General features: G+C 69.2%; 177 protein-coding genes and 1 pseudogene (2 of these 178 only partly in view). 83 read left to right on the forward strand and 95 right to left on the reverse strand.

Translation table 11 applies throughout. From position 1 onward, the window contains the following. Positions 1-107 carry the 3' end of a HEAT repeat domain-containing protein gene (locus NR810_RS14060; protein WP_257452775.1) on the forward strand. Its footprint begins 505 nt before the window's first position, so the window shows 107 of its 612 coding nt (coding positions 506-612); its start codon lies off the left edge, out of view; its stop codon occupies positions 105-107. A gap of 158 nt (positions 108-265) precedes the next feature. Here NR810_RS14060 and NR810_RS14065 read toward each other — a convergent pair whose 3' ends face one another. Next, positions 266-1,906, reverse strand: a complete 1,641-nt coding sequence (locus tag NR810_RS14065) for a cellulase family glycosylhydrolase (protein WP_257452777.1) — start codon at positions 1,904-1,906, stop codon at positions 266-268. Positions 1,907-2,651: 745 nt separating this feature from the next. On the opposite strand from NR810_RS14065, the gene NR810_RS14070 reads away from it, so the two are divergent. The 4 genes from NR810_RS14070 to NR810_RS14085 are packed head-to-tail and all read left to right on the forward strand — an operon-like array spanning position 2,652 to position 7,553. Continuing rightward, positions 2,652-3,839, forward strand: a complete 1,188-nt coding sequence (locus NR810_RS14070; RefSeq protein ID WP_257452779.1) for a glycoside hydrolase family 26 protein — start codon at positions 2,652-2,654, stop codon at positions 3,837-3,839. Positions 3,840-3,875: 36 nt separating this feature from the next. Next, positions 3,876-4,724, forward strand: a complete 849-nt coding sequence (locus NR810_RS14075; RefSeq protein WP_257452781.1) for an FAD binding domain-containing protein — start codon at positions 3,876-3,878, stop codon at positions 4,722-4,724. After that, positions 4,717-5,190, forward strand: coding sequence for a (2Fe-2S)-binding protein (locus NR810_RS14080; protein WP_257452782.1), 474 nt, complete (start codon positions 4,717-4,719; stop codon positions 5,188-5,190). Before NR810_RS14075 ends, NR810_RS14080 begins: the two co-directional genes overlap by 8 nt. Then, positions 5,187-7,553 (forward strand): xanthine dehydrogenase family protein molybdopterin-binding subunit, encoded by a 2,367-nt coding sequence (locus tag NR810_RS14085; RefSeq protein WP_257452784.1) that lies wholly within the window; start codon positions 5,187-5,189, stop codon positions 7,551-7,553. Before NR810_RS14080 ends, NR810_RS14085 begins: the two co-directional genes overlap by 4 nt. 102 nt (positions 7,554-7,655) lie before the next feature. Here the strand turns inward: NR810_RS14085 and NR810_RS14090 are convergent, their stop codons facing one another. After that, entirely contained in the window at positions 7,656-9,968 is a 2,313-nt protein-coding gene (locus NR810_RS14090; protein ID WP_257452785.1) for a glycoside hydrolase family 6 protein, read from the reverse strand. 794 nt (positions 9,969-10,762) lie between these two features. Between NR810_RS14090 and NR810_RS14095 the strand changes: the two genes are divergently transcribed. After that, positions 10,763-13,777 carry a X2-like carbohydrate binding domain-containing protein gene (locus NR810_RS14095; RefSeq protein ID WP_257452786.1) on the forward strand — a complete coding sequence of 1,005 codons (3,015 nt, stop codon included), beginning with the start codon at positions 10,763-10,765 and terminating at the stop codon, positions 13,775-13,777. A 74-nt stretch (positions 13,778-13,851) separates the two neighbouring features. Here the strand turns inward: NR810_RS14095 and NR810_RS14100 are convergent, their stop codons facing one another. Further along, positions 13,852-14,961: a DNA alkylation repair protein gene (locus NR810_RS14100; RefSeq protein WP_257452787.1), complete on the reverse strand. Its 1,110-nt coding sequence runs from the start codon at positions 14,959-14,961 to the stop codon at positions 13,852-13,854. A 117-nt stretch (positions 14,962-15,078) separates the two neighbouring features. On the opposite strand from NR810_RS14100, the gene NR810_RS14105 reads away from it, so the two are divergent. From NR810_RS14105 to NR810_RS14115, 3 genes are read left to right on the forward strand one after another with little or no spacing between them, the layout of a single operon-like run. Beyond that, positions 15,079-18,210: a tetratricopeptide repeat protein gene (locus NR810_RS14105; RefSeq protein ID WP_257452788.1), complete on the forward strand. Its 3,132-nt coding sequence runs from the start codon at positions 15,079-15,081 to the stop codon at positions 18,208-18,210. 59 nt (positions 18,211-18,269) lie between these two features. Then, on the forward strand, positions 18,270-19,151 hold the full coding sequence (locus NR810_RS14110) for a sigma factor-like helix-turn-helix DNA-binding protein (RefSeq protein WP_257452790.1): 882 nt from the start codon (positions 18,270-18,272) through the stop codon (positions 19,149-19,151). A gap of 47 nt (positions 19,152-19,198) precedes the next feature. After that, on the forward strand, positions 19,199-20,038 hold the full coding sequence (locus NR810_RS14115; protein WP_257452791.1) for an AraC family transcriptional regulator: 840 nt from the start codon (positions 19,199-19,201) through the stop codon (positions 20,036-20,038). Here NR810_RS14115 and NR810_RS14120 read toward each other — a convergent pair. The 3 genes from NR810_RS14120 to NR810_RS14130 form a co-directional block, all read right to left on the reverse strand. Continuing rightward, entirely contained in the window at positions 20,013-20,966 is a 954-nt protein-coding gene (locus NR810_RS14120) for an MBL fold metallo-hydrolase (RefSeq protein ID WP_257452792.1), read from the reverse strand. The genes NR810_RS14115 and NR810_RS14120 overlap by 26 nt on opposite strands. A gap of 121 nt (positions 20,967-21,087) precedes the next feature. Continuing rightward, the gene (locus NR810_RS14125; protein WP_257452794.1) at positions 21,088-21,465 is read right to left on the reverse strand and encodes a DUF2809 domain-containing protein; all 378 of its coding nucleotides are present in this window, start codon (positions 21,463-21,465) and stop codon (positions 21,088-21,090) included. 9 nt (positions 21,466-21,474) lie between these two features. Beyond that, positions 21,475-21,795 (reverse strand): hypothetical protein, encoded by a 321-nt coding sequence (locus tag NR810_RS14130; RefSeq protein WP_257452797.1) that lies wholly within the window; start codon positions 21,793-21,795, stop codon positions 21,475-21,477. A gap of 188 nt (positions 21,796-21,983) precedes the next feature. Here NR810_RS14130 and NR810_RS14135 point away from each other — a divergent pair, with 188 nt between their 5' ends. The 3 genes from NR810_RS14135 (at position 21,984) to NR810_RS14145 (ending at position 24,832) form a co-directional block, all read left to right on the forward strand. Beyond that, complete coding sequence (locus tag NR810_RS14135; RefSeq protein WP_257452799.1) at positions 21,984-22,784, forward strand: hypothetical protein; 801 nt, start codon at positions 21,984-21,986, stop codon at positions 22,782-22,784. Between the two features lie 159 nt (positions 22,785-22,943). After that, entirely contained in the window at positions 22,944-24,008 is a 1,065-nt protein-coding gene (locus tag NR810_RS14140; protein WP_257452802.1) for a hypothetical protein, read from the forward strand. Positions 24,009-24,034: 26 nt separating this feature from the next. After that, complete coding sequence (locus tag NR810_RS14145) at positions 24,035-24,832, forward strand: hypothetical protein (RefSeq protein WP_257452804.1); 798 nt, start codon at positions 24,035-24,037, stop codon at positions 24,830-24,832. Positions 24,833-24,862: 30 nt separating this feature from the next. Here NR810_RS14145 and NR810_RS14150 read toward each other — a convergent pair whose 3' ends face one another. From NR810_RS14150 to radA, 3 genes are all read right to left on the reverse strand, one after another. Continuing rightward, a complete protein-coding gene (locus tag NR810_RS14150; protein WP_257452806.1) occupies positions 24,863-25,360 on the reverse strand; it encodes a serine/threonine protein kinase in 498 nt (165 codons plus the stop codon). 11 nt (positions 25,361-25,371) lie between these two features. Then, positions 25,372-26,307, reverse strand: coding sequence for a DUF2381 family protein (locus tag NR810_RS14155; RefSeq protein ID WP_306818185.1), 936 nt, complete (start codon positions 26,305-26,307; stop codon positions 25,372-25,374). 66 nt (positions 26,308-26,373) lie between these two features. Beyond that, a complete protein-coding gene (radA, locus tag NR810_RS14160; protein ID WP_257452811.1) occupies positions 26,374-27,735 on the reverse strand; it encodes a DNA repair protein RadA in 1,362 nt (453 codons plus the stop codon). 212 nt (positions 27,736-27,947) lie between these two features. Between radA and NR810_RS14165 the strand changes: the two genes are divergently transcribed. From NR810_RS14165 to NR810_RS14190, 6 genes and pseudogenes are all read left to right on the forward strand, one after another. Further along, positions 27,948-28,217, forward strand: a complete 270-nt coding sequence (locus tag NR810_RS14165) for a GlsB/YeaQ/YmgE family stress response membrane protein (RefSeq protein ID WP_257452813.1) — start codon at positions 27,948-27,950, stop codon at positions 28,215-28,217. Positions 28,218-28,377: 160 nt separating this feature from the next. After that, positions 28,378-29,409: a biotin synthase BioB gene (gene bioB / locus NR810_RS14170; RefSeq protein ID WP_257452816.1), complete on the forward strand. Its 1,032-nt coding sequence runs from the start codon at positions 28,378-28,380 to the stop codon at positions 29,407-29,409. 104 nt (positions 29,410-29,513) lie between these two features. After that, complete coding sequence (bioF, locus tag NR810_RS14175) at positions 29,514-30,638, forward strand: 8-amino-7-oxononanoate synthase (RefSeq protein ID WP_257452818.1); 1,125 nt, start codon at positions 29,514-29,516, stop codon at positions 30,636-30,638. Positions 30,639-30,725: 87 nt separating this feature from the next. After that, positions 30,726-31,427: pseudogene (bioD, locus tag NR810_RS14180) on the forward strand (dethiobiotin synthase); the annotation flags it as partial. 103 nt (positions 31,428-31,530) lie between these two features. Then, entirely contained in the window at positions 31,531-31,809 is a 279-nt protein-coding gene (locus tag NR810_RS14185) for a hypothetical protein (RefSeq protein WP_257452821.1), read from the forward strand. After that, positions 31,806-32,978, forward strand: a complete 1,173-nt coding sequence (locus NR810_RS14190; RefSeq protein WP_257452824.1) for a pyridoxal phosphate-dependent aminotransferase — start codon at positions 31,806-31,808, stop codon at positions 32,976-32,978. The genes NR810_RS14185 and NR810_RS14190 overlap by 4 nt, the downstream gene beginning before the upstream one ends. Positions 32,979-32,987: 9 nt before the next feature. Here NR810_RS14190 and NR810_RS14195 read toward each other — a convergent pair whose 3' ends face one another. The 6 genes from NR810_RS14195 to NR810_RS14220 all read right to left on the reverse strand — a co-directional run bounded on the left by NR810_RS14195 (position 32,988) and on the right by NR810_RS14220 (position 41,192). Continuing rightward, entirely contained in the window at positions 32,988-33,425 is a 438-nt protein-coding gene (locus tag NR810_RS14195) for a citrate lyase holo-[acyl-carrier protein] synthase (protein ID WP_257452826.1), read from the reverse strand. A gap of 177 nt (positions 33,426-33,602) precedes the next feature. Continuing rightward, positions 33,603-35,168 (reverse strand): ATP-binding protein, encoded by a 1,566-nt coding sequence (locus NR810_RS14200; protein ID WP_257452827.1) that lies wholly within the window; start codon positions 35,166-35,168, stop codon positions 33,603-33,605. Next, positions 35,165-35,623 carry a response regulator gene (locus tag NR810_RS14205; protein WP_257452828.1) on the reverse strand — a complete coding sequence of 153 codons (459 nt, stop codon included), beginning with the start codon at positions 35,621-35,623 and terminating at the stop codon, positions 35,165-35,167. Before NR810_RS14205 ends, NR810_RS14200 begins: the two co-directional genes overlap by 4 nt. A 12-nt stretch (positions 35,624-35,635) precedes the next feature. Further along, complete coding sequence (locus NR810_RS14210) at positions 35,636-37,213, reverse strand: sensor histidine kinase (protein WP_257452829.1); 1,578 nt, start codon at positions 37,211-37,213, stop codon at positions 35,636-35,638. Between the two features lie 402 nt (positions 37,214-37,615). Next, positions 37,616-39,703, reverse strand: a complete 2,088-nt coding sequence (locus NR810_RS14215; RefSeq protein ID WP_257452830.1) for an OPT family oligopeptide transporter — start codon at positions 39,701-39,703, stop codon at positions 37,616-37,618. Positions 39,704-39,779: 76 nt separating this feature from the next. Continuing rightward, positions 39,780-41,192 carry an FAD-dependent oxidoreductase gene (locus NR810_RS14220; protein WP_257452831.1) on the reverse strand — a complete coding sequence of 471 codons (1,413 nt, stop codon included), beginning with the start codon at positions 41,190-41,192 and terminating at the stop codon, positions 39,780-39,782. A 248-nt stretch (positions 41,193-41,440) separates the two neighbouring features. Between NR810_RS14220 and NR810_RS14225 the strand changes: the two genes are divergently transcribed. Further along, complete coding sequence (locus tag NR810_RS14225; RefSeq protein WP_257452832.1) at positions 41,441-43,282, forward strand: methyl-accepting chemotaxis protein; 1,842 nt, start codon at positions 41,441-41,443, stop codon at positions 43,280-43,282. Positions 43,283-43,286: 4 nt separating this feature from the next. Here NR810_RS14225 and NR810_RS14230 read toward each other — a convergent pair whose 3' ends face one another. From NR810_RS14230 to NR810_RS14245, 4 genes are read right to left on the reverse strand one after another with little or no spacing between them, the layout of a single operon-like run. Beyond that, positions 43,287-44,018, reverse strand: coding sequence for a 4'-phosphopantetheinyl transferase family protein (locus tag NR810_RS14230; protein WP_257452834.1), 732 nt, complete (start codon positions 44,016-44,018; stop codon positions 43,287-43,289). Next, positions 43,991-49,354 carry an SDR family NAD(P)-dependent oxidoreductase gene (locus NR810_RS14235; RefSeq protein ID WP_257452836.1) on the reverse strand — a complete coding sequence of 1,788 codons (5,364 nt, stop codon included), beginning with the start codon at positions 49,352-49,354 and terminating at the stop codon, positions 43,991-43,993. Before NR810_RS14235 ends, NR810_RS14230 begins: the two co-directional genes overlap by 28 nt. Continuing rightward, positions 49,351-50,301 carry a hotdog family protein gene (locus NR810_RS14240; RefSeq protein WP_257452839.1) on the reverse strand — a complete coding sequence of 317 codons (951 nt, stop codon included), beginning with the start codon at positions 50,299-50,301 and terminating at the stop codon, positions 49,351-49,353. The genes NR810_RS14235 and NR810_RS14240 overlap by 4 nt, the downstream gene beginning before the upstream one ends. 3 nt (positions 50,302-50,304) lie before the next feature. Further along, positions 50,305-55,761: a type I polyketide synthase gene (locus tag NR810_RS14245; protein WP_257452840.1), complete on the reverse strand. Its 5,457-nt coding sequence runs from the start codon at positions 55,759-55,761 to the stop codon at positions 50,305-50,307. Positions 55,762-56,170: 409 nt separating this feature from the next. Here NR810_RS14245 and gspG point away from each other — a divergent pair, with 409 nt between their 5' ends. Together gspG and NR810_RS14255 are read left to right on the forward strand one after the other, a co-directional pair. Further along, on the forward strand, positions 56,171-56,593 hold the full coding sequence (gene gspG, locus NR810_RS14250; RefSeq protein WP_257452842.1) for a type II secretion system major pseudopilin GspG: 423 nt from the start codon (positions 56,171-56,173) through the stop codon (positions 56,591-56,593). A gap of 105 nt (positions 56,594-56,698) precedes the next feature. After that, entirely contained in the window at positions 56,699-57,109 is a 411-nt protein-coding gene (locus NR810_RS14255) for a DUF5335 domain-containing protein (RefSeq protein ID WP_257452844.1), read from the forward strand. Between the two features lie 13 nt (positions 57,110-57,122). Here the strand turns inward: NR810_RS14255 and NR810_RS14260 are convergent, their stop codons facing one another. The 3 genes from NR810_RS14260 to NR810_RS14270 all read right to left on the reverse strand — a co-directional run bounded on the left by NR810_RS14260 (position 57,123) and on the right by NR810_RS14270 (position 61,296). Beyond that, positions 57,123-58,553, reverse strand: a complete 1,431-nt coding sequence (locus NR810_RS14260) for an ABC transporter substrate-binding protein (RefSeq protein ID WP_257452845.1) — start codon at positions 58,551-58,553, stop codon at positions 57,123-57,125. Then, entirely contained in the window at positions 58,553-59,380 is an 828-nt protein-coding gene (locus NR810_RS14265; protein WP_257452848.1) for a tetratricopeptide repeat protein, read from the reverse strand. Before NR810_RS14265 ends, NR810_RS14260 begins: the two co-directional genes overlap by 1 nt. 122 nt (positions 59,381-59,502) lie before the next feature. After that, complete coding sequence (locus NR810_RS14270) at positions 59,503-61,296, reverse strand: phosphoenolpyruvate carboxykinase (GTP) (RefSeq protein ID WP_257452850.1); 1,794 nt, start codon at positions 61,294-61,296, stop codon at positions 59,503-59,505. A gap of 203 nt (positions 61,297-61,499) precedes the next feature. Here NR810_RS14270 and NR810_RS14275 point away from each other — a divergent pair, with 203 nt between their 5' ends. Together NR810_RS14275 and NR810_RS14280 are read left to right on the forward strand one after the other, a co-directional pair. Next, a complete protein-coding gene (locus NR810_RS14275) occupies positions 61,500-63,356 on the forward strand; it encodes an SLC13 family permease (RefSeq protein WP_257452853.1) in 1,857 nt (618 codons plus the stop codon). 85 nt (positions 63,357-63,441) lie between these two features. Continuing rightward, the gene (locus tag NR810_RS14280) at positions 63,442-65,697 is read left to right on the forward strand and encodes an ATP-binding protein (RefSeq protein WP_257452856.1); all 2,256 of its coding nucleotides are present in this window, start codon (positions 63,442-63,444) and stop codon (positions 65,695-65,697) included. Between the two features lies 1 nt (position 65,698). Here NR810_RS14280 and miaE read toward each other — a convergent pair whose 3' ends face one another. The 4 genes from miaE to gluQRS are packed head-to-tail and all read right to left on the reverse strand — an operon-like array spanning position 65,699 to position 68,797. Continuing rightward, a complete protein-coding gene (miaE, locus tag NR810_RS14285; protein ID WP_257452858.1) occupies positions 65,699-66,322 on the reverse strand; it encodes a tRNA-(ms[2]io[6]A)-hydroxylase in 624 nt (207 codons plus the stop codon). 36 nt (positions 66,323-66,358) lie between these two features. Further along, positions 66,359-67,189 carry a GNAT family N-acetyltransferase gene (locus NR810_RS14290; protein ID WP_257452860.1) on the reverse strand — a complete coding sequence of 277 codons (831 nt, stop codon included), beginning with the start codon at positions 67,187-67,189 and terminating at the stop codon, positions 66,359-66,361. Between the two features lie 45 nt (positions 67,190-67,234). Then, on the reverse strand, positions 67,235-67,795 hold the full coding sequence (locus NR810_RS14295) for an AgmX/PglI C-terminal domain-containing protein (RefSeq protein WP_257452862.1): 561 nt from the start codon (positions 67,793-67,795) through the stop codon (positions 67,235-67,237). Between the two features lie 57 nt (positions 67,796-67,852). Beyond that, complete coding sequence (gene gluQRS / locus NR810_RS14300; RefSeq protein ID WP_257452864.1) at positions 67,853-68,797, reverse strand: tRNA glutamyl-Q(34) synthetase GluQRS; 945 nt, start codon at positions 68,795-68,797, stop codon at positions 67,853-67,855. A 176-nt stretch (positions 68,798-68,973) separates the two neighbouring features. Between gluQRS and NR810_RS14305 the strand changes: the two genes are divergently transcribed. Further along, entirely contained in the window at positions 68,974-69,837 is an 864-nt protein-coding gene (locus NR810_RS14305; protein WP_257453253.1) for a metallophosphoesterase family protein, read from the forward strand. A 15-nt stretch (positions 69,838-69,852) separates the two neighbouring features. On the opposite strand, the gene NR810_RS14310 is transcribed toward NR810_RS14305, so the two are convergent. The 4 genes from NR810_RS14310 to rlmN all read right to left on the reverse strand — a co-directional run bounded on the left by NR810_RS14310 (position 69,853) and on the right by rlmN (position 73,217). Further along, positions 69,853-70,236: a hypothetical protein gene (locus tag NR810_RS14310; RefSeq protein WP_257452866.1), complete on the reverse strand. Its 384-nt coding sequence runs from the start codon at positions 70,234-70,236 to the stop codon at positions 69,853-69,855. Between the two features lie 173 nt (positions 70,237-70,409). Continuing rightward, positions 70,410-71,612, reverse strand: coding sequence for an NAD(P)/FAD-dependent oxidoreductase (locus NR810_RS14315; RefSeq protein WP_257452867.1), 1,203 nt, complete (start codon positions 71,610-71,612; stop codon positions 70,410-70,412). Between the two features lie 36 nt (positions 71,613-71,648). After that, positions 71,649-72,041: an Hpt domain-containing protein gene (locus tag NR810_RS14320; RefSeq protein WP_257452869.1), complete on the reverse strand. Its 393-nt coding sequence runs from the start codon at positions 72,039-72,041 to the stop codon at positions 71,649-71,651. Between the two features lie 81 nt (positions 72,042-72,122). Beyond that, entirely contained in the window at positions 72,123-73,217 is a 1,095-nt protein-coding gene (gene rlmN / locus NR810_RS14325) for a 23S rRNA (adenine(2503)-C(2))-methyltransferase RlmN (protein ID WP_407653776.1), read from the reverse strand. Between the two features lie 202 nt (positions 73,218-73,419). Here rlmN and NR810_RS14330 point away from each other — a divergent pair, with 202 nt between their 5' ends. From NR810_RS14330 to NR810_RS14340, 3 genes are all read left to right on the forward strand, one after another. Beyond that, complete coding sequence (locus NR810_RS14330; protein ID WP_257452871.1) at positions 73,420-74,835, forward strand: FAD/NAD(P)-binding protein; 1,416 nt, start codon at positions 73,420-73,422, stop codon at positions 74,833-74,835. Positions 74,836-74,847: 12 nt separating this feature from the next. Continuing rightward, positions 74,848-76,332, forward strand: coding sequence for a glutamate--cysteine ligase family protein (locus tag NR810_RS14335; RefSeq protein ID WP_257452873.1), 1,485 nt, complete (start codon positions 74,848-74,850; stop codon positions 76,330-76,332). Between the two features lie 96 nt (positions 76,333-76,428). Next, positions 76,429-77,523 (forward strand): GGDEF domain-containing response regulator, encoded by a 1,095-nt coding sequence (locus NR810_RS14340; protein ID WP_257452884.1) that lies wholly within the window; start codon positions 76,429-76,431, stop codon positions 77,521-77,523. Between the two features lie 61 nt (positions 77,524-77,584). On the opposite strand, the gene NR810_RS14345 is transcribed toward NR810_RS14340, so the two are convergent. Both NR810_RS14345 and NR810_RS14350 read right to left on the reverse strand, forming a co-directional pair. Next, complete coding sequence (locus NR810_RS14345) at positions 77,585-78,196, reverse strand: RDD family protein (protein ID WP_257452886.1); 612 nt, start codon at positions 78,194-78,196, stop codon at positions 77,585-77,587. Positions 78,197-78,229: 33 nt separating this feature from the next. Further along, a complete protein-coding gene (locus NR810_RS14350) occupies positions 78,230-79,006 on the reverse strand; it encodes a LytR/AlgR family response regulator transcription factor (RefSeq protein ID WP_257452888.1) in 777 nt (258 codons plus the stop codon). A 211-nt stretch (positions 79,007-79,217) separates the two neighbouring features. Here NR810_RS14350 and NR810_RS14355 point away from each other — a divergent pair, with 211 nt between their 5' ends. Then, positions 79,218-80,573 carry a cytochrome P450 gene (locus tag NR810_RS14355; RefSeq protein ID WP_257452890.1) on the forward strand — a complete coding sequence of 452 codons (1,356 nt, stop codon included), beginning with the start codon at positions 79,218-79,220 and terminating at the stop codon, positions 80,571-80,573. Between the two features lie 5 nt (positions 80,574-80,578). Here the strand turns inward: NR810_RS14355 and pdeM are convergent, their stop codons facing one another. From pdeM to gloA2, 7 genes are all read right to left on the reverse strand, one after another. Continuing rightward, a complete protein-coding gene (gene pdeM, locus NR810_RS14360; protein ID WP_257452892.1) occupies positions 80,579-81,262 on the reverse strand; it encodes a ligase-associated DNA damage response endonuclease PdeM in 684 nt (227 codons plus the stop codon). Then, positions 81,232-83,793: a ligase-associated DNA damage response DEXH box helicase gene (locus NR810_RS14365; protein ID WP_407653778.1), complete on the reverse strand. Its 2,562-nt coding sequence runs from the start codon at positions 83,791-83,793 to the stop codon at positions 81,232-81,234. Before NR810_RS14365 ends, pdeM begins: the two co-directional genes overlap by 31 nt. Then, positions 83,780-85,375: an ATP-dependent DNA ligase gene (locus NR810_RS14370; RefSeq protein WP_257452896.1), complete on the reverse strand. Its 1,596-nt coding sequence runs from the start codon at positions 85,373-85,375 to the stop codon at positions 83,780-83,782. Before NR810_RS14370 ends, NR810_RS14365 begins: the two co-directional genes overlap by 14 nt. A 3-nt stretch (positions 85,376-85,378) precedes the next feature. Beyond that, the gene (locus NR810_RS14375) at positions 85,379-86,404 is read right to left on the reverse strand and encodes a ligase-associated DNA damage response exonuclease (RefSeq protein WP_257452898.1); all 1,026 of its coding nucleotides are present in this window, start codon (positions 86,402-86,404) and stop codon (positions 85,379-85,381) included. Between the two features lie 94 nt (positions 86,405-86,498). Further along, on the reverse strand, positions 86,499-86,747 hold the full coding sequence (locus NR810_RS14380; RefSeq protein ID WP_257452901.1) for a hypothetical protein: 249 nt from the start codon (positions 86,745-86,747) through the stop codon (positions 86,499-86,501). Between the two features lie 139 nt (positions 86,748-86,886). Next, positions 86,887-87,657 carry an ROK family protein gene (locus NR810_RS14385; RefSeq protein WP_257452903.1) on the reverse strand — a complete coding sequence of 257 codons (771 nt, stop codon included), beginning with the start codon at positions 87,655-87,657 and terminating at the stop codon, positions 86,887-86,889. A gap of 123 nt (positions 87,658-87,780) precedes the next feature. Continuing rightward, positions 87,781-88,197, reverse strand: a complete 417-nt coding sequence (gloA2, locus tag NR810_RS14390; protein ID WP_257452905.1) for an SMU1112c/YaeR family gloxylase I-like metalloprotein — start codon at positions 88,195-88,197, stop codon at positions 87,781-87,783. Between the two features lie 175 nt (positions 88,198-88,372). Here gloA2 and NR810_RS14395 point away from each other — a divergent pair, with 175 nt between their 5' ends. After that, the gene (locus tag NR810_RS14395; protein ID WP_257452907.1) at positions 88,373-88,810 is read left to right on the forward strand and encodes a hypothetical protein; all 438 of its coding nucleotides are present in this window, start codon (positions 88,373-88,375) and stop codon (positions 88,808-88,810) included. Positions 88,811-88,945: 135 nt separating this feature from the next. Next, on the forward strand, positions 88,946-90,046 hold the full coding sequence (locus NR810_RS14400; RefSeq protein WP_257452919.1) for a type II secretion system F family protein: 1,101 nt from the start codon (positions 88,946-88,948) through the stop codon (positions 90,044-90,046). Between the two features lie 12 nt (positions 90,047-90,058). Here NR810_RS14400 and NR810_RS14405 read toward each other — a convergent pair whose 3' ends face one another. After that, positions 90,059-90,796: an SDR family oxidoreductase gene (locus NR810_RS14405; RefSeq protein ID WP_306818192.1), complete on the reverse strand. Its 738-nt coding sequence runs from the start codon at positions 90,794-90,796 to the stop codon at positions 90,059-90,061. 123 nt (positions 90,797-90,919) lie between these two features. Between NR810_RS14405 and NR810_RS14410 the strand changes: the two genes are divergently transcribed. Beyond that, positions 90,920-92,560, forward strand: a complete 1,641-nt coding sequence (locus NR810_RS14410; RefSeq protein ID WP_257452924.1) for an NPCBM/NEW2 domain-containing protein — start codon at positions 90,920-90,922, stop codon at positions 92,558-92,560. Positions 92,561-92,578: 18 nt separating this feature from the next. Here the strand turns inward: NR810_RS14410 and NR810_RS14415 are convergent, their stop codons facing one another. Next, positions 92,579-93,496 (reverse strand): AraC family transcriptional regulator, encoded by a 918-nt coding sequence (locus NR810_RS14415; protein ID WP_257452926.1) that lies wholly within the window; start codon positions 93,494-93,496, stop codon positions 92,579-92,581. Between the two features lie 183 nt (positions 93,497-93,679). On the opposite strand from NR810_RS14415, the gene NR810_RS14420 reads away from it, so the two are divergent. Continuing rightward, positions 93,680-94,417, forward strand: a complete 738-nt coding sequence (locus NR810_RS14420) for an SDR family oxidoreductase (RefSeq protein WP_257452928.1) — start codon at positions 93,680-93,682, stop codon at positions 94,415-94,417. A 37-nt stretch (positions 94,418-94,454) separates the two neighbouring features. Further along, the gene (locus NR810_RS14425) at positions 94,455-94,985 is read left to right on the forward strand and encodes a hypothetical protein (protein ID WP_257452930.1); all 531 of its coding nucleotides are present in this window, start codon (positions 94,455-94,457) and stop codon (positions 94,983-94,985) included. Between the two features lie 40 nt (positions 94,986-95,025). Here NR810_RS14425 and NR810_RS14430 read toward each other — a convergent pair whose 3' ends face one another. Genes NR810_RS14430 through NR810_RS14440 form a run of 3 tightly spaced genes read right to left on the reverse strand, consistent with a single transcriptional unit; the run spans position 95,026 to position 97,159 of the window. Continuing rightward, a complete protein-coding gene (locus NR810_RS14430) occupies positions 95,026-95,580 on the reverse strand; it encodes a hypothetical protein (RefSeq protein WP_257452932.1) in 555 nt (184 codons plus the stop codon). Positions 95,581-95,620: 40 nt separating this feature from the next. Next, positions 95,621-96,145, reverse strand: a complete 525-nt coding sequence (locus NR810_RS14435; RefSeq protein ID WP_257452934.1) for a DUF1993 domain-containing protein — start codon at positions 96,143-96,145, stop codon at positions 95,621-95,623. A 33-nt stretch (positions 96,146-96,178) separates the two neighbouring features. Continuing rightward, positions 96,179-97,159 (reverse strand): MBL fold metallo-hydrolase, encoded by a 981-nt coding sequence (locus tag NR810_RS14440; protein ID WP_257452936.1) that lies wholly within the window; start codon positions 97,157-97,159, stop codon positions 96,179-96,181. Positions 97,160-97,363: 204 nt separating this feature from the next. Here NR810_RS14440 and NR810_RS14445 point away from each other — a divergent pair, with 204 nt between their 5' ends. Next, complete coding sequence (locus NR810_RS14445; protein WP_257452938.1) at positions 97,364-100,630, forward strand: carboxypeptidase regulatory-like domain-containing protein; 3,267 nt, start codon at positions 97,364-97,366, stop codon at positions 100,628-100,630. Between the two features lie 9 nt (positions 100,631-100,639). Here NR810_RS14445 and NR810_RS14450 read toward each other — a convergent pair whose 3' ends face one another. From NR810_RS14450 to NR810_RS14465, 4 genes are all read right to left on the reverse strand, one after another. Beyond that, complete coding sequence (locus NR810_RS14450) at positions 100,640-103,153, reverse strand: AbfB domain-containing protein (RefSeq protein ID WP_257452948.1); 2,514 nt, start codon at positions 103,151-103,153, stop codon at positions 100,640-100,642. 89 nt (positions 103,154-103,242) lie between these two features. Further along, complete coding sequence (locus tag NR810_RS14455; protein ID WP_257452951.1) at positions 103,243-104,439, reverse strand: RICIN domain-containing protein; 1,197 nt, start codon at positions 104,437-104,439, stop codon at positions 103,243-103,245. Between the two features lie 285 nt (positions 104,440-104,724). Further along, positions 104,725-105,399 (reverse strand): hypothetical protein, encoded by a 675-nt coding sequence (locus NR810_RS14460; RefSeq protein WP_257452954.1) that lies wholly within the window; start codon positions 105,397-105,399, stop codon positions 104,725-104,727. 162 nt (positions 105,400-105,561) lie between these two features. Beyond that, positions 105,562-106,680 carry a PPC domain-containing protein gene (locus tag NR810_RS14465; RefSeq protein ID WP_257452956.1) on the reverse strand — a complete coding sequence of 373 codons (1,119 nt, stop codon included), beginning with the start codon at positions 106,678-106,680 and terminating at the stop codon, positions 105,562-105,564. A 316-nt stretch (positions 106,681-106,996) separates the two neighbouring features. Between NR810_RS14465 and NR810_RS14470 the strand changes: the two genes are divergently transcribed. Continuing rightward, entirely contained in the window at positions 106,997-107,677 is a 681-nt protein-coding gene (locus NR810_RS14470; protein ID WP_257452958.1) for a hypothetical protein, read from the forward strand. Between the two features lies 1 nt (position 107,678). Here NR810_RS14470 and NR810_RS14475 read toward each other — a convergent pair whose 3' ends face one another. Together NR810_RS14475 and NR810_RS14480 are read right to left on the reverse strand one after the other, a co-directional pair. After that, on the reverse strand, positions 107,679-108,905 hold the full coding sequence (locus NR810_RS14475; protein WP_257452960.1) for a cytochrome P450: 1,227 nt from the start codon (positions 108,903-108,905) through the stop codon (positions 107,679-107,681). Between the two features lie 152 nt (positions 108,906-109,057). Next, positions 109,058-109,798, reverse strand: a complete 741-nt coding sequence (locus NR810_RS14480) for a dienelactone hydrolase family protein (RefSeq protein ID WP_257452962.1) — start codon at positions 109,796-109,798, stop codon at positions 109,058-109,060. A gap of 204 nt (positions 109,799-110,002) precedes the next feature. Here NR810_RS14480 and NR810_RS14485 point away from each other — a divergent pair, with 204 nt between their 5' ends. From NR810_RS14485 to NR810_RS14500, 4 genes are all read left to right on the forward strand, one after another. Then, entirely contained in the window at positions 110,003-110,698 is a 696-nt protein-coding gene (locus NR810_RS14485; protein ID WP_257452964.1) for a hypothetical protein, read from the forward strand. 58 nt (positions 110,699-110,756) lie between these two features. Continuing rightward, entirely contained in the window at positions 110,757-111,641 is an 885-nt protein-coding gene (locus NR810_RS14490) for an AraC family transcriptional regulator (protein WP_257452966.1), read from the forward strand. A 27-nt stretch (positions 111,642-111,668) separates the two neighbouring features. Continuing rightward, on the forward strand, positions 111,669-112,085 hold the full coding sequence (locus NR810_RS14495) for a DUF2000 domain-containing protein (RefSeq protein WP_257452968.1): 417 nt from the start codon (positions 111,669-111,671) through the stop codon (positions 112,083-112,085). 104 nt (positions 112,086-112,189) lie between these two features. Beyond that, complete coding sequence (locus tag NR810_RS14500) at positions 112,190-113,626, forward strand: serine hydrolase domain-containing protein (RefSeq protein WP_257452970.1); 1,437 nt, start codon at positions 112,190-112,192, stop codon at positions 113,624-113,626. Positions 113,627-114,897: 1,271 nt separating this feature from the next. On the opposite strand, the gene NR810_RS14505 is transcribed toward NR810_RS14500, so the two are convergent. Further along, a complete protein-coding gene (locus NR810_RS14505) occupies positions 114,898-116,199 on the reverse strand; it encodes a hypothetical protein (RefSeq protein ID WP_257452973.1) in 1,302 nt (433 codons plus the stop codon). Positions 116,200-116,790: 591 nt separating this feature from the next. Here NR810_RS14505 and NR810_RS14510 point away from each other — a divergent pair. Next, positions 116,791-117,276, forward strand: coding sequence for a hypothetical protein (locus NR810_RS14510; protein WP_257452975.1), 486 nt, complete (start codon positions 116,791-116,793; stop codon positions 117,274-117,276). An 18-nt stretch (positions 117,277-117,294) separates the two neighbouring features. Here the strand turns inward: NR810_RS14510 and NR810_RS14515 are convergent, their stop codons facing one another. Beyond that, complete coding sequence (locus NR810_RS14515; protein ID WP_257452977.1) at positions 117,295-118,341, reverse strand: sensor histidine kinase; 1,047 nt, start codon at positions 118,339-118,341, stop codon at positions 117,295-117,297. 264 nt (positions 118,342-118,605) lie between these two features. Beyond that, positions 118,606-119,970 carry a protoporphyrinogen oxidase gene (gene hemG / locus NR810_RS14520; protein ID WP_257452991.1) on the reverse strand — a complete coding sequence of 455 codons (1,365 nt, stop codon included), beginning with the start codon at positions 119,968-119,970 and terminating at the stop codon, positions 118,606-118,608. Between the two features lie 111 nt (positions 119,971-120,081). On the opposite strand from hemG, the gene NR810_RS14525 reads away from it, so the two are divergent. Beyond that, on the forward strand, positions 120,082-120,774 hold the full coding sequence (locus NR810_RS14525; protein WP_257452994.1) for an SDR family oxidoreductase: 693 nt from the start codon (positions 120,082-120,084) through the stop codon (positions 120,772-120,774). 82 nt (positions 120,775-120,856) lie between these two features. Here NR810_RS14525 and pdxH read toward each other — a convergent pair whose 3' ends face one another. Next, the gene (pdxH, locus tag NR810_RS14530; RefSeq protein ID WP_257452996.1) at positions 120,857-121,453 is read right to left on the reverse strand and encodes a pyridoxamine 5'-phosphate oxidase; all 597 of its coding nucleotides are present in this window, start codon (positions 121,451-121,453) and stop codon (positions 120,857-120,859) included. 73 nt (positions 121,454-121,526) lie between these two features. Here pdxH and glgA point away from each other — a divergent pair, with 73 nt between their 5' ends. The 4 genes from glgA (at position 121,527) to NR810_RS14550 (ending at position 125,405) form a co-directional block, all read left to right on the forward strand. Then, complete coding sequence (gene glgA / locus NR810_RS14535) at positions 121,527-122,957, forward strand: glycogen synthase GlgA (protein WP_257452999.1); 1,431 nt, start codon at positions 121,527-121,529, stop codon at positions 122,955-122,957. 35 nt (positions 122,958-122,992) lie between these two features. Then, positions 122,993-123,913: a serine/threonine protein kinase gene (locus NR810_RS14540; protein ID WP_257453001.1), complete on the forward strand. Its 921-nt coding sequence runs from the start codon at positions 122,993-122,995 to the stop codon at positions 123,911-123,913. Beyond that, a complete protein-coding gene (locus NR810_RS14545; RefSeq protein WP_257453003.1) occupies positions 123,913-124,386 on the forward strand; it encodes a hypothetical protein in 474 nt (157 codons plus the stop codon). The genes NR810_RS14540 and NR810_RS14545 overlap by 1 nt, the downstream gene beginning before the upstream one ends. Positions 124,387-124,568: 182 nt before the next feature. Further along, positions 124,569-125,405 (forward strand): Uma2 family endonuclease, encoded by an 837-nt coding sequence (locus tag NR810_RS14550; protein ID WP_257453258.1) that lies wholly within the window; start codon positions 124,569-124,571, stop codon positions 125,403-125,405. 1 nt (position 125,406) lies between these two features. Here the strand turns inward: NR810_RS14550 and NR810_RS14555 are convergent, their stop codons facing one another. Further along, positions 125,407-126,756, reverse strand: a complete 1,350-nt coding sequence (locus NR810_RS14555) for a hemolysin family protein (protein WP_257453005.1) — start codon at positions 126,754-126,756, stop codon at positions 125,407-125,409. Between the two features lie 139 nt (positions 126,757-126,895). Between NR810_RS14555 and NR810_RS14560 the strand changes: the two genes are divergently transcribed. After that, the gene (locus NR810_RS14560; RefSeq protein ID WP_407653786.1) at positions 126,896-127,585 is read left to right on the forward strand and encodes a pilus assembly protein N-terminal domain-containing protein; all 690 of its coding nucleotides are present in this window, start codon (positions 126,896-126,898) and stop codon (positions 127,583-127,585) included. 145 nt (positions 127,586-127,730) lie between these two features. On the opposite strand, the gene NR810_RS14565 is transcribed toward NR810_RS14560, so the two are convergent. Both NR810_RS14565 and NR810_RS14570 read right to left on the reverse strand, forming a co-directional pair. Further along, a complete protein-coding gene (locus NR810_RS14565) occupies positions 127,731-129,821 on the reverse strand; it encodes a cation:proton antiporter (protein ID WP_257453007.1) in 2,091 nt (696 codons plus the stop codon). Between the two features lie 99 nt (positions 129,822-129,920). Beyond that, positions 129,921-130,379, reverse strand: coding sequence for a hypothetical protein (locus NR810_RS14570; RefSeq protein WP_257453010.1), 459 nt, complete (start codon positions 130,377-130,379; stop codon positions 129,921-129,923). A gap of 187 nt (positions 130,380-130,566) precedes the next feature. On the opposite strand from NR810_RS14570, the gene NR810_RS14575 reads away from it, so the two are divergent. Then, positions 130,567-131,115, forward strand: a complete 549-nt coding sequence (locus tag NR810_RS14575; RefSeq protein WP_257453012.1) for a protein-tyrosine phosphatase family protein — start codon at positions 130,567-130,569, stop codon at positions 131,113-131,115. A 68-nt stretch (positions 131,116-131,183) separates the two neighbouring features. Here NR810_RS14575 and NR810_RS14580 read toward each other — a convergent pair whose 3' ends face one another. Continuing rightward, complete coding sequence (locus tag NR810_RS14580; RefSeq protein WP_257453014.1) at positions 131,184-131,936, reverse strand: DUF4142 domain-containing protein; 753 nt, start codon at positions 131,934-131,936, stop codon at positions 131,184-131,186. A gap of 230 nt (positions 131,937-132,166) precedes the next feature. On the opposite strand from NR810_RS14580, the gene glgX reads away from it, so the two are divergent. The 5 genes from glgX (at position 132,167) to NR810_RS14605 (ending at position 140,227) form a co-directional block, all read left to right on the forward strand. Further along, the gene (glgX, locus tag NR810_RS14585; protein WP_257453017.1) at positions 132,167-134,299 is read left to right on the forward strand and encodes a glycogen debranching protein GlgX; all 2,133 of its coding nucleotides are present in this window, start codon (positions 132,167-132,169) and stop codon (positions 134,297-134,299) included. 132 nt (positions 134,300-134,431) lie between these two features. Then, the gene (locus tag NR810_RS14590) at positions 134,432-134,911 is read left to right on the forward strand and encodes a hemerythrin domain-containing protein (protein ID WP_257453020.1); all 480 of its coding nucleotides are present in this window, start codon (positions 134,432-134,434) and stop codon (positions 134,909-134,911) included. Positions 134,912-135,094: 183 nt separating this feature from the next. Then, on the forward strand, positions 135,095-136,948 hold the full coding sequence (locus tag NR810_RS14595; protein WP_257453022.1) for a two-component system sensor histidine kinase NtrB: 1,854 nt from the start codon (positions 135,095-135,097) through the stop codon (positions 136,946-136,948). Continuing rightward, positions 136,945-138,249: an ATP-binding protein gene (locus NR810_RS14600; protein ID WP_257453023.1), complete on the forward strand. Its 1,305-nt coding sequence runs from the start codon at positions 136,945-136,947 to the stop codon at positions 138,247-138,249. Before NR810_RS14595 ends, NR810_RS14600 begins: the two co-directional genes overlap by 4 nt. Positions 138,250-138,358: 109 nt before the next feature. Next, positions 138,359-140,227, forward strand: a complete 1,869-nt coding sequence (locus NR810_RS14605) for a two-component system sensor histidine kinase NtrB (protein WP_257453026.1) — start codon at positions 138,359-138,361, stop codon at positions 140,225-140,227. A gap of 9 nt (positions 140,228-140,236) precedes the next feature. Here NR810_RS14605 and aat read toward each other — a convergent pair whose 3' ends face one another. Both aat and NR810_RS14615 read right to left on the reverse strand, forming a co-directional pair. Beyond that, complete coding sequence (aat, locus tag NR810_RS14610; protein WP_257453027.1) at positions 140,237-140,923, reverse strand: leucyl/phenylalanyl-tRNA--protein transferase; 687 nt, start codon at positions 140,921-140,923, stop codon at positions 140,237-140,239. Next, positions 140,923-141,762 carry an LEA type 2 family protein gene (locus NR810_RS14615; RefSeq protein ID WP_257453030.1) on the reverse strand — a complete coding sequence of 280 codons (840 nt, stop codon included), beginning with the start codon at positions 141,760-141,762 and terminating at the stop codon, positions 140,923-140,925. Before NR810_RS14615 ends, aat begins: the two co-directional genes overlap by 1 nt. A gap of 66 nt (positions 141,763-141,828) precedes the next feature. Between NR810_RS14615 and NR810_RS14620 the strand changes: the two genes are divergently transcribed. After that, positions 141,829-142,488, forward strand: a complete 660-nt coding sequence (locus NR810_RS14620) for a hypothetical protein (protein ID WP_257453032.1) — start codon at positions 141,829-141,831, stop codon at positions 142,486-142,488. A gap of 24 nt (positions 142,489-142,512) precedes the next feature. Here NR810_RS14620 and NR810_RS14625 read toward each other — a convergent pair whose 3' ends face one another. Both NR810_RS14625 and NR810_RS14630 read right to left on the reverse strand, forming a co-directional pair. Beyond that, positions 142,513-142,860, reverse strand: coding sequence for a hypothetical protein (locus NR810_RS14625; protein WP_257453034.1), 348 nt, complete (start codon positions 142,858-142,860; stop codon positions 142,513-142,515). Between the two features lie 74 nt (positions 142,861-142,934). Continuing rightward, positions 142,935-143,762 (reverse strand): hypothetical protein, encoded by an 828-nt coding sequence (locus NR810_RS14630; RefSeq protein ID WP_257453037.1) that lies wholly within the window; start codon positions 143,760-143,762, stop codon positions 142,935-142,937. Positions 143,763-143,891: 129 nt separating this feature from the next. On the opposite strand from NR810_RS14630, the gene NR810_RS14635 reads away from it, so the two are divergent. Then, entirely contained in the window at positions 143,892-144,533 is a 642-nt protein-coding gene (locus NR810_RS14635) for a zinc ribbon domain-containing protein (RefSeq protein WP_257453039.1), read from the forward strand. A gap of 124 nt (positions 144,534-144,657) precedes the next feature. Here NR810_RS14635 and NR810_RS14640 read toward each other — a convergent pair whose 3' ends face one another. Further along, positions 144,658-146,958 (reverse strand): nitric-oxide reductase large subunit, encoded by a 2,301-nt coding sequence (locus tag NR810_RS14640; RefSeq protein ID WP_257453042.1) that lies wholly within the window; start codon positions 146,956-146,958, stop codon positions 144,658-144,660. A gap of 217 nt (positions 146,959-147,175) precedes the next feature. On the opposite strand from NR810_RS14640, the gene NR810_RS14645 reads away from it, so the two are divergent. Then, complete coding sequence (locus NR810_RS14645) at positions 147,176-148,030, forward strand: DMT family transporter (RefSeq protein WP_257453045.1); 855 nt, start codon at positions 147,176-147,178, stop codon at positions 148,028-148,030. A 10-nt stretch (positions 148,031-148,040) separates the two neighbouring features. Here the strand turns inward: NR810_RS14645 and NR810_RS14650 are convergent, their stop codons facing one another. After that, the gene (locus NR810_RS14650; protein ID WP_257453047.1) at positions 148,041-148,511 is read right to left on the reverse strand and encodes a peroxiredoxin; all 471 of its coding nucleotides are present in this window, start codon (positions 148,509-148,511) and stop codon (positions 148,041-148,043) included. 146 nt (positions 148,512-148,657) lie between these two features. Here NR810_RS14650 and NR810_RS14655 point away from each other — a divergent pair, with 146 nt between their 5' ends. Together NR810_RS14655 and NR810_RS14660 are read left to right on the forward strand one after the other, a co-directional pair. Continuing rightward, positions 148,658-150,034, forward strand: a complete 1,377-nt coding sequence (locus NR810_RS14655; RefSeq protein ID WP_257453049.1) for a cystathionine beta-synthase — start codon at positions 148,658-148,660, stop codon at positions 150,032-150,034. 80 nt (positions 150,035-150,114) lie between these two features. Beyond that, positions 150,115-152,388, forward strand: a complete 2,274-nt coding sequence (locus tag NR810_RS14660) for an ATP-binding protein (protein ID WP_257453052.1) — start codon at positions 150,115-150,117, stop codon at positions 152,386-152,388. A gap of 119 nt (positions 152,389-152,507) precedes the next feature. Here NR810_RS14660 and NR810_RS14665 read toward each other — a convergent pair whose 3' ends face one another. The 8 genes from NR810_RS14665 to NR810_RS14700 are packed head-to-tail and all read right to left on the reverse strand — an operon-like array spanning position 152,508 to position 163,702. Next, positions 152,508-154,415, reverse strand: coding sequence for a tetratricopeptide repeat protein (locus tag NR810_RS14665; RefSeq protein WP_306818158.1), 1,908 nt, complete (start codon positions 154,413-154,415; stop codon positions 152,508-152,510). After that, positions 154,415-155,053 (reverse strand): hypothetical protein, encoded by a 639-nt coding sequence (locus NR810_RS14670; protein WP_257453054.1) that lies wholly within the window; start codon positions 155,051-155,053, stop codon positions 154,415-154,417. The genes NR810_RS14665 and NR810_RS14670 overlap by 1 nt, the downstream gene beginning before the upstream one ends. Next, entirely contained in the window at positions 155,050-155,520 is a 471-nt protein-coding gene (locus NR810_RS14675) for a hypothetical protein (protein WP_257453056.1), read from the reverse strand. Before NR810_RS14675 ends, NR810_RS14670 begins: the two co-directional genes overlap by 4 nt. 44 nt (positions 155,521-155,564) lie before the next feature. Continuing rightward, a complete protein-coding gene (locus tag NR810_RS14680; protein ID WP_257453058.1) occupies positions 155,565-158,837 on the reverse strand; it encodes a tetratricopeptide repeat protein in 3,273 nt (1,090 codons plus the stop codon). Then, on the reverse strand, positions 158,834-160,375 hold the full coding sequence (locus NR810_RS14685; protein WP_257453060.1) for a tetratricopeptide repeat protein: 1,542 nt from the start codon (positions 160,373-160,375) through the stop codon (positions 158,834-158,836). The genes NR810_RS14680 and NR810_RS14685 overlap by 4 nt, the downstream gene beginning before the upstream one ends. Further along, on the reverse strand, positions 160,372-161,010 hold the full coding sequence (locus NR810_RS14690; RefSeq protein ID WP_257453062.1) for an outer membrane beta-barrel domain-containing protein: 639 nt from the start codon (positions 161,008-161,010) through the stop codon (positions 160,372-160,374). Before NR810_RS14690 ends, NR810_RS14685 begins: the two co-directional genes overlap by 4 nt. Positions 161,011-161,054: 44 nt before the next feature. Further along, positions 161,055-163,265 (reverse strand): AgmX/PglI C-terminal domain-containing protein, encoded by a 2,211-nt coding sequence (locus tag NR810_RS14695; RefSeq protein ID WP_257453065.1) that lies wholly within the window; start codon positions 163,263-163,265, stop codon positions 161,055-161,057. A gap of 41 nt (positions 163,266-163,306) precedes the next feature. Beyond that, entirely contained in the window at positions 163,307-163,702 is a 396-nt protein-coding gene (locus tag NR810_RS14700) for a hypothetical protein (protein ID WP_257453067.1), read from the reverse strand. A 164-nt stretch (positions 163,703-163,866) separates the two neighbouring features. On the opposite strand from NR810_RS14700, the gene NR810_RS14705 reads away from it, so the two are divergent. Then, a complete protein-coding gene (locus NR810_RS14705; RefSeq protein ID WP_257453264.1) occupies positions 163,867-166,080 on the forward strand; it encodes an MtsA protein in 2,214 nt (737 codons plus the stop codon). 62 nt (positions 166,081-166,142) lie between these two features. On the opposite strand, the gene NR810_RS14710 is transcribed toward NR810_RS14705, so the two are convergent. Next, a complete protein-coding gene (locus tag NR810_RS14710) occupies positions 166,143-167,393 on the reverse strand; it encodes an AAA family ATPase (protein ID WP_257453069.1) in 1,251 nt (416 codons plus the stop codon). 136 nt (positions 167,394-167,529) lie between these two features. On the opposite strand from NR810_RS14710, the gene NR810_RS14715 reads away from it, so the two are divergent. From NR810_RS14715 to NR810_RS14735, 5 genes are all read left to right on the forward strand, one after another. Further along, positions 167,530-169,125 carry a calcium-binding protein gene (locus tag NR810_RS14715; RefSeq protein WP_257453071.1) on the forward strand — a complete coding sequence of 532 codons (1,596 nt, stop codon included), beginning with the start codon at positions 167,530-167,532 and terminating at the stop codon, positions 169,123-169,125. A 165-nt stretch (positions 169,126-169,290) separates the two neighbouring features. Beyond that, positions 169,291-170,604 (forward strand): cell-cell cohesion MYXO-CTERM protein MtsC, encoded by a 1,314-nt coding sequence (gene mtsC / locus NR810_RS14720; RefSeq protein WP_257453073.1) that lies wholly within the window; start codon positions 169,291-169,293, stop codon positions 170,602-170,604. A gap of 30 nt (positions 170,605-170,634) precedes the next feature. Then, positions 170,635-172,587, forward strand: coding sequence for a cell-cell cohesion protein MtsD (gene mtsD / locus NR810_RS14725; RefSeq protein WP_257453075.1), 1,953 nt, complete (start codon positions 170,635-170,637; stop codon positions 172,585-172,587). Beyond that, a complete protein-coding gene (locus NR810_RS14730; RefSeq protein ID WP_257453076.1) occupies positions 172,584-174,344 on the forward strand; it encodes a VWA domain-containing protein in 1,761 nt (586 codons plus the stop codon). The genes mtsD and NR810_RS14730 overlap by 4 nt, the downstream gene beginning before the upstream one ends. Before the next feature lie 56 nt (positions 174,345-174,400). Beyond that, positions 174,401-176,710 (forward strand): cell-cell cohesion protein MtsF, encoded by a 2,310-nt coding sequence (locus tag NR810_RS14735; protein WP_257453078.1) that lies wholly within the window; start codon positions 174,401-174,403, stop codon positions 176,708-176,710. 11 nt (positions 176,711-176,721) lie between these two features. Here NR810_RS14735 and NR810_RS14740 read toward each other — a convergent pair whose 3' ends face one another. Continuing rightward, positions 176,722-177,153: an Ig-like domain-containing protein gene (locus NR810_RS14740; RefSeq protein ID WP_257453080.1), complete on the reverse strand. Its 432-nt coding sequence runs from the start codon at positions 177,151-177,153 to the stop codon at positions 176,722-176,724. 31 nt (positions 177,154-177,184) lie between these two features. Here NR810_RS14740 and NR810_RS14745 point away from each other — a divergent pair, with 31 nt between their 5' ends. After that, positions 177,185-177,673 (forward strand): hypothetical protein, encoded by a 489-nt coding sequence (locus NR810_RS14745; protein ID WP_257453082.1) that lies wholly within the window; start codon positions 177,185-177,187, stop codon positions 177,671-177,673. 4 nt (positions 177,674-177,677) lie between these two features. On the opposite strand, the gene NR810_RS14750 is transcribed toward NR810_RS14745, so the two are convergent. Continuing rightward, positions 177,678-180,539, reverse strand: coding sequence for a carboxypeptidase regulatory-like domain-containing protein (locus tag NR810_RS14750; protein ID WP_257453084.1), 2,862 nt, complete (start codon positions 180,537-180,539; stop codon positions 177,678-177,680). 210 nt (positions 180,540-180,749) lie between these two features. Between NR810_RS14750 and NR810_RS14755 the strand changes: the two genes are divergently transcribed. The 5 genes from NR810_RS14755 (at position 180,750) to NR810_RS14775 (ending at position 187,143) form a co-directional block, all read left to right on the forward strand. After that, positions 180,750-181,379, forward strand: a complete 630-nt coding sequence (locus tag NR810_RS14755; protein ID WP_257453086.1) for an MXAN_6652 family MXYO-CTERM-anchored protein — start codon at positions 180,750-180,752, stop codon at positions 181,377-181,379. 105 nt (positions 181,380-181,484) lie between these two features. After that, positions 181,485-182,531, forward strand: coding sequence for a hypothetical protein (locus NR810_RS14760; protein WP_257453087.1), 1,047 nt, complete (start codon positions 181,485-181,487; stop codon positions 182,529-182,531). Between the two features lie 29 nt (positions 182,532-182,560). After that, entirely contained in the window at positions 182,561-184,354 is a 1,794-nt protein-coding gene (locus tag NR810_RS14765; protein ID WP_257453089.1) for a hypothetical protein, read from the forward strand. 18 nt (positions 184,355-184,372) lie between these two features. Next, the gene (locus NR810_RS14770) at positions 184,373-185,785 is read left to right on the forward strand and encodes a DUF1501 domain-containing protein (RefSeq protein ID WP_257453091.1); all 1,413 of its coding nucleotides are present in this window, start codon (positions 184,373-184,375) and stop codon (positions 185,783-185,785) included. Continuing rightward, positions 185,782-187,143 carry a hypothetical protein gene (locus NR810_RS14775; RefSeq protein ID WP_257453093.1) on the forward strand — a complete coding sequence of 454 codons (1,362 nt, stop codon included), beginning with the start codon at positions 185,782-185,784 and terminating at the stop codon, positions 187,141-187,143. Before NR810_RS14770 ends, NR810_RS14775 begins: the two co-directional genes overlap by 4 nt. Positions 187,144-187,170: 27 nt before the next feature. On the opposite strand, the gene NR810_RS14780 is transcribed toward NR810_RS14775, so the two are convergent. Further along, on the reverse strand, positions 187,171-187,971 hold the full coding sequence (locus NR810_RS14780) for a hypothetical protein (protein WP_257453095.1): 801 nt from the start codon (positions 187,969-187,971) through the stop codon (positions 187,171-187,173). A 304-nt stretch (positions 187,972-188,275) separates the two neighbouring features. Between NR810_RS14780 and NR810_RS14785 the strand changes: the two genes are divergently transcribed. After that, on the forward strand, positions 188,276-188,953 hold the full coding sequence (locus NR810_RS14785; protein ID WP_257453097.1) for a hypothetical protein: 678 nt from the start codon (positions 188,276-188,278) through the stop codon (positions 188,951-188,953). 54 nt (positions 188,954-189,007) lie between these two features. Here NR810_RS14785 and NR810_RS14790 read toward each other — a convergent pair whose 3' ends face one another. From NR810_RS14790 to NR810_RS14825, 7 genes are all read right to left on the reverse strand, one after another. Beyond that, a complete protein-coding gene (locus tag NR810_RS14790; RefSeq protein ID WP_257453100.1) occupies positions 189,008-189,931 on the reverse strand; it encodes a tyrosinase family protein in 924 nt (307 codons plus the stop codon). Further along, complete coding sequence (locus tag NR810_RS14795) at positions 189,928-190,425, reverse strand: hypothetical protein (RefSeq protein WP_257453102.1); 498 nt, start codon at positions 190,423-190,425, stop codon at positions 189,928-189,930. Before NR810_RS14795 ends, NR810_RS14790 begins: the two co-directional genes overlap by 4 nt. Positions 190,426-190,561: 136 nt before the next feature. Next, on the reverse strand, positions 190,562-191,896 hold the full coding sequence (locus tag NR810_RS14800; protein ID WP_257453105.1) for an amidohydrolase: 1,335 nt from the start codon (positions 191,894-191,896) through the stop codon (positions 190,562-190,564). Between the two features lie 85 nt (positions 191,897-191,981). Beyond that, positions 191,982-194,828: a heavy metal translocating P-type ATPase gene (locus NR810_RS14805; RefSeq protein ID WP_306818160.1), complete on the reverse strand. Its 2,847-nt coding sequence runs from the start codon at positions 194,826-194,828 to the stop codon at positions 191,982-191,984. Positions 194,829-194,835: 7 nt separating this feature from the next. Continuing rightward, on the reverse strand, positions 194,836-195,813 hold the full coding sequence (locus NR810_RS14815) for a vWA domain-containing protein (RefSeq protein ID WP_257453108.1): 978 nt from the start codon (positions 195,811-195,813) through the stop codon (positions 194,836-194,838). Continuing rightward, positions 195,813-196,739 (reverse strand): vWA domain-containing protein, encoded by a 927-nt coding sequence (locus NR810_RS14820; RefSeq protein WP_257453109.1) that lies wholly within the window; start codon positions 196,737-196,739, stop codon positions 195,813-195,815. The genes NR810_RS14815 and NR810_RS14820 overlap by 1 nt, the downstream gene beginning before the upstream one ends. A 62-nt stretch (positions 196,740-196,801) precedes the next feature. Next, the gene (locus NR810_RS14825; protein ID WP_257453110.1) at positions 196,802-198,136 is read right to left on the reverse strand and encodes a hypothetical protein; all 1,335 of its coding nucleotides are present in this window, start codon (positions 198,134-198,136) and stop codon (positions 196,802-196,804) included. A 92-nt stretch (positions 198,137-198,228) separates the two neighbouring features. Between NR810_RS14825 and NR810_RS14830 the strand changes: the two genes are divergently transcribed. Beyond that, positions 198,229-200,655, forward strand: a complete 2,427-nt coding sequence (locus NR810_RS14830; RefSeq protein ID WP_407653780.1) for a protein kinase domain-containing protein — start codon at positions 198,229-198,231, stop codon at positions 200,653-200,655. Between the two features lie 22 nt (positions 200,656-200,677). On the opposite strand, the gene NR810_RS14835 is transcribed toward NR810_RS14830, so the two are convergent. Beyond that, positions 200,678-202,312 carry a GMC family oxidoreductase gene (locus NR810_RS14835; RefSeq protein WP_306818199.1) on the reverse strand — a complete coding sequence of 545 codons (1,635 nt, stop codon included), beginning with the start codon at positions 202,310-202,312 and terminating at the stop codon, positions 200,678-200,680. 53 nt (positions 202,313-202,365) lie between these two features. Continuing rightward, entirely contained in the window at positions 202,366-202,986 is a 621-nt protein-coding gene (locus tag NR810_RS14840) for a gluconate 2-dehydrogenase subunit 3 family protein (RefSeq protein ID WP_257453123.1), read from the reverse strand. Between the two features lie 70 nt (positions 202,987-203,056). Here NR810_RS14840 and NR810_RS14845 point away from each other — a divergent pair, with 70 nt between their 5' ends. From NR810_RS14845 to NR810_RS14865, 5 genes are all read left to right on the forward strand, one after another. After that, positions 203,057-204,343, forward strand: a complete 1,287-nt coding sequence (locus NR810_RS14845; RefSeq protein ID WP_257453125.1) for a hypothetical protein — start codon at positions 203,057-203,059, stop codon at positions 204,341-204,343. After that, positions 204,340-204,843: a hypothetical protein gene (locus tag NR810_RS14850; protein WP_257453127.1), complete on the forward strand. Its 504-nt coding sequence runs from the start codon at positions 204,340-204,342 to the stop codon at positions 204,841-204,843. The genes NR810_RS14845 and NR810_RS14850 overlap by 4 nt, the downstream gene beginning before the upstream one ends. A gap of 50 nt (positions 204,844-204,893) precedes the next feature. Next, the gene (locus tag NR810_RS14855) at positions 204,894-205,544 is read left to right on the forward strand and encodes a hypothetical protein (protein ID WP_257453130.1); all 651 of its coding nucleotides are present in this window, start codon (positions 204,894-204,896) and stop codon (positions 205,542-205,544) included. Continuing rightward, positions 205,541-206,398, forward strand: a complete 858-nt coding sequence (locus NR810_RS14860) for an alpha/beta hydrolase (protein WP_257453132.1) — start codon at positions 205,541-205,543, stop codon at positions 206,396-206,398. The genes NR810_RS14855 and NR810_RS14860 overlap by 4 nt, the downstream gene beginning before the upstream one ends. Before the next feature lie 225 nt (positions 206,399-206,623). After that, positions 206,624-209,449, forward strand: coding sequence for a kelch repeat-containing protein (locus NR810_RS14865; protein ID WP_257453135.1), 2,826 nt, complete (start codon positions 206,624-206,626; stop codon positions 209,447-209,449). An 80-nt stretch (positions 209,450-209,529) separates the two neighbouring features. Here NR810_RS14865 and NR810_RS14870 read toward each other — a convergent pair whose 3' ends face one another. Both NR810_RS14870 and NR810_RS14875 read right to left on the reverse strand, forming a co-directional pair. After that, the gene (locus NR810_RS14870; RefSeq protein ID WP_257453137.1) at positions 209,530-211,563 is read right to left on the reverse strand and encodes a serine hydrolase domain-containing protein; all 2,034 of its coding nucleotides are present in this window, start codon (positions 211,561-211,563) and stop codon (positions 209,530-209,532) included. A 79-nt stretch (positions 211,564-211,642) separates the two neighbouring features. Beyond that, positions 211,643-213,007, reverse strand: coding sequence for a sigma 54-interacting transcriptional regulator (locus NR810_RS14875; protein WP_257453150.1), 1,365 nt, complete (start codon positions 213,005-213,007; stop codon positions 211,643-211,645). A 36-nt stretch (positions 213,008-213,043) separates the two neighbouring features. Here NR810_RS14875 and NR810_RS14880 point away from each other — a divergent pair, with 36 nt between their 5' ends. Then, positions 213,044-215,725 (forward strand): amidohydrolase family protein, encoded by a 2,682-nt coding sequence (locus tag NR810_RS14880; RefSeq protein WP_257453153.1) that lies wholly within the window; start codon positions 213,044-213,046, stop codon positions 215,723-215,725. Positions 215,726-215,790: 65 nt separating this feature from the next. Here NR810_RS14880 and NR810_RS14885 read toward each other — a convergent pair whose 3' ends face one another. After that, the gene (locus NR810_RS14885) at positions 215,791-217,365 is read right to left on the reverse strand and encodes a ligand-binding sensor domain-containing protein (protein ID WP_257453155.1); all 1,575 of its coding nucleotides are present in this window, start codon (positions 217,363-217,365) and stop codon (positions 215,791-215,793) included. Between the two features lie 202 nt (positions 217,366-217,567). Between NR810_RS14885 and NR810_RS14890 the strand changes: the two genes are divergently transcribed. Further along, entirely contained in the window at positions 217,568-218,272 is a 705-nt protein-coding gene (locus NR810_RS14890) for a class I SAM-dependent methyltransferase (RefSeq protein WP_257453158.1), read from the forward strand. Positions 218,273-218,294: 22 nt separating this feature from the next. Here the strand turns inward: NR810_RS14890 and NR810_RS14895 are convergent, their stop codons facing one another. From NR810_RS14895 to NR810_RS14910, 4 genes are all read right to left on the reverse strand, one after another. Then, positions 218,295-220,160 (reverse strand): hypothetical protein, encoded by a 1,866-nt coding sequence (locus NR810_RS14895; RefSeq protein WP_257453161.1) that lies wholly within the window; start codon positions 220,158-220,160, stop codon positions 218,295-218,297. A gap of 60 nt (positions 220,161-220,220) precedes the next feature. Further along, complete coding sequence (locus tag NR810_RS14900; RefSeq protein WP_257453163.1) at positions 220,221-220,913, reverse strand: response regulator transcription factor; 693 nt, start codon at positions 220,911-220,913, stop codon at positions 220,221-220,223. Continuing rightward, entirely contained in the window at positions 220,910-222,433 is a 1,524-nt protein-coding gene (locus tag NR810_RS14905; protein ID WP_257453166.1) for a sensor histidine kinase, read from the reverse strand. Before NR810_RS14905 ends, NR810_RS14900 begins: the two co-directional genes overlap by 4 nt. A gap of 87 nt (positions 222,434-222,520) precedes the next feature. Further along, positions 222,521-223,081 (reverse strand): hypothetical protein, encoded by a 561-nt coding sequence (locus NR810_RS14910; protein WP_257453169.1) that lies wholly within the window; start codon positions 223,079-223,081, stop codon positions 222,521-222,523. A 159-nt stretch (positions 223,082-223,240) separates the two neighbouring features. Here NR810_RS14910 and NR810_RS14915 point away from each other — a divergent pair, with 159 nt between their 5' ends. Next, positions 223,241-224,242 carry an NAD(P)H-dependent glycerol-3-phosphate dehydrogenase gene (locus NR810_RS14915; RefSeq protein ID WP_257453171.1) on the forward strand — a complete coding sequence of 334 codons (1,002 nt, stop codon included), beginning with the start codon at positions 223,241-223,243 and terminating at the stop codon, positions 224,240-224,242. 19 nt (positions 224,243-224,261) lie between these two features. On the opposite strand, the gene NR810_RS14920 is transcribed toward NR810_RS14915, so the two are convergent. Beyond that, positions 224,262-224,696: a hypothetical protein gene (locus tag NR810_RS14920; RefSeq protein WP_204229316.1), complete on the reverse strand. Its 435-nt coding sequence runs from the start codon at positions 224,694-224,696 to the stop codon at positions 224,262-224,264. Between the two features lie 61 nt (positions 224,697-224,757). Beyond that, on the reverse strand, positions 224,758-226,512 hold the full coding sequence (gene hflX, locus NR810_RS14925; RefSeq protein WP_257453182.1) for a GTPase HflX: 1,755 nt from the start codon (positions 226,510-226,512) through the stop codon (positions 224,758-224,760). Between the two features lie 247 nt (positions 226,513-226,759). Here hflX and proB point away from each other — a divergent pair, with 247 nt between their 5' ends. Then, positions 226,760-227,887 (forward strand): glutamate 5-kinase, encoded by a 1,128-nt coding sequence (gene proB, locus NR810_RS14930; RefSeq protein ID WP_407653782.1) that lies wholly within the window; start codon positions 226,760-226,762, stop codon positions 227,885-227,887. A 19-nt stretch (positions 227,888-227,906) separates the two neighbouring features. On the opposite strand, the gene NR810_RS14935 is transcribed toward proB, so the two are convergent. Next, positions 227,907-228,380, reverse strand: coding sequence for a hypothetical protein (locus tag NR810_RS14935; RefSeq protein WP_257453194.1), 474 nt, complete (start codon positions 228,378-228,380; stop codon positions 227,907-227,909). Positions 228,381-228,716: 336 nt separating this feature from the next. Between NR810_RS14935 and NR810_RS14940 the strand changes: the two genes are divergently transcribed. The 3 genes in view from NR810_RS14940 to NR810_RS14950 are tightly spaced (at most 7 nt apart) and all read left to right on the forward strand, a layout consistent with a single transcriptional unit that may run on beyond the window. Beyond that, on the forward strand, positions 228,717-229,736 hold the full coding sequence (locus NR810_RS14940; protein ID WP_257453196.1) for a helix-turn-helix transcriptional regulator: 1,020 nt from the start codon (positions 228,717-228,719) through the stop codon (positions 229,734-229,736). Beyond that, positions 229,733-230,656: a helix-turn-helix transcriptional regulator gene (locus NR810_RS14945; protein WP_257453198.1), complete on the forward strand. Its 924-nt coding sequence runs from the start codon at positions 229,733-229,735 to the stop codon at positions 230,654-230,656. The genes NR810_RS14940 and NR810_RS14945 overlap by 4 nt, the downstream gene beginning before the upstream one ends. 7 nt (positions 230,657-230,663) lie before the next feature. Further along, on the forward strand, positions 230,664-230,686 hold the beginning of the coding sequence (locus tag NR810_RS14950) for an FHA domain-containing protein (protein WP_257453208.1). 1,606 nt of this gene lie beyond the right edge of the window; the window shows 23 of its 1,629 coding nt (coding positions 1-23); it begins with the start codon at positions 230,664-230,666; its stop codon lies off the right edge, out of view.

Here is a 230,686-nt window from a genome sequence, read left to right on the forward strand (position 1 = left end):
TGATTGCGGCTCTCCAAGGCATGACAAAGGACTCGGGTCGGTCCAATGCCATTGTGGGGACCGTTGGTGAGGAGGCCCGCAGGGCCATTGCTTGGATTCAGGATTGAGGCGGCTGGAGATCAAAGACGGATGGTGCCCGCATGGTGCTTGCGGTACTCAGACGGCGAGACTTCCGCTGTCCCTCCGTTCCGCCTGGACTGTCACTCGCTGACGCCAGCCGGGCCGGGAGGGACCCTACCTCGACCCCTCCCAGCCACGGGCTCCATCAGTTGGCGGTGCAGGTCAGGATGGGCGAGGTGTTGGAACCGGAATACGCCGCCTGGAATCCGAAGGTCGTGCTGCTCCCTGGCTGGATGACACCGTTGTAGCTCATGTTCCGTGCCGTAACGCTCGCGCCGGATTGGGCCGGCGTGGCGTTCCACATGTTGGTGATCTGCTGGTTGCCACCGAAGGTCCAGTGGATCGTCCAGCCCCTGGTCGCGGTGGTCCCGGTGTTCGTCACCGTCACGGTGGCGCCGAAGCCGGTGCCCCACTCACTCTCGAGCTTGTAGGTCGCCGTGCAGCCGCCGGTTCCTCCCCCGGAGGACTGGGTCGTCGCGGAAACGGTGTTGGACGCGTCGCTCACGTTTCCAGCGGCATCACGCGCATACACCTTGTAGCTGTAGGCCGTGTCCGCCGACAGCCCCGTGTCCGTGTACGACAGCATGCTGCTGGGGAGCGTCGCCACTCGAGAGGTCCCGCGGTACACATCGTAACCGGTCACCGCGACGTTGTCGGTCGAGGCGCTCCACGCGAGCGACACGCTGCTCGACGTCGTACCTGTCGCCGCCAGGTTGCCGGGTGCGGTCGGGCTCTGCGTGTCGCCACCACCTCCCCCAAAAACCGAGGCCTCGACGGAGGTGGCCTCGAGGCCATTGGCACTCGTGATGAGCCAGTTGCCCCAGTCCGTGCGGCTGGCCGGATTGAAGTTGCTGACCATGTCGAGGTATTCGACGCCACCTCCGTTGCCGCTCCACGACCAGCCGATGTAGCCGATACCCAGCGACGTGGTGTACTCCGTGATTGTCACCTCATCCGGATCCCCGTCGGAGTGGTACCACCCGAACTCGCCGACGAGGATGGGCAGGCCACGGCTGGTAAACGAGTCGAGGTAGGCCTTGATCTTCGATGGGGTGTTGTAGACGCCGTACATGTGGACGCTGAAGATGGAGTTGCGCAGCGGGTCGGCCTCCCAGATCGTCTGGGCGTTGTCCCGCATGGTGTTGGACCAGTCCTGCCCCCAGTTCGGCGCGTCAATCATCAAGGTGTGCGTCAGTCCAGCACTCCGCAGGCGTTGGATTGCATCCATGGTCGCCGCGGCCCACCCCGTGTTATTGGTGTTGCCATACGGCTCATTGCCGATGTTGATGATGACGTAGGCCTCCTGGCCAACGAGCGCACTGCGGATGCTCAGCCAGTAGTCGACGGCCTGAGCGAGGCTGTAGGCGTCACTCGCCTCCCCATAACCCGTCGTGTCGTGGTTCTCGAGCACGCAGATGAGCCGGTTCTGCTTGCAGAGCGAGATGACGTTCGCCACGTCGCTGGCCGTGTTGACCGACCACCGGCCACCGCTCAGCACGACGCGGACGCTGTTGGCCCCCACCACCTTGATGTCGGCGAACGAGCTGGTCCTCTGCGGGTACCACGCGTGCGGGTGGCTGATACCGCGGATGATGAAGTCGTTGCCGTTCGCGTCGAGGAGCCGGCCGTTGACGATATGGAAGCCGCCGTCGGCGGCATGGGCGGCACTGATGGGAGCGAGGACGGAGAGCACGGCAGTCAGCACGGCGGTCGTCGCGGTGGTGAGGAGCCTTCGCCACCAGAACCAGGCACTACGGGTATCAGCGTGGTGAATCTGTCGGGACATGAGGTGTCTCCTGAAGTGAGTGATTGAGACGTGATTCACAACTTCGGCCGATGCTCTTGCTCGATGGCGTTTTCTGAATCAGTCCGTGGCCGTGACAAAAATAGACAACTCCCAGCGGCAGGCCTGGACCCGCCATGGGTCTGCAATTCTTGACAGCATTTTTCTCCCGCTCCCTGGAGGCAGTTCTCGACAGCCCTCTTTGGCCCGAGTGATGGCCGCTCCGCGGTCACAAGAGGGGGAGCGAATCACAACGTTGTCATTTTGGGTTGATGGAAAGATTCTGGCTTGATGGTAATGAGACGGCTCCTCCTGGGGTCACCGGATTGGAGTGCGCCACCGCCGGGTTGCCCTCAAACGTGAGGCGGATACAAGCCGGAACGAATCGTAACGTTGTCATTTTTGGTTGAACGAAAATCTCGGTTTCTTGGTGGTGAAGAACAGCCTCCAGTGGTTCCTTGGGATTTGGGGGAGCTACCGCTGAGTCGCCCCGCCAGACGCGAAGCGACAATGACAGTAATTGAATCAGATTGTGAAGGAATTCAAGCGAAACCGTCTCTTTCGGAATATGTCAAGTGCAGGACAGTTCTTCGGAGGCAGGAGCGCGATTCATCCGGGAGTCAATGCCGGGCCTTGTGCTCCAGCCGCTGCCAGATGGAGAAGTCGGTTCTCATGGAAAATAATGTAATCCCATGAAAACCGCCGCTATCCTCCCGCGCCTGCACATCCCGTCGGAGGAAGACAAGACATGCAAGGCAATCCCGCGGCAAAGTTCCGCCCGTTCCCGCGCGTCGGCATGCTGTTCGCCGCGCTCGTCCTGACCCTGGGAGCCAGTCCCGCTTCTGCCCAGGTCTCCAAGACGCTGAGCACCCCGGGGCCGAGCGCCCAGGCCCAAAAGGTCTACAACCTGCTCGTCGATCTGGAGAACAACAGCCGCAATGGCGTCGCGAAGCAGACCATCATGGGCCAGCACTGCGAGGCCCATAAGGAGAGTTACGCCGGGGAGTACTGGGTCAAGGTCGGCGACATCTCGGGCAGGCGTCCTGGCTTCGTGGAGTTTGATTTCGGGCCAGGGAACTACACCTCGTCCTACAACGCCCCGTACGTGGACTACGCCGTCGGCTTCGCTCGCGACCGGTTCATCTACGGCGAAGGCATCGTCGGCTTCAGCTTTCACATGTCCTATCCAGGCGCATCCACCAAGAGCTGGGAGAACAACTTCCGGCAGAGCTGGATGGACTACAACTGGATGGGCCGGGTCATCAACTGGCAGGCGAACACCTCCGAGTACCAGGCGTTCTTGAGGGATCTGTCATTCGCGGCCGACAAGCTGGCGTCTCTGCAGCAGCAGGGCGTCCCCGTCCTGTTCCGTCCGTTGCACGAGATGAACAAGAAGGGCAGCGCATCGCCGTTCTGGTGGGCGAACCACGATCCCTCTCAGTACCGGCAGCTCTGGAACATCATGCACGACTACCTAGTCAAGACTCGGGGACTGAAGAACCTGATCTTCGTCTGGTCTCCCTATGAGTGGGACGGTACCTACGGAGGAGACCCGTGGAACTACTACCCCGGTGCCGATCGGGTGGACGTCGTGGCGGTGGACATCTACCACGGCAACCCCTATTTCCCCGCCAGCTTCTACGACGGGCTGAAGGGCTACAACAAACCGCGCATGCTGGCGGAGACGGACAAGCTCCCCGTGCGCTGGGGCGACAGCCGCTATGGCACCGTCTCCGAGATCGATGCCCGTCCGTGGGTCCTCTGGTCGGTGTGGGGGGACTCGCTCCTCTACAACCTCGGTACGACCAGCCCGAACGACTGGAACGTGTCGAGCAACTACAAGGCGATCAAGGACACGTACGGTTACTATTCGAGCTACTGGCGGGTGCTGACCGGAGGCAGCAACGCCACCTACAACTGGGCCGGGCTGCGCTGAGGCACCAGGGGCTTCCTTTATTCTATCATCGCACCGATGAGATACGCGGAGCCAGAAACGGTGGAGGAGGGTGTCAGCCTCCTCTCTTCCACGGAGCACTCGCGTTGCATCGCGGGTGGCGCCACGTTGGTGGCGATGATGAACGCGGGCCACATCGCCCCGGCGATGCTGGTCAGCCTGCATCGGATGCGGGAGCTCTTCGCCATCACCGAGTCCGCGGACGGGCTCTGGCTCGGCGCCATGACACCTCATCGGGTCGTGGCCGCCGAGACACGGCTGCGCGGCTCCATGGGGGTCGTGCGCAGCGCCGCGGGCCAGCTCGCGCACCCGAGCATCCGCAACATGGGCACGATCGGCGGTTCGGTGTGCCTCGCCGATCCCAGCACCGAGATGCCCGTGGCCCTGGTCGCGGCCTCCGCCCGGGTCGAGATCGCAGGCTCTGGTGGCAGGAGGATCGTCCCCATCGAGGACGTCCTCGTGGACCGCTTCAAGACCTCCCTGGGCCGCGGTGAGCTCGTCACCCGGATCCTGATTCCCAGAGGCATCGAGGGCGCGGTGGGCCACCACCTCCGGTTCAGCCGGGTGTCGGGCGACTACCCCACGGTGTCCATCTCTCTGACCCTCTCCATGCAAGGTGACAGGTGCGTCCATGCGAGCGTGGTCGTGGGCTCGTGCGGGCCGGTCCCGCTCCACGTGGCCGCGGCCGATCAGCGGCTCCTCCACACCCCGCTCGGGGAGGAGGACGTGGCCGCGGCGGGGCAGCTCCTCGCCAGTGCCGCGGCCCCCATCGACGACGTCCGCGGCTCGGCCGAGTACCGGCGCATGTTGATTCCACGCCTGCTCGGCCGCGCCCTCTCGCAGGCCCGGGAGCTCGCCCATGTCTGACAAGATCTCCCTCTCGCTCCGGGTCAACGGCGCTTCCCATGCGCTCGCGGTCGCCCCCGAGCGGACCCTGCTCGAGGTGCTGCGCGAGGAGCTTCGTTACACGGGCACCAAACGTGGCTGTGACCAGGGAAGCTGTGGGGCCTGCATGGTCCTGGTCGACGGCGAGCCCGTCTTCTCCTGCCTCTCCCTGGCTGTCACCCTCCGCGACCGTGAGATCACCACGATCGAGTCAGTGGAGGCAGGCAACGAGCTCCATCCCATTCAGCGGGCCCTCGTCCAACATGGCGCGGTGCAATGCGGCTTCTGCATCCCCGGCGTCGTCCTCGCCGCCAAGGCCCTGCTCGATCGCAACCCGCACCCCACCGTCGATGACATCCGCCATGCGCTCGGCAGCAACACCTGCCGGTGCTCGGGCTACGCGAGGATCGTGCAGGCCATCGCTTCGCTGACAGGAGAGCGTCCATGAGCCAGTCACCCAAGCCGGGCCCCACCCCGACTCCCGTGGGAGACATCCTGGGCAGGTCCGTGCCGCGCCTGGAGGCACGCGAGAAGGTGACGGGGCGCGCGGTCTACACCGACGACATGACGCTGCCCGGGATGCTGTACGGCGCCCTGCTGGGCAGCCCTCATCCCCATGCGCGCATCCTGTCGTACGACACCTCCCGGGCCCGGGCGATCCCCGGCGTCAGGGCCGTGCTCACGGCCGAGGAGCTTCCCGACCATCGCGTGGGCAGCGTCCTCAAGGATCAGCCGTTGCTCGCGCGTGGCAAGGTGCTCCATGAGGGCGAGCCCGTGGCCGCGGTCGCCGCCGTCGATCTCCAGACGGCCCGCAGAGCGCTCCAGGAGATCGACATCCGGTACGAGGTCCTCCCCGCGGTCTTCGATCCCGAGGAGGCGCTGCGCCCGGAGGCCCCCGTCCTCCACGAGCAGCGGGACACCTACCTCGACTTCCAGGCTCCCTCGCCGGAGCGGGCCCGGCACCCCAACGCCGCCTCGCACATCCGGCTCATCGAGGGAGAGCCAGAGCAGGTGTGGGAGCGCTGCGACGTCATCGTCGAGGACGTGTACGAGACTCCCGCGCAGCAGCACATCTACATGGAGCCGTGCTCGACGCTGGCCTCGGTGGATCGCGACAGCGGCAAGGTGACCCTCTACACCTCGACCCAGTCGGTGTTCCGGGTGCAGGCCATCACCGCCGAGGCGCTGGGCATCCCCATGTCCCGGGTCCGGGTCATCGCCCCCCGGGTCGGCGGTGGGTTCGGCGGCAAGACCGAGATGACCAACCAGCCCATCACCGCGGCGCTCGCGCGGGCGGCGGGGGCGCCGGTCAAGATGACGCTCTCGCGCACGGATGACATGCGGATGATGAAGTCGCGCCACGCGTGCCGCATCCACATGCGCACCGGTGCGACCCGGGATGGCCGCATCCTCGCGCGCAAGGTCCGGATCGTCTACGACACCGGTGCCTATGCCGACGATGGGCCGTTCGTCGCCAGCGTGGGGTCCTACTTCGCGCGCGGGCCGTACCGCATCCCTCACGTCGATATCGAGTGCTGGGCCGTGTACACCAACCGGCTCCGGGCCGCGGCGTTCCGGGGTTTTGGCAACCCGCAAATCCACTTCGCCAGCGAGCTACAGGTTGATCAGCTCGCCGGGAAGCTGGGCCTGGATCCCATCGACTTCCGGCTCCGCAACGCGCTCGAGACGGGTGAGCGGTGGCTCGGCGGCGCGCCCGTCGAGAGCGGTACGCTCAAGGACTGTCTGGAGCGGGCCCGGGAGGCCTCGGACTGGGTCCGGCGCCGGAGCCAGCGGGCCGCTTCACCCGGCAAGCGGCGCGGCATCGGGGTGGCGGCCGTGGGGCACGTGTCCGGGCTGCTGGGCTCGAGCGCCACGGTCCGGCTCAACGAAGATGGGTCCCTCACGGTCAACACCGGAGCCGTGGACATCGGTCAAGGCTCGGACACGGCGCTCGCCCAGTGCGCGGCCGCGGCCCTGGGTCTCCCCCTCGAGCAGATCAACTACAGCGGCCCCGACACGGATGTGTCGCCCTACGACTGGTGCACCGGCGGAACCCGCACCACCTTCACCGTGGGCCGGGTCATCACCCAGGCGTGCGAGCAGGTCAAACAGCAGCTCTTCGAGCAGGCCAGCGAGATGCTCTCCCGCCCGGTGCGACAGCTCGAGCTGCGGCCCGGCGGCATCGTGGGAGTCCAGGGGGAGCCCGGTGCCTCCGTCACGTTCGGAGCCATCTCCGCGCGAGCCCTCTACTTCAAGGGCGGTCCGATCATCGCCAGCTCCCGCTGGCTGTTCCCGCCGACACCGATCGACACCCGCCAGACATCCGCCCAGGGACTGGCGTCGATGGGAAACGGCTTCTTCGTGTTCGCCGCGCAGGTGGCCGAGGTCGAGGTGGATGAGCTGACTGGCAAGGTCGAGCTGCTCGAGGCGTGGAGCGTCCACGACGTGGGCCGGACGATCAACCCCGCGGCGGCGGAGGGGCAGATCCAGGGCGGGTTCGTCCAGGGGCTTGGCTTCGCGCTGACCGAGGAGCTGGTGTGGAGCGAGGGCCACCTGCTCAATCCCTCGATGAGCAGCTACAAGGTCCCGGGCGCGCCCGATGTCCCGGTCGGCATCCATCCCATCCTGCTCGAGCATCCCTCGGGAGAGGGGCCGTTCGGAGCCAAGGGGGTTGCCGAAGTCAGCCTGGTGGGTGTGGCCCCGGCGATCTGCAATGCGATCCGCCATGCGACCGGTGCGACGGTCACCCGGATTCCCGCCACGGGTGAGCGCGTCCTGCGCGCGTTGCTGGCGCGTGAGGGGACCGGCTGAAGGGCCCAGGCCCGGGTAGACGCGCCACCGGCCTCCCCATGACGCTGTCGCCGTCATGAGGAGGCCGCGCATCAACCCGCTCGAGGGGGCTTCGAGTCCTGGCTACGGCTCGACGCCCCCGGCCAGCGTGCCATTGCGGTAGACGGTGATGCGGGTGTTCTCGCCGTAGGCCGTCTGGCCGCTCTTGAACGAGTAGTCATCCGCCTCGTTGAAGTTCGCCCAGTTCGACGTGTTCGCGCGCAGCTGGATGTCACCCGTGTCCTGGCCCGCCGCCAGCGTGCCGCCGAGGAAGCTGATCTCCAGGTAGTGGGTGGCGCCAGGACGCGGAGCGGCCAGCTGCACGGCCTGGAAGCTCATGTTCGAGCAGCCCTGGACGGCCCAATCGCAGACGATCTGAAGGGTGGCCGGGCTGTCCAGCGAGATGTAGTACCGGACCTTGAGGTCCGCCAGGTTGGCCGGCGTGGTGCCGCCGTTCTTCACCCGGAGGTGGGGCCTGACCTGGTTGTTGGCCGGGGCGTTGTTGTCTCCGTCGCGGTAGAGGACGGAGAGGGTGCCCGTGCTGACGGCCTGCGTCGTGGCGGAGACTTCGTTGGACGCGGCGGACTCGAGGGACGCCTTGTAGGCCGTCGCCTTGTAGTAATAGGTCGTGCTGGCGAGCAGGCCCGTGTCGGTGAAGCTGGTGGTGGTGCTGGTTCCCACCCGGTTCGCCGAGGTGATCGCCACGTTCGGCGAGGTGGAGCGGTAGAGGTTGTAGCCGGTGGCATCGGCGACGCCCGTCCAGCTCAGGTTGATCTGACTGGAGCTGGCCGCCGTCGCGAGCAGGCCGGTGGGCGCGGCCAGGACCTGCTCACCCGGAATCGCCGAGACCGCGCTGCTGTTGGCGCTCTCCCCGTTGGCGTTGGACGCGCTGACCACGAAGTAATAGGTCGTCCCATTGGTCAGCCCGGTGAGGGTGTAGGTCGTGCCCGTCACGGTCGTCACGTTCGTGAACGGTCCGCTGCTGGCCGTGCCCCGCTTGACGGTGTAGCTCGTCGCACCGAGCGCGGCGCTCCAGCTGAGCGTCACCTGCTGGTTGCTCGGAGTGGCCGTCAGGCCCGTCGGCGAAAAGGGCGGGTCATTGTCGCCAGTGGTCAGCGGGACGGCCGGATACGCGTTCTGGACCAGCATCGAGAACTGCTCGTGGAACCAGTGGCCGGACAGCGGAGCGTTCGGCAGGGCCCCGGTCTTCGTGTTGTACTTCGTGTCGTAGTCCGGGTTGCACATCGGGTCCGCGCCCTTGCCCTCGTTGTTCGGAATCTCCTTGCTGGCGCCGTCGGACTCGCCCGGCGGCTTGATCCAGACGAAGGCATCCAGGTGCGAGGCGGAATAGCCAGCCGGAGACGCCTGGGGCGGCTGACCCATGCCGGTACCACTGTGGTTGCACCAGAGGCCCCGGTGGGCCCGCCGGTCGACGCGGCCGGAGTTGGCGTACGTGTCGACCGTGGTACCGGTCGCACCCGTCGGCCGGTTGGGTCCGCCCCAGCCATTGCGCGATGTGTCGATGAGGAAGCCGATGTTGGCCGGCCAGCCCGCGGCCGTGAAGCCGGAGTAGAGGGACGCCGCGAAGTCGCTCTCGTCGAAGTTGGGGTTCCACTCGTAGAACTTCGCCGACTTGAGCTGCTGCCCGCCGACCGTCACGTTCGGATCCACCAGGTGCGGCTCCGCCAGGGGCGTGTAGTTGGACGTGTTGGTCACGAAGCCATCCACGCTGGACAGCCCGGCCGTCGTCGCGCCCACCACGGAGGTGTAGAGCGCGATCGTCTTCTGCCGGTTGTCGTCCCAGCCCAGCCAGCCCGAGTGGCCGATGTCCATGTAGATGTAGACATTCGGGATGGCGTGCAGCTTGTTCATGGCGTACTGCGCGGCCGCCACGTAGATGCCGCTGGAGTTGGCCTGGGCGCACTCCGGATCGCTCAGGTTGGTCACCAGGTTCGGCAGGCCGTCCGGCTCGAGGGCCGTGATGATCCGGATGTCCTGGTACTTCGGGTCGGCGAAGACGGCCGCGATGGCATCGATATACTCCGTCTTGTAGCGCTGCAGTCCCTCCGCGCTCAGGGGCAGCTCGCCGTTGGACGCCAGCGCCGCGCAGTCACGGCCCGGCATGTCGTAGACGACGAAAGTCGCGGTGATGGGCTGGCCGGGCTTCTTCTGGGCCAGCGCCAGATCCAGGTGGTCACGCAAGCTCTTGCGGCCGCCATTCACGCTGCCGCCATGAATCGCCGCGATGCGGTCGAGCCAGACCGCGGTCGGATACTTTTTGACCGTGCGCATCCTGGCGGCGAGGGTGCTGTCGGCCGTCTTGGCGATCGAGGTGTCGATCAGCGCCGCATAGTCGGGATTGACGTATGAGGTTGCGCCCTCGAATGGGTTGTCCACATGCACTGCCGCCGCTGCAACTCCTCCCGAGAGTGACAGGATTAGACTCGATAGGGTTGCCAGAGCCAGGAAACAGGTCCTTGCTTGCGCTCGTTGCATACGTTCCCTCCTGATGAAATCTTTCAGCAGTTCGGAAAAACGGGAAAGAACATCCCGACTTGCAAAACGATCAAAAGCCGTAACCCACATACAATGCAAACGTTCTCATTGCAACCTGTTCACCGAAAAACAGGGCTGGTTCCCATGCTCAATGTGTGAGCGGATTGGAATGTCTTCCTTTTCCTGCCACGGGAAATCTACGGCCTCGTGGCAATGAGGATGTCTTGCAGTGGTCACCAGCCCTGAGGAGGCCTCCGCGGAGCCGATCTCTCGACGCAAGGCGTCAAGGCTCGTTCGGGCATCGAAACGTTGTCATTCCGTTTGGGGGTGTCCAGGCCCCGGCCCATGACGGAGTGCGTCAGCTCCCGCGGCAGGCACCTCGTCCGGCAATGCCGCAATGACAGAGCCAGCCAGGCTCCTGCGGTGGCGATGTGATTCGGCGCGTCGTGCCGCGAAAAGATTGTCACCCAGCGATTTCTTCTGGATTTTACAGATTATCGGGCTCACCTTGTCATGGATGGGTACCCTGCGAGCGAATCTTGCGCTTTCGCGGGGAGGGCCATCCACCGCCAATCCAGCAAGCCCATGGCGGCGCATCGCTGATGAGAGACATGTCGAAGATGTGGTGCAACCTGTCTGTGGGGGTCACTGCTGTGCTCGTGAGACATCTCAATAGAAGCGGTAGTGCGTGTCTGTTGGCCGTCATCGTCAGCACGCTCCTGGTGGGGAGCGTGTCAGCGGCGAGGGCGGCGTCAGGTGCCGCATACACCTGGCGCAGCGTCGTCACGGGCGGTGGCGGTGGGTTCATCCCGGGAATCGTCTTCAACAAGAAGGAGAAGGATCTGATCTACGCCCGGACCGACATCGGCGGCGCGTACCGGTGGGATGCCGCGACATCCAGCTGGATTCCGCTCTCCGACTCGACGGGCTGGGTGGATTGGAACAAGAACGGCGTGGATGCCCTGGCGACCGATCCGGTCGAGCCGAACCGCGTCTATATGGCGACCGGCACCTATACGAACGACTGGGATACGAACGGCCGGATCATGCGTTCGACCAACAAGGGCGATACGTGGCAGGTGACGCCCCTCCCATTCAAGGTCGGCGGCAACATGCCCGGGCGCTCCATGGGGGAGCGGCTGGTGATCGATCCGAACAAGAACAACATCCTCTTCTTCGGCGCCCGGAGCGGCAACGGGCTCTGGATGAGCACGGACTACGGAGCCACCTGGACCCAGGTCACCAGCTTCCCCAACCCCGGGACCTATGTCCAAGACCCCACCAACTCCTATGGGAACGACATCGTCGGGCTGGCGTGGATCACCTTCGACCCGCGTACGGGTTCGGCTGGCAGCGCGACGCAGACACTCTACGTCGGCGTCGCGGACAAGGAGAACAACGTGTTCCGCAGCACGGACGGCGGTGCCTCCTGGGAGGCGGTTCCCGGGCAGCCCGTTGGCTATCTGCCGCACCATGGAGAGCTCTCCTCCACCGGCAACCTCTACATCTCCTATAGCGATGGTGTCGGCCCGTATGACGGCTCCAAGGGAGACGTGTGGAAGTTCAATACGGCGACGGGCGTCTGGACGAACATCAGCCCCGTTCCGAGCAGCAGCTCCGACAACTATTTCGGCTACGGCGGTCTGGCCCTCGATGCGCGCAACCCGGACACGCTCATGGTCGCCACGCTGAACTCCTGGTGGCCCGACGCCATCATCTTCCGGAGCAGGGACGGCGGTGCTTCCTGGACCCGGATCTGGGACTGGGAGGGGTACCCGAGCCGGAAGCTCCGGTATGCGCTCGATATTTCGGGCGCTCCCTGGTTGACGATGGGCATCGAGCCCATTCCTCCGACTCCCTCTCCCAAGCTGGGTTGGATGATTGGAGATCTCGAGATCGACCCGTTCAACTCCAACCGGATGATGTACGGAACGGGCGCCACCCTGTACGGCACGAACAACCTGACCGACTGGGATGTGGGCGGCACGGTGAAGATCTCCGTCATGGCGAAGGGAATCGAGGAGACCGCCGTCATGGAGTTGATCAGCCCTCCGGCTGGCGCTCCGCTCATCAGCGCGCTGGGCGATATTTCCGGCTTCCGCCATGACGACCTGACGGCACCGCCTTCCAAGACGATGTCCGTTCCGCAGTGGAGCACGACGTACGGCATCGACTATGCGGAGCTCAACCCGGGCTTCATGGTCCGTGTCGGGATGGCGGACTACGCGTCGGATGCCAATGCCCGGTCGGTGGGTCTCTCCCATGATGGAGGCGCCAATTGGTACAAGGCCAGCGCCGAACCGTCGGGAACGAAGGGCGGAGGGACGGTCGCGGTTTCGGCCGATGGCAACTCCATCGTGTGGAGCACGTCGGACGTGGGGGTGTATTACTCGAAGTCGGGCGGAAATGGATGGACGGCCAGTGCCGGCATCCCGGCGGGTGCGAAGATCGCGTCCGACCGCGTGAACCCGGGCAGGTTCTACGCCTACTCCGCCGGCAGGTTCTACGTCAGCACCAACGGTGGCGCCACGTTCACCCAGACGGGCGCGGCGGGTCTTCCCAGCAGCGGAGCCGCTTCTCTCAAGGCCGTCCCCGGCCGCGAGGGCGACGTCTGGTTCGCGGGTGGCAATGAGAATCCCGGTCCCTACGGCCTGTGGCATTCAACCGATTCCGGCGCCACCTTCACGAAGCTGGCGAACGTGCAGGAGGCCGATGGCGTCGGCTTCGGAAAGGCGGCACCGGGACAGGGCTACATGGCGGTGTACGTCATCGCGAAGGTCGACGGTGTGCGCGGCTTCTTCCGTTCGGACGACGCGGGCGCTTCCTGGGTGAGAATCAATGACGCTCAGCATCAGTATGCGAGGGTCACGACCATCACCGGCGATCCGCGCGTGTATGGCCGCGTGTACGTGGGGACGAACGGCCGCGGTATCATCTATGGCGAGCCTGCCGGTAGCTCGCCGGTCAATCAGTCGACCATCAACCCGACGAGCGCCTCCTTCGACAAGAAAACGGACAAGCAGGCCGACATCCCGGTGGCGATGACGCTGAATGGGAACACGCTGAGCAGCATCCAGAATGGCTCGGTGACACTCGTCGCCGGTACGGATTACACCGTGTCGGGCTCGACCGTCACCCTCTCGAAGCGCTATCTGGCCACCCTGTCTGTCGGGACGACGAACCTGACGTTCAACTTCAGCGCGGGTACAGCCCCCATTCTGGCAGTCTCGGTGATCGATACCACCTCCACTGGCTCGGGGGCCCTCAAGGTGCAGATGTTCAATGGGTCCACCGCGGCGTCCCTCAATTCCATCAGCCCGAGGTTCAAGCTGGTCAACACCGGAACGGGTCCCGTGGCGCTCTCCAACGTCAAGATCCGGTACTACTACACCATCGATGGAGAGAAGGCTCAGAGCTTCTTCTGTGATTGGTCCCAGGTCGGCGGTTCGAATGTCACCGGAACCTTCGTCAAGATGACGACGCCGACGCCCGGTGCCGATCATTATCTCGAGGTCGGTTTCTCCAGCGGGGCAGGCAGTCTCGCGGCCGGGCAGAGCATCGACGTCCAGGTGAGATTCGCGAAGTCCGACTGGAGCAACTATACGCAGACGGGTGATTACTCCTTTGCTTCCACCGGCGCGGCCTACGCGGACTGGACGAGAGCACCTGCATACGTCTCCGGGGGCCTCCAGTGGGGCAGCGAGCCTTGATGGCGCATCCGGGGAATGCGTAGTCCAGGGCCGGGGCCATGTTTCAGGCCCCGGCCCTGCCGGGCGGGAGCGCCTCAATCGACGACGGTGAAACTCCCCAGGTCCGTGGTCTGGCCATTGACGAGTGCCTCGACCCGGTGCGTGCCCGTGTAGTGCTTTCGCGTCGTCATCGTGGCGAAGGAGATCGTCTTCTCGAGGGTGCAGGATGCGCCAGGGAGGAGATCGACGTTGCCGCCCTTGAAGACCTTTGGACTGGCCGAGCCGTTCGCCTTGATGAAGTGCACGGCGAAGTCGACGACGGCCTGCTGCCGTGTCCGCGCGCGGTTGGTGACGGACAGGGTCATCCCCACGCTCTCGCCCAGCCGGACCCGCTTGGGCCGGAACGAGGCCGTCACCTCGAGCTCTCCGCCTCCGCGGAACCCGAGCACCGAGAGGGCTCGCGCGTCTCCTCGCTTCACGGCGGAGCGGAGCGCATGGCGGATGATCCACTGCCGTTCCGGTGAGGCCCCTTCACTCCACCGTGCGCAGGTGTCCACCAGGATGTCCGGATGGTCCTTGCCGATGTCGTTCAGGTTGTTGGCGACGGAGCGCCGGACGTAGAGCTCGGGATCGTCCTTGAGCAGCTCGAGCAGCGCGAGCACCGGGCGCGGATCCTCCTGGAACGCGCGGAGGCGGGAAGCCCAGGGCAGCCGGGGCCTCGTGCCCTCCGAGACGAGCCGCCGGACGTGGGCGCTCGGATCCTTCGTCCACTGCTGGAGACGGTTCAATGTCTCGCGTGGGTAGCGCTCGAGGAACGGGCGGATGGAGAACTCCGCGGTGAACCGTTTGGTGAGCTCGTACTGGGCGCGCATCGACGTCTCGAAATGGCCGAGCCCGTGCTCCGCTACGTACATGGTGTGGGGCAGGTAGATGAACACCCCCATGCCCTGGAGCTCCTGGCGTTCGAGCTCCGGCCCGAGCGAACGCAGGAGGATTCCGGCCGCGTGCTCGAAGTCACCCGGGAGCGCCCGGTGCATCGCCTGCATGATGTGGCGGGCCCGGCCCAGCAGCTCGTGTGCCTCGAGCCCCTCGGTGGCCTCGGCCAGGAAGCGTTGTCGCGGGAAGGACGGGTGGGCGCCATTCAGCATGGCGGCGATGCGCTCCACCACACTCCGGTTGAAGAAGTTCTTGAGCTGCTCCGGCATGGACCGGGGATTAGCGCGTCCTCTGGCGAGGCTCTAGTCGGGACTTCGAGGCCTCCTTTCAGCCGGGTCTCCCGGTGAAGTACAATTGCCGATTTATACGGCCTTACGGTTATTCTCATGACTCCGTGTCCTGACGAGAACGAGCTGCTGGAGTGGGAGCAGGGGCGCCTGTCCCCAGGCGCCGTGGCCGGGTTGGAGGCCCACCTGGATGGGTGCGCGGCCTGTTGCGCGGTGGTGGCGGGACTCAGGGGGGAGGGGGCCCTGTCCGCGGAGGGCCTGGAGCCCGTGGCGCCGCTCGTGCCGGGCGGTACGCCGGGGCCCGGGGCGCGCGTGGGGCGTTACGTGCTGCTGCGCCGCGTGGGGGAGGGGGGCATGGGGGTCGTCTTCGCCGCGTATGATCCGGACCTGGACCGGGAGGTGGCGCTCAAGCTGCTCAAGCCCGGGGCGGTGGCGGACGCGGAGGCGCGCGGGCGGCTGGTGCGCGAGGCCCAGGCGCTGGCCCGGCTGTCCCATCCGAACGTCGCCATCGTGCATGACGTGGGCCAGGACGGCGACACCGTCTTCCTCGCCATGGAGCTGGTGAGGGGGCGGACGCTGCGCCACTGGCTGACGGAGGCGCCGCGGCCGTGGCGCGAGGTGCTCTCTCGCTTCCTCCAGGCGGGCCAGGGGCTGGCCGCCGCGCACGCGGTGGGGCTGGTGCACCGCGACTTCAAGCCGGACAACGTGCTGCTGGGGGACGACGGCCAGATACGCGTCACCGACTTCGGCCTCGCGCGCGCGGTGACCGCGTCGCTGTCCACACCGGAGCCGTGGGACGGGGAGGGCCGCGCCTGGCAGGCTCCGCCGGGGGGCGGCGACACCCTCAGCGGTGTCCGGCTGGGCACGCCCGCGTACATGTCCCCGGAGCAGTGGCGGGGCCTGCGCGCGGACGCGCGCAGCGACCAGTTCAGCTTCTGCGTCGCGCTGTACGAGGCCCTCTTCGGCCAGCGGCCCTTCACGGGTGGCACGGCGGGGGAGCGTGCCCGGGCCCTGCGCGAGGGGAGGGTGACGCCGCCGCCCCGTGGCTCGCGCGTGCCCGGCGCCGTGCGCGACGCCGTGCTGCGCGGCCTGGCCGTCGAGCCGGCCTCGCGCCACCCTTCCCTGGACGCGCTTCTCTCCCGGCTCGAGTCCGGCTCGCGCGCGCACCGCTGGCGCTGGGCGGCGGCCGCGCTGGCCACGGGCGTGGCGGCCAGCGCCGCCGCGGGCTTCGTCCTGGCTCGGGGTGAAGCCGCGCAGGTGTGCACCGGCTTCGAGGCCCGGCTGGAGGGCACCTGGGACGCGGCGCGCCGGGCCCGGCTGGAGCAGCGCTTCCGTCAGGGCGCGCCGCCGGTGCCAGGGGACGCCTTCGACTCCACCACGCGGGCGCTGGATGCCTATGCCCAGGCCCTGGTGGCCCAGGAGCGGCAGTCCTGCGAGGACACGCGTGTGCGGCAGTCGCAGTCCGAGCGGCTGATGGACCTGCGCGCCGCGTGCCTGGATGGCCGGCGCCAGGCGTTGCTCGTCCTGGTGGAGCTGCTGGAGGGGGGCGAGCGGGAGGCGCTCAATCGGGCGTCCGAGGCCGCGCGGCAGCTCCCCTCCCTGGCCGCGTGCGCGGACCGGGACGCGCTCGCCCGCGTGGATCCGCTGCCGGAAGCCCCGGAGGCCCGGCGGGAGCTGGCGGCGCTGCGCCGGGAGCTGGACGGGCTGCGCGTGCAGGGCGCGGCCGGGTTCCATGAGCGCGCGCTGCCCCGGCTGGAAGAGGTGGTGGCGGCACTGCGGGGATTGGGACACCGGCCCACGCTGGCGTGGGCCCTGCTCCTGCTGGGCGAGCTGCGGGGCACCGCCGGCAGCTTCGCCGCGGCGCGCGAGGTGCTGGAGGAGGCGGTGCGCGTGGCGGAGGCCGGGCACGACGACGAGACGGCCGCGCGCGCGTGGAACCGCCTCCTTTATACGGAAGTCCAGGGCATGGGCCTGGTGAAGGAGGCCCAGCGCACCGCGCGCATGGCGGAGGCGGCCCTGGAGCGGCTGGGGCCCGAAGCCTCCCTGGAGGTGGCCGCGGAGCTGCGCCGCGTCCGCAGCAGCCTCAGCTACCGGCAGGGCGAGTACGCGCGCGCACTCACGGACGCCAGCGAGGCCCTGTCCCTGCTGGAGCGGGCGCGCGGGCCCCAGGACGCGGCGCTCGCGGATGTCCTGACCGGCATGGGCCTGGCACTCAACGCGCTGGGGCGCTACGCGGAGGCGGAGCGGCACTATTCGCGCGCCCTGGAGCTGGTGAGGGCGGTGTACGGCCATGAGCACCCGCTGTGCGCGGCGCACCTCAGCAACGTGGCCACCGCGCTGCGGCTCCAGGGGAAGGTGGCCGAGGCGGTGGCACGCTACGACGAGGCGCTCGCGCTGGCCGAGCGTTTCCTCGGGGCGGAGCACTCCAGCACCAGCATGATCCGGGTGAACCTGGGAGACGCGCTCTCGCGGCAGGGCCAGCTGGCGGAGGCGCTGCCTCACTACGAGCGCGCCCTGGTCAGTCTGCGCAAGGGAGGGGAGGGCGAGCAGCTCCGGGTGGCCACCGTGCTGCTGAGCCTGGGCAGTGCACGGGCGGACCTGGGACAGCTTCCGCAGGCGGAGGCGGCCTACCGCGAGGCGCTCGCGCTCCAGGAGGCGGAGCTCGGCCCCCGGCACCCGGACGTGGCCCTGTCGCGCAACAACCTGGGCTGGGTGGCGCTGACCGCGGGCCGCCTGCTCGACGCGCGCGCCCACTTCGAGGCGGCGCGCGAGCTGTGGGAGGCCACGCTCGGCCCCGGACACCCGAAGGTGGCCAGCGCGCTGTACAACCTGGGGCAGGTGGAGCTGCGCCTGCGCAGGGTGCGCCCGGCGCTCCTCCACCTGCGGCGGGCGCTGGAGGTGCGCGAGAAGTCGCTCGGGGCGGAGCACCCCCGGGTGGCGCAGACGCTCGCGCTGCTGGGCGAGGCGCTGGTGGAAGGTGGCCAGCTGCGCGAGGCCCGCGAGCCGCTGGAGCGGGTGGTGGCGCTCTCCACGCGGGTGGAGCTGGCTCCGCCCGACCTGGCCCGGGCGCGCTTCGCGCTCGCCCGCGTCCTCTGGCAGTCGCACGGAGAGCGGCCCCGGGCGCTCTCCCTGGCGCGGGAGGCCCACGAGGCCTACGCACGGAGTGCGCCCACCTTCATGCCCCGCGCGCGCGAGGTGCAGTCCTGGCTGTCGGCCCACGGCCCCTCCTGAACCGGGGTGCTGTGTCTCATTCCCGCCCGCGAGGGTGGGCTTGTCGGTGGAGGTGGTCCGTGACGTCTGAGCAGACCGAGTCCTTCCTGTCGCGGGCGCCGCACGCGCTCGTCCCGGCGCTGCGGGCACTTCCCGGCCTGGAGGAAGCGCTCGCGGGGCTGGTGTGCGAGGCGCGCGAGGCCTGGCCGGAGGTGGGCATGGACGTGGGGGCCTTCCTGGCGCACGTGGCGGAGCGGCTGCCCTCCACGGGCGAGGCCCGCGAGGTGCTCGCGAGCCTGCGCGCGGAGGATTTCTTCCTCGCCTTCGCCTGCGTGCGGGGGGAGGCGCGGGCGCTCGAGGCGCTGGACGCGCACGTGCTGTCCCAGGTGGGGACGTGGCTGCCACGCGAGCAGCCCGCCCTCGTGGACGAGCTGCGCCAGCTGTTGCGCCAGCGGCTGCTGGTTCCGATGGATGGGGCACCGCCGAAGCTGGCCTCCTACTCCGGGCGCGGTCCGCTGGGACAGTGGGTCCGGGCAGTGGCGCTGCGGCTCCACATCGACCGGCAGCGCGCCGCTCCGCGCGAGCTGCCCCTGGAGGCCGCCCCGGTGGCGTTGGCGGATCGGCTGGGCGCGGACCCCGAGCTGGCCTTCATCCGCGAGCGGCACCAGGAGGACTTCCGGGTGGCCTTCCGCGCCGCGCTGGGCCGGCTGGAGGCCCGGGAGCGCAACCTGCTGCGGCTGCACCACGTGCACGGCCAGTCCATGGACGCGGTGAGCGCCACGTACCAGGCGCCCCGCTCCACCGTGGCGCGCTGGATCGCCCGCGCCCGCGAGCGGCTGCTGGCGCTCACCCGCGAGGAGCTGACGGCGCGGCTGGGGCTGTCGTCTGACGAGCTGGACAGCCTGCTGCGCCTCGTGCGCAGCCAGCTCGACGTCAGCCTGCGCCTGCTCATGGCGGACTGACCTTCTCGACGTCTGGGGCTCCTCTTCGAGTCCCGGGAGGAAGTGGAGTGACGAAGCCCCTGGTGGACGTGGATGTGGTGCCGGCGCTGGCGTTCTGCCTCACCGACGAAATGGCGCCCTTCAGCTCCAGGTGGCACGCCCACCGCAAGCACCAGCTCCTCTACTCGGCGCGAGGCGCACTGCACCTGGAGGTGGAGCAGGCGCAGTGGCTCCTTCCTCCTCAGCGCGCGGCGTGGCTGCGCGCTGGGACGCTTCACCGGGTGCGGGCCTCCCAGCCGGTGAGTCTGTGCACGGTGTACCTGGAGCCGAAGCTCGTCCGCGCGCCTCCCGAGGAGGAGTGCCGCGTGTTCCTCGTCGGGCCCCTGGCGCGGGAGATGCTTCTCCATTCCGCACGCTGGGGCCCGGAACGTCCGCCGAAGGAGCCCGTGGCGGACAGCTTCTTCGAGACGTTGTCGCACCTGCTGTCCGAGTGGGCCATGACGGCACGGGACTGGCGCCTGCCGCGGGCCCGGACGCCAGAGCTGGGGAAGGCCATGGCCTTCACGCTCGAGCACCTGGGGGAGCCGCTCTCCCTGGAGGACGTGGCGCGCGCCGCGAGGCTGTCGTCGAGGACGCTCGCGCGGCGCTTCGAGGAGGAGGCGGCGACGACGTGGCGGAGGTTCCTCCACGATGCGCGGATGTTGCGCGCCATGGAGCTGCTCGCCGAGGAAGGGGCGCGGGTGACACAGACGGCCTACGAGGTGGGCTTCGAGAGCCTCGCGGCCTTCACCCATGCCTTCCACGCCTTCTCCGGCGAGAGCCCGCGGGACTTCCGCCAGCGGGTGGCCCGGGGCGCGGAGCCCCAGGACCAGGGGGCACCGGCTACCCGCCGCAGGCGAGCTGGTTGACCAGTCCGTATACGCTGTACTGCACCATGTACGGCAGCGCGTACTGCGGGAAGGCCTGGGCGGCGCGCTGGGTGAGCGCCTCATGGTGGGGTCCGGCCTCGTCGCCGCACAGCTGCGCCTTCCGGTCCCCCAGCTCCGTGGCGTACGTGGACACCAGGGCCCTCATGGTGTCGAGGTACTGCTTCTGCTCGGCGATGACCGTCTCCACGGGCGCACTCCCGCCACGGCCGCCATACACCGTGGCGCCCTTCCACGTGGCCAGCTCGTCGAGTGCGGCCTTCCAGGAGTCGAGATCCGGCACCGCCTTGCCCTCGCGCAGTCCGCCCTCCAGCCACGCATGGGCGCGGAAGTGGACGAGGTCGCCCACCACGAGCGCCTTGCGCCGGGGCAGGTACGCCACCGTCTGCGTGGTGGTGACACCCGGGTGCTGGAGCACCTTCAGCTCCACCTCGGCGCCGCCCTCGAGCGGCAGCGTGAAGCTGTCCTTGAAGGTGACGTCCACCGTGGCCTGCCGCGGGTAGGTGTCGTCGGTGAACATGCCGGCGACCTTCGTGAAGTAGTACTTCTTGTACGCGTGCACTGCGGGGATGGCCGCCGCGGTGGCCTCGCTGGCCACCACCCTGGCGCCCTCGCGCTGGAACACCGCCGCGCCGTTGAACTTGTCCGGGTTGGGATGGGTGAGGACGACGTAGCGGATGGGATTGCTCGTCTTCGCCTTGATGGTGGCGAGCACCTTCTGCGCCTCGGCCTCGGTGAACTGGGCATCGAAGACGACCACCTCCGCGCCGGTGTCGTAGAAGAACGAGTGTGTGTCGAAGCCGTTGGCGTCGCTGGTGTACCTGGCCAGCTCGGAGTCGATGAGCTTCGGGGCACAGCCGCTCGCGAGCAGTGCGCCCAACACCAGGGTCATCAGGGAGTTGCGCTTCATGGGTCTTGTCCTTTCGTGAGTGCGCGGGGGAGTTCCCCCCGCCGACAGGACCCAATGTGCCCCGGGTGCTCGTGGCGCGCTTTCGCGTATCGGACAGATACTTGTTCGAATTCGCCAGCCGCTACCGGCACCACCTTCGTTCGGCCATCACCGCGAGGGCGAGGCCGATGGCGTACGCCAGGAGGTCCCCCACATCGAAGGTGGAGCCCGTCACGATCACCAGTGGATCCGACGGGCGCGTGGTGAAGAGGCGCGCCCATTGCGCCAGCTCGATTCCGACGGCCAGCACGGCGATCGCGCTGGCACGAGCGGTGACGGAGCCTCGCCAGAAGAGGCTGAGCAGATGATAGAGAAAGCCAACGACGAAGAGATCTCCCAGCGTGCCTCGGGTGAAGCGCCAGCCGGGGCCTCGGTAGAAGAGGACGAAGAGGCCCGCGGCCAGGAATGCGGACCCGGCGGCGAGGTGGAATCGGCGGAAGTTGTCGGGTTGCCGCTGCATGGGACTCCATCAGGTCTTGGGTTCTTCGATGATGGCTTCGTAGGGCTCGTACTCGACCTTCCGGTAGGTGCCTTCGTCGATCGCCAGCGTGTGGAACTCGTCCTCGCCCCGGCTGTTCTCGAAGGCCACCTCGATCCAGATCTTGCCGAACATGTCGATCATCCAGACCTTCCACAGGAGCCTGGAGTCGATCACCCGCTGGTACAGCTCGCTCGTGTCTTCGTGGTCTGCGAGGTCCGGGTCAACCGGTGGCCGCAACTCCTTCGGAAGCTTCAAATCCTCCGGAAGGGTATGGACCCGGATCAGATAGTCGAGGGTCTTCTTCATCATGGTTTCAACCTGGGGGCGACACATGCGCGAGGAACTTCGGCACGTCGACGTCCTGATGCTAGCGCTGGGTCTCCGCCTTGCCATGGTACTTCTGCTCGTGGATGTGCGTATCGAGCCACTCTCGAGCACGCTTCTGCGGGCATGTCTCTTTCTCACTGAAGGGCCGTTTTGTTGATAGGACGGGCACGATGACCCCTGGACAGCCCGCTTCGCTGCAACTGCCGTCCTTCCTGCATGGCACGCTTCGCTCGGTGCAGCAGAAGACGAAGAGGGAGGGCTTGCGATGTGGCGAGCAGTACCGGGAGGACGGCACCATTCCCGTGCCCCGGCAGATGTTGGAGGTGCCTGCGGGCGAGGTAGTGGTGGCGCACGAGGTGGTGGATTTCCAGCGCGAGCGCCCGGCTTGGCGGTTGTACATGGTGTCCGATGTCATGGGTGGTATGCGCGAGGCGTTGGACTGGCAGAACACGTTGCCCGCGAGGGATTCCTACGAGGCGTGTTGTCTCGAGACGGCCTGGGGCGCGCTGTTCTTCGCCCTGGCTCAAATGGGCCCGGTAAGCGCGGAGCGCACGGCGCGGCGTCTCCAGTCAGTGCTGCGCTTCTGGGAATCGCTCCAATCCGTGCGCTACCTCTTCAAGAAACTGGGGGCGGCGCACACTTTGGAAGAGCTGATGGTGGCCTCCTGCGGCTGGGCCATGGACGCGTGGTGTCCGGAGGGAGAAGTCTCGGTGCGAGCGCGCTTGGAGAATGCAGCGGAGCTCATGGCGAGGGCGACGCGGGAGGATTGTGTCGAGGCTATTTTCCGGCAGATGCCGCAGGCCCTCGCGCATGCGGGCAAGTTGAAGCACCGGCAGGTGGCCGACCCCGCCTTCCAGCGCGAACGTCTCGCCAAGCTCGATTCCAGGTCCTTCGAGCGGGTGTCCGGTGCGTGTACAGGTGAACTGATCTCGCTGCTTATTGGCTGGGACCGAGATCTCGAGCGGCAGTAGGCGAGTGTAGCCAATTCAGATGAGGGGGGCACCCAAGGTCGAGAGTGCCCAGGCAGGTTCGTCGCATGACCTGACGGGGGGAGGCATGGGCTTCGCTCGGCTTCTCGCGTCTACTGTTTCTGACTCCACGTCTGTCTGAGTGGGTAGCGGGAGGTGCTCGTGCGTATCGCCGTCTGGTGTATGTCCATGTTCCGGGCCGTGCGGTGTGAGATGGCGCTGCTGTTCTTGTCGGTGCTCGCCGGCTGTGCGACTGCCTCCGGTGAGCGGACTTCTTCAGCCTGGAGCCAGGAGGCGCCACGGTTCGGGGCACCGCTGGTTTCCACTCCACCGCCACGAGTCCTGCTGGCCATGAGTGATGGGCCAACAACAGGTGGGGATCCTTCCGGCCCAACTGTCCAGGGCTATAACGTCCCCGGCCGGAATCTGGATTCGCAGATGCCCTGGGAGTTCTTCCTGGGCAATGCCTCGCACCGACTCATTGCCCTCGTGTACGGCGTCAATCACCCAAGGAACAAAGCCTACTTCAACACCAAGTCGATCAAATTCATTCTCGATGAAACGAGTGTCGGAGACGCGTCCCTGCTGTTGCCAAACGAGCGCGAAATACGCCCAGACATCACCGATGTCTCTCTCCTGAGTCTTTTCGAGGTCAAACCCTGGGGTGAGCGAGCCCTCCGAGATGGCCGCGAGGAAGCTCGCAAGTATCTGGCTGCACTGAATCGGGCCACCCCGAACGACAAGCGCTTTGTGGGGGGCACGGACTTCCAGGGAGAAATCCTCGTCCGCTTCGCTGGTGGACAATACATCTGGCGACTGGAGTGGAAGAACCCCGAGCCTGGAGTGATCCAGTACAAGTGGACGCGCAGCCAGCAACGCTTCGAGTCCGAGGCGGCGGCATTCGAGGCCGCACAATGGGTGGAACTCACCGAGCAGGAACTGCGGCAGTATGGTGGGTGGGTGAGTCAGGCCGTGGAGGGCATGGTGAGTCGGCGTGAGAAACTCGTCACCATCAGCGGGACCGTGGGCATGGTCATCGATCTCGTCGGAAGTGTTGCGACGACGGTGCTATGGGGAGCGATTGTGGGCCAGATGGGCTCGGGGTCGGGGACCGGGCAGCCACCAGCGCAGGGCGGTGGACAGGTCATTCCCTTCCCGGCGCGGTCTCCACCCACTGCCCCCTCAGTGCAGGTGCCGGCTGCCGCGCGCATGCCCCTTCCTCGCTGAAAGGTTGTTTTGATAGGACGGGAACGATGACGCTTAGACAGCCCGCTTCACTGCATCTGCCGTCCTTCCTGCAGGGCACCTTTCGCTCGGTGCAGCAGAAGACGAAGAGGGAGGGCTTGCGATGTGGCGAGCAGTACCGAGAGGACGGTACCTTTCCTGCTCCCCGGCAGATGTTGGAGGTGCCTGCGGGCGAGGTCGTGGTGGCCCACGAGGTGGTGGACCTGCAGCGCGAGCGCCCGGCCTGGCGGCTGTACATGGTGTCGCATGTCATGGGCGCCTTGGCTCCGGATGGGCAGAGCGCGTTCCCGGTGAGGGATGATTATGAGGCGCTCTTCCGAGACACAGTTTGGGGGGCGCTGTTCTTCGCGACGACACACATGGGCCCGGTGAGCGCGGAGCGCACGGCGCGGCGTCTCCAATCAGTGCTGCGCTTCTGGGAGCCGCTCCAGTCCGCGCGCTATCTCTTCAAACCACTGAGGGGGGCACAGACGTTGGAGGAGGTTATGGTGGCTTCCTGTGATTGGGCCATGGATGCGTGGTACCCAGAGGGAGGCGCCTCGGTAAGGGCTCGTCTGGAGGTCGCGGCGGAGCGCATGGCGAGAGCGACGCGGGAGGACTGTATCGATGCCATCCTCCGGGAGATGCCAAGGGCCCTCGCTCATGCGGGCAAGTTGAAGCACCGGCAGATGTTGGCTGATCCCTCCTTCCAGCGTGAACGCCTCGCCACGCTCGACTCCTGGTCGTTCGAGCGGGTGTCAGGTGCGTGTACGGGGTATCTGATCTGGCTGCTGACTGGCTGGGACCGGGAACTTGGGAGGCAGTAGGAAGATTCAATAGGCCGAGGCCCTGGCGAATCACCGGAACGAGTCGACAATGAATGCGTCTGCGATGGAGTAATCGAGGATGGCGGTCCCGGGCTTTGACTCGGGCCTCTTCCTGAGCTGGCCGTTTCCGAGCCGGGCCACTGCGCAGATGGGCACTTTGTCACCGCCGTCCAATGGATGGGCTTCGTAGTACCGGACGACGACTTGTGGTCCGCTCGTCCAGACCCGCCCATACAAGCGTGCGGGACCTTCGAGTGTACCGATGTCCTCCTTCAAGACACTTTCCACCGGCCCGTCATAGAGCGTGATGGGCGTCGCGCCCATCTGGTTGGCGTCGAGCTCCACGAGTGCCGCGTCTCCAACGTGCAGCTTCAGATACCGCATGACTTCGAGCGCTTTCGCCGGGCACGCCTCGGGGCCGGGGGTGCCATCGGGACGCAGCCTCACGTCCCCCGCGATCGTGGTGCAACTCGCGGACGTCAAAAACAAGATTGCGGACAGGCGCGTGAAGGCTTTCGCCATGGGCATGACGACCGCTCCTACTCGCGAATGAGACGGTGATCCAGAGAAACCATGACCTGCAGGGACCCGTCGCTTCGGAATATCTCCAGGGTCAAGTCGACAAGACCCTGCTCCGAAATGAAGGCGCTCTTGTCCGCTACGACCGCGATATTCCCCGACGCACCAGGGACGAGCTCGGCCCGGTTCATGCGAAGCGCGAGCGGTCTGGCGGTGCGCGATGTCAAATCCGAGGACAGTCGCGCATCCCCGAATCTCCACGGCCTGGCGGAGCCTGTGTTGGTGAGCTGAAACACAGCCGCTGCCTTCCCTTTCCCAGAGAAGACTCTCACAACCATGTCCACTTCGCCGTCCTTGAGGACGATGGTTTGTTCCTTGCGAAAAGGTGCCTGCTTCTCGGCGCCATTGGCCAGAAGCGTGGCGTAGGCATGGTCAATCGAGTTCTCTTCCTTGCGATGACGCTCGTTCTCCTCGCGCAGCTCCCGCTCGCTCTCGAGCGCGCGATACAGGGATGAGAGCACAGCGTCGTATCCCTCGCGGTTCGCGAAGACGTTCACCTGTTGGTCGATCTCCCGGTCGTCATAGGTCTGCCGATGTGCGGTGACGATGAAGGGGATCTCCGTCCCGTCCGTGAGCGTCACCATCAGCATGAACCGGTCCTCTGGCGTAAGGTCGCGCAGAGGGTAGAGAACCACCGACCTGCCGCCACAGAGCAAGGGCTCGAAGTGCCCTTCCCATCCCAGCATCTTCGTCCGCTCGGCATCACACGGCTTCTCGAAGCGCAGCACGGTGGCGACGCGGCCACCCACGTACACCTTGGAGGCCTCGCTCCTCGGGTGCTCCGAGAGGATGAGCGTCCTCTCGTTGGGCGAGTGCTCCTTGCCCTCCCTGGCCACGGCCTCGGATGCCAGGAAGGCCAGGAGAAGGGTAGACCGCAAAAGTAGGAGTTTCCGCATGGTGCGGCACAACCTACTGGAACGGATGGCGGGCGGCCAGTCTCGCGTGAAGCGCCAGACCGCGCCTCAGTCGAACATCGCTCCCAGCGCCTCGGAGAGCGTCTCCACGCCCACCACTTCCAGCTTCGTGTCCTCCAGCCGCCTCGCGCTCCCCTTGGGGATGATGGCCCGCTGGAAGCCCATCTTCGACGCCTCGGCCAGCCTCGGCTCCACCTGGCCCACCGCGCGCACCTCGCCCGCCAGGCCCACCTCGCCCAGCACCAGTGTGTGCGCCTCGAGAGGCCGGTTCTGCAGGCTGCTCACCAGCGCCGCGCACACCGCCAGGTCACACGCCGGCTCCGACAGCTGCATGCCTCCCGCCACGTTCACGAAGAGGTCGCACCCCACCAGCGGGATGTCCTCCTTCTTCTCCAGCACCGCCGCCAGCAGCGCCACGCGGTTGCCATCCACGCCAATCGCCGTGCGCCGCGCCGTGCCGTAGCCCGTGGGCGCCACCAGCGCCTGCACCTCCACCAGCAGCGGCCTCGTTCCATTCAACGTGCACGTCACCACGCTGCCCGCCTTGCCAGCCGGGCGCTCGGCCAGGAAGAGCGCCGAGGGGTCCGGCACCTCCATCAATCCCGCTCCCTTCATCTCGAAGACGCCAATCTCGTTCGTCGAGCCGAAGCGGTTCTTGTGCGCCCGCAGAATCCGGAACGGGTGGCCGCGCTCGCCCTCGAAGTAGAGGACGGTGTCCACCATGTGCTCCAGCACGCGCGGGCCCGCGATCGAGCCCTCCTTCGTCACGTGCCCCACCAGGAAGGTGGGCACCCCGCTGCGCTTGGCGAAGGCCATGAAGCGCCCCGCCACCTCCCGCACCTGCGAGATGCTCCCCGGCGCGCTGCCCAGCTCTGGCAGGTACATCGTCTGGATGGAGTCCACCACCAGCGCCCGCGGCTTGAGGCCCTCGGCCACCGTCAGCACCCGGTCCGCGTCCGTCTCCGCGAACAGATGGATGTCCGGGCTCTCCACCCGCAGCCGCTCGGCCCTCATCTTCGTCTGCCGCAGCGACTCCTCGCCCGACACGTACAGCACCGGGCCTCCTCGGCCCAGCCTGTCCAGCGCCGCCAGCAGCAGCGTGGACTTGCCGATGCCCGGGTCTCCCCCCAGCAGCACCAGCGAGCCGTCCACCACTCCGCCTCCCAGCACCCGGTCGAATTCGGCGATGCCCGTCTTGCGGCGCTCCTCCTGCTCGCCGCTCACCTCGCGCAGCCGCACCGGCTTGGACGCCCCTCCCGAGGCCCCCCACGCCGGGCGCTTCTCGTCCACCTTCGCCTCGGTCTCCTCCACCAGCGAGCTCCACGCGCCGCAGTCGGGACACTTCCCCAACCACTTCGCCGACTGGTACCCGCATGCCTGACACGCGTAGTGCGTCTTCGCCTTCGCCATGGAGCCTCTTCTCTATCTCACCCCACCGACGTTTCCCCGCTTTCCCGCCGCACGCCTGCCCGCCCTTCCCCTCGGGCCGTCCGGAGAGCGAGCGGGCAGACGGGGGTGCCCATCCCGGGACCCTCCGTCAAGTTGTGCCCGGGGGGAGGGCTCACCACGTTTGCTTCCAACCGGGGCCGCACTCCGCGGCTTCCGAAGAAGGGAGAACGGAGATGAGCATCATCTGGTTCATCGTGGTGGGTCTGGTCGCGGGTCTGCTCGCGCGCGCTCTCATGCCGGGTCGTCAGTCCATGGGCCTCATCGCGACGATGCTGCTGGGCATCGTGGGCTCGTTCGTCGGTGGTCTCATCGGTGCGCTCTTCTCGCCAGGCCGCCGCGTTTTCGACCTGCAGCCCTCGGGTCTCATCATGTCCGTGGTAGGCGCCATCGTGGTTCTAGCCCTCGTGGGTTGGGCTGGCCGGGGGCGGCGCATCCACGCCTGATGTCCGGGACCCGGTAGGGCGGGGACGCGGTGTCTTCCCTGCCTCTCCGGGTCCCTCCTTCTCGGGGGAGACGGGTGTCGTCAACCCGGGCGCGCTGCGTGGTTGACAAGGGCTGGCCATCCACGCACCGTGCGCGCTCCAACCACCCCCCGAGGAGCCCATGTCCGACTCCGCCGCCCACGACTTTCACGGTCACGCCCACTTCGCCTCGCCTCCCGCGGGTGTCGTCGTCCGCCACGACTGGACGCTCCCCGAGGTGCGCGCCCTCTACGAGCTGCCCCTCCTGGAGCTCGTCCACAAGGCCCAGACCGTCCACCGCGCCGTCTTCCAGGACAACAAGGTCCAGCTCTGCTCCCTCCTGTCCATCAAGACCGGCGGCTGCCCCGAGGACTGCGGCTACTGCCCCCAGGCCGCCCGCTACCACAAGGACACCGGCCTCGAGGCCGAGAAGCTCATGTCCGTCCGCTCCGTGCTCGACGCCGCCTCCAAGGCCCGCGCCGCCGGAGCCACCCGCTTCTGCATGGGCGCCGCCTGGCGCGAGGTGAAGGACGGCCCCCAGTTCGACAGCGTCCTGGAGATGGTCCGCGGCGTGAAGTCGCTCGGCATGGAGGCCTGCGCCACCCTCGGCATGCTCACCGAGAATCAGGCGAAGCGTCTCAAGGAGGCCGGCCTCTCCGCCTACAACCACAACCTCGATACCTCCGAGGAGAAGTACGGCGACATCATCTCCACCCGCACCTATCAGGACCGGCTCGATACCCTCGAGCGTGTCCGTCACGCGGGCATCTCCGTCTGCTCCGGCGGCATCATCGGCCTCGGTGAGTCCGTCGAGGACCGCTGCAAGCTCCTCCTGACCCTCGCCAACCAGGAGGTTCATCCCGAGTCCGTTCCCATCAACGCCCTCGTCCCCGTCAAGGGCACTCCTCTGCAGGACCAGAAGCCCGTTCAGACCGTCGAGATGGTCCGCACCATCGCCACCGCCCGTCTGCTCATGCCCCTCGCCATGGTCCGTCTGTCCGCCGGCCGCATGCAGATGAACGAGGAGGCCCAGCTCCTGTGCATGCTCGCCGGTGCCAACTCCCTGTTCTTCGGCGAGAAGCTCCTCACCACCGGTAATCCCGAGTACTCCCAGGACATGGCCCTCCTCGAGAAGGCCGGCATCCGACCCCTGGAGCCGGATACCTCCAGGTGATGCGCAATCCTGGCACTGTTCCTGTCGGGGTAGACCCTCACCCCAGCCCTCTCCCAGAGGGAGAGGGGGCGTCCACGGTGGCCACCGTTTGGGCACGGGCGGACATGGATTCCCTCTCCGCTCGTGGGTTGCGCCGCTTTCTCGAGCCCCTCGACTCCCCTCAGGGTCCCCTCGTCCGCATCGGCGGCGAGATGCTCGTCAACTTCGCCTCCAACGATTATCTGGGCCTGGCTTCCTCTCCCACCGTTCGGGCCGCCGCCTTCTCCGCCCTGGAGGTCCATGGGGTGGGGTCCGGTGCCAGCCGCCTCGTCGTCGGCGATTCCTCCGCCCACCAGCGGCTCGAGGCCCGTCTCGCCTCCTTCGAACGCTCAGAAGCCGCTCTCCTCTTCAACTCCGGCTTCGCCGCCAATGTCGGCACCATCCAGGCCCTCGTCGGCCCCGAGGACGCAGTCTTCTCCGACGCCCTCAACCACGCCTCCCTCATCGACGGCTGCCGCATCTCCCGCGCCCGTGTCGTCGTCTACCCCCACTCCGATGTCGATGCCCTGGAGCGCGCTCTCGTCTCCACCCCCGCTCGCCGCAAGCTCGTCGTCACCGACTCCGTGTTCTCCATGGATGGTGATTACGCTCCCCTCCGGGAGATCGTCGCCGTCTGCCGCGCCCACCACGCCGCCCTCCTCGTCGACGAGGCCCATGCCACCGGCGTCCTGGGCTCCCGTGGCGCCGGGCTGTGCGAGGAGCTGGGGCTCGAGCACGCCGTCGACGTTCGCATGGGCACCTTGAGCAAGGCCCTCGGTGGACTCGGCGCGTATATCTGCGCCTCCCGCCCCGTCGTGGAGCTCGTCCTCAATCGCGCCCGGCCCCTCGTCTTCTCGACCGCTCTTCCCGCCGCCCTGTGCGCCGCCGCCGAGGCCGCCGTCGACATCGTCGAGCGCGATGACGTCCTGCGCGCTCGACTGTGGCGCAACATCCGGCGCTTCTCCGAGGGGCTTCGCTCCCTCGGCTTCGCCGCCGAGCCCCGCAGCGCCATCTTCCCCGTCATCGTCGGCGAGCCTGGCGTCGCCGTGGCGGCCTCCCAGGCCCTCCGCTCCCGCGGCCTGCTCGTGAAGGCCATCCGCCCTCCCACCGTCCCCGAGGGCACCAGCCGGCTTCGCTTCTGTCTCTCCGCCGCGCACACCGAGGGCCATGTGGATCTCGCCCTCCAGGGTCTGCGCTCGCTAGGTCTCTGAGTCGTTCGCGTGGGAGGTCGATTGGCAACCCGTGGTTCTCGTTACCCTCACCCCGTTCCTCTCCCGAAAGGAGAGGGGAGGGGGGCTCGCTTCTTCGTCACTGGCACCGATACCGGTGTTGGGAAGACCCAGGTTTCTCGCGCCCTGTTGTCCCTGCTCGCGGATGCCGGTCTCTCTCCCCAGGGCTTCAAGCCTTATGAGAGCGGGTGCTCGTCGCTCTCCGCTCCCTCGGACGCCCTCTCCCTTCGCGAGGCCGCCCGGAGTGACCTGCCCCTGGACCTCGTCTGCCCCCACCGTTTTCGCGCTCCCCTGGCCCCAGGCATCGCCGCGCGCCGCCTCGGCCGCGAGCCTGATTGGAGCCTCACCCTCGCCGCCTGGGAGCGGCTGCGGCATGGCTCCGTGGTCGTCGAGGGCGCCGGCGGTCTCTTCGTCCCTCTCGACTCCTCCCACGACGTCATCGACCTCATCTCCACCCTCGGCCTCCCCGTCCTGCTCGTCGCTCGCGCGGGCCTCGGCACGCTCAACCACACCGCCCTCTCCCTCGAGGCCCTCTCCGCGCGCAACATCCCTGTCGCGGCCGTCCTCCTCTCCCGGAGCACTCCCTCCCGCGATCCCTCCGAGCGCGACAACCCCGCGCTCATCTCCGAGCGCCACGGCGTCCAGGTCCTCGGTCCCGTGCCCTACCTGGTGGAGCCTCGCCGCCGTCACGCGGCCTTCCGCAAGGCACTCGCTCCACTCGTCGCCCGCTGGCTGTCTTCCGAGAGGCCCAAACGCGCGCGAGGCCGGTAAATCGGCCTCCGGCGCGATCCAAACGCACGCGGGAGTGCAAGTTTTCGTGCCTCCTGGCCGCGAAATGGACGCATGTTTCGATCCGAGCGAGAACGCCGGGCGAATGGCGGACATCATCGACCTCTCGCTCCTCGCCGATGCCAGGCGGTATTTCCACAAGCTCCTCGATGCGCGCGGTCTCTCCTACTTCCTTCAGAAGGAGGGCCACCGGCTCTTCCACATCGAGCCGGCCAAGGTCGAGCTCGTGGTCCGTACCGCCATCCGCACGCGCAAGGGGGAGCTGCCGGACCCCCACCCCAAGGCTGTCGAGCACTGCCGCCAGGAGATCCGCCGCGAGCTGATCCGCCGCGTCGCCTCCGCCATGCTGCAGACGGGTCTGTGAGCGTCTTCTCCGCCCGGACCGACTTCCCCCGCACCTGGAATCCCCTGGCACGGGCGCTCGCCGGGCGCCGCGCCCTCGGGCTTCCCCTGTTGGATCTCACCGAGACCAACCCCACCCGCGTGGGCCTTCCCGCCCCCGAGCCGGTGCTCCTGGCCTCTCCCGAGGCCCTCGGCTACTCGCCCGAGCCCCAGGGACTCCTGTCCGCCCGCGAAGCCGTGGCCGCGCACCTCGCCACGCGCGGCGCCCGCGTCCTCCCCGAGCACCTCGTCCTCTCCGCGAGCACCAGCGAGTCCTACGGCTGGCTCTTCAAGCTGCTCTGTGAGCCCGGGGACAACGTCCTCGTCCCCTCGCCCTGCTACCCCCTCTTCGAGTACCTCACGCGCCTGGAGGGCGTGGAGACGCGCACCTACCGGCTGCCTCGTGCCCACGGCTTCGGCCTGGATGTGGACGAGGTGGCCGCCGCGCGGGACGCTCGCACCCGCGCCGTGCTCGTGGTGAACCCCGGCAACCCCACCGGCCACTTCCTCCAGGACGGAGAGCTGGCCGCCCTCGGCGCGCTGTGCGCGGAGGCCGGGCTGGCACTCATCTCCGACGAGGTGTTCTCCGACTTCGCCTGGGACTCGGAGCCGGGCCGGGTGCTCACGGTGGCCGGGCGCGAGCTGCCCATGCTCACCTTCTCGCTGTCGGGCCTGTCGAAGGTGGCGGGGCTGCCGGGCCTCAAGCTGGGCTGGACGCACGTGGGCGGGCCCGCCGCCTCGCGCGACGAGGCCCTGGCCCGGTTGGAGCTGGTGGCGGACACGTACCTGCCGGTGAACACGCCCGTGCAACTCGCCCTCCCCGGGCTCCTGGCGCATGCGCCCCGCTTCCAGGCGGCGTTGCTGGCGCGGGTGGGGGAGAACCGACGTCTGTTGCTCGAGGCCCGCCCGAGCGATGCCCGCTGGGACGTGGTGCCCGCGCATGGCGGGTGGAGCTCCGTGCTGCGCATTCCCCTGGAGCCTGGCGAGGAGGCCACGTGTCTGGCCCTGCTGGACGAGGGCGTGGGCGTGCAGCCGGGCTACTTCTACGACTTCACCGGCGGGGCCTTCCTGGTGCTGTCCCTGCTGCCACCGCCGGAGGTCTTCGCCGCCGCGCTGGAGCCGCTCGCCCGCGTGCTGGCCTCGAGCGGCTAGGGGCCGGGCCTACCGCGCCGCGGGGGCTCCCACCGCCGAGCGGGGCACCCTGCCCGTGGCGCCGAGGTTCCCTCCGAGGCCGTAGCACTCGATGCTCATCTGGCGATCCCACGAGGGCTGCTCCTCGATGCGGCTGGCCCTCCGGCGGATCAGCAGCGCGGGCAGCTCCGTCACGAAGAGGCCGTAGTAGCCCGCCGCGTCCTCGCCCATCTCGGCCGGTGAGACGCCCAGCTCCTGCTCCAGCCGTTGCAGCCCGGCGAGGAAGAGGCGCTCGGAGTCATCGTTCGAGGCGCTTCCCCGTGGCACATCCAGGCACAGCTCGACGAGAGAGCGTCCGGACATGTTCCGCGCGAGCTCCTGACGCACCTTGCCGCGGTTCTCCCGCGCATCGAGGACACGCGCCTCCCCGGCGCGCTCCGAAGCTCGTTTTACCAGGGCTGTGCTCATCGGCTCCTCCCCAGGGGTCCCAATCCGGGCCCAACATCGTCATCAGAAAGAGATGCCTGACGCCCTTTCGTGATGCTCCTGACGATGAATGCGGTGTTTCTGCCTCTTTGTCGTACAGGCGTCGGAGCAAGCGTTCGCCAGCTATCGGAAGGAGGGGAGTCCACCCCTCCCTCCAGGTCAGGCCGTGGCCGGAGGGTGTGCCCCCCAGGGCTCCAGGGGCGGAGCCGCCGCCAGCAAGGCCCGGAGCCGGGGGATGTCGATGGGCTTGTCGAGGCAGGGCAGGCCCGTGCTGGCCAGGAAGGCGCGGGACTGCTCCGTGAAGGCGCCTCCCGTCATGAAGATGACCCGCCGGGCCTGATCCGGCGCCAGCCGGACCAGCTCCTCGTAGAACCGGGGGCCGCTCATCTCCGGCATCATCAGATCGCTCAGGATGACGTCGAAGCGCCGGCCCGAGGCCACCTGCGCCAGCGCCTCCGGGCCCTGGACGACGACGAGCACCTCGCACTGGGGGGAGAGCAGCCGCTGGAGGGCCCGGGCCACCACCGCCTCGTCGTCGAGGATCAGCACGCACCGCCGGGGGGCCGTGTCACCGCTGGCCCGTGCGGGCCGCTCGGCCAGGTCGTGCGCCGTCGGCAGGCGGATGTGGAACAGGGTGCCACGTCCCGGTTCGCTCTCCACGCCGAGCTCTCCACCCATCTCGGTGATGAGCCGGCGGCAGATGGCCAGTCCCAGGCCCGTGCCCACTCCCGCCGGCTTGGTGCTGAAGAAGGGCTCGAAGATGCGCTCGCGCAGCTCCGGGGGGATGCCCTTGCCCGTGTCGTGGATCTCCACCCGGACGTGGCTCGTGCCGTCCTGGCGCGTCACCACGCGGATCTCCTGGGTATCATTCTGGCCCTCGGGGATGGCGTCGGCGGCGTTGACGAGCAGGTTGAGGAAGACCTGGCCGAGCGGCGCCTCGCTGCCGAGCACCGGCGCGCGCGCGGCGTAGTCCTTGACGATGCGGGCCCGGTGGAAGACGTGGTTCCAGGCGATCCGCAGCGACGAGTCCAGCACCCGGTGCACGTCCAGCGGGCCGCGCTGCTTGTCGTCCGGCCGGGAGAAGACCTTGATGTCCCGGATGATCTCCCGGATGCGCTCGGCGCACTGCATGCAGTCATCCAGCGCCTGTTGCTGCTCGAGGGCGAGGGGCACCGCGCGGGCCGGCTCCTGGCCCTGCCCGGGGTTGAGCACGTAGTTCAGGTTGGCCATGAGCGAGGCGAGCGGGTTGTTGATCTCATGCGCCACGCTGGCGGCGAGCAGCCCCAGGGAGGCCAGCCGGTCCGACAGCAGCAACTGCTCCTGCATCTTCCGGCGCTCGGCGCGCACCGCGGCTTCCCTCAGCTCGCGGGCCACGGCGGGCCCCAGCCGGCCCAACCGGTCCTTGAGCAGGAAGTCGTGGACGCCCGCCCGCATCGCCGCCACCGCCGTGTCCTCGCCCATCTGCCCGGAGACGATGAGGAAGGGCACGTCCAGTCCCCGCTGCTGCACCACGGCGAAGGCGGCCAGCGCGTCGAAGCGAGGCAGCGCGTAGTCCGCGATGATGGCGTCCCAGGGCCCCGCGTCGAGCGCTCGTGTCAGTGCCTCGGCCGTCTCCACCCGGGCATGCGTCACCTCATAGCCGCCGCGTCGCAGCTCGCGCAGCACCATCAGGGCATCGTCCTCGAAGTCCTCGATGAGCAGCAGACGCAGGGGTGTGGCCATCATGCACTCCTTCTCGGGGTGGGAAGCTCGTTGAGGACGAGCCAGTACATGCCCAGCTGCCGCACCGCCTCGAAGAAGGCGGTGACGTCCACCGGCTTGTGGACGAAGCTGTTGACGCCCAGCTGGTAGCTCTCCACCAGATCCCTCTCCTCCTTGGACGAGGTGAGGACGACCACCGGCAGGGTCCGGGTCTGCTCGTGCGTGCGGATGCGCCGCAGCACCTCCAGCCCGTCGAGGCGGGGCAGGTGCAGGTCCAACAGCACCACCTGGGGCCGGATGTCCGGATTCCTCCCCGCGTGCTTGCCCTGGATGAAGAGGTAGTCGATGGCCTCGGCCCCGTCGCGCACGACGACCACCGGGTTGTGGATGTTGCTCTTGCGGAAGGCCCGCAGGGTCATCAGCTCGTCATCGGCATTGTCCTCGACGAGGAGGATGACACGCTGGCTCGCTTCGTACATGGACGTGGCTCCTCAGGTTCCTTCGTGGAGGGTGAAGTAGAAGGTGGCACCCTGGCCGACCCGGCCCTCGCCCCAGACGCGGCCTCCATGGCGCACGATGATGCGCTGCACGGTGGCCAGTCCGACGCCGGTGCCCTCGAACTCCTGTTGCGTGTGCAGGCGCTGGAAGACGCCGAAGAGCTTCTTCTGGTACTCCATGTCGAAGCCCGCCCCGTTGTCCCGGACGAAGTAGACCCGTCTCGCGCCACCTTCGGTTGGAAGCGTTCCCAGCGCTATCTCCGCCTCCGGCCGCTCGCGGGTGAACTTCCAGGCGTTGCCCAGCAGGTTCTCCAGCACCGAGCGCAGTAGCTGCGCGTCCCCCCGGTCCACCAGTCCGTCCTGGATGTGGAAGCGCACGGTGCGCTGGGGCTGCCAGCGCTGGAGCTGCTCGGAGATGTTTCGCGCGAGGGCGGACAGGTTGACCTCCGCCTCCACGAACTCGGTGCGGTTGACGCGCGAGAGGGCGAGGATGCCGTCGATGAGCTCGGCCATGCGCTGCGAGGAGGCGCGGATGCGCTGCAGGTAGTCCAGGCCGGTGGTGTCGAGCTTGTCCGCGCAGTCCTCCGTCAGCGCCAGCGTGAAGTTGGAGATGCTGCGCAGGGGCGCGCGCAGGTCATGGGCCACCGAGTAGGCGAAGGCCTCCAGCTCGCGGTTGGAGAACTCGAGCTGCGCGGTGCGCTCGGCGATGCGGCGCTCCAGGTCCTCGTTGAGCTGGCGCACCTTCTCCTCGGCCTCCCGGCGCCGGGTGATGTCGGTGACCATGGCCAGTGCCCCGAGGTAGTTGCCCTCCTCGTCCTGGATGGGGTTGCACGACATCAGGGTCCACACGAGGGTGCCGTCCTTGCGCTGGAGCTTGAAGTCATGGACGTCGGTGATGCCCTTGCGCCTCTGCTCGATGTTCTGGGCGGCGAGCCGGGCGCCCTCCTCGTCCATGAACGCGCTGACGTGCTTGCCCAGCATCTCGCCGACCGTGTAGCCCAGCATCCGCGCCAGGTAGCGGTTGACGTAGGTGGTGCGGTTCTCGGCATCGATCGTCCAGACCCCTTCCTGCGCGGCATCCACGAGGAGGCGGAAGCGCTGCTCGGAGCGGCGCTGCTCGGCCTCGGCCCGGCGCTCGCCGTCGGTGTCCCGGACGAAGACCATGGCGCCCACCAGCCCCCCCTTCGCGTCGCGCAGGGGCCTGGCGCGCACGTGCATGTGCTGGCCCTCCGGCACCATGGCGTTGCGCACGAAGATGTCGGCCTCGGGCCGCTCCTCTCCGTGCAGCGCCCGGAAGAGCGGGAGCTGAGCCGAGGGCAGGGGGGTGCGCGCGTCCGGGTAGAACGCGCCGTAGTTCTCGCTCCACCGGGGAGGAGGCCCGTCCAGCGACGCGACGCCGGTGAGCTTGTGGGCGAAGGGGCTCAGGTAGACGAGCTTGCCCGTGGCGTCAGCGATGACCACGCCCTCGGTCTCGCTGTCGAGGATGGCTCGCAGCAGCGTGTGGTTCTGGACCTGGAGAAGGCCCTCGGCCAGATCATCGAAACGGGACGTGGAAAGGGGGAGGGCTGTCATGGCGTGGGTCAGGAGGCCGCCTCGGATTCCAAGGGGACGCGAAAGGCGGGCATCGGGAAGGGGGGCCATCGTGGGCCCAGGGGCGATTCGAGCACACCCCGGTCCGGACACACATCGTGGGAGCACCGGCTCGCGGCGGATGGAGCACCTGGGCCGTGATGTCTGTCTCCCCGCACGAGGACTTCCCCCCGGTGCCGACGGAAGTGTCGGCGGCAACCGTGCTGCAATCTTACACCGGGAGGCGCACTCGAAGCAGGGGGCGCCTCCTCTATGTCCGCCACGCGACGCGGCCTGGGTGTGGGTATAGGTGCGCTCGAGGCGCATGGAAAAAGAAAGCGCCCGGCGGAGGGATTCACGCCGGGCGCGCCAGGCTGCTGCGTTCGCGGGCGGGCCCGCGAGGTGTCAGCCGTGCGAGGGACTGGTCCTGCGCGAGATGCGGTACAGCACGAAGCCCATGAAGGCGAAGGCGAGGACACCGATGAGGTGGTAGCCGCTCTCGCCCACGGCGTGGTGCAGCGCCGACTCCACCGACAGCTTGGAGATGGCCGCGTTGACGCCCTCGTTCACCGAGAGGATGGCCACCACCACGCCCGCCAGCGCGCCACCGGCCACCAGGCCCGTGGAGAAGAGGTTGCCGGGGCCCAGCTCGGACTCCTCCACGTGCTCACCCTTGCGGGTGGCCATGTAGTCGGACAGGCCCTTGATGGCGCCGCCCACGAAGATGGGCGCGGTGGTGGACAGTGGCAGGTACGCGCCCACCGCGAAGGACAGCGACTTGACGCCGCACAGCTCCATCGTCACCGACAGGAAGACGCCCACCAGCACGAACTGCCAGTCCAGGTTGAAGGACAGCAGGCCCTTGATGAGGGTGGCCATCAGCGTGCCCTGCGGCGCGGGGAAGGCCTGGGTGCCGATCATGTGCTCCACGCCCTGGGCCCGCATGGCCTCGGTGGGCGTGTCCAGCAACTTCATGGTGAGGCCGATGACGATCGCCGCCGCCACCGCGCCAATCATCAGGCCGATCTGCTGCGCCCTCGGGGTGGCGCCCACCAGGTAGCCCGTCTTCAGGTCCTGCGACGTGGCGCCCGCGTTCGCCGCGGCGATGCACACCATGCCGCCCACGCACAGCGCCATGGGCTGGTACACGTCACCCGTCCAGCCGATGCCCACGAAGATGAGGCACGTGGCCATCAGCGTGGCGATCGTCATGCCGGAGATGGGGTTGGACGACGAGCCGATGATGCCCACGATGCGCGAGGCCACCGTCACGAAGAAGAAGCCGAACACCACGATGAGGACGCCCAGCAGCAGGCGGCCGAACACCGTGCCCGGCAGGAAGGGCAGGGCCGCCATCACCAGGATGAGGCCCACGCTGCCGAAGAGCACGAAGGTGATGGGAAGGTCGCGCTCGGTGCGCTTCTGCGCCGCCGCTCCAGCACCCTCCTTGAATGACGCCAGGCTCTCCTTGAAGGCCGCGATGATGGTGGGCAGCGTCTTGAGCAGCGTGATGAAGCCGCCGGCCGCCACCGCGCCCGCGCCGATCTGCCGCACGTAGGCGCGGTAGATGGCCGTGGCCGTGTTGGCGAAGGTGTGCGTCACCGGGTCCCACCCGCCAGTGCCGCCCGCGGTCGTCAGGCTCTTGAGCTCGCCCAGCTTCACCAGCTGCGCGGCGATGGTGTCCGGAGGCACCACCGAGGCCAGCAGCGGGATGATGCCCAGCCACGCCAGCACGCCACCGGCCACCAGCACGCCGGCGATCTTCGGGCCGACGATGTAGCCCACGCCCAGGTACTCGGGGGTGATGTCGCCGTTGAGCGTGGCGGACGGGAAGTACTTGTTCGTCTGCTTCGTCACCAGCGCGGGCGTCTCGGCGATGAGCCGGACGATCTTCTGCAGCAGCGCGTACACGAACGCGAAGCCCACGCCCTGGAAGGCGATCTTCGCCAGGTCTCCGCCCTTCTCACCGGCGATGAGCACCGAGGCGCACGCCGTCCCCTCGGGGTAGGGCAGGTTGGCGTGCTCCTTCACGATGAGCGAGCGCCGCAGCGGCACCATCATCAGCGTGCCCAGCACGCCGCCCAGCAGCGCCAGGGTGAAGATGGTCCAGTACTCGAAGAAGCTCGAGCCCTTGCTGTCGGTGCTCAGGAAGAGGAAGCCCGGCAGGGTGAACACCACGCCCGCGGCGATGGACTCGCCCGCCGAGCCGATGGTCTGCACCACGTTGTTCTCGAGGATGGTCGAGCCACCGAGCTTCTTGAGCAACGAGATGGCGAGCACCGCGATGGGGATGGACGCCGAGACGGTGAGGCCCGCCTTCAGCGCCAGGTACACCGTGGCGGCTCCGAAGACGATGCCGAAGGCCACGCCGATGATGATGGCCTTCGGGGTGAACTCGGGCACATCCATCCGCTCGGCGGGGATGTAGGGTTTGAAATCGGCCGACGGAGCGATATCGCTCTGGTCGATCTCGGTCTTGGCTGCTTCAGGCATGGATGGGGGCTCCCAGCGGGGAACGGCCGTGTGGGGCAGTGTTCTACAACTCCCTTCCCGCCGCGCCAAATGGGCGCTACGCCGCCGTGTCCATCCGCTCGGCCCCCACCTGGGCCCGGGCTCCCGGCGCACGCGGCATGCGGTCCAGGTTCACTCTCTCGGCCAATGGGACGAACAGGCTCTTGAGGCTGTAGGCCGTCAGGGCCAGGGCCAGCTTCGGTTGCAGCAGCACCTCCAGCCCGCCCCGGAGGTGGAGGACCCGGTAGAACCGCTCGCACGACTCCTCGTCCAGCGAGGTCAGGTCCACCAGGTTGCCGATCGACCATTGCAGCAGCTTCAACCCGGGCAGCCGCCTGCCCCGCGCCCGCGGGTAGATCAGGTCCAGGGTGGTGGCGAGCATCCAGCTCAGGCCGATGCTCCGGGCGAGTTCCTTCTGGAAGCGCCGCGACAGTCCCTGGAGGTTGCCCGGAGATGTGCGCGCCTGGGCCGCGACGCACTCACCGAGCCGCCGCGCGCCCAGGCTGATGACCGTCATGCCCTGGCCATAGACGGGGTTGAGGGCGCAGACCGAGTCCCCCAGGAGCACGAACCCGTCCGGGAAGCGCGGCATCCGCTCGAAGTGCAGCCACCGGCTCGTCGGTATCTTGTGCATGACGGGCTGCGTCAGCGGCTTCGCCCCCTGGAGGGCCTCGTGGATGTGCGGGGTGGGCAGGCCGCGGGCGAACTCCAGGAACCCCTCGTCATCCGTGGGGGGGTGGTCTCCGAAGTACCCGCTGAGGCTGACGATCCACCGCCCTCCCTCCACGTTGGCGAGGAAGCCCGAGCGCCAGCTGTCCGGCGCCCGCGCGTACAGGGCCAGGCTCTTCCAATCGTTCGGGGGGGGGGCGGGGCGCTCGTAGAAGCGGCTCGTGTACGCCAGCTCGATGCCGACCTGCTCCTCCTCCGGCCGACCATATCCCAGCTGCTCCAGCCACTGGGGTGCCCGCGAGCCGCGGCCACTGGCATCCACGACCAGGTCCGCCTCGAGCGTCTCCTCTCCGTCCGGACCCTCCACCCGCACCCCCGTCACCCGGGCGCGCGAGGCATCCGTGAGCAGCCCCTGGACGGCATACCCCTGCCGCAGCTCCACGTTCGGCAGGGCCACGGTGCGTCCGCGGACCTTCCACTCCAGGTAGGGGCGGGAGCAGAGGATGGTCTCGTAACCGCTGACGAAGCGCGGCTTCCAGGCGCCGAAGTGGAACCAGGCGCCGTCCCGGCCCATGTCGATGCGGTCGGCGCCGCCGGCCTCCAGCTCCCGCAGCAGCCCGGGGTAGAGCGCCTCCAGCACCTTCAGCCCCGCCTCCAGCATGGCGTGGATGTGGCGCCCCTGGGGCACCGCCTTGCGTGCCTCGGGCCCCTCGGGGAGGACCTCCCTCTCCAGAATCACCACCTTCTCGAAATGCTCGGACAGCACCCGGGCGCTGAGCAGGCCCGCGATGCTTCCGCCCATGACGACGGCTCGTCCGAATCCGCGCTTGCTGGGGTTCATTTTGAAGGTACCAGGGGGTAGTGAGGCCAGCTCTGGGAGAGCCTCGGTAAACGAGGATACGCGGTTTCGATTCCTTGGTGCACCAGAGAGCTGGGGAGGGGGCGGGCGTCGGGAGCCCATGGCCGCTCCCCATCCGAGGAGAATCCGTCTCCGCCCCCTTCAGGTTGGGAGAGAGATGGAGGATGCCCCTGGTGGTACAGTGTCACCGCATGAGCAAGGCGCAGTTGAACCGGCTGATCCTCAAGGTCCTCCTGGAGCAGCAGCTGGCAGTGATGCTCGGTGTGGTGCCTATCGTCTACATGGTCGTACTGATCATGGGGCTGGAGGGTGACCTCGCCTGGAAGATCGCGCTGATCAACGTCAGCTGGATCCTCCCCGTATTCGGTCTGGCCATTCCCCTGTGGCTGACGGTGCGCGTGACGAAGAACGCCCTGGCGGAGAAGCCGGACGATGTCCCGGGGGCGCGGTTGCAGCGCATCCTCGAGGCGCCGAGGCGGATAGAGCTGGGACTGTATGCCTGCTACGGCGCGTCGGGCCTCAGCTTCAGCATCTGGCCGCCCTTCGTCTATGGCATCAGCAGTGTGTGGGCCGTTCCCCAGGTGGTGCTCGCCTTCGAGCTGCTGCTGGGCATCGTCTTCATCTGGCAGTCGCTGCGCATCGAGAAGGTGCTACGCCCCTACGCGCTCGAGGAGTTCCACCGGCACCCGCAGGCGGAGCTGAGGGGCAGCGGGTTCATCTGGCCCCGGCAGCGCTGGTACCTGCCCTACTGCTTCGCGCTGTACGTGGTGAGCACCCTGACGGTGTCGGGGATGATCATCGCCAAGAAGGCGCAGACCGGCTTCAACGCGCTGTTCGCGGAGCTGCGGGAGCTGCTGCCTCCCACGGTGATGACGCTGCTGCAGGAGCGCGTCCAGGACATCATGGGCTCCATGGTGCTGCCGGTGGTCCTGGTGGGCGGCTTCCTGGTGCTCGTGGCGTCCATGGCGGCCTTCGAGCTGGCCCGCCAGCAACACGCGGGGACGGACGCCGTCGAGCGCTCCATCGTGTCGCTCGTGGCGGGCAACCCGGCCCTTCCCAGGTGGGTGTCCACCGACGAGGTGGGTGATCTGTCGCGCGCCACCGCCACCGCCTTCGAGCAGCTGCGCGACTTCTCGTTCTCCCTGGGTGAGTCGGCGCAGTTGCTGGGCGAGTCCGCCGAGGAGCTGGGTGTTTCGCACAAGCGGCAGACGGAGGCGCTCTCCACCCACGCCGCGGCCCTCCAGGAGACGCAGGTCACCGCGCAGGAGATCAAGCAGACGTCGCTGCTGGCCGCGCAGAAGGCCGAGGGCGTGCTGAAGCAGGCCGAGCGCGCGGATCAGATCGGCCGCCTGGGCGAGGGCGCCATCGAGCAGAGCCTCCAGGGGCTGACGGACATCTACCAGCAGGTGCAGCAGATGGCCACGAGCATCCGCTCCCTGGACGAGCGCACCCGGCAGATCGCCGACATCACCCAGACGGTGAAGGCGCTGGCGGACCGCTCCAACATGCTGGCGCTCAACGCCGCCATCGAGGCGGTGCGCTCGGGCGAGCACGGCAAGGGCTTCGCCGTGGTGGCGCGGGAGATCCGCAACCTGGCCAACCAGTCCATCAAGGCCACCGACAAGGTGCACGACGTGCTGGAGGAGCTGAGCAACGCCATCAGCAGCACGGCGGCCATGTCCGAGCAGGGCTCGGACAAGGTGCACAGCAGCCTCGCCCAGGTGCAGGGCTTCGGGGACAACATCCGGCAGCTCACCAACATCGTGCGCGACAACGTGAGCTCCGTGCGGCAGATCTCCGCGGCCGTCACCCAGCAGAATCAGGGCATCGGGCAGATCTTCCAGGCGATGAGCGACCTGCAGAAGATCATGGACCAGACGATGGCCAGCCTTCAGACGAGCGACGAGGCCGCCACCCAGATGCGAAGCGTGGTGTCGCGTGTGACGGGCTTCGTCGAGAAGTACGGCTGGCAGAACCGGTCGGAGCCGGCGGAGGGCCAGGGCGGCCCCGGGAAGAAGACGGCCAACGTCTGAGCCCTCAGGCCGGGGCCGCCAGCGCGAGCACCCGGCCGTGCTCCCCCGCCAGCAGGAGTCCGGTCAGCACAGCCGGGGGCACGCCCAGCTCCGGCGGGAGCCCCTCCGCCTCGAGGGTCAGCCGCAACGACAGGGCTTCTCCGCTCGCGGAGAGCAGCACCGGCCGCACCGCCACGCGTTGCAGGGGCGCGCGCAGCCCCACGCCCCAGACCTTCAGCACCGCTTCCTTCATGGCCCAGGCGGCGGTGACCGGCTCCACCCGGCCCGCGCAGGGAGCGGCATAACCCTCGTGCTCGCCCGGAGCGAAGGCCTCCTCCAGGAAGGCCCCGCCCGCCTCCACCCGCTGCTCCAGGTCCACGCCCAGCGCCCCCCCTCGCGCGACCGCCGCCACCGCCAGCCCCTCCGAGTGGGAGATGGACAGGGCGACGTCCGGCGCGGAGGGGAAGAAGGGCCGCCCTTCGTCCTGTCCTCCGGGACGGGCGAGGACCTCCGCGTGTGCTCCCGGAGCGAGGAGCGCCAGGGCGCGATGGGCCGCCACCCGGCCCGCGATGAGCTCGTGGCGCCGCTTGTCGAGCCTGCACCGGGCCAGGGCTTCCCGCTCGGCGGGCCAGAGCGAGGCGGCGTCCTCCCGCCCCACCTCGCACCAGCCGAGCACCACCTCCCGGCCCGTGGGCAGCGTGAGCCGGGAGGGTCTCGGCCCGGAGCCGCTCACCGCGGACGCAACCGCCGCAGCCACAGCGCCTTCACTCCCAGGAGCAGGGCTCCGTCCTCGCCCTGCACCTCGATGTCGTAGGTGACCTCGTCGCCGTCCACCTGCAGCAGCTTCGCCTTCACGTACGCGGACTCACCGGTGCGACGCAGCCGGCCGCGGATCATCTGCTCCACGCCCATGGGGATGGACACCAGGTCGTGGTGGTAGCCGTCCCAGTTGGCGGCCACCTGGAAGGCGGCATCCAGCAGGAGCGGGTCGTATTGGAAATGCGGCCGGGCCACGTGGGCGAAGATCTCCCGCTGCCGGGGGGCGCGGATGATGCCCTCCACCTCGCTCTTGCCCACGTAGACCCACTCGGCGCGGCAGAAGAGCGGGCCCAGGTACACGGGCTCCTTGGCCAGGTGGAAGATGGAGCGCGCCCGCGCTCCTGGGAGCGCGTCCGGCAGCTTTCCGGTGCCGGGCTCCAGGCGTGGCGCCGGTCCGAGCACGAAGCGTCCCCGGAAGTGGATGCGGCGCTGCGTCAGGTCGGTGCGGCCGCCCAGCGCCAGCTCGCTGCTGGTCTCGACGTGCACCGTCACCTCCTCGCCCCGCTGCTCCAGCACCTCCACGGTGAGCGTGACGTGGACGGGCTTGCCCTTGGACTGCTCCCCCGTCAGCGGCGCCTTGAAGAACTTGAGCGGGGTGTCGATGCGCAGCTCCTCCCCGCGCAGCACCGCCAGGTCCGGACGGAAGAGGGCCGCGCCCTCGCTCAGCATCTCGAAGCCGAAGGTGCCCGGCATGATGGGCACCGAGTGCAGCTGGTGCTGGAGCAGGAAGGGGTCGTTGGTGAGGTCGAACGTCCGCGTCGCCACCAGCCGCTCCGGGGTGTGCTCCTCCACGCACTCGAGCATCGGGAAGTCCGAGGGCACGAGCAGGAAGCCCCTGTCGTCGTACACCTTCCGGGGAACGGGGCCCTCGGCGGAGGCGCCCAGGAAGGGCCACTCGCGGAAGAGCCGCTCCTCGAAGATGGCCACCTCGCGCTCGGAGCGTCCCAGCATCAGCTCGTTGATGAACCAGTAGGCGCCCTCGGCCGGGGTGATGAAGGAGACGCCGGTGCCCTGCACCACCTCGCGGTTGCGCACCGCCGCCCCCGAGCCCTCCCACGCCGTCCAGTCGATGGTGACGCAGCGCATGTGCGAGCGCGCCCGGTGCGCGTACGCCATGGTGACCTTGCTCATCAGGTCGTTCGCGGCGCTGTAGTCCGTCTGGCCCTTGTTGCCGAAGCGGCCCGCGCCCGAGCCGAAGCACATCATCAGCTTCAGGTCGTCCCGCCGCGTGGCCTCCAACAGGTGCACCAGGCCCATCACCTTCACGTCCACCGTGGCCGCCACCATCCCCGGCGTCTTGTCCGGCAGGCTCTTGGAGGCTTCGATCATCGCGCCGTGCACCAGCCCGTCGATGTGGCCGTGGTACTCGCGCACCCGGTCCACCATGGCCCGTACGTCCGCGGCGTTGCGGATGTCACACGTCTCGTACTCGATGGGCAGGCCCTGCGCGTAGACCTCCTGGAGGTTGCGCCACAGCTCACGCGCCCGGATGATGGTGTCGAAGGACTCGGCGAACTTCACCGGCGTGAGGGTGGGGTCCTCCTTCTTGCGCCGGACCATCTCCTCCTTGCGGAAGGCCTCGAACGCCTCGTCGCTGAGCGCCAGGTAGGGCTCGGCGCCGATGGGCGCTGGCGTGCGCCCGGTGAGGATGACCTTGGGGCCCAGCCGAGCCACCGCCTTGGCCACCTCGAAGACGGCGCCGCGCCCGCCTCCGGAGAAGAGCAGCACCCAGCTCGGGTCCACCTTGCGCAGCACCTGGCTGCCTTCCGCGAAGTCCGCCCGGCGCATGCCCACCACGAAGCGGCGCCCGGCCAGGTAGCCGATCTCCGTCCGGTCGCTGCCTTCCTCCAGCTCGCGCGTGACGGTCTCCGCCAGCACCCAGTGCGAGGTGCTCGGCTCGAAGTCGACGATCTTGATGACCGCGCCCGGCAGCTCCTGCTTCAGCGCCTTGAGGAAGCCGGCGGTGGAGCCACCCAGCACGTTGCCGCCATCGCCCAGGAAGCCGAAGTCCCCTCCCATGGAGGTGACGGCCACGTAGCAGGCGGTGCGCTTCGGGTCACCCAGGCGCTCGTACAGGGCGCGCCCCGTGCCATGCCAGCGCGCGGTGGTCTCCGCCGTGCGGCGCGCGAAGCGGGCGCTGCCGAGCGTGAGGAAGTACTCGGCCGGACCGAAGCCCGCCAGGTCGATGACGCCGTCCGCCCCGCCGAGGTCCTCGCTGGCCTGGCGCACCCGGCGCTCCACTTCGAGCGGGTCGGTGATGCCCGCCAGGGGCACCGTGAGGACGCGGGCGCCCCGGCCCGTCAGCACGCGGGTGAAGGAGGCCACCATGCCCGGGTCATCTCCGAGCAGCAGGAGCTTCTTGCCCGCCACCGGGTAGCGCCTCTCCGAGGAGAGCGACATGGGCGTCAGGTCCGCCCTCCAGCGCTGGGCGAAGAGCCCGCGGCTGGGAATGGGCTGGCCCATCACGTTGGGCTGTGGCCCCGGCGTCTTGGGTATCCGGTGGGCGTTGTCGTGCTCCTCGAGGACGACGTGGTAGTTCGAGCCGCCCAGGGCGAAGGTGCTCACCCCGGCGACCCTCCGCCCCTCGCGCGGCGTGGGCCAGGGCCGGCCCTCCAGCGACAGGGAGATGGGCAGCTTGTCGAAATGGATCTCCGACTTGGGGAACTCACCGCCATTCATGGGCGGCAGGAATGCCTGGTTCACCGCGAAGGCCGCCTTGATGAGGCCCAGCATGCCGGAGGCCGACGAGGTGTGGCCGATCTGCGACTTGAGGGTGCCCATGGGCACCGGGGTGTCGCGGCCGCGAGCCTGGAAGACCTCGCCATAGGCGGTGGCCTCGGAGAGATCTCCAGCCCGGGTGCCGGTGCCGTGCGCCTCCAGCAGGCCCACCTGGTTGGGGTGTGCCTTGGCGTCCTCCAGCGCGCGCTCCACGGCCCGCGCCTGGCCCTTGGGGTTGGGCGCCAGCAGGGTGGTGCCCCGGCCATCGCTCGAGAAGCCGATGCCGGAGATGACGGCGAGGATGTTGTCCTTCGTCGCCTCCGCGTCCTCCAAGCGCTTGATGACGATGGCGCCCGCGCCCTCGGCCGGGACGAAGCCGTCCGCCCGGTCGTCGAAGGGGAAGGTGCCGCGAGGGGAGAGGAAGCCGAGCACGGCCAGGGGCGCCACGTACTCCGGCGCCAGGTTGAAGGCCACGCCGCCGGCCACCACCGCGTCGGCCTCCCGGTTGGCCAGCGACAGCAGGGCGATGTGCACCGCCGCCAGCGAGCTGGAGCAGGCCGCGTCCACCGCCAGCACGCCTCCGGTGAAGTCGTGGATGGAGGCGAGCCGCGTCGCGCACGTCATGCCCGAGTAGTACCAGAGCGTGTTCTCATCCAGCGGGGGCACCGCGGACAGCAGGCTCTGGCGCAGCGTCTCCAGCAGCGGCAGCAGCTTGCGGGCCGACATGCCCTGCGCCCGGAGCGCCTCCTCGGCCAGCGTCAGGTAGCGCTCGCTCACGAAGCGCTGCTCGGTCTGGAACTCCTTGGCGCGGGCGGGCAGCTGGCCCACCACCACCTGGACGCGCCGCCCGTTCCACTGGCCGGGCTGGTACCCCGCCTGCTCCAGCGCCTCCTCCGCCGCCTTGGTGAAGAGGACGACGGCCGGATCCAACGCCGCGGCCTGCGGAGGCGGCAGCTTGAGCCAGCGCGGGTCGGGCGCGGGCAGGTCCACCACGCCCGCCAGCCGGGGGATGATCTCCCCGGGGCCCATGAGCCCGTTGAGGATGCGGTGGACGTTGAAGCGCGAGGGCGGCAGGTCGCCGATGGCGTCCGCCTTGGTGATGATGTTGCTCCAGAGGGACTTGGCGTCCGAGGCCCCTGGCGCGACGGCGCCCATGCCGACGATGGCGAACTTCTGCGAGGGCGCGCGCACCGGGCGCACCGTGGGCGTGGCCTCGCGGCTCGGCGCCGAGCCGAGCAGCGCGTGGTAGGCGAGTCCCGCCCAGCCCAGCGAGCTGACGCCCACGTAGCTGCGGGGCGGCAGCTTCATGGGGCGGGCGGGGCACTCCAGCGTGCTCTGCGTCTCGTAGCGCGGCGTGGTGAGGCCGGAGATGGGGGGCCGCATGCCGCCATGGAGCGCCAGCGCCGCGCGCATCACCGAGACGAGCCCGCTGGCCGCCTGCTGGAAGCCCACCTGGGGCGCGGCGGAGGAGAACGTCAGCAGCTCGGAGCGCGTGGCGCCGAGCGCGGACCTCAGGCCGAGCATCTCCTGGTCCTCCAGGCTGGGAATGCCGCACGCCTGCATCTCCACGTGCCGCACCAGCTCCGGGTCCACCCCCGTCATGTCCAGGCAGGTGCGCGCGGCGCGGTCCACCAGGCGGGACATGCGCGAGAGGCCCTGCTTGAGGTTCATCTCCGAGGTGACGCCATGCAGGACGGCGTAGATGCGCTGCCCATCCGCCAGCGCGTCGTCCAGCCGGCACAGCACGAGTGCCACGGCGCCCTCGCCGGGCAGCGTGCCCGAGGAGCGGGCATCGAGCGCGAGCAGTTCCTCCGCCGCGAGCCAGCCGCGCGCGGCCAGCAGACCGAAGGACGAGGGGCTGAGCAGCGGCGCCACCGCGCCCACCACCGCCACGTCACAGTGCCCGTGCTGCAGCGACTGCGAGGCGAACTTCAGCGCCGCCAGGGATGAGGCCGTCCCCGCGTCGATCGCCAGGTGCCCGCCCCGCGTGTCCAGCATGCTGGAGAGCCGGCCGGCGACGATGGTGGCCGTGGTGGGAATGGACTCCACGGTGATGGGCGGGGTGTGCTCCGACACGTGCCGGTCCACGGCCTCCAGCAGCTTGTCTCCCTCGGCGTGCTCCTGAAGCATGGCCGCCAGGTGCTCGCGCATCTCCGGCGTGCGCAGGCGCAGCGTCTGGTCGATCTTCCCGTCCACGCCCAGGCCCGTGGCCCCGAGGTAGATGGCGCACCGGGCGCCCGGGCTCTTCTCGGGGCCGTAGCCCGCGTCCTCCGTCGCCTGGAGGAGCGCCAGGTGCAGCAGCCGATCCATGCGGTGCATCTTCTCCACCTGGTTCGGCGGCAGGCGGAAGCGCTTCCAGTCCCGGCCCTCCTCCTCGACGAAGCCGCCCATCAGGGCGTGGTGGAGGCCCAGCCCGGTCGCCCACTCCTCCGGGGCCGGTTTCAGGGCGCGCATCCCCTCCAGGCCCAGGTTCATGAAACGCGACGGGGAGTCGGCACCGGGCAGGTTGCAACCGAGCCCGACGATGGCGAGAGGGATGTTCGTGGGGGAAGTCATCGCGGAGTGAGGCTCTTGACGAACGACTGCCAGGCAAGACGGGGCGGAGGGGTGGGATCCTCGGTGGGCAGCGAGGCCATGCCGACTCCGCGCAGCTCCAGGACGGGAATCCCATCCTGTCCGAGCACGTGCGCGTCGAAGGTGGCCAGCCCGACGCTGGCACCGCACAGCCGGGCCTCGCCCAGCAGCCGCTCGTCGCGCCGGGGCATGCGGTACCAGACGAGCTCGGAGATGGTCATCTCGCGCGAGCCCTCGCCCGAGAAGGCGTACCACAGCCACTTCACCAGGTGCAGCGCGCCCTCGAGCGCGGCGGGGGCCACCTGGATGCGGCTGGCGGGCAGCAGCCGGGTGAGCTGGCGCGGCTGGGTGATGCCGCCCTGGATGCGGCCCAGCTCGTTCATCCGGGCCCAGGAGACGACCTGGAGCGACTCGGGCACGCGCTCGGCATGGCCTCCCATGGACGCGTACAGCTGCTTGCCGTTCTGCAGGTTCTCCGAGCGCGGGGCCAGCATCTGCTGCTGCTGGGGCCAGGGCGCCGGCTTGTAGATGTGCGCGAACTGAAGGGTGGCGCGGCAGACGGGGATGGGCTCCTCGGTGACCTCCTCGGTGCCCGGGAGGGAGCCGGCGACCACTGGCTCCAGGGAGAGGAAGATCGTCACCTCGCCATCCGCCTCGCGGCGGGCGCGCCCCACCAGCTTCGCGTCGGCGGAGGTGCCGGAGGCGCGCAGGAACCAGCGCACGTCCCGCATCCCCACCAGGACGCGGTCCGGGTACACCAGCGAGCCGACCTCGCCCAGGAACTCCAGCTCGAGCGAGGCGGACAGCGTGCGCAGCTGCGCGTCGAGCTCCGCGGGAAGGCGCACGTCGCGCTTGGCGACCGCGCTCTCCCCCCGGAGAACCTCGGAGACATCCTCGAGCAGTGGATATTGCGAGGTGTCGGGTTGCACGGCCTACCGGTCCTTCACCAGATGCTGGAGGAGTTCCTGAAGGGTGCGGACCTTGTCCGCCTCGGGCACGGTGGTTCCCAGGCGCGAGGCCATGGCCTCACCCAGCTTGCGCAGCTCGTCGTTCTTCACGCCGGCCTGACGCAGGTCCATGGCGAGCAGGGCCTCGCGCACGGAGCGCGAGCCTCCCAGGCCATTGGAGCCATGGCCGGAGCGGCCCAGGGACTCGACCTGGGCGGGCGGCACGGAGACGGCGGCCGACTGCACCGCCGCGGCCACGCGCTCCGTGGCGCTCGTGGAGTGCACGCGCTCGACGATGTGCTCGACCACCTTGCGCAGGGTGTTGAACTCGCGCAGCGAGCGGTTGGGATCTCTCGGGACGCCGAAGTACTCGCGGGTGCGCGCGAAGATGTCCACCTGCTTGACGGTGTCGATGCCGAGGTCGGCCTCGAGGTCCAGGTCCAGCTCCAGCATGTCCTCGGGGTAGCCCGTCTTCTCCACCACGTTCTTGAGGAGGACGGCGCGGACCTGATCGCTCAGGTCCTCGAGGTTGGCGGTGGGCTTCGCCGGGGCTGGAGCGGGAGCGGCGGCGCGGGCGGCCGGAGCCGGAGCGCTCGGCCGGGACACCGTCATCGCGGGAGCGGTGGGGCGGGGCGCCGGCGGGATGACGGGAGCGGCGGCCGGCCGGGCCGCGGCGGGAGCGGGGGCGGGAAGAGGCGGCGCGCTCGGCCGGGCCGGGGCGGCGGGGGCCTTCGCGGCGGCGGCACCGGCGCTCAACGCGAGCGTGCGCTCGACGATGTGCTCGATGACCTTGCCCAGGGTGTTGAACTCGCGCAGCGAGCGGTTGGGATCTCTCGGGACGCCGAAGTGCTCGCGGGTACGCGAGAAGATGTCCACCTGCTTGACGGTGTCGATGCCGAGGTCGGCCTCGAGGTCCAGGTCCAGGTCGAGCATGTCCTCGGGGTAGCCCGTCTTGGCCACCACGTTGTCCAGCAGGACGACGCGGACCTCTTCCCTCAGCGCCACGGAGTCGATGTCCGGCGCCGCGGCGGGCTCGGGCTGCCGGGCCGGCGCGGGCGCCTGCTTCGGGGCCTGGGCCGCCATGGGGGCGGGGGGCGCATGCCTCAGGGCCTGGGCCGCCACGGAGGTGGACGTGGGCGTCTCCGCGCGCAGCCGCTCCACCAGGGCGATGATGGACTCGAACGTCCTCAGGTCCTCGATCCGGGCCACGGAGGCGTCCACGCCGAACTCCTCGCCCAGGGCGAGCGCCACCTTCATGGCGGAGGCGGGCTCCAGGACACCCTCGAGCGGCATCTGGAGCAGCGTCTCCTCGACATCGGCCGGGGAGAAACCACCCGCCTCGTCCGGCGACAGCTTGCCGACGCCGTTGACGAACGCATGACCCACGAGGCGCTTGAACTGTTCCATGTCACCTACCTTGGGATGAATCGACGCGATGGCCCCGTGGGTCTTACCCTTCAAGGTCTCGCGAGTGAATTGAGTAAGGGACCATTTGGGGCCCGCTTCGATGAAGATGCGCGCGCCGCGCTGGTGGGCGGCCTCGATGGCCTTGCGCAGCCGGACGGGTTCGACGAACTGGCTGGAGAGGAACGCGGGGTACTCGCTCGGGGGCCGGTTGCCGTAGGGGGCCGCGTCGATGGTGGAGACGAGGCAGGCCTGGGGCTTGCGGAAGCGCAGCCCCTCCAGCACGCGCTGGTAGGCGGGGCGGGCCGCGCCGATGAGCTCCGAGTGGTAGCCGTGGGAGACGGCCAGCACGGTGCACTCGATGCCCTGGGCCTCGCAGCGCTTCACCAGCTCGGGCAGGGCGTGGCGGTCCGCAGAGACGATGCAGGCGCGCGGTCCGTTGTCCGCGGCCAGCGTCGCGTAGCCGGGCAGTCCCGCGAGCAGCTCGGGCACCTTCTCGGCGGGGCAGGAGAGCGCCGCCATCTGGCCCGGGTCCTCGGTGGGCATCTCCAGCACGGCGAGCGTGCGCGAGTGGATGGCGCGCAGGCCCTCTTCCAGGGAGAGGCTGCCCGCGGCCACCAGCGCCGCCAGCTCGCCGGCGCTCTGGCCGATGAGGTACTCCGCGTGGATGCCGTGGGCCGACAGCAGGCGGTAGAGCGCCACGTTGACCAGGAAGACGGCCGCGTGGATGTCCTCGTCGTTCTGCTGGTAGCTGCCCGGGTCGTTCGTGAAGAAGCCGCTGGTGAGCGTGCGCCCGGTGAGCCGCACGTAGATGGCGTCCGCCTCGTCCAGGGTGCGCGCCACCAGGGGGTAGGCCTGGGCGAGCGGGCGGAGCATGTTCGCGTACTGGCCGCCCTGGCCGGGGAAGGTGATGGCCACGGGGGCGCCGCGCAGGGGCGACTCCGGGCCTCCGACGAAGATGCCGGACTGGGCCAGGAACTCCAGGTCCCCGCCCGTCTGGGCCGCCTTGCGCAGGAAGTCGCGCTTCTTGCGCAGCTCCTCGCGCGAGCGCGCGGTGAGGGCCATGCGGAAGGGGCCCTCGGGCGTCTGGCGCGTGTCCTCGAGCGGCTCCGGCAGCTCGCACAGCCTGTCCAGCTGCGCGAGGCACGTGCGCGCGTCCGCGCCGGACACGGCGACGAGCCGGGGCTCACCGCCCTCGGACGTGGAGCCCTCCGTCACCCCCGCCGGCTTCTTCGGCGAGGGCCGGTACTCCTCCAGGATGGCGTGGAAGTTGGCGCCGCCGACGCCGAAGCCGCTGACGCCCGCGCGGCGCGGTCCGCCGTCCTGGGGCTGGGCCCACTCGCGCGCGGTGGCTACCACCTCGACACCCTCGGGAATCTTCGGGTTGAGCGGCTCGCACTTGAGCGACTGGGGGATGAAGGCGTTCTCCAGCGCGAGGGTGACCTTCATCATGCCGGCGGTGCCGGCCGCGGCGTTCAGGTGGCCGATGTTCGACTTCACCGAGCCCAGGAGGATGGGTCCGTTGCGCGGGCCCTCGCAGTAGGCGGCGTGGGTGGCGCGGGCCTCCGTCACGTCGCCCAGGGCGGTGCCGGTGCCGTGGGCCTCCACCAGATCCACGCTCGCGGAGGGGATGTTGGCGGCGGCCAGCGCGCGCTTCATCGCCAGGGCCTCGCCCGCCTCGCTGGGGGCGAGCACGGAGCGGCCCTTGCCGTCACTGGAGCCGGCGACGGAGCGGATGACGGCGTGGATGCGGTTGCCGTCGCGCTCGGCGTCGGACAGGCGCTTGAGGACGAAGACGCCCGCGCCCTCGCCGGGGATGAAGCCGTCCGCCTTGGTGTTGAAGGGGAAGCTGCCGTGGGCGGACAGCGCGTTGAAGCGGCAGGCCGCGATGAAGAACTCGGGCAGCATGTCGCACCACACGCCGCCGGTGAGGACGACGTCGGCCTCGCGGTGCTGCAACATCTTCCACGAGGCATGGAGCGCGGCGTGGGCGCTGGCGCACGCCGAGTCCGTCACCATGTGCGGCCCGTGGAAGTCGTACAGGTTGGCGATGCGGCCGGCGTTGAGGCTGCCCAGGTAGCCGGTGAGGCTGTCCTCGCTGATGGGTGGGAGGTTCGCCTTGTAGCGCTCCTCGGCGCGGCGCAGCACCCCGTCGCGCGTGGCCGCCGGCACGCCGGACTTCTCCAACGCCTGGCTCAGCTCGTGGGCGAACTCGGACCAGTGGGTGCGCGTGTCCGCCTGGAACTTCTTGCCCTGGTAGGGCAGGAAGGCGAAGGACATGGCCACCCGGTCGCGGTTCCACTTGTCCGGGGAGAAGCCCGCGTCCTGGAGCGCCTCGTCCGCGCACCACAGCATCAGCACGTGCGAGGGATCCAACGAGGCCCAGGCCGCCGGAGGAATCCGCATCTCCAGGCTCGGCTTGGGGAACTCGTCCACGAAGCAGCCCAGCTTCGTGTAGGCCTTGTCCTTGCGGTCCGGGTCGTAATAGCGCTCGATGTCCCAGCGCTCCTTGGGAATCTCCCGGGTGGCGTCGTAGCCCTCCAGCAGGCGCTTCCAGAAGTCCTTCACGTTGGAGGCGCCGGGGAAGATGCCTCCCAGGCCGATGATGGCCAGCGGCTCGGCCTTGGGGCGGACATGGACGGCGGGAGCCTGGCGGCGCTCGGCGGGGCGGTAGGCCTCCAGCACCGCGTGGAAGTTGTTGCCGCCGAAGCTGAAGGAGCTGACGGCCGCGCGTGCGGGGGCGTCGGGGCGGTAGGGCTGGGCCTTCTTCGGCACGAAGAAGGGCGTGCGCTCCATCTCCAGCTTCGGGTTGACCTGGTCCACGCCGGGCTGCGGGGGGATGACGCCGTGGTGCAGCGAGAGCACGGCCTTGAGGAGTCCGGCCGCGCCCGCTCCGGCGCGCAGGTGGCCGATGTTGGCCTTCACCGAGCCGAGCGCGATGGAGCCGCCCGGCGCGCCCGTGTACACGCTGGCGAGCGCCCGCACCTCGCTGGCGTCGCCCACCTGGGTGCCCGTGGCATGGCACTCCACGTACTGCACCGAGCCCGGCTCCACGCCGGCGTCCTCGAGCGCGCGGCGCATGGCCATGGCCTGGCCCTCGCTGCGCGGCGCCACCAGCGACTTGCCCCGGCCGTCGGATGAGCCGCCCACCCCGCGCACCAGCGCGTAGATGGTGTCCCCGTCCCGCTCCGCGTCCGACAGGCGCTTGAGGGCGAACATGGCCACCCCCTCACCGAGCAGGGTACCGTCCGCCTGCTCGGCGAAGGGCCGGATGGCGCCCTGGCTGGAGAGCCCGCCCATCTTGGAGAAGGCGATGAACTCCAGCGGCGTCAGCATCTCGCTCGCACCGCCGGCGACGGCCAGGTCGAACTCGCCGTCACGTAGACCCCGCACCGCCAGGTCCAGGGACGCCAGGGAGGACGCGAAGCCCGCGTCCACCGAGTAGTGCAGCCCCTTGAGGTCGAAGTGCATGTTGATGCGCCCGCAGGCCACGCTGGCCGAGGCGCCCACCACGTTGTCCTCGCTGACCTCCTTGAGGCGCGCGCGCAGTTGCATGGCCGTGACGTCCAGCAGCTCCTGCTGCCTGGCGGCCGGCAGGGCCTGGAACTCGTCCGTGGCCCTCACCGCGTCCAGCATGTCCTCCAGGCGGATGCGCATCCCGCTGTCGCGCTGCCAGCCCAGGCCCGTGGCGCCCAGGATGATGGACGTGGAGTCCTTGGGGATGTTGCGCACCTCGGACAGCGCCTGGGTGCCCGCCTCGAGGATCATCCACTGCAGCGGGTTGACCTGCTGCGCGTCGGACGGCGGCACCTTGTACTTGCGCCAATCAAAGACGAAGTCCGTGATGAAGCCGCCCAGCTCGCAGTGCGTCTTGTCTGGAATTGAGCGGTCCGGGTGGAAATGGAGTGCGTGGTTCCAGGCGCGGGCGGGAACCTTCGTGAGCGACACCCTGCCTGCGGTGATGCTGTTCCAGAAGTCCGAAACGCGAAGGGCGTTGGGCAGGACGCAACCCAGTCCCACCACGGCGATGGCTTCCATGCGGGTTTCTCTCTGTAACCGGGTCGAACCCAAAGGGGGACGGACGAGGTATGGGACCTCGTGGGGGATGTCGACTGTATCACGCTGAAATGAGGGGCAGAGTGCTCGGTTGGGGTCCCCCGGGCTTCTATTCCAGGAGCGGTGGTCAGGTTCGCTCGGGGAGTAGGTAGGCAGGCTGGAAAGTCTCACTCCTGTTCTCACTCGGGGAGTGAACGGGTCCTCTGGCACCCACTCGCTGTCAGCCTGTCAGGCCAGGCGGCCGCCTCCGGGACGTGCTGGCACGGGTGGCCCGGCGGGGACGTGGGGAAGTGCCCGACCCTCCTCGGGGCGCCCCGGGCCGGGGCCGTGGGCGTGCCGGTTGCACAGGCGGCCCGGTGGCCTGACGGAAGGCCGGACACGAGGGGAACGTATGAACACGAAGAAGACGAAGTCGCAGCGCCGCCGCGAGCGCGGCATGACGCTCATCGAGATCATGGTGGTCATCACCATCCTCGGCCTCATCATGGCCGCGGTGGGCGTGGCCGTGATTCCGAAGCTCGACGAGGCCCGGGTGAGCACCGCGAAGATGGACATCGGCAACATCCACAACGCGCTCAAGCTCTACTACGCGAAGAAGGGCCGCTTCCCGGACACGGTCAACGGTCTGCGCGCGCTGGTGGAGACGCAGGCCCTGGAGGAGCTGCCCAGGGACCCGTGGGGCAACGAGTACGTGTACATGAACGAGGGCGGCAAGCCCGTCGTCACCTCTTATGGCGGAGACGGCTCACCCGGGGGCGAGGGGATCGCCGCGGACATCTCGTCACGCGACCCCGAGGCCGTGGCGCGGCGCTAGCCGGGTGGAGGGGCATCGGATGGTGCCCTGGCCGTTTTCCTGCCGGAGGGAGGCCCGTCGTGTCCGCGTGGCGCGTGCGGAGCTACCTTCCCCGAGGAGGTAGCCATGGCACGGACGATGGAGATTCCACGGCAGCACTGGGCCGTCTACTTCGAGCGGCTCGGCCGGCAAGCGCAGACCTACCCGGTTCGAATCGAGGTGGAGAACCAGGACATAGGCGACCAGGAGATGGCCCGCAGGCTCCCCCTGGTGGGGATCGACCTGGAGACGAAGGGCTCGGAGATAGGAGATCTCGAGGTGACGGTGGGCGACGCCGACCAGAACTTCATGCACCACATCGATGACCCGACGCGCGTGTACCTCAAGGTGGAGGACTCCGGGAACATCGACTGCATCGAGATCGAGGACGCGGCCAACGGGAAGACGCTCATCTTCTTCGAGCGCCATCCCGGCCTGCCGGCGACGGTCCTGCTGGGTTCCAGTGCCGACCAGGAGGAGCCGGCACCGGGGCCGTGAGGATTGCTCCGGACTACGGAGGATCCAGGGTGGGGGGGAGGGTCTCGAAGCCCGCCGTCCCCACCTGCCACAGCTCCACGGGGGAGCGCGCCTCGCCGCTGGCGTCGAAGTCCAGCTGGCCGCTGGCGCCATCCACGTTGACGCTCCGGCCCGCGGCCAGCTCCGTCGACAGGTAGGTGAAGTTGGAGTTGGTGAGCTGGGTCTGGGGGCTGGTCGCGCCGGTGGACACCTTCGTCAGGCCCTCGGCCAGCTTCGGTCCCGTCACGGTGTTGGAGGTGCCCAGGGACCAGGACGCGCTCAGCGCCAGCAGGTACATGGCGTCATAGGCGTTGGAGGTGTAGCCGTACGCGGCCGGGTCCTTCTTGTACTTGTCCAGGAAGCGGTTCTGGAACGTGCTGAAGGCCTGTCCGGTGCCCTGCGCCGGGGCGGTACCATGGAAGCCCCGGGCCTGGGCGGCCGCCTGCGAGTCCGTCAGCAGGGCCGCGTCCTTCACGCTGTCGGAGAAGAACCAGCGGTGGGGGCCATCGGGGATGCGCTGGAGGGTGGGCCGGGTGGCGGCCTCCTTGAGGATGGCCGCCGCGTCATCCGCGAAGCCGATGAGCACGGTGAGGTTCGGCGCGTACATCTCGAGCTGATCCACCGCCGACTTCACGTCCCCGCGCTTGGGGTAGGAGAAGGTCCGGTTGGGCACCCGGCGGGAGGCATCCCCATTGAGCAGCCGGTCGGAGATGATGTTGGCGAGGCCCTGCCCGTACGGGTCGTCCACGTAGAGGATGCCCACCTTGCTCGTGGTCGTCTGGGGACCGAAGCGGCTGTCGGTGCGCAGCAGGTGGGCGATGACGCTGCCCTGGATGGCGTCCGAGGGCGAGGTGCGCCACACGAGCCCCGCCGGGGCGGCCCCGTTGTTGGTGTCCGACAGCACCGTCAGCTCCGGCGAGGAGGCGCTGTAGCTCATGAGCAGCACGCCCTTGCCGATGGTCACCTTGGCGACCTCGAGCGACTGGCTGCTGCCGGCCGTCACCACCGCCGCCACCTTCTTGTCGTTCACCAGCCACTCGGCCTGCCTGCGCGCGCGCTCCACGTCGCTGGCGGTGTCGCAGTAGTACAGGGCGATCTGCTTGTTCACGACGCCGCGCTGGTTGATCTCATCGAGCGCGAGCAGGAGGGCGTTGAGCGCCTGCTCGTCGGACACGTCCACGCCCGCGCCCGGCTCCGTGCTGGTGTGGACGGGCACCAGGGCGGCCATCGCGATGGCGCCAGGGTCGGTGGAGCCGAAGGGCTTCTCGTTGCAGCCGGTGGGCAGCGGCAGGCAGACGTTGCGCGTGCACACCTGGTCGGAGGCACAATCGGCGCTCGTCTCGCACTGGTCGAGCCCCGCCGCGGTGGTGAAGCTGCACCCGGTGGCCAGCAGGGCCAGTGCTCCCATCAAGGTCAGCGCGCGCATCAGAAGCTCACCTCCATGCCGGCGCCAGCGCCCGAGGGGGCCAGCGTCACCCGGGGCTTGCCCGGCGGGGGCAGGGGCTCCTTGGGGTAGAGGAGGACGGCCGCGATCGCGCTGGCCACGCCCACACCGAAGCCGATGTCCGCCAGCAGCGCGTTGGTGCGCGTGGCGGTCTTCGCCGCGAGCTTCGGATCCAACTCCGTGGCCTTGTCGAAGTCGTTGCGTGCGCTCCGGGCCTGCAACCCGAAGACGGTGCCCGCGCCCAGGCCCACCAGCGCCACGCCACCCAGGGCGAAGGACGTCACCTGCATGCGCTTGCGCGCGGCGAGCGCGTCCTCATAGGCCTCCTTGAGACGCAGCTTGTTGGTCTCGTCGGCGCGGCGGGCCGCCTGCCGCTCCTCGTCCGCGCGCCGCCGGGCCGACGCGGCCTCCTCCTGCAACCGCTTGCGCTCGCTCGCCGAGGCCGCCGCCCGCGCTTCCTCCTTCTGCAACTGCAGCTTCAGCCGGTCGATGAAGAGGTCGGCGCGCTTGATGAGCGTCAGGTCCGTCCCCTTGGCCTTGTACTGCTCGTAGTACTGGATGGCCTCGCGCTCCTTGCCCCCCTGGTCGTACGCGCGGGCGATGTTGTAGAGCAGCCGCGGATCCGGGTTGGGCGACGCCTCGTGCGCCTTCTCCAGCACCTCCGCGGCCTCCAGGTACTTCTTCTGGTCGTACAGCCGCTCGGCCTGCTTGATGAGCTCCTTCGGATTGCCACGTGCCGCGCCGCGTTGAGCGCGGGCCTGCGGGGGCGCGAGCAGGAGGGCCGCCAACAAAACCAGGAACAATCGCATGGTTGGAGAGCCTACTCCTGAACTCCCCACCGGGCGAAGAGGGCTGGAAACGGCGGGGCCGCCCCACCTGATGGCGGGACGGCCCCGGAACACGGCGGGTCTCAGCCGCTCCTACACCCGGCTCAAGTGCCCAGGCGGGAGATGAGCAGCTTGCGCTGGAGCGTGAGGGCCTCGGGGGCCTTGAGGCCCAGCGACTCGAAGAAGGGCTCCTGGCTCTTGAGCTCGGCCTTCCACTCGTCCTCCTTGATGGAGGTGACCTCGGTGACGGCCTCCTGCGAGAGGTCCAGCCCCTTGAGGTTGAGGCCCTGGTCGGCGCGCGGCACCCAGCCCAGCAGCGTCTCCTCGGTGGGGACGCGGCCGTGGACGCGGTTCACGATCCACTCCAGCACGCGCATGTTCTCGCCGAAGCCCGGCCAGATGAACTTGCCGTTCTTGTCCTGCCGGAACCAGTTGACCTGGAAGATCTTCGGCGGGTGGGAGATCTTCTTCTGCATGTTGAGCCAGTGCTGCAGGTAGTCACCCATGTGGTAGCCGCAGAAGGGCAGCATGGCCATGGGGTCGCGCCGCACCACGCCCACCTTGCCGGTGGCGGCGGCGGTGGTCTCGCTGCCCATGGTGGCGCCCAGGAACACGCCGTGGGTCCAGTTGAAGGCCTGGATGACGAGCGGGACGGTGTTGGAGCGGCGGCCGCCGAAGATGATGGCGGAGATGGGCACGCCCATGGGGTCGTTGGCCTTGGGGCTGAGGACCGGGTTGTTGGTGGCGGGCGCGGTGAAGCGGCTGTTGGGGTGCGCCGCCTTCTCGGTGCTGCCGCGCTTCCAGGGCCGGCCCTGCCAGTCGGTGAGCTCCTCGGGGACCTCGCCGTCCATGCCCTCCCACCACACGTCGCCGTCGGCCGTCATGGCCACGTTGGTGAAGATGGTGTCCTTGGCGACGGAGGCCATCGCGTTGGGGTTGCTCTTGTAGTTGGTGCCGGGGGCCACGCCGAAGTAGCCGGCCTCGGGGTTGATGGCCCACAGCCGCCCGTCCGGTCCCACGCGCATCCAGGCGATGTCGTCGCCCACGGTCTCGATCTTCCAGCCCTCGTACTCCTTGGGCGGGATCATCATGGCGAAGTTCGTCTTGCCGCACGCGGAGGGGAAGGCGGCCGCCACGTACGTCGTCTCACCCTTGGGGCTGGTGACGCCGAGGATCAGCATGTGCTCGGCGAGCCAACCCTCGTGCTGGCCGAGGTAGCTGCCGATGCGCAGGGCGAGGCATTTCTTGCCCAGCAGCACGTTGCCGCCATATCCGCTGCCGAAGCTCCAGATGGTGTTGTCCTGGGGGAAGTGGCAGATGTAGCGGCGGTCCGGGTTGAGATCGCCCGTGCTGTGCAGGCCGCGGTTGAAGTCGTTGGAGTCACCCAGCATGTCCAGCGCCGCCTTGCCCATGCGGGTCATGATCCGCATGTTGAGGGCGACATAGACGCTGTCGGTCAGCTCCACGCCGATCTTGGCGTAGGGGCTGCCCAGCGGGCCCATGACGTAGGGCACCACGTACATGGTGCGGCCCTTCATGCAGCCGGTGAACAGGTGGGTGAGCTTGGTGTAGGCCGCCTCGGGCTCCATCCAGTTGTTGGTGGGGCCGGCGTCCTCCTTGTTCGTGGTGCAGATGAACGTGAGGTGCTCCACGCGCGCCACGTCATTGGGGTTGGAGCGGTGCAGGTAGCAGCCGGGGCGCTTCTGCTGGTTGAGGGGGATGAGGATGCCCTGCTTCACCGCCAGGTCGGTGAAGCGCTTCTTCTCCTCCTCCGAGCCGTCGCACCAGACGATTTCGTCCGGCTGCGTCATCTGCGCCATCTTCGCCACCCAGGCCAGCAGCTCCGCGTTCTTCGTGGGAGCGCTGCCCTGGAGCGCTGCGGTTTGGGTCGGGGCCATTCGCGTATCTCCTCGGAAATTGAGTGGGCGCAACCTTCCTGGCTGCTCCCTATAAAAGCAACAACCCCCCTGGGCCCTCCCCGTCCCGGCGCTCCCGTGTCCCTTCAATTTCACTAATCGGACCTCCAGTATCCAGAAGCAGACTTTCGTCGCGGAGGAGGGCTCACCGTTGGGCACAGGGGGGCACAGGTTGGTCGGCGTCCATGGCCATCGCAATCGTGCTGGGCATCGTGCTGGTCGCACTGGTGCTCTTCTCCATCGACGTGGTTCCCATCGAGGTGAGCTCGCTGGTGGTGGTATGTCTGCTGGCGCTCACCGGAGTGTTGACGCCCCAGCAGGCCTTCGAGGGGTTCAGCAACGACACCGTCATCTTCATCTTCACCCTGTTGGCGATGACGGAAGGGCTCGCCAGTACGGGTGTGGTGCAGCTCGTCGGACAGAGGCTCGCCTTCTTCGCGCGCTTCGGACACCAGACGTTCGTGCTGGCGATGATGGTGGTGGTGGCGACGTTCTCCTCGATCGTCTCCAACACGGTGACGACGGCGGCGTTCCTGCCGGTGGCCATCGGCGCGGCGCACCGCGCCAAGGTGCCCAAGAGCAAGGTGCTGCTGCCGCTGGCGTACGCCTCCATGCTGGGAGGCATGGTGCTGCTGTTCGGTACCTCCACCAACCTGGTGGCCTCCGCGGCCTTCCCGCGCTTCGGACTGGCGCCCATCGGGGTGACGGAGCTGTCTCCGGTGGGACTGCCGGTGGCGGTGCTGGGCATGCTGGTGGTGGTGTTCCTCGGGCCGCTGCTGCTGCCCTCGCGCGTGGGCAAGGGCACGGTGTCCGACTGGATTCTGCGTGACTACCTCACCGAGGCGGTGCTGCCCGCCGACTCGCGCTACCAGGGCAAGGAGCTGGCGGAGATAACGGAGGGCCTGGGGCTGCGCGTCATCGGGGTCATCCGCGACGGCCAGTCGCTGCCCGCGGTGCCCACGTACCGGTTGGTGGGGGACGAGCGCCTCATCGTCGAGGGCAACCGCGAGGACATCCTCCGGGTGAAGGACCTGAAGGGAATCGAGATCCGTCCGGACATGCGGCTGTCGGACACGGACCTGCGGCCCCAGGACACCATCCTGGTGGAGGCCACGGTGCCCACGGGGAGCCCGCTCATCGGCCGCAGTCTGAAGGAGACACTCTTCCTGGAGCGCTATGGGCTGGTGGCGCTGGCGCTGCACCGCAAGCCCGCCATCCAGCGGCTGACGAAGCTTCAGTTGCTGGGGCGGCTCTTCGGCGGGCAGTCGCTGTCCGCGCTGCCGCTGTCGGTGGGTGACGTGCTGCTGCTGCGCGGCCCCCGGGATCGGGTGCAGGAGCTGTCGGATGGCGTCAACCTGCTCGTGCTCGGGGACGTGGAGTACCAGCCGCCGCGCTACGGCAAGTGGCTGCTGGCGGTGGTGCTCTTCCTCGGGGCGCTCGCGGCGGGCACCGTCAAGCTGGTGCCGCTGTCCGTGGCGGGACTGGCGGGCATGCTGGCGATGATCGCCACCGGGTGCGTGGACGCGCGGCGGGCCTTCCGCGTGGACTGGCGCGTGGTGCTGCTCATCGGCTCCATGATGGCGCTCGGCGTGGCCATGGAGGAGAGCGGTGCGGGCAGGTTCCTGGGCAACATGGCGGCGGGACTCGGCAGCTACGGAGGCCCACGCACGGTGCTGTTCGTGATGATGACGCTCACCATCCTGCTGTCGGCGCCCATGAGCAACCAGGCCGCGGCCCTGGTGATGCTCCCGGTGGCCATCGGCGCCGCCCACCAGCTGGGCGTGGACCCGCGTCCCTTCGCCATCGGGGTGACGCTGGCCGCGAGCTGCTCCTTCATCACGCCCCTCGAGCCGAGCTGCGTGCTGGTGTACGGCCCCGGCCACTACCGCTTCACCGACTTCTTCCGGTTGGGCACTCCGCTGACGGCCCTGCTGCTCGCCTTCCTCGTGGCGGTGGTGCCCGTCGTCTGGCCCTTCCAGAAGGCGGGGGGCGAGCCGGCACGGCCCCGGGAGCCGGTGAGCCAGCGCGTGTTGAAGCCTTGAGCACGTGCTCATCCGTTGACGCATCCTGGCACGGCCTCGTTTGCGAGGCCCGGGGCGCTCCAGTACCGTGCCCACGGGCCCTCCTTTGTCCTCCACCTCCCAGTCCCTCCGACTTCGCTGGCATCTCGTCCGGCTCGCGCTCGGAACGCTGATTCCCGTTGTCGCCTTCGCGGCGGTCGTGGTCTTCCAACTGGCGCGCGCGGAACGCGAGGCCGTCGAGCTTCGTGTGCTGCGGTCGGCGCGCGCGCTCGCGTCGGCCTTCGAGCGCGAGATGTCGGGCTCCATCCGGACGCTTCAGGCGCTGGCCGAGTCCGACCGTCTCGATCGAGGTGAGTTGGAGGCCTTCCTCGAGGAGAGCACGCGGGTGCTTCGCACGCAGCCCTCCTGGCGGCATGTGCTGCTGATCTCTCCGGACGGGCAGCCGTTGGTGAACACGGCCTACCCGTGGGGCGCCCCGCTTCCAGCCGTCGCCGATACGGAGAGCTTCACGCGTGTCGTCGAGACGCACCAGCCCGTCATCGGAAACCTCGCCGTCGGCCAGGGCGCGCGAAGGGCGCTCGCCTTTCCCGTCCGGGTTCCGGTGATGCGTGACGGAGCGCTCCGGTACGTGCTCACGGCCGTCATCACGCCGGAGTCGCTCACGGACATGGTCACCCGTCAGGCACCCGGCAACGAGGAGTGGACGCGCACGCTGGTCGATTCGAGGGGGACCGTGGCCGCCCGCACCGTGGACCCCGCGCGATTCGTCGGACAGCCGGCCTCGCGCTCGTTCCTCGAGAAGACCCGGGTCGCGGAGCAAGGTGTGTTCGCCAACACGTCGATGGATGGCGTGCCGGTCTACGTGGCGTTCAGGCGGTCGCAGCCGTCGGGGTGGACCGCCGCGGTCATCAGCCACAGGGGAGCCCTGGACACGCCGGTGACCCGCTCGATGCTCTTCGTTGGAGGGTTCGGGCTCGCGCTGCTGCTGGTGAGCGTGGGAGGCGCCTGGGTCTTCTCCCGGCGCCTCGAGCGTTCCATCACGGAAGCCGCGACCGCCGCGGCCGCCCTCGCGGAGGGAGTCCCTCACCACATGGAACCGTCCAGCGTGCGCGAGCTCACGCGGCTCGGTGAGGCGCTGGAGCGCTCCGGGCGGTTGCTGCGGGAGCGGGAGCGGGAGCGGGACACGAACCTCGCCGCCGCCGAGGAGGCACGGGCCGAAGCGGTCGAGGCCACGCGGGCGAAGGACGCGTTTCTCGCCATGCTGGGACACGAGCTGCGCAACCCACTCGCGCCGATCGTCACCTCGTTGGAGCTGCTCCGGAGGCGGGGCCTCGCGGGGACACCCGAGCACGAGGTCATCTCGCGGCAGCTCCGGCACGTGGTCCGTCTCGTGGACGATTTGATGGACGTGGCCCGGATCACCCGCGGGCGGATGTCGCTTCACCGCGAACCGCTCGAGCTGTCCTCCGTGGTGGCCCGGGCCGTGGAGGCGACGGCCCCACTCGTCGAGCAGCGGCGGCACGCGCTCGTGGTCGATGTGCCCTCCTCGGGCCTGCGGGTGCTGGGGGATGCCGATCGCCTGACACAGGTGGTGGCCAACCTGCTCACGAACGCGGCGAGGTACACGCCACCGGGCGGGCACCTCCAGGTGCGGGCCCGCGCGAGCGATGGGGGCATCACGCTCGTCGTCGAGGACGATGGACAGGGATTGCAGCCGGACCTGCTCCCCCGGCTCTTCGAGCCCTTCGTCCAGGGGCCGCGCACGGTGGAGCGGAGCGAGGGAGGGCTCGGTCTCGGGCTGTCGCTCGTCCGGAGCTTCGTCGAGGCACATGGTGGCCGCATCGAGGCACGCAGCGACGGTCCCGGCCGGGGCAGCTCCTTCACGGTCTGGCTGCCGGGACACGAGGAGGCCGTGGAGCAGTCCACCCCGAGCGAGCGGCGGGAGGAGCTTCCCCCAGCAACCGGGGACGCGTCCGGGGAGCCCCTCCGCGTGCTCGTCGTCGACGACAACGTCGATGCCGCCGACGGGCTGGCCGACCTGCTGGAGCTGAGCGGGTACCAGGTGGCCGTGGCACATGACTGCACGGAGGCGCTGAGCCGGGTGGACGCGCTCCGCCCGCATGTGGCGCTGCTCGACATCGGATTGCCCGACGTGGATGGGTACGGGGTCGCCGAGCGCATCCGGGAGCGGATGGGTGAGGCGAGCCCCGTCTTCGCCGCGCTCACCGGCTTCGGCCAGGATGGGGACCGCGCACGCAGTCACGCGCTGGGGTTCCGCCACCACTTCGTGAAGCCCATCGACTTCGACGAGCTGAACGCCTTCCTGGAGGCGCAGCGGCCGGGGCGGAGCGAGGTCGCGTGAGTCAGTGGATGGCGGCGCGCAGGCCGATGCCGTTCAGCACCTGGGCCTCGTGGTCGAGCAGCACGTCCAGCCGGGCGCGCACCGAGGCCTCGTCCCCACCCGCCGCGGTGACGGCCAGCCGGTAGAAGAGCGACTGGTGGCCATCCTCGGACTGGGCCAGCTCACCGTAGAAGCGGCGCAGCATGGGGTCCGCCAGTCCCTCGGCCAGGAGGGAAAGCCGCTCGCAGGAGCGCGCCTCGATGATGGCGGCCACCAGCAACCGGTCCACCTTGCGCCCCTCGGCGGAGGTGCGGACGGCCTTCTGCAGGCCCTGGGCGTACGGGTCGCCCGCGTCGCGCCCCAGCGTCAGTCCCCGGGCCGCCATCAGGTCCAGCACCCGGGCCAGGTGCGCGCTCTCCTCTCGCGCCAGCCGCGCCATCTGCGCCGGCAGGCCGGGCAGGTCCGGGTAGACCTGCAACAGCGAGAGGGCATTGGCCGCCGCCTTCTTCTCGCAGTGGGCGTGGTCCACCAGCACTTCGTCGAAGCGCTCGAGCGCCAGGGGAAGCCAGCGCGGGTCGCTGGGGACCTTGAGGATGACGGGGCCCTCTCCGGAGAGGGGACGGCGATCGGGCGTGGGACGGGACATGGAGCGTGCGGAGTGTAACCGCCTCGCTCGGGAGCGCTACTCCACCAGCACCAGCCGCTGGGAGCGCTGGGCCAGGTAGCCCACCTTGCGAGCGATGCGCGCCATGGACTCGTCCTTCTCGTCCACCCTCAGCGTGAGCCTCGGCAGTGACGAGAGCAGGAAGCGGGAGATCTGCCCCAGACACAGGGTGGCGTGGCCCTTGCCCCGCTGCGAGGGCACCGTGTACAGGCCCTCCAGCTCGGCCCCGAATTGGGAGCGGCTGCCGATGTCCACCTTGAAGACCAGCTCGCCGTTCTCCTCCAGCACGTAGGTGCGCCGCGCCCTCACGCGCTGTGCCACCCGCTCCTCGAAGTTCGGATCCTCCGCGAGCGCGTCCCGGTCGTGGATGTCCCGCACCGCCCCGGCCGCCAGGGGCACCAGGCGCGTGAGGTCCTCCTCGCGCGCCAGCCGGAGCAGGGGATTGGTGAAGGGCCCCAGGTCGTCGGCCGACACGGAGAAGAGGCGGTACGTCTTGGACAGCCGCGGCTTGCCCGCGCACAGGCTGCGCACCAGCGCGTCCACCGCGGGCTTCTCGCCCACCGACGCCTTGAGCCTCACGCGCTCGGCCAGCGCATCCGCGATGACCCCGGTGGCCACGCTGTCACCCGCCGAGGGCACCACCAGCGCGCCTCCTCCTCCCACGAAGACGGCCGCCGTGAGCGTCTTCCCATCGAAGCGGCCCCAATAGGAGTAGCTGGAGCGGGTGTCTCCAATGCCGAACTCCGCCAGCAATCCGAGCAGGTAGATGTTGTGTGCCGGATCCTTGGCGAGCAGCGCCTTCAGCGCATCGCTGTCCTTGGAGGTGAGTTGTTGGACGGTGACGGGCATGTCGCGCGGTCGGGGCGCAGTACACCATATGCCATGCCGTGGTTTTCAAGGGCCTCCGTCATTCCGGGGCCGGAAGTGGAACGGGTGGCTCAGGGTAAGCGGCGCTTTCCCAGGTGGGGCGGAAAATTGTGTGTCGGCGAGAGCATCGAGCAGGCAGGCGTGCACGAAGGGATCCTGGAAGGTGCTCTCCACCACCTCGGCGCCCTGGAACCTGCCGCGCTCCCCCCGGGCTTCGAGGGTGAAACGCAGCTTCACTGTCTGTGCACCCGCGTGGCGCAGGGACGCGTCCTGGAGGCACTCGCGCACCAGCGGTTGGAGGGCCCGGAAGGCCACCCGGACCTCCTCCTTGTCCCAGGTGCCCGGGGGAGGATCAGGAATCGGCTCCTCCTCCCGGGGTGGAGGGGGCGGTGGCGTGGCGACGCGGGGAACGGGCCGGGCCGGTTCCGGTGGAGGGGCAGGAGAGGGGAGGGGGGTGGGTGGCTCGAGCGGGGCGGGTGGGGGTGGGGGCACGGCGTGCTCCGGCGCGTCCCTCGTGAGCCAGAGCGCCAGCGCGCTCAGGGCCACGAAGGGGATGACCACCCAGAGGAAGACGGCTCTGCCCGACATGTGCACCTTCAACCCTGGCCCCGGGGGTTCGCGTCCCCGGCGGGCCCGCTCAGGCCTTCATTCGAGGCCCAGCGCCTCCTTCAATAGCGCTTCCCGGGCGACGACGGGCGAGCGGGGGAGCAGCTCGGGACGGAAGCGCCGCACCAGCTCCTCGCTCGTCACGGGGGTGCCATCCCCCAGCCCGCTCCAGGCCGCGAGCAGCCCGAGCACCCGCTCGACCGCGATGCCCCGCTCACGCAGCTCGGCCACCGCGAAGGCGCCCTCCCGCTTGGCCAGCCGCTTGCCGTCCTCTCCGAGCACCAGGGGCACGTGCCAGAAGCGCGGAGGCGTCACACCGAGCGCCCCGTAGATTTGAAGCTGTCGCGGGGTGGAGGACAGCAGGTCGTCCCCACGAAGCACGTCGGTGATGCCGCTGGCCGTGTCGTCCACCACCACCGCGAGCTGGTAGCTGGCGACCCCGTCGTTGCGGCGCACCACGAAGTCCCCCACCACCGTGGCCACGTCCTGGCAGTAGCGGCCGTGCAGCCCGTCCTCGAAGCACCACTGGCCGGGGGCCGCCCGGAAGCGCAGGGCGGGCACCCGCGTGCGGGCGCGCTCGGCGATGGCCTCGGGGGTGAGGGACGCGCAGGTGCCGGGGTAGCGCGGCCCTTCCTCGCTCAGGCCATGCGGGGCGCTCGCCGCGCGGGCGATCTCCGCGCGCGTGCAGAAGCACGGGTACACGCGGCCCGTGCGCTCCAGCTTCTCCATCGCTTCCCGGTAGACGTCGTCGCGCTGGCTCTGGACGAGGGGCGTCTCGTCCCAGTCCAGCCCCAGCCACTCGAGGTCCCGGTACAGGTCCTCGAGGTACTGCGGCCTGCAACGCGCGCGGTCGAGGTCCTCGATGCGCAACAGGAACTGGCCGCCAGCCGCGCGGGCCTGGAGCCAGCCGAGCAGGGCGCTGCGGGCGTTGCCGAGGTGGATGCGGCCGGTGGGGCTGGGCGCGAAGCGTCCGCGGAAGCTCATGGGTTTACCGGACGGCAGCCTAGCGCGCCTGGAGCGAACCCGCCGCTCCCACCTTGGTCCCTGGACGGGGCATGCACAGCTTTCGCTGGCCTCGGGCCCGGCGGAAGGTTACTTCCCGGCTCTCCGCCGGGCGGGGAGGCGTGCCCGCGTCACCCGTCGTGCCCTGGATGAACCCGATGCGCTTCCTCCACTGCTCCGACGTCCACATCACCGCGAACTACTTCTCCCTGCCCCTGCGCAAGCTCGGCTGGCGGCGCTGGCTCGCCCTGGCCGAGCTGTCCGTGGGAGGCCGCAGCAAGGCCTACGCGCGAGCCCCCGAGACGCTCGCCACCATCGCGCGTGATGCCGAGGGGCTCGGGGCGGATCACTTCATCCTCTCCGGGGACGTCACCGCGTACGCGCTGGAGCCGGAGTTCCAGGTCGTGCGCGAGTCGCTCGGTGCCCTGGCCGAGGATCCGCGCCGCTGCACCATCATTCCCGGCAACCACGACGTCTTCACCCCGGGCAGCCACCGCGTGGGCCGCTTCGCGCGCCACTTCGGCCACCTGCTGGAGAGCGATCTGCCCGAGCACCGGCGCGAGGGGCCCTTCCCCTTCGTGCGCCTGGTGGGGGAGGAGGCCGCGGTGGTGGGGCTGCTGTCGGCGCGCGTGCCCTTCGTGCCGGGCATGGCGCAGGGCTTCATCGGCCCGGCGCAGCTGGACGGGCTGGCGGCGTTGGTGAAGGACCCGAGGCTCGCGGGCCGGGCGCTCCTGGTGGTGGTGCACCACGCGCCGCTCACCCACCACGGCCGGGCGGATCGCTACTTCCACGGCTTGAGGGACGCGCAGGCGCTCTTCCAACTGCTGCCGGGGCCGCGCTACGCGGTACTGCACGGACACATCCACCAGCGCTACCACCACCCGGCCACCGCCGAGCGCCCGCATGTCTTCGGCGCGGGCTCGTCCACCCAGGCGGGGCGCGAGGGCTACTGGCTCATCGAGGTGAAGAAGGGCCAGGTGGTGGGCGGGCAGAAGCACGTCCCCGGAGGGGCGTTGCACTGAGCCCGCCCGGGCCGCTCAGGCCTGCAGTCGCGGGGCCGCGTAGCGGCGCACGAAGTGGATCCACCGGCGATCATCCACCTCCACCTGCCACTCGCTGTTGGGCGTGAGGGGCAGGCGCTGCTTGAGGAACTTCTCCAGGTGGTCCGCGGCCTTCACCGGCGTGAGGCCGGGCGCGCGGAAGGCGACGCGCAGGAAGACCTCGAGCGAGGGAGCCACTTCCACGATGGCGAAGATGCGCAGCGGGCCCACGCGCCGCTGGTAACGCACGTCCTCGCCCGGCACGGAAGCCGGCGCCTGATTGGCCGGTTGTGACGCCATCCAATTGGACGGCTCGAGGACGAAATCGAGCAGCTCCGCGCTCGCCTCTTCCAGCGTTGCGTGCTCGTGGATGGAAAGCATGCCCACCTCCCTGTTTGGCCGTCCGCATGAAGAATGTGCCCATGCGGCAAGGGCGTGCAAGGGGGCATCGGGGCCTTGATGGCGAGCGTCGGACACGTGTCAGTGTCGTGTGGTACGCGTCTGCGCGCGGGCCGTGCTCGCTCCGCTGGTGAACACTCACCGGTGCATGCCGCTCAGCGCCCGAGCACCACCGCGGCGAGGAAGCGCCAGGAGATGCTCGTGGCCTCGCCGCTCAGGATGTCGATGAGCTCGTCGCGCACGCGCGCGCTGCGGTCCGCCGCGCGGAAGATGCGGTCCAGCAACCGGGGGCGCTCGAAGGCGCGCATCAGCCGGCGGTTGAGGTGGAACGCGGTGCGGAAGCGCGTCTCCCAGCGCCGCCCGTAACCCCCGAGCCCCCGGGCCGAGAAGTCTCCCGAGGCCACCGCCTCGGCGACGGCCTCGGCGGCGAAGGCTCCGGACTCCAGGGCGAACTCGATGCCCTCGCCCGTGAGCGGGTTGACGAAGCCGGCCGCGTCTCCCAGCAGCAGCGCCCGGTCGAAGATGGTGTGCCGGGCGAAGGAGCCGAACGGGAGGTGGTGCCCCTTCACCTTCCCGATGCGCCTGGCGCCGGCCAGCTCCTTGGCCACGTTGGGGCTCGCGCAGAACTTCTCCATCAGCTCGGGGAGCTTCGCCCCGGACGCGGCGAGCTGGTCCGCCCGCATGCCCAGCCCCACGTTGGCCCGGCCGCCCGGCAGCGGGAAGATCCACCCGTAGGCGGGCAGCAGCTCCTCCTCCCAGAAGAAGGCCATGCTGCGCGGGTGCGAGAGCTGGACGTTCTCGTAGTAGGCGCGGACGGCGAAGGCGCCCTCGTGCTTCGGGAAGTCGGGTGCCCCGAGCGCGCGCCGGACCACCGAGGGCGAGCCATCACACCCGAGCACCACGTCGGCGCGCAGGGGCTCACCCTCGCGGCAGCGCAGGAGGATGCCCTTCGCGTCCCGCTCGATGCCCTCCACCTGTACACCCTCGCGCAGCTCGGCGCCGGATTGGACCGCGCGCTGCACGAGGCGCTCGTCGAGCACCTGGCGGGGAATGGCGCAGGCCTTGCCGCCGAAGAGGCGGGTGGGGATGCCGATCTCCAGCACCACGCCCCCCGGAGAGATGGTGTAGACGGAGTCCACCATCGCGGCCTCGGCGGCGGGCAGCTCACCGAGCCCCAACCGCTCCAGCATCCACAGCGTCCGGGGCGTGCAGCCATCTCCACAGGTCTTGTCGCGAGGGAAGTGGTTGCGCTCGAGCAGCGTCACGCGGGCGCCCTGCTGGGCGAGGAACGTGGCCGCGGACGAGCCCGCGGGTCCGGCGCCGACGATGGCGACGTGTGGAGAGGAGGAGGGGCGCATGGGCCGGAAGATGCCACATCGGCCCTGTTTCCAGGGTCAGGGAGTGACCTTGGGGGTGCTGGCGGCCGGCCCGAGGAGCTCGGCCAGAAGCCTGGGTCGTGCCTCCTCGAAGGCGCGCTCCACGTCTGCCAGCAACTCTTCCGCGCCCCTCAGCTCGTTGCGCCTGGCGCGGGCCTGCAGCTTCTGGCTGCACTGACGCACGCGCGGCATCCCGTACATCCCGCTGCTTCCGGCCAGCCCGTGTGCCTCGTGTTCCAGGGCCTCGGCCTTGCCCGCGGCCAGCAACTGGCGCATGTCCTCGAGCTGCGGGGGGATGCTGGCGAGGTAACGGTGGACCAGCTCCGCGAGTGCCTGGGGCTCCTCGGGATCCACGAGCTCGCGCAGCCGCGCGAGGTGCTCCATATTGAGGATGGGAACCGCGTCCTCCATAGGTGGGTCATCCTACCCAGTGCCGGCGGGCACGTCGATGATGCGCTCGTTTCGTCACGAAGGATCGTCCCCGGCCGTGCCTCAGGCCGTCGTGGGCTGCCGCGAGGGACGCGGGCGCTCCACGGCGGCCTTGAGCTGGCCGCAGCCGGCGTCGATGTCGATGCCGCGGCGCTGCCGCACGGTGCTGGGCAGGCCGTAGCTGGCGAGGATGTCCTGGAAGGCGCGCACGGCCTCGGGGCCGCTGGGGTTCTGGCCGTAGCCCACCGTGGGGTTGAGCGGGATGAGGTTGACGTGCGCCTCCATGCCCTCGAGCAATCGTCCCAGGGCGTGGGCCTGCTCGGGCGTGTCGTTCTGCCCGGCGATGAGCGCCCACTCGTAGAAGATGTGGCGCTTGCGCTTCTCCACATAGTAGCGGCAGGCGTCCATCAGCTCGGCCAGGGGCCACTTGCGGGCCGCGGGCACCAGCGCGCCGCGCTCCGCGTCCGTGGCGCCGTGGAGGCTGACGGCGAGCTGCACCGGCCGGTCCTCGTCCGCGAGCCGGCGGATGCCCGGCACCACGCCCACGGTGCTCAGGGTGATGAAGCGCGGCCCCAGCGCGAGCCCCAGCTGGTCCACCATGATGTCCACCGCGGCCAGCGTGGCGTCGTAGTTGTGCAGGGGCTCGCCCATGCCCATCAGCACCACGTTGCGCAGGGACTCGTTCGTCTCGCGGAGGATGCGGGTGACGTGCAGCACCTGGCCGATGATCTCCCCGGGCGACAGGTGCCGCACGAAGCCCATCTGTCCGGTGGCGCAGAAGACGCAGCCCATGGCGCAGCCGGCCTGGGTGCTGAGGCACACGGTGGCCCGGCCCTTGAAGCGCATGAGGACCGTCTCCACGGTCTGTCCGTCGCGCAGCCGCAGCAGCAGCTTCCGGGTGTAGCCGTCGGAGCTGAAGACCTCATGGTGCGTGGAGGGCCGCTCCAGGTGGGCGCGCTCCTGGAGTGCCCGGACGAGGTCCGGCCGCAGCCCGGGGAGGGAGTCGAGGGATTCCACCTGCTGGCGGTAGAGGGCCTCCCAGAGCAGGTCGCGGTAGTAGGCGCTATAGCCCCAGCCGGCGAGTAGCTCGCCGAGGGCGGCACGCGGCAGGTCATACAGGTTGACCGGTGAGGTGACGGGCGTGGACTGCATGGTCATCGAGCGATAACACACCCGGGCGCCTGACTCATGGAATGCGAGAAACCAGGAGCCCGTCCACCCTGCCTCGGGAGCCAGCGCTCGCTCCCTCGCCCGGTGCCCTTCTGATGCCTCGACGTCAGATTGATCCCCTTTCGTGGGGAGTAGACAGTCAAGGGGGGATGTAGGGCCACCCCACGCGACTTACCCTCCCTGTGTGCGGATGGAGCGGCGATGGGATGTGGTGGTCGTGGGTGGGGGCGCCAGCGGTACGTTGTTGGCGGCGCAACTGTTGAGGGGTGCTCGTGCGCCCTTTCGGGTCGCGCTGCTGGAGCGGACGGGGCGCATGGGCCCCGGTCTGGCCTATTCGACGGAGAGCCCGAGCCATCTGCTCAATGTGCCCACCGGGAGGATGAGCGCCTTCCCGGATGACCCGGAGCACTTCCTCCGGTGGATGCGTCGTGTCGAGCCGGGGACGGGGCCCGGAGATTTCGCGCAGCGCAGGCGCTACGGCCAGTACCTGGAGGACGTGCTGCACGAGGCGCGGCGGGACGCGGCGCCGGGCGTCGAGCTGGAGTTCCTGTCGGGCGAGGTCGTGTCCATCGCCCAGGAGGGGGACTCGGTCCGGGTGGCGCTCGAGGGCGGCCCGGTGCTCGAGGCGCGGATGGCGGTGCTGGCGGTGGGCAACTCCCTCCCCGCGGACCTGTCCGTGGAGGACGGCGGCCTGTACACGAGCCCCCGTTACATCCGGTCGCCCTGGCTCGAAGGCGCCCTGGAGCGGGTCGGACCCCAGGACACCGTGATGCTCGTCGGCACGGGCCTGACGATGGTGGACACCGTGCTGTCGCTGGTCGAGCGGGGACACCAGGGGCGCATCCACGCCCTCTCCCGGCATGGGCTGCTCCCGCACGTCCATCGCCCCGCCTCCGTCCGCGCGCTCGCGGAGTTCCAAGAGCCCCCGAGCATCCGCGCCATGCTGCGCACGCTGCGCCAGGAGGTCCGGCTCGCTCGCGAGGACGAGGGCTGGCGCGGCGTGATGGATGCCCTGCGGCCCCACATCGTCTCGCTGTGGCGGAACCTGCCCGAGCCGGAGCAGCGCCGCTTCCTGCGCCACCTGCGCTCCTTCTGGGAGGTCCACCGCCACCGCATGGCTCCTGCGGTGGGCGAGGTCCTCGAGCGGCTCCAGCGGACCGGCGTGCTGAGCATCCACGCGGCCCGTGTGCGGAGCTTCCGGCCTGTCGACCCGGGCGTGGAGGTCCGCTTCCGTCGGCGTGGCCTCGCGCACGAGGACACGCTGCTCGTCCAGCGCGTCATCAACTGCACCGGCCCTGATGGCACCATCGCTCGCGCGCACCCGCTGCTGCGGGGGCTGTTCGCGGCGGGGCACGCCCGGGCGGATGCGCTGGGGCTCGGCCTGGCCACGGATCCGGGGGGCGCGCTGCTGGACGCGGAGGGCGAGCCCTCGCCCGTGCTGTTCACCCTCGGGCCCCTTCGCCGGGGCGAGCTGTGGGAGACCACGGCCATCCCGGAGATTCGCGTGCAGGCGCACGCCCTCGCGCGGCGGCTGCTGGAGCAACGCGTCTCCTCCCAGAGGCCGCGCGACACCGAGCTCTTTCCTCTTCCGCCTCCCTTTCCCTGAGGCTCCGCCACCATGGGTCTTCAAATCCAGAAAGAGACGTTCGAGCCCGAGGAGTACGAGCGCTTCGGTCAGCGGCTCACCGAGAGCCTGGAGGCGCTGCGGCAGGTGCTGGCGCGTCCGGGCTTCGGCGTGGGGCCTCGCACCATCGGGGCCGAGCTGGAGATGTTCCTGGTGGATGCCGCCGGGTACCCGCTGCCGGTGAACCGGCAGGTGATGAGCCAGACGATGGACCCGCGGGTGACGGTGGAGATCGACCGGTTCAACCTCGAGTGCAACCTGCGGCCGGCGCCGCTGGCGGGGCGTCCCTTCACGGCGATGCGCGCGGAGTTCGAGAGCGCGCTGGCGGAGGTGCGGCGCGCGGCGGCCACGCAGGGGGCACGGGTGGCGGTGACGGGCATCCTCCCCACGCTGCGCGAGGCGGACCTGGGCAGCGGGGCCCTCACGGCGCAGCCGCGCTACCGGGCGCTGTCGGCCGCCATCCGCCGCCGGCGCCAGGAGCCCATCCGCGTGGTCATCGGCGGAGAGGACCGGCTCACCCTGGAGTGGGACGACGTGTCGCTGGAGGGCGCCAACACCTCGCTGCAGTACCACCTGCGCGTGGACCCGGCGGACTTCGCGCGGATGTACAACGCGGCCCAGCTGGCGACGGCGCCGGTGCTGGCGGTGAGCGGCAACTCGCCCTTCCTGCTGGGGCGGAGGCTGTGGGACGAGACGCGCGTGGCGCTCTTCCGGCAGGCGGTGGACGACCGGGGCGAGGCCCCGTCCGAGGCGCCGCAGCACGGGCGCGTCACCTTCGGGCACGGCTGGGCACGCCAGGGGGCGTTGGAGCTGTTCGCCGAGTCGGTGGCGCTGCACGCGCCGCTGCTGCCGGTGCTCGGTACGGAGTCGCCGCTCGCACGCCTGGCGGAGGGTGCACTGCCCCGGCTGGACGAGCTCCGGCTGCACCAGGGCACGGTGTGGAGCTGGAACCGCGCCATCTACGACCCGAGCGCGGGGGGGCACGTCCGCATCGAGATGCGCGCGCTGCCGGCGGGCCCCACGGTGGTGGACATGCTGGCCAACGGGGCGCTGCTGCTGGGCCTCACGCTGGGGCTCGCCGACGAGGTGGAGTCGCTGCTGCCGGGGCTGCCCTTCACGTGCGCCCGGGGCAACTTCCTGCGCGCGGCCAAGGAGGGCCTGGACGCGATGCTGCTGTGGCCCGAGCGCACCGCGCCCTCTCCCCGGCTGGTGCCCGCGGTGGCCCTGGTGGAGCGGCTGCTGCCCGTGGCCCGCCAGGGCCTGGTGGGCGCTGGGGTGGAGGCCGAGGAGGCGGACTCGCTGCTTTCCGTGGTGGCGGCCCGATTGCGCGCTCAGCAGACGGGTGCACGCTGGCAGCGGAAGATGTTGGCCCGGTTGGAAGCACACATGCCCCGGCCGGACGCACTGGGGGCTTTGTTGGAGCGTTATATGACGCACGCGGCGTCCGGCAGGCCGGTCCACGAGTGGCCGCTGGACTGAACCGGGTCAGGACTTTCGACGAGGACTTGCGAGCAGCCCCTCACCTTTGCGACGCTCCATCCATCTTCCTCCCCTCTCGTTGGTTGGTCTGCCCTGGTGAGTGAGCCTGTTGCTGCGAAGGTCCTCGTCGTCGAGGACAACCGGACGATGCTGGCCTTGATGCAGTACTACCTGAGCAAGGACTTCACCGTCTTTCTTGCCCGCTCCGCTGAGGAGGCGCTCGAGCTCCTCCAGCGGGAACAACTCCATGCCGTGGTGTCGGATCAGAACCTCGGCGATGGGTTGATGGGCGTCGACCTCCTCAAGAAGGTGGCCGAGCTTCAACCCCATGCCGCGCGCATCCTCGTGACGGCCTCCCAGAAGTTGGAGGACGCCCAGAAGGCCATCAACGAGGCGCGGGTGAACCACTTCCTCACGAAGCCGTTCACCGAGCAGGAGCTGAAGAACACGGTCGGCCAGGCGGTGCACAACGCCGCGCTGGTGCAAATCCGCGACAAGATGGTGCAGGAGCTCAAGGAGCAGCTCGGCCTGCGCCCCGCCAAGCCGGCGGCGGGCAAGCCGGGCACGACGCCTCCTCCGGGCGTGCGCCCCAAGACCGGCGATGCGCGGCCGGGGGACCCCAAGGGCGTCTCGCTCATTCCCGAGAGCGAGCGGCTGGCGTTCCGCGACGGGCTCACCGGGCTCTACAACCACCGCTACTTCCAGGAGGCGCTGAGCGCCGGGCTGGTGAGCGCGCGGCGCCGGGAGCAGAAGCTGGCGCTGGTGCTCATCGACATCGACGGCTTCCGGCGCTTCAACCTCTCGCGCGGGTACGCCGAAGGCGACAAGCTGCTGCGCCGCGTGGCGCACCTGGTGAACGAGCTGATGGAGGACCCCGTCACCCACGCCCGGAGCGACAACTCCTCGGAGATCGCCGCCCGGTACGACTGGGACGTGTTCGGGGTCGTCCTGTGCAACGCGGACCTGGAGCGGGCACGCGCCTACGCGGAGAAGCTGCGCAAGGCGGTGGAGGAGCTGGACGTGCCCGAGGGCAGCGGCGAGGCCGTGGGCGAGGTGACGGTGACGGCCGCGGTGGCCGTCTTCCCGGACCATGCGCGCAACGAGCAGGAGCTGATCTCCGCCGCCGAGAACGCGCTGCGCGGCTCCAAGTCGAGCTTCCCCAACCGCGTGGTCCTCGCCACGAAGGGCTGAGCGGGAGTCTCTCCGCCCGGTCGTCACCGGGCGGAGGGGCCAGGGGAAACGGGCACGCCTGTCAGCCGGTGTGCTCCTCCACCTTGATGACCTGGGTGTCCGCGATGTGGTCGTGGAGACACCGGCGGTCGGCGGCGAAGACGAAGAGCGGGTCGGCGAGGCTGAAGAGGTTGCAGGTGACGGTGCCGATGAACCACGGCACGACGTTGCGCAGGAAGATGAGCCGGCCGAGGTCCACCGGGCTTCCATCGAGGCGGACCACCTTGATGCCCATCGTGCGCTTGCCGAGGCTCTGGCCCGTCGTGACGAGCAGGTAGAGCTGATAGCAGAGCACGGCGAGGGTTCCCATCACCCCCGCGAGCGTGAAGAAGAGCGCCAGCCCCCCGCCGCCCTCCGAGCTGCTCGCGATGCCGCCGACGATCGTCAGGACGAACATGGGGAGGCTGATGGCGAACTGGTCGATGAGGGCGGCGGCGAGACGAGAGCCCGGCTCCGCGAGCGGCGCCGAGGCCGGCACGCAGCGGAAGCAGTAGTCCCCGCGGTCGAACCCCCTGCGGAGACACAGCTCACAGGCGTAGCTGCCGCACCGGGCACAGATGATGGCGGCCGCGCGGTCGGAGTGTTCGGCGCAGAGGGCACCGGAGCGCGGGGAGACGGACGGGTCTTGAAGCATGGGGCGCATGCTCGCAGGCCCGGCCGGGCGGCCTCAAGCCCCGGGCTCGTCCTCCACGCCACGGCGCAGGCCGAGCATCCGCCGTAGCTCGCGGGCGGACTGTCGGCTCACCTCCACCATGTGTCCACGGGCGGTGCGTGCCAGGTACCCGCCTGTTTCCAGCGGCTCCAGCCGGGTGACGTGGGCGAGGTTGAGCAGGGCGCGCCGGTGCACCCGGTAGAAGCCCTCGGTGGGAAGCCGGTCCACCAGTTCCTGGAGGGTGAAGTCCGTGAGGTAGTCGCCCTGGGCGGTGAAGACGGTGACGAGCTCGTCCTCGAGCGTGGCGTGGGAGATGGTCTCCGGGTCCACCAGCACGATGCCCTGGCGGGTGGGAATGGGAAGCCGGGCCAGGGGCCGCGCCAGCTGCTCGACGGCGGAGCCCTTGCCCGGCTCGGCGGCTCTGGGCGCGAGCCGGGTCCGTACCCGCTCCAGCGCCTTCTGCAGGCGCGAGGCCTCCACGGGCTTGAGGACGTAGTCCACGGCGCCGTGCTCGAAGGCGTCCACCGCGTGGTCGGCATGAGCGGTGACGAGGACGACGCGGGGGCCGTCGGCGGGCAGCAGCGCGAGCGCGTCCATGCCACTGAGCCCGGGCATGTGGATGTCGAGCAGCACCACGTCCACGCCGCCGGCCCGCACCGCGTCGAGCACGGCCGCGCCATCGGCGGCTTCGCCGCATACCGAGACATCGGGGAAGGCCGTCAGCAGGCGCACGAGGCGCTTGCGGGCGACGAGCTCGTCATCGGCGATGAGGACGCGCAGGTTTGGGCTCACGGGTTGGGAGTGTAGGCGAGCGCGCGGCGGCGCTCCATGGGGGGGCCCGGGTGCTCGGCGCGTGATGTTTTCCAGGGCTGGCATGGAGGACGAGGCTCTCGTGCGCCGCTCCTGGCCCGGTGGCGAGCGGCCATGAGCGCTCTCGCGCTACGCTGAGCGGGTCTCGAAGGCCCGTGAGTGCATCGGGTCCCCAGCCGAGGAGTGGTGACGCATGAATCAGCAGATCCGTCCATTGCCGCCGAAGGTGGAGGGCTTTCCGCTCATCGGAGCGCTGCCTGGGCTCCTGAAGGATCGTTTCGACTTCCTGGAGGCGGCCCGGCGCAAGCACGGTGACATCTACACCCTGGAGCTGGGCCTCTCGCGAGCCATCATCCTGACGCACCCCCGGCACGTGCAGCACGTGATGGTGGACCACCAGAAGAACTATTCGAAGAACGGCCCCATGTGGGACTCGATGCGGACGTTCCTGGGCAACGGGCTGCCGGTGAGCGAGGGGGAGTACTGGAAGCGGCAGCGGCGCCTGGTCCAGCCCGCGTTCCACCACCAGCGGCTGATGGCGCTGACGGACAGCATGGTGGAGGTCATCGACGAGCACCTGAAGCGATGGGAGCAGGTGGCGCGGACGGGGGAGCCCTTCAATGTCGCCCAGGCCTTCGCCGGCATCACCATGGACGTGCTCGTGCGCACCATGTTCGGCAGCGGGCTGGCGGAGGAGGACCTGAAGCGGGCGGCGCGGGAGGTGACGTACATCATCGACTACATGCTGTTCGGGATGATGACGCACAACCTGCCGGAGTGGGCTCCGGTGCCGGGCCGGGCTCGCTACCGGGAGGCGATTCGCATCGTCGAGGAGATCCTCTTCCGCGTCATCGATCAGGGACGCAAGGGTGGGGCGGAGGACAACCTGCTCACGCTGATGCTGAACATGGTGGACGCCGAGACGGGCGAGCGGATGACGGATGCGCAGATCCGGGACGAGGCCGTGGGCTTCTTCGTCGCCGGATTCGAGACCACGTCGGTGAGCCTGGGCTGGGCCCTCAACCTGCTGAGCCAGCATCCGGAGGCGGCCCGGCGGCTGCGGGAGGAAGTGGACGGAGTGCTCGGCCAGCGCGCGCCCGTGTTCGCCGACCTGCGCCAGCTCCAGTACTCGCGCAACGTGTTCCAGGAGGCGCTCCGGCTGTACTCGCCCTCGTACTGGATTGCCCGCCAGACGGTGGAGGAGGACGAGCTCGATGGCTTCCGGATTCCGGCGGGGAGCACGATGGGCGTCTTCTCGTACCTGGTGCACCGCAACCCGGCGATCTGGGAGGAGCCGCTGCGGTTCGATCCGGACCGTTTCACGCCGGAGCGCTCCGAGGGACGGCACAAGCAGGCGTGGCTGCCTTTCGGGGCCGGGACGCGGACGTGCATCGGCAAGGAGTTCTCGCTGATGGAGGGGCAGCTCATCCTCTCGCGGGTCGCGCAGCGCTTCGAGGTGTCGGCCATCCCGGGACGGGAGGCGAAGCTGCACATCGGCCTCAGCATGCGCGCGAAGGATGGCGTGTGGCTGCGCCTGAAGGCGCGGTAGGGGCTTCAACCCCGGGTCCTCCGGGAGGAGCGTGAGGGGGGCACCTCCACCACGGAGTCTCCGGCGATGGCGAAGAGGCGCTCGCCGGAGCGTGGGCGGATGTCCATGCCACCGGTGAAGGCGCTGAAGGCGGGCAGGACGCCGACCCCGGTGCCCAGGTGGAAGCAGGGCAGGCGGAGCCGGTCCGCGCCCGTGGAGAGCCGCACGGTGGGGTGGAGGTGGCCCGCCCAGACGTAGCGCCCCCGGGCGGGCTCGGGGTGGTGGGAGAAGCGGAAGGGGCCCTCGTCGAGGTAGGGCTCCACCAACGCCATCCGCCACGAGGGGGGCAGCGAGTCCAGGTGCCGGTCGTGGTTGCCGCGCACCAGCACCATCTCCACGTCGTGGCCGGAGCGCCAGGCGGTCACGCGCTCGAGCACTTCCGGGGTGAGACCCCGGCGCGAGTGGACGAGGTCCCCCACCAGGAGGAGCCTGCGGGCACCGGTGGCGCGCAGCGCGGCGGAGAGGCGGGCGAGGTCATCCTCCAGCACCTCGGGGGGCAGGGGGATGCCGTGCTGGTGGAAGCTCTCCGGCTTGCCCCAGTGCAGATCCGCCACCGCGAGCACGCCGCCCTCGGGCCAATGGAGGGCGCGCTCGGGGCACAGCTCCAGGTCGGTGCCGTCTATGCGGACAGTGATTCTTCGCGCAGCCATTTCTCCTTCATGCGCTCCACCCGGTCTACGAGGGACTCGTTGGAGAGGGTGGCGCCGATGCGCTCGACGACGAGCGGGAAGCCCAGGGGCGTGGGACGTGGAACGTGGACGAGCTCCAGGGGCGAGCGCTCCAGACGTTCCAGGGTGCTCACGAGCCGCACCTGCTGGAAGTGCTGCTCCAGCACCTCGCGCCGGGCCTGGGCGAGCAGCAGATGGTCCGGCTCGTAGCGGGCGAAGACGTCATAGAGGAGGCCGGCACTGGCCTGCACCTGGCGGGTGGACTTGCGCGCGCCGGGGAGCCCCGGCATCACGAGCCCGGCGACGCGCGCCACGTCGCGGAACTGGCGGCGGGCGAGCTCGCCGAGGTTGACGCTCTCGAGGATGTCCTCGACCAGGTGCTCGCGGGTGAAGAGGGCGGGACGCAGGGCCTCCTCGAAGGGGAAGGGCGAGGGCGTGAGCAGCTCCAGGCCATAGTCGTTCACCGCGAGGCTGAAGGTGGCCTTCTGGAGTCGGGTGAGACGCAGGGCGAGCAGCGCGGCGAGACCCTCGTGAACCAGCCGGCCCTCGAAGGGGTAGAGGAAGAGGTGGTGTCCCTCGCGGGTGTGGCAGAGCTCGGCGAGACACGCGTCACGGGAGGGAAGCCGGGACAGGCGGGACTGGGCCTCCAGCACGGGGCGGGCGGCTTCGAGCTCCGCGGAGTCGAGGTGTCCTTCTCGCACGGCGTGGAAGGCGCGGCGGACGGCGGCGGCCAGGGAGCCGGAGAGGGGCAGCCGTCCACCGCTCCAGCGTGGCGTGGCCGAGGCCCGCTCCTTGGCGGCGCGCACATAGGCGGTGAGGTCCTTCATCATGCGGAACTCGAGCCGCTTGCCGGCGAAGAGGAAGGTGTCGCCGGGGCGGAGGCGGCCGACATAGGACTCCTCGACGGTGCCCAGCCGGGGGCCCTTCAGGTAGCGCAGCTCCACGGTGGCATCCGAGGCGATGGTGCCGACGTTGAGACGGTGGAGGCGGGCGACGCGTGCGTCCGCGACGACATAACGGTCCTCGATGCGCTGGACGCGGCGGAACTGCGGGTAGGCGCGGAGGGTGGGGCCGCCCTCGGTGACGAGGAGGAGGGTGCGGTCGAAATCCTCCGCGGAGAGGCCGCGGTAGGCGAAGGTGTCACGGACCTCCGCGAGCAGGGCTTCACGGGTGAAGCCGCCGCCGAGGGCGCAGGTGACGAGGTGCTGGGCGAGCACGTCGAGTGGCTGGTGGAGGGGAGAGCGGGGCTCCACCTCACCGTGGGAGAGGGCCTCGCGGGCGGCGGCCATCTCGACGAGCTCGAGGGCGTGGGTGGGGACGAAGAGGAGGTGGGCGGTGGCGCCGGGGCGGTGGGCGCCGCGGCCGGCGCGCTGGAGGGTGCGGGCGATGCCCTTGGGGCTGCCCACCTGGACCACGCGCTCCACGGGGCCGAAGTCCACGCCGAGATCCAACGAGGAGGTGCAGACGACGAGACGCACGCCGCCATCCTTGAGACCGCGCTCGACGCGCTCGCGGGCCTCGCGGTCGATGGAGCCGTGGTGGAGGGCGAGGACGTGCTCCCACTCGGGGCGGAGGAAACGGAGCCCCTCATACCAGCGCTCGGCCTGGGAGCGGGTGTTGGTGAAGAGGAGGGTGGAGAGAGAGGGGTCGAGCCAGTCGGCGACCTTGCGCAACATGGAGAAGCCGAGGTGACCGGCCCAGGGAAACGCGTCGACGGAGTCGGGGAGGAGGGTCTCGATGCGGACGGGGCGGGCGAGGTCGGCGCGGATGAAGGAGGGAGAGACGTGAGGACCGACGGCGGCGCGGGCGGCCTCGTCGAGGTTGGCGAGGGTGGCGGAGAGGGCCCAGGTGCGCAGACCGGGGGAGAAGCGACGCAGGCGGGCGAGGGCGAGCTCGACCTGGGTGCCGCGCTTGGAGCCGAGCAACTCATGCCACTCATCGACGATGACGCAGCGGAGGGAGGAGAAGAGCTCGTGAGCGCGCTCGTTGCACAGGAGGAGGGAGAGGGACTCTGGGGTGGTGATGAGGACTTCGGGAAGCCGTTCACGCTGACGGCGGCGGATGGAGGAGGAGGTATCGCCGGTGCGGCTCTCGACGGAGATATCGGCGTCGAGGGCTGCCAGAGGAGCATTCAGAGCGAGCTCGATGTCACGGGAGACAGCGCGGAGGGGAGTGACATAGAGGATCTGCAATCCCTTCTGTCGATGGTGTGCGACGTCAGCGAGGGGGCCGATATAAGCGGCATAGGTCTTCCCTGCGCCGGTGGGGACATGAATGAGCCCACTCTGGCCACGGGAATACGAGTCCCAAGCCCGCAGCTGAAAAGGAAAAGGAGTCCAACCCTGAAGTTGGAACCACGAGAGCAAAGCACCACCCTCTCCCGCCGGGAGAGGGGACGGGGGAGAGGGTATCTGTAGAAATCGGGTTGAACCCTCTCCCTCTGGGAGAGGGACGGGGTGAGGGTCTACGGGAGGGCCCGTGGAGCTGCCCCTGGAGCGCCTACGCGGGGGCATGGAGCAACTCCTTCAACCGTTCCAGGGAATCGGCGTCACGAGGGGTCTTGTCGGAGCGCCAGCGGGCGATGCGAGGAAACCGCAGGGCAATACCCGACTTGTGCCTGGGGGAAGCGGCGATGCCCTCGAAGTGCAGCTCGAACACCTGAACAGGGTCGACGGAGCGAACGGGTCCGAACTTCTCCTTGGTATGCGCGCGGATCCACCTGTCGAGCCTGGCGATCTCCTCGTCGGTGAGTCCGGAGTAGGCCTTGGCGATGGGCAACAACTCCGAGCCGTTCCAGACGGCGAAGGTGTAATCGGTATAAAGCGAGGCCCTGCGTCCGTGTCCAGGATGTGCGTAGAGGAGGATGGCATCGACGGTGAAGGGGTCGATCTTCCACTTCCACCAATCACCGCGCTTGCGGCCGTGCTGATAGGGGGAGTCGAGGCGCTTGAGCATGAAGCCCTCGACGTTGCGGGAGCGGGACTCCTGGCGGACCTCGGCGAGAGCCTCCCAGGAGGGGGCATCGATGACGGGGGAGACGGGGAACAGGGGCCGGTCGCGGAGGAGGGACTCCAACCGGGCGCGGCGTTCGCGGAGGGGAAGCGCGCGGACGTCCTGTCCATCCAGCTCGAGCAGGTCATAGGCCATGAAAGCGGCGGGAGCCTCGGCGAGCACCTTGGAGGTCAGCTTCTGCCTGCCGATGCGGCGCTGAAGCAGGCTGAAGGGAAGAGGCTGCCCATCCGTGTAGGCGAGCACCTCGCCATCGAGGACGGTGCCATCGGGGAGGCTGGCGGCGGCCTCGGCGATTTCGGGGAAGCGCTCGGTGATGAGCTCCTCGCCGCGGCTCCACAGGAAGACGCCGCCCTGGCGGCGGATGAGCTGGCCGCGGATGCCATCCCACTTCCACTCGACGAGCCATCCCTCACGGTCACCGAGCTGTTCCACGGGCTGCTCCAGAGGGCTGGCGAGATAGAACGGATACGGACGCGAGCGGTCGCCATCGGAGACATCGGGGGCGATGAGCTGTTCGAAGAAGGCGCGGGAGGGAGCCCAGGTGCCCATGAGGCGGTGGGACACGGAGGCGGGAGGGAGGCCGGCGCGCTGGGCGAGGGCGCGGACGACGAGGGTGTCGGAGACGCCGACGCGCAGCTCGCCGGTGAGCATCTTGTTGAAGAGGAAGAGCTCGCGGCGAGGGAGCACGTGCCACCAGCCGGTGACGCGCTCGCGCTGTTCGAGGGGTGAGAGGCCGGCGAGGGGCAACAATCGCTCCTCCAACCAGCGGGACAGGGGAAGCTCCTCGGTGGCCTGGGGGCGCTCGGTCTGGTCGAGCAGGAGGGCGATGACCTCGGCGAGGTCGCCCACGACGGCGTAGGTCTCGTCGAAGAGCCACTCGGGGGTGGAGGTGAGGTCGCGGACCCACTCGCGGAGGGCCTTGGGGGGGACGAGGCGCTTGAGGCGGCGGCCGGTGAGGAAGAACAGGCCCCAGGCGGCGTCCTCGGGAGGGGTGTCACGGAAGTAGGCCACGAGCGCATCCACCTTGGCGTTGGTGGAGGTGGTGGCGTCGAGCGTGTCATAGAGGTCCGCCAGTCGCCGCACGCGTCAGTCCTCCGTCTCGCCCTCGAAGGGGGTGGAAAGGGGGGCCGCGTCGAGGCCCTCGTGTTCACGCAGGTAGCGCGCGAGCGTGTCGCTGGAGCCATGGGTGACGAGGACGCGAGAGGCGCCCGTCTCCTTCGCGGTGCGCAACAGACCCGGCCAGTCGGCGTGGTCGGAGAGGACGAAGCCGCGGTCATAACCCCGGCGGCGCCGGTTGCCGCGCACGCGCATCCATCCCGAGGCGAAGCCCGTCTCGTGCTCGCCGAAGCGGCGCATCCAGGTGGAGCCGGCGGCGCTGGGCGGGGCGAGGATGAGGGCACCGGAGTAGGAGGTGCCCTTCTCCACCTCGGAGACAGGGCGGGTGGGAAGCATGTGCACGCCCGCTTCGCGGTAACACTCCACCAGTGCATGCGTGGCGCCGTGGACCAGCACCTCGCGGTCCGTGAGGCGGGCCAGCTCAGCGAGGAGCCGCTGCGCCTTGCCCAGCGCGTAGCAGAAGAGCACCGAGGCGCGGCCGGCCTCGCGGTTGCCGTCCCACCAGCGCAGCACCTCCGCGGCGACGAGCCGGGTGTCGTCCCAGCGGTAGATGGGCAGGCCGAAGGTGGCCTCGGTGATGAAGGTGTCGCAGCGGACGGGCTCGAAGGGAGCGCACGTCGGATCCGGGTCTCGCTTGTAGTCGCCGGACACCACCCAGACTTCGCCCCGGTGCTCGATGCGGATTTGAGCGCTGCCCAGCACGTGGCCGGCGGGGTGGAAGCTGACCGTCACCTCGCCGAGGGACAGCCGCTCGCCGTAGTCGAGCGTGGAGATGTGCGAGTCCGCGCCGAGCCGCTTGCGCAACAGACCCAGGGAGGGGCGCGCGCCGAGGTACCGCTGGCTACCGCCCCGGGCGTGGTCCCCATGCGCGTGGGTGATGAGGGCGCGGGCCACGGGCCGCCAGGGGTCGATGTGGAAACCGCCGGGTGGGCAGAACAGCCCATCGGGGGTCACCGTCACGAGTGGCGGCCTGTCGAGAGAGGGGGAGACGTTCATCCGGCCTCTCCTGGATAACCGTCACACGGCGGAGCGGCGACGGGGCGAGCCTGGATTCGAGACCCGGCCCGCTCGCCCGCTGTGGAGACGGGAGTCACTCGTCCTTGGGCTCACCCCGCCCACCGTGCTTGTCGTACTCGTCGGACAGACCCCTCTCCAACGAGGTGTCCTTCCAAGGCAGACCGACCTCGGAGCGCTGGCCACCATTCTGGCCGCTCACGTCGTTGAGTCGCTCGGCCCGGCCCTCGGCGGGAACCCTGTCACCGTCCTCTTCGGGGTCCTTCTGCTTCGCCGGATCCACCGGGATGCCCATCGGCCGGTTGAGCCATTCCTTCTTGTCCATGATGTCGCTCCATCCGTGAGGAACTGCATCACGCGCTCCGGGGACGGACACGCGTCGTCCCTTCATCGTGTGCATCCTGGACGCCCGGATGAGGCTCGACGGTCTTGCGCTCCGTGGGCCGGATGGGGAGCGAGCAGGCCTACTGGGGCCTCGGCTCGTCCTTCCAGAGCGCGAAGCCGCCGAGCAATCCGGCGATGTTCTCGGTGATCGTCACGTTCTTGGGCAGCGGGAAGTTGATGAGCTGGGCGTTGCCGCCACCCAGGTAGATGTGGCGCGGGTTCCAGATGGGTTGGATCTGCTCCAGCACCCGTTGCACGTGCTTGTTCCACTTCTTGGCGCCGACCCGCTTCAGCGCGGCGTCGCCCACGTACTCCTCATAGGTCTTCTCGTGCCGGAACGGATGGTGGGCGAGCTCCAGGTTGGGCACGTACTTGCCATCGATGTACAGCGCGCAGCCCAGGCCGGTGCCGAGGGTGAGGACCATCTCCACCCCACGTCCCTCGATGACCCCGAATCCCTGGACGCCGGCGTCATTGAGCACGCGGGTCGGGCGGCCGGTCGCCTTGCTCAGGGCCTGAGCGAGGTCGAATCCCTCCCAATCCTTGTGGAGGTTGTGGGCCGTCTGCGTCACCCCTTCCTCCACCACGCCAGGGAATCCCACGGACACACGGTCGAACTCGCCGAGGGGCTTGATCAACTTCGTCAGCGCCGCCATCACCGCCTTGGGGGTAGCGGGCTTGGGCGTCACCACCCGGTGGCGCTCGGTGAGCGCCTTTCCATCCGGACCGAGGACGAGCGCCTTGAGGCCCGACCCTCCAATGTCGATGGCCAACGTCCGGGGACCGGGCGCGGCGGTCTCTCGGGGAGTCTTCTTGCGCGGGCTCGGGCGAGGAGAAGCTTCGCGGGGCATCCGTACCTCCAGCGGTGGAGCGCCAGTGTAGGGCCCGCTGCCCGGACGACAATGGCCCTATCGGCGAACCGTTCGCCGGGCGGACACAGCGCGGCCTGGCGGTGCCCGGTGGGCTTCAACCGCTCAACGGGCTTCCTGCTCGTAGATCTCGATCGGCAGGTCGTCTGGATCCCGGAAGAAGGTGAAGCGTTGGCCGGTCACCGGATCCACGCGAACCTCTTCGCTCTCGACGCCACGTGCACGCAGCTCCGCGAGTGTCTGATCGATGTCCTGGACGGCGAATGCGAGATGGCGAAGGCCGCAGGCTTCCGGGCGTGTGAGGCGTGCGGGTGGCGATGGAAACGAGAACAGCTCGAGGTGCTGTGTCGGGCTGATTTCGAGATCCAGCTTATGGGAGGCGCGGTCGGCCCGATAGACCTCGTGGATGATCCGGAAGCCGAGGACCTCCGAATAGAAGTGCTTCGACCGCTCGTAGTCCGAGCAGATGAGGGCGACATGATGCAGGGCTCGGAACAGAGGAGGTGACATTGGGCCGTCCATTCACCGAAATGGCTCGACCCTATCGGATGCTCCCGAGGGAGTCATCTCCGGGGTACGACAGAAGGGTAAAACAAGTATTCATTGACAAACTAGCGCTTCAGGTTTCTCCTGCTGGCGGGATTCCGAGTCCCGTGAGGCGCCCCGAGGCGCTCACACCACGTCAGGAGACGACGCCATGAAGAACCTCCGCATTGGCATGCTGGCCGTGTTCGCGCTGTTCCCCGTCATCGCCTGGAGCGGTCAGGTGCATAGCATCTGGTCGAGCAAGCCGATGTTCGTGTCCGACCCGTCGACCACCAACGCCACCGCCGTGTCTGGCAATTGCTCCCTGAGCTGGAACGAGGCCACCGGTCAGGCCTTCGTCAACGCTCGCGCCAAGAACATCTCCGGGGATATCTTCGAGTTCCAGCTCGTCTCCCTGACGGCCAACGCGGGAATGGACCATCTCGACGGCTATTGGAACATCACCAAGAACGGCGTCCCGGTGTGCACCCAGTGCCTCGGGACGGCCTACGGGTTGAGCAGCGGTGTTGGCAACTACTTCAAGATCTACGTCGACAACTCCAAGTATCACCTCAGCGCGTACATCTCGAACCGCTTCGACTACTTCTGAGGCGGCTGCCCCGATTGGCAATGGGGTGCCGATTCCTCCTAACCTGCGGGGGTGGCAGAGCGAGACGGCAACCCCCTGAACAGGCCGAGGCCTCCCCGCGTGGAGCCCGCGGTCTCGTCGATCAAACCCCGCGCCGTGCGATCGGCACAGCGCCCCGTCCCCGCCCGTGAGGGGAGCGGATGGCTGGCCACGGCCTGGGCCCGGCATCCACTCGTGGCGATGGCCCGGCACCGGTCACGCCTCACCTTCTTCCAGGGGCTCCACGGGATGATCCGGGCGGGGATGGCCCTGCCCATCGCCTTCTCCGACCTGTCTCGTGGTGCGGCGAAGGATCCATTCCGCCAGGCCGTGGCCCAGGTGGGCGAGGCCGTGGCCGCGGGCTCCGGCCTGGCCGAGGCGATGCGGCGTCAGCCCCGCTGGTTCGAGCCGCAGACGGTGGAGCTGCTGGGGGCGGCGGAAGTCTCGGGGACACTCGATACGGCCCTGGCGCGCATCGTCGAGCAGATGCAGGAAGCCCAGAGGATGCGCTGGCGCGCCGTCATGCTCTGCCTCTACCCCGGCTACCTGCTGGCGGCGTTCCTCTTCGGTGGCTCCCTCCTGGACACCGCGACCAGCATCATGGCTTCCGGGAAGGCGGACGCGATCCTCGCGACGTTCATCTCCCACCTGCTCCAGAATCTCCTGCTGGTGTCATCCATCGGGCTGGGGGCCTTCCTGGCGCCCCTGGTGCTGGCGGCCCCGGCCATCGAGCCACACTGGGAGGGCCTGCGCATGCGTGTGCCCCTGCTGGGCCGCGTGCACCGGGAGCTTCAGGCCAGCCGCTTCAGCCTCGTGCTGGGCGCGGCGCTCGGGGCGGGGGTGGAGGCGGGGCTGAGCCTGAAGATGGCGCTCGACGCCTCCGGGAGCGTGTGGCTCCGCTCCCGAACCACCCTGGCCGTCCATCGCCTCCGCTCCGGAGCCAGCCTGACGGATGTGGTGGAGTGGCTCGACGTGCTCGACGGGGAGTCGCTCCGGCGCGTCGCCACCGCCGAGCGGACGGGCGATCTGGAGCCGGTGCTCGCCCAGGTGTCCCAGGAGCACACCGAGTCCAGCATGCGCGCGCTGCGGACGCTGATGTTCGTGGTCATCGGGCTGTTGTCGGTGTTCCTCTTCGCCACGAACATCGGCAAGGTCGTCCGGCTCCAGGGGGGCTACCAGAGCAAGCTGGGCGAGCTGAACAAGGCGCTGGACGAGTGACGGGCGGCCCCGTCACAGCTTCATGCGTTTGAAGATGCGCTCGGGGATGCCGCGGATGGCGAACATGATGGGGCCCCAGAAGCCGGGCAGGTAGACCTCGTCCTTGCGCGAGTCGGCGGCCCGGACGATGCCGCGAGCCACCTTCTCGGGTGTGGCGAAGAGGGCGTTCTTCTTGATGTCGGCCGTCATCGGCGTGTCCACGAAGCCCGGCTTCACCGTCACCACGGCCACTCCCGAGCGCGCCAGCCGGTTGCGCAGCCCCTGGAGGAACACGCTCAGGGCCCCCTTGGAGGCACCGTACACGTAGTTGCTCTGCCGCCCCCGGTCTCCCGCCACCGAGGAGATGACCACCAGGGTCCCCGCCTTCTGGGCCTCGAAGCGGTTGGCCAGCGGCGTCAGCAGGGACACCGCGCTCAGGAAGTTCGTCCGGAGGACCTTCTCCGCCTCCGCGTACGAGCGCTGCGCCGCTTCCTGGTTGCCGAGGATTCCATGGGCGAGCAGGGCTCCATCCAGACCGCCGAGCGCCAGCGCCGCGCGCTCCACCAGCGCCTCGTGCTGGGCGAGGTCGTCCAGGTCCAGGGCCTCGGTCTCCACCCGGGCGGCACCTCGCGTCCGGGCATCCTTCGCGACCGCATCCAACCGCTCGGCGTTGCGGCCCACCAGGTACAACGACACGCCCCGGGCGGCCAGCAGCCGCACCGTGGACTGGGCGATGGCGCTCGTGGCGCCGAGGACGAGGACCTTCTTCATCATGGGAGGTGATCTACCCGCGCCGTCCACCCCGCGCCAGGGGGCTCTCCCGGTGACACATCTCCGCGAGTCCGGTGTTCAAGGGCGCGAAGGAACCCGAAACCCGCGAGAGAAGTGAAGACAATGAAGAACAGACATCACGTCCGACGCCCCCTGCTGTGCGCCTGGAGCCTGCTCGTCGCCGCCGTTGGCTGCTCTCCCGACACCGCCCTGGACGGGGAGGAACTCGCGAGCCCCGTCGAGGTCTCGACCACGCAGGAGGCCCTGGCCCAGGTGGACCTGCGGACGTACGGTGCCGTCTGCGACGGCCTCCGCGACGAGCGCACGGCCTTCCAGAAGGCCTTCGCGGCGCTCTCGAAAGCGGGGGGCGGGACGCTGCTGATTCCCCCGGGCGACTGCCGCGTGCTGACGACGGCCGGGGTGCCGTGGCTGAACATCCCCTCGAACGTGACGTTGCGTGGTGTCGCTGGCGCCTCGCGGATCTCCATGGACGCCGACACCGCGTACGACAAGGCTTATCGCTCGCTCTTCAGCGTCAGCGGGAAGAACGTCACGCTCGAGGATCTGGAGCTGGTCCGGACGGCGGAGTGCAGCGCCATGATCATCCGCCTGTCCCCCACGAGCAACTTCACGATGCGGCGGGTGACCATCGACGGGGGACTCACCGAGGGCTCGATCGATGCACACGGCGTGATCTTCATGCCAGGCTCCGCGACCGCGATTCACAGCAACATCCGTCTCGAGCAGTGCACCATCCGCAACACGACCTATGGCGTGTTCCAGCCCGGTGAGCACGAGACCCGTGTCTCTGGCGTCGTCGTCACCCAGAGCACGTTCCATGACAACTTCGCCGACGACCTCGAGTTCAACTCGCCCCAGGGAGAAATGACCGACGTCGAGGTCTCCCACAGCACCTTCCGGGACAACCGGAGCACCGTGAACCACGCGGGCTTTGGTATCGGGCTCGCGAACGTGCAGCGCGCGAACCTCCTGAACAACACGTTCGAGGGGTACAGCTTCGAGCCGATCCACATCGAGGACAGGAGCCGGGCGATCACCGTGGCCGGCAACACGTTCGCGCGCAGCTACACGGAATCGACCTCGTGGAGCAGCCATGTCTTCATCATCAACGACTCACACGACATCACCATCCGCGGCAATGTCTTCGACATGAGCGCCAACACCCATTCAATCCATGCCATCTTCGCGGGACATGGCGGGGCAGCCATCTACCCGAGCAACATCCTGATCGAGCAGAACACGTTCGTGCCCGGCACGCAGGGGAAGAAGCTCTTCGCCACGAACGTGCAGGACGTCGTGATGCGAGACAACCGGGTGTACGTGAGTGACCTGCCGTGGGTCTCGCAGAAGAACGGCGTGGGCCCCGCCCAGCGGGACCGGAGCAACGGCGAGCAGGGCTCGACGGATGGACGCACCCTCACCCTGGCGGGGGTAACGTACTCCAAGGGCGTGGGCGTCCACGCCGCCTCGGAGATCGTCATCAACCTGGAGGGGGGCGGCTACACCCGCTTCAAGTCAGACATCGGCGTGGATGACGAGACGGGCAGCGCGGGCTCCGTGGTCTTCTCCGTGTACGCGGACGGGGAGCTGCTGTTCACCAGCGGCACGATGAAGGGGGCGAGCGCCACGCGGTCGGTGGACGTGAGCGTCGAGGGCAGGAAGCAGCTCCGGCTGGTCGTGGGCGACGCCGGGGATGGTGGCTTCTGTGACCACGCGGACTGGGCGGACGCTCGCCTGGAGTGAGCCTCGACCGCCGCCCGGTCACGATGCGAGCGGCACTCCCAGGTTCTCTCTCAGCCGCCGCAGGTCCCGCGCGGGCGGCGCCCCGAACATGCGGCTGTACTCGCGGCTGAACTGTGAGGGGCTCTCGTAGCCCACGCGGAAACCCGCCGTCGCCGCGTCCACGTCCTCGCTGAGCAGGAGGCGGCGGGCCTCCTGGAGCCGCAACCGCTTCTGGTATTGCAGCGGGCTCATCGCCGTGACGGCCTTGAAGTGGTGATGCAGCGAGGACGTGCTCATGTGCACCTGCCGCGCCACGTCTTCGATCCGCAGTGGCTCCGCGAAGTGCTCCTTGAGCCAGCCGATGACCTTGGAGATGCGCTGCGTCTGGCTCTCCTTCGTCGCTATCTGGTGCAGGTGCCAGCCCTGTTCGCTCTTGAGCAGGCGGTAGAGGATTTCGCGCACGGCGAGCGGCGCGAGCGCGGGGATGTCCTCGGGCGTATCCAGCAAGCGCACCAGCCGCTGCACCGCCTCCAGCAGCACCGGGGAGATCTGACCGAGGAACATGCCCCGGGAGGCGCTCCGTTGGGGCGAAGCGGGCAGTCCCGCCTGGAGGACCAGGTCGGCGAGCTCGCCAGGGTCGATGTCGAGACGAAAGCAGAGATAGGGAGCCCGGGGCGTGGCTTGCTCCACCTGGGCCGTGACGGGAAGGTCCACCGAGGCCACGAGGTAGCGGGAGGCGTCATATTGGTACACCTCCTCGCCCAGCATCACCCGCTTGCTGCCCTGGGCGATGACGCACACCGCGGGTTGATGAACGAGATGGAGCGGCTCATCACCGGGCCGCGAAGCGCGAATGAGTGACAGGCGCTCGATCGCCGTCGGATGCACGCCATCCCGAGGAGCGAAGCGTTGGATCGACGCGGCCAGCTCGGCCAGAAGCTGAGGGGTCGTTGCCATGGGGCTCCAGCTTAACTCCGGCCGGTCGGGCGCGCCCCGACGTCTTCGCGGCGCCTTGCAGGATCAGGCAAGAACTGGCGGGTAATGGTCTACCGACCTCGGACACCCCGGTCTTAGTTTTCGCCCAGTTCCGCTGCTCACCCGCGGCGGGGCTTCTGAGACAACCCATCACGGAGATTACGAATGTCTGGAATCCAAGGGAAGGTCGTCGTCATCACCGGAGCGAGCAGTGGCATTGGCGAGGCGACTGCCCGGCTGCTCGCCAGACGCGGCGCTCATGTGGTGCTGGGCGCCAGGCGTACCGACAGGCTCGAGGCGCTCACGAAGGCCATCGTCGCCGAGGGAGGCTCGGCCCGGTACCGGCAGCTCGACGTGACCCGTCGAGAGGACATGGAGGCGTTCGTCGACTTCGCGCTTGGTTCGTTCGGCCGCGTGGACGTCATCATCAACAACGCGGGGGTCATGCCGCTGTCCATGCTGGAGGCCCTGAAGGTCGACGAATGGAACCGGATGATCGACGTGAACATCCGGGGCGTTCTGCATGGCATCGCCGCGGGCCTGCCGCTGATGAAGAAGCAGGGCGGTGGGCAGTTCATCAACCTCTCGTCCATTGGCGGCCACTCGGTCGTCCCCACGGCGGCGGTGTACTGCGCGACCAAGTTCGCCGTCATGGCCATCTCCGAGGGGCTCCGCCAGGAGGCGGGTGACAACATCCGGGTGACGGTGATCTCCCCGGGGGTCACCGAGTCGGAGCTCGCCGACAGCATCTCGGATCCCGCGGCGCGGGAGGGGATGAAGGCGTTCCGCCGGATCGCGATTCCGGCCGACGCCGTGGCCAAGGCCATCCTGTTCTCCATCGAGCAGCCCGCGGACGTCGATGTCAGCGAGATCATCGTGCGGCCGACCGCCAGCAAGCACTGACGAATAAAACGCCTGGCTGCCTCGTCACGGGGCAGCCATGCGCATCTCACGACTCGTCCTCCTCCTCCCGCTGCTTCTCGGAGCCGCCTGCTTTCCCCTTCGGTACACCAGCGGGAGCAGCTGGAGATATCTGAGCTACGAGCAGTCGCATTTCACCAGCGCCCAGCCTCCCGACGAGCTGGCCCTCCGCGTCATCGATCTCCTCACCCGGCGCGGCTTTCCGCTGGTGAACCGGAAGGAGACCGCTCCCGGCAAGCTCGTCTACCAGTTCAAGGGCCTGCGTGAGACCGTGACCGAGCTGGACTCCACGGCCATCGGCTCCGTCTTCTACGCGGAGATCGAGCCCCTGGGGACCGGCTCTTCCCTCGTGCTCTCCGGCTGGGCCACGAGGAATGGATGGGAGACGTGCACGAAGGAGGATCCGACGCCACTCGGGTGTAACTCCGGGATTGGTGGCTCCTCCTGGACGGATGTCAGGCCGCTGAATGGCCGCGAGGAGGCCGAGCTCATCCGCGGCACGCTCATCGAGCTGAGCATGACGGAGAAGGCGGGCATGGCGGCTCGTTGAAACGGGACGCGAGGGCGGGAAGAGCCGCGCGGCGGGGGTTTCAGTCGCTCCCGGGGCGGAAGCGGGTGGCCGCCCAGGTGGCATCCACGGCCACCTGCGCGATGCCCCGCAGGCCGAGCCGCTCGACGGACTCCCAGCCGCGGTCCCGGTTGAGGTCCGTCTCCACCTTCGACGACTGCTTCGGGTAGGCCACCCAGAACACCGTGGTGGGCGTGAGCGCCGGGCCAATCTCCGCCATGCGCCGCTCGAGCTCGGCGCGGTTGCCCACGAAGGCGAGGATGAAGGGGGCACCGGTACCGAGCTTCGTCCGTACGCGGGCGCCCGCGGGCAGCTCGCCCAGCAGCGTGGCCGCGTCTCCAGGGGCGCCGAGCACCACCGCCTCCATGCCGGGCTTCAGGAACATCTTCTGCCCCAGGGGTTTGGTGCTCGGCGCGGGCCGGGCCGCCTTCGTCCCGGGCGTCTTCGCCGCCCGCTGCTCGGAGGCGGCGGTGCGGCGGGTGGAGACCTTCTTCGCGGCGGGCTTCTTCGCGGTGGGCTTCTTCGCGGTGGGCTTCTTCACCGCGGGACGCTTCGTGGGCTTGCGGGTCGGGGCCATGCTCACATGCTTAGCACGGTCACTGCCCGCGAGGCCCGCGTCAGGGGGACGGGGGGAGCGCGAAGAACGGCACCTCGCCGAGGAAATCCCCCTTGCCCACGTCGACGCCGTTGTGGCGCAGGATGGAGTAGGCGGTCGTGGCGTGGAAGTAGAAGTTCGGCAGGGCGAAGGCGACCAGGTAATCGCTCCCCTTGAGGCCCTGGCCCGGCAGGAAGGGCAGGGTGATCGTCCGCTCGGCGGCGCCCTGGAACTGCTCCGGCGTGAGCGTCTTCAGGAAGGCGATCGTCTTGTCGATGCGCGCCCGCAGCTCCTCCACCGTCTTCTCGGTGTCCTCGAAGACAGGGGCCTGGACGCCGGCGAGGCGCGCGGCGGTGCCCTTGGCGTTGTCGGTGATGACCTGGACCTGCCGCGTGAAGTGGAACTGGTCGGGCGCGAGCCGCGCCGTCAGGAGCACGTTGACGTCGAACTTCTTCTGCTCGGCGTACTTCTGCGCCTTGTCGAGCCAGTGGTGCACCTGGCCCAGGGTCCGGATGAGCTGCGGAACGGTGAAGTGGTAGAAGTTCATGTTCATCTCCTTGGAGGTTCACTCAGCGCTGAATCACTGGCCCAGGCTGTAGTTGACCGGGATCCAGGTATAGCCCTTTCCCTCGGCGCGCACATGGCCGATGCCCGGGAACGAGACGTGAGCGGCGCCCACCCAATAGCCCTGCTTCGCGGCATCGGCGTAGGCCTTCTTGCGTTGGGCCGCCGCCGCCTTGGAGTCGAGGTCGAACTGGATGGTCACCGACGGCTCGGGGAACTGCACCGCGGCGACATGCATCACGTCACCCCACAGCACCAGCTTCTGCCCCTTGCTCTCCACGGCGTAAAAGCTGTGTCCGGGGGTATGGCCCCGGGTCGCGATGGCCCGGATGCCGGGCTCCAGCTCGGTGTCACCATCGAAGGTCTGGAGCTTGCCCGCCTCGACATATGCGTTGAGTGAAGCCATCGCTTGCTGGAAGCCGGCTTTCTTGTCGGCCGGAGCCTTGTCCAGGTTGGCGGTGCTGAGCCAGTAATCGGCATCCTGCTTGTCCACGCGCACGACGGCGTTGGGGAAGGCCCGCTTGTCACCGGCCATCAGTCCGCCCGAGTGATCCAGGTGGATATGGGTGATCAGCACCGCGTCGATCTGCTCCGGCTGGTAGCCCGCGGCCCGCAGGTTGGTGAGCAATTGATTGCCAACGGTGGGGCCGAAAAGGGAACCGGCGCCCGTATCCACCAGGATCAGCCTGGAGCCGGTGTTGATCAGGTAGGCGTTGATCGAGGTCTCGGCGGGCAGGTCGACATACGAGGCGGCCAACAGCTTCTGGACCTGACCGGGCCGGGTGTTGGTCATCAGCTGGTCCACGGGAAGCTTCACGGTCCCATCGGACAGCGCCGTGACTTCGAAGTCGCCCAGCATCATCCGGTAGAAGCCCGGGGCCTGGGTTCTGACCTGCGGTGCGGCGGCGTGTGCGGCGGGAGGCATGAGCCCCCCGCCAGTGGCGGCCGTGAGGGCTGCTACAGTGATGGTGCGCAAGAGCAGGGTGTGTCTCGACATGGGTGGTCTCCAGAAGCCACGGGAACAGCGCGGCGCACTACATAAGGGGCCCCCAGTTCTCGCGCGATCCTTTTTGGCCCATCCCCTGGTAGGTGGGCGGACTTCGCTTGCGCGGGCACACCGGGAGAGGGTGGACGTGCCGGACCAGCGGCGGTATCCCCTCGGGCCATTCCAGGTGGATGAACCGTGCGAAGAAAGGCTTCCATGCGGAGATGGCTGATTCCCGGAGTGGCCGCTGCCCTCCTGTTGGTGGCGGCGCTCCTTTGGTTCGTCGGGTCTCGTGGGGAGACCCGCACGGCGCCCGGCCCGTCCACGGGCTCGAGCTCCCAGGGCTCCGCCAGTCCCGCGGCCTCCCTGATGTCCGAGCTGCTCGCCATGCCCCTGGCCGCTTCACGGGGCGCGCTGTCCATCCAGGGCACGGTGGTGGGCCCCCAGGGTCCGGTGCCTGGAATCGTGGTCATCGCCACCGCGCTTCAGCGGAGCGGGGTGTTCGTGGAGCAGCCCTGTCTCTGTGAGGACCACTGCGCGCGGGACGTGCTGGAGCTGGGTTGTGGCTCGGTGGGCGCGCAGCTCGCGGAGTGGGTGGTGGCGCATGGGGACGACGCGCCTCCACTCGCGCGGGTCGTCACGGACGCGGCGGGCCGCTTCCGGCTGGAGGGTCTGGAGGCTGGCCCCCACACGCTCTGGGCCCAGAGCGAGCAACTGGCCGGCGTGTACCCGGAGGTGACCGCGGGCGCGGAGGGCATCGAGCTCCGGGTGGACGATGGCACGTGGCTCTCCCGCGTGGCGCGCGACGAGGACGGCCGGCCCCTGGAGGGCGCGCGCTTCACCGCCCTGCTCCATGCGCCCGAGCGCCTCTTCGAGAAGTCCACCCGGGACGATGGCTTCGCCATCCTCGGTCCGCTGCCCCGGGGTGAGTACACGCTCCTGGTGGAGAAGGAGGGCCTGCTGCCGGCGGTCGTCCGGATGCTCTCGGCGTTCGACGTCGGGCAGGAGGTGACGCTGTACAGGCCCCGGCGCATCTCCGGCCGGGTGGAGGCTGGAGGCGGGCCGGCCGAGGGACTCACCGTCCTCCTCACTGGCGAGCACCGCCGGCTGCAAGCCACCACCGACTCGCGGGGGCTCTTCACCTTCGAGGGACTTCGCCGAGGCATCTATGAGGTGGCGGTGCGCCGGGACGAGCTGCTCGCGGCGCGGCAGGTGACGGTGGAGCCCGGGCTGGATGTGGAGGACGTGGTGTTGGAGCTCGCGCCCGGTCTGGGACTCGGGCTGAGCGGGCGCGTCACCGACGAGGCGGGCCGTCCCATCGCGGGCGCTCGGGTCGATGCCGCTCGGGGCGCCGGGGAGTATCCCTCCTTCGATTGGCACACCCTCACGGACGCGCAGGGCCGCTACCTGCTCGCGCTGCCCGGGCCGGGGACGTACCGCTTCCTCTTCGACTCCGAGCGTCACCAGCAGTACCGCCTCCCCTCGCGCCCGTACGAGCACTCGGAGGAGCTGGACGTGACGTTGGAGCCCTCCGTGCTGGTGGAGGGCCACACCGTGGACGAGTCGGGCGCGCCCGTGAGCGGAGTGGAGGTGTCCCGCGTGGAGCCCGTGGAGGGCTCGGACTTCTTCGAGAGGGTGGGCCGCTGGGACACCTCTCGCCGGGATGGCTCTTTCGTGCTGGAGGGGCCGGAGCCTGGCACCTGGCACCTCGTGCCCGAGCACAAGGACTTCCTGGATGCGCGGCTGACGCTCCAGGCTCCGGCCCGCGAGGTGAAGGTGGTGTTGCGGCGGGGTGGCTCGGTGGAGGTGGAAGTGGTGGACGAGGCGGAGCGCCCGGTCGTCGACGCTTGGGTGAAGCTGGAGCCCGAGCGGCGTGCGGGGGCGGCTTCGGGTTTCCAGGAGCACCAGCGGATGCGTCGGCAGACGAAGCAGGGCGCCACCGGGATGGATGGCCGGCGGGTGTTCAGCGGGCTGCTACCCGGGCGATTCAAGGTGGAGGTGACGGCGAGGCGGGTGCTGTCGCGGCGCGTGGCCCACGGGGAGGTGGAGGTGCGTGGCTCGGAGCAGGGGCGGGTGCGCCTGCGGCTCACCGAGGGCAAGGGGGGCTTCGCGGGGGTGGTGGTGGATGGGGAGGGCAAGCCGCTGGAGTACGCGATGGTGCGGGCGACGCCGGTGGAGCTCGCGCGGGTGAGGCCGGGCGAGCCGTACCAGGACGAGGGCGGGGAGGGGCTGGACATGGAGGGCACCGGGCCGGATGGGCGCTTCACCTTCTCGCGGCTGCGAGGCGGGGCCTGGGCCGTCACCGCCTACAAGGACGGGTACCTCCTCGACGTGGAGGCGAGCGGCGAGGCACTGGAGATGGCGGCTCCGCGCGAGTGGAACGTCCTGGCGCGAGGGACGGAGGAGGTGCGCCTGGTGCTGGCGCGGCTGCCGCACGTGTCCGGGCGGGTGGTGCGCGAGGACGGCTCGCCCGTCACGCGCTTCGAGGTGGACAGCAGGACGGTGAGCCACCCGGAGGGCCGCTTCTCGGTGGCCATGCGGAGCACGGGGGAGCAGCGGCTGTGGTTCAAGGCACCGGGGCTGAGCACGACACATCGCGTGGTGCAGGTGCGGCGGGGCGAGGACGTGGCCCTGGGAGACGTGGTGCTGCGGGCGAAGAGGACGGTGCGGGGGCGGGTGGTGGACGCGGTGACGCGGGCGCCGGTGGTGGGTGCCACGGTGGAGGAGGGCTTCGCGTCGAGGCGCGCCTACCGGCGGAAGACGGACGAGATTCCACAAGCGCGCACGCGGGGGGACGGCAGCTTCACCCTGACGGTGGGGACGGAGGGGGTGCTGCCGTTGACGGTGCTCCACCCGTCGTACAGGACGGTGGAGCTGACGGTGGAGCCGGGGAAGGACGAGGTGGTGGTGGAGCTGGAACCGGGGGCGACGGTGGAGGGGCGGGTGCTGGCGGGGAGCCTTCCGGTGGAGGCGGGCCGGGTCGATCTGCGCGACGAGCGGGACGCCTCGGTGGGCGCGGCGGTCATCTGGCGGGGGCGGTACGTGCTGCGCGCGATGCCGGCGGGCCCGCATGTGCTGCACGTGGAGGGAGCTATGGCCGGGACGCAGGCGGTGGCGTTCCTGCCCAGACGGGTGGAGGTCCCCGCCAGGGGAGCGCTGACGGTGGACCTCCAGTTGGAAGGAGCGGGGACGGCGAGCATCCGGGTAACGGAGTCGGTCTCCGCGGTGTGGCTCGTTCCGGGCACGCACGTGCTGCCGGATGAATCGGATGGGCTCTCCTCACTCCGAGGGCGGGGCGTCAGGGCGACACACGAGAACGGGCTGTACCGTGTTCGCGGGCTGCCGCCGGGGCGCTACACGTTGTTGGTGCAGCGCTTCGAGGAGTACTACTCGGAGGCCCACGCCGAGGAGGTGGAGCTGCTGCCCGGTACCGACCCGGCATGGGAGGTGCGCCCCCGCTGGCGCCGCTACGAGGATGGCTGAGGCGGAGGCTCAGGGAGCCCAGGGGGACACCACGTTCCAGCTCGCGTCCTCGCTGAAGGAGAAGGCGCGGTCCCAGCCCGCTGCCGCTCCGCCCCCCGCGAGCCAGACCTGGGCGTCGGAGTGGCGCAGGTAGCGGCCCGGGAAGTTGTAGGACTCGAACGAGGCGCCCGTGCCGAAGAGTGCCGGCTGCGCGCAGAAGGTGGCGTCCTGATCGAAGAGCGCCGTGCCGTCACGCGCGTCCAGGCGGACGCGATCCGAGGCGTGGCGCAGGTAGGAGCCGGGGAAGTTGCGCGCCTCGAGCGAGTAGCAGCTCGCGTCGGCCAGGCCGGGGACGAGCTTGAAGGTCGCGTCCTGCTTGAGCGTGGTGCTGCTCGCGCCGTCCACCACCTCGGTGTAGCCCAGGCTGCCGGAGTGGCGCATGTAACGGTTGGTGTAACCCGGCGTCACCACCTGGAGCGAACGGTAGGTGTTCACCGGCAGCTCCAAGCCGTTCCTCCACCAGGGGGTCACCACGGCCCACGTCGCGTCCTGGCGGTCACCCTGGGTGTTCGCGATGGCCTCCACCCACAGCTCGCCGTTGCGGTGGCGCAGGTAGGAGCCCGACATGTTCCTGGACTCCAGCGACACGTTCTGGGAGCCGTCGAGCGCCGCGCGCGCGCAGAAGGTGGCGTCCTGATCGAAGAGCGCCGTGCCATTGCGCGTGTCGAGGCGGACGCGGCTGTTCTGGTGACGCAGGTAGGAGCCGGGGAAGTTGCGCGCCTCGAGCGAGTAGCAGCTCGCGTCGGCCAGGCCGGGGACGATCTTGAAGGTCGCGTCCTGCTTGAGCGTGGTGCTGCTCGCGCCGTCCACCACCTCGGTGTAGCCCAGGCTGCCGGAGTGGCGCATGTAACGGTTGGTGAAGTTCGGCGTCACCACCTGGAAGGAGCGGTACCTGTTGATGGGCAGCAGCCCCGCCTGGAGGGCCTTCCTGAGGTTGGGCAGGGGCCCGATCTTCCGGGAGTCCGAGGCCTGGGGCGTGCCGGTGTTGACCAGCAGGGAGCGCACGGCACGCGGGTCCAGGGAGCCCTGGCCCCGGGCCCGCACCGCGCCCTGGATGCTGATGGCCGAGCCGGCGACGATGGGCGAGGCGCTCGAGGTGCCGCTGAAGGAGGAGGTGTAGTACTGGTCCTCGCCGTACGCCGAGCCGAAGCGATCGCCGTAACCCATCGTCACGACGCTCTCGCCCCAGCCGTGCACGTCCACGCGCGAGCCGAAGTTCGTCCAGCACGTGGGGGCGCGCGTCGTGGCGCCGCTGGCGCCCACCAGGATGGCGCCCGAGTCACGCACGCTCCGGTTGAAGGCACTGCCGTACGCGCCCTCGTCCAGGTTGGCGCTGCCGTTGCCGGCCGCTTCCACCACCGTCACGCCGTTGGCCGTGGCCGTGGAGATGGCGTCGAACTCTCCCTGCCAGTACTCCATGGCGATGTAGTTGCACTGGCCCTGGTTGCAGGTGCAGGGCGTGCTGTCCGCGGGCCCCTGCGCGTGCAACTCGACGAGGATGACGCCGCCGCGGCCCACGGCCGACGCCGCGCTGGAGATGGCGCTGGCGGCCGATTGATTGCCGATGCCCGACACACCCGTCGTCGCCCCGTACGCGATACCCCTCACGCCGTAGGCGTTGCCCACACCGACGGCCGCCCCCAGCACCGCGGTGCCGTGGTTGCGCCAGCCGAGGTCATTGATTTGCGAGCCAAGCTGGGTGAACAGGCCCGGCATGTCCTCGTGGGTGGTGCGCCAGCCGCCCTCGATGTCGACGAAGCGCACGCCGGCGCCGTCACCTCCCGGCACCGTCCAGGCATGGCGGGCATCCACGCCCGTGGGGGCCGCGTTGAGGTAGCCCTGAGCGCTCTCATACAGCGGGGTGGTGGGCGAGATGTCCACGGCGGCGAGCAGGCTCCGCAGGGCCTCGTCCATGCCGAAGTTCACCATGGCGGGCTCGGCGGGCGGCTGGACGTAGGCCACCTCCACGCTGTCCAGGGCGTTGAGCTCGGCCACCAGGTCGGCCACGTCCTCGGCGGTGGTGCGCGGCAGCAGGGGCACCTCGTAATAGAGGTTGAGGTCCGCCAGCTGCCGCCCGCTCTGGGCCTCTCCGAACTCCTTGCGCAACTCCAAGGTGAGCTCCGCCTCGCTGAAGAGGCGGCGGGGCGCGGCGATGCGCGGCGCGCGCTCGAGCAGGGCCTGGACGGACCGCACGTCACGGCTCAGGCGGGCCTCGGAGAGACCCCGGTTCGCGAGCAGGGAACGCTCCGACTCGGAGCGCTCGGCGGCGAGGGACACCAGGGACTCACCGCGCAGGCGGACGCGGCTGCCCTCGTGGAACTTCACCACCAGGCGCTCCACGGGCGTTCCGGCGGGCAGCTCACGTTGTGCACGCTTGTCGGCGGCGAGGCGGGGCTGGAGGGAGGGCGCTTGAGCGGAGGCGGCGGGGGCCAGGGTCCATAGGGACAGGCCCACCAGCGCTCCCGCGAGACGGGAGGACTTCATCGGGTTTCTCGATCGGACGGGGGGAACGGCCATCACGGGCCCCCCTCCACACGAGAGGGGGGCCCCACTGCGGTTGCGTCCGGCGAGGACTAGCAGCCGAGGTTGGAGCCGGGGCTCACGCCGAGCATGCTCGTGAAGCGCAGGTAGTTGTCGATGCGGCTCTGCACCTGGGCGGGGTTGCGGCCGTTGCACTCCAGCGCGCCGTTGATGGTGCGGATCGTCTCGCCGAAGCCGGCGCCGTTGACGATGGCGTTGTGCGCCGTCATGGAGCCAGCGCCGGTCTGCGTGGTCCAGAACCAGAAGCCCGAGCGCCAGGAGGCGGTCGCATCCCGCGAGAGGATGTCCGGGTCATTCATGAGGTTCAGCCCGAGCGCGTTGCCGGCGGCGCAGTAGTTGCCGTTCCACGACAGCTGGATGGGTCCACGGCCGTAGTACATCTTGCCCGGCGCGCAACCGCAGCCCGGGGGGCCCCAGCTGGTGTCACACATCACGCTCTTGTTGATCTCCTCGATGTACACGAGGTTGCCGGTCTCGTGCGCGATGTTGGCGAGGAAGGCCGCCACCTCGCGCTTGCGGGTGTCGGTGTCGCCCGTGGTGGCGAACGAGGGGAAGGTCGCCGCCGCCGAGATCAGGGCGTTGTAGCTGTAGAACGGGTTGCGGCCCGGGAACATGCTGTTGAACGTGGACTCGCTGAGGATCGCGCCCAGTCCGTTGCCAGGGGTGCCGCCCGCCTTGTCGAAGGTAAAGAGCTGGTTGGCGGTGCCGGTGTACGGGTACTGGACGTACTCCGTGCCGTTGTTCGCCGAGCCCCAGTACAGGTCCATCGCCATGTCCGTGTGGCGCGCATGGATGCTGAACTGGTTGTTGCCCCGGGCCACGAACTTGAACTGCTGGTTGTTCCCGCCGACGTACGTCCACTGGTGGAACAAGGCGTTCTGCGCGGTGCTGACCTCCTTGATGTCGAGCGCCTTGTTGCTGTTGACGTTGATGATCTTCCAGTAACCATCCGACGTCGGGGAGATGTGGAACTTCTGCGCGTTGGTACCGTTACAGTCCCACTGCTGCACCTTGGCTCCATCCGCGGTGCTGGACGAGGCGATGTCGACACACTTGTTGGTCATGGCCGAGCGGATGACGTAGTCGCCCTCCGTGATGCTCGACACGATGGCCGCGCTCTCCAGCTGGGCGAGCTCCTCGGCGCCCTCCAGCTCGTTGGCGGCGCAGCCACCCAGTCCACCCACGACACCCAACAGCGACAGACAACGGTACACGCTCATTCGGGACATGTTGCTCTCCTTGGGGTTGGGCCCATGAAACGGATTCGGCGTTGTGGCTCGTGTTCGAATCCGTCCGGGCACGGCTTGGCGCACTGACAGGACCGTTCCGGCCGTCAGCGACTCCTTGCCCCTGTAGAGAGCCAGGCCTCCTTTTTCGGGTCATGGCCTGATTTGCCCGGAAAGGAGGTGGTATGCGCGCCCACTGTTGGGCACGGTGCTCGAATCAAGCGGACATCGGACTACAGAGGCCACCGTCTGTCCCCAGGGTTTGCGCTTGGGCGCAGCGCTCGTTCATCAAAAGCTCGCGCCGATCCTCATGAGGTTGAGATTGAGATCGAAGACCCACTTGTCCTTGCGCGGGAGCTCCGGCCAGTCGAAGAAGGAGAAGAAGAGGCTGGAGCTGGTGACCGGGACGTTCCAGCCCCTCCCCACGCTGCCGCCCAGCACGAATGCCAGGAAGAGGTGCTCGCTCTTCACGCGATAGCCCACGTCGAGCCCCAGCGAGAGCTGGCTTCCCGTCTCCCTCCACACGCGAGCGTCCCACACGCCAATGTCGGTGACGCCCTCGTCCTGGGACACCATCCCCATCACCTTCGGCTGGATGAAGAAGCTCCCCCGCGAGGAATGCGGAGACAGGCTCCAGGCGCTTCCCACCGACAGGGCGAGTGCTCGCGTGCTGCAGGGGCCCTCGCAGCCCTGACGGCTCACGAAGGGCGTGAGCTCGAACACCAGCTCTTGCGTGGGGCTCAGGGGGACATTCAGCCCCACGGGCAGCATGAAGTACGTGTTTCCGCCGGTATCGTCCAGCAGCGGCCCCGCGAGCCCGTATGCGAGCGCGCCCACCGGTTGCACCCAGACGGACATCGAGGGCTCTGACTTCTCGGTGTCCGAAGGGAAGAGGGTCGCCTCGGGCTGGGCCCTTGCCGTTGCGGTGAAGAGGCCTGCCGCCAGGATCCACGTCTTCTTCATTGCACGACTCCCGTACACTTCGAGTGTGCCGGGCCCCTCAGCAAGCATCGGACCAGCACGCTTCCCCGTTACGAGTCTTCCCGGGGCCCGTCTTGTCTGACGCCCCTGCCGTGCTCCGTGGAAATCCGAGACCCTGACAGCCGTGTCTCGGTTCCCCGACGACTAATTGTAATAGTCCGTGTAGCTCACGCCAATGCGCAGGCCAGTGACAGGCGCGTCCTTCGCTTCGACGAGGACGTAGTAGCGGCCCGTCTTGCCCCAGCCCATCAGGCACGAGGCGTCGTTCCCGTAATTCTCATTCTTGCAGTCGTGGGAATAGGGAGTGGGCGCCTGTTCGTACTTCACGTACAGGTTCGCGTTACCGGTGCCGCCGGAGGTGAAGAACTGGACGTCGTTCTTTCCCCACGGCATGTCGATTTCGTACCGGCGCTGCTCTCCCGCGAACAGGGAGACGTCGACGTAGGGTTGTCCACGAACGAGGACGGGCGCGGTATAGGGGCGATCCAGGGTGGCCAGGAGCTGAACCCCGCTGCTTGCGGATGTGCCGTAGAGCTTGATGTAATACGTTCCAGCGCTCGGGTAATACACCGTGCACGTTTCGCTGTTGCTGTAGCCCGTCGACCTGCAATCGTACGCGTCTGCCCTGGGCCAGTCGCTTCTCCGGACGTAGAGGTCGGCGTTCCCCGTGCCCCCTGAAGTCGTGAACGTCACGCTGTTCACGCCGGAAGGAACCGTGAGCAGGTATCCGCACGAGAACAGCCCCTGCGGCGCGTTGATGTTCGAATACGTGCGCCCCACGTCCATGATGGTGGTGCTGGTGCAGGACACTCCGTAGGTACCAGTCAGGCTCGCGCCGCTGTAGTCGCCGTACCCGTAGAGCCGGACGTAATACGTACCGGCCTGGGGCGACGCGATGAGGCATTGGTCCTCAGTGGTCGTACTCATCGAGCGGCAGTCGTACGAGGCCGCGTCCGGTGTGAGGCCATACCGGACGTAGATATCCACGTCTCCTGTCCCACCTGTCGTCTTGAACGCAAGCCCCGCCGCACCACTCGGGACGGTCAACTTGTAGATGCAGGACCAGCTGCCCACCGTACCCGAGAGGTTCGTTTTCGCCACGTCCTTGGTGAGCGAGTACGTGGAGGTGCAGTCCCCCGCGAGCGGCTGCTGGAGCGCCGCGATGTCGAGCTTCGGCGCGGGCTCCGGGGCCTCCGCCCCCGAGAGCTCATTCGGTCCACATGCCGCCGCCAGCGCGAAACACGCGGCGTACATCGTTCTCATCGAAATCGTATTCACGGATGGACCCCTTGGATTGAACAGGTCAATCATCAGTTCAAACTCAGCTGCTACCGTAACGAGGGGTCCTGACACTCCAGGTTCAACGCGGGCGGAATATCTGTCTTTTGGACGCGGCGGCCTCTCCCTCCAGGTGGATGCGCTGTCACGAATGACATCGCGGTCACGAATGACTTCAATCCGTTAGCCGGGCTGCGCTGGGCTTTCCGGACTCGGGCATCATGGCTCCAGAAATTTCGCGGCCACCTGTGGATGTCAGCCGCGTCTGGAGCCGGGCACATGGCTTGCTAACGGTAAGGACATGCGAAGCCATATCGATGCTGGAAAATTCCAGGTCCTGGGTTCGAATCTGCAGATCGTCATCGATGGGTTCGGGTCGTTCACCCTCATCGCCAAGAGCATCCTCGTCGAGGAGGGCTTGGGAACCGAGGACGGCTCCGGGGCGGTGAAGTTCGACGCGGGCAGATGGTACCCGCTCGAGCGCTGGCTGAATGTGCTGACCCGGATCGAGAAGGAGTACGGCCGCTTTCTTCTCTATCAGTCGGGGATGACCACTCCGAAGAACGCGGTCTTTCCGCCAACGGTGACGGACATCCACAGTGCGTTGAAATGCCTCGAGGTGGCGTACCACATGAATCACGCCGTGCAGGGGGAGCCCATGTTCAACCCCAGCACGGGTGAGATCCTCGAGGGCATCGGCCACTACGGCTATGCGCATGCTCCCGGGAAGAATCTGATCTCCGTCGAGAGCTCCACGCCGTATCCGTGTGATTTCGACCAGGGCATCATCTTCGCGATGGCGCAGCGGTTCCAACCCTCGGCCCTGCTCACCCATGATGCCTCGGGGCCCTGCCGCAAGAACGGCGGTGAGCGCTGCACCTATCACGTCACCTGGCTGGAGGCCGTTGACGCGGTGGGCAAGCCCCGCGCTTCATCGGCCTCCGCGTCCGTTCCCGCTCCCCGCGCTCCCACGGGGCTCTGAGTCAGAACTCCACCCGCAGCGTCTCCAGATGGTGACCGACGGGGGGCGTGGGGCGCCAGTCGGGTGTCTGGTAGGCGGGACGGATGTTCGGGAAGCGGCGCAGCAGGATGCGGAAGCACTCGTCCGCCTCCATGCGCGCCAGGGCCGCGCCCAGGCAGTAGAAGGCTCCCATTCCAAACGCCATGTGCCGGTTCGGCTTGCGGGTGATGTCGAAGCGGTCCGGATCCGGGAACACCTCGGGGTCGCGGTTGCCCGCGCTCAGCGCCAGGAAGATGTGCTGTCCCGGGGGCAACGAGCGGCCAGCCAGCTCCACCGGCTCGGTGTTCACCCGGGTGATGGCTCCCGCGGGACCGTCGCAGCGCAGCATCTCCTCCACCGCCGAGGGCATCAGCTCCGGCTTCGCCTTGAGCAGCTCGAACTGCTCGGGGTTCTCGAAGAGCAGCACCAGCCCGTTGGCGATGAGGTTGGCCGTCGTCTCGTGTCCCGCGAAGAGCAGCAGCACGCAGTTGGTGACGATCTCCTCCTCGCTGTGGATGGAGCCTTCCTTCTCGGCGGCCACGAGGATGCTGATGAGATCCTGGCGGGGCTCGCGGCGGCGCTCGGCGATGATGGGCCGCATGTAGTCCTGCATCTCCAGGACGCTGCGCTGGCAGCGGCGCAGCTGGTGGATGTCCGAGGAGGGAGTGAAGATGGCCGTGATGTCGCGCGACCAGAGCTGGAGCTGCTCGCGATCGCGCGTGGGCACGCCCAGCATCTCCGCGATGACGTTGGCGGGCAGGGGATAGGCCAGGTCCTTCACCACGTCCATGCCACCCCGGTCCTTCACGAGCTCGAGCAGCTCCTCGGTGAGCTCGCGCACGCGCGGGCGCAGCCCGTCCACGGTGGTGGGCGTGAAGTAGCGCTTGAGCAGGAGTTGGAAGCGCAGGTGGTCCTTCTCGTTGGTGTGGCCCATCCACAGCTCGATGGACTTGCGCATCGGGAGCAGCTCCTCCTGCTCCGCGGGCGTCAGGCGGCCCATCCAGCCCGCCATGTTGGCGGGGGCGAAACGGCGATCCTTCAGCACCGCGAGGATGTCCGCATGGCGCGTCAGCAGCCACGAGTGCATCTGGGGAATCCAGCACAGCGGGTTCTCGGCGCGGATCCGATGCATCAGCGGCGTCTGATTCATCAGCACCTCCGGCGCGAAGAGATCGTAGGAGGGCGGGGACGAGCTCGTGGGGGCGGTCATGGGGGGGTTCTCCTCGAACACAGGCGGGCTCATCCCGCCCGGCTCCAGCATGTTCTAATTGAACGGCCCTCCCGTCTCACCCCCTTCCTGTTTCCAGGTTTACGAGATTCTGGTGTTCCGCCGGAGGAGCCGTGAGCGGGCCGGGGGTCCGCTCACTCGCGATAGAGCTTGCGCCGGAGGAAACCGAGCGACCGGCGCCAGACATCGTCCCAATCCTCCTGCCGCATCATGTGGTCCGACTCGGGGTACTCGAAGTGTTCGACGTGCGAGCCCAGCCCGGGATGCCATTGCCAGATCGTCCGTGCGAAGTCGCGGGCCCAGTGTGGCGGTACGACGCTGTCGCGGCCCGCGTTGATCAGGAGCAGTGGATGGCGCGCGCAGTCCCAGGGGCGGTGGACCGGCGCGTGGTGCATCAGCTCGCGAATCTCATCGGTGATGGGCCCTTCCCGGGGCGTCCAGTCTGGCGAGCCGAGGATGGACACGGTGGCCTGCACCCGTGAGTCATTGGCCGCCACGGTCAGCGCCGTGTAAGCGCCGAACGAGATGCCGGCGAGCCCGATGGGCCAGTGGCCCTCGGCGGCCACGTGGTCGATGACCCGTGAGACATCGTGGGCTGCCTCGCGGATGGCGTGAAGCAGGCGGGCATGGGACTCGGGCGGGCCGAGCCACGCCATCTCATCGAGCCACCCATCGCGCCGGGCACCGTGATGCGGGGCGTCCACGCCGATGGCACTCAAGCCCCAGGTGGCCAGCGCGTTCAGCTCCCAGCGCTGGGTATCCGCGTTCGCGCCAAGTCCGTGCAGGACGAGGACGGCCGGTCCAGGCCGGGGCTCGTAGTGCACCTTGAGCACGGGAATGCGTCCATCCACGAAGAATCGGTACTCGTCGGGCATGGAAGGAGTCTACAGATGCGGATGACGGAACGTCGGTCAACGGGCGGATGTCCGACCACCGGTGTCATCTGGTGACCTCCCTGGCCGATGCCGTGCCGCGCCCTTCTTGATTCTGGAGCCCTGTTCATGTCCCCGCGCCGCCTCTCCTTTCCCTCGTGCCTGTTGTTGTCCTGCCTGTGGATTTTGTCTTGTGGAGCCCCGGGTGTGTCGCGCGCGTCGGACTTCTCGTCCCAGTCGAGCGCACCAGGCGTTCCCGAGGTGGCCGCGGTGGAGTCGGACAAGACGGTGCGTCCGGACGTGCTCGTGGTGCGCTTCTCCGTGAGCCAGGAGACGGGCTCCTTGGAGCAGGCCCTGCCGGTGCTGAAGGCGGCGGTGGACCGCTACGTGCGCGCGGCGGCCGAGGCCACGAAGTCCGAGGTGGTGCCGCGCCTGGCCGGCTTCGGCGTGCAGGAGACGGGCTACGGGCGCAAGATCTCCTCGGACTCCTCCACGCGGTATGCGGTGGTGCACGGCTCGCTGGAGGTGGCCCTGCCCGCAACACTGGACTTCTGGGGCCGCTCGGCGTTGGCGGCGAAGCTGCACGAGCTGTCGCGCACCACCGCCTCGGAGGCGGAGAAGCAGAAGCTGTTTGCCTCGTTCGTGGGCCCCGTCCCCGCGTTGCGCGATCCCGAGAGCCACCGCGCCGAGCTGCTCGAGCTCTGGGTGAAGCGCACCCGCGCCTTCGCCGCCACCGCCCAGGCCGAGTCCGCCCCGCTGGCGCCCGTGGAGTGCACGCCGCCCGGTGCCGTGCAGCAGCGCGCCGTGTCGCTGGAGGAGGTGGCCCTGACGCTGCCGGTGAGCTGCCGGCTCGCGGTGGTGCCTGCCAGCGCCGGTGGCAGACCGGTGGCGGCAGGGAAGTAGCCACGGGCGGAGGTCTGGGGGAGGTGTTACATTCCAGTGCAAGATGTCCGGAAACCGCTTGCACCCTCCGAGACCTCCCCGTGCCTCTCCGCCTGGCGGGGACTGGGTCGACATCTCTCGCGATGCGGCCACGGGCATCGAGACCATCCGGGCTCACTTCACCGGCCATGCCTATGATCCGCACTTCCATGACGCGTACCTCGTCGGGGTGACGGAGCAGGGTCTCCAGGAGTTCTCCTGCCGAAGGGCGATCCACCGCAGCACGCCGGGCCGCGTCATCCTGATCGAGCCCGGAGAGACTCATGACGGGCAGGCCCGGGACGAGGCGGGCTTCACGTACCTGATGCTCTATCTGGAGCCGTCCTGGCTGCTCGAGACCTGCACCCGGGCGGCGGACGGCGCCTTCTCGCACCACCAGGTGGGCTTCCGCGCGACCCTCAATGAGGAGCCCCGGCTCGCGGCCGCCATCCGCCGGGCGTTCTGGATGCTCCACGAGCCCGAAATGCGGCTCGCGAGGGATGGGGCGTTGGACGCCCTGGCGGAGGCACTCAATCCCCACCTCGGCGCGTCCGTGATGGCCAGGGCGGGAGGGGCCGCGACCCGCGCCGCACGCCGGGCCCGTGACCTGCTGCGCGAGCACATGGAACAGGACCTGGGGCTCGAGGAGCTCGCCCGGCTCTGCGGAGCGGACCGCTTCCAGCTGTCACGGGCGTTTCGCGCGGCCTACGGGCTGCCGCCGCACGCCTACCTCGTGCAGCTCCGGCTCGCCGCCGCGCGCCGGAAGCTCGCGGCGGGCGAGGCTCCCGCCGCCGTCGCCGCCGCCGTGGGGTTCGCCGACCAGAGCCACCTGGGCCGCTGGTTCCGCCGTGCGTTCGGGCTGACCCCCGCGGCCTACCGCGCGATCTGCACGAACGTTCCAGACCGGAAGTCCCTCCACCGCTGAGGATGCGCCTCGGCAACGGAGGAAACCATGTCCGAGCAGCTCACGACCAAGGTCGCGCTCATCGTGCGCGAGGACCTCGCCATGTGGCAGAGGTTGAATGTCACCGCCTTTCTCGCCACCGGCATCGCCGCGTCGGCACCAGAAGCCATCGGCGAGCCCTACGTGGATGCCGCGGGGCGGCGCTACAGCCGGCTGCTCGGTCAGCCGATGCTCGTCTTCAGCGCCACACGCGCGCAACTCCAGGGCGCGCATCGGACCGCCCTCGAGCGGGGGCTGACCGCCGCGGTCTACGTGGGCGCCATGTTCTCGACGGGCAATGACGAGGCGAACCGCGCGGCACTGCGGGCCGAGAACCCGGAGGACCTCGATCTGGTGGGCCTGGCGGTGCGCGGAGATCGGAAGCAGGTCGACAAGGCCGTGAAGGGGCTGGCGCTTCACAAGTGATGAGGCTCTGAGCCTCAGCGCGCGTGACCTCGGCCTGGATGGGGGAGGGGGGCGCATCTCTCGGATTCGTTGACACCCGATCTGCGAATGCGAGGTTGGGCCGTATGTGCTCAATCGCTCATCACCGCATGGTCCTGGCCGCGCTCCTGCTCGCCACGGGCTGCGCGACGCAAAACCTGTCGCGCTCCGACGAGGCGCGTAGCGGTGCGCCCGCCGATCCCGTGGACGACTACATCCATGCGGTCATGCGGAAGAACCATGTCCCCGGCGTAGCCCTGGCTGTCGTTCGTGACGGCCAGATCGAGAGGATCTCCACGTACGGCATCGCGGATCTGGAATCCGAGGTGAAGGTCGGGCCTGACACCTCGTTCCAGACCGCCTCCGCCACCAAGATCTACACAGGCACGCTGGTGATGCTGCTCGTGCAGGAGGGCAAGCTCGGTCTCGACGAGCCAGTCTCGAAATACCTGCCCGATGCGCCCGCGACCTGGAAGGCCATCACCCTCCGGCACCTCGCCGCCCATGTGTCGGGCCTGAAAGACAATCCTGATGACCAGGAGAGCGCTGCCTCGGTCGCCGAGCGGTACGAGGCCGCCAGGAAGGAGCCCCTGGCCTATACGCCCGGCGAGCGCAGCGAATACGGCCTCACGGATTTCGTCGTGCTCACCCATGTCCTGGAGAAGGTCACGGGCCAGCGCTTCGAGGAACTGCTCCGGAGCCGCATCTTCGAACCGCTCGGCTTCTCGTGCACGCGCTACGAGCATGCGCAGCAGCAAGGGCCGGTGCGCGTGGCAGATGTCATCCCGCGCCGTGCCACCACCTACCGCTTCGTGGACGGTGTGCAGCGGCGCGCCTGGTTCCTCTATCCGGTCCACGCCTATGCTGCCGGTGGAGCTTTCTCCTGCGTGAAGGACCTCGCCCGCTGGGCCGTGGCCATGGACCAGGGCACGCTGCTGACCCCGGAGATGCAGCGGGTGGCAGCCACGGCCTTCAAGCTGAACGACGGCCGCGCGGGCGGCTTCGGCGTGGCGTTCACCCTGGGTAAGCTGCGGGGATCGTCGGCCTTCGGGCATGCCGGTGGCGGCTCGCTGGCTGACGTGCTGCGCGTCCCGGAGAGAAAGCTGACGGTCATCGTATTGACCAACGAGCAGGGGCTCCTCCCGCTCCTGGCCCCCAACGTCGCGAGCCTCTACATGCCGCCTCTGCCGGCATTGGACGAGCCCGGCATCACGGACGCGGAGCCCGCCCTGACCGCTGTGCTCCGCGGGGCCGTGGAGGGCTTGTTGAACGGCACCCTCGATGATGCCGCGTTCGCGCCGCGCGCCCAGCAGGAACTCCTGCCGATGCTGCGTGGGTTCGGAACCCCGGAGAACGCCCTCCTTCCGCCTCTCGGCCGGATGGTTCTGCTCGAGGAGCGTAGGGACGGCGAATCGCGCAAGCGCATCTATCGAGCGGTGTACGGCAAGGATGTTTCGCTGAAATGGACCTTCAACCTGGATGCCACAGGCAAGATCCTTGAGCTGGAGTACGACTGGGAATGATCAGCAGTCACTGCTCAAGCGATTGCGGCGGCGGCGGGGCCTTGAAGACGGGCGCGTAGCACTTGCCTTGATACTCGAAGAGGGCATTCGGGAACGGTGCCTTCAGCTCGTGAGGCATCAAGCAGGCGCCTACCAGCTCGACCTCCACGTAGCGAGTGCGGGGGCGACTCTGACCTTTGAAAGGTTCACGCGGGAGGGCCGGGCGAGCCCGGGTTGCCCCTGGGGTGTGATGTCCCTGTACGTACTGGTGAACGAGTCCGACATTTCGGTATCCATCGGCTCCTCATGCTCCAAGGGCGAGGCTCTCGCCACAGGGCTCGGTTCGCCTAGCGGTGGGGACGCGGGAGCCCTGTGGAGCAGCGCGAAGACCAGGACGCCCACCGCGGCGGCGCCAGCCAACACCCGCCCCAGAAGCCGCCAGGGGCGAGGCTCGTCGATGGCGGGGAAGGCCTCGGCCATGCGCCTCATTCCCTCACGCACATCCTCGAACAGGTACGCCAGCGCCTCCAGCGAGTGTCTGTCGGGGGCAGTGGACCAGCGCGAGTCCTCACCTCCATGGCCACATAGCTGGGCGAGGCCGAGGAGACGCATCGCACCTGCCAGTCGTCCTTCAGCGGCACTTCGTCCTCCAAGGCGGCGGGATCGAGCACAAGGGCCGTAGCCCCATTCTTCTCGTTCGTGGCCCGGTAAAGCGCTCCCCGGGTGTGTTCGTTCTGCGGCATCTGCTCGCGCAGCAGGTACGGCCCACCTTCTCGGCTTCCTCCCAGTTCGACCCGGTCTTCTTCTCCACGCGTTCTCCTCGTGGCCTCCCCACCCGTGCGAGGCCTGACCCTCTCGTTTGCACTGGGTCAAGAGAGTTACACGGTGATGCTGGGTCGTCCTACTCCTTGGGTGTGACCACTACTGGAGAGACATTCGCTTTAAGGGGATGTGCGCAGGGAAAGCTTGTTTTAAGGATTGGGTGGTGCAGGCACAGCATCCGCGTACTTGGCCTGCTCTACTCAATCACAATACACAGCCTCTGAGGCATGCGTGCCTCCGTCACCTCGTTCTGAGGTGGCGACTCGATGTTGACCCTGACCACCTTTCCAGAGAATTACCAAATTTGGTCGATGTCAAAATTTTAGGAAGCGCCATCAGTTGTTTTCGCGTCGCCGGAGTGAACAGGCAGTTGAGTCTGGTGCTTGGTGCTCACGGGTGCACTTGCTACGGGGTTTTCCCTTCGGCTCTTTGTTGTTGATTGGCGGTTGAGGATAATACTCGGAGCCCCATCAAACAAGCAGCTTGAACCTCGAACCAAGAATCGCCAGTGGGCGTGGCGCATAAGTGGCCGCATTGCCTTGGGTTGATTTGGCAAGAAGTCCCTTTTCTTGCAAGGGTTGGAGATAGCCCTGGATGAAATTTGGCGCATTTTGAATGCTGTAATCCTTGTAGTCTTTGGGGCGTGCTGATCCTTTTTCGCAGATCAACCGCAATACCCGTTTCTCTCTATCCGAGAGCTTCAATCGGCCGAGCTGCTGCTTGGTGGAGGTTTGAAGAATTTTTTCAGCCTGCGAGGGCGGGATGGTGCGCAATTTTGGATCGTCAGCAATGGCGTCAGTTATAATCTCATCTGCAACCTTGAATACGTATCGGATCTCTCCAGACGATGCGTCAAATAGAACCCGAAGTAGCTCTTCGCCAATAGGCGCAACGGCATCATCTCTAAGTCGATAAAAGTTTAAGCGGGCTTGTGTGGCGAGATTGAAATCATCCCACGAAAGTCCTTCCAAGGTCGTTTCCGTGCCTTTGATTCGCTGCGTAACTCTCGGGGCTTCTGCGTCAATCAAGTCATATAGGCCCCGCTGGCCAATCAGGACCCACCAGATGGACTTCATTGCAAAAAGAGTGTCGCGGTATTTGTTTAATAGTTTGATAACATCGTCTGAGTCGACCATTTCTATATTGTCGATGGCCATGACGATGCCGCGGTAACTGCGTATTTGTCTTGCGGAATCCGCAAGGGCCGCCAACCGATCAACCAAAGAATCTGGAGAAAAGTCTTCCAGCTTCCTCTTAGAAACAGTGGAAGAGAATGTAGCATTGGCGCCGACCCCCATGACTGTCCCGCCGCCTCCCTTTGATGTGCTCTCGGATTGATTAAGCGAGTCCATCCAATCCGCTGTTTCGGCAACGATAGATGGGATGGGTTCTCCGAGGAGGCTACAACTCCATTTGACGGAGTTGATCGCAGAGCGGATGAATCTGCCTAGTAGATTGTGTTCCTCGATCTTTTCTTCGAGCTGCACAGTTTTGACGCAAGGCATGATCAATGGAGGATCAAATACAAGGTCAAAATCTCTTTTCCCCATCAAACAAAGATACTGACAGACGTTCAAGAAGCTGGTCTTGCCAGTTCCGATGTTTCCGCCAATGACTGTTGTAGTCCCTGTGGCGGAATCCCACTTCCCCATCAAGCGCCGTATCTCTGCGCCTCGACCAACAAAAAGATCCACACCCTCTCGTGAAATACTCAGTGGAGTTGCGAAATATGGGTTTTCGCGAAATCCAAGTACATTCCAAAGACTTTGCATTTTTGCCTATGTTTTTTTTGATGGGTGTTTTAATTTTTATATTTTGGAGGTTTGACTCGACAAGAGAAGCGTTTCCAGAGTTTCCCATTGGGTTCCGCCTAGTGGATCTCCGTTGAGATCTGTAGTCGGAACTCTCTCCTTGGCGAACCGTTGAGTCATGGGGTCCTTCTTCTTGGGTTCGTCGTTACTTCCCATGAGGCCAACCAACTGTCCCGTGCTCAATGATGCGAACTCGATGATCCAGTCGTTGTTGAAGTTCAACAGCTTCCGGAATGGCTTGCTCCATAGGATTTTGCTCCCCTCGCGGATGGCTGCATCTACAGGGCCATTAGTTGATGCTTCGCTCTGGTTGGGCAGAAGGCTCCTAGCCACAGTGGCTCTGCTCGCTCTTTCGACAATTCTGAGGGAGAAGGAGATGTGGCGCAAGGACATCTGCACGCCGGCCCATGACAGGGGCATTGATGCTGGCGGAGGAATCATTGATGCCCGCGTCTGGCACGAGACACAGTGCAAAGTGTGCTTCGATGCCTCTAAGCGCTACCTGTTATGGCCCAAGGAGACCAACGATAAGCCCTGTCCGGGAACGTGAGCATGCGACGCACACGAAAAGAGCGAGGACTGGCGCGCGGGCCGGAAAAGGATCAGCTCCTCTTGAAGCTGCTGAAGGCCGATGCCCCATACGAGGAGATCAGGCGCGCATTGCTGGAGCTGGAGAAACGGTGGTTACGCGAGGCGAAGACCGAGGTCGAGCGTCAGCAGACCCGGCGCGGCATCGCGGAGGAGCTCGTCTCTCAGTCGTACTCGTTCGACATGCCCTGGGAGGAGTTCGGCCAGTGGCTTCGTCGTGTCCAACGGCTCGGCTTCTCCAACCTCGCCCTGCGCGTCCACAGCGCCTGTCTCTACGTGCAATCCCTCCACCTCTTCCCCCGTCGAGCTCGAGAGGCCTGGGACATGCTGGAGGACGCGGAGCGAAGGGTCCTGCGCATCCGCAAGGAGCACTTCCTCCGGAAGGAGAGCTTGAACGCCATTGCTCATGCGAAGGCCGTGGCCACAGTGAGCAGACCCTCCTCTCGATGAAGGGGGACCCGCGGTCGCTCAGGTGACGACGCCGGGCACGGGGCCGGAGCGGGGCAGGGTGACGGCGACTCGGGTGCGCTCCGCCTCGCTGGTGAGCGCGAGGCTCGCGCGTCCGGCGTATGCGAGCGCGAGCCGGCGCTCCACCGTGGGCAGGCCGCTGCTCCCCTCGCGCGGCCCCTTCGAGGTGCCGGGGTTCTCCAGGGTGAAGGCGATCTCGTCGCCTCGTGCCCGCACCGTGAGGGCGATGGGCCCCCGATGGCCAGCGGCGGGCCCGTGTTTCACCGCGTTCTCCGCCAGGGGCAACAGCACCAGCGGCGGCACGGGGAAGGACTCCAGCCCTGGCTCCACCTCCACCGAGAGCTGGAAGAGGTCCGGATCTCTCAGCAGGTGCAGGTCGAACAGGGTGCGCACCAGCTCCAACTCGCGCTCCAGCGGCCAGGTGGCGGCCCTCACCCCGGCCAGCACGCTGCGCAGCATGGCCGACAGCCTCAGCACCGCCGCCTCGGCCACGGCTCCATCCGTCTGGCACCACTCGGCGATGGCGTTCAGCGTGTTGAAGAGGAAGTGCGGATCCAGGTGGCTGCGCAGCGCCAGCAGTTGCGCCTGCTCCGCCTCCAGCTCGAGCCGGGCCGCACGGGCCCGTTCGCGAGCGAGGCTCTCCTCGAAGCCGATGTCCCTCCCCAGTCCCCAGCCACCCACCAGGAACAGGCCCATGCACACCGCCAGGCTGTACCGGTCCGTGAGGAAGGTGCGCCCGATGTCCAGCAACTGCGGTAGCACCACGCCCACCGAGAGCACGACGCCCACTCCCACCGTGGCGTAGAGCAGCAGCCGGATGCCTCCGTGGCTGAAGTCGAGTCCCTCGGGGAAGATGACGCGGTAGGACACCGGGGCCACCGCCACGCACAGGGCGCACATCAGCACCCCCAGCGGGCCCGCCATGCTCTGCTCGCTGAAGCGCGCCTGCGCCGCCACCAGCGGCAGGCACACGAGCACGATGGGGATCAGCCGCCTGGGCACCAGGAGCGCCTTGAGCGTGGCGCGGACGATGGAACCTTCGTTCATGGCGGATCGCGAGCCAGCATACCACCCGCCCTCGGCCCAGGCGGTGAGGCTCACGTGCTCGCTTCCCTCGTCTCCCTGGCGCCCAGTGCCAGCGCGCCCAGCAGAACCACGGGGAAGAGGAGGACGGCCAGGGGCACGAGCAGCGAGGCGCGCATGGTTGGCTCCGGAGTGGGGGTCATCCGGAGAGTGTCTCGTCCGCCCCTGACATGGGAGGCCGTCCTGGCGAGCGGTCGGAAGCCGCCGGTGAACGGTCTCCCGCTCCCCTCAACGCGCGAGCGTGTCCACCAGCGACCGCGCGTGCCGGATGCAGTCGAGGATGCCGATTCCCTTGTAGGCGTTGCCCGTCAGGTGCAGTCCCGGCCAGCGCGCCACTCCCTCGTCGATGGCCGCCACCCGGTCCAGGTGCCCCACGTTGTACTGGGGGATGCCCCGCTTCCAGTGGATGACCTCGGAGAAGATGGGCTCGGCCGTCACCCCGGCCAGCTCCCGCAGCTCCTCGCGCACCAGCTTCACCAGCGCCTCTTCATCCAGCTCCACCAGGTCCGGCCTCTTCGCCCCTCCCACCATGCACGAATAGAGGATGCGCCCGCCCTCGGCCCGCCAGGGGAACGTCGACGAGGCGTGGATGGTGCCGAGGATGCGCCGCCGCTCCACCGTGGGCACCAGGAAGCCGAAGCCGTCCGGCGGCGGCATCGAGCCCGGCGCGAAGCCCAGGTGCACCACCGCGATCGGCGCGTACGCGATGCCCTCCATCCGCGTCGCCAGCTTCTCGTCCAGCGGCCTCAGCAGCCCCGCCGCCACGTACGCCGGCACCGCCAGCACCACCTGGTCCGCCTCCAGCTCCGCCTGCAGGCCGTGCTCCTCCACCGCGAGCTTCCAGCCCGTGCCCTCCCGCCTCAGTCCCGTCACCCGCGCCCCCGTCCGCGCCGCCGGCCCCAGCTCCCGCGCCAGCGCCTCCACCAGCACCTCCAGGCCTCCGTCGAACGAGCACACCGCCCCCGTCGGCCTCGGCGCTCCCTCTCCCGGCGGCAGCGCCTTGCGCTCCTCCGCCCTCGCACGCGCCATCCCCAACACCAGGCTGCGGTGCTTCCTCTCCAGCTCCACCACCTTCGGGAAGACGGCCCCCACGCTCAGCGCCTCCACGTCCCCCGCGTAGATGCCCGTCTGCATCGCGTCCACCAGCACCTCTGTGGCCAGCTTCCCCACATGTCGGCGCCCGAACGCCCCCAGCGACTCGTCCCCCTCGGGCGCACGCCGCGTGAAAAGCTCCCCCGCCATCCGCAGCTTCGCTCCCAGTGGGAGGATGTCCGACTTCAGGAACGCCGGCGGCGACATCGGCAGCGCCCTCAGCTTCCCTCGCGTGTACAGGTAGCGCCTCTTCGCCCCGGGGTCCGCCGCGCGGATCCGCCCCTCGATTCCCAGGCTCGCCGCCAGCTCCCTCAGGCTCGGCTCCCGGTCCACGAAGCTGTTCGGCCCCGCCTCCGTGATGAAGCCCTCCCGCTTCCTCGTCTGGATGTTGCCCCCCAGCCGCGCTCCCGCCTCCAGCAGCGTCACCTCGGCTCCCCTCGCGCGCAGCCCCTGGGCCAGTGTCAACCCGCTGACCCCTCCTCCAATGATGACGACGCTCATGTGACTGGTTCCACTCCTGGTGCAAATACCGGTTTCAACCGGTCATCACTCCCCCGTCAAGTGCCGCGGAGCGTCATGTCTTTGCAGCCCCAAGACACATTTAATGGGGCCATGCGCTATGCCATCACTGGTGCCAGTCGCGGTCTGGGTCTCGAGTTCGTTCGTCAATTGCTCAACCGCGGCGATTCCATCGACGCGGGCGTCCGTGCCCCCTCCGCGGCCCGGCACCTCCAGGAGCTCGCCCTCTCCTCCGGCGGCCGGCTCCGCGTACACCCGCTCGATGTCTCGGATCCTCACAGCGTGAGGGACTTCGCCTCCTCCGTGGGCCACGGCCAGCCCCTCGACGTCCTCATCAACAGCGCCGGCGTCTTCGGCAAGAACCAGCCCCTCTCCGGGCTCGACTTCGACGACGTCGCCGGCACCCTCTCCGTCAACACCTTCGGTCCCCTCCGCCTCACCGCCGCCCTGTTGCCCTCGCTCCGGCTCGGCTCGGCGCGGCGCGTCGTCCACATCACCTCCGGCATGGGCTCCATCGCCGACAACGGCATGGGCGGCTTCTATGGCTACCGCCTCTCCAAGGCCGCCCTCAACATGGCCATGCGCAACATGCACCTGGAGCTGCGCGGCGAGGGCTTCGTCACCATCGCCCTCAACCCCGGCTGGGTCCAGACCGACATGGGCGGCCCCGAGGCTCCCCTCCGCCCTGAACAGTCCGTCCGCTCCATGCTCGAGGTCATCGACCGGTTGTCCGCCGAGCACGGTGGCCGGTTCTTCGACCACGATGGTCAGGAACTGCCCTGGTAGGTCCTTGGGTTGAACCCCAGGGGCTTCATCCCCTCACCCCGTCCCTCTCCCAGTGGGAGAGGGGTTTTTTTGGAGGGGCGGGTTACGGGTAGAGGACTACCGTTCTCCAGCCGCTTCCTTCTCTCTCGTACACGAGCCGGTCATGCAGCCGGCTCGGCCTCGCGTGCCAGAACTCGATTCGCTCGGGCACCACCCTCAGCCCCGACCAGTGCGGCGGTCTCGGTACTTGCTGCCCCTCGTATTCGCGCGTCAGCTCCTCCACCCGCTTCTCCAGCAGCTCCCTCGACGGCAACGGCTGGCTCTGCAGGCTCGCCCACGCCCCCACCTGGCTCCCTCTCGGCCGGCTCTGGAAGTACGCGTCCGCTTCCTCGTCCGACACCCGCTCCACTCGCCCCTCCACCCGCACCTGTCTCTCCAGCGGCTGCCAGAAGAAGCAGAGCGACGCCCAGGGGTGGGCCAGCAGCTCCCGCCCCTTGCGGCTCTCCAGGTTCGTGTAGAAGACGAAGCCCCGCGCGTCGAAGTCCTTCAACAGCACCACGCGCGTGGACGGTTTGCCGTCGGGCCCCACCGACGCCACCACCATGGCGTTGGGGTCCACCGGGATGACTCGCTTCGCCTCCTCGTAGAGGACCGCGAAACGCTCGAAGGGATCCTTGGGTAGTTCCACGCCCCCTACCATACCAACCCACTCCCAGAGTGCGAGCCGCGTGTTTGGGTTGACTCGCCCGTCACACACGGCATCGTCTCATTCCATGAAGATTCTCTACGTGGCCTCCGAAGTCACACCCTTCTCCAAGACGGGTGGGCTCGGGGACGTAGCCGGTGCCCTGCCCGCGGAGCTCGCGGCGCTCGGCCACGAGGTCAAGGTCGTCACCCCCCGGTACGCCTCCATCCAGGACGCGCGTCTCACCCCCACCGGCCACCAGCTGGAGCTGCGCTTCCCCTTCGGCGTCGAGCGCGGGCCCATCCTCTCCCTCCGCCAGTCGCCCAACCTGGAAGTCCTCTTCCTCGAGAACGAGCACTTCTACGGACGCTCCGGCATCTACGGCGACTCCTGGGGCGAGTTCGGCGACAACCACCGGCGCTTCGCCTACCTCTCCATCGGCGCCCTCCAGGTCGCCCAGCGCCTCCGCTTCTTCCCGGACATCATCCACCTCAACGACTGGCAGACCGGGTTGACGCCCGTGGCCCTCCAGCGCGGCTTCCAGGGCACCGCCCTCGCCCGCGCCAAGACGGTGCTCACCATCCACAACCTCGCCTACCAGGGCCAGTTCGGGAAGCACGTCATGGACGAGCTCGGGCTGCCGTGGGACCTCTTCAACGCCGAGCACGGGCTCGAGTTCTGGGACGCGGTGAACTTCCTCAAGGGCGGCATCCAGTTCTCCGACGCCCTCACCACCGTCTCGCCCACCTACGCCAAGGAGATCCAGGAGCCCGAGGGCGGAGCCAGCCTCGACGGGCTTCTGCGCCGCCGGCGCGGGGTGCTCACCGGCATCATCAACGGCATCGACGTGCACGAGTGGAACCCGGAGACGGACACGTACCTCCCCACCCGCTACGGGGCCAATGACCTGAGCGGCAAGGCCGTCTGCCGGCGCGCGCTGCTGCGCCGCGCCGGGCTGCGGGAGGACACCCAGGCCCCGGTGTTCGGCATCGTCTCGCGGCTGGCCTGGCAGAAGGGGGTGGACCTGCTGCTGGAGGTGATGCCCCAGGCCCTCCAGTCCGACATCCGCTTCGTCGCGGTGGGCAGCGGCGAGGCCCGCTTCGAGGATGGGCTGCGCGCCCTCCAGCACCAGTTCCCCGAGCAGGTGGGGACGTACATCGGCTTCGACCCGGCGCTGTCCCACCTGGTGGAGGCGGGGTCGGACTTCTTCATCATGCCCAGCCGCTACGAGCCGTGCGGCCTCAACCAGATGTACTCGCTGCGCTATGGCACCGTGCCCATCGTCCGGGCCACGGGCGGACTCGTGGACACGGTGGACGGGGGCATGGACGGGGATGGCATCCTCTTCGAGGCCTTCCACCCGGCGGCGCTGCTGGCGGCGCTGCGCCGCGCCCAGGCCCTCTACGCCGAGCCGGAGCGGCTGCTGGCCTTCCGGCGCAGGGGCATGGGCCGCGACTTCTCCTGGGCCGCTTCCGCTCGGAAATACGAGCGCCTCTTCGCCTCCCTGCTGACGGAATAGTGTGGCTCCAACGAAAAGCGGAGTAGGCTCGGATCGTGTCGCATCAAGCAGCGGACCTGGGAGGTTATGAGGTCATCGGCCGTCTCGCGGTAGGCGGGATGGCCGAGGTGTTCCAGGTGCGAGCCAGGCCCACCACGCAGCGCTCGCCCGGGGAGCCGGAAGAGGTGGTGCTCAAGCGGCTGCTGCCCACGTACCGCAACGATGGCGCGTACGTGAAGGCCTTCGTCGACGAGGCGAAGCTCACCGTACGCCTGCGCCACCCGCACATCGTCCGCACCTTCCGCCTCTTCAAGGCCGGGCCGGACTACCTGATGGTGCAGGAGCTGGTGGCGGGCCGGACGCTGGGCTTCATGCAGGAGCTGCTGATGAAGGCCGGGGCCGCGATGCCTCCGGCGGCGGCCTGCTACATCGCCTGGTGCGTCCTCAAGGCGCTGGACTACATCCACCGCGCGAAGGCGGGCGAGGGCGGTGCCACCATCGTCCACCGCGACGTCAACCCCGCCAACATCCTGCTGAGCGTGGCGGGGGATGTGAAGCTCACCGACTTCGGCGTGGCGGACGTGGAAGGGGTGATGCGCGGGGACACGGGGGCGCTGCGCGGCACGGTGTCGTACATGAGCCCGGAGCAGGTGCTGGGCCAGCCCGTGGACACGCGCAGCGACCTGTACTCGGTGGGCGTCATCCTCTGGGAGCTGCTGTCCAACCGGCGCCTGTTCACCGGGGATGGCGAGGCGGAGCTGATGCACCGGGTGCGCGATGCCCGTGCGCCGCTGCTGTCCGGCGTGCAGCCAGAGCTGCCGGACTACGCGGTGCAGGTGGTGCGCAAGGCCCTCTTCGCGGACAAGGCGCGCCGATTCCAATCCGCGGCGGAGTTCATCCGCGCCCTGGAGGTGCTGTCGCGCCGCACCGGGTGGCCGCTCTCGGTGGATGCGCTCAAGCCGCTCCTGGGGGGCTGATGCGCTGGCTCCTGCCGCTGCTCCTGCTGCCGTGGCTCTCCGGGTGCGCCGGGGTGACGCTGCGCCCGCATGCCCTGGACGAGGCGGTGAAGGTGGAGGACGTGGGCCTCTCCTTCTCCCCGAAGGGCCCTGGCGAGCTCACCCTGCGCCTGGAGGTGGAGAACCCCACCTTCTGGGACGCAGAGGTGACGGGGGTGGACTTCGAGCTGCGCATGGATGGCAGGCGCTACGCGGTGGGCACGCGCGGGGTGAGCCTGCGCCTGGCCTCGGATGAGCGCCGCGCCCTGACGGTGTCCTTCCCGCTGCAGTCCGAGCCGGGAGGGGCCGAGGTTCCTCCGCGCACATGGCGGGTGGAGGTGGGCGGCGGCGTGGCGCTCGATTTTGGCGGAGAGACGGTGCGCCTGCTGCCCTTCCGCGCGGAGCGGACCCTGCGGCTCCAGTACTTCCGGCCCATGGTGCTCGCGCCGGAGTGAGGCGCTGAGGCGCGGCACCGGGTGTCGGACGGCTTGACCTGACCCATGAAGTCACGTCTCATGTCCCCATGTTCAAGGTGGGGTGGGAGGCAGGTGGCTGGCTGGACGCCGTCTGCTCGACGCTTGTTCGCCGGCCCCACTTGGTCACCTTCCTGGAGGGACTTAGTGTGTCTACCAGCACCATGAGCGCTGACTCCTATCGCTTCGATCCGGACGATCCGCGTGCGCCTCCCCAGGAAGTCTGGGAGCGGCTCACTCCCGAGGAGCGCGCCCGCATCGTCGACAGCCTGCCGTTCGAGTTTCCGGTCTCCGAGGCGAATCCTCCTGAAGGAGATCCGCACTTCGAAGCCAAGGTGCGTGTTCGCGAGGTGCTGGGAGGCTTCTTCTCCCGCATCGGACGCAAGGTGTACCTGGGATGTGAGCTGCCCGTGTACTACCCGGGCGAGCGCATGTTCGCTCCCGATGTCATCGCCGTGATGGACGTGGAGCCCCATTCACGCATGCGCTGGGTGGTGAGCGCCGAGGGCAAGGGGCTCGACCTGGCCCTGGAAATCCATGTCGCGGGTGAGCGGCGCAAGGACCTGGAGCGGAACGTGGAGCGCTTCGCCCGGCTCGGCATCCGCGAGTACTTCCTCTTCGACCGGGGGCGGCTGAAGCTGACCGGCTGGCGGCTGGCCGGGGAGGGACGGCGCGTCTACCAGCCCATCGTGCCGCAGCACGGGTTCTACACGTCCGAGGTGCTTGGCCTGGAGCTGCAGCTCGAGGGCGAGCGGTTGCGCTTCTATCTCGGCCGGGCCGCGCTGCCGGAGGCGGACGAGATGATCTCCACGCTCGAACGGATGGTGGGGGAGGCGGAGGCTCACCGCACCGAGGAGGCTCAAATGCGTGCCGAGCTGGAGCAGCGGCTCGTCCAGGAGGCTCGGCTGCGCCTCGAGGAAACCCACCGTCGCGAGGAGTCCGAGCGCAAGCTGGCCGAGGCCCTCGCGGAGCTGGAGCGGCTGCGCGGCCGCCGCCGCTAGCTCAGACCTTGAGCTCCTGTCCCACGGAGTCCTTGCTCGGGGTCTCCTTGGGCGGCGTGGGCTCCTTGGTGGGCGTCTTGAGCTTGGTCATCCGCACGCGGTCGATGCGCGCCCCTTCCTTGGCGTGGACGGTGAAGGCCCAGCCGTTGAAGGTGAAGCGCTCGCCCACGTCCGGCAGGTGGCCCGCCAGCGAGGACAGGAAGCCGCCCAGCGTGTCGAAGTCGCCCTCCGGTAACGGGAAGCCGAAGGCCTGGGTGAACTGATCCACCTCCAGGGCCGCGTCCACCAGGAAGCTCCCGTCGGCCTGCTTCTCCACCTGCTTCTCCTCCACCTCGAACTCGTCGCCGATGTCGCCGACGATCTCCCGGAGGATGTCCTCCAACGTCACGATCCCCATGAAGCCGCCGTATTCGTCCACCACGATGGCCATGTGGATCTTCTTGCGCTGCATCTCGCGCAGCAGGTCCCCGATGGGCTTGAGCCACGGGACGAAGTGCGCGGGGCGGATGGTGTCCTGCAGCACGATGAGCTCGGGGTGCTGCAGCAGCGGGATGAGGTCTCGAGCGTGGAGCACGCCGAGGATGTGGTCCACGTCGTCCCGGTAGACGGGGATGCGCGAGTGGTTCTCTTCCGCCAGCAGGCGCAACACCTCCTCGGGCGGGGTGGAGATGTCCACGCACACCACCTCCGTGCGCGGCACCATCACGTCCCGGCAGCGCTTGTCCGACAGCTCGAAGATGGAGCGGATGAGCTGCGGAGCACTCTGATCCACCTCCTCCTTGGCCGCCTGGGCGGCGAGCAGCTTCTCCAACTCCTCGAGCGGCGGCGGCGGGGGCTCGAAGCGCAGGGTGCGGCCGAAGCCGCGCGCCACCAGGTTGATGGGCCCCATGAGCAGGCGCATGGGCGGGTAGAAGAGCAGCACGAGCAGCGACACCAACCACGACAGGCGCAGGGCCCAGCGCTCGGGACCGGCGTTGGCCAGGCCGCGCATCGTCACCTCGACGAGCGTGGCCAGCAGGCCCACCAGCAGGGAGCCGGCCAGCACGGTGGCCACGTCCAGCCAGGGCGCCTCACCCAGACGGGTGAAGTCGAGCAACTGCGGCGGCACGAAGGCGCCGATAGCGGCGGCCAGGAAGCCGCTGAGCACCATGCCCACGCGCAACGCGGTGGCGGTGGGTTCCCGCTCCGTCTTGTGGCGCAGCACCCGGCCACCAGAGACCGGGGAGGCCTTCGCCAGCTCCTGGGCGCTCAGGTCCGAGGTCCCATAGAGGGCCGATTCGGCGGCGGCGATGAATCCTCGGGTGAAGACGAGGGCCAGGCAGGCGATCCAGAGGGCCCAGGTAGGAGGCATACGGCTTCTCTACATACCCCGTGCTAAGAGGACACGCACACTTTCCGAGAGAATCGAGGTGCGTGTGCGTCCAACAGTGAGCCGCTCCCGCTTCCCCCGGCGGGGGCTCTTCCGCCTGCTCGCCCCCCTTTCCGTCTTCCTGCTGACACTGTCCGCCCCGCGTGCCTTGGCCTGGCCCGTGGACCTCCTGGTTCCGCTGGAGCCGGGCAAGGAGCGCTTCCACAAGCTGAGCGCGGTGGATTGGGTGGAGGTGGAGGACCCGTCCATCGTCACCGCGGAGGTGCTCCAGGGGAGCAACGAGCTGCTGCTCACCGGGCTGAAGCCGGGGCGCACGTTGCTGCTGCTGTACGCGGAGGGGAAGTTCGCCGTGTGGCGGCTGGTGGTGGGCGCACCGGGCAAGCCTCCCGAGCGCGAGCCCTCCGCGGAGCCACTCGCCGCGGCTCGCAAGGCCTGTCCGGGGCTGAAGGCCACCGAGGGCGCCGAGCGCTCCCTGACAGCCCTTGTGAAGGACGCGCGCTGCCGCGAGGCCCTGCTCGCGCTGCTGAAGACGGACGCGTATCTGGCGCGCGAGCTGGATCTCACCTTCGAGCTGCCCGTCCTGCAGGCGCAGCTCGCGGCACTGACGGGCGCGCTGAAGGGCTCCGGTCTCACCGTGAGCTATCACGGGGCCGGCGCGGTGCTGGCGGGCAGCACCACCCCGGAGGGGCATCGCCGGGCGCTGTGGGAGCTGTTCCGTCAGTCCGTGGGACGCGTACCGCTGGAGGACCGTGTGACCGTGCAGAGGCCGGAGCCTCCCGACGCGGGCAGGTCCGGCGACTCCGGGCCCTGAGTCGTTCCCGTGGATGTCCCCTCTCCCTCTGGGAGAGGGCTAGGGTGAGGGTCTTTCCTCCGCACCGTGAACGACCCGGGCGACGACCCTCACCCCCCGCCCTCTCCCAGAGGGAGAGGGAGCATGCGCAACCCAAGAACCTTCATCAGGGCACCGCCTGCTCGGGCTGCGCTCCGCTTCCATCGAGCACGCTCCGGGCCGCATCGATGGCGTCATGCGTGCCCGCGAGCGCGAGGATGTCTCCCTCACGCAGCTGCTCGTGCGCGGTGGGAACGACCACGTCCCCCTCGCCGCGCTTGATGGCGAGCACCGTGGCTCCCGTCATCCCTCGCAGGTTCAGCTCCGCGAGCGTCCGCCCCACGGCCGGGCTGGAGGCCACGAGCCGGATGGGGGTCGGCTCGCCCAGCCCGGGCAGTACCGGGTGGAGCGCCTCCAGGCTCTCGTCCTGCGCCTTCGTGCTCCCCCCACGAGACTGGGCCGCGAGCGCCTCGACGATGACCTGGGAGCCCGCCCGGACGTGTCCCTGGAGATTCCTGGCGCTGCGCCAGAACCCCACGCCGAACACCACCAACAGCAGCAGCAGCGCGACCGCGCCCTGGACGCCGGGGAGGAAGGGCTGCGTGAGGGCCACGACGGGGGCTCCCACGATGAGGATGCTCGCCAGCTGGAGCGTCACCACGAGCACGCGGCGCGGGGCGGCGGCCAGGTCCAGCCTGCCCTTCACCGCCGTGGCGGCGGGGAGGGCCGTCTCCGCGAGCAGCACACCCAGTTGGCGGGCCAGCCGGATGATGCCCACGCAGAAGGGAATCGCCAGGACGACCGCCAGCCCGATGCCGAGCAGGCGCGCCACCGAGGCGCTCAATCCCACCGTGTTCTCGATGGCCGTGGAGATCCTCCCCAGGGTGACGGACGTCCCGATGACGAGCGCGGTGAGCAGCGCCGCGTCGAGCAGCAGCAGGCGGATGGTGCGGCGGATCTTCGCGCCCACGGTCTGCCGCGGGGGCGCGGTGCGGAGGTTCTCCACCCACGTTCCATAGAGCACGGCGAACGTCTGGAGCGGCCCGGGCAGCTTGCGGTCCACGTAGTTGGCGACCGGTCCCGAGGCCCGGATGAGGAACGGCGTGGTCAGCGTGGTGATGGCGGACACGGCCACGGCCACGGGGTAGAGGAAGGACCCCGTGGCGTTCAGCGACAGGCCCAGGCCGGCGATGATGAAGGAGAACTCGCCGATCTGCGCCAGGCTCATGCCCGACTGGATCGCCGTGCGCGTCCCGCTGCCGGTGAGGAACACGCCCAGGCCGACGCCCACGAGCTTGCCGACGATGACCACCAGCGTCAGTACGACCACGGCCGCCCAGTGCTGGGCGATGAGCCCCGGATCGATGAGCATCCCCACCGAGACGAAGAAGATGGCCGCGAAGACGTCGCGCACCGGTTGCACCAGGTGCTCGACGTCCTTCTCCTTCCCGGACTCGGCGACGAGGGTGCCCGCGAGGAACGCGCCCAGTGCCACCGAGTAGCCGAACTCCTGCGCCAGCAGCGCGATGGCGAAGCAGATGCCGATGCTCGCCACCAGCAGCGTCTCCGGGCGGTTCAGGCGATGCACGGCACGGACCGTGCGCGGGATGAGCAGCAGGCCCACGGCGACGAGCCCCACCAGGAACAGGGCCAGCCGTCCCACGGTGAGGGTCAGCTGCCCCGCCGATAGCCCCGCGCCGGTGGAGATCGCCGTGAGCGCCGCCATCAGCAGGATGGCGATGAGATCCTCGACGATGAGGACGCCGACCACCAGCTCGCGCAGCTTGCCATGGATGCCCTGCTCATCGAAGGCCTTGGCGATGATGGTCGTACTGGAGATGGCGATGATGGCCCCGGTGAAGATGCTCTCGCGCGACGTCCAGCCGAAGGCCCGGCCCACGACGAAGCCGAGCCAGATCATCAGGCTGCACTGGATGACGGCCGTGAGCCCCGCCGTCGGGCCGACCTGGAACAGCTTGCGCAGGCTGAACTCCAGCCCGAGCGAGAACATGAGCAGGATGACGCCCAGCTCCGACAGGGTCTGGACGATGGTGGCATCCGCGACGAGCGGAATGGGCACGTGGGGGCCGATGATGAGCCCCGCCAGGATGTACCCGAGCACCACGGGTTGACGCAGCCGCTGGAAGAGGACCGACGTCACCGCCGCGACGCCGAGGACCATCGTCAGGGCCTTGAGGAAATCGTGAGCACCGTGCATCGCCAAATCACCCGTTGGGAAATCTCGTTGGACATCGGGGACGGCACGCTCACACCCCACCTGGGGCCGGCGCGCGTCTCTACCTCTGGAACCGGAACGTCACGCGGTCCGCGGAGGTCCTTGCGCGGGGCAGTTGGCGACCACCGGCCGATCCGCGAGCCGGTCCTGGTACACGGGCTTCGTGCGCCAGAGGTGCGTCCTCGCCTGCACCGGCAGCCATGCCTCCAGCCGCGCCGCGAGGTCGTGGCGATCGGCTCTCTTGGGATGAGGGGTGGGCTTGTGGGCGGGCCGGGACAGCTCCAGCCGGCCGTGGAACGACGGATCCTGGATGGCAGCCCGTTGCTCCGGGGACCCGGGGCGAGCGGCCGAGACCGAGCCCATCGGCGCGGGTTGCCGCGTGACCGAGGTCCACCGGACCCCCGTGTCCGTACCCGCGTCCTCACCCCCCGGACACACTCCGGCCAGCACGGCCAGGAGGAAGGCGCAGGCCGCGCCCATCAGGACCGTCCATCGGGCGCTCTGGAGATCGCGCCGAGCTGTGCCGCCGGTGATGCCCATGGGGAGAAGTTCTCCATGTTCCACTACCACCCGGAGCGCACCGGGGAAAGGTGCTCATATGACCTCCAGGCAGGCATCCGGAGGGTGCCTCGCGGGGAGGGGGTGTCTGGCGGGGTCGGGTGCCTAGCTTCGGGCATCGGCGGCGCACAGGGGCCTCGCGGCCAACGTGGAGGGGGGAGGGGGCGCGGTGATTCGACACTCCTGGACGTTGAATCTGGACTGGGTGACACCCGAGCTGGCCGTGGGGGGGCGTTTCCCCCTCGACGCCGCGGAGCACCTGGCCCGGAGTCTCTCCATCCGTCACATCGTCGACGTGCGCCGCGAGGCGTGTGACGACGAGTGCGTCCTGCGCCAGCACGGCATCACCCTGCTGCACCTGCCCACCGAGGATCTGTGCGCCATCAGCCGCCACATGCTCGACCAGGGCGTGCGCTGGGTACACGACCACCTGAGCCAGGGACGCAAGGTCTACATCCACTGCGAGCACGGCATCGGCCGCAGCGCGCTGCTGGCCCTCTGCGTGCTCGTGGACCTCGGTCATGCGCCGCTGGAGGCGCTCTCGCTGGCCAAGCGCGCGCGCCCGCGCGTCTCGCCCAGTCCGGAGCAGCTGGAGACCTTCATGGCCTGGGCCGAGGAGCGCCGCGTGGGTCGCTCCCTGCCCTGGCGCACGCCCACCTTCGACGAGCTGGCCGACATCGCCTACAGCCACCTGCGGCCATCCCCCTCGGCGGGCTGACACCACCGCCGTGCACCGGCGCGCGGGTGTGCTTCTCCCTCGCGCCAGTGCCCGGTCAGGGACCTTCGCTACTTCCTCGGCTGGGGGCTGGTGCCCGTGGTGCCACCGGTGCTGCCGCCCATCGTGCCCGGGGTGCTGCCCGTGCCCGGGTGCGTGCCCATGTGGCCGCCCGTGCCCGACTCGCTCCCCGGCAGCGTGCCGCTGCCCGCGCCGCCGACGCCCGTCGCCTGCGGGTTCAGCTTGCCGAGCACCGAGTAGGCCTGCTGCCGGTGCTGCGCCACGTGCTGCGTCAGGTCATCCATCAGCGAGGTGAGCTGCGCGTTGCCGCTGATCGCCTGACGGCCGGCCAGCAGCTTGCCGAGCGTGGCGTCATGGTCGCCCACCTGGTTGGCGATGTAACAGGAGTCGAACGGCGCGCCCTTGAGCGCCTGGAGCTCCTCCGTGACGGCCTTGTCGGCCGCCATGGCCTTCTTCTCCATGTCGTTCATCGGCTTGGGCATGTCCGCCAGCTTGATGCCCTGGCTCTGGGCGAAGGACATCAGCTTCTGGTCGGCGTCGGTGTGCTCGCGCACCATGGTCTCGCCGAAGGCCTTCACGTCCGGGTTGGTGGAGTTCTGCTGGGCAAGCTGGCCCAGCTTGATCTCCAGTTGGTTGGTGTAGTGCAGCCGCTCGAGCAGGGCCTTCTGATCGGTGGGCACGACGAATCCACGGTACTCGGCCGTCCCACCCTTGCCCGGGGCCTTGGCTCCCTGCTGTGCGAGCGCCGAGCTGCCGAGGACCAGCGTACCCGCGACGAGGAAACCTTGAATCATCCGCTTCATGTGCGTTCTCCCGTTCCCTTGAAAGGCGGCGCGCACCTTGGATGCGAGGGTGGCGGATCTTCGAGTGGCCCCCGGTCCTGAGCGTGCGGAACCGTACGGTGGGGCGCCGTGGCCGCTGGCTGCTGGACACTCCGTCTGTCCCGGGTCGGACGAAGCTTACTGTCCTTGAATAGCGTGACCTCCACGCACAGATTCCCCCGAGCACTGTGTTGGAAAGGATTCCGACGTCTATGACCAGGGAAGTATGGCCGGGCAAGCCGTACCCGCGAGGCGCCACCTTTGACGGGACGGGAGTGAACTTCGCGGTCTTCTCCCAGGCTGCCACCCGTGTCGAGGTGTGCCTCTTCGATCCGAGAGATCCCTCGAAGGAGGTGGAGCGGTTCGATCTACCAGGAGTCACCGACTGCGTCTGGCACGGCTACGTGCCGGGACTGGAGTCGGGCACGCTCTATGGTCTGCGCGTCCACGGTCCCTACGAGCCGCAGAAGGGGCTGCGCTGCAACCCCCACAAGCTGCTGGTGGACCCGTACGCCAAGGCGCTCCATGGCGAGGTGGACTGGTCCCAGCCCGTCTTCGGCTACCCGCTCGGGCACGCGCAGCAGGACCTGATGCGCGACGAGCGGGACAGCGCCGCGGGCATCCCCAAGGGCGTGGTGGTGGGCGACTACTTCGACTGGGGCAACGAGCGCCGTCCGGACGTGCCCTGGCGCAAGACGGTCATCTACGAGGCCCACGTGAAGGGCCTCACCATGCGCCACCCGAAGGTGCCCGAGCACCAGCGGGGCACCTACGCGGGCCTGGCCCACCCGGCCGTCATCGAGCACCTGCTCAAGCTGGGCGTCACCGCGGTGGAGCTGCTGCCGGTGCACGCCTTCGCCGATGACTCCTTCCTCGGGGAGAAGGGGCTCTCCAACTACTGGGGCTACAACACCCTCTGCTACTTCGCCCCCGAGCAGCGCTACGCCAGCCGCCAGACTCCCGGCGCCGTCGTCAACGAGTTCAAGGCGATGGTCAAGGCGCTGCACTCGGCGGGCATCGAGGTCCTCCTCGACGTCGTCTACAACCACTCCTGCGAGGGCAACCACCTGGGGCCCACGCTGTCGCTCAAGGGCATCGACAACGCCTCCTATTACTGGCTGATGCCGGACGCGCGCTACTACCTGGACTTCACCGGGTGCGGCAACAGCCTCAATGCCTCCAACCCCCAGGCGGCGCGCCTCATCGTCGACTCCCTGCGCTACTGGGTGGAGGAGATGCACGTGGACGGGTTCCGCTTCGACCTGGCCACCGTGCTCGGCCGCGTGGGCAAGGGCGAGTTCTCCCCCCACGCCCCCATCTTCCAGATCATCAACCAGGATCCGGTGCTCGGCCGGGTGAAGCTCATCGCCGAGCCGTGGGACGTGGGGCTCGGCGGCTACCAGGTGGGCGGCTTCCCCGCGCCCTGGCGCGAGTGGAACGGCAAGTACCGCGATGCGCTGCGCCGCTACTGGAAGGGCGACGAGAACCTCGCGGGCGAGGTGGGCCACCGCCTCGCGGGCTCCTCGGACCTCTACCAGGAGGCGAGGCGCCGCCCGCAGGCCAGCATCAACTTCGTCACCGCCCACGACGGCTTCACCCTGCACGACCTCGTCACCTACAGCCACAAGCACAACGAGGCCAACGGCGAGCACAACCGCGACGGCGCGGACGACAACCAGGCGTGGAACTGCGGCGTGGAGGGCGAGACGGACGACCCCGGCATCATCGCCCTGCGCGAGCGCCAGAAGCGCAACCTGCTCGCCTCGCTCTGCCTCTCCCAGGGCGTGCCCATGCTGGTGGCCGGCGACGAGATGGGGCGCACCCAGGGCGGCAACAACAACGCCTACTGCCAGGACAATGAGATTTCCTGGGTGGACTGGAACCTCGACGAGCGCCGCGAGGCCCTGCTGGAGTTCACCTCCCGTCTCATCCAGTTCCGCCACCGCCAGCCCGTGCTTCAGCGCCGCCGCTTCTTCCAGGGCAAACACATCTGGGATTCCGAGTACAAGGACCTGACATGGTTCCGTCCGGATGGCACGGAGATGGACCAGGGCGACTGGGAGAAGCCCTTCGTCCGCTCCCTCGCGTTCCTCCTGGGCGGTGACGCCATCCCCACGCCCGACGAGCGCGGCCAGCGCATCATCGGTGACGCACTGCTGGTGCTGCTCAACGCCCACCACGAGCCCGTGCGCTTCACCGTGCCTCCTCCAGCCGAGGACTCCCGGTGGGTCATCGAGTTCTACACCGCGGATGACAAGCGGGGCCCCGAGGAGCCGGTACCCGCCGGCCCCTTCGAGCTGACCGGCCGCTCCCTGGCCGTCTTCCGTCAGGTGCCGCGCGACTGACACGGCCGCCCTCCTGACGGGCAGGTGTGAAGGCTCGGGTCTCCCCGCCGATTGTCCCCCGTCTCCAGCATGCGGAGTGTGTGGCAGGGGACGAAGTCCGGCGGGGGGGAAGGACCCCAAGGAGCCAAAACCGTGAGCGCGATCGAACTACTGAAGCAGCAGCACCGGGAAGTCGACGAGCTGTTCCGGCGCATCAAGGTCAGCGATGAGGACGAGCGCATCTCCTTGCTGGGCAAGGTGGCCGAGGCCCTCACCATCCACGCGGCGCTGGAGGAGCAGTTGTTCTATCCCTTCGCCCGGGAGCAGGGCGTGGACGGCATCATCGACGAGTCCTTCCAGGACCATGCCGAGGTGAAGCGGCTCGTGTCGGAGATCCTCCAGGTCAAGCAGAACGACCCGAGGTTGATGGAGCTGTGCTCGCGCCTGGAGCGGATGGTGACCGAGCACGTGGGCCATGAGGAGAGCGCGCTGTTCCCCAAGGTGGAGTCCCTGGCGAACCGCGACGACCTGGTCTCCATGCGTGACGACATGCAGCAGGCGATCGACAGCTGGCGCAACCGTGAGCTGCTGCGCATGGCCGAGCACCAGGAGTCCCTGCCTCCGGTGATGTAGGCGAGCAGGCGGCCCACACCGCTGACGGGGCGTGGGCGCGAGCGGACTCAGGCAGGCCACGGGCTCCTGGCGGGCTCGTGGCTTTTGTCACGGGGGCTGCTCGTGTGCGATATAAAGAGGGTCCTCTAATGGACACTCGCGGATCGACCATCCGAGATGCAGAGCCAAAGGACTCTCTCGTCAATGAGCCAAGGGCCTCGTGCGTGGTTGCTCGGGCGGCTGGACGCGTTCTTGACGGAGAGCCAACGCCGGCTGCCACCGGACGAGCTCAGCCGCTACCGCGTGCTGGTGGGGGGCACGCTCTGCCAGGTGGTGCTCAACCTGGTGATGGCGCTCTCGGCGTCGTTCTTCCAGGAGGTCAGCCTCCCGCGCTTCCTGCTCGGGCTGGTGATGGCGGTGTTCTTCGGGCTGGTGCTGGTGGCCGTGCGCCGGGGGCGCTCCCACCAGCCGGCGGCGAGGATGCTGTGTGGTCTGTTCGTGGCCGGCTACATCGGCGCCACCTTCGCGATGCCCCATCCCGCCATGGCCTCGCACGCGACGGCCATGCTCATCCTGTGCCTGTCGGTCTACCTGATGGGGGTGCGGCCGGGGCTCATCGTCACGGGGTTCTTCTGCCTCAACGCGAGCGTCCTCCTCCCGCTCAGCCTGTCGGGGTTCGGCACCCTGGAGCCGCTCTTCGCCCAGCCCCGGCTGTGGGCCGCGGGGATGATGGATGCCCTCATCCTGCTGCTCGGCTGGGGGGTGAGCGCGCTGTTCTGCTTCGCGCGCGACGAGGCCATCTCCACGGTGCGCGAGAGCGAGCGCACGCTGAGCAGCCTCCTGGAGAGCACGGATGAGCCGGTGTGCTCGCTGGACCTACAAGGGAACATCGTCACCGCCAATGCGGCGGCGAGGCGGATGTTCCGCCTGGCGTTCGGGCGGGACGTGAATCCGGGGGATGCGCTGGACCAGGAGTCCTCGGAGGAGGTGCGGGCCACGTGGCGCGCGAGCCTGGCCCGGGTGCTCGGGGGACAGCCCGTGCGTTACGAGATACCCTTCCGGCAGGAGGGCCGCCCCATCACGTTGGACATCTCCCTCCACCCCATCCAGGGCGAGGACGGGCGGCCCAGGGGAGTGACCTTGTTCGGGCGGGACGTCACCGCGCGCAAGGCGGCCGAGTCGCGGCTGGACGAGCTGCACCGCAACCTGGTGGACATGTCACGCCGGGCGGGCATGGCGGAGGTGGCCACCGGCGTGTTGCACAACGTGGGCAACACGCTCAACAGCGTCAACGTCGCGGCCACGCTCGTCATGGACGGCCTCCGCGGTTCGCGGGCGCCCCAGCTGGTACGCGCGGTGGAGCTGCTGCGCGAGAACGAGGCGCGGCTGCCTGCCTTCCTGCTGGAGGACGAGCGGGGGCGCAAGCTTCCGGAGTACCTCTCCACGGTCTCGCACCACCTGGTGAAGGAGCACGAGCGGCTGCTGGCGGAGATGCAGGGGCTGGCGCGCAACGTGGAGCACATCAAGGCCGTGGTGGGCATGCAGCAGGAGAACGCGCGCTTTGGCGGCGTGGTGGAGCAGGTGCCGGTGCCGGAGCTCATCGACGACGCGCTGCGCCTGCATGCGACCTCCTTCGAGCAGCTGGGCATCCGCGTCCACCGCGAGTACGCCGAGCTCCCCGAGGTGCTGGTGGACCGGCACAAGCTGCTTCAAATCCTCGTGAACCTGCTGGGCAACGCGCGTCATGCGCTGATGGAGAGCGGGCGCAGGGACAAGCAGCTGTCCATCCGCGTGCGGCGGGACGGGGCGGCGCGGTTGCTGCGCATCGAGGTGGGCGACAACGGGGTGGGCATCTCCCCGGAGCACCTCTCGCGGCTCTTCGCGCATGGTTTCACCACGAAGAAGGGTGGGCACGGCTTCGGGCTGCACGCCAGTGCGCTGGCGGCCGAGGAGCTGGGGGGGCGGCTCAGCTGCGAGAGCGCCGGACCCGGTCAGGGCGCCACCTTCATCATCGAGTTGCCCCTGCGCGAGCAGGGACGCAGGGAGGCCATGGAATGAACACGGTCACGAGGGATGGACGGCGCATCCTCGTCGTCGACGACAACCCCTCCATCCACCAGGACTTCCGGAAGATCCTCGCCCAGCACGAGGACCTCGAGGAGCTGGATGCGATGGAGTCCATGATCTTCGGGTCCGTCCCGGGGCGCGTGCGGGTCTCCTCCTTCGAGGTGGACTCGGCGACGAACGGGGAGGAGGGCGTGCGGCGCGTGCGGGCCGCGATGGGCGAGGGGCGCCCGTATGCCATGGCCTTCGTGGACATCCGGATGCCTCCGGGCATCGACGGGGTGGAGGCCACGCTGCGCATGTGGCGCGAGGAGGCGGACCTGCAGGTGGTGCTGTGCTCGGCCCACTCCGACTACTCGTGGGAGGACCTGGCCAGGAAGCTGGGCGCCAACGAGCGGTTGCTCATCCTGCGCAAGCCCTTCGACAACATGGAGGTGCGGCAGATGGCGCACGCGCTCTGCGAGAAGTGGGAGCTGCTGCGCGCCAGTCACCAGCGGATGGAGGACCTGGAGCGGGCCGTGGCGGAGCGGACGCGGGCGCTGGAGGAGGCCAACGCGCGGCTGCTGCACGCGCAGAAGCTGGAGGCGCTGGGGAGGATGTCGGCGGGGCTCGCCCACGAGGTCAACAATCCCTTGAGCTACGTGCTGTCCAACCTGCGCCACGTGCATCGGGGGCTCTCGGCCCTGCCGTGCAAGGACGAGGGCGAGGAGATGAGGGAGGAGCTGCGCGACTCCTGCCAGGACGCGGTGCTCGGTGCCGAGCGCATCGCGCGCATCGTCCAGGACGTGCGGCTCTTCGCCCGGATGGACGAGCCGCCGCGCGAGCCGGTGGACGTGCGCGCGGTGTTGGAGCTCTCCCTCTCCATGGCGGGCGAGGCGCTGCGTCCGGGCATCCGCGTGGTCCGCGACTTCCAGGCGGTGCCGCTCGTGCTGGGGAGCGATCACAGCCTGGGGCAGGTGTTCCTCAACCTCATCATCAACGCCACCCATGCGCTGGCGGGCCGCCCCGAGCCCTCCCTCCACCTGGGCCTGCGGCGGATCGCGGACGGCCGGGTGGAGGTGGAGGTGCGTGACAATGGCTGCGGGATTGCTCCGGAGAACCTGGGCCGCCTCTTCGAGCCCTTCTTCACGACGAAGCCGGTGGGGACGGGCACGGGGCTCGGTCTGTCCATCTGTCACGGAATCGTGACGCGGCTGGGGGGAGACATCAGCGTGGACAGCACGCCGGGCCGGGGCACCGCCTTCCGGGTACTGTTGCCCGCCGCGCCGTCCCGGACGGGGGAGTTCTCGGCGTGACACTTCGACCCCCCCGGCTTCTTTGCCCGGGGGGTGGTTCTGCGTTCATCATTCCCCCCAGGCCGTAACGCGAGAGGCCGGTCACCGCGCGCACGGGCTGGGGGCAGCGATGCGCTGGGATTCGCGAGCGTGGTTCCTGAGGGGGTTGGATCGGCTTCTGTCGGAGGAGCAGCGGCGGTTGCCTCCGGCGGAGCTCGGCCGCTACCGGGTCCTGGTGGGGGCCACGGTCCTCAACCTGGTGCTGGCGGTGCAGATGTGCGTCTCCGGTCTGCGCTCGCCGCTCCGCTCGTTCTTGCTGGTGGCGGGACCCGGGGTCGTGGCGGGCTATGTGGCCGTGCTGGTGCTGGCGCGCCGGTCGCGCTCACCCCGGCTCCCCTCACTGCTCCTGTGCTCCCTGCTGTCGGTGGGCATGATCGCCGCATCCCTGTCCATGGGGACGCAACAGGCGGCCACGCACGCGGCGCACATGCTGCTCCCGGCGCTGGCGGCCTATCTGCTGGGCGTCCGGCTGGGACTGCTCTTCACCGTGCTCTTCGGGCTCAACGCCCTGCTGCTCCAACCGCTCCTCCAGGTGGGGTTCGACCTGTCGCGTCCGCTCTTCCCGGACGAGATGTCGCGGATGATGAGCATCCTGGCCGGCGGCTCCTTCCTGGGGGGCTGGGCGCTGAGCTCGCTCCACGTCCTGGCGCGCCAGGAGTCCCACTCGGCGTTCGAGCGGACCCTGGAGATGTTGCGCAAGCGGGAGTGGCAGCTCTCCAGCCTCATCGAGAGCACGGATGACATGGTGGTGGCGCTCGATACGGAGGGCCGGTTGATCATCGCCAATCAGGCGGTGCGGAAGTTCTTCCCCCAGTTCCGTCCGGAGGAGCGGCCGTCGGACCAGGCCATCCTCGAGGCGTTTCCTCCGGAGCGGCGCGAGCACATGCGGGAGCGGTTCCAGCAGGCGCTCTCCGGGCAGCGCGCGCGGGTGGAGGGGGAATACCAGCTGGGGGGCCGGCGGGTGACGCTGGAGACGCTCATCAGCCCCGTGCTGGGGGAGGGCGAGCGCGTGATGGGGGCGCTCTTCGTCGGCCGTGACATCACGGCGCGCAAGGACGCCGAGGCGCGGCTGAGCGAGATGCACCGCAGTCTGTTGGACGTGTCGCGCCAGGCGGGCATGGCGGAGATCGCCAACGGCGTGCTGCACAACGTGGGCAACACGCTCAACAGCGTGAACGTGTCGGCGAACCTCGTGACCGAGCGGATGGGGAGCCTGCGCGTGGCCGGACTGGTGAAGAGCGCGGAGCTGCTGCGGGAGCACGCGGCGGACCTGGCCACCTTCTTCACCGCGGATCCCCGGGGCCAGCGGCTCCCGGCCTACCTCCAGGCGCTCGCGGAGCAGCTCTCGCGGGAGCGGGACGCGGTGCTGGAGGAGATGCGGCGGCTGCGCGACAGCGTGGACCACCTCAAGCTCGTGGTGAGCATGCAGCAGAAGAACGCCCGCTTCTCCGGGGTGCTGGAGCAGGTGTCCATGCCGGAGCTCATCGACGACGCGCTGCGGCTGCACGCGGTGTCCTTCGAGCGGCTGGGCATCCAGCTGCGGCGCGAGTACTCCGAGCTCCCGCCGGTGGTGGTGGACCGGCACAAGCTGCTTCAAATCCTCGTGAACCTGGTGAGCAACGCGCGCCACGCGCTGCTGGACAGCCAGCGCGAGGACAAGCAGCTGGGCATCCGCGTGGAGCGGGTGGGGGAGCGGCTGCGCATCTCCGTGCGGGACAACGGGGTGGGCATCTCCCCGGAGAACCTCGAGCGCCTCTTCACCCAGGGCTTCACCACGAAGAAGGAGGGGCACGGCTTCGGGCTGCACATCAGCGCGCTGACGGCCGAGGAGATGGGAGGCTCGCTCGGCGTCACGAGCGACGGCCCCGGGCAGGGGGCCACCTTCACCCTCGAGCTGCCCGTGGAGGGCATCGCGGCCCCCGCCCAGGCGACGGGGTGAGCCGCCGGCTCAGGTACCCGTCCACTTCCCGCGGCGGGTGGGGGCCTCCAGGGCCGCGGCGAGCGCCTGGAGGTAGCGCTTCCTCGGCCAGTGCTCGGCGCCGAAGCGCGCCAGGTGCTCCGTCTCCACCTGACAGTCGATGAAGTGCAGGCCCCACTCGCGGAAGCGCTCCACGGCGGTGACGAAGGCCACCTTCGAGGCGTCCGGTGCCCGGGCGAACATGCTCTCCCCGAAGAAGGCCGCCCCCAGGGACACGCCGTAGAAGCCACCCTTCAGCTCGCCCTCCGCCCAGGCCTCCACCGAGTGCGCGAAGCCCAGCTCGTGCAGGGTGACATAGGCCTCGCGCATCTCGTCCGTTATCCACGTCCCGTCCTGCCCGGGGCGCGGCACGCGGGAGCACTCGGTGATGACGTCCTCGAAGGCGGTGTCCCAGCGGATGTCATAGACGCCGGCCTTGAGCGTCTTGCGCAGGGAGCGGCCCACGTGCAGCTTGTCCGGCTCCAGCACGAAGCGCGGATCCGGCGAGTGCCAGAGCACGGGCTGGCCCTCGTTGTACCAGGGGAAGATGCCCCGGGAGTACGCGGCCAGCAGGCGCTCGGGACTCAAGTCTCCCCCCACCGCGAGCAGGCCGCTGCGGTCCGCCTTCTCCGGGGGCGGGAAGAGCTCCGGGTCTTCTCCGAGGAAATAGATGGGCACTACCGCGACACGTTGAGCTTCACGTCTCCGGACAGCGAGTAGGGGACGCGCACCAGCGGGCCCGTGAGCTCGCCCGCCACCTCATACGGCAGCGTCCCCTTGGCGATGAGCGCCCGCACGTCCTGCCCCCACGTCTCCGTCGTCACCGCCAGCTCCACGGGATACACTCCGGTGGCCGCCGCGTCCACGGTGTCGTACTTGCCCTGTGTCCCCTCGCCCAGCTTCCGGCCGCCCACGGTGATGGCCCAGCGGAGCCCATCCAGCCGCAGCGGGAAGGGGTTGGGGTTGCGTACCCCCAGGCGCAGCAGCAGGTCCACCTTCTCCTCCGAGTAGCGCGCCCCCTCCAGGCTCTCGATGCGCACCTCGGGCAGCCGCGGCACGCGCACCTGCCTTGAGGCGGCGAAGGGCAGCGTGCGCACGGTCTCTCCCGAGCGCACCGTCAGCACGCCGCGCAGCGCCAGGAGCACCGTTCCCCCCCGCTGGCTCATCGCCCGCAGGTCCTCCTCGCCCCGGACGTAGGCGGCCCCGGCCTGGAAGGAGAAGGGCGTGGGGGCCCCGGGGGCCAGTGCCACCCCCAGCGGCGCCGAGCCCTTCTCCACCACCTGCCCCTCGGAGACGAGCTCGTAGTCGGCCTTCTCCAGCACGGCGGGGCCGGGGCTGGTGAGCTGTCCGGCATAGCGGAGTGTCACCTCGGTGAGGCCCTGGGAGGCGACGGTGGTCTCCTGGGCCTCGAGCGAGGCGGGGCCACCCTCGGGCGCGGCGGGTGGCGTGGAGGCACACCCGGCGACCCAGGCGGCGAGCGTCAGGATGTGGACGATGGCACGCGGGGCGGAACGCATGCCCGCCAAGGTGGGTCGGGTTCCGTCTGGCCTCAAGGGGTTTTCAGGTACACTGTTGACTACACCGTGGCCCCTCGTCGCCCGAACCTCAACAAGGCCGTCCGCGCCCTCATCCGTGACATCGCCGCGAAGATGCCCGAGTTCTCCCACGTGAGAGCCAGCCGCATCCTGGTGATCGCAGGCGAAGCCCGCCGGGCCTCCCGGGGCACGGTGAAGCCGCTGTGCTTCCGGGGCGGGCGCAGCACGGACCGCACCGGGCGCCGCAAGCCCATCATCCGCATCCGCGGCAGGCGGATGCTCTACTGCATCACCCTGCGCCCGCTCTTCTTCCGCTCCTCCACGGCCCAGGGGCGCATCGAGACGGTGATGCACGAGCTCTTCCACATGTCGCGGCGCTTCGACGGCACGCTGCACGCGGGGCGCAGGCACTCGGTGCTGGGCAAGGAGTTCTCCCGCCGGTTGAAGCCCCTGGTGCGCCGCTACCTCAAGCACTGCCCGCCGGAGCTGCTGAAGGTGTTCTCGTACTCGGGGGAGATTCGGGTGCTGCAGTGGTTGGAGCGGCCCGGTCCCGCCTACGTCCCCGGCACGCCCCGCGTGCGCAAGGTGTACACCGAGGATCAGCTCTACTACGGCATCGCCCGCATGGTGACGCGCAAGCGGCCCCATTCCCCGAAGGAGCCCAAGCCCCAGGGCAAGGAGCGCGGGGAGAAGGTGCGGTTGCACTGAGGCCCGCCCGCCCGGCGGACGTGCTCAGTTGAGGTAGCGCGGGCGGGGAGGGGCGGGCGGCTCCGGCGTCGTGCCGGACGCCATCATCTCCAACCCCTGGCGGGTGAGCAGGAAGCGCACCACGCCGGCACCGCGCTCCGTTTCGATCTCCGCCTCGAAGGCGGGGCCCGCGATGGCGCCCATCTGCACGTCCTTGCGCAGGTTGTGCACCTTGCCGGTCAGCAGGTCTCCCGCCACGGGCTGCACCGAGTCGCCACGCCGGTAGAGGTCGTACGCCGCCTGGTGCAGCGTCATGGCCAACCCGGGCGACAACGGCTGCGAGCTGAACAGGACCGAGATGAGGACCCAATAGGGAGGGGACTGTTCGGCCATGGCCCTCATCCTAACCCCCTCGCGCCGCGCTCCCACAAGATTTCGATGGGGTTGTGTTTTTCCCCGGTCCCCCGTCAGGGTGTGTCCCGCGCCGCGCCGGCCGGAGCCTCGGCCCCGCCGAACGCGCCGAGGAGCACCGCGTCCAGGCCGACGTTGCCCGCCCGCTCGATGCGCTCCTTGTGCTTCTCCAACAGCTTCAGGTTGGCGGCGACCGCGGCCTTCGACGCCTCGGACAGGGCAGGCGCCTGGGCCGCCTCCTCCCCCATGGACACGAGCTGCCGCATCTCCTCCTCGAGCTCGGCCCGCTGCTCGGCGTCGAGCGTCTCGTCCTGCAGCTTCTCGCTCACCTCCAGGAGCGCCTCGTCGCGGGCCGCTGCCATCTCCTCCCGCTCCTGCTCCGTCGTGCCCGTCATCTCCGAGGCGTAGAGCGTCTGGGTGATGGCGAGGTACTCGCCCGGAGACATGCGGTGCTTCTTCAGGCCCTCGATGTAGGAGCCGTGCACCTGGGTGAGCAGCCCGGTCATCATCCCGGTGGCCTGCATCGCCGCGCCAAAGTCCGCCTCCTTCGAGTCCTTGTGCTGCTCCTCGAAGCTCTGGGACTGCTTCTCGAACTCGGCGAACGCCGGCAGCACCGCCTCGCGCACCCCGAGGTAGTCGAGCATGCGCGCCTCGGAGATCTCCAGCACCTCGCCCTCGGGCGGCGCCTTGAAGGGATGTTGCCGCTCGAGCTGCGCCAGCTCCTGCCCCATCGCCTGCATCTTCTGCCCCGCCTCCATCATGGAGGACATGGAGTCGCCCACCTGCCGCTTCAGCCACCAGGCCCCCACCCCCACGCCGATGACCGCCAGCAGCACCAGCGAGCCACAGCCGATGCCCACTCCCACCAGGACCTTCTTGTTCATGAACTCCCCCTCTTCAGGAAAGGAACCGATGCGCCGGGTGGTAGCTCCATCGGGTCTCCGAGGGCAAGCCCCCCCTGGACAGTGCTACCGTGGCTGGCGCCGAGCTGTGCGAGGAGGAGGCCCACGCCCATGGCGATGATTCAGTTCACCCGGAATTACACCGACCGCTCGAACGACAGCGGTTTCCAGTTCGAGTTCCACTGCGACAAGTGCGGCAACGGGCACATGTCGACCTTCATCACCAACAAGCTGGGACTGGCAGCCAGCTTCCTGCGCGCCGCGGGCTCCATCTTCGGCGGTGCGGTGTCTCGTGCCGCCTACGCGGGCGACCATGTGAAGGATGCCCTGCGTGGCAACGCCTGGGACGACGCCTTCTCCGAGGCCGTCACCGAGGCCAAGACGCACTTCCAGCACTGCACCCGCTGTGGCAAGTGGGTATGTCCGGAGGCGTGTTGGAATGCGTCTCGCGGCCTGTGTGAGGCGTGCGCGCCGGACATTCAGGAGGAGGCCGCGCACATCCAGGCCAAGGTGTCCGTGGAGCAGGCCTGGGACAAGGCTCGCAAGGTGGACCAGGTCGAGGGCCTGGACATGAAGGCCCAGCACTCCGTCGTGACCTGCCCCCACTGCCGCGCTCGCACCAAGGGCGGGAAGTTCTGCGCCGAGTGTGGCAAGCCCCTGGTGGCCAAGGCGGTTCACTGCACCCAGTGCGGTACGGAGCTCGCCGCCAAGGCTCGTTTCTGTGCCGAGTGTGGCACGCCTCGCGGCGGGTGAGCGGGCGGGTGAACGGTTCAGACCCTCACCCCAGCCCTCTCCCAGAGGGAGAGGGGGCATACACGGTGAGGAACCAGGTTGGACCCTCTCCCGGAGGGAGAGGGAAGGGGGAGGAAAGGGGCGCTCAGCGACGGCGCAGGATCGCGTGGGCCGGGGCCGCCGCTCCGAGCCGCTCGGGCTCGGACTGCGGACTCGGCGCTTCCGCCTTCTCCAGCGACCAGCCCGTCTTCAGCCCCACGATGAACCACGCGAGCAGCAGCGCTCCCACCGCGAAGAGCACGTCCCCGGGCACCCTCAGCCACCGCAGCGTGTCCATCAGCGGCGTCTGCAGGAACTCCGCGCTTCGCGCCCACCACGTCCCCTGCTCGATCGCCGCCTTCGTCTGCAACACCCCGATCGGCAGCAGCGACAGCACCACCATCAGCACCAGCCCCGCGTTGATGCTCCAGAACGCCCACGCCAGCGGCTTCGTCTTCCACTTCGCCTCCGGCTGCATCATCCGCAGCGAGAAGAGCATCAGCGCGATGCCCAGCATCCCGTACACCCCGAACAGCGCCGTGTGCCCATGCAGCGGCGTCAGGTTCAGGCCCTGCATGTAATACAGGGCGATCGGCGGGTTGATCAGGAAGCCGAACAGGCCCGCTCCCACCAGGTTCCAGAACGCCACCCCGATGAAGAACAGGATGGGCCAGCGGTATTGCTGCATCCATCCCTGCAACCGTGACAGCCGGATGTGGCTCCACACCTCGCGGCCCACCAGCACCAGCGGTACCACCTCCAGCGCGCTGAACGTCGCCCCCAGCGCCATCGCCGCCGCCGGCGTCCCCGAGAAGTACAGGTGGTGGAACGTGCCGATGATTCCGCCCGCCAGGAAGAGAATCGTCGTGAAGAGCACCGCCGGCACCGCCGTGCGCGCCGACAACACCCCCAGCCTCGTGAACAGGAACGTCATCACCACCGTGGCGAAGACCTCGAAGAAGCCCTCCACCCACAGGTGCACCACCCACCAGCGCCAGTACTCCACCATCCCCATGTGGCTGCGCTGCCCGTACATCAGCCCCGCCCCGTAGAAGGCGGCGATCGCCATCGACGAGATGACGAAGAGCACCAGCAGTGGCCGGCCCTCGGTCGGCTTCTTCAGCGCCGGCAACACCGCCCGCGCCGTGAGGAACAGCCACACGAAGAGGCCCACGAAGAGGAAGATCTGCCAGAAGCGGCCCAGGTCCACGTACTCCCAACCCTGGTGGCCGAACCAGTACCAGTAGTCTCCGCTGCCCATCCGCTGCTGCACCGACGCCCACTGTCCGAACAGCGCCCCCACCACGATGATGAGCAGGCACACGAAGAGGAAGTTCACCCCCGCCCGCTGGTACTTCGGCTCCACTCCGCTCACCGCCGGGCCCACGAAGAGGCCCGTGGCCAGCCAGGCCGTGGCGATCCAGAAGATGCCCAGCTGCGTGTGCCAGCTGCGCGTCACCGCGTACGGCAGGTACTTCGCCAGAGGCACGCCGTAGAAGCCTGCTCCCTCCACGCCGAAGTGCGCCGTCACCCCGCCCAGCCCCACCTGCGCCAGGAAGAGCGCCACCACCACCAGGAAGTACTTGCCCGTGGCCCTCTGGCTCGGCGTGAGCTGGAGGCCGGAGAATGGATCCTTCTCGGGCGGCGCCACCTCCTCGTCCTCCTTCTTGCCGCTCAGGTACCAGAGGAGCGCGCCCACACCGGCCAGCAGCAGCACCACGGACGCCATGCTCCACAGCGTCACGCCTGCGGCGGGCTGGTTGCCCACCAGCGGCTCGTGCGGCCAGTTCTGCGTATAGGTGACGGTGTCGCCGGGCCGGTTCGTCGAGGCCACCCAACTCGTCCACCAGAAGAAGGCCCCCAGGTCCTTCAGCTTCTCCGGGTTCGTCAGGGCGCCCTCGGGGATGGCGTAGGCCGCGCGGCCCTTGGAGAAGACGTCCGCGTAGTGCGCGGCGTTGGCCCGCATCGCCTCGGCGCGCACCGGTGACAGCGTCACCGTGCCCGTCCGGTCGTCATACGTGTTGGTGCGCATCTGCGCGGTGAGCCGGGTGCGCAGCGCCGCCTGCCGCTCGGCCGGAGCCTCCGCATAGGAGGTGAGGCCCTCCTCGCGCGCCCAGGTGTCCAGCACGAAGATGGCCTCGCGGTGCAGCCAGTCCGCGCTCCAGTCCGGCGCCACGTACGCCCCGTGGCCCCACACCGAGCCCACCTGCTGCCCTCCAATGGACTGCCACACGTTCTGCCCGCGCATGATGGACTCGCCCGTGAGCAGCACCGTGCCCTCGGGCGTCATCACCTTCTCGGGGATGGGTGGGAGCGTGCGTGAGATGCGGACTCCCTGGCCCCCCAGGACCAGGAAGGAGACGAGGACGACGGCGCCAAGGCCGAACCAGAGTTTTCGGTGTCGCATGACCGGGCTTCCCGAGAGGAGGGTGTCTGTAGGTTGGCGACTCCCAGAGCAAACCCCGTTCCAGGCCTCCTCCCTCGGGACCGCACACGCCGTGTGCGCAAGCGGTGCGTCCGGTGGCCCCGGTTCGCGCAAATCGTGCATTTTGAATGCATGTTTTGGGGGAGGGCAGGCGGGCGGACGGAGCCCCAAGGGGGAGGGAGGTGATAGGGGAGGTCCGGTGAGCTCCGCCGCGCTGGTGCTGGTGCTGTCGTCCGCGTTCTTCCACGCGCTGTGGAACGCGCTCCTCAAGCGTCACGAGGACCCGGAGTCCGCCGTGGTGGGCGTCATCGCCGTCACCGTGGCGTGCGGAGGGTTGTGGGCGCTCGGCCTGGAGGGCACGGCGTTCCCCACGTCACGGGCCCTGCTCTGGACGCTGGTGGCCGGCGTGCTGGAGAGCGGCTATCTGGTCACGCTCGCGCGCTCGCTGCGCCGGGCGCCCCTGGGGCTCGCGTACACGGTGGCCCGCGGTGGCGCGCTGCTGCTCGTCTGGCCCGTGTCCGTCCTGTGGCTGGGCGAGCGGCTCACCCCGTGGACCGTGGCGGGCGCCACCGCCGTGGCCCTGGGCATGGCGGGGATGAACCTCGAGCGGCCCCGGGGCGCGGTGGGCGAGGGCGTGCTCTGGGCCCTCGCGAGCGCCGCGTGCATCGCCGGGTTCAATCTCAGCTACAAGCGCGCCCTGGGCGAGGGGGTGCAGCCCCCGGCCCTGTTCACCCTGTCGCTCGGCGTGGCCCTTCCCCTGCTCGTCCTCCAGCGCCGCCGCGAGGAGGCCGGCTGGGGCGTGTTGTACCGCAAGGTGATGACCCGGCCCCTGTTGCTCGTGGCCGCCGGGGTGCTCTGCACGCTGTCCTTCTCGCTGCTGCTCATGGCGCTCGTGCGCAGTGGGGCGGGGGCCGTGCTCACGTTGCGCAATACGTCCATCGCGTTCGCCCTGGGGCTCGGCGCGCTCCAGGGTGAGCGGTTGGGACGGCGGCGGCTCGCCGGGGCGGGCCTGGTGATGCTCGGGGCCGTGCTGCTCGGCTGGCCCCGGGAGTGAATCTCGCGGCTCAGGTGGCCGCGGCGCCGGTGAGCTGCTTGACGATGTTCAGCGCCTCGGTGACGTGGCGCGTGGCATTGATCTGCGAGTTGAAGACGTGCCGGACGGTGCCGTCGCGGTCGATGACGTACGTCACCCGCCCGGGCAGCAGCCCCAGCGTGCTCGGAACGCCGTACTGGCTCCGCACCTTGCCGCCTTCGTCGCTCACCAGCGTGAACGGCAGCCGGTACTTCGCCGCGAAGGCCTGATGGGAGGCCGCCGACTGGGAGCTGATGCCCACCACCTCGGCTCCGGCGTCCTTGAAGGCTTCGTACGAGTCACGGAACGAGCACGCCTCCTTGGTGCAGCCGGGCGTATCGTCCTTCGGATAGAAGTAGAGCACCACCGCTGACTTCTGGAGCAGCTCCTTCAGATTCGCGGGGGTACCGTCCTGCTTCGGCAACGTGAAATCGGGGGCCTTGTCGCCAATCTTGATGCTCACGGGGGGAGTCCTGACGTTCGACGTTCGCGGCCTTGCTAACGAGGTGCCCCTGGCGTTTCAACACCGAAGCGGGGGAATCCCAGTCTTCAACGTTGCGGGGGACGGCCGTCTTCTCCTTTCGGGCCGCTCATGTACTGTGACTGGCCATGCGCTCCGCACCCCTTCCCACCGACCTCCTCGGCCTCATCGGCAACACCCCCATGGTGAAGGTCACCCAGCTCGACACGGGCCCGTGCGAGCTCTTCCTCAAGCTCGAGAGCCACAACCCCGGCGGCTCCATCAAGGATCGCATCGGCCTGTCGATGATCTCCGCCGCGGAGCAGTCGGGCCTGCTGGGCCCCCACCAGAAGCACCTCGTCGAGGCCACCGCCGGCAACACCGGCCTGGGGCTCGCCCTGGTCGCCTCCCAGAAGGGCTACCGGCTCACGCTCGTGATTCCCGACAAGATGAGCCAGGAGAAGGTGCTCCACCTCAAGGCGCTGGGCGCCGAAATCATCATGACCCGCTCGGACGTGGAGAAGGGCCACCCGGATTACTACCAGGACATGGCCGAGCGCATCGCCCGGGAGCTGGGGGGCTTCTACGTCAACCAGTTCGCCAATCCCGCCAACCCGCTGGCCCATGAGACCACCACCGGCCCGGAGATCGCCGCCCAGCTCGGCAACCGGCTCGATGCCATGGTGTGCGGCGTCGGCTCCGGCGGAACCCTGGCCGGCCTGTCCCGCTACTTCGCCCGGGCCATCCCCGAGTGCGAGATGGTGCTCGCCGACCCCCAGGGCTCGGTGCTCGCGGACTACGTGAAGACGGGCACGATGGGCAAGGCGGGCTCCTGGGTCGTCGAGGGCATTGGCGAGGACTTCCTCCCCCCCAACGCGGACCTGTCCCGGGTGAAGAAGGCCTACTCCATCTCCGACGTGGAGAGCCTCGAGACTGCCCGCTTGCTGCTCAAACAGGCCGGCATCCTGGCGGGCTCGTCCTCCGGAACGCTCATCGCCGCGGCCCTGCGCTACTGCCGTGAGCAGTCCACGCCCAAGCGCGTGTGCACCTTCGTCTGCGACAGCGGCAACAAGTACCTGTCCAAGATGTTCAATGACTTCTGGATGGCGGACCAGGGCTTCCTGCCGCGCCAGCTCCATGGGGACCTGCGCGACGTCATCACCCGCCGCTACGCGGACCGGGCGGTGGTCACCCTGGCCCCCTCGGACACGATGCTCGTCGCCTACGCGCGGATGAAGCTCTACGAGGTCTCCCAGCTCCCCGTGCTCGAGGGGGGCAGGGTGGTGGGGATGATTGACGAGTCCGACCTGCTGCTCGCGGCCGTCGACGACGAGACGCGCCTGCGCCTGCCGGTGCGCGACGTCATGTCCACCCGGTTGCAGACCGTGGACGTGCGCACCCCCGTGCGCGAGCTGCTCCCGCTGCTCGACAAGGGCTTCGTGCCCATCGTCATGGACGGGGAGGAGTTCATCGGCCTCATCACCCGCATCGACCTGCTCAACCACCTGCGGCGCAAGCTGCGCTGAGAGGCTGGGTTCCCCACCACCCCGGGTACATTCTTGGGGGGCGAGAAGTGTTTCCTGCGGGCGTGGCATGATCCGGGGCGATGCCGCCAGCCGTTGCCCGCCCCCAGACAGCTCTGGCCCACTCGACGCTCCTCAAGATGGGCGTGTGGATCGCCGGGGTCATCGCTCTGGCCACGCTCGTCAGTTATTTCCACCTGCTCCGCTCCGTGCGCGACGAGGCGCTCGCGCAGCTGGCCCGGTATGTCGAGGCGCGAGCTCCACGAGAGCAGGCCCTCTTCGTGCTGGCCGAGGACAACCACGCGCTCCTCAAGACGTCCCTGGAGGAGCGGATCCGCGCCTGGAGCCATGAGGATCCGTCCGCCCGCTTCGACAGCCTCTACGTCCGCGAGCCCGATGGCGCCATCCGCTGCCGCCTGGAGAACTTCGACGGGATGAAGATGCCCGGCGGCATGGTCTCCGAGGGCGTCGAGCCCGACGATGACCTCCGCCGCCGGTTCGTGGCCTCGTTTGACGTGCTCGCCCAGCACGGGCCCGCGATGCACGTGCGCTTCACCAATACCTATATCTCCCTGCCGGAGGGGGCGATCTCCATCTACTGGCCGGATTACCCCGACTGGTGCCGGAAGGTCGCTCCCATGCTGTCGGTCGTCCGGACGAGGAAGTCCCAGGCCAACCCACCGTCCGATAGCAGTGAGCTCTGGCGCAGCAGTCAGCGCGACAAGAACCCGGAGCGGCGGATGGTCTGGTCCAACATCTACCGCGACAAGGTCAGCAAGGGCTGGGTGGTCTCCATCTCCACCCCGGTGGACATCGAGGGCCGCCTCGTCGCGACGATCGGCCACGATGTCCTGCTCGAGGAGTTGATGGCCCGCACCGTCAATGACCACCTGCCCGATGCCTACAACATCATCTTCCGTGACGATGGCACGCTCATCGCGCACCCCGAGCTGATGAAGGATGGCTCCTCCAACGCCTCCGACGTCCTGACGGCCACCGGGCAGCAGCCCGATGCCTCCATCTCCCAGGAGCAGCGCGCCCACCTCAAGAGCACCTTCGAGCGCGTGAAGGGACGCCAGCCCGGGCAGGTCATCGTCGAGGATCCGGAGTATGGCGAATACATCGCCGTGACGCGGCTGAAGGGCCCCGGCTGGTACTTCGCCACCGTCCTCCCCCAGAACGTGGTGACCCGGCCCGCCCTCCGGGCCGCCCGCTACGTCCTCGGTGTCGGTGTCCTCTCGCTCGTCCTGGCGCTGGCCATCATGTACCGGGTGCTCAACGTCCAGCTCTCCCGCCCGTTGCTGGCCTTCACCCGCGCCGCCGATCAAGTGACGGCCGGTGACTTCAAGGTCTCGCTGGATACCTCGCGCAACGACGAGCTGGGGCGGCTCGCGAGCGCCTTTCAGTTGATGACCGAGGAGGTCCAGCGCCGCGAGGAAGCCCTGCGTCAGGCCAACGAGGGGCTGGAACAGCGCGTGGAGGAGCGCACCCGCGAGCTGAAGGCGCTCCACCAGCAGTTGGTGGGGGTGGCGCGGCAGGCCGGCATGGCGGAGATCGCCACCAACGTGCTGCACAACGTGGGCAATGTCCTCAACAGCGTCTTCACCTCGGCGACGTTGGCGAGGGAGCAGTTGACCGGGATGAAGCTCGAGCACGTGGGCCGGGTGGGGGGGCTGCTCGAGGAGAACCAGGCCTCCCTCGCGACCTTCCTCACCCAGGACGAGCGCGGCCGGGTCGTGGCTCCCTTCTTGATACAGCTGGGGCAACACCTGACGGAGGATCGCCAGGAGATCCTCTCCCTGCTCGATGACCTGGGCCGGTACACCGCGCACATCGGCACCATCGTCAAGGTCCAGCAGAACTACGCCAGCGCCCCCAAGCTTCACGAGCCCGTCCAGGTGGCGGAGCTGCTCGAGGACGCCCTGCGCATCAACGTGACCGCGCTCGGCCGCTCCGACATCCAGGTGGAGCGGCACATCGCTCCCCTGCCTCCGGTGGTGACGGACAAGCACAAGGTGCTGATGATCCTCGTCAACCTGATCAGCAACGCCAGGTATGCGATGGACTCCGTCCCCGCGGGGCAACGGCTCCTGAGCCTGAGAATCGACACTCCCGTGGAGGGCCGCCTCCGTGTGTCGGTCACCGACAATGGGGTGGGAATTGCCCAGGAGATGCTCACGAGCATCTTCCAGCATGGGTTCACCACCCGCGAGGGTGGGCACGGCTTTGGATTGCACGCCAGTGCGCTGGCCGCTCAGGATCTGGGGGGGTCGCTGGTGGCGCGGAGCGAGGGGCCGGGACGCGGGGCCACCTTCATCCTGGAACTGCCCTGTCAGGACGGTGGGCGCAAGGCGTAGACCCTCACCCCAGCCCTCTCCCAGAGGGAGAGGGGGCATACACGGTGAGGAAGCGGGTTGGACCCTCTCCCTCTGGGAGAGGGACGGGGTGAGGGTATGGGGTGTACCCGGGTTCCCCTCTACTTCGCGCTGCTCAGACGCTTCGCCGCCGCCGCCGCGTCCGGATGGTCCTTCTGCAGCTCCGCCGCCTTCTCGTACTCGGCTTTCGCCTCCACCAGCTTGCCCGACGCTTCCAGCAGCTGGCCCAGTGCGTAGTGCGGTTCGCCAAAGGCCGGGTCCATCTTCACCGAGCCCCGGAAGGACTGCTCCGCCTCCTTCGGCTTGCCCAGCTGGTACAGCGCGTGCCCCAGGTACAGCAGTCCGTAGGCGTGCCCCGGCTCCAGCGCCACCACGTCCCCCAGCACCTTCACCGCCTTCTCCTTGTCCCCGCCTCGCAGGTACAGGAAGCCCAGCTCCGCCTTCGCGTCCAGCTGCGCCGGATCCTTCTTCGTCACTTCCTCCAGCTCCGGCACCGCCAGGTCCGGCCGCCCCCGCCTCGAGTGCAGGATGCCCAGCCGCGCCAGCGCCGCCGTGTCCGCCTCCTCGCCCTCCTTCGGCTTCAGCTGCTTCTCCGCCCCGTCGTAGTTCCCCATCGCCAGGTACAGGTCCGCCAGCCCCAGCTTCGCCGCCTGGTTCTCCGGCTCCTCCGCCAGCACCGCCTCGTACAGCGGCGCCGCCTTCGCTCCCACCCGCTTGCGCGCGTAGGCCTTCGCCAGCGCCAGCCGGGCCTCCGTCGTCGGCTCCAGCGACAGTCGCTCCTCGTACTGCGCGATGGCCCCGTCCAACTCACCCTTCGCCAGCAGCGCGTCGCCGTACGCCGCCCGCGCGCTCGCGTCCTTCGGGAAGCCCTCCACCGCCTTCGCCAGCGTCGCCACCGCTTCGTCCACCTTCCCCATCCCCAGGTACGCCCTCGCCAACCCCTGCCACGCCTCCGTGTTCGGCTTGCCGTCCTCCGCGCTCGCCTCCAGCGCCTTCTTGTACGCCTCCACCGCCCGGTCCTTCTTGCCCTGCGCCAGGTAGCTCGCCCCCAGCTGCGTGTATGGACCGCTCGCCCTCCGAGGCTCCAGCGACAGCGCCTTCTCGAAGTGCTTCGTCGACCGGATGTGGTCGTCCTTGCGGAAGTACGCCATCCCCAGGTTGAAGTGCGCCTCCGCGTACTTCGGGTCCGCCGCCACCGCCTTGCGGAAGCTCTCCAGCGCCTTGGCGTACTTTCCCTGCGCGTCCAGCGCCACTCCCAGGTTGTTGTGCGCCAGCGCGTGCTTCGGCGCCACCGCCAGCGCCTTCTCGTACTCGGACACCGCCCCGTCCAGCGTGCCCTCGCGCATCAGCAGCACACCCAGGTTGTAGTGCGCCTCCGCGTCCGCCGGCGCCAGCCGCGCCGCCTCCCGCAGCGTCTCCTGGGCCTCTCCCGCGAGCCCCTTGTCCGCCAGCCCCTTGCCCAGGTTCACCCGCGCCGCCGTCAGCTTCTCGTCCAGCTTCAGCGCCTCCCGGTACGCCGAGATGGCTTCGTCCGCCTTCCCCGCGCGCTGCAGCGCCTCGCCCAGGTTGAAGCGCAGCTCCGCGTCCTTCGGCGCCAGCTCCACCGCCTTCGTGAAGCGCGCGATCGCCGTGTCCCGCTCGTCCAGCGCCCTCGCCAGCAGCCCGCGCTCGGCGTGCAGCCCCGCCTCCTGCGGCCACGTGGCCAGCGCCGCGTCCAGCAGCTCCCGCGCCTTGTCCGTCTCCCCCGACAGCCGCAGCGCTCGCGCCAGCGCCACCTTCGGCGGCAGCAGCTCCGGCTCCCGCTCCGTCAGCTTCCTCAGGGGCGCCACCGCCTTCCGCGGTTGCCCCTGCGCCAGGAAGGCCGTCCCCAACCGGAACAGCTTCTCCGCCTCGGCGGACATCTCCGCCCGCGCCACGGACTCCACCACCGTCTCCTCCGGCGGCGGCGTCTCCACCTCAGGCGTCTGGGCGGTGAGCAGCTGGAACACCAGCAGGCCAGCTCGCGTCATCACAGTTTCTCCACGTAGGGGCTCGCGCGTGCGTCGAAAGTCTTCTTCGCCAGGGCGGCCTTCTTCACCTCCCAGGCCTCCCGCGCTGTCTTCTCCTGGGCAATGTCTTCCGCCAACTCCCCCCGCTCCTCCTTCACCTCCGCCTCACACTTGGAGACCTGCCCCTCGTACTTCTTCACGTCCAGCTTCTCGCTGCCCTCCACCTTCGCCTTGCGCGTCGACTGCAACCGCGCCAGCTCGTAGCGCGCGAACGCACAGCGCAGCGACAGCTGCTCCACATCCCGGAGGCCCACGTTCAGGCGCTGCTTCGCCCTCAGGTACGCCACCCGCGCCCGCGCCTCCTCGATGGCCAGCTTCGCCACCTCCCTCGAGGCCGCGTCCGGCGCACGGTCCTCCTCCTCCTCGGCCGCCGACTCGCGCGCCTTCGCCCTCCGGATGGCGTCTCGCGCCCTCAGCACCTCGTTGCTGGCCTCGTCCACCGTGTCGATGGCCAGCGCCAGGTCGTTCTCCGACTCCAACAGCTCGATTCGGCTCTCGTACGGCAGCTTCGACACCAGCTGGTCCGGGACCCTCATCCCGTAGCGGGGGCCGCACGCCGCGGCGAGCAGCAGCAGGACTGGCAGGACTGTGCGCTTCATGGAACGGTCGCCTCGAAGCGGCCAAAGATGGTACGGCCGGAGTAGACGTCGGTGCCGTTGGTGAAGGTGATGTGCAGCTCCCCCGTCACCTTCTTCCCCGAGTCCAGGTACCCGTCGAACACGAGCTCCCCTCGGGCTATCGCGGGGAACTGGCGCGCCGGTTCGTCCAGCACGCTCCGGCTCACCGTGCCTCGTTGTGGGCCTTCGGTGTTTCCCACCCGCTGCGCCAGGTCGATGGCGACTCGTGGCTCCAGGGTGGTTCCTTCCAGCTTCGCCGCCACCTTGAGGAGCGTGTCCTCTCCCGCTCCCTGGGGACGCAGGAAGCTCACGGACACCTCCGTCTCCGAGGCCTGGGCCTCGGCTCGCTCGTAGCTCAGGTCCAGCAGCGGGGTGACGCTGCCCTCGAGCACCTTGGCGGGTGCACAGGCCATCAGGGTGAACGCAAGCAGGGGAGGGTAGACCCTCACCCCGGCCCTCTCCCAGAGGGAGAGGGTGCTCGGAACCCGGGGTCTCATTTGCATGCCTTCCACCCGGTGTCCACGTCGGGGCCACTCAGGCCTCCTACGTCCTTCAGTACCGACAGCTCTCGCCTCGCTCCCTCGGTGTCCCCGAAACGGCATCGCAGCGCCGCCAGGTTCAGCCTCGCCTTGTCGTACGTCGGATCCGCTTCCAGCGCCTTCGCGTACGCCTCCCTCGCCCCCATCGCGTCCCCTTGGTTCAGCATCGCCCAACCCAAGGCGCTATGTGCCGAGGCCCTCGTGTCCTGCAGCTCCGTCACCCGCCCCAGTGTCAGCTGCGCCAGCCCGAACTGGTTCGCGCTCAGGTAGCCCACCCCCAACGCCTCCAGCGCCTCCGCCGTCAGCGCCGCCTCCGCCTTCTTGCGCAGTTCTTCCAGCGAGGAGGGTTGTGTCGATGCCCCGGGCACCGGCACCGGCAGCGCCACCGTCTCCGTCTTCGTCCGGCAGCCCACCACCGCCGCGTTGAATACCTCCAGCGACTCCGCTCGCGACACGCAGGCCTCGAAGGCGTCCTGCGCCCGCTGCCTCAGCGGCGCCACCTGCTCCGCCACCGCCTTGCGGAAGGACTGCGCGTCCGCCGCGGAGGCTCCCGCGGGTGTTGGCGTGGCCTCCACCACGTCCGCCAGGTGTCCGTACGCCAGGCCCACCTTCCACAACGACGCCACCGCCCACTCCGGGTACCCCAGCGACGCCGCCTGCGTGTACACGCCCTCCAACCCCTGCAGCGCCCCCACCTTCTCCTCCACCTTGTCCGCCGCCAGATCCTTGTACGAGCGGTACAGGATTTCGCCCAGGTACCACAGGCCCCTGGCCGCCTCCTCCGTCTGTCCGTTCGGGCCCTGCACCGCCGTCGTCAGCGTCTTGATGAGCCCGTCCGGCGCGTCCTTCACCGCCGTGGTCGCCTGCACCTCCGCCAGCACCGCCACCGCCGCCGCGCTCGTCTTGTCCAGCTTCAGCACCACCTCCGCCGCCGCCTTCGCCTTCGCGTAGTCCTTCGACTTCAGGTGCGCCTCCGCCAACTGCACCATCACCTCCGCCTTGCGCGCACCCGCCACCTCAGACGCCGCCTCCAGGTCCCTCGCCGCCTCCCGGAACTGTCCCAGCGCCTGCCGCAGCCGCGCTCCCGTCAGCCACCCATCCACCGCCGCCACGTCCGAGCCCAGCTTCGCTCCCACCGTCTCGAAGATGCCCGCCGCCTCGGTGAACGCCGCGGCCTCCGCCGCGTGCCGCCCCAGCGTCAGCAGTACGTCCGGTACGAACTGGCTCTTCGGGTACTCGTCCACCAGCCGCTTGCCGATCTCCCGCTCGCGCTGCAGCTCCCGCTTGTCACGCGCCGCCGTGAAGGCTCCGTACAGGGCCTTCTCCCCAATCTCCGCGCCCTTGTTCTCGTTGGCCACCTTCAGCAGGCCCTCGATGACGTCGCCCGTCTCCTGCGAACTCTTCAGCGCCAGCTCGTCCAGCGCCTCGGCGCGCGTCTGCGTGAGGATGCGCTTCACGTCGTTCTGGAAGGCCACCGGCAACGGCGAGCCGATGAACTTCTGGCCCGTCTCCTCCAGGCCCTTGAAGTCATTCACCTGCCGCAGGCTGTCCAACGCCAGGTTGCCCGCCGCCGTCGCGTCCTTGTGCGTGGGGTGCGTGAGCGCGAAGGCCGTGAAGAGCTCGGCCGCCTTGGGGAACTCGCCGTCCTCGTAGTAGGCGCGGGCGATGTTGAACTTCACCTCCAGTGCGTTCGGGCTCTTCGGGTAGCGCGACACGTAGTCCGCCCCCATCAGCTTGAGCGCCTGCCTCGCGTCCGCCACCTCGAAGGCATTGCGGCGCTGCGCCTCCTCCGGCTTCACCGTGGAGAAGTGCGCCAGCAGCGCGCCGTACATCGCCGCTTCCGCGCCCTGTTCGTCCTTGGCCTTCATCTCGTAGCGCACCAGCTCCTCGAACTGGCGCGCGGCCCCGGGGAACTCCTTCGCGGCGAATAGCGCCTCCGCGCGGTTCTTCATCATCGTCCGCACGTACTGCTCCGGCCGGAAGAGCCCCAGGTACTCGCGGTAGGCCGCCGCCGCCCTCACGTACAGCCCCTTGTCCTCCTTCTTCTGCGCCGCCACGTGCAGCTGCGTGGCCAGGTCGCGCGCCATCTCCTCCAGCTCCGCCAGCTCCTTCTTCCTCCCGGTCTCGTCCAGCTCCGGGTCCGTCTTGCTCGTCACCGCCGCGCGCACCAGGAAGCGCAGATCCTCCGGCTCGGGCAGCACCTTGCCCTTGGCCGCCTTGAGCGCGTCGTACAGCTTCTGCGAGCGCTCCAGGTCCATCTCCGGGTCGTGCTGGATCTCCATCAGCTTGCGCAGCGCCGGGATGGCGTACTCGTACTGCGCCTTGATGAAGTAGCGGTTGCCCAGCTTGTCCAGCGCGAGCGCGTACGTGGCCCGGCTGTCGCTGAGCTTCTCGAAGTAGTTGAGCGCGCCCTTGGCCGGCTTCGCCTCCGTGTAGCTGTACACGAGGTCCAACAGCGCCTCGCGCTTCACGTTGAGCGCCTTCTGCACGTCCACCCCGGGCAGCGGAGCGCTCGCCGCGGCGGCCTCGAAGAAGGGCACCGCCTCCGCGTGCTTGGCCTGGTTCACGCGAATCCAGCCCATCTTGTAGCGGGCCAGGTCGTGCACCGGCGAGGGCGGCGCCTCCAGGATGGTGGTGTAGTGCTTCTCCGCCGCCGCCAGGTCCGACTTGTCGAAGTGGTAGTCACCGAGGATCTGGAGCGCCTCCAGCCGCAGCGGGCTGTTCGGGTACTTGCGCACCAGATCGTCCAGCGTCTTGAGCATGTCCTCGAAGGAGCCCAGCTCGCGCTGCTCGTGCGCCAGGTAGAAGTGCACCTTGTCGCCGTCGTGGAAGTCCGGCCACTCGCGCTGCAGCCGGTAGTACATCTGCACGGCCTTCTGCTTCAGCAGCCGCGTCTCCGGCGACACCATGGCGCCGCTCGCCCCGGCCGGACGCTGCTCGGCCTGGAGGTAGTACACGTAGCGGCTCTTCTCCACGTACAGCTCCGCCAGCCGGAACTGCAGGTCCGGCAGGTAGGGCGCGTTGCGGCTCTTGGCGATGAGGCGCTCCGTCTCGCCAATGGAGCGGTCCACCTTGAAGATGTCGCGCTTGAGCTTCTCGATGAGCTCCTCGCGCTCCTTCGCCTTGGACACCAGCGGGTTGACGCCCGCGGGGCCGGTGGGGCGCGGGCCACCAGGGCCAGCGGCCAGCAGCGCCGCGACGAGCAGTCCGGTCAGGGTGCCGGTCATGGATTCTCCTCGATGCAGCGGCTGTCGAGACGGACCCGGTACGAGCGCAGCTCGTCGTTCCAGTACTCGCCGTCGAAGGTGAAGCCCACCTGCGAGGGCGACAGCAGCTCCTCCTCCGGCGCCGCCGCCACCTTGGCACCCTTCTTCACGCGCTCGTACAGCTTGAGGCCCACTTCGTACTCCATCAGGCGCACCTGTTCGGTCGCCCGCAGCAGCGTGTCCGCTTCCTGCCGCACCGCCTCCTCCAGCCGCGTCTGGTAGATGCGCTGGGCCTCGGCGTGCGCCAGGTCATAGGTCTTCGTCAGGTGCGTGTAGAGCCGCTCGCCGAAGCTGCCCGCGTAGCGGCCCAGGCGCTCTCCCTCCAGCTCCAGCACCTCCAGGAAACGCGCGGCGCGCTTCGTGTTGCCATGGGCGCTCGCGGCCCGGCGCATGCGCGGGTCCTGCGTCAGGTCCTCCCGTTCGCGGATGCTCTCCAGCGAGTCCGCGAAGCGCCGCGTCAGCTCCTTCGCCGCGCGCTTGGCCGGCAGGTAGTGGCACAGGTCCCGGTAGATGAGGGCGCGCAGCAGATACTTGTCCGGCAGGAACTCGTCCCGGAACGAGGGCGCGTCCAGCGTGGTGAGGATGCCCATCGCGGCGCGCGGCTCGCCCAGCTTGTAGCGCGTCCACGCCTCCTCCAGGTACAGCGTGGCGCGGCCCGGATCCAACTCCGGCAGCTTCACCAACTCGTAGGCCTCCAGCGCGCCCTTGTAGTCCTTGCGCTCGTAGCGCAGCCGCGCCACCGCCAGCGCCGCCTCGTTGCGCGACTCACGGGTGAGCTTCTCGTCCTTGGACAGCCCGAGGAAGTCCTCGATGAGCTCGTCGTTGGGCTCCTTCACCTCGCGCAGCCGCGTGACGAGCAGCGCGAAGCGGGCCCGGCTCGCCTCGGCGCTCCCCTCGGGCAGCTTGGAGAAGTGCGTGTTGGCCCAGCGCTCGTTGCCCACCCGCAGGTCCACCAGCCCCTGCTGGTAGTGCGCGTAGGCGCCCGCCTCCTCCGGCAGGAAGCCCAGGTCCAGCGCGCCGAATACCTGCTCGTCGATCATCACCTCGTCGTGCGGCCGGTCCGTCAGCTCGCGCAGCGTCTCCAGGGCGCGGGGCAGCACGTTGGGGTTGGAGCGCTCGCGGGCGATGCGGGCCAGGTACACGCCACCGGCGTGGGTGAAGCCCAGGTCGATGAGGCTCCGGGCCAGGAAGTACTGGCCCCAGGCGTAGTTCTCGTGCGTCCGGGGCGCCGCGGACAGCCACGTGTGGAGCGGTCCGGCAGCGGCGCGCGGGTTGCCGGCGAAGTAGTCCGCCAGTGCCTTGTCGAACACCTCGTCCGGCACCTTCTCGGGCGGGGGAGGAGCGGCCTCCTTCGGCGGGGCCGCCTGGGCGGCGGGCGCGGCCGGAGCGGCGGGAGTGGGAGTGGCCGCCGGCGCGCCACCGGCCGGGTCCTTGGCGGACGCGGGCGCGGCGAGCATCGCGGCGGAGACGAGCGCGGCGAGGAGCGGGCGGTGACTCATTCCGTGGCGCCGAAGTTGAACGCGGTGGACAGCTGGAAGGTGGGGACCTGGATGAGGCGGGTGCCGCCCACGAAGACGGTGTTGTTCGTCACGTCCATGCGGAAGGAGACGTTGCGGCTGGTGAAGACGCGCACGCCCACGCCCAGGTTGATGGCCGGGCGGAATCCATCGGCGCGCGTGAGCTTCATCACCGTGGCGCCGCCGAGCAGGAAGCCGGTGAAGTGCACCACCGAGCTGTTGCTGATGGCCATCTTCCCGTAGATGGGGCTCCACACCAGGTCCGAGCCCACCATCCACTGCACCTGCTCCTCGAAGGCGGCGTTGGTGGGCGCCACGTCGAAGTCGCGCTCGAGCTGCTCGCGCAGGCTCGTCTTCAGGTTGTAGCTGTAGCTGCCCCGGCCCACCTGCCACGCGAAGCTGTCGCTGAAGTGGTAGGTGTAGCCGACGCTTCCGAGCACGCCCTTGTAGAAGGCGTCGGCGGGCAGCACGCCCACGCCGAGCGTCAGCTCGTGGTTCATCCGGTACATCCGCTCCTGGACGGCGGAGACGGTACCGGGGTTCTCGAGGGCCTCGGCCTGGGCATGGGCCAGCCCGGGCAGCAGGAGGCTCGAGAGGAGGAGCAGGGCGTTTCGCACGGTTCGGTCCTGGCGGAAGCCGGCCCGACGCGATGGGGAGCGCATCAGTAGCCGACCGAGTTGAAGATGAATGGATAGGTGATGATGACGGCGCCACCCTTGGCGGGCGGGAAGGTCCAGCCTTTCAGGCCGCCCATGATGCAGGACTCGACCGAGGGGCTGCGCAGGGTGGAGGACTTCGTCTTGGTGGCCACCACGCGGCCGTTGGTGCCGATCGTCCACTCCAGCACCACCTTGCCGGCGAGGCCCGGCTCCTTGAGCAGCGCGCGCTCGTAGCAGGCGTACACCTCCTGCAGGTGGCTGTTGACCACCTTGGCCACGGCCTCGCGGTCGATGGAGCCCTGCGCCGCGATGGTGCGCGCGCTGGCGCGTGCCACCGTGCCGCCCACCTTGCCCTTGCCCACGCCGCCCGCGCCCAGCGCGCCGATGCCGCCACCGCCCTTGCCCCGGAGAATCTCCGCGCCGAGCGTGGCACCGCCGCCCTTGCCCCCGCCACCCAGGCCGAAGGTGCCCAGGCCCGCGTTGGCGATGGGCGCCTTGCCGATGAGGCCGGAGAGCTTGAAGTTGGAGTTCTTCACGTTCTTGCTGCCCGGGCCGCTGCCCAGCTTGTCCACCGCGGCCAGCAGATCCTTGGTGGCCGGGCCCGCGGCCGACAGCTTCGCGAGCGCCTTGAGGGCCTTGGACTCGGGCGCGGCCGCCACCGCCTTGGGAGTGGGCTGCGGCTTCTCCTGCTTCGGAGGGGGAGGCTGCGGCGCCACCGGCGTCGGGGTGTCCTTCTTGGCCACCTGCTTCTTGGCCTTCTCCTTGATGGACTCGAGCTTCTTCTTGGCCTCTTCCTTCTTCTTCGGCTCGGGCGCGAGCAGGCGCAGGGCCACGGGTGGCAGGTTCTTCTGGGTGAAGTCCGCGCCCTCCGGCCGCTTGGGCATGAAGGCGATGAAGCTGCCCAGGGCCGAGCTGAAGAAGAGGAAGCACCCGATGGCCAGCCAGGGCAGGCCCTTGAGCGGGTTGACGCGTACCTTCTCGGGCAGCGGGGCCGCGTAGGCCACCAGCGACATCTTCCCCTCGGAGAGGCGCGCGGCGGTGCCCTGGCGCAGGGTGACGAAGCGGCGCTCCCCGTCCGCCTCCAGGGCGTTGGGCGCGACCCGCTCGTAACGGCCGCCAGGGCCCGTGCGCTCCACCTGCGCCCCCTTGGGCACGTAGAGGCGGAAGGCGTCGTTGGCGGACTCCGCCAGCGTGAAGGGCTCGTCCGGGAGCTGGAAGCCCCACAGTGGCATGGGGGCTTGCTCGTCCGCGGCCGCCTGGACCTTCTTGCCTGGAGCGAAGCGGCGCGCGTCGCGGCGCACGGCGCCCCAGTAGAGCTCCAGGTAGAGCTGCGCGGGGCCCCGGCCCGGCTCCAGGCGTGGCGCGTGCGTGGGACGGTCGAGCGGTGCCGCCGCCTGCTCCCACTGCATCCGCGTGTCGGGAGCCTGGGCCCGCGGCGGTTGCGGCTCCTCCGGCAGGTCCGCGAGCACATCGTCCGCCAACACGAGCGCCGGGCCCGTCGCCTGCACCGGCTGGGGTGCCGCGCGGCGCCGCGTCGAGGGCATGGTGGCCGCTGGCACGGTATCGGGGAGGGGAACGGCGGGCGGTGGGGTGGCACGGGCCGGGGTGGCTCCGGCTCCCGCGCCATAGACGGTGGTGGAGGCCAGCTGTGCTGGCGACGGCGGCGCGGGACGCGTGACGGCCACGGTAACCGCGGGCGGCGGAGACGGCACGGGCGCCACGGGCTTCACCGCGCCCGAGAACCTGGCGATAGGCTGGGTGGCGGCGAGCTGCTGCGCCGTTGGCGCTGGAGGCACCGGCGCGGCCACGGGCACCTGGGCCTGGGGAGGCGCCGCCGGGGGCGGAGCGGCACCGAGCAGCGCGGCCACCTCGGGAGGCGGTTGAGGCCGCTCGTCCCGTGGCCGCTGCGCCAGCACCCGGGTCTTCAGCACGAAGGGGCCGCAAAGCACCTCGTCCGTGGAGCGCACCTCACACGCGGAGACCCGATGGCCGTTGACGTAGACGCCCGCGTTCGAACCCGAGTCCTGGATGGCCGCGCGCCCGTTCTGGAAATAGAGGACGGCGTGGCGGGGCGCGACGCTCGCGTCGTCCAGCCGCAGGTCCGAGGCTGGAGCCGAGCCGAGCACATACGAGCCCGGCGTGAACACCTCGGTGCCCACGAGCAACCCATCACGTAGGATGACGACCTGGAGAACTGTCTGCTGACTGCTCACCGCTACTCCTCCTGGCGCAGGCGCCCTCAGTTCCCGGATGCCTACGGCTGGTCGTAGACGGTGGACAGGATTTCCGAGCGGAAGTTCTCCCGCTCGCGGATCATCGACCGCGTCTGCAACTCCTTGCGGTCGTACAGGTAGACGGCTCCGGACTTGTTCGTCTGTCCCTGGATGAGCCGGTCATCGAAGTCGATGCGGGCCGGGCCTCGCGTGGGCGGTGTCCCCGAGGCGGCTGCGGCGGGCTCGCCCGCGGAGGGCTCGCTCACCCTCGCCGAGGGGGGCTCCACCTGCTGCTGCTTCGAGCTCTCGGCCTTGGGCGGCGTGGCCTTGCCGCGGTTCTTGCTCCGGGCGGCCTTCGCCGCGCGCGTACGGCCCTGGGCCCATGCTTCGGAGCCGAGCGGGGACAGAACGAGGCCGACGATCACCAAGGGGGTCATGAAGCGCCGCATGAGCCCGGCAGGTTAAGCGATGCGCGTACCAACCTGTCAACGCGGAGCCAGCAACTTGCGGTTAGGCTGGAAAAGGTGGAGTGCTGCTCTCGCTGACCGGTGGTGCCGTGAAACGCTCGATTCTTCTCCTCGCGGCGCTCGCCGCGCTCTTGATGCTGGCCGCTACAGGTGTGGTGCTGTGGCGCCACGGCGTACCGCCTGGACGGGAGGCCCACCCGCGGCTCGAGGCGGTGGGCCCGCGTCTGACGAGCAACCAGACGTCACAGCCGCTCGCCGTCCATGGCGAGGGGCTGGTGCCGGGGCTGCGCCTGGTGCTGGGGCCCCCGCTGTCGCGCGAGCTGCCGCTCACGGTGCTGGACTCGAGGCATGCCTACACGCGCCTTCCCTCGGACCTGGGCATCGCGGCCGAGCAGGTGCAGGCGGTGGTGACGGCGCGGCTGGCCGGGTCTCCAGAGGAGGAGACCGGGGGAGAGGCGAGCCTCACCGTGGTGAATGACGCGGCCTTCCCGGACCTGACGGCGATGGTGCTCGCGCCGGATGGACGCACGCTGTTCATCGCCTCGCCGCCGACGGACACGGTGTTCGCGCTGGACGTGGCCAGCGGGCGTGTGGAGCGGCTGGCCGCTGGAGATGGGCCGAGCGCGCTCTCGACATATGAGGATTCGGGAGGGCGTCCGTGGCTCGCGGTGGCCCACCGCTGGGAAGGGGCGCTGCGCCTGTATGCGCTGGGTGTGCCCGGGAACGCACCGCGCGTGCTACCCGCGCCGGCCGGGGCGCTGGGGCTCGCGGTGGATGGGGCTCGCGGCGTGGCCTTCGTGGCCGAGCACGTGCGGGACTCGGTGCACGCGCTCTCGTTGGAGGACGGGCGCGAGGTGTGGACGGCCCGGGTGGATCCGAATCCCCGGGAGCTGGCGCGCTGGAAGGGGCTGCTCGCGGTGGGGAGCCTGCAGACGGGGCAGGTGGAGCTGCTGCGGCAGGAGGACGGCGCGCCCGTGTCGACGCTGGTGCCCCGGCCGGGCGTGCCCATCATCGGAGGGGCGACGGAGCGCTTCTCCGCGCAGGTGATGGGAGGCAAGGCCGCGCGGGGACTGGTGGCCTCGGAGAAGCTGGGGCGCCTCTTCCTGGCGAGCCTGGGGCCCAACGTGGGGCCCAACGCCGAGCGCATGGAGGTGAGCCCCAACGGCGGCGTGGCGGAGTTGGAGCCGGAGCGCGGTGAGGTGGTGCGGCACCGGGGTTTCGGGGCGGGCATCACCGAGGGCCTGGCGCTCGATGACGGGGCGGGGCTGCTGTACGCGGCGGACGTGGGGCTGGGAGTGGTGCGCGTGCTGGATGCGCGCCGGCTGGAGGTGCTCCAGGAGGTGGCCATGCCCCTGCCGGAGGGCACGCCGCTGGTGAGGCCGGCGGCGGACTTCGGGACGGCGAGGCGGGCCGGAGTGGAGCTGCACTCGGGGCCGAGGTCGCTGGTGCTGGCTCCGGACGGGCGCGCCCTCTACGTGCTCAACCGGCACACGGGGACGGTGGCGGTGGTGGACGTGTCCGAGGCGCGGACTGGCCGAGCTCGGGTGGTGCGGCAGTGGCCGGTGACGGAGATGCGCACGCAGGCGAAGCGGCGGTTGGGGCAGGTGCTCTACTACGCGGACCTGGGGCGCACGGCGATGAGCTGCGATGCGTGCCACCTGGAGGGCCACACGGGGGGCGTCTTCTTCGAGAAGACGCGGCCGATGCGGATCTACCGCTCGCCCACGGCGCTCGGCAGCCGCGACACGCCGCCGTACTTCACCCCGGCGAGCACGTTCAGCCTGGCGGAGACGATGCGTACGGTGGGCGGACGCAACCGCTTCCACAACCCGAACCTCACGGACGCGGAGGTGGAGGCGCTCACCCTGTACGTGTCCCTGATGTCCACGCCGCCCAACCCCTTCCGGGACGAGCACGGCGGGCCGCCGGAGACGGTGGAGTTGCCGGACGGGCGGCGCGGGAGGCCGGCGGTGGGACGGGAGCTCTTCGAGGGGAAGGGCGGCTGCACCGGGTGCCACCCGGCGCCGCTCTTCACCACGGACCAGGATCCGAAGACGCGCGGGCGCTTCCAGGAGGTGGGGACGCCGAATGCGCTGCCATTGAGGTTGGAGCAGCAGGACCTGGTGCCGGGATTCGCGCCGCCGTCACTGGTGGGGGCGTGGGACATCTGGCCGATGCTGGGCAGCGGGGCGGCGGGCTTCGAGGTGCGTGACGGCAACCGATTGGTGGTGGGCACGCGGTTCGCGCTGCGCGCGGTGGTGGAGATGTCCGGCCCCGCGCACGGGAACATGAAGGCGCTCACGCCCGAGGAGCAGGACGACCTGCTGGCCTGGCTCCTCACGCTGTAGCGTTTCCTCTCAAATTCCGATGTGGACTCCGTTCTGGAAATCCTGAGGGCCGTGAACCTCTCTCACTTCCGCTTCGTCCTGGCCGCCGTCTTCCGGGCCAGCTTCTTCTCCGGCGCGGGCTGCTTGCGGCGGCGGGGAGCGGAGCCCGCGGGAGGCTTGCCCTTCCTGTCGAAGAACGCGTCGAAGATCTCACTGCCCGTCAGCCACGAGGGCGACGTGGGCGCCGGGGCGACGTAGACGTTGCCGTCATCGTCCTGGCGCAGCACGAGCACTTCCTCCTGCTCCAGCCCTGGCAGCGTCATGGCCGAGTGGGTCGTGGCGACGAACTGGAGCCGGGGGAAGACGGTCTTCAGCGCGGGAATCAACGCGGCCTGCCAGCGCGGATGCAGGTGCAGATCCAGCTCGTCGATGAGGACCAACCCCTCCATCTTCTCTGGCGCCACCGGCCGGCCCGCCTCGAGCAGGATGTGGCCGATGAGGTCCGCCAGCCACGCGATCGCCCCCTGGTACCCCTGCGACAGCCACGTGGCCGGAATCTTCACCTTGTGGCCACCCAGGCGGAACTCGAAGCAGTGCGCATCCACCAGGTCCTGCCGGGTGCGGACGATGCCGTGGCTCTTGAGCTCCAGGTCGATGACGCCCGGCACGAGCTTGCCCTGGATGAGCACCTGCCGCAGCACGCGGCTGAAGGCCTTCGCCTGGGCGGGCTCGAAGACGTCGGCGAACCCGGTGGCGATCAGGTTGCCCTGGCCGAAGAGGTTCTCCAGGCGCTGCTTGATGGGGTCCGAGAGGCCTTCCCCCTGGATGATGGACTTGGGGTGGGGCAGGGCACGCGCCGTGCCGTAGCCCGCGACGAACCAGTCCGGCAGCTGCGTGCGCCGCGCCTCGCGGATGGGATCGAAGACGAGCGTGTGCTCGACGCCCACGTACCTCGAGCTGCCCACCAGCTCACGCCAGGTGTTCTTGGCCGCGATGGAGCTCCTCACGAAGGGCGCCAGCGAGTGCTTCGTCTCCAGGCCCGGGTAGCTCCGGGCCTTGTGCCCCTCCTGTCCGAAGGTGAACTCGGCGCCGATGAGCATCAGCTCCGTGGAGGGCTGGCGCCGGTCCGGCAGCGAGGTGACGTCCGCGAGCTCGCTGCCCAGCGAGGAGCCGCTCGCCGCGAGCGCGATGGCCTGGAGGATGGTCGTCTTGCACAGCCCATTCTCCCCGACGAGGACGGTCCAGGGACGGATCTCCCCATCGTCGCGGGTGAAGGAGATGGCGACATCCCGCAGGAGCTTGAGGTTCTGGAGCGTGAGGCTGCGCAGGTACATGCGGAGGGCCGCCGGGAACGGGTGCTTTCCCCACCATATCCTCACCCGAGGGTCTTGTGGGCATCCGCGAGACATTGGCCCACCATTCTCCGGGGCTTGCGCTCCACGCGGGGGCTGGGTTCTACAATCCCACCGAATGAGCACCCTCCCGCGGATCACCTGGTTGTTGGTTCCCGTGCTGCTGCTGTCGTGCTCCGACTCGGGCCTCTACGCCCTCGACGGGCGGGGCCCCAGCGGCAAGGACAGGGCGGACTTCTCCGGGAACGTCTGCGTGCCGCTGGCCGGCGGCGAGGCCTTCCCCGTCAAGGTCCTCTTCGCCGTGCAGGGCGGGGCGGGGCTCCCCGAGGACATGAAGGGGTCCGTCTCCGAGGCCCTCGGCACGCTCGCCAGCCGCTTCTCCGTCCCCTACATCAAGTTCAGCCTGGTGGCCTTCCACACCGTGGCCACGGGCCTGCTGGGCCGCTTCGACGACGCCACCGCCCTGCAGGCCTCCGTCCCGCGCTACGCCACCTACCAGGAGTCGGGGCCCACCAGCATGCGCTCGGCGCTGAAGCTGGCCAAAAGCATCCTCTCCGGAGACATGCAGACGAGCTGCCCCGGTGACGTGGCCCGCACCCGCTACCTCGTCGTCCTGGTGGTGACGAGCGAGGACCTCAGCTGTGAGAGCCCCGTCTTCAACGCCGGCATCGACTCGCGCTGCAGCAACCTGCCGGACTCCGCGTCCTGCAGCCAGTGCGAGCTGGCCGCCGTCACCGGTGAGCTCAAGGCGCTCGCCCAGCAGTTCGGCGCTGGCGAGGTGACGGTGCAGCCCGTCTACGTGCGCAACACGGCCGAGCCCCACGCCGCCGCCCAGGTGGCCGCCATCGCCAATGCTGGGGGCACCGAGGCGGTGACGACGGACTTCGTCAGCCTGCCCACCGCGCTCGGCGGCCTCGACTACGCGTCGCTGCAGAGCAACCTGAAGATGAAGCGCTTCCTGGCCTTCAACCGCAACGTGGTGGTGCGTGCCGGCCAGTTCCTCCCCGACAGCGATGGCGACGGGGTGGCGGACGCGGACGAGCTGGCACGCGGCCTGGATCCGACGATCCCCGACAGCGACCAGGACGGGGTCATGGACGGCATCGAGCTGCGCATGGGCCTGGACCCCACGCCGGGCCACGTGGACCCCATCCCCAACTGCAACTCGGCGCTGGACGAGGACGGGGACCGGCTCAACACCTGCGAGGAGCGCGTGCTGGGCACCGACCCCTGCGTGGGCGACACGGATGGCGACGGCCTGCCGGACCTCGTCGAGGCCCTCTCCAACACCAACCCCCTGATCGCCGAGGCGCTGCTGGACAGCGATCGCGACGGCATCCCCAACATCACCGAGGTGGAGGCCCATGGCGATCCCCTCAGCGCCGACATCGCCTTCCAGACCGAGCGCGGCTACGGCTACTCCCTCTCCGAGGCCGAGCCCACCGCGGACGGCCGCGCCTGCTACGCGGTGCGCGCGGAGAACGTCACCCTCGTCCCCACCCTCGAGCGGCCCAACCCCATCTTCCCCGGCCGTCGCATCCCCGCCGGCACCAACGACATCTACCTTTATATGCAGGTGGGCCGGGACAACGACCCACGCGGCTCCGGCATCGGCGCGCTCTACATCCGCTCCCTGCGCTACTCCGAGGAGGAGGGCCGCACTCCCGCTGGCACCCTCACCTTCACTCCTGACGATTTCATCCTGGGGACTTGAGCCCCCAGGTGTAGGGTTCTCCCCCCAGGCCTGTTGGGGGGGCCGCCCCCCATCCGTTGTCCTTCAGGCCTCTGGCCATGTGCAACCCCGCGAAATTCCAGCCCTTCCCCAGGCCCGGCGGACGGATCGGCTCTTGCTAATGGCCCGGTGCTGAAAGGAGTCACCATGAAACTCGCTCGCATTGTCCCCGTGCTCACCATGGGGGTGCTCTTCCTGATGCCGACCCCGGCGCCGGCCCAGACCAACGGCGCGGACAACCCGGAGTGCCTGGGTACCCAGTGTGGCCGTCCCAAGGAGGAGGGCGGCGGCTGCGGATGCGGTTGTGGCTGCTCCGTCTGGGTGGCCTACACGGACGACGGCAAGACGCTGTCCTACACGGATGACGGCGACGGCGACGGCAAGTCGGACGGCAACGACAACTGCCCCTTCTCCTCCAACCGCGGCCAGGAGGACGACGACAGCGATGGGGTGGGCAACGTCTGCGACAACTGCTCCACGCTGGCCAACCTCCAGCAGAAGGACGCGGACGGCGACGGCATCGGCGACGACTGCGACCCAGATCAGGACAACGACGGGGTGCCCGGCGCCAGCGACAACTGCCCGTTCGTCCCCAACCCCAAGCAGGAGAACCTGGACGGAGACGCGTTGGGCGACGTGTGCGACGTGGACGATGACGACGACACCGTCCTGGACGGCGACGACAACTGCCCGCGCGTGAAGAACACGGACCAGAAGCTGCCGGACGACCGCAGCCTGTGCAACGTGGACCGCGACGGGGACAACGTCCTGGACAGCTTCGACAACTGCCCCGCCCTGGCCAGCACCAACCAGCACGACACGGACGGGGATGGCGTGGGCGACCCGTGCGATCCGGACAAGGATGAGGACAGCGTCCTCAACGAGAAGGACAACTGCCCCGCCAACGCCAACACCGACCAGGCGGATGACGACGGGGACCACGTGGGTGACGTGTGCGACGCGCGCTACTGCGTCGTCATCGACCCGCAGCACCCCGAGAACTGCCTGGATCCGAAGTCCCCCTTCACCGTACACGGCGGTGGCACGCTGGCGCTGAAGAAGGGCGAGCAGGTTCGCCTGCCCCTGTTCGCCAACCGCAATGGCGTGGCCATCGAGTACACTTGGACCGTCACGAAGCGTCCCGAGGGCTCCAAGTCCGTGGTGGAGAACCCCCAGGGCGCGGTGACCATGAGCCGCCACTGGGAGTACGCCTATGTCGACGGCAACAAGCCCACCTTCACCGCGGATCAGGATGGCGACTACGTTCTCCAGCTCCGCGCGAAGCTGGCCTTCGATGACCGGGCCTACCCCGGCCGCCGCGAGTCCGTCTCCGAGCTGGCCCTCCAGGTGTCCAACACGAGCGTCAGCGGTTGGAACTGCTCCGCCTTCCCCGCCACCGGTGGGGGGCTCGCCCTGGGCGCCGCCCTGGTTGCCCTGCTGCGCCGCCGCCGGCGCTCCTGAGTCCCGTCGTTCCAAGGAGGTCCGCACCCGATGCGCCGCCTGAAACTCCAGTCGCTGCTCGTGGCGGGCCTCCTGGCCCTGTCGGGCTGCACCGATACGCTCGTCGAGCCGCTCTCGCAGGAGCAGTCCAACGTCGATGACCGGCTCACCCTCAAGGGCCGGGTGTGCTCCAGCACGCCCGACCCGAGCGGCTTCCCGGTGAAGGTGGTCATCGTCATCGACCAGTCCGGCAGTATGTGCGTGTCCGACCCGCCGGGCTCGCAGGAAGGCACCGGCTTCTGCCAGCGTCCGGAGATCCTCGCCCTCGGGCAGGGCACCGACGAGCCCGCGCGGGTGCGGGCCCTTCGCCGGCTGGTGCGGCAGTTCCGTGCGCAGCCCAACGTGCAGGTCTCCGTCGTCCCCTTCGAGACGAACATCCGCAACCCCTGGCCCGGCAGCACGGGCAACCGCTTCGCCCGGCCCACCACCGCCTCCGGCATCGACACGTACATCGGCGGGTTGCAGAGCCAGCTGGGCAAGGGCACGGACTACCAGGGCGCGCTCGCCGAGGCCTACAAGGTCATCTCCGGTGACATCACCGACGTGGCGAAGACGCGCCCCGCGGAGCTGCCGCGCACCCGCTACGTCGTCGTCTTCCTCACCGACGGCACGCCGTACCCGCGCTGCTCGGCCAACGACTCCCTCGGCCAGTACGCCTCGCCGGATCAGCCGGATCTGACGTGGGAGGACTCGGCCAGCGCGCGCGAGTTCTGCAACCTGATGGACCCGGCGGATCCGGATGCCATCACCGGCTACATCGCGGGCACGGACCGCAACCAGAACTTCCAGCTCTTCAGCTACGTGCGGCAGCTCATGGAGCTCAAGGAGCAGCACAACGTGGGCGACATCCGCATGCACACGGTGCTCCTCTTCAACGAGGAGTCCGTGCGCCTGTGCGGCCCCATCTGCCAGGACCTGTACGGCGTCTACCCGGGCGTGGACCCGGCCCGCTATCCGCAGGAGGCCAAGAAGATCTCCTCCTGGCTGCTCAAGCGCTTCGCGGAGATGGGCGGCGGCGTGTACCAGGAGTTCAACAACAGGACGGAGATCTCCGAGCTGGGCCTGGGCGCGCTGGACTACTCGTCCTTCGCCTCGCGCAACGTGATGAAGACGCTGATGGTGCAGTCGCTCTCCGCGGTCCCGGGCCTGGAGTCGCGCGAGCCGGACAGCGACGGGGACGGGGTGGCGGACACCCAGGACAACGGCTTCTCCCTGGGCACCAACACCTTCACGGAGGACAGTGACGGAGACTGCTTCGGCGACGGCTTCGAGGTGCTGCGCTCGGACCAGGGCTTCAAGGCGGCCAACACCAAGGACACGCGCGGGTGCGATCCTCAATCCCCGCTGACGCCCAGCTGCCGGTGCGCGGACACGGATGGCGATGGCCTCTCCCAGTACGCCGAGGCGTACCTGAAGACGCACTCGGGTATCGTGGACAGTGACGGCGACGGCGTGCCGGACCAGCTGGAATCCCGCTACGGGTTGGATCCGCTTGCCCCCAACGCGTCCGGCATCGACACGGACGGGGATGGGATTCCGGACGAGCTGGAGCTGCGCTCGGAGAGCAACCCCACGCGGCGGGACCGGGCCTTCTACGAGCGGCAGGGCTACCAGTACGAGGTCGAGGCCGAGGTGCAGTCCAACGGCCGCGTCTGCTACGACTTCACCGTCTCCAACCTGCAGCTCGTCACGCCGCCCTCGCGCGCGGGCATGCAGCAGGGCTTCAACCTCTTCAAGGTGTGGTTCGCCGAGGCGCCCGAGAGTGGCGTGGCCACCGACTACGGTGTCTGGCGCACCGCCTGTGCCTGGGCCCAGTACGCGCCGCCGAGCGTGCGCGCGCCGCTCGGCCCCGAGCTGACGCTGGAGGACGGCAACTTCGTGAGACCGGACCAACTCAACGAGGACACCGAGTACCGCAACCGCTGCGTGGGAGCCCGTCCATGAGCCGGGCCGTGGTCGCGGCGTCACTGGGGCTGGCCTCCGTGGTGGCGGTGGTGGCCTGCACGGACGCCTACCTCTATGACGGGCGGAGGGATCAGGAGGTGCCGGTGGACCGTGCCGTCGCCCTCGAGGGGCAGGTGTGCACGGTGGGCTCCAACCAGGTGGTGCGGCCCATCAAGATCATCGCCGCCCTGGATGCCAGCCAGTCCATGAACGTGAGCGACCCGGACGGCACCCGGGCCACCGCGCTGGTGCAGCTCATCGACAGCCTGCCCAAGGATGATGAGGTGTACCTGGCGGTGATGGTGTTCGCCGGCAGCACCTCGGCCTATCTCACCCAGTCGGGTGCGCCGCCCACGGTGGAGGATGGCTTCGTGCGCGTGTCCGAGCTGGACAACAACAAGCGCCTCAACCTCGTCCAGCGGTTGCTCACCTACCGCAACCCGGACACCTCGCCCAACCGCGACGCCACCGACTTCGTGAAGCCGCTGGCGGACATCTACACGCTCATCAACCGGGACATCTCCCGCAGCCGCCTGGAGCCCGGTGGCGCGCAGGCGCTGGCCCAGGCGCGCTACTCCGTCATCTTCCTCTCCGATGGCAGGCCCACGACGGATCAGGACAGGGATCTGCTGCAAGGGGACGCCGTGGTGCGCATCCGCCAGCTCAAGGACTTGGTGGAGGACGTGCGCGTCAACACGGTGCACGTGTTCCAGCCCCTCCAGCCGGTCAGCACGGTGTGCGAGCTCCTGCCCGATGGCACCGCGGGAGATGGCGGCTGCCCCATGCTCCTCATCAACCAGAACGCGGAGCGGCTGGCGACGATGGCGGCGCTGGGCGGCGGCAACTTCCGCGACTTCCGCAACGACGAGCCCATCAACTTCCTGGACTTCCGCTTCGGCCAGGTGCGGCGCTCCTTCCTCCTCAAGGAACTGGTGGCCTCCAACTTCTCCGCGCCCTCGGGCAGTCCCCTGGGCGAGGCGGACACGGATGGTGACGGGCTCACCGACGCGCGCGAGGCCGAGGTGCGCACCGACATCGCGAAGGCGGACACCGACGGAGATGGCTTCAGCGACGGTGTGGAGGTCCACTTCCGGGCGCTGGGTGTGGACTTCAACCCGCTCGGTTACGCCCGGCCGGATGGTGGCGGGTTGGACCCGGGCTGTCCGCCCTCGCTGCGCGGCGTGGACTCGGACTGCGACGGACTGCTGGATTGTGACGAGCAGTTCATCGGCACCAACTCCGAGCGTGTGGACAGCGACAGGGACGGCATCCCGGACGGGGTGGAGTGGCTCGGCGGCACGCAGGGCGCGAGCAACGACCTGGAACAGGACCCGGACAACGACGGTGTGGTGAGCCGCTCCGAGCTGCGCATGCACACGAGCCCGGTGGACGTGGACACCGCGAACCTGTCCACGGACGGCTACCGCTACACGATGAAGGCGGCGGGGCCTCCGGACGACCTGGGCCGCCAGTGCTACGACTTCCGCGTGGACAACGTGCTGCTGGCTCCCACGCAGGGCGACACGGACGATGCGGGCACGGTGCTGCGCGGCGCGGGCTACAACGACCTCTACCTGTCCGCCGCCATGATTCCCGCGGATGACCCCACCGCGCGGACGATGGTGCGCCACTTCCGCTTCCAGGGGGCGCGCTACCCGCTGGGCGGCATCAAGTCCCCCGTGGACGGCGTCATCCGCGTCACCCCCGAGGACTTCGTCGACGGCTGCCCCGGCCGTCCCGTTCCCACCACGCCCTGAGCAGGGCGCCTGGAAACCCCTACCCCCGCTCCGGCGGGGTCTCCCCTGGTTGTGCCATGTCCCCTTCCGTCCGACTGCGACTGCTGCCGCTCGTGTTCCTCGTGCTCACCGCCTGTCCCTCGCAGAACCCCGGCGACCCGTCGGACGCGGGCGAGCAGGAGGTGCCCGACCTCTGCAACTCCCGCGAGGAGTCGCTCTCCTCGGCCGAGTGCCAGCTCACGTTTGGCCAGCCGCTGGAGCGCTACATCTCCTTCGGGGGGGACAGCGACTGGTACAGCGTCGAGATCCCCGCGGACGCGAAGCCGCGCTCGCTGGTGCGTGTCACCGCCGTCTACACCACGCCCATCACCGCGGTGAACCTGGCCGTCAGCCTCCTGGATGAGGAGGGCTCCTCGGCGGCACCTCGCCAGGTGGACTCGCACGGCCAGGGCCAGCCCAGGCCCATCGAGTTCGTCATCCCCGTCGACCGGCCGGACAAGAGGCTGTCGCGGCTGTTCCTGCTGCTCTCGGACCGGGACTCCAACACGAGCCGTCCCGGTTTCGACGCGCGCAACCCGTACACCCTCACGGTGGAGTTGCTGGACAACCCGGACGACAACGAGCCCAACGACACGGCGAACAAGGCCACGCCGGTGACGCTGGCGAACCAGGGCGGCATCCTCGTGGGCAGCGGCTCCGGGTACCTGGCCACCGCCGGGGACGTGGACCTCTTCGCCTTCGACGTGCCGGCCGGGAAGAACATCTACGTCCGGCTGACGGCGCCGAACATCCCTCCGCCCGAGCCTCCTCCCGCCTACATCCTCTCCTACAGGCTGCTGCGTCCGGACGGTAACGCCGAGTTCCAGGATCGCGTGCGCACCAACGTGCTGGCCGCGGATCTGGCCGCCGCGCGCCGGGGAGGAGCGGCGGGAAGGTGGCAGGTGGAGGTGCGGGCCTGGAACAGCGGCACCGCCAACGAGACTCCGCCCGGAGACCTGCGCCTGAAGTACACGCTGGAGGTGAAGGTGCTGGACGAGGCCGATTCGAACGACCTCTCCACCGGCAACGACCTGCCGGACCGGGCCAGGCTTGCCTCCCTCACCGCCACGACGAGCACCCCCTCGGCGGGCAGGGCGTCCTTCACCGGACGCCTGGGGACGATGGGGGACAAGGACTGGTTCGCGGTGGAGGTGGCCTCCAACACCGCGCCCAGCGTGCTGCGCTACCGGCTGGTTCCCCTGTCCTCGGGGGGCCGCTTCCCGCCGCTGCCCGGCCTTGCGGACCGGCAGGTGTACGTCCTCACCCAGGTGACGGGCTTCTCCGCCTCCGACTGCGTCACCAAGGCGGACGTGTGCCCCAAGGGCAGTGGCTACGGGACGGACTCGACGGTGAGGGCGCTGGTGGATGGCTGGTGCAACAACGCCACGCCGATGTGCCTGCGCTCCTCGCGCGAGGAGTCCGAGTACCTCCCCAACCTGCGCAACTTCGGGGGCGCGCTGCCAGTGCCCTCGCACACCACCACCATGCGCTACTACTTCCTCGTCCAGGACGAGGGCACCAACTGGGCGGACGACAAGGACTACCGCCTGGAGGTGGAGTGGGTGGATGACCCGGACGAGGCCAGCCACCCCTCCGAGGGAATGGCGTCACCCCGGCCGCTGGTGCAGATGGCCAGCGATGATGCCGCCGCGACCTTCCCCGCGCCGCCCACCGGTGCGGCCTTCGAGGTGCACGGTTCCATCTCCTACGGCCACGGACGGCTCGTCGGGAACGATCCGGTGAAGGGGCAGGGCGTGCGCGGCCCCGGGGATTACGAGACCGTGACCACCGACGTGGACACCTTCGCGTTCCAGCTGCCCGGCTCCGGGGCCGAGCGCACCTGGGAGTTGCAGTGGGAGGTGGGCAACCTGCCCGATGGTGGCACGCCCCACGGGCTCGCGTTGGATCTGTCCTTCTGCGATGGAGATCGGTTGGACGGGGGCGTCTGCACGCAGGTGTCCACCGGCACTGCCGGGCAGCCGCTGACGCTCGCGTACCGCGGGGAGCCGCTGCGCGCCTGGCACTCGCCGGCCGGCAGCCTGAGCAACCTGCAGCCGCTGTACAAGCTGGAGCGGGGAGCCACGTCCACCAAGGTGACGGTGCAACCCTACGCCTGCTCCTGCTTCGAGCCGCGCTTCCTCCGGGGTAACACCCTCAAGGTGGCCGTGAGCGGTGTGGACCGGACGGACTACGGACAGGCGGATTACACGCTGCGCACCGCGCACACCGGCTATCCGAAGTCGTACACCACCCTGGACGGCGGTTCCGCCAGCTGCCCGCGCCCGGATGGGGGCACGTTCGCGGATGGCGGAGCGGTGCCGGGCTGCTTCTTCACCCGGCAGCCTTGAGCCCGGTCACCTCACGGGTTGTAGCCCACGCCGGAGATGGCGATCTCCTTCTCCGGCGCGTTGGCGGCGTTGGACTTGATGAGGAGCTTGCCCTCGAACTTCTTCGCCTGGGTGGGCTTGAAGTCCACCTGGATGAAGGCGCGCTTGCCATACTCGAGCCGCATCGGCTCGCCCTTGGCGAGCTCCGGGGGCAGGGTCATGGTGAACTGGCTGGCGCCCGACTTCGTCACCTCGGTGATCTCCAGCGTCTGCTGGCCGGTGTTCTCGATGTAGAGCGACTCGGAGATCTGCTGGTTCACGTACGCCCCGGTGCCGTACTCCTGTCCGAAGCCGATGCTGTCCCGGTCCACGAAGAGCTGGGGCTCCACGGGCGGGTCGTCGTTTCCACCACAACCCGCCAGAGCGAAGAAGATGACGGACAGCCACAAGGGACTCAGACGCATGAACGGTTCCTCCTCAGGTGAGGTTCGGACGATGACACGTTTTCCAACGGCCTTGGGTGGGTTGCTGCTGGTCCTGGTGCTGGGAATGGGCTGTGGAGGCTCGCGCGCGGACTTCATCGGCAGCCGCGTGGCGGACACGTGTGACGCGGCCTGGCCGGTGTGCAGCACCATGGCGGGTTGCATCCTCGGGCCGGAGAGCTACGCCGAGGGCCGCTTCCCCGGTCAGGGGCGCTTCATCGTGCAGGTGCCCGAGGCGGCCACCGTGCGCGTGCGCTTCTTCCTCGAGGACGTCATCGCCGCGGGCGAGGAGACGGCCGTCACCTTCCACGAGGAGGGCTGCCGCGCCCGCATCCGCCAGTCCGTCAGCGGGCGCACCGCGCTGGACACGGTGGAGAAGCAGGGCGAGTTCTCCCGCGAGGCGGACCTCACCGGAGTGGGGGACCACCTCATCGAGTTCTCCTCGGACATGCAGGCGCGCTACGTGATGAAGGTGGAGGTGGTGCCGCAGCGCAACCGCTGAGCCCTCAGGGGGCGCGGGTGACGGAGACGGTCCGCACCGTGCCCGCGCTCCGCACCTCGAGCACCACCGTGGAGCCGGGCTCTCCATGGAGCAACTGGAAGGCCTTGTGGCCGTCCGTTACCGGGGTGCCATCCACCGCCAGCAGGGTGTCGCCGATCCTCAGTCCCGCGCGCGCCGCGGGGCTGCCCGGTACCACCTTGAAGAAGACCGGCTCGTCGTCGCTGATGCTCACGTACGCTCCGATGGTGCCGGCGCTTGTTCGAGGGGCGGGGAGCGCGAGGTCGCCCAGGTCGAGCACCTTTCCCTCCACCAGTGCCACCTCGCGCTCGATGCTCCTGAACGTGTCGATGGCGACTTGCAGGCTGTACTCGCCCGCGGCCAGTCCCTCGAGGAGGAATCGTCCGTCGGGGCTGCTTCTCTCGTAGAGATTCCCGTTGCTCTGGCTCTTGACGGAGACGTAGGCGTTGGCGACGGGCTGTTTCGTGTCTTCCTCCACCACCCGGCCCCGAATGCCCGCCGCGGCCTTCAGGGTGAGCACGACCTCCGCCGAGGCCTCATGGCCGGGAGTGATCCGTGCCTCGCCGCGCGCGCCGTCCTCCGTTCGTGCCACCAGCATCGTGGGGGTGGCGGGCACGTCCCGCAGCTCGAAGCGGTCGCCCTGGAACTCCCCCTCTCTGTGGTCGATGCTGCCCGCCCAGTCCAAGGGCTGGCTGAGCAGGGAGAATTTCCTCACGGGTTGCCCGCTGGTACGTACCACCCGCCCGCGCACGGTGGCGGAAGTCCGCAGTTTCACGACCACATCCTGTTTCCCGAGCCTCACGTCCGAGCTCTCCCCGCTGCGTGTGCCATTGCTCGCCCCCACCGTGGCGCGGGCTTCGGAGAGCTCCTTCCTGGGGTGCGGGTAGAAGGTGAAGCGGCCCTCCTCATCCGCGAGCACCGTCATCGGGAAGCTCCAGCCACGGATGTTCAGAGAGACCTGGGCCCCCGGAGAGGGCATGCCATCCGGTTCGAGGACGATGCCCTGGACGCTATATTCGTTGTGCGTGTACTCCTTCCAGAGCAGCTCCGCCCGGACGGTCTTTCCCGCTTCCACCTGCACCAGCTTCGGCGTTAGAGGGGCCGAGGACGGGCGTTGCGGGAGGCGCGCGTGCATGCGGTAGCTGCCCGCTGGCAGGGTCAGCCGGAAGTTGCCGGCCGCGTCGACCCCGGTCTGGCTCATGTCTGGCGTTCCATCGCCGTTCTGATCCATTGCGAAGACCTTCACCGACAACGGTTCGGAGGGGAGGGTCCCTGACGCCGCTCGCACCACGCCCTCCACGGTGCCCGTCTCCTCCAGGGTGAAGTCCAGCCGCGCCGTGCCGCCCTCCGTCACCTCCACGGGCCGGGTCGTTCCGAGCGACGCTTCCTCCCGTCTGGCGCGGAAGTACTGGTTGCCGGTGGAGAGCCCTTCGATGCGGTAGGCGCCCTCGGCATTGGTACGGGTCTCGGCGGGGGCGTTGCCCTCCTTTCCGCCCACCACCAGCGCGCCCGCCACGGGCTGGCCGGCGGCGTCCCGGACGTGGCCCTCCACGGCGCCGGAGCCCGTGAGCTGGAGCTCGAGCCGGAAGCGCTCACCCGGTGCCACCGTCGGCCCGCGCCGGATGAGCTGGGCGAAACCCGGGGCGTTCACCACCACGTCGTAGCTGCCGGGGGCCAGTCCGCTCACGGAGAAGTGGCCCGCTTCATCCGTCACCGCCCGGCCCGAGTCCGCGGTGTTGCCCAGGGGGCTGACATCGACATGGGCGCCCGCCACGGGAGCGCCCGAGGCCTTCGCCACCACGCGGCCCTCCAGCGTCGCGCCCGGTCCGAGCCGCAACCGCACACCGCGTGCCGTCTTCCCCGCGCTCACGACGACGGGCTTGTCCAGCGAGCCCGCCTCGTCGCCGCGCCGCGCGGAGAGGACGTGGAGGCCTGCCTCCACCTCGACGGAGAAGCCACCGCCTTCGCCGGTGGTGACCACCTGGGGCGTGCTTCCGCTCACCTTCACCTCGGCGCCCGAGGCCGGGCGGCCCCGCGCGTCCTCGACGAAGCCCTCGATGACGCCCGCCCCCTGGAGGGCCACCGTCAGCGGCCCCACTGCGGGCACCTTCACATGGTGCAGCACCGTCCCGGCATACCCCGGTGCCCGTGCTTCCACCTGGTAGTCACCGGAGGCGAGCCCGTCCACGCGGAAGTTCCCGCGCTCGTCACTCGATGCGTATACGCGCTCCTCGGCGGGAGCATCGGCGCGGCGCCAGTCCTCCAGCTCGAGGCCGTGCGCCGTGAGCACCAGCTCCACCAGGGGCAGTGGCTCGTTCGTCCTCCGCGCCACCGTGCGGCCGGTGAGGGACTGTCCCGCCTCCAGCGTGAGGCGCAGGTGGGTGAGGGCCTCGCCCAGGGGGCGCACCACGTCGCGCCTCAGCACCGCGTGGCTTCGCGCGTGTACCGCCACCAGGTAACTTCCGGGCCGCGAGGCGAGCCGCACGCGTCCCTTCGCATCCGTGAGGCCGGTGCTCGCCAGCCACCAGGACACCTCGTCGAGGCTCGGGTCGCGCGCGCCGCGCCAGTACAGCCGTACGCTGGCGCCGGGCACGGGCTGCTCGCTCGCGACCACCTCCACCTCCAGTGCTCCGTCCTCTTGGGTGGGCACCTGGGCCAGCGACGGTGTACTGCCCGCGTGCGCACCCATGGCCTCGGGGCTTTTCGGCCGCGGTGTCGTGCCCGCGGTGCTCGCGACCTTCGCGGAGTGGCGCTCCTCCGTGCCGCCCGGTCCTCCGGAGCGCGCGGAAAGGAAGACCCCGAGACCCATCCCCACCAGGACGGTTAGCAGAATCAACGGCTTGCGCATGCCTCGCTGCCCCCGAATCGCGCGTGACGTGATGCGGGCCAACACACTACTCGCACCTACCTGTCACGGGGATGTGACGTTTTTCCGTTTACACCGTTCTTCTTCATCCATACCGCGCGGAGTGAGGAAGTGCTCACGCAGTGTGTCAGAGGAGCATGGGAGGAAGAGGGAAAGCGAGTTAGAAAGGTAACTCTCTCTCCTGGAGGTTGTATGAAGTTCCTGTCGTATTGCGCTGCGGGTGTCGTCGCGACGAGCCTGCTGTCCACGTCGGCTTTCGCTACGCCCAACGGCGTCAGCATCAACGGCTACTCGGGCAAGTCGGGCGCGACGTGCACCGCCTGCCACGCCGCTGGCGCCGCCGTGCCCACCGTCGAGATCACCGGTCCCGAGACGCTCACCGCAGGCCAGACGGCCCAGTACTCGCTCATCATCACCGGAGGTCCCGCCAAGACGGGCGGTGCCAACATCGCGCTGAGCAACACGGAGGCGACGCTCGCGCCGGCCACCGGCTCGGGGCTGAAGCCGCAGAGCGGTGAGCTCGTCCAGTCCACGCCCAAGGCCTTCAGCGACAACAAGGTCCAGTTCGACTTCACGGTGACGGCGCCCAACTCGGCCGGCACGCTCACCATTTTCGCCGCCGGCAACTCGTCCAACGCGGCCAACGGCAACGCTGGCGACGGTGTGGCGACCACGAAGCGGGACGTGACCGTCACCGCGGGTGGAACGGCGCCCGGCGGCGAGGAGGAGCCCGGTGGCTGCTCTTCCACGGGTGGTGCGCCCGCGCTGATGTTCGTGCTGGCCGCGGCCGGGGTGACCCTGCTCCGCCGCCGCCACGGCTGAGCCGCGTGATGTAGTCCCTCCTCCCGCATCCGGCCAGGCCGCGGGAGGAGGGAAGTGTTTTGAGGTAGACTCCTGCGGACCGAGTCCCCCCAAACCGAGTCTCCCGTGCCGCTCTCTACCCGCTCGCACAACATGTTCCAGCAGCTTCCTCGCGTCTGCTGCGGTGTCCTCTCCGCGCTGCTGGTGCTCGCCGCTCCGGTCGTCGAGGCCGCTCCCAAGTCCTCCAAGAAGTCGGCCCGGACGAGCGCCTCGAAGAAGGCATCGAAGACGGCGAAGACGGCCCCGGCCGCTCAGCCGGAGTCGGCCCGCGAGCCGGCTCCCTCCACGCCGGCGCCTCCGCCGGCCGAGGCTCCCGCCGCCGCCGCCGCGCCCGCCGTGGAGAGCAAGCCCGAGGAGGCGCCTCCTCGTCCCGCGCTGGAGCCCAAGCCCGTGGTGGCGGCCCGGCCCGCCGCTTCCCGGCCCGCTGCTTCCCGTTCCACGCCGCCGGCCCGCTCCACTCCGGCGCCTGCCCCGGCCTCATCCCCCATCGCCTCGGGCCGGACGCGCGTGGGCGTGGGAGGCGACGTCTTCCTGGAGAGCTCGCGGATGACGGGCGAGCAGGGCATCAACACCTCGCGCCGGGACGAGTCCTTCGACTATTCCAGCGCGGGCTTCCTGTCCGCCACGGCCTGGCTGAACACACCCGTCACGGTGCTGAGTAATCGGCTGCGCGTGGGCGCGGGCCTGCGCATCTTCGGCAACTACGCCGCGGGCGGTGGCCGGGAGTTCGGTTTCGGTCTGCTGAACGAGGTCTTCATCTCCGGCGAGTACGGCCTGCCGGTGGCCGACAAGACGGAGGTCACCTTTGGTGGGCGCGTGGGGATGTCGCTCCTCGTCCCCAACCGCGAGTTCGCGGCGGAGATCCGCCGGCTCCAGGAGCAGGGCGTGCACGTGTGGAGCCTGCCGCGCGTGGGCTGGCTGGCGGGCCCGACCGTGGGAGCGCGGCGGCAGATGACGGACCGTATCTGGCTGCGCGCGGACGTGGTCGCCCAGGTCGAGCAGCAGTACCTCTTCTTCACGAGCCAGGAGCTCTCCGGGCTCCGCTTCACCAAGAACTGGAGCACCCTGGGCCTGCGTCTGGGGCTCACGCTCGGTGCCGAGTTCGCTCTCTGAGACATATCCCTTTCATCCGGGAGTCGCGCATGGCAGTCCGTCGCTCGCTCTTCCTCCCCGTCCTCGCCTTGCTGGCGGCCTGCCAGCCCACCTACTCCTTCGAACCGGAGCAGGTGGCCTCCGGTCCCGGAGGCATGGTGGGCAACGGCGACCCCATTACCCCGGGCACCTTCCCCGGGGGTGATGACATCCTGCCCGCCGCGCGGGACGTGCCGCCGCCGGCCGACTCGCGCCCGCCCGACTGTGGCGCTGACTGCGTGGCGTACTGCAACGGCGCGGGCCTGCAGAACCCCGTCAACCGCGGGCTGTGCCGCAGCCTGTGGGGCGTGGGCCTGCCGAACCGTCCCATCCAGCAGGCCGAGGCCTGCCGCCGCCTCTTCGTGGACATGGTGGGGCGCGTGCCCACCGCGGACGAGGCCGAGGCCACGTGCTCGGGCGGGTGGGGCGCCACGGTGAAGAAGCTGATGGAAGGCGACGAGTTCATCCTCGTCCAGCAGCGCCGGGCCGCGGACCGCTTCCTCTACAGCAACGAGGTGACGAGCCTCCAGGCCATCTACGACATGGATCGGCTGGTGGAGAAGCTGTACCGCGGGAAGGTGCCGTATGACCTCTTCGCGGCGGTGGTGAGCGCCCACCCGGTGCTCACCCGCCGCTACGCCGACCCGGGCGACAAGGCCGAGGCGCTCTTCACCCACTTCCTGGGCCGTCCGCCCTTCGAGCACGAGCGCGCGGACATGGCGCGCCTCTACAAGCTGTGGCAATCGGGCTACTACGACCACCCGCAGCTGGGCATGCGGCTGCCGGACGCCTTCATCCGTTTCCGCTGCCTGGATGACGCGGGCAACGTGGACGAGACGGCCAGGGGCGAGTGCGCCAGCGTGTTGTGGGGCTACAACGAGCTCATCTTCACCCCGGACCTGCGCGCCGCGAGGGATCCGAACCTGCGCGAGCTGACGCTGTGGAGCGGGCTGCTCAGCCCCGAGGAGTGGTCGAAGTTGCAGACGCCGGGCCGCGTCCTCGCCCGGGACCTGGCCTTCTGGGAGCGCGCGGTGGACGACGTCCTCGTGCAGTACCTGGGCTACGACCTGTCCGCGAAGGTGCCCGAGGTGCGCGAGGAGCTGGTGCGCTGGCTGCTGGAGAACGATGGCGACATCCGCTCGGTGCACTACGCGGTGGCCACCTCCGCGGCCTACCTCCAGTCCGCCGAGGGGGCCTCGCCCTCCGCGTACCGGTGGACGTATGGCCCGCTCAAGCAGGTGGACGCGGAGGTCTGGATCGACTCCATGGCGCGCAACACCGGGTACGAGCTGCCGGGGTGCGACCATCGCATCAGCCAGCCGGAGGACCTGCTGGAGTCGGGCAGCATCGCCGCCTACCGGGTGTTGGAGACGTCGCGCTGGAAGATCGACGAAGAGGGTGAGGTGGACGAGCGCTACACGGAGCTGGCGCGTACCCTGGGCGGCTGCCCGGAGAACGTGACGGGCGGGCGCTTCCGCGTGGTGAGCATCCTCACCACGGCCACGCAGCTGTCCTTCGTCCAGTCGCTGTGCAACCCCTCGCTCGACCCGGAGACGAAGGGCGCGGCGGTGGAGAAGCTGCTGCCCGAGGGCATGAGCCCCAGCCGCGCGGTGAACGCGGACGTGGCCGAGGAGATCGCCGCCCACCAGTACCGGGTGCTGCTGGGCCGCTCGCCGGATGCCGCGGAGCGGGCCGAGGCCCGGGAGGCGGGCACGGAGTGCGCCCGCACCCTGTGCTCGGCGGAAGAGTTCGCCCGTCCCTACTGCTTCGTGCTGCTGTCGAGCGCGGAGCGCGTCTTCTACTAGCCCCGGAGCCCCCGTCCCATGTCCGACTCCGACGACAAGAAGTCCGTCACCCTCGGCCGCCGCCGGCTGCTGCAGGGGCTGGGCGCCAGTACCGCGGCGCTGGCCTTTCCCCACCTCTGGTTGCCCTCCGAGGCCCGTGCCCAGACGTCCGGGCACGGCTCGGTGCGCCACCTCATCTACATCCGCCTCTCCGGCGGCTTCCGCTTCACCACCGCCTTCAACGGTGACGTGGCGGACGAGTTCAACCCCTTCGGCCGCTCGGACAGGCGCGCCCCTGGCACCGAGTGGGGTGCCACGAAGCTGCTGGAGCGCGCCAGCTGGCTGGAGGGTGAGGCGAACAAGGCCCGGCGGGACGCTGGGATGAAGCCGGTGGTGGAGTTCACCAACGAGATGTGCGTGCTGCCGTGCGTGGACCACGAGCCCCTCGCGGCGCGCGCGGACGGTGGCCACGGCACGGGCCTGGAGCGCTTCCTCACGGGCTACGTGGGAGGCGCCACGGGCTTTCTCACCTACGTCAACTACGGGGTGCGCGAGCGCGTGGCGAGGGCGGCCGGAGAGGGCATCACCCTGCTGCCGGCCTTCAGCCTGGGCGAGGCGGGCATGGCCACGGGGGCGGGCGAGTACGCCACCTACCGGCCGCCGGTGCTCGAGGGCAGTGGCTTCGAGCGCTTCAGCGTGGATCCGGACTCGACCCTGCCGGCCTGGGCGGCGAAGCTGCCTGGTCAGATCGACACGCGTTTCCGCGAGCGGCTCCACACGGCGCTGCGCGGAGGCGTGGACACGTACCAGCAGACGCGCAAGGCCACGAGCGACTACGGGAAGATCTTCCGGGACCCGATGCTTCGGGTGAGCACCGACTCCAACGAGGAGTACGACGGCATCACCAACCGCGAGCTGCGGACGCTGCTGGGCACGGACGGCACGGGGCAGCGGGCGGCGCTCGCGCTGCGCCTGTTCCACTTCGGCTGCCCGGCGGTGTTCCTCAACCAGGGCGGGTACGACTTCCACTCGCGCGAGGACGCCGAGCTGCCGGGCGAGATGGACGCGGCCAACCGGCTGGTGAGCGGCCTGCGCACGGCCCTGCGGAAGATGCAGCACCCCGAGGGCGGGACGTACTGGGACAAGACGCTGGTGGTGTTGGGCAGCGAGTTCGGCCGCACCACGGGCGGCAGCCGCTACAACTCCGCCAACGGAAGTGACCACAGTAGCGATCTGGCCACCCGGTGGATGTCCATGCCCTTCATGGGGGGCGTCATCACCGCGGCGGGCAAGGGGGGCAAGAGCCTCGGCTCGGTGAACGGCTCGAACCTCAAGGCTACCGGCAAGGTGTACTCGTACCGCTCGGTGCTCAAGACGATGATGGACCTGCTCGGTGCCGACCACCAGGGCATCTTCCCCTCGGACGCCCCCATCGAGGACTTCTTCGCATGAAGCGCTCCACTCTCGTTTCCGCTCTCGCGGCCCTCGCGCTGGCCTGTGATCCTCCCATTCCCCCGCAGGAGCCCGGCAACATCCCCTTCGAGCCGAATCGCCCCGGGGTGGGTTCGCCTTCGGACGTGGAGCCGTACGAGGACGGGAACGCGGACGTGCTGAAGGCCCAGCAGACGTACCCCACGGGCATCGATCTGCACCGCAAGCTGGTGATGCGCACGTGCAGCGGCACCAATGGCGTGTGCCACAACCAGAAGGAGTACCCGGACCTGCACACGCCGGCCACCTTCACGGCGTCCATCAATGCCCCGTGCAACGTGCAGTCGGGCAACCCGAATGGCGTGTACGACCGGTGCGAGCGGCTGGGCGACCGTTTCCGCTTCACCGAGGACTCCGCCGCTTTTCGGGAGATCGAGATCGGCTACTTCGAGCTCTTCCCCGGGGAGACGCCGAGGCTGGATCCGAGGGGAACGCGGCCGGACAAAACCACGGCGGGCCTGCACCTGTACCTGCACGATCCGGTGCCCGTCGAGGGGGACCGGATCAACGCCACCGGCACCTTCATCCGCAACTTCATCAATGCCGAGGGCAACGTGCAGGCGCTGCCCTTCGCCAGCTACAAGACGAACTGGTGGATCCTCGATGACCGGCGCCACCTCTTCGCCGAGGTGAGCGAGTACCAGCGAGACGCGGTGGAGAGCCTGGTGGCCAGCGGCATCATCCAGGGGGACCAGAACCGCAACGAGGTCTACGGCTACCGCGAAGGCAAGAACGTGCCGCTCATCAACCCGGGCAAGCCCGAGGAGAGCTACCTGGTGGCGCGCCTGCGCGGGACCATGCAGAACGAAGCGATTCCGGGCACGCGCATGCCGCTGGCGAACCAGCCGCCGTCCGTCACGGACATGCTGGCGCTGATGTGCTTCATCGAGGGCCTGGACCCGGCGGCCACGCAGTGGAACCTGGGCTCGGCCATCGACTACAAGAATTGCTCGTACTCGGATGACCCGTCGAAGCTCAACCTCGCGGGCACTGGCGCCAACTGGAGCGGGCGCGTGCTGCCGATCCTCCAGTCCAGCTGCGGCGGCTGCCACGGTGGCAGCGAGCCGCAGGCGGGATTGGATCTGCTCAGTGGCACGCCCAGCGAGATCCGCCAGCGCCTGCTGAAGCCCTCGAGCCAGAAGCCCGCGCTCCAGCTCATCTACCCCGGCGACCCGATCAAGAGCTACCTGTGGAACAAGCTCACGGGCGACGGCATCATCGTTGGCGCCCGCATGCCGATCGGCGCGAACGCCTCGCTGCCCGATGACCAGCTCGCGGACATCCAGAACTGGATCAGCTACGACGCGCTGGACAACTGAGCCACCGGGGCGATGGGAACACCGCGCTCACGGTTGAAGTGAACGCGGCTCGCTCTTCTGATGGGAGCGTGCCGAGACCGGCATGTAGCACTTGCCCTGGTACTCGGCCTGCCTCTCGTAGCAGGGCGGGCGCTTTTCCAATGCCACCCAGCACCCGCCATTGATCTCCACCTCTCCCGACTTGGGATAGCAGGGAGCCTTGGCCTGGTCACTGAATGGCTTGGCTGGCAGGGGATAGGCGATGGTCGTCGCCCCCGGAGCGCTGAGGTCTACCAGATCGGGTGCCTTGGCCTCGCTGGCCGCCGACTCGCCGATCCCGGCACCGGCTCGCTTGTCGCCCCTGGGACCTTCGGGGTCTTGCGAGAAGCGAGACCACATGACCGCGCTCAGGGTGACGGCGAGGCCCGCGACAACCAGCCAACCTCGTGAGCGAAGCATCCGACGCGTACGCCCTACCCACCGCTTCCAGGTGCCCACCGGTCCGCCTGTCAGATGGGCGCGTGCCTCCTCGTTCTTCTCCAACCGCTCGACGGTGGAAGTCAGGAGGTCGAGCATGTCGGACAGCTTCGACAGCTGGCCGGAGGAGGGGGCTTGTTCCACCTCCATCGTGATGAAGGGGGGCTCTGTCTGGGCGGATATGCGCACGAGCCAGGAATCCTCGGGCTCCCAGTTCGCGCGTGCTCCGGGCATCAGCACCAGGGCGGGGGCGCCCGTGTGGATGTTCTCCGCTTCATAGAGTCGGCCCAGGTCCACCGCCACGTTCTTGTACCGCTTGCTGATGTGGAACGGTCCCAGCCGTCCGCCCTTCCAGGTCTTTTCGTCAGCCACGCGCGGCCTCCTCCTTACTTCCGCCGTTGTATACCTCCAGGTGGCTTCGGAGGGAGTCCGCTGCGTTCCGCTCCTCACCAGTTGAGCAGCGGAATGCACCCGACGCGTTCCACTCCTCACCGGTGAGGAGTGAAACGCTGAGGAGTCCCTGCTCGCGGATGGTTCCTCCGAGCGGTGGGATTCTCCTGGGCACTCTGTTCACATAAGTAATTGTTTTTACGAGGCGCCGCGTTGGCGCGGGCGTTGCTCATGCCGGACCCGAGCCGCGATTCCCGCGGCCGCTCCACATTGAGGGGGGCAATTCATGGTCCAGACGAATGGTGGCAATACCCTTTCCGAGCTGACGCTCGAGCAGGTGGCGGACTCCATCCGCACCTACCTGAGACAAGGCAACGCCGGGCACTACAACATCGGCCTGCTCTACAACCACACCGTGGACAACCAGTTGGCGGAGAAGAACGGGTACGAGAGTGCCCAGGCGTACTTCAGCCAGCACTTCGAGGAACTCTCGCAGGCGACCCTGACCCGGTACGGCACCGTGGCGCGGGAGTTCACCGAGGAGGCGTGCGGGATGTATGGCGTGATGAAGCTGATCACGCTGCGCACCTACTTGCAGGTGGCTGAGCTCCAGTTCGCGGCAGGGGAGCCGGGCGCGACACCCATCGATGTGCCGGAGGAGGGCGGGATCGTGAAGCAGAAGCCCTTCGCCGAGTGCAGCCTGGAGGAGCTGAGGCAGGCCGTGAAGCACAAGCGCAACCCGACCCGTGCGACCATGCCCACCACGGATGCGGACCGCGTCGAGTTCATGCGGCAGTGCTTCTCGAGGCACTTCGCCAAGGGCACCCGCGTGCAGCTCAAGACGAACTTCCAGCGCGGCAAGACGCTCCTCACCATCCAGGGCGTGCCTCTGGATGATGTGGAGCGGCTCATGGAAGCGCTGATGGATGGCTTCCAGCCCCAGCTCGTGCGTTCGGCGGGGTGATGGGCGGGCGAGGAGCTTGAGCAACCCGGGGTCGAAGCTGGACCCCGGGTCGTCTCAGGCCTGCAGGTCCGCGAGCGTGTCGTAGTCGTAGCGGTCGTTCGCGGTGAAGGGCGCACCAGGGGAGAGCGGATCCAACATGCCGCGCGGGGTGACCCGCGTGGTCTCCCGGAAGACCGAGTAGAGCGCGTCATCGAGCCGGTGAAAGGACAGGGTGTTCGCCGCGTTCTGCGCGGGGACGTACGGGGCATTCGGGTAGCGCACCCGCCACGCATGCCAGATGCGGTCCACGTTGCAGTGGTGCAGGAAGAACAGGGGGTCGTTGGGCGATGTGCTGTCCGTCATGTCGCCGCCCACCCAGACGTGCACGATGTTGTGGAGCCCCGGACCCTCCCAGCCCTCCAGGTAGTTGCGGAAACCGTTCGAGGTACTGTTGTACGGCGGGGCGTCGTAGAGGACCTGGTCGCGCAGCACTGAGCGGACCTGCTCGCGCGTGGGCAGTGCGCCCTCCCTGCCGGGTGCGCGAGCGAGAGGCCGTGGCCGTGCCAGGCGCGTGAGTCCCCGCTCCGCCGGGACGACACGCACCTGCCAGACGGCAGGCGAGGTGAAGCGGCCCATGGCACCGTCGGCCCAGAGGGGGGACTGGCGTGGATCCGCCAGCGCCGCATCCGCGGCCCAGTCCCAGTACGGCAGCCGGAACTCCGGGTCGCGGAGCGCGATTCGGAGATACACCTCGAAGCGCAACAGGAAGTACCGGTGCCACGGCAGGAAGGCCGGGCCCGAGTGGGCCGCGTTGCGGTCGCGCTGCGTGGGCGGGGTGAAGAGCATCATCGACTGGTGGTGCCAGGACACGAAGAGGTCATAGATGGAGAGCCCCTGCTGTCCCGGCCAGGGAAAGCGCGCCGGGTCCTTGAGGGCCAGCACGCCGTCGATGAACTGCTGCCTGACGGTCTCGTCGGCGAGGATGTTCCGGCGGATCATCGAGCACCTCCATGCACATGGGCGGGCTGATGCGCGTGTCCGCCGTGGTCCATGTGGCGGCCTCCATCGTCCCCCTCGGGAGAGGGCTGAGCCGACTCGAACAGGTGCGGCATGCGCTCGATGAGGTGGCGGACGAGCTCCGTCGCCGTCGCGAAGGTCAGGTAGGGGCACAGGTGGGACCAGAGCCGGCCCTCTTCATCCACCATCATGTGCAGCGTGACGAGACGCTCGTTGACCCGGACTTCGTACGTGGTGGTGATGGTGATGGTGTTTCCCTGGTGCTCGAGTACGCGGGTGCTGCGCGCGAGGGCCTCGTGCGAGTGCTCGACGTAGGAGGGGAAGTCCTTCATCACCCAGTCCGGGTGTTCGCTCCCGGGTTTGAATGGGTCGAACACCGCGAGTGGGACGGCGCGCGGCTCGTTCTTGCTCCGGGCTCCCGTCTCACGGTGCGTTCGTGTCTTCTGTCTCGCCGGGCGCTTCGTCTTGGCTGGCATCGACTGCCTCCCCCGTTGGTACGGCTCGGGGGATTCATAGGGCAGGGGATGCGCGGGACGCGAAGGCGGGCCCGACGAGGGATTCAGTTGAGAACACCAGGGGCGTCAGGTCGCTCGCTGTCGACCCCCGCGAGCCTCACGGCTCGTAGCGCTGGATGCGGGCCTCGGGCACCCGCCGGGACATGCGCTCCATGGTTCCCGCCACCTCGGCGAGGATGCGGTCCTTGTCGAGCGTGAGGTGGCGGCGCTCGTGCAGAATGACGCGGCCGTCGACCATGACGGTGTGCACGTCGCTGGCGCGGGCGCTGTACACCAGCCCGGCCGTGAGGTTGTGGGGCGGTTGCCAGTGCGTGCCTCGGGTGTCCACGAGGATGATGTCGGCCTGGTAGCCGGGCGCGAGCGTGCCAATGCGGTCGCCCAGTCCCATCGCCGCCGCGCTGCCTCGCGTGGCGATGTCGAGCGCCTCGGGAATGGGCAGCACCTCGGGGTCCATCGCCTCGTGCTTTTGCATCAGAGCCATGAGGCGCAGGCTCTCGAAGACATCGAGCGTGTTGTTGCTGACCGCGCCGTCGGTGGCCAGGCCCACCGCCACTCCGGCCTTGCGCAAGGCGCGGATGGGGGTGATGCCCATGGCCAGCTTGAGATACGTCTTCGGCGCGTGCGCGATGCCCACGTGCTTTCGATGCCTGGCGAGCAGCTCGATGTCCTGGGGCAGCAGTCCGCAGCCGTGCGCGATGAGGGCGGGCACACTCAGGACCCCGGTGTCCCTGAGCACCTGGATGGGCGTCAGTCCCCGCCGCTCCACGCTGGCATTCGTCTGGTTCATCTCCTCGGCGGCGTGGATGTGGATGCCGATACCGAGGCGGCTGGCGTGCTCGACGGAGGCGCGCAGGAAGCCGTCGTCGCAGGTATAGGGCGCATGCGGGGCCATGCAGGTGGTGATGCGGCCACCTGCGCCGCCCTTCCAACGCTCGGCGAAGGCCGCGGTCTCATCGAGCGCGCCGCGACCCCGGCTGGAGAACACGGCCCAACCCAGGTGCGCCCGCGTTCCTGCCTCCTCGACGGCCCGGGCCACCTGGTCCATGTGGAAGTAGTGGTCGGCCACCGTGGTGACGCCGCCCTCGATCATCTCGAGCAGGCCCAGGAGCGCGCCCCAATACACATCCTCCTCGGTGAGGTTGCTCTCCAGGGGCCAGATGAACTCGTTGAACCAGCGCTCGATGGACACGTCCTCGGCCAGCCCTCGGAAGAGCACCATGGGGACGTGAGCATGGGTGTTGATGAGCCCCGGCATGGCGAGCATTCGCTGCCCTTCGAGCACGGTGACGCCGGGCTCGGGGGGACGCCCGGTGGGGCGGATCTCCGCGATGCGGTTGCCACGGACCAGGATGTCCTGGTTGCGAACGACGGTGAGCGTGCCGCTCGTATCCGGGACGAGCGTGTGACAGTCACGGATGCAGATATCCGCCATCGGGAGCCTCTTGTTTGGATGAAAAAGACGCGGACGGGGCGGGGCTCGAAGGGAGCCTCACACCCCGTCCGCCGGGTACCACAGCTCAGCTGGCGGCGGGCTGGACGCCGACCGCCGCGTGAGGAGCGGGCGATGACTGCGGGGGCCTGAACGCGAGCAGCCGCAGCCCGTTGGCGACCACGAGGAGCGTGCTGCCCTCGTGGAGCACCACGGCGTGGCTGATCTGCGTGAGCCCGAGGACCGCGGCGATGACCAGGATGCCGCTCACCCCGAGGGAGATGACCAGGTTCTGCTTCATCACCGCCGTGGCCTTGCGCGCCAGCTCCAGGGCGAAGGGCAGCTTGGCGAGGTCATCGCTCATCAGCACCACGTCGGCCGTCTCGAGCGCCGCATCCGAGCCGGCTCCACCCATGGCCACGCCCACCGCGGCGGCGGCGAGCGCGGGCGCATCGTTCACGCCGTCGCCCACCATGGCCACCGAGTGCTGCTTGCCGATCTCGCGCACGGCGGTGACCTTGTCGGCGGGCATCAGTGGCGCGCGCGCCTCGTCGATTCCCACCTGCGAGGCGATCGATTTAGCCACCAGCGCGTTGTCGCCGGAGAGCATCACCGTCCGCTCGATGCCCGCCTGCTTGAGGTTCTGGATGACGAGGTGCGCCCCGCCGCGGACGGTGTCCGCCACGCCGAGCACTCCGAGGTAGCGCCCCGCCTTGCGCACCACCATCGTGGTCTGCCCCGCCTCCTCGAGCTTACGGACCTCGGCGGAGATCTCCCGCGGGATGCTGTCCCCGTCGAAGAGCGCGAGGTTGCCGACCTCCACGGGCTGCTCGCCCACCTTGGCGCGGATGCCCTTGCCGTGGATGGCCTCCAGGTCCTTGCCCGCCGGAGCCTGGATGCCCTGCTCGGACGCAGCGTCCACCACCGCGCGCGCGAGCGGGTGGGCGGAGAGCGACTCGACCGCCGCGGCGGTGCCGAGCAGCTCCTCGCGAGACACCCCCTGCGCCGGAGCGCTGGTGAGCAGCCGGGGCCGCCCCACGGTGAGGGTGCCCGTCTTGTCGAAGGCGATCGCCCGGATGTTCCCGAGCAGCTCGAGGTAGATGCCACCCTTGACCAGCACGCCGCCTCGCGCCGCCGCCGCCACCGCGGACAGCACGGCGGAGGGCGTGGAGATGGCCAGCGCGCACGGCGAGGCCGCGACGAGCAGCGACACCGCCCGGAGGATGGCTTCCTTGAGCGGCGTGCCCATCAGCACGAGCACCACCGGGAACAGCACCGCCGCGCCCATCACCAGCGGCGCGAAGGTCCGCTCCATCCGCTGGGCGAAGCGCTGGTTGGGGCCCTTCTGGGCCTCGGCCTGCGCCACCATGTCCACCACGCGCGCGAGCACCGATTCGGAGGACAGCTTGGTGACCTCCACCTCCAGCAGCGCCTCGCAGTTGATGGTGCCGGAGAACACCTCGTCCCCCGGCTTCTTGGCGACGGGAATGGACTCGCCGGTGATCGCCGCCTGCTCCAGCGAGCTCTTGCCCTCGCGGATGATTCCATCGAGGGGCACGCGGTCACCCGGGCGCACGATGATGCGCTCGCCGCGCTGGACGTCGCCCACCGGCAGCTCGACGATGTCGTCCCCACGCCGGACCCGCGCCATCTCGGGGCGCAGCGCGCTGAGCGATTCGATCGACCGGCGCGCCTTGTCCATCGCCCGGTGCTCCAGCGCATGGCCCGCGCTGAAGAGGAAGAGCAGGAAGGCGCCCTCGAACCACGCCCCGAGCACCGCGGCGCCGAGCGCCGCCACCACCATCATCGTCTCGATGTCGATGCGGCGCTGGAGGATGGACTGCACCGAGCCGCGGATGGCGAAGAAGCCGCCGCTCGCCATCGACAGGCCCCAGATGACGGTCGGGACCAGGGCCGGGACGGGAGCGAAGCGCTCGACCAGCCAGCCGGCGACGAGCAGGACGCCGGAGGCCACCACCAGGGGCAGCTCAAGCTTGGGGGCCAGACCGCCGCCGTGCGCGTGGTGCGAGCAGGCATGGCCCGCGGTGGGCACCTCCAGCCCGTACCCGAGCGACTTCACGTGGGCTTCCACGTCGCTCAGCGTGAGCGTCTCGCGGTCGTACTCGATGACCAGGCGCTCGCTCGCATACGCCACGCTCGCGGAGAGGACACCGGTGAGCCGGCTGACGGCGTGTTCGATCACCGTCGCCGAGTCGGCCGAGTTCATCCCGCGCACGAACCAGGTGTGCTGCTTGTACCGCTCCGACACCACGGCCCCGGTGCTCTGAGCGAGCGCGAGCAGGTGCTGTACGCTCACCAGCTCGGGCTGGTAGTGGATGCAGATCTCCGCGTGGCCGAGGTCCCTCCGGAGGTGGACCTCGGAGATTCCGCGGTGCGCTTCCAGGGCGGCCTCGAGCTTCTGGAAGCGGCCGACCTCGTCCGTCTCTCCGGGCAGGGTGCCCTCGAGATCCAGCTGGAGCGCGATACCACCACCCTCCGCCGCCCGGTGCGCGGGCGGGTGGATCCGCCGGGTCGACTGGGGGTGATGGTGGTGGTGGTCGTGCCCGTGGTCGCAACCCGGTCCGTGCTCGTGACCGTGGTCGTGGTCATGGTCATGACCGTGCGAGCAGGAAGGTCCGTGGACATGCGCCTTCTCGTGCGCATGGCCGTGGTCGTGCTTGCAGCCAGGGCCGTGCACGTGCTTCTCGCCGTGCTCATGAGCGTGGTCGTGCTCATGCACATGGTCGTGCTTGCAGCCAGGGCCGTGCACATGCTTCTCGCCGTGCTCATGAGCGTGCTGCTTCTCATGAGCATGGTCGTGCTTGCAGCCAGGACCGTGCACGTGCTTCTCGCCGTGCTCATGCGCATGGCCGTGCTTGCAGTCAGGGCCGTGGACGTGCCCGAGCACCCGGACGATCTTCTTCTGCTCCGACATGGTGTTCCTAGTGGCCGTGGCCGCGATGCTTGCGGGCTGGAGGGGCGGCGGGGGCTCGCACCGGCTCGGGCGCGTGGTCCTCCTCCTCCTCGTGGTCTTCGTCTTCGTGCTCTTCGGGGATGGGCTGGGTGAAGCGCTGGCCCGCCACCTCGAGGGTGAAGGCCTTGCACGTGGCGGGTACGTCGAACTCGAGCACCGCGGGCAGCCGGCCCTCGTAGCTCTTCAACGTCTTGCCCTGCTCGTCGTAGATGGTGCCGCCGGCGGCGACGGTCATCGTCTCGTCCACCAGCACCGCCACCAGCTCCGCCATCTCCTCCATGCGGTCGGCGATGCGGTGGCACCACAGGTGGCCCACGCCCGGATACGTCTCGTGGGAGATGGCCTCCATCTGCTCTTCGTCCACCTGGTCGCCCACCCCGACGAACACGAAGTTCATCCGGGGCAGGCGGCCCGAGGCGATCTCCTTCGCCACCTGCGTGGCGTAGGCCTTCACGTCGTTGCCATCGTTGATCTGCGAGTCGGTGATGATCACCGCCAGACCACGGCGGGCACCGGCCTGCACCTGCTGCTTCATGTGCGCCACGAAGTCACGCAGCACCGGGAGCATCACCGTGGCCTTCCCGTAGAAGCGGGGGCCTGGGAAGCGGTAGTCCTTGGCCTGAGGGCCGGTGAGCTCGCCCACCTCCTCGAGCTGGCTGCCGTCGCCGGTCGCCCAGTAGGCCACGCGCACCTTGCCGTCACGGTCCTTGTTGGCGAGGTACTCGAGCATCCACCGCATCTGCGGCTCGACCAGGTTCTTCACTGGCGCGAGCTTGGCGAGCACGCCGCGCGGGCCGTACTCGTCCTCCATGCTCGCCGAGCCATCCATGTAGAGGGCCACGTCGAGCCCCTCGACGGTGGGGTCGTGCAGCAGCGTGGCCACCACCCGGTTTCCCACCCGGTGGACGTCCGAGAACGGTTTGGCGATGACTTCGTGGCCGGCCATCAGTGGTGCTCCTCGTCGTGATCGTCTTCCGGAAGCGGCTGGGTGTAGCGCTGGCCGTTCACCTCGAGGGTGAAGCTCTCGGTGCCCTCGGGCACCTCGAACTCGAGCACCGCGGGCAGGCGGCCCTCGTACGTCTTCAGCACCTTGCCCTTGTCGTCGTAGATGGTGCCGCCGGCGGCGACGGTCATCGTCTCGTCCACCAGCACGGCCACCAACTCGGCCACCTGGGTGATCTCCGCGGCGATGCGGTGGCACCAGAGGTGACCGACGCCCGGGAACTCCTCGTGGGCGATGTCCTCGAGCTGCTCCTCGTCGATGTTGTCACCGACGCCGACCAGGATGAAGTTGACGCGCGGCAGCTTGCCGGAGGCGACGTCGCGCGCCACCTGGGCCGAGAACTGCTTCACGTCGTCGGCGTCATGCAGCTTGCCGTCGGTGACGAACACGGCGCACCCGCGCCGGGCGCCCTTGGGAACCTGCTCCCTCAGGTAGCGCACGTAGTCCTTCATCGCCGGCGCCAGGTACGTGTAGCCCCCGAGGTTCTTCGGGCCGGGGAACTTGTACGTCTTGACGTCCACGCCCTTCAGCTCGCCGATCACCTCCACGTCCTTGCCGGTGGAGCCGCAGGCCCAGTAGGCGACGCGGAGCAGGCCGTTGCGATCCTTGGTGGCCAGGTACTCGAGCATCCACTGCACCTGGGGTTCGACCTGGTTGGAGGCTTCCTTCAGGGGCGCACCGCGCAGCCACTCCATGAAGGTGCGCGAGGGCTGCTTGTACTCGTACTCCTCCTTCATGCTGCCGGATGCGTCCATGTAGATGGCCATATCCAGCCCCTCGACGGTGGGGTCGTGCAGCAACACCGCGTGCACCCGCCCCTCCTCGACATGGAGATCCGAAAACGGTTCGACCGGCTTCTCGTGTCCCATTTTTCCCCTCTTTGCTGAGGGGGGAGACGGTATCGCCCCGAGAGCCGCCACCGCAACCGGGCTCAGTCCTCGAAATCGGACATCCAGTCCGGTTTCTTCGTCGCGCTGGGAGCGGGAGCGGACTTGGACGGCTTGGACGGCCTGGCTGGTCTGGAGGGCTTGGAGGTTTTCGCGGAGCCGAAGTCGGCCATCCACTCGGGTGTTCCCACCGAGGGGGTGCCCCGCGCGGGTGTCTCCTGCGCGAGGGTGAGCTTCGGCTTCGCACCGCCAGTGCGGGTGTGCGCGTCGAGGAAGTCCTTCATCCAGTCGCTCGGGCGCGCGGGCGCGGGCGGCGCGCGAGGAGGAATCGGGCGCTGGACGAGGGGCGTCTGCGCGGGGGACGGGGCCGCGGGTGTGACGGGCATCGACCTCGCGGGCGCGTCGTTGCCGGGCCGCACCAGGGTGCGGAGCGCGCGCTCGGAGTCGCTCGGCCAGCCCGGGAGCGCGGCGAGGGCGCGGCGGGCGAGCTCGAGGAACTCGGGCGCGGAGGCTTCCGGGGGAACCTTCACCTTCTCCCGGCGCAGCCACTCCGCGAGCCGGTTCACCAGTCCCGGGTGGTTGCGTCGCAGGGTGGCCACGTCGCCTTCCACCTCGTAGCCGCGCATCTCGAGCTCCGCGATGGCCATGAGGCGGCTGGGGACGGGCAGCTCCATGTCCCGGAGCGTTTCCGGGCCGTTGTGCTCGCGGGCGGAGGCCTGCAACTGGGTGAGGACGTCGTGGACGAGGCGTGCCACCACGGGACCGTTGGCGGCGTTGTGCGTCTGCAACTCGGCGGGGACGGCGGGGTAGGCGAGCACCAGCCCGCGGCCCTCGGCGAGGCGCTCGGGCCTGTCTCCGGGGAGGAGCGCGTGGTAGGCGCGCGGGGCGTACCTGCTCTCCGCGTCCTGCACGTAGTGGAAGGCCTCGGGCACGCCAGCCACCAGCCCGGCGAGCATGTCGCCGCGGCTCACGGTGAGCTGGCCCGGGACGCGCTCCGGGAAGTCGCTCGGCCAGGGACCGAGCAGGGTGCCGTAGAGATAGACCGGGTCGTTGATGCCCTGCGCGTCCTCCGGGTGCTCGATGAGCTCGACGGAGAAGAAGTACAGCTCCGAGGCGGAGAGCCTCCGGGGCGTGCGGCCGGAGGCGACCTCGTGGTGTGTCAGCTGGGCCCTGACGGAGGCGGGCAGTTGATGGCGCTCGCTCGCGGGTATGGCGAACACGCCTCCCACGGCGTCGGTGCCCACGAGCAACTCCTGCTCTCCGAGGAGCCGGCTCTCCAGGCGGAACGCGTCCACCGCGTGCACCATCGCGGAAGGGTCGGGCCGGAGGGGCTCGGCCGGGCTCGCGGCGTGGGGGACGAAGTAGCGGGGATGGCTCACGGGCGCAGGGTATAGGAAAAACGGGCGTGTCGTGCCGCTCGGGCGTTTGCACCGAGTGTGAATGGCGGGCCACGGGGGGCGCGGGTTAGATTATGGCCGCCTTGCCCGAGACTCCCCGACCTCCCGATTCCGCCCTCGACGGGGGCGAGACCCTCATCCGCCCCTCAGGCACGCACGTCTCCCAGGAGGCCCTGCCCGGGCCGCTCTTCGCCGGGCGTTATGCCCTCCTGCGCATGCTCGGCCGCGGCGGCATGGGCACCGTGTACCAGGCGCGCGACAGCCTCGTCGGCGACGTGGTGGCCCTCAAGAAGCTGGAGCTCGGCAAGGACGCCGGCCCGGACGCGCTCGAGCGCTTCAGCCGCGAGGTGCGGCTCGCCCGCCGCATCACCCACCCCCACGTGGCGCGGATGCACGACCTGGGCACCCACGAGGGCCAGGCCTTCCTCACCATGGAGTTCGTGGAAGGGGATGACCTGCGGATGGTGCTCGCCCGCGAGCGTCCGCTGTCCGCGCCCCGGGCCGCCCGCATCACCCTGGCCGTGTGCGAGGGGCTGGCCGCGGCGCATGCCGCCGGGGTGGTGCACCGGGACCTGAAGCCGGCCAACATCCTCGTCGAGTCCGGTGGGCGGGTGGTCCTCACCGACTTCGGCATTGCCCGCGCGGTGGCGGGAGAGGTCGCCTCGCGGACCCAGGGCGCCGTCGGCACGCCCATGTACATGGCGCCGGAGCAGGTGTCGGGCGATCCGGTGGATGCTCGCGCGGACCTCTACGCGGTGGGGTTGTTGCTGTTCGAGATGCTCACGGGCGAGCAGCCCTTCTCCGGCGAGACACCCTGGGCCACCGCGCTGGCCCGCCTGCGCCAGCCCGCTCCGGATCTCCGGACGCGCCCCTCCGTCCCGGCGCCCCTCGCCGAGCTGGTGCACCGCTGCCTGGCCCGTGCTCCCGAGGAGCGGCCGGCGAGCGCGCTCGAGGTGGCCGGGGCGCTGCGGGACTGGCTCGTCAGCGTGGGGGAGCCCACCCTGTCGGGTCCGCCCACCCTCGCGCCGATGACGGCGAACACCCCCGTGCCCCTTTCATTGACGGGGTCCTCGCGCCACACGCCGCGCACCTCGACCTCGACTCCATCGGTGAAGCAGGGAGTTGCCCTGCTGCCGCTGCGCTTCCAGGGCCCGCGCGATTCCGAGTACCTGGGGGACTCGCTGACCGAGGCGATCATCGACCAGCTGTCGCGTGCGCGCGGGTTTCGCGTGCCCGGCAGTGGGGTGACGGCGCGCTTCCGCGACGAGAGGGATCCGCGGACGGTGGGGCGGGAGCTCGGGGTGGAGCTGGTGGTGGACGGGACGGTGCAGTGCGCGGGCTCGCAGACACGCGTGTCCGTGCGGTTGCTGGATGCCCGGTCCGGTACCCAGCTGTGGAGTGGCCGCTTCGAGTACGCCTCCACCGACGCCTTCGAGTTGCAGGACCGGCTGGTGCCTCGTATCGCCGAGGGGCTGCGCGGCGAGCTGGTGCTGTCCGCCTGGCACGCGAACACGCCTCCCGAGGCGCTGGCGCTGTACCGGCAGGCCGCCGTCCATGTGCATGAGCCGTTCCGGGAAGGTCCCGACAGCCCGCTGAGCCTGCTGGAGTCCTGCCTGGAGCTGGCGCCGGACTTCGCGCCGGCCATCTCGCTGCACGCCATCGCGAGCCTTCGCGCGTGGTTCTCGGCCTCCCGGAGCGACGGGCGGGACTGGGCCGCGTCCGGGCGCGCCAGCGTGGAGCGCGCCCTGCGGCTGGCGCCAGAGCTGGCCACGACGCATCTGGCGCGGGCGATGCTGGCCGCCCAGCAGGACGACTGGCGCACGGCGGTGGTGTCCCTGCGCACCTCCCTGGACATCGCGCCCCTGCACCCGGCCACGTTGCAATACCTTGGCACCCTGCAGTGCGAGGCGGGCCGCGCCGACGAGGGCCTCCCCCGGTTGCGGCAGGCCTACGAGCTGGATCCCAGCCACGTGGTGGTGCTGTTCGAGCTGGCCCGTTGCAGTGCCCTGCGCGGGAAGATGGACGACTACTGGTGGGCCATGGAGCGGCTGAGCGCGGCGACCCAGCACCGCTTCGGGGCCATCTCCCTGCGCGTGCGCGTGGCCGCCTGGGTGGGAGACCACGAGGAACTGCGGCGGTGCCGGGACCTGTTGCTGGCGGACGAGCCGGAGTTCCCGGCCCGTGCGAGCAGGGACTACGTGGGCGTGGTGCTCGGAGAGGTCGATGTGCTCTCGCTGGTGCCGGAGTTCGAGCAGATGCTCTCCCAGGCGAGCAGCCCGCGCTTCGTCAGCCTGCTGTGCCAGATCTCCACCGAGATGCTGTGCATCTCCGGTCACCCGGAGCGGGCGCTGACGTACTTCCAGCGGGCCGCGGACACGGCGCTCATCGACCTGGAGTGGATCGAGCGCTGCCCGGTGCTTCAGCCCCTCCGGGCCCTGCCGGGCTTCGCCGAGGGGCGCCGTAAGGTGCGCGCCCGGATCGAAGCCATCTGGAACGCGTGAGCCGCGGGGCCGCGGTAGACCCTCACCCCGGCCCTCTCCCAGAGGGAGAGGGTCGAATCTCATTGCGCTTCATTCGTGTCACCAGACCTCGCGCCACGCGGAAGCTGTTGGCCACGATGGTGAGCGTCGAGGGCACGCTGCCCGCGGTGGGCATGAAGCTGCCGTCCACCACGTAGAGGTTGGGCACCTCGTGCGCCCTGCACTCCTTGTTCAGCACCGAGGTGGCCGGGTCGTTCCCGAAGCGGCACGTGCCGTGTTGCAGGATGGTCGTCTCCCCGGCGATGCCCACGCGCTTCATGTCATCCGGGTCCAGCCGCATCAGGATTTCCTCGCCCCGCTCCACGAGGAAGCGCGTGGCGGCGAAGTCCATGGGGTGCCGCTCCATCGTGATGGCGGCCACGGGCAGGCCGTACTTGTCCTTCACGCCCGGCTCCACCGTCACGTACGTGCCCGAGGTGGGGAGGAACTCGCCGTACACCTCGAACTGGAGGATGCGCGAGTCCCGGTACTCCCGCATCCGGTCCTTCAGCGCCTTGCCGAAGACGCCGTCCTTGCCGCTGCCCGCGAGCCCCACCGCCGCGAAGATGGGGTTGGGGTGCGTCCACATGAAGCCCAGCGTCCCTCCCTTGCGGAAGCCGAAGCGCTCGTCCGGCATCAGGTAGAAGTCCTGCACGCTCCGGTTCACGAAGGGCGCCGGGTCCGTCAGCCACGGCCGCGCCGCGCTCTGCTTCGACACGCGGAACGTGGCACGCGACTCGCCGAACGAGCTGAAGATGAGGTTCCTGCCCACCAGCCCGCTGCCATTGGCGAGCCCTCGCGGGAAGCGGTTGGACACCGAGTTGAGCAGCAGCCGCGCGCTCTCCACCGCCGTGCAGGACACCACCACCACCTTCGCTGGCTGCTCCTGCTCCACCCCGTCCGCGTCCAGGTACACCACGCTCCGGGCCCGGCCCTCCTTGTCCACCTCCACCGAGCGCGCCATGCACCGCGGCCGCAGCTCCACGTTCCCTGTGGCGAGCGCCGCCGGGATGAGGTTCGCGTTGGTGCCGCTCTTGGCTCCCATCTCGCAGCCGTAGCTGCCGCACAGCGCGCAGTAGGCGCATCCCGCGCGTCCCCGGTAGGGCCGGCTGATGATGCCTCGCGCCGTGGGCAGGCTGTGCCACCCCATGTCCCCGCACACCCGGTCCAGCTCCCGGGCGATGGGGTGCACGTCCAGCGGTGGCAGCGGGTACGGGCCCTTGCGCGGCTCGGCGAAGGGATGCGGCACCGCCTCGCCGGACACGCCCAGCTCGGCCTCGGCCACGTCGTAGAAGGGCGCCAGCTCCTCGTAGGCGATGGGCCAGTCCGCGAGCGTGCTGCCCTTCACCGCGCCGAGCGTCGAGCGCAGCCGGAAGTCCACCGGCTTGAGCCGGTAGAAGTAGCCGCTCATGTGCACCGTGCCGCCGCCCACGCAGTTGGCCGTCCACGCGGAGTTGGTGCGCTCGTAGCGGCCCGCCGCGCCCTGGCGCACCAGGTGGGGCTCCTCCCACGGCAGGGGCATGAAGAAGTTGCGGCGGCTGTTGAGGATCTCGTCGTGGATGAAGTCCTTGGGTTGGTAGTGCGCTCCCTTCTCCAGCACCACCACCTTGAAGCCCGCGCGTCCCAGCTCCAGCGCCATGGGGGCACCGCCCGCGCCGCTGCCGATGATGCAGACGTCCACTGGCGCCTTCGTCACGGGTGCCTCCCGCAGGTCTTCAGGCACTTCATGCCGTCATGGCCCTCGGGCGGCGCGGAGGCCACCGTGCCCACCGTGTCGAAGCCCACCAGCTTCCAGCCCACCCGGTCCTTGTTGCCGCCGTAGGACGGGTCCCCGAGGTACCCCTCCAGCGTCAGCACCATCAACAGCTCGAAGAAGTGCGCCTCGCCGCTGCCCGCGGGGCTGTCCTTGAAGACACCGAGCAGCTCGTCCTGCTGGGCGGGCGTGGCCTGGACGAAGCCCACCTGGAACATCCGCTGCGAGCGCCGCTCCAGCGCGGCCACGCCCTGCATGAAGTCCTGGCGCATCTGCTCGAGCTCCGGTGACTGGAGCATCCGGTCGATGTAGACGGGCACGTCCGCGTCCTTCGCGCCAGGGTCCTCGTCGCGCGGGAGGATTCGATCGCTGGCGGCGGCCACCACGGCGTACTCGGCCCGGGTGAAGGTGAGGGGGGACAGGCCGTTCGCCGCCGCGGCCTGGGTGTTGGCGGGCGCCGAGGGCTCTGAGGACGGGCCGCGCTTGCAGGCCGCGCCGCCGAGGAGCACCACGCCGCCACCGAAGAAGGACAGCCGCTGGAGGAAGGATCGCCGGTCCATGGGCGCCCAAGCCTAGCCCAGCTGGCGTAGGATGGGGTCCTTGCTCGATTCACAACCAAGGAGACGCTCCATGAGACGGCAGGGATGGGCGCTGGGCCTGGCGCTCGCATTGGCGTGTACCCCCGAGGCGCCGCGTCCCCCCGATGCGGGCACCGGGGGCGACAACACCGACACCCTCAACGAGTTGTCCCCCTTCCAACGGCTCGTCCTCGACGCGACGGCCACGGAGCTGCAGCCGCTCGCGCTCGCGGTGGGGCCGCAGGACCGGGTCGGCGTGGCCTACATCAGCCGCGTGACGGGGACGAAGGAGTACGAGGTCCGCTTCATCGAGTGGAAGGCCGGCCAGGCCTCGCAGCCCGAGCGCGTCGCCACGGTGGAGGTGGTGGGGGGCGTGGCGGTGGCGTACGACTCCACGGGCAAGGCCGCGGTGAGCTACCTCGGTGGCGGCAGCGACCAATCCGTGGAGTGGGTGCAGAGCGATCTCGCCGTGTCGTACCGCAATGCGCCCGGAAGCTGGGTGGAGAGAATCCCGGCCACCAGGAGCAACAACGCGCCGACGGGCAACGCTCTGGCGGACTCGGGCTACCTGGTGGGCCTCAACCCCGCCATCGTCTTCGACGGCACGAAGGCCTACGTCGCGTACCGGGACGGGCACAACGGCCAGTTCGGCAAGCAGGACTGGGAGGGCAGCGACCTCGAGCTGGTCGAAGGTGGCCCGACGAGCTGGACCCCCAGGATGTTGGCCATGTCTGCCGACACCAAGGCGGGTTATGGCGGCCACATCTCCATGGTGATGGCGGGGGGGCAGCCGGCGCTGGTGCACGACCAGGTGACGGATGGAGCGGATGCCCGGGGCCGCAACGTGCTCTTCCAGCGCCGCAAGCCGGACGGCTCCTGGACGACGGCGTTCCAGGTGCAGGCGGTCGCCGACACGCAGCTGGGCGCGAGCCTCGGATGGGACAGCCAGGTGGGCTACGGCGTGGCGGTGGTGAACCGCACCAGCAACAAGCTCACCTATACCTTCTCGAAGGATGGCGTCTCCTGGTCCGAGCCGGACCCGGTGTTCCAGTCGGGCGCGGGTGGCTGGTACCCGTCGCTGGCCTTCGACCCGGTGCATCACGAGCCGCACATCGCCTATTACATCTGCTCCAACAGCGTGAGCGCCAACGAGCAGAGCTGCGACCCGCGCGTGGACGAGCTGCACATCTCCGCGTTCATCGAGCAGAACTGGAATGACGTGCTGGTGGACGCCGCGGGCGGGTGGGGAGCGAAGCTGGCCTTCCTGTCCACGGGCAAGCGGGTGGTGGCGTACCGCGCGCCGGACACGGGCATGGTGAAGCTGGCGGTGGAGCCGTGAGGGCAGTGGCGTGCCTGGCGCTGGCGGTGTGCGGCACGCTGGTGGGGTGTGGCGGGGACAACTCGCTGTCGGGCAGCGTGGGAGACCTGTTCTCGCTGGAGGTGTCGCGCGTGGAGGTGCAGCGCAACGTCCAGGCGCTGCAGGTGAGCTACTACCGCAGCACGGCCACCGATGTGGACCTGGTGGTGCGGTTGAGCGTGGACACGGAGGGGTTGGAGCTGAAGCCGGGGACGGAGGTGGACCTGGCGGGGCTGACGCCTTCGGGGCACGCGCGGGCGACGGTGGTGCACCTGGCGGCGGGCGAGCCGGCGCGTGTCTTCGCGCCGGTGGAGAACGGAGACCTGGTGCTGGACGAGGGCGGCAACCCGGGTGAGCCGACGCGCGGTGACTTCTCGCTGTCCTTCAAGAAGGGCGAGGGCTACGGCGCGGGCCGGACGCTCGGCGGCCGTTTCTCGGCGGTGGCGGCCGACGCGGGCTTCGGCCCCGAGCCTCCTCTGTAGAGGGCGAGTGGAAGCAAAGAGGTCCGGCTTCCGCTATGGGAAGGGGCGTGATGAGAACTTCGTTGCTGCTCCTTCCCGCCCTGCTCGCCACGGGGTGCGGCTTGTCCACCCAGGTGCGCCCCGTGCCGCGTGGCGCCATCCAGGTCGAGGGGGCCTTGGGCGGGCCCCTGGTGAAACTGGGGCCGGTGATTCCGGTTCCGCTGAGCACCGTGGGCGCCCGCTACGGCGTGGCCGACCGCGTCGACGTGGCCGCCCATGCGCACCTCACGACGCTCGCCTTCGGTGTGGCGGGCCTGGACGTGGGCGGCAGTTGGTTGGCGCTCGAACAGGATGGCGTGATACCCGCCCTCTCCCTGGGCGGCCGCGTCTACGGCTTCACCCAGGTCCTCTCCTCGCGACAGGCGTCCCCTCGTGCCTATGTCGAGGTGTCGCCCACCGTCAGCTACCTGCTCGGCGGGCGTTTCCTCTCCTACGTCTCGGCCACGGGCCTGGTGCAGCTCGCGGGCGGGCGGCCCCTGCTGTCGCTGGCGGTGGGCGAGGAGGTGCGGCTGGGCGCGTGGGGCGTGCAGTTGGACCTGCGCTGGTATCAGCCCGACTCCGCCACCCGCTTCAACGCGGCGGACTGGCAGGGCCTCCAGGGCATGGGGGCGCTGGGTGTCGTGCTGGGCGTGAACCACCGCTTCGGAGGTGACGGGAGATGAGCCGCCGCGCGCTGATATTGGGAACCCTGCTGGCCGCGGTGGGCCTCGGGGCCTGCTATTCGTTGGACCCCTTCCTCTACTCGCGCGAGCGGGTGGACCACTACACGCTCCCCGCCGAGGGCGACACGCCCGAGGAGACGGTGTCCCCCGACCGCATCGAGCCGGTGGACCTCGTGGTAGACGCGCACGTGCGGCTGGGAGCCGCGTACGTGAAGTCCGCGCAGCAGCCGCCCCTCGGCTACGTCCTCTACTTCCACGGCATCTGCTGCAACCTGGACGCGCACATCGCCCGGCCCAAGGGCCTCTCCAACCTCGGCTACGACGTGCTCGTCTTTGACTACCGGGGCTGGGGTACCTCCACCGACGTGGAGCCCACCGAGCAGGGCCTGCTCGAGGACAGCCGGGCGGCGCTCGCCTGGCTCTCCGCGCGCTCGGGCCTCCCGGCCGACCGTCTCGTCTACTACGGGCGCTCCTTCGGCACGGCGGTGGCCACCCAGCTCGCGGCGGACAAGCCACCCGCGGCGCTCGTGCTCGAGTCTCCCTTCAGCTCCGTGCAGGGGCTGGTGGGGGACTCCAGCAACATGGACCTCCCCGCCAGCTTCCTGTCCGAGGGCGCCTGGGATACCGAGGGCCGCCTCCGCGCCATGCGGGGCGTGCCCCTGCTGTTGCTGCACGGCGCCGAGGACGACTTCGTCCGCCCCGAGTTCTCCGAGCGTCTCTACTCCGTGGCGCATGAACCCAAGCGGCTCGTCCTGGTGGAAGGCGCTGACCACGATGACGTTCCCCTGCGCATGGGTGTGGACTACGCGCCCACCTTGGCTGACTTCCTCTCCGGCACTCGCGCCTGGCCTTGAGGGCACATCCGCACTTGGAGTCACACGCCGGGCACCATCCTGGTATTACTGGGATGTAGGTCTTGGGAGATTGATTTCATTTTCCGGGTGATCCGGGTGTAAAAATACAATGCCCGGATTGAGTCGGCCGTACGCGGACAATCACGGGAGTGCCGAGAACGAGGCGAGGGGTTAGAGGACCCCATCGCCGTGGTCCGTCCCAGCCAAGAGAGGGGAGGGGTATGGATGCTGTCTGATACCCTGGAGAAGTGTCTGAGCGGCATCCGTGGCCGGATGCTGTGTGTCCTGGGTGCGTTGCTGCTCACCGCGTGCACCGGCGATCTGTCTTTGGATGCGGAGACCGTCCCGCCTCCGCTGCCCAAGGCGTTGGCACCGAGCCCCCTCGTGAGCACGCGCCCACCAGGGGTGGTCAGCACCAACAAGGTGCTCATCCTGGACAGCACGGTCATCCATGGCGAAGACAGCATGGAGGCCAACGAGGCCAGGAACCTGGGCTACGCGGTGGATGTCGTCAGCGAGGCGCAGTGGGCCGCGATGACCGCGGCGGACTTCGCCTCCTATCGCGCCATCATCCTCGGGGATGCCTCGTGCGCCGGCCTGACGGTGGTGCAGGCGGCGGTGAACAACCGCAACGTGTGGGGCCCCATCGTCGATGGCAACGTCATCATCGTGGGCACCGACTTCGTGCACCACTATGAGTACACGGGCACGCGCAACTCCATCGCGTTCGCCGCCTTTCAGACGGGCAAGACGGGCGCCTACATCAGCCTGAGCTGCTACTACCACGGCATCCAATCCAACACGCAGGTGAAGCTGCTCGAGCCGTTCGGTGGTTTCACCGTGACGGGCGTGGGCTGTTACGACGCCGCCCACATCGTGGCCCAGCATGATGCGCTCAATGGCCTGACGGATCGCCAGCTGTCCGGCTGGAACTGCTCCGTGCACGAGGCCTTCGATGTCTATCCGGATGCCGACTTCACGGCGCTGGTGATTGCCCTGGATCGGGACTCGACCATGGGCCCGCGCTGGCCCGGCTCGCGGGACTTCGCGGATGGCTCGCATGGTGTGCCCTACATCCTGGCGCGGGGTGCCACGCCCGTGATGTGTGGTGACGGGGTGGTGCAGTACCCCGAGGAGTGCGATGCCGGCAAGGCGACGAATGGTACCCCGGGCACGGCGTGCTCGGCCGTGTGCCGCCTGCACTGGTGCGGTGACGGCGTGTTGGATCCGGGCGAGGAGTGCGACACCGGCGCCAGCAATGGTACGGGTTCCTGCTCTGCCTCGTGCCGGTCCTCCGGCGGTCCCGTCGCGCGTGCTCCGGTGGCCCGCTGCAAGGACCTGGACGTGACGGCTGGCGAGCTCTGCGGTACCGGCTCGGTGGACAATGGCTCCTACGATCCGGATGGGGACCTGCGCTCCTGCACCCAGACGCCGGAGGGCCCCTTCGGGCCTGGCACCACCACGGTGACGCTGACGTGCGTGGACCAGACCAACCTGCGCTCCTCCTGCACGGCGCGGGTGAAGGTGACCGACAGCACGGCTCCGACCCTCTACTGCCCGGAGGACAGGATGGCCGAGTGCTCCGAGGATCTGACGATCGACCCGGGCCAGGCGGTCGCCATCGACAACTGTGGCGAGGTGAGCGTGAGCGCCGACCGGGGTCCGGGCAGCTTCCCGCCGGGCTCCACGACGGTGACGCACACCGCGAAGGATTCCTCCGGGAACACCGCCATCTGCACCAGCACGGTGAAGGTGCTGGACACCCAGGCTCCCATCGTGGCGCTGCTGGGTGACTCCACGGTGACCGTGGAGTGTCTGACCCCGTACGTCGAGCCCGGCGTGGACGTCTACGACGCATGCCTGGGAGACCTGAGTGCCCAGGCGACCGTCTCCGGCTTCGTCAATACGAAGGTGCCGGGCACGTACACGCTCACCTACGCGGTGAAGGACTCGTCCGGCAACGTCGGTAGCGAGACCCGCACGGTAAATGTCGTTCCGGGCCCCTCTGGCACCTGTGACACGACGGGTGGCGATGACAAGGGCTGGGTGCTCACGGGCGGCATGGCCCTGCCTCGCCTGCATCACTCCGCCACGCTGCTCGGGGATGGCCGTGTGCTGGTGGCGGGTGGCTACAACGTCACCTCGGAGGTGTACGACCCGGACGCCAAGGCCTGGTCGGCCACGGGCAACACCCTCACCACCCACCGCGGCCACACGGCCACGCGGCTGCGGGATGGGGGGGTGCTGGTGGCGGGTGGTGGCCAGGACGTGTTCTCCGGCATCACCGCGGAGCTGTACGTCCCGTCGCGGGGCCAGTGGGAATCGGCCGGCAGGCTGAACCAGCTGCGCTTCAACCACGCCGCGGTCCTGCTGCTCGACGGCAAGGTGCTGGTGGCCGGTGGTGGCTCCGAGGAGTATGGCGGCGGTGTGCTGGCCTCGGCCGAGCTGTATGACCCGGCCCTGGGCACCTGGTCGTTCACCGGCGGCATGAGCACGGCCCGGCGCTTCCACACCCTGACCCTGCTGGCCAACGGCAAGGTGCTGGTGACGGGCGGCCTGGATGCCTCCGGCGCGCGCGTCTCCTCGGCGGAGCTGTATGACCCCGCCACCGGCGAGTGGACGGCCGTGGCCGGCATGGGCACGGGCCGCGCGTACCACTCGGCCACCCTGCTGCAGAATGGCAAGGTGCTGGTGGCTGGCGGCGCGGGCCTCGATGTGCCGCTCAGCGCCTCGGCGGAGCTGTTCGACCCGGCCACCAACACCTGGTCGTCCACCGGCGCCATGGGCTCGCCGCGCCGGTACCACTCGGCCACCGGGCTGAAGGACGGCAAGGTGCTGGTGGCGGGCGGCTACCACGACGCCCTGGGCATCCTGTACTCGGCCGAGCTGTATGACCCGGCCACGGGGACCTGGAGCTCCACGACGGCCATGAACGTGGACCGCTTCCAGCACACGGCCACGCTGCTGGACAACGGCACGGTGCTCGCGGTGGGCGGAGCCAGCAACCACGACCAGGCCTCGTCGGAGGTCTACAACCCGGCGAACCCGTAACGGGAGTTTCCACGGGCTTTCATTCGGGGGCGCGAGGCTCCTGGGACCTTCCCAGGGCCCGCGCCCCCTGTGTTTTCACGTCACGGGTTGCCGGAGGCCTGCGCCGCCTGCTTCTCGAAGACGTAGCGCAGCTGCGGCAGCTCGAGCACGAGCGTGGTGCGCTCCGCCTCCTTCCTGGACTGGAGCTCGGTGCCGGCCATCGGCGGATCCAAGAGGACGAGCGTGCGCGTGCCGTCCTTCTCCTGCTTCTCGCCCAGGGTGCTGCGCCACTCGCCCGCGTCGAGCACCGCGCCCGAGCCCTCGACGCGCAGGGTGACGCGTCCGAGGTCCGCGTTGTGCCAGGTGCCGGCCAGGGTCTTCACCCAGGCCAGGTCGGGCTTCGCGCGGACGGGGGCCAGCTCCTTCTCGTACTGCTCGCGCCGGTTCTTCAGGGCGAAGTCGAGCTGGGCGCGGGCCTCGTCGCGGCCGTCGAAGAGCAGCTCCAGGAACCTGCGGCGGACGGCGTCGCGGAAGGGGCCATCCCCCTGGACGTTGGTGAGCAGGACGACGCCCACGTTGGCCTCGGGCAGGAAGAACATGTCCGAGCTGAAGCCCAGTGTGTTGCCTCCATGGTGGATGACGTGGGCGCCGTGGTCGTCGTCCACCATGAGTCCCAGCCCGTAGCTCATGGTATCGGTGATCTTCACCTGCGGCTCGCGGCGCGCGAGCATGTTGGCCTCGGAGACGAGCCGCTGGCCCTCGGGCGTGAGGCCCCTGGAGAGCTCGACCATCAGGTAGCGCTCCATGTCCCGGAGGTTGGACCAGGCGCCGCCGGCGGGACGGACCGGGACGATGATCTCATCCTGGGACAGGGGCAGGGGGGTGTAGCCGAGCGCGAGGGTCATCCCATGCGGCGAGGCGTGGTCCTGCTTCGCCGCGCGGGCGAAGTCGAAGGTGGTGGACTTCATGCCCAGGGCATCGAAGACGCGCGTCTGCATCACGCGGTCGTACGCCTGGCCGAGCGGGAGCCTGGGCTCGGCGGCGTGCGCGGCCATGTAGCCACCGGCCGTCACCATGGGGTTGCTGTACTGGAAGGTCTCGCCGATGCCCGTGGTGGGCTTCATCCGCCGCATCTCGGCGATGCGCTGCTCGCCGGTGACTCCCGCGTACTCGAAGACCATCTCCATGTCCTGGCGCGGCATGCCGGTGCAGGCGCACACGGTGTTACGCAGGGTGAGCTTCTTCGTCACCTCGGCGTCGGCGAGCGAGAAGTCGGGCAGGAGCCGGGTGGCGGGGGTGTCCCAGCCGAAGAGGCCCTCGTCCACCAGCCGCGCCATCATCAGCGTGGTGAGCGACTTGCTCGTGGAGCCGATGAGGAAGAGCGTCTCCGGCGTCACCGGCTCCGGCTTGCCGAGCTCCCGCGTCCCGAAGCCCTTCTCGAGGAGGACCCGGTTGCCCTGGACGACGGCGACGGCCACGCCCGGAATCTTCATCGTCTGGCGGGCCTGCTCGATGAAGGACTCGAAGGACTGGAGGCGCTCGGCGGTCAGCGGCAGCGGGGCCTTGCCGGCGAAGGACTCCTCGGCGAGCCGGGCCGACTTGAAGCCGAGGAAGATTTGCGCGGCCTGGGCCCTCCGGCGATCCATGGCGGCCGCGGCGCCCTCCAGGAGGACGACGTAGTTGGTGTCACCCTTGCGCCGGGCGAGGCCGACGACCACGCGCGCCTCCTGCGACGAGGGCTCGTAGGTGTTCTGGAAGATCTCGTCCCATCCGTCCTGCGCGGGCGGGTGGACCGCGTGCTTCACGGGGAGGGTGAAGCCGGGCCGGGTCTGCTTCCAGGCGGCGTCGATGGCGCGCTCGGCAGAGGGTCCTGGCACCTCCAGCAGGGTGAGGCGGAGCTGCCGCTCGGGGTCCTCGAGCAGCAGGCGCCCGTCCTGCTCGGTGACGTACCACCCGGCGGACACGGTGAAGGGCGTGCTCGAGGCTGTCCTCATGGGCGTGGCCGCGTCCAGCTTCCGGCCGGTGGGGGCGGGGGAGGCGGCCTGGGACACCGGGGGTGGGGAGGCCGGAGCGACGGTGCTCTGGGCCGCGGTACACGAGGTGAGCAGGAGCAGGGGCAGGGCGCGGATGCGCATGGATTGCGGGTCTCCGGGAAGGGCGGGCTGCTTCGCCAGGTTCGCCGGTAGAACGCATGGGGTGGCATCCGATTTCCTTTCAGTCCCCCTCGCTCTGCACCAGCCCGTACTTGTGCAGCAGTGAGTAGAGGTGCTTGCGGTCCAGCTCGGCCTCGCGCGCGGCGCGGGCGATGTTTCCCTTGGTGCGTTGGAGCAACCGCGTGAGGTACTCGCGCTCGAAGGCCCGCACCAGCTCGTCCTTGCACCTCTTGAAGGGGCCCGAGTACTCCACCGGGAGCGACTCGCCCGAGGGATCGGACACCTCGGGCGTGGGCTCGCGCAGCAGCCCCTCCAAGGCCATCTCCGGCAGGTCCGCCATGTGCCGGGCGCGCTCGATGGCGTTGCGCAGCTCGCGCACGTTGCCCGGCCACGTGTGTCCGAGGAACTGCTCGCGCACCTTCTCCAGCAGCCGGTCCCACAGCCCCTGCCCGCCGAAGGCATCCACCAGCAGGGGAAGGTCCTCCTTGCGGTCGCGCAGGGGCGGCAGTGTCACCGTGAAGACGGACAGCCGGAAGTACAGGTCCTCTCGGAAGCGGCCCGCCTGTGTCTCCGCCCAGAGGTCCTTCTTGCTCGCCACGATGATGCGCGCGTCGAAGGACACCGGCGTCGAGGCGCCCAGCCGGTGGAACTCCCGGTCCTCGAGGGCGCGCAGCAGCTTGGGCTGCAGGTCCATCGCCAGGTCGTCGATCTCATCCAGGAAGAGCGTGCCACCGTGGGCCCGCTCCAGGCAGCCGATGCGCTGGCCCACCGCGCCGGTGAAGGCGCCCTTCTCGTGGCCGAAGAGCTCGCTCTCGATGAGCGAGTCCGACACCGAGGCGCAGTCGAACACCACCAGCGGCCCCGAGGCCCTCGGTGAGAGCTTGTGCAACGCCTTGGTCGCGGCGCCCTTGCCCGCGCCCGTCTCGCCCACCAGCAGCACCGTGGAGTCCGTGGGGGCGATGCGCTGGAGGAGCGCGAAGATCTGCCGCATCGGCACGCTGCGGCCCACCAGCTCGCCGAGCCGGTCCTCGACCGAGGGGGCGATCTCCACCGGGGCCACCTGGGGGCTGAAGCGCAGCCGCACGTCGCCCACCTCGATGAGGGCACCGGGGCGCAGGTAGGCCTCGCGCACCTGGGCACCATCGAGGAAGGTGCCGTTGGTGGAGCCGAGGTCCTGCACGAGGAAGCGGTCCCCCTGGCGGCGCACCAGCAGGTGGTTGCGGCTGACGGTGGGGTGGTCGATGACGACGTCGTTGTCCGGCGCCTTGCCGATGCGCAGGGTCTCGCCGCTGAGCGGGAAGACGGTGCCGGCGTGCTCGGTATCCAGCAACACCAGGTGGAATTGCTGTGCCGCGAGCCTGTCTCCACGAGCCCGCTCGCCGAGGAGGGTATGGGTGGGGATGGGGGTGTTGGGGGCGGATGACATGGGCGGGTGCGATTCTACCGTGATACGAGGGCGGCCATGCGCTATCGCCACCTCTCCCTGTTGTTATTGACCTCTTGCGCGACCGTCTCCACCAGCGCTTCGTCCCCGTCCGAGCCCACCGCGAAGGGGGCTTCCTCTCCCGCGCGCGTGTGGCGCCAGGAGCGAGCGGTGGTGGTGCGGCATGCCACGGTGATGCCCGCCTCGGGCCCGGCCATCGAGGACGGGGCCATTGCCTTCGCGGACGGGAAGATCCTGGCCGTGGGGCGTAACGCGGATGTGACCACTCCGCCCGGGGCCGAGGAGGTGGACGGTACGGGCCTCTATGTGACTCCCGGTATCATTGACTCGCACAGCCACCTGGGCGTGTATGCCTCGCCGGATACCAGCTCCACCAGCGACGGGAACGAGGCCACCGCCCCGGTGACGGCGGAGATCTCCGCCGAGCACGGCTTCTGGCCGCAGGACCCGGGGCTGCGCCGCGCGGTGGCCGGTGGAGTCACCTCCCTGCTGGTGCTGCCGGGCAGCGCCAACCTCATTGGCGGGCGCGGCTTCCCGGTGAAGCTGCACTTCGGCCGCTCGGCGGCGGAGATGCGCTTTCCCGGAGCGAAGGACGGCCTGAAGATGGCTTGCGGCGAGAATCCCCGCCGGGTGTACGGAGCCTTTCAGCGGCGTGCCCCCTCCACGCGCATGGGCAACGTGGCCGGCTTCCGGCAGGCCTTCTCCCGGGCGCGCGAGTACATGGAGAAGTGGGACGCTTGGGAAAAGAAGAAGGGGAAGGAGGCCGGGCCCGCCCCGCTCCGGGACTTGCAGCAGGAGTCGCTGGTGGAGGTGATGCGCGGCAACATCCTCGTGCAGAACCACTGCTACCGCGCGGACGAGATGGCGGTGATGCTCCAGGTGGCCGACGAGTTCGGCTTCTCCATCCGCTCCTTCCACCACGCGCTGGAGGCCTACAAGCTGCGCGACCAGCTGGCGGCGAAGAACGTGGCGGTGTCCACGTGGGCGGACTGGTGGGGCTTCAAGATGGAGGCCTGGGATGGGATTCCCCAGAACGCGGGCCTGGTGTCGCAGGCGGGAGGGCGTGCCGTCATCCACTCGGACTCGGCGCTGGGCATCCAGCGGCTCAACCAGGAGGCGGGCAAGGCGATGTGGCGGGCGCGCGAGTCCGGCATCCCCATCACCGAGGAGGAGGCGCTGCGCTGGGTGACGCTGCACCCCGCGTGGGTGATGGGCGTGGAAGACAGGACGGGCTCGCTGGAGAAGGGGAAGATGGCGGACGTGGTGTTGTGGAAGAACCACCCGCTCTCCGTGTACGCCCGCGCGCAACGTGTCTGGGCGGACGGTGTCGTCACCTATGACGTGACGAGCGGCCCCCTGGATGCGAGCGACTTCGAGGCGGGAGAGCGCGCCGGGGCCTCGGCGAGGCTGGTGGCGCAGCCCTCGGCCGTGCCGGCCCTGAAGGACGCGGGGCTCGACACCCGGTGCGACCCCATGAAGGACGCGGCCTGTGTCCGGCCGCTGGAGGTGAAGGCCGGCACGTGCACGGCGTTCCAGGACGTGGCCGTCCTCTCCAACGGTACGTGGCAGGCGCACGCCTCGGTGCTGGTGGAGAACGGGAAGGTGACGCGGGTGCGGACGGGGGCGCTCGACGCGCTGCCCGCGGGGTGCCGCTCGGTGGAGGGCAAGGGCCGGGTGCTGGCGCCGGGCTTCGTGGATCCGCTCACCGGCCTGGGCGTGGTGGAGGTGGGGGCAGAGGAGTCCTCGGTGGACGACACCCTGCGGGGCGAGGCGGCCAGGGAGCCCATCCGGGCGGCGCTGCGCATCGTCGACGGCTTCAACCCCGCCGCGGAGACGCTCCCCGTGGCGCGGCTGGGCGGGGTGGTCGCGGCGGGCGTGATTCCGTCGGGCGGGCTGGTGTCCGGGCAGAGCGCGTGGGTGACGACGGACGGCTCGGTGCGCCGCGCGCCGCTGGCCCTGCACATCCAACTGGGGCTCTCCGGCCGTGACGCGGTGTCCGGCTCGCGCGCCCTGATGCTGGAGCGCCTGCGCGAGGTGCTGTTCGATGCGCGCGCGTACAACACCCGGAAGAGTGAGTTCGAGCAGAACCGGATGCGCGCGCTGGCCGCGAGCCGGCTGGACTTGGAGGCGCTGCAGCCCGCGCTGGCGGGCACGATGCCGGTGGTGGTGACGGCCAACCGGGTGTCGGACATCCGCGCGGCGTTGGCGCTCGGGCGCGAGTTCGGGCTGAAGCTGATCATCGCCGGTGGGCGCGAGGCGTGGATGGTGGCGCCGGAGCTGGCGGCGGCGAAGGTGCCCGTGGTGGTGCAGCCCACGCAGAACCTGCCCTCGACATTCGAGGGGCTGAACAGCCGGTTGGACTCGGCGGCGCTGCTGAATGGGGCGGGGGTGAAGGTGCTCATCTCCACGCTGGGTGAGACGCACATGGTGCGGACGCTGGCGCAGGAGGCGGGCAACGCGGTGGCGTGGGGCCTGCCGTACGCGGACGCGCTGCGAGCCATCACCTCCAACGTGACGGAGGCCTTCGGATTGGAGGGGGGCCAGGTGGCGCCGGGTCAGGTGGCGGATCTGGTGTTGTGGAATGGAGACCCGCTGGATGTGAGCAGCCGGCCGCTGGGAATGTGGGTGGGAGGGAAGCAGGTGCCGCTCACCAGCCGTCAGCAGGCGCTGTTCGAGAAGTACCAGAAGCTGGCGAAGTAGGGTCCAGGAGCGACCGGGTTCCCCTCCATGAAGGCAAGAGGGGAACCCGGCCTGCTCACGGTGCCTCAGTTCCCGGTGTAGATGCCGACGGCACCGGGGATGCGGTTCTCGTCGCTGCCGAGGAAGCCCACGAGGATGCGGCGGCCGGAGCCCTGGCCGTGGACCTGGATGTCGGAGATGCGGCTGGAGCAGAGCCGGGTGCCGAACTCGATGCAGTAGGTCCGCACGCCGCCGTTCTGCACCCGGTAGAGGGCGCCGATCCAGCGGGCGCCGGTCCACACGCTGCCGTCGAGCGAGTCCACGGCCACGGCGGACAGCTGGGGGACGCCCACGCTGACGTAGTGGACGTCACCGCCCTCGGCGTTCATTCGCGCGAGCCCCTTGCTGAACGAGCTCACCCAGATGGTGTTGTCGTCCGCCACGGCCAGGCCGGACACGTTGTCGTCCACGCGCTCGTTGGGCTTGGGAGCGCCCGGCTCGCCCACCTTGTCCGGCCAGAGGTCGAAGCGGTTCCAGATGTAGGGGGCATCCTCCGTCTGGGACTGAGCGGTCCAGTAGTCGCGGCCGTTGGTGCCGTAGCGGAAGCGCGTGGTGCGGTTGGAGCCGCCGAAGAAGACATCGCCGCTGGAGTGGACCGCCACACCGTAATAGGCGTCGGTGAGGAGGACGTAGTCACCCTTGTCGTTGAGGGCGTTGATGGCGGGGTGCACGTGCTCCAAGACGCCGGCGCAGGAGAGCTGCCCGTTGCAGGTGTTGTTGCCGGTGAAGCGCGCGTCGCCGCGGGCGAAGCCGTGGTTGCCGCCGAACCAGACGCTCTGCGTGTTCTTGTCGTACGCGATGCGCAGGATGTTGCAGAGCTTCTCGCGGCCGCGCTTCTCGGCGCTCACCACGTTCGGACCGGAGAAGATGTCGTAGTGGACCACCTCGAGGGTGCCGTCCGCGCGCAGCGTCACCTTGTCCGCGTCACCGCTCTTGTAGCGGGACGGATCCGGGGCGATGCCGTCATCGCGGTCCCAGTTGTCCTCGCAGTGGTCCTTGCCCTTGCCGGGCCGGCCCTCGTAGCCCACGAAGACGGTGCCGGCCGGGCCGCCCGCCACCGAGATGACCTTGAGGTACCTGGGCCCGGGCGCGTCGCTGCCGTCCGCCATGTAGCCGTAGGGGTGCAGCCCATCATCCATGGTGAAGCGCCGGTACTGCGTGGCGCCCGGCTGGAGCAGGAAGAGGCCGTCCTCGCCACCGGCCACCCAGACATTGCCCCCCTCGTCCGCCGACACCCCGTAGACGCGCCGGGGGCCGCCGTGCTGGGTGCCGAAGAACTGCCAGCCCGGGGGTGAGGTGAACTCGATGGCCTCCTCGGGAGGAGGCGGTGGAGTGCCCGCGTCGGGGGGAGGTGGCGTCCCCGCGTCGGCAGGCGGCGGCGTCCCCGCGTCCAGCGGCGGCGGAGTGCCCGCGTCGGGCGTTCCCCCACCATCCGTCCCCGCGTCGGGAGCCGGAACCGGCTTCGGTGTCTCCTCCTCGACCCGGGGAGAATCCAGTCCGGGGTTGCCGCGCTCCGACCGGTCATCCCCCGCCTGCTTGCAGCCCGCCCACATCGCGCCCGTCACGACGAGCGCCGTCGCCCACCGCCATCCACCCTTCATGCCCCTGCCCACCCGTTTCTGGTGAATCCGGGTACCTACGTGGCACCCCCAGCCCTCCGCTTCGCAAGCCCGATGCCAGCCCGGCTCCGCTCGAAGGAGGGCCGATGCGTCGGCTCCCGGACAGCGCGTGGGTAGCCTGGTGCCCAGGAATGGCAGGGTCCTGACCCCATGACGGCCCCAACCGTGCTACTCCGGAAGACCGATGGCCGGAAACGACGCGCGCGGCCGCACGCCGCTCTCCCTCGTCGGGCAGGAGCCCGACCTTGTCTTCTACACCCGCCAGGCGACCGAGCGTGGTGGGCCCGTACTGGTGCTGGGCTCGGCCACCGGACGCGTGGCCTGGTCGCTGGCCGAGCACGGGCTGTCCGTGCTGGGGGTGGACCCCTCGGAGCGGATGGTGCGTGCCGCCGAGGAGTCCCGGGCCTCGGTGTCGGCCGAGGTGGCCGGCCGCGTGCGCTTCCTCCTCGCGGATCCTCGCTCCCTGCGCGAGTCCGAGCGCTTCCCCGTGGTGCTCGCGCCCCAGAACGCCCTGGGGTTGATGGGCTCGCACGACGACCTCGAGGCCTTCCTGGCCACCGTGCGCCACCACCTCGTCCCCGGGGGCCTCTTCGTCTACGACGTGCTCAACCCTTCCACCGAGCCCGCTTCCTCGCAGAACCGCGACGATGATGACCCCGGCGCCGCGCTCGAGCCGCGCCGGCCGGGGTTCGCCTTCCACCTGCGCGAGCGCCGGCAGCCCGGCTCGCCGCTCGGCATCCGCCGCCTCAAGTTGAAGCCCTTCTCCGTGGAGGAGCTGGACGCGGCGATGGCGGCCAGCGGCCTCACCCCCCGCGAGCGCTACGGGCGCTTCGACGGCAAGCCGTTCGACCCCGAGGACTCGCGGCACATCGGCGTGGCGGAGGGGTAGGGCGCGTCCGCCAGCCCCGGGCTCAGAACCTGAACGCGGCGCCTCCGAGGAGGGCCGGTGCGGTGAGGAGCCGGCCCGGCGCGGGCTCGTGGAGGGTGTCGAGCTGTCCACGGACGAACAGGCGCAGGTGTTGCGTCACGTCCACCTGACCCTCGGCATACGCACCGAGGTCCGAAGGAGCCGAGAACCGGCCGCCGTGGCGCCACCCCAGGCCGAGCTCCGCGCGTCCACCCAGGACGAGCCCGAGCCGGAGCCGCTCTCCGAGGAGCAGCTCCGCGCCGGCCTCCGCGCCCAGCGTGGCGACGTGGACGCCATGGAGGGCGTCCAGCTCGGACTGGTGGAGGACCGCCTTGTACCCGAGCGCGTCCAGCGCGAGCGCGGCGAACACCCGCATCCGCTGCCGCTCGCCGAGGCTCGTCCCCAGCCGTGCGCGGACTCCGGCCACGGACAACGTGACTCCCAGCTTCCGGTCCATCACGAGGAACCGCGTGAGCCGCGCTGGAGCCAGCGCGACGCCGACGGCCAGGGTGCCGCCGCGGGCCGCGTCGTTGAGCTCGAAGCGCTGCTCCACGGGGGTGAAGCGGAGGTCGGCATGGGGCAGCCAGGCGCGCAGGCCACCTCCCACGGGGCCGGGAGCCATCGCGAGCGTCCCGTCGAGCGAGGCCCAGAGCAGGTACTCCGGGGTCCGCACGGAGTCCCACGCATCCTCTGGCACCACGGTCTCCCGGAGCAGGAACCGCATCCGGAGCAGGGCGTTCCAATCGGAGCGGGCACCGTGGAAGGCGCCTCCGTCGAGCTCGAACACGGGCCGGAGGATGGCGTCGTCGAAGCGCGGGGTGTCGTAGCGCGGCGCCGGCCTGGGGCTTCCCCCGACGGCCTCCGCTTCGCCCGGGCCGAAGACGGGCCGGCTCCGGCCGCAGGCGGCCCAGAGGGAGTAGTCCTCCTGACGAGGGAGCTCACCGCGGGCGATCAGCTCCTGGACGTAGCGGGCGTTGAACTCGTCGGGTCCGCGAGGGAAGCGCGCGGCGCGCCAGTAGTGCTCCCGGAACACCTCGCTGTCGAGCCTGGGGCAGTAGTCCCGCCACAGGTTGGTCCGGACCTCGCTCCAGCGCTTCGGGGTGAAGGCGGAGTTGTTGTAGCTCTCGTCGAACAGGGGGGAGACGTACTCGCGCCAGTCGAACGGGCGCGTCAGCCGCCATCCCCCGGAGGTCTTCTGGAGCCGCGGTTTCTCGTCCTGGCACAGGCTCCGGTAGAAGAGGAATCCCTGGTAGTTGGCCTCGAGGTCTCCGAACGAGAACACCCCCGTCGTCGCCAGGCCGAGGGAACCCCGCTCCGTGCCCACGCCGTACTGGATGATGCGCTCGAGGGCCTCGCGTTCAGGGACTCCCGCCTGACGCTCCTCGAGGAATTGCTGGTGGTACTTCCATCCCGATTGGAAGAAGTGGGAGAGCTTGTCCGCGCCCATGTGGACGCCGGCGACGTTGAACGTGGCCTTCACCCCGAAGGTGAGGCCCCAGTCCCAGAGCCGGTCATTGCGGTAGACGGACTCCTCCTTCTGGAAGCGTGCGTACGCCTCGTCGGCCGGCATCCGCTCGATGCGCGGCGTGTGCTCCGCCCAGAGCTCTATCTTGTGGAGCCCCGAGATGCGGAACCGCTGGTAGACGCGGTAGACGACGTCCTCGCACGAGGTGGCGTCCCAGTCCCCCCGATTCACGAGCTCCAGGGCTCCGAGAATCTCCCGGTTGACCTTCTCGTCGAGGACGCTCAGCGAGTCTCGGGGAGATCTGCCGATCGCGAAGTACTGGTCCGTCTCGGTCGCGTGGGCCGTTCCGATGCTTCCGGCCCACACGGCCAGGACGCCCAGCCATGTCCATGAATGTGCTGACACCACGCGCAACCTCATAGGGAGCGTTGACGGCAGCGTCAACTCTGTCCGATGGAGGACGTGTCAGCGCTCGAAGCGGTAGCCAAGCCCGCGGATGGTGAGGAAGTGGCGGGGCTCCTCGGGGTCGGGCTCCAGCTTGAGCCGCAGCTGGCGCATGAAGTTGTCCACCGTGCGCGCGCTGCCCTCGTAGTTGTAGCCCCAGGCGGCGCTCAGCAGCTCCTCGCGGTTGAAGGTGCGCCCCGGGTGGGCGAGGAAGTGGGCCAGCAGCTTGAACTCCTGCGCGGTGAGCTCCACGGGCTTGCCGCCGCGCGTCACCGTCTTGGCGGCCATGTCCACCTGGACGTCCGCGAAGGCGAGCGGTGGGGGCTGTCCGGCGGCCGGGTAGCGCCGGCGCAGCACGGCCTTGATGCGTGCCAGCAGCTCCTGCAACCCGAAGGGCTTGGCCACGTAGTCGTCCGCGCCCAGGTTGAGGCCGAGGATCTTGTCCATCTCCGCGCCCTTGGCGCTGAGCACCACCACGGGGGTGTCCCGGCCGCGCTGGCGCAGCTCCTTGAGCACCTCGAAGCCGTTGAGCTCGGGCATCATGACGTCCAGCACGAGCAGGTCCGGGGACTCGTCGAGCGCGCGCGCCAGTCCCTGCCGGCCATCCTGGGCCTGGAGGACCTCGTAGCCCTCGAACTTCAGGTTCATGGACAGCCCGGTGAGGATGGCCAGGTCGTCTTCCACCACCAGGATGCGTCGGGGCTTGTCGCTCATGCCTTTGCCACGGGGAGTTGGATGGTGAAGCGGCTGCCCTTGCCCGGCTCGCTCTTCACGGTGATGCGCCCGCCGTGAGCCTCCACGATGCGCTTGGTGATGGCCAGCCCCAATCCACTGCCCTCCGTCTTGCGGGTGAGCAGGTTGTCCACCCGGTAGAAGCGCTCGAAGATGCGTTTACGGTCCCGTGGCGAGATGCCCACGCCATGGTCCTCCACCGTCAGTCCCACCCATTTCCCCTGGGAGTGGACGGAGAGGGCGATGCGCTTGTCATCGCCGCTGTACTTGTAGGCGTTCTGCAGCAGGTTGAGCAGCGCGGCGGAGATGGCGTCGCGGTCCACCTGGATGGGGGGGAGCGCGTCGGGCACCTGCACGGTGAGTTGCATGTCGCCCTCCAGACGTTGGGCGCGGAAGGCGGCCACCGCGGTGTCCACCACGACGGCCACGGGCTGGATCTCCGGGTGGTACTCCTTGCGCCCGCTCTCGATGCGCGACCAGTCCAGCACCCGCTCGACGAGCGTGCTCAGCCGCTCCGTCTCCTGGGTGAGCATCTGCAGCACCTGCTGCGTCTGGGCGGGGTCCTTCACGCGGCCCAGGGCGAGCGTCTCGATGAACATGCGGATGGAGGTGACGGGGGTGCGCAGCTCGTGGCTCACCAGCGACACGAAGTCCGTCTTCATGCGCGACAGCTTGGCCTCGCGGTGCAGCACGCGGCCGGTGTAGACGACGCCGAAGGTGAGCGTGAGGTAGAAGAGCGCCATCAGCACCACGTACACCACGCGGTTGCGGGTGGAGGCGCGCGCCACGGGGTCCTCCCCGGTGGGCACCACGCCCAGCCGGAAGTCCTGCAGCGGTGGGGGCAGCACCTGATCGGCGAGCACCTGCGGCCCGAGCGCGCTGGCCCGGGCCTGGGCCACCTCGGCGGCCAGCTTGCCCATGAGCCCCTCGCCCACGGGCTCCTGGCGGCCGATGAGGACGAAGCGCACCGGCTCGCTGGACGTCACCTGGCTCTCGGCCCGCTCGGCGAGCAGCGCTTCCACCGCCTCCTGCGACAGGCGGACGCCGTGCACCACGTCTCCCCGTCGCTCGGCGGCGATGAGCACGGCGTGCCCGCCCACCATGAGGGAGAAGTGGGAGGTGACCGCCGGGAAGTGCGTGGACGAGAACCCCACGGCCTGCAGGGCCGCGGCGAGTTCCGTGTCCGCCGTGCGCACCTCCTTGCCCTCCACCTGGAAGGTGTCCTGGGTGGACAGGAGGCGTCCATCGGGGGCCATCAGCCGCGGCTTGCCCTCCACCAACTCGAAGTCCGAGGCCCTCAAGGCCGCGGGCAGATCCTCCTCGAGTGTCTCCAGCGTGCCCTGCCAGGCGGCCTCCAGGCGTTTCTCCACCGCGGCGCGCTCATTGATGATGGCCACCACGCCGAAGCCGGACAGCCCGGCCGACGGCAGCACGACCAGGATGATGAGCAGCGCGAAGGTGCGCCGGAAGCTGAGGATGACGGAGGGGGGTGAGCTCTGCACGGCCCCTCTCCTTTACTCCCACGGCGGGCCGTGTGCTCGCAGTGTGTGCCAGGACGTTCCCGGATGGGGGTGGGAGCGTGGCCCACCTCAGGGCAGGCTGGCGTCCGGAGCCGGGGCGGGGGGAGGCACGCCTGCCTGCATCAGGCGCTCGGGGGTGGTGGTGAAGAGCGTCAGGCGGGCGATGTCCAGCGCGCGCTCCTTGTCCTTGCCCAGCCAGGTGACGACGATGCCGCAGGGCGTGTCGTCGTCCCAGGTGGAGACCTGGAGCATGCCCGGGACGGGCTCGCGGCGGACGGCGGCCTTGCCCAGCGCGGGCACCTCGGTGCCTCCGGCGCGCAGCGCGGGGACGATCAGGTCCTGCACCTCGGTGCCCTCGGGACGCTTGCGGCAGTCATAGGCGATGGAGACGGCGGTGTCCTTCTGCTCCGCCGAGCGGAAGGTGCAGAGCGGACCGCACGTGGGGCACGGGCGCTCCTCCTTCAGGGAGAAGCCGGGCAGGGCCTCGCGCACCTCGGTGGACAGGAGCGCCTCGCAGGTGAGGGCGCTCGGAGGGGGGAGCATGCCGGCGTCCGCCGCTCCCGGAGCCCTCGAGCGGCATGCGCCGAGCGCCAGTGCCAGCATCACCGCCACGCCCCTGCCTGCCCTCATCCCTGGCTCCTCCTCGCGCACACCCGTGTGGAAGCGGCGGATGGTAGACCGACCCGCCCCCCACATGGCCATGAGGAAGTGTGGCGTGCTTTCTGTCCGACACGCGAGGGGGTGGACTAAGCTGCGCCCCCTTCCTCGCTCCCCCCGGAGATTCGTCTCATGCGCGCCAGTGTCATTGGTTCCGGCTCCTTTGGTACCGCCCTCGCCAACGTGCTCGCGGTCAACTGTGAGCAGGTGGGCTTGTGGGGCCGGGAGCCCGAGATCGTCGAGGCCATCAACACCCGCCACGAGAACCCCACCTACCTGCCGGGCATCCCCATCTCCGCGCGCGTCCGGGCCTCGACGCGCCTGGAGGAGGCGCTGACGGGGGCGGAGCTGGTGGTGCTGGCCACGCCCAGCCACGCCACGCGCGAGGTGGTGGCCAGGGCGCTGCCGTACCTGCCCCTGCACGCGCCGCTGGTGACGGTGGCCAAGGGCATCGAGAACGAGACGCTCCTGACGATGACGGAGCTGTTGGAGGACTGCCTGCCGGAGCAATACCACCCCTACATCGCCGTGCTCTCCGGCCCCAGCTTCGCCAAGGAGCTGGCGCAGCGCATGCCCACCGTCGTCACCATCGCCTCGCACTGGGAGAAGGTGGCCGTGCGTTGCCAGAAGGCGCTGCAGACGGAGACGTTCCGCTCCTACACCTCCAATGACGTGGTGGGGGTGCAGTACGGCGGGGCGCTGAAGAACGTCATCGCCATCGCCGCCGGCATGGCGGATGGGTTGGGCATGGGCCACAACGCCCGCGCGGCCATCATCACCCGGGGCCTGGCTGAAATCACCCGTCTGGCGGTGCGCAAGGGGGCCAACCCGCTCACGCTCTCGGGCCTGTCCGGCATGGGGGATCTGGTGCTCACCTGCACCGGCGAGCTCAGCCGCAACCGGCACGTGGGGATGGAGCTGGGCCGGGGCCGCTCGCTGGGGGAAATCCTCGGGGACATGAAGCAGGTGGCCGAGGGCGTGAAGACGGCGAAGAGCGCGCGCGACCTGTCGCGCAAGCTGGGCGTGGAGCTGCCCATCTGCGATCAGGTGTACGCCATCGCCTACGAGGGCAAGAACGCCCGCGCCGCGGTGGTGGAGCTGATGACACGTCAGCCCAAGTCCGAGCTGACGTGAGGCCGGGGCGGGAGGCGCCTCACCAGGTTCGCACGCCCACGCCCTTCACCCGCCACACGGTCTGACGCTGGGTGGTGGTGTGGGAGATGAGCACGCCATCCTGCTGCATCTGGTCCAGCAGGCGGACCAGCTTGCTGCGGTCGAGCCCGACGGCGCCGGCCAGCTCCGGGGTCTCCAGACCCGCCGGGTAGCGGCGCAGCTCGTCGACGATGAGCTTCTTGAACTCGGCCTTGGCCGCGCCGTCCATGTCCTGGGCCTTGGAGGCCTGGAGGATGGCGAGCGTCACCAGCCCGAGCACCAGCACGGCCAGGGCGGGGTAGACGAGGTGGCTGTTGCGCTCGAGCAGCTCGAAATAGTTCGGGTCCACCGACGAGGCGGGCTTCTCGAGCTCCGGCCCGATGCCGGGGATGTTGACCTGGGCGAGCAGCGACAGGGAGGACAATGAGAGCGGCATGAGCACGGCACCGGGACTGTAGAGTGCCCGGTGCCGGCCCGCAACCCTGGAACCCCGGAGGCTATGCCGCCCCGAGGCTCCGGGAGGACTCCTCGTCGGCCTGCCCGAGGTCCTCGGAGGCGTCCCCGGTGGTCTCCGCGAGGGAGTACGAGGCGTCCTCGGTGATGACGACGCCGAGGTTCTGCGAGGCGCCCTCGGCGAAGAGGGTGGTGTCGGCCTTGGCCAGCAGGGTGGCCAGACCCTCGCGCTGGATGGCGCTGATGGCCACGCCGCCGCGGGTGCGCAGCAGCGACTCCACCTCCTCGGGGGAGAGCTGATCCGCCTTGTTCCACACCATCATGCGCGGCTTCTGCATCAGCTCCAGCGACTCGAGGATGCCCTCGACGGCCTGCACCTGCTCGTCGCGGGCGGGGTCGCTCGCGTCCACCACGTGCAGGAGCAGATCCGCGTCGTACAGTTCCTCGAGCGTGGCGCGGAAGGCGGCCACCAGGTCCTTGGGCAGGTCCCTGATGAAGCCCACCGTGTCGGTGATGATGACCTCGCGCTCCTGGGGGAAGCGCAGGCGGCGGCTGGTGGGGTCCAACGTGGCGAAGAGCTTGTTCTCCGCCAGCACCTCGGAGCCGGTGATGGCGTTGAGGAGCGTGGACTTGCCCGCGTTGGTGTAGCCGACGATGGAGATGACGGGCAGGTCGCGCCGGTTGCGCTGGGCCCTGCGCACCTCGCGCTCACGCGAGAGCGAGTCGATGCGCTTCTCCAGATGGTTGATGCGATCGCGCGCGCGGCGGCGATCGATCTCGAGCTTCGTCTCACCGGGGCCGCGTCCGCCGATGCCGCCGGCCAGACGGCTGAGCGAGGTGTCACTCTGCACGAGCCGGGGCAGGCGGTACTTGAGCTGGGCCAGCTCGACCTGGAGCTTGCCCTCGGCGCTCTGCGCCCGCTGGGCGAAGATGTCGAGGATGAGCTGGGTGCGGTCGATGACCTTGAGGCTGGTGGCCTCGCTGATGTGACGGCCCTGCGAGGGGGTGAGGTCCTTGTCGAAGATGAGGACGTCGGCCATGGCCTGCATGGAGCGCAGGTTGAGGTCCTCGAGCTTGCCGCGGCCGATGAGGTAGCGGGGGTCGGCCTCACGGCGCATCTGCAGGACGCTGTCGAGCACCTCGACGCCAGCGGTGCGCGCGAGCTCCTTGAGCTCGGCGAGGCTGGCCTCGGCGTTGGCGCGGTTGCCGTCGAGGCACACGGCCACGAGGATGGCCTTGTCCCGGCCGCTCACGGTACGCGCGGCGGCCTTGCGGTTGAGCTCCTGCTCGAGCGCCTCGAGCGTGTCGAGCACATCGGGCTGGCCGTCGTGGACGCTGGGCAGGGTGGAGACGCTCCAGAAGTCACCGGTGCCATTCTCGGGCACGAGGTGGGCGTAGTGGAGGACGCCGGGCAGACCGGTCTCCCCCACGCCCACGGCGGCGACCATGTCCAGGCGCAGCAGCGCGAGGTCGGTGAGGTCGTCCTTGGTGAGCGGCTCGCTCTTGAGGTGGGTGTGCACCAGGCGCAGACCACGCAGACGCACCTGGCCGGCGCGGGCGCGGCCGATGTCCGGCAGCTCCAGCTTGTGGGCGTTGCCCACCACCACGTACTCGATCTCCCCCTTGCGGTTGAGGAGGACGCCGACCTGCCGGTTGGTCTCGCTCGACAGCTCGGTGAGATGGCGGGCGAGTTCCGGAGAGACAATCTCGTGAGGGGAGACGCGACGGCGGTAGGTGTTGCGCAGCCGGCTCTGCTCGCTTGCCTTGAGTCCCAGGGTGTTGCCGTAGATTTCCTTCAAAAGAGTCCTTCTCCCGCGCGGGTGGAAGGGCGTCCGCGCACCGCCATCGGTCTCGCCTTCAACCAGAGGATAGGGGCCTTCTGCCCCGGATTCACCCCAGACTGTTCCGCGGATCGATATCTGACAACACGCACTCGGGGCGCGTGCTTCCGGGTAGAGAGGGTATTGGCGAGATGTCCGCGGCCGGAAGCGGGGCCTGCCTGGTTGGCCTCGTGCTTGGGACGCGCTCTCCGTGTACCTTGGGCGTGTGAACCTCTCTGGACGAGACGCGGTGCGCGCTGCCCGGCGCGTGGTGGTGAAGATTGGAACCAACGCCCTGACGAACGCCACGGGCCGCTTCAACCGGGCCCATTTCGAGGCCCTGGGCGAGGATCTGCTCTGGGCGGCCCAGGGCCGGGAGCTGGTGGTGGTGTCCAGCGGTGCCATCGCCCTCGGCGTCGAGCGGCTGGGGCTGCCCGCCCGTCCCAAGGACATCCCCGGCAAGCAGGCGTGCGCGGCGGTGGGCCAGAGCCGTCTCATGCAGGCGTACGAGGAAGCCTTCGGCCGGGCGGATCGGCGCGTGGCCCAGGTGCTCCTCACCCACGGTGACGTGCAGGACCGGCGCCGCTACCTGAACGTGAAGCACGCGCTGGAGCGCCTCATCGAGGCCCAGGTGGTGCCCGTCATCAACGAGAACGACACCGTCTCCGTGGACGAGCTCAAGTTCGGTGACAACGACACCCTGGCGGGCCTGGTGGCGGGCGTGGTGGAGGCCGACGTGCTCATCGTCCTCTCGGACGTGGAGGGCCTCTTCACCGCCGACCCGCGCAAGAACCCGGACGCCCGGCTGCTCCCCCAGGTGGATGCCGTCACCCCCGAGCTGCTCGCCCTGGCCGGTGGCTCCGGCTCCCAGGTGGGCACCGGCGGCATGGCCACCAAGATTCGCGCCGCCGCCCGCGTCACGGAGCTCGGTGTCCGCTGCATCATCACCTCCGGCGCCGTGCCCGGCCGCCTGCGCTCCGCGCTATCTGGCGAGCCTGTGGGCACCCTCTTCGAGACCCCCGGCACCCGGCGCAGCGCGCGCATGGCGTGGATCGCCCACGCGCTCAAGCCCAAGGGGCGGCTCATCGTGGACGCGGGCGCTCGCGAGGCCATCGTCGTCGGCAAGCGCAGCCTGCTGCCCTCGGGCATCCGCTCCGTGGAGGGTGATTTCGGGCGGGGAGACCCGGTGGATCTCGTGGATGAGCAGGGGCAGGCATTCGCCCGCGGGCTCAGCTCCTATGAGGATGGGGAGCTGCGGCGCATCGCGGGGCTCAAGAGCGCCGACATCGAGTCGGTGCTCGGGTACCGGTACCTCGACGAGGCCGTGCACCGGGACGATCTGGCCGTGTTGTGAGGCTCGGCTGGGGTGGGCCTCAGATGGCGCGGCCGGAGCCGCGCTCCTCGGGATCCGCGGCCAGGTCCATCAGCGCCCGGAACTCCGGCGAGTCCACCTTCATGAGCAGCAGGGACACTTCCAGGTCGCCGGGGTAGCGGCCGAGCTGCACCTTGCGCTCCTGCCCGTGCAACAACGCCAGCTGCGAGTGCCCCTTCATCTCCGGAAGCACCAGATCCAGCTCCAGGCGGAACGTCTCGCCCTCGGCGGTGGGCGTCAGCACCAGCCGGTAGTCGGGCTCGCTCGCGCCCGGCTTGCGGCGCTCGGCGCGCACGGTGCGGCCCGTCTCTCCCAGCAGCTTCGGCTGGGCGACCAGCCGGCCCTCGCGCCGCACCTCCAGCGCGAAGTAGAGCGGCTCGGCCTGGGCCTGCCGGGGCGCGGCCGCCACGCAGACCAGTCCCACCGCCAGCGCCAGCCCGAGCCAGGCCTTCATGATGAGGGTGGAGCGCTTCATGGTGGGTCCTCTCCAGGTAGTGCGTTCCGCCCCTCCGCGGGGCATCCCGCCGGACGAGCCCGCCCCGGCCAGGCGCGCACGTCGTCGATTCCTAGGAATATCCCAGTTACGCGCCGCGTGCGAGTCCAGGGGCCGAGCACGCCTGCCCTCCGTTCACAAGTCGGTTTCGCTCGCCAAAAGACACACCTGCTCGCGTGTTCAGCAAAAAGCTGTTCAGACCCGCCGGGGCCGGGTAGATCCATGCGCTCGTACGGAGCGTGAGCGGGCGCGATCCCGCTGTCTCGGCTCCCTGCCTTGACCCGACCTGACGCTTTTGCGCATTGTCGAAACCTTCCGATGGACCGGACCGAACGCCTCCTCGATCTCGTCGCGCTGTTCCTGGACGCTCGGGAACCCATCTCCTGGGCGGAGCTGCGCGAGCACTTCCCCCACGACTACATGGGCATCTCCGACGACGCCGCCGAACGCAAGTTCGAGCGGGACAAAGCGGAACTGCTCGAATTGGGCTTCCCCCTCACCTACATCCAGGGCGATGACGAGCGGAGGGACGGCTACATCGTCAACCGCGACGCCTACTACCTGCCCGAGGTGGACCTCACCAAGGAGGAACTGGCCGTCCTCTACGCCGCGGGCAGCGCCGCGCTCACCTCCGGGGCCTTCCCGGGCCGGGACGACCTGTCGCACGCGCTGAGGAAGATCGGCTTCTTCGCCGGCAACGCGCTGCCCACCCCGCGCGTGCGCATGGAGCTGGGGACGGATCAGGCCAGCCCGCAGCTCGCCGCGCACCTGGAGGCGCTCTGGGAGGCGTGCGCCGGGCACAAGTGGGTGCAGATGACGTACGTGTCGCCCAAGCGCCCGGACTCCACCGAGCGCAAGGTGGACCCGTACGGGCTGGTGCTGCGCCGGGGCAGCTGGACGTTGGTGGGCTTCTGCCACCTGCGCCAGGATGTGCGCACCTTCCAGGTGCACCGCATCCGCACGCTCAAGGTGAACACCTCCCGGCCGCGCTCCCCGGACTTCGAGGTACCCGAGGGCTTCGCCTTCGACGACCACGTGGCCAGCTACCCCTGGCAGCACCGCTTCCACCCGCGCCTGGACGTGCGCCTGCGCCTCACGGGCGAGCTGGCCTCGCGCGCCGCCTCGCTCTTCCCGGGTGGCACCGTGGCCCCGGCCACGGAAGGGGAGGGTGTGCTCGTGGAGCTGCCGGTGACGTTCCTGGATGGCTTCCTGCGCTTCTGCCTGCAGCTCGGGCCCGCGTGCCGCGTGGAGTCCCCCGAGGAGGCCCGGACGCGGGTGAAGGAGATGGCCACGCGCATCCTCGAGAAGCACGGCGTCCGTGAGGAGGTGGCGGCATGAGCGTCCACGAGCGTCTGCGCCGCCTGCTGTTCCTCGTGCCCTACGTGTCCTCGCGCCCCGGCATCTCCGTGGAGGAGCTGGCGCGCGCCCTCAACGTCAGCCGGGAGCACCTGCTGGAGGACCTGGATCTGCTCACCTGCGTGGGCCGGCCGCCCTTCAACCCGGACGACTACATCGACATCTACGTCGAGAACGACCGCGTCTACGTGGACCTCGACCAGCGCCTGTCCGCGCCGCCGCGCCTCACCCTGGGCGAGGCCTCGGCCCTGGCCGCCTCGGCGGAGCTGCTGCGTCCGGCCGCGGGCGACGCGCTGAGCAGCGCCGTGGAGAAGCTCGAGCGCGTGCTGCCGCCGGGCACGCACGAGCGCTTCCGGGCGATGTACCGGAAGATCGACGCCGCGCTGGAGGCCCCGCAGGCGCTGGGGCCGCTCACCCGGGCCATCCACGCGCGGCTGGAGGTGACGTTCGACTACGTCACCCCCGGCCGGGGTGCTCCCGAGTCGCGCCGCGTCCGGCCCCACGAGCTGCTCAGCCACCGCGGCCAGTGGTACCTCCAGGCGTGGGACCTCAACCGTCAGGACGACCGGCTCTTCCGGGTGGACCGGATGGAGGGGCTGGCCGTCACCGACACCCCCTTCCAGCCCCGGGAGGACGCCCGTGCCCAGGTGCCCAACCCGGCCCGGACCGATGCGGCCGTCCGGGTACGCTTCTCCAAGCTGGTGGCGCCCTATCTCCGGGAGCGCTTCGGCGAGGACGCCCGCCTGCTCGCGGACGGAGGCGTCGAGGTGCGGGTCGCGGGCGACAATGAGCGCTGGTTGACGCAGTGGGTGCTATCGTTCGGCGGCGAGGCCGAGGTGCTCGAGCCCGCCTCGGCCCGTGCGGCCGTGGCCCGGGCGGCGAAGGCCGTGCTAGGAGTCTGAGGTTGCCATGAGCTTCCAGCTGACGATCGC

Origin of the sequence: Archangium lipolyticum (assembly GCF_024623785.1) — a bacterium.
GTDB lineage: Bacteria > Myxococcota > Myxococcia > Myxococcales > Myxococcaceae > Archangium > Archangium lipolyticum.

Bases quoted from the DNA above. Each gene is read 5' to 3' on its own strand.
- NR810_RS14705 (WP_257453264.1), top strand. From the start codon at position 163,867: ATGCTGGCCGCTACAGGTGTGGTGCTGTGGCGCCACGGCGTACCGCCT.
- NR810_RS14885 (WP_257453155.1), bottom strand. From the start codon at position 217,365: ATGAAGGGTGGATGGCGGTGGGCGACGGCGCTCGTCGTGACGGGCGCG.
- NR810_RS14630 (WP_257453037.1), bottom strand. From the start codon at position 143,762: ATGAACAAGAAGGTCCTGGTGGGAGTGGGCATCGGCTGTGGCTCGCTG.
- NR810_RS14335 (WP_257452873.1), top strand. From the start codon at position 74,848: ATGGGTCTTCAAATCCAGAAAGAGACGTTCGAGCCCGAGGAGTACGAG.
- NR810_RS14890 (WP_257453158.1), top strand. From the start codon at position 217,568: ATGGCCGGAAACGACGCGCGCGGCCGCACGCCGCTCTCCCTCGTCGGG.
- NR810_RS14125 (WP_257452794.1), bottom strand. From the start codon at position 21,465: ATGCAGCGGCAACCCGACAACTTCCGCCGATTCCACCTCGCCGCCGGG.
- NR810_RS14150 (WP_257452806.1), bottom strand. From the start codon at position 25,360: ATGCCCATGGCGAAAGCCTTCACGCGCCTGTCCGCAATCTTGTTTTTG.
- NR810_RS14445 (WP_257452938.1), top strand. From the start codon at position 97,364: ATGCGGAGATGGCTGATTCCCGGAGTGGCCGCTGCCCTCCTGTTGGTG.
- NR810_RS14685 (WP_257453060.1), bottom strand. From the start codon at position 160,375: ATGAGTCACCGCCCGCTCCTCGCCGCGCTCGTCTCCGCCGCGATGCTC.
- bioB (WP_257452816.1), top strand. From the start codon at position 28,378: ATGTCCGACTCCGCCGCCCACGACTTTCACGGTCACGCCCACTTCGCC.
- gluQRS (WP_257452864.1), bottom strand. From the start codon at position 68,797: ATGAGCTTCCGCGGACGCTTCGCGCCCAGCCCCACCGGCCGCATCCAC.
- NR810_RS14070 (WP_257452779.1), top strand. From the start codon at position 2,652: ATGCAAGGCAATCCCGCGGCAAAGTTCCGCCCGTTCCCGCGCGTCGGC.
- NR810_RS14120 (WP_257452792.1), bottom strand. From the start codon at position 20,966: ATGAAGCGCAACTCCCTGATGACCCTGGTGTTGGGCGCACTGCTCGCG.
- NR810_RS14525 (WP_257452994.1), top strand. From the start codon at position 120,082: ATGCGCTATGCCATCACTGGTGCCAGTCGCGGTCTGGGTCTCGAGTTC.
- NR810_RS14310 (WP_257452866.1), bottom strand. From the start codon at position 70,236: ATGCTTTCCATCCACGAGCACGCAACGCTGGAAGAGGCGAGCGCGGAG.
- NR810_RS14100 (WP_257452787.1), bottom strand. From the start codon at position 14,961: ATGCCGGAGCAGCTCAAGAACTTCTTCAACCGGAGTGTGGTGGAGCGC.
- NR810_RS14425 (WP_257452930.1), top strand. From the start codon at position 94,455: ATGCGCATCTCACGACTCGTCCTCCTCCTCCCGCTGCTTCTCGGAGCC.
- NR810_RS14375 (WP_257452898.1), bottom strand. From the start codon at position 86,404: ATGAACGTCTCCCCCTCTCTCGACAGGCCGCCACTCGTGACGGTGACC.
- pdxH (WP_257452996.1), bottom strand. From the start codon at position 121,453: ATGGTAGGGGGCGTGGAACTACCCAAGGATCCCTTCGAGCGTTTCGCG.
- NR810_RS14880 (WP_257453153.1), top strand. From the start codon at position 213,044: ATGCGCTATCGCCACCTCTCCCTGTTGTTATTGACCTCTTGCGCGACC.
- NR810_RS14275 (WP_257452853.1), top strand. From the start codon at position 61,500: ATGGCCATCGCAATCGTGCTGGGCATCGTGCTGGTCGCACTGGTGCTC.
- NR810_RS14385 (WP_257452903.1), bottom strand. From the start codon at position 87,657: ATGCCCCGCGAAGCTTCTCCTCGCCCGAGCCCGCGCAAGAAGACTCCC.
- NR810_RS14365 (WP_407653778.1), bottom strand. From the start codon at position 83,793: ATGCCCCCGCGTAGGCGCTCCAGGGGCAGCTCCACGGGCCCTCCCGTA.
- NR810_RS14495 (WP_257452968.1), top strand. From the start codon at position 111,669: ATGTCCGAGCAGCTCACGACCAAGGTCGCGCTCATCGTGCGCGAGGAC.
- NR810_RS14435 (WP_257452934.1), bottom strand. From the start codon at position 96,145: ATGAACTTCTACCACTTCACCGTTCCGCAGCTCATCCGGACCCTGGGC.
- NR810_RS14595 (WP_257453022.1), top strand. From the start codon at position 135,095: ATGAGCCAAGGGCCTCGTGCGTGGTTGCTCGGGCGGCTGGACGCGTTC.
- NR810_RS14565 (WP_257453007.1), bottom strand. From the start codon at position 129,821: ATGCACGGTGCTCACGATTTCCTCAAGGCCCTGACGATGGTCCTCGGC.
- NR810_RS14805 (WP_306818160.1), bottom strand. From the start codon at position 194,828: ATGTCGGAGCAGAAGAAGATCGTCCGGGTGCTCGGGCACGTCCACGGC.
- NR810_RS14315 (WP_257452867.1), bottom strand. From the start codon at position 71,612: ATGCGCCCCTCCTCCTCTCCACACGTCGCCATCGTCGGCGCCGGACCC.
- NR810_RS14665 (WP_306818158.1), bottom strand. From the start codon at position 154,415: ATGACGCGAGCTGGCCTGCTGGTGTTCCAGCTGCTCACCGCCCAGACG.
- NR810_RS14460 (WP_257452954.1), bottom strand. From the start codon at position 105,399: ATGAAGAAGACGTGGATCCTGGCGGCAGGCCTCTTCACCGCAACGGCA.
- NR810_RS14080 (WP_257452782.1), top strand. From the start codon at position 4,717: ATGTCTGACAAGATCTCCCTCTCGCTCCGGGTCAACGGCGCTTCCCAT.
- NR810_RS14235 (WP_257452836.1), bottom strand. From the start codon at position 49,354: ATGACTTCCCCCACGAACATCCCTCTCGCCATCGTCGGGCTCGGTTGC.
- NR810_RS14165 (WP_257452813.1), top strand. From the start codon at position 27,948: ATGAGCATCATCTGGTTCATCGTGGTGGGTCTGGTCGCGGGTCTGCTC.
- NR810_RS14920 (WP_204229316.1), bottom strand. From the start codon at position 224,696: ATGCCGCTCTCATTGTCCTCCCTGTCGCTGCTCGCCCAGGTCAACATC.
- NR810_RS14220 (WP_257452831.1), bottom strand. From the start codon at position 41,192: ATGGGCGGAAGCATCGCGGGCCTGCTCAGCGCCCGGGTGCTGTCCGAG.
- NR810_RS14625 (WP_257453034.1), bottom strand. From the start codon at position 142,860: ATGGCCGAACAGTCCCCTCCCTATTGGGTCCTCATCTCGGTCCTGTTC.
- NR810_RS14860 (WP_257453132.1), top strand. From the start codon at position 205,541: ATGAGCCGCCGCGCGCTGATATTGGGAACCCTGCTGGCCGCGGTGGGC.
- NR810_RS14870 (WP_257453137.1), bottom strand. From the start codon at position 211,563: ATGCGCATCCGCGCCCTGCCCCTGCTCCTGCTCACCTCGTGTACCGCG.
- NR810_RS14680 (WP_257453058.1), bottom strand. From the start codon at position 158,837: ATGACCGGCACCCTGACCGGACTGCTCGTCGCGGCGCTGCTGGCCGCT.
- NR810_RS14900 (WP_257453163.1), bottom strand. From the start codon at position 220,913: ATGAGCGACAAGCCCCGACGCATCCTGGTGGTGGAAGACGACCTGGCC.
- NR810_RS14800 (WP_257453105.1), bottom strand. From the start codon at position 191,896: ATGGCGGATATCTGCATCCGTGACTGTCACACGCTCGTCCCGGATACG.
- NR810_RS14440 (WP_257452936.1), bottom strand. From the start codon at position 97,159: ATGTCGAGACACACCCTGCTCTTGCGCACCATCACTGTAGCAGCCCTC.
- NR810_RS14655 (WP_257453049.1), top strand. From the start codon at position 148,658: ATGCGCTCCGCACCCCTTCCCACCGACCTCCTCGGCCTCATCGGCAAC.
- NR810_RS14790 (WP_257453100.1), bottom strand. From the start codon at position 189,931: ATGATCCGCCGGAACATCCTCGCCGACGAGACCGTCAGGCAGCAGTTC.
- pdeM (WP_257452892.1), bottom strand. From the start codon at position 81,262: ATGGCTGCGCGAAGAATCACTGTCCGCATAGACGGCACCGACCTGGAG.
- NR810_RS14740 (WP_257453080.1), bottom strand. From the start codon at position 177,153: ATGCGTCTGAGTCCCTTGTGGCTGTCCGTCATCTTCTTCGCTCTGGCG.
- NR810_RS14830 (WP_407653780.1), top strand. From the start codon at position 198,229: ATGGCCGCCTTGCCCGAGACTCCCCGACCTCCCGATTCCGCCCTCGAC.
- NR810_RS14715 (WP_257453071.1), top strand. From the start codon at position 167,530: ATGAGCACCCTCCCGCGGATCACCTGGTTGTTGGTTCCCGTGCTGCTG.
- NR810_RS14355 (WP_257452890.1), top strand. From the start codon at position 79,218: ATGAATCAGCAGATCCGTCCATTGCCGCCGAAGGTGGAGGGCTTTCCG.
- rlmN (WP_407653776.1), bottom strand. From the start codon at position 73,217: ATGACCATGCAGTCCACGCCCGTCACCTCACCGGTCAACCTGTATGAC.
- NR810_RS14410 (WP_257452924.1), top strand. From the start codon at position 90,920: ATGAAGAACAGACATCACGTCCGACGCCCCCTGCTGTGCGCCTGGAGC.
- NR810_RS14755 (WP_257453086.1), top strand. From the start codon at position 180,750: ATGAAGTTCCTGTCGTATTGCGCTGCGGGTGTCGTCGCGACGAGCCTG.
- NR810_RS14940 (WP_257453196.1), top strand. From the start codon at position 228,717: ATGGACCGGACCGAACGCCTCCTCGATCTCGTCGCGCTGTTCCTGGAC.
- NR810_RS14195 (WP_257452826.1), bottom strand. From the start codon at position 33,425: ATGAGCACAGCCCTGGTAAAACGAGCTTCGGAGCGCGCCGGGGAGGCG.
- NR810_RS14865 (WP_257453135.1), top strand. From the start codon at position 206,624: ATGCTGTCTGATACCCTGGAGAAGTGTCTGAGCGGCATCCGTGGCCGG.
- NR810_RS14105 (WP_257452788.1), top strand. From the start codon at position 15,079: ATGACTCCGTGTCCTGACGAGAACGAGCTGCTGGAGTGGGAGCAGGGG.
- NR810_RS14075 (WP_257452781.1), top strand. From the start codon at position 3,876: ATGAGATACGCGGAGCCAGAAACGGTGGAGGAGGGTGTCAGCCTCCTC.
- NR810_RS14745 (WP_257453082.1), top strand. From the start codon at position 177,185: ATGACACGTTTTCCAACGGCCTTGGGTGGGTTGCTGCTGGTCCTGGTG.
- NR810_RS14155 (WP_306818185.1), bottom strand. From the start codon at position 26,307: ATGCGGAAACTCCTACTTTTGCGGTCTACCCTTCTCCTGGCCTTCCTG.
- NR810_RS14555 (WP_257453005.1), bottom strand. From the start codon at position 126,756: ATGCCTCCTACCTGGGCCCTCTGGATCGCCTGCCTGGCCCTCGTCTTC.
- NR810_RS14345 (WP_257452886.1), bottom strand. From the start codon at position 78,196: ATGCTTCAAGACCCGTCCGTCTCCCCGCGCTCCGGTGCCCTCTGCGCC.
- NR810_RS14245 (WP_257452840.1), bottom strand. From the start codon at position 55,761: ATGGAAGCCATCGCCGTGGTGGGACTGGGTTGCGTCCTGCCCAACGCC.
- NR810_RS14135 (WP_257452799.1), top strand. From the start codon at position 21,984: ATGACCCCTGGACAGCCCGCTTCGCTGCAACTGCCGTCCTTCCTGCAT.
- glgA (WP_257452999.1), top strand. From the start codon at position 121,527: ATGAAGATTCTCTACGTGGCCTCCGAAGTCACACCCTTCTCCAAGACG.
- NR810_RS14700 (WP_257453067.1), bottom strand. From the start codon at position 163,702: ATGACCCCCTTGGTGATCGTCGGCCTCGTTCTGTCCCCGCTCGGCTCC.
- NR810_RS14260 (WP_257452845.1), bottom strand. From the start codon at position 58,553: ATGCGCGCGCTGACCTTGATGGGAGCACTGGCCCTGCTGGCCACCGGG.
- NR810_RS14515 (WP_257452977.1), bottom strand. From the start codon at position 118,341: ATGAACGAAGGTTCCATCGTCCGCGCCACGCTCAAGGCGCTCCTGGTG.
- NR810_RS14765 (WP_257453089.1), top strand. From the start codon at position 182,561: ATGGCAGTCCGTCGCTCGCTCTTCCTCCCCGTCCTCGCCTTGCTGGCG.
- NR810_RS14405 (WP_306818192.1), bottom strand. From the start codon at position 90,796: ATGAAGAAGGTCCTCGTCCTCGGCGCCACGAGCGCCATCGCCCAGTCC.
- mtsC (WP_257453073.1), top strand. From the start codon at position 169,291: ATGAAACTCGCTCGCATTGTCCCCGTGCTCACCATGGGGGTGCTCTTC.
- NR810_RS14470 (WP_257452958.1), top strand. From the start codon at position 106,997: ATGCGAAGCCATATCGATGCTGGAAAATTCCAGGTCCTGGGTTCGAAT.
- NR810_RS14065 (WP_257452777.1), bottom strand. From the start codon at position 1,906: ATGTCCCGACAGATTCACCACGCTGATACCCGTAGTGCCTGGTTCTGG.
- NR810_RS14570 (WP_257453010.1), bottom strand. From the start codon at position 130,379: ATGGGCATCACCGGCGGCACAGCTCGGCGCGATCTCCAGAGCGCCCGA.
- NR810_RS14820 (WP_257453109.1), bottom strand. From the start codon at position 196,739: ATGGGACACGAGAAGCCGGTCGAACCGTTTTCGGATCTCCATGTCGAG.
- NR810_RS14085 (WP_257452784.1), top strand. From the start codon at position 5,187: ATGAGCCAGTCACCCAAGCCGGGCCCCACCCCGACTCCCGTGGGAGAC.
- NR810_RS14205 (WP_257452828.1), bottom strand. From the start codon at position 35,623: ATGTACGAAGCGAGCCAGCGTGTCATCCTCCTCGTCGAGGACAATGCC.
- NR810_RS14840 (WP_257453123.1), bottom strand. From the start codon at position 202,986: ATGGACCGGCGATCCTTCCTCCAGCGGCTGTCCTTCTTCGGTGGCGGC.
- NR810_RS14200 (WP_257452827.1), bottom strand. From the start codon at position 35,168: ATGATGGCCACACCCCTGCGTCTGCTGCTCATCGAGGACTTCGAGGAC.
- NR810_RS14465 (WP_257452956.1), bottom strand. From the start codon at position 106,680: ATGAGAACGATGTACGCCGCGTGTTTCGCGCTGGCGGCGGCATGTGGA.
- NR810_RS14475 (WP_257452960.1), bottom strand. From the start codon at position 108,905: ATGACCGCCCCCACGAGCTCGTCCCCGCCCTCCTACGATCTCTTCGCG.
- NR810_RS14480 (WP_257452962.1), bottom strand. From the start codon at position 109,798: ATGCCCGACGAGTACCGATTCTTCGTGGATGGACGCATTCCCGTGCTC.
- NR810_RS14730 (WP_257453076.1), top strand. From the start codon at position 172,584: ATGAGCCGGGCCGTGGTCGCGGCGTCACTGGGGCTGGCCTCCGTGGTG.
- NR810_RS14330 (WP_257452871.1), top strand. From the start codon at position 73,420: ATGGAGCGGCGATGGGATGTGGTGGTCGTGGGTGGGGGCGCCAGCGGT.
- NR810_RS14395 (WP_257452907.1), top strand. From the start codon at position 88,373: ATGAAGAACCTCCGCATTGGCATGCTGGCCGTGTTCGCGCTGTTCCCC.
- NR810_RS14215 (WP_257452830.1), bottom strand. From the start codon at position 39,703: ATGCCTGAAGCAGCCAAGACCGAGATCGACCAGAGCGATATCGCTCCG.
- NR810_RS14265 (WP_257452848.1), bottom strand. From the start codon at position 59,380: ATGCGATTGTTCCTGGTTTTGTTGGCGGCCCTCCTGCTCGCGCCCCCG.
- mtsD (WP_257453075.1), top strand. From the start codon at position 170,635: ATGCGCCGCCTGAAACTCCAGTCGCTGCTCGTGGCGGGCCTCCTGGCC.
- NR810_RS14605 (WP_257453026.1), top strand. From the start codon at position 138,359: ATGCGCTGGGATTCGCGAGCGTGGTTCCTGAGGGGGTTGGATCGGCTT.
- NR810_RS14210 (WP_257452829.1), bottom strand. From the start codon at position 37,213: ATGACAGCCCTCCCCCTTTCCACGTCCCGTTTCGATGATCTGGCCGAG.
- NR810_RS14550 (WP_257453258.1), top strand. From the start codon at position 124,569: ATGAGCGCTGACTCCTATCGCTTCGATCCGGACGATCCGCGTGCGCCT.
- NR810_RS14430 (WP_257452932.1), bottom strand. From the start codon at position 95,580: ATGGCCCCGACCCGCAAGCCCACGAAGCGTCCCGCGGTGAAGAAGCCC.
- NR810_RS14935 (WP_257453194.1), bottom strand. From the start codon at position 228,380: ATGAAGCGCTCCACCCTCATCATGAAGGCCTGGCTCGGGCTGGCGCTG.
- NR810_RS14450 (WP_257452948.1), bottom strand. From the start codon at position 103,153: ATGAAGTCCTCCCGTCTCGCGGGAGCGCTGGTGGGCCTGTCCCTATGG.
- NR810_RS14290 (WP_257452860.1), bottom strand. From the start codon at position 67,189: ATGCCCGTCACCGTCCAACAACTCACCTCCAAGGACAGCGATGCGCTG.
- NR810_RS14505 (WP_257452973.1), bottom strand. From the start codon at position 116,199: ATGCAAAGTCTTTGGAATGTACTTGGATTTCGCGAAAACCCATATTTC.
- NR810_RS14660 (WP_257453052.1), top strand. From the start codon at position 150,115: ATGCCGCCAGCCGTTGCCCGCCCCCAGACAGCTCTGGCCCACTCGACG.
- NR810_RS14615 (WP_257453030.1), bottom strand. From the start codon at position 141,762: ATGCGTTCCGCCCCGCGTGCCATCGTCCACATCCTGACGCTCGCCGCC.
- NR810_RS14600 (WP_257453023.1), top strand. From the start codon at position 136,945: ATGAACACGGTCACGAGGGATGGACGGCGCATCCTCGTCGTCGACGAC.
- NR810_RS14510 (WP_257452975.1), top strand. From the start codon at position 116,791: ATGCGACGCACACGAAAAGAGCGAGGACTGGCGCGCGGGCCGGAAAAG.
- NR810_RS14640 (WP_257453042.1), bottom strand. From the start codon at position 146,958: ATGCGACACCGAAAACTCTGGTTCGGCCTTGGCGCCGTCGTCCTCGTC.
- NR810_RS14305 (WP_257453253.1), top strand. From the start codon at position 68,974: ATGCGCTTCCTCCACTGCTCCGACGTCCACATCACCGCGAACTACTTC.
- NR810_RS14635 (WP_257453039.1), top strand. From the start codon at position 143,892: ATGGCGATGATTCAGTTCACCCGGAATTACACCGACCGCTCGAACGAC.
- radA (WP_257452811.1), bottom strand. From the start codon at position 27,735: ATGGCGAAGGCGAAGACGCACTACGCGTGTCAGGCATGCGGGTACCAG.
- NR810_RS14500 (WP_257452970.1), top strand. From the start codon at position 112,190: ATGTGCTCAATCGCTCATCACCGCATGGTCCTGGCCGCGCTCCTGCTC.
- NR810_RS14145 (WP_257452804.1), top strand. From the start codon at position 24,035: ATGACGCTTAGACAGCCCGCTTCACTGCATCTGCCGTCCTTCCTGCAG.
- gspG (WP_257452842.1), top strand. From the start codon at position 56,171: ATGAACACGAAGAAGACGAAGTCGCAGCGCCGCCGCGAGCGCGGCATG.
- NR810_RS14295 (WP_257452862.1), bottom strand. From the start codon at position 67,795: ATGTCGGGCAGAGCCGTCTTCCTCTGGGTGGTCATCCCCTTCGTGGCC.
- NR810_RS14225 (WP_257452832.1), top strand. From the start codon at position 41,441: ATGAGCAAGGCGCAGTTGAACCGGCTGATCCTCAAGGTCCTCCTGGAG.
- NR810_RS14545 (WP_257453003.1), top strand. From the start codon at position 123,913: ATGCGCTGGCTCCTGCCGCTGCTCCTGCTGCCGTGGCTCTCCGGGTGC.
- glgX (WP_257453017.1), top strand. From the start codon at position 132,167: ATGACCAGGGAAGTATGGCCGGGCAAGCCGTACCCGCGAGGCGCCACC.
- NR810_RS14915 (WP_257453171.1), top strand. From the start codon at position 223,241: ATGCGCGCCAGTGTCATTGGTTCCGGCTCCTTTGGTACCGCCCTCGCC.
- NR810_RS14710 (WP_257453069.1), bottom strand. From the start codon at position 167,393: ATGTACCTGCGCAGCCTCACGCTCCAGAACCTCAAGCTCCTGCGGGAT.
- NR810_RS14420 (WP_257452928.1), top strand. From the start codon at position 93,680: ATGTCTGGAATCCAAGGGAAGGTCGTCGTCATCACCGGAGCGAGCAGT.
- NR810_RS14845 (WP_257453125.1), top strand. From the start codon at position 203,057: ATGAGACGGCAGGGATGGGCGCTGGGCCTGGCGCTCGCATTGGCGTGT.
- NR810_RS14670 (WP_257453054.1), bottom strand. From the start codon at position 155,053: ATGAAGCGCACAGTCCTGCCAGTCCTGCTGCTGCTCGCCGCGGCGTGC.
- gloA2 (WP_257452905.1), bottom strand. From the start codon at position 88,197: ATGGACGGCCCAATGTCACCTCCTCTGTTCCGAGCCCTGCATCATGTC.
- NR810_RS14770 (WP_257453091.1), top strand. From the start codon at position 184,373: ATGTCCGACTCCGACGACAAGAAGTCCGTCACCCTCGGCCGCCGCCGG.
- NR810_RS14130 (WP_257452797.1), bottom strand. From the start codon at position 21,795: ATGATGAAGAAGACCCTCGACTATCTGATCCGGGTCCATACCCTTCCG.
- NR810_RS14795 (WP_257453102.1), bottom strand. From the start codon at position 190,425: ATGCCAGCCAAGACGAAGCGCCCGGCGAGACAGAAGACACGAACGCAC.
- NR810_RS14735 (WP_257453078.1), top strand. From the start codon at position 174,401: ATGTCCCCTTCCGTCCGACTGCGACTGCTGCCGCTCGTGTTCCTCGTG.
- NR810_RS14320 (WP_257452869.1), bottom strand. From the start codon at position 72,041: ATGGAGGACGCGGTTCCCATCCTCAATATGGAGCACCTCGCGCGGCTG.
- NR810_RS14455 (WP_257452951.1), bottom strand. From the start codon at position 104,439: ATGTCCCGAATGAGCGTGTACCGTTGTCTGTCGCTGTTGGGTGTCGTG.
- NR810_RS14270 (WP_257452850.1), bottom strand. From the start codon at position 61,296: ATGGCCCCGACCCAAACCGCAGCGCTCCAGGGCAGCGCTCCCACGAAG.
- NR810_RS14910 (WP_257453169.1), bottom strand. From the start codon at position 223,081: ATGAGGGCAGGCAGGGGCGTGGCGGTGATGCTGGCACTGGCGCTCGGC.
- NR810_RS14855 (WP_257453130.1), top strand. From the start codon at position 204,894: ATGAGAACTTCGTTGCTGCTCCTTCCCGCCCTGCTCGCCACGGGGTGC.
- bioF (WP_257452818.1), top strand. From the start codon at position 29,514: ATGGATTCCCTCTCCGCTCGTGGGTTGCGCCGCTTTCTCGAGCCCCTC.
- NR810_RS14750 (WP_257453084.1), bottom strand. From the start codon at position 180,539: ATGCGCAAGCCGTTGATTCTGCTAACCGTCCTGGTGGGGATGGGTCTC.
- NR810_RS14255 (WP_257452844.1), top strand. From the start codon at position 56,699: ATGGCACGGACGATGGAGATTCCACGGCAGCACTGGGCCGTCTACTTC.
- hemG (WP_257452991.1), bottom strand. From the start codon at position 119,970: ATGAGCGTCGTCATCATTGGAGGAGGGGTCAGCGGGTTGACACTGGCC.
- NR810_RS14580 (WP_257453014.1), bottom strand. From the start codon at position 131,936: ATGAAGCGGATGATTCAAGGTTTCCTCGTCGCGGGTACGCTGGTCCTC.
- NR810_RS14835 (WP_306818199.1), bottom strand. From the start codon at position 202,312: ATGGCGCTGGAGCTGGGACGCGCGGGCTTCAAGGTGGTGGTGCTGGAG.
- NR810_RS14945 (WP_257453198.1), top strand. From the start codon at position 229,733: ATGAGCGTCCACGAGCGTCTGCGCCGCCTGCTGTTCCTCGTGCCCTAC.
- miaE (WP_257452858.1), bottom strand. From the start codon at position 66,322: ATGTCCCGTCCCACGCCCGATCGCCGTCCCCTCTCCGGAGAGGGCCCC.
- NR810_RS14875 (WP_257453150.1), bottom strand. From the start codon at position 213,007: ATGTCATCCGCCCCCAACACCCCCATCCCCACCCATACCCTCCTCGGC.
- NR810_RS14415 (WP_257452926.1), bottom strand. From the start codon at position 93,496: ATGGCAACGACCCCTCAGCTTCTGGCCGAGCTGGCCGCGTCGATCCAA.
- NR810_RS14815 (WP_257453108.1), bottom strand. From the start codon at position 195,813: ATGGCCGGCCACGAAGTCATCGCCAAACCGTTCTCGGACGTCCACCGG.
- NR810_RS14785 (WP_257453097.1), top strand. From the start codon at position 188,276: ATGGTCCAGACGAATGGTGGCAATACCCTTTCCGAGCTGACGCTCGAG.
- NR810_RS14380 (WP_257452901.1), bottom strand. From the start codon at position 86,747: ATGGACAAGAAGGAATGGCTCAACCGGCCGATGGGCATCCCGGTGGAT.
- NR810_RS14775 (WP_257453093.1), top strand. From the start codon at position 185,782: ATGAAGCGCTCCACTCTCGTTTCCGCTCTCGCGGCCCTCGCGCTGGCC.
- NR810_RS14185 (WP_257452821.1), top strand. From the start codon at position 31,531: ATGGCGGACATCATCGACCTCTCGCTCCTCGCCGATGCCAGGCGGTAT.